This is a genomic window from Streptomyces sp. NPDC001513 (genome assembly GCF_042894695.1).
Taxonomy (GTDB): domain Bacteria; phylum Actinomycetota; class Actinomycetes; order Streptomycetales; family Streptomycetaceae; genus Streptomyces.
Window position 1 is genome coordinate 55609 of sequence record NZ_JBIAVU010000003.1, and the last position, 228327, is coordinate 283935.

Genomic DNA, 228327 nt, shown 5'->3' on the forward strand with positions numbered 1-228327 from the left:
CTGCTGGGCCTGCTGGGGCGCGTGCGGCGGGTGACCCTGCTGGGCCTGGTGAGGCCAGTGGGTCTGGTAGGAGTGCTGGGCCGGCTCCGCCTGGTGGGACGGGTGGGCCTGTGGGGCCTGTTGGGCCTGCTGAGGCCCGTAGGCCTCCCCGGCCTGGTGGGGCGGGTACGCGTGCTGCACCTCACCGGCCTGCTGCGGCGCGTAGGCCTCCCCGGGCCGGGGGGCATGGTGGGTCGGCTGGGCCCCGTACGTCGGCTGGGCCCCGTACGACGGTTGGGCCCCGTACGTCGGCTGGGCTCCGTACGTCGGCTGGGCCTGCTGGGTCTCGTGCGGCGCGTGGGTCCACTCGGCCTGCCGGCCCTGGTGCGGTGGGTGGGCCGCCCCCGCCTGCAGGTCCTCGTACGGGCCGTAGGACGCCCCGGCCTGCTGCGGCGGGTAGGGCTGTTGGTTTTGGTGAGATGGGTGAGACTGGTGAGTCGGGTGGGGCTGGAGGTGCTCGGCCTGGTAGGTCTGGTGCCCGGCCGCGTCGACCACAGCCGCGTCGTAACCGTCGAGGCCTTCGTACCCGTCGTAGCCGTCCAGACCGGTGGGCCCGTCGTGCGGCTGCCAGGCTGCCGACGGGTGGCCCCAGGCTCCGGCGTCGCCGGGGTGTCCGTCGGACATGGGGCGGGCTCCTCGTGGCCGGTCGGCGGGGAGCGGGCCCCATCACACCCTAAGTATTCGGATAATCCGATAATCCCCGTCATGGTACTGCCGGTGAGTCGAACGCCTGCTCCGGCTACGCTCACCACAGGCACGCCAGGGCAGTGGCAGCGACAACCGCAGGAGGCGGCGGGATGACAGTCCCGGGACGCAGGAGCAGCACCTTCATCCGGCTGCTCCGCAGCGGTTTCACCGACCCCTCCACCGCCGCCCGGCTGCTCGACGCCGACGCGCTGGCGGCCGTACGCGCCGATCCGGTGCTGCTCGACGCCCTCGGGGCGACCGCCGACCCCGACCTCGCCCTCCTCGGGCTCGTCCGCCTCGCCGAGGCGCAGCCGCCCGACGAGCTGCCCGGGCTCCTCGACACCCTCGTCAGCGCCAAACCGCTGCGCGACCGGCTGCTCGGCGTGCTCGGCGCCTCCGAGGCCCTCGGCGACCACCTCGCCCGCCACCCCCGCGACTGGCTCACCCTCGTCACCTACGAGGCCGCCGACCTGCACCCCGGACTCCCCGAGTTCGAGCGCGGGCTCGCGGAGGCGCACGATCCGGTCGCCCTGCGCGTCGCCTACCGCCGCTGCCTGCTCTCCATCGCCGCCCGTGACGTCTGCGGCACCATCGACGTCGCCGAGACCGCCGCCGAGCTCGCCGACCTCGCGACCGCCACCCTCCGCGCGGCCCTGCGGATCGCCTCCGCCGCCGCCCCCGAGGACGCGGCGCGGTGCCGCCTCGCGGTCATCGCGATGGGCAAGTGCGGCGGCAACGAGCTCAACTACGTCTCCGACGTCGACGTGATCTTCGTCGGGGAGGCGGCCAACGGCACGGACGAGGGCAAGGGCATCCAGGCCGCCACCCGGCTGGCCTCCCACCTCATGCGGATCTGCTCCGAGACCACCGTCGAGGGCACCATCTGGCCCGTCGACGCCAACCTCCGCCCCGAGGGCCGCAACGGCCCGCTGGTCCGCACCCTCGCCTCCCACCTCGCCTACTACCAGCGCTGGGCCAAGACCTGGGAGTTCCAGGCCCTCCTCAAGGCCCGCGCCGTGGCCGGCGACCCCGACCTCGGCCGGCAGTACGTCGACGCCATAACGCCCCTGGTCTGGCAGGCCGCCGAGCGCGAGAACTTCGTGCCCGACGTGCAGAAGATGCGCCGCCGCGTCGTCGACAACATCCCCGCCGCCCAGGTCGACCGCGAGCTCAAACTCGGCCCCGGCGGCCTGCGCGACGTCGAGTTCGCCGTCCAGCTGCTCCAGCTCGTGCACGGCCGCAGCGACGCCACCCTGCACTCCGGCACCACCCTCGACGCCCTCCACGCCCTCGCCGCCGGCGGCTACGTCGGCCGCGCCGACGCCGCCCAGCTGCACGACGCGTACCGCTTCCTGCGCGCCATGGAGCACCGCATCCAGCTCTACCGGCTGCGCCGCACCCACCTCGTCCCCGAAGACGAGAGCGACCTGCGGCGCCTGGGCCGCTCCATGGGCCTGCGCACCGAGCCCGTCGCCGAACTCAACAAGGCCTGGCGCCGGCACGCCTCCGTCGTCCGCCGCCTGCACGAGAAGCTCTTCTACCGGCCGCTGCTCGACGCCGTCGCGCAGCTCACCCCCGGCGAGACCCGGCTCTCCCCGCGCGCCGCCGGCCAGCGCCTGGAAGCCCTCGGGTACGCCGACCCGGCCGCCGCCCTGCGCCACCTCGAAGCGCTCGCCTCCGGCGTCACCCGCAAGGCCGCCATCCAGCGCACCCTGCTGCCGGTGCTGCTCGGCTGGTTCGCCGACTCCGCCGATCCGGACGCCGGCCTGCTGGGCTTCCGCAAGGTCTCCGACGCCCTCGGCAAGACCCCCTGGTACCTGCGGCTGCTCCGCGACGAGGGCGCCGCCGCCGAGAACCTCGCCCGCGTCCTGTCCGCCGGCCGCCTCGCGCCCGACCTGCTGATGCGCGCCCCCGAGGCCGTGGCCCTGCTCGGCGACCCCGAAGGCCTGCAGCCCCGTACCCACGAGGCCCTGGAACAGGAGGTCATGGCCGCCGTCGGCCGCGCCGACACCGCCGAGGCCGGCGTCGCCGCCGCCCGTGGCGTGCGCCGCCGCGAGCTCTTCCGTACGACCGCGGCCGACATCATCGGCTCCTACGGCACGGAGGACAATCCGGCCGAGGAGGACCACGGCGCCCTCGTCGACCGGGTCGGCGGCGCCGTCTCCGACCTCACCGCCGTCACCGTCGCCGGCGCCCTGCGCGCCGCCGTCCAGAACCAATACGGCGACACCCTGCCCACCCGGTTCGCCGTGATCGGCGTCGGCCGCTTCGGCGGGCACGAGCTCGGCTACGGCTCCGACGCCGACGTCCTCTTCGTCCACGAACCCCGCGAGGGCGTCGACGAACAGGAGGCCGCGAAGGCCGCCCAGACCGTCATCGCCGAGATGCGCCGGCTGCTCCAGCTGCCCACCGCCGACCCGCCGCTGCTCATCGACGCCGACCTGCGCCCCGAGGGCCGCTCCGGCCCGCTGGTGCGCACGCTCTCCTCCTACGCCGCCTACTACCGGCGCTGGTCCCTGACCTGGGAGAGCCAGGCCCTGCTGCGGGCCGAACCCGTCGCGGGCGACGCCGACCTGGGCAGCCGCTTCATCGAGCTCATCGACCCGCTGCGCTACCCGATGGAGGGGCTCGGCGAGGACGCCGTACGCGAGATCCGCCGGCTCAAGGCCCGCATGGAGTCGGAGCGGATGCCGCGCGGCGCCGACTCCACCCTGCACACCAAACTCGGCCGCGGTGGCCTCAGCGACGTCGAGTGGACCGTCCAGCTGATGCAGATGCGGCACGCCTGGGCCGAACCGGGCCTGCGGACCACCCGTACCCGCCAGGCCCTCGCCGCCGCCCACGCGGCCGGCCTGATCCCCACCGACGAGGCGCAGATCCTCGACGAGGCCTGGGTGCTGGCCACCCGGGTCCGCAACGCCGTGATGCTGGTCCGCGGCCGCGCCGGGGACACCTTCCCGTCGGAGGCCCGCGAACTCGCGGCGGTCGGCCGCTACCTCGGATACGCCGAAGGCACGGTCGGGGAGATGCTGGACGACTACCGTCGCATCACCCGCCGTGCCCGGGCGGTGGTCGAGGAACTGTTCTACGGGGGCTGAGCCTCGGGGGCCGAGCCTTCCGGGTCCCCGGCAGTGGCGTCAGCGCGCCGTGCCGAAGTCCTGGGTCCAGTAGTGGTTCGGCTGAGCCAGGCCGATGCCGATCTCCTTGAAGGAGCAGTTCAGGATGTTCGCCCGGTGGCCGGGGCTGTTCATCCAGCCCTCCATGACCTTCTCGGGCGTGCTGTAGCCGTAGGCGACGTTCTCGCCGTACGAACTCCACGCGTATCCGGCGCGGGTGATGCGGGCACCCGGGTCGGAGCCGTCGGAACCGGTGTGGGACATGTTGCCGTGGGCGGCCATGTCCGCGCTGTGGTCCTGCGCGGCCTTCGTGAGCTTCGCGTTGAGGGTGAGGTTCGGGCACCCGGCGGCGGCGCGCTCCTGGTTGACGAGGGCGAGGACCGCGGCGGCGGAGCCGGAGGCCGCAGGGGCGTCCGGGGCCGCCGGGGCCGAGGTCTTCGGGGGCTGGGGCGCCTGCGGCTTCTTGGTGGCGGCCGGCTTCGTCGGCTGCGGCTGGGGCTGCGCGGGCGGTGAGGTCTGTACGACCGGCTGCGCGGGCGCCTCGGGCGTGCTCGGCTCGGCGGCCGGGGGGCTGCTCGGCGCCGTCGGGACGTCCACGGGGGCCAGGGTGCTCGGGGCGGCCGAGGGGGTGTACTGCCAGGGGCGCTGCCCCTGGTGGCTCGCGGCACGGGTGTTCCCGCGGCCGCTGTCGTCGGTGTCGAAGCAGGCCATGGCGGCCGTGGGAACACCCACGATTCCCAGGGCTCCGACGGCGATGACTATCTTCCGGTACGGCGTCTTCTTCCGATGCTTCTGCATGCGTGACCTCATTCGGTGATCGCGAAGCTTCCGGCGCCGGAACTGCGGGACGCCGGAATGCCGCCATTCTTAGAAGCCCCCCAATGGCCTGGCAAGTTTCCGCTTCGCGTTCACCCGGGGCATTCGACACCCGGCTTGAAACGGGCCGATGATCGTGCATGGTCACGATCAGGTCACTTGCACAACCATGTGACGTGTTCTCAGGAATGCCCGTGAACAGGGAAGTCGACGAGGAGTCCGGCGGAAGCGTGCATTCCGTTCCTGCCGGAGAGGGGAATGTCGAATCCAAAACGGACAAATGTCGAAATGTCGAGGCCATGGCACGCCCGGGAGGGGGGCCGGCGTCGAAGTTCCCACCGTGACGCATGTCACGCAACCGCGCGCCGGATCGCGGCGTCAGGAGCCAGGGTGGAGAGCGCACCGGGAGCGTGCCCATTTCCCCCGGACCCATTCGGAAGAATTGAAAGGCGGCTCCCATGAGGGGAATCGATTCCGCAGCGGAGGCCGTGCTCCGGTACCGGCGGCCGGATCCGTCGTGCTGGGAGACCGTCGTCGAAGCGGTCTGCGAGGGATCGCCCAGCCGGGACGCGAGTGCGGCGCTCGTCCAGGCCGGCCGCGCCGTCGTCGGACAGGCCGACCGGATCGCCGGATCGCTCGCCGAACTGCTCCGGTTCTCCGTCCCCACCTCCGGCCACACCGTCCAGGTGCACGCCTTCGCCCTCGCGGGGCCGGGCGACGTCCGGGCACTGCCCGCCCTGCCGCACCCGCCGTGCCCGAGGTGGTCGGGATCCTGGAGACGCCCTACGCCTACGACGCCCTGCGCGTCCTCGGCCGGATCGGGCCCGCCGCGGCCGGCACGGCGGACCGGCTGGCCGCGTACGCGACCGGACGTGATCCCCGCACGGCCCGCAACCACCCCCGGCGCGCCGCCTGGGCGCACTGGAAGGTCACCGGGGACCCGGCTTTCGCCCTCGATGTGTGCGGCGCGGCCCCGTGCTCCGCCTCGGGGAGATCGGCGCCGCTGCTCCGCGGGATCCTGGCCGCCGAGAAACGCCTCGGCCAACCCTTGGCGGGCCGGCGGATCCTGGCCGACGGGCTCTATGTGCGCACCCTCGCCGAGGCCCTGGCCCGCATCGACCCGTAGATCCGCAGCCCCGTAGGACCAGGCGTCAGGCGCGGGTCCGGAAGCGGTTCAGCAGGTCCGCCGCGGGGTGCGGACCCGCGGGCTGCGGGTGGCGCGGGAGGCGGTGGGGCATCGAGCCGTACCAGGACCGCGAGACGGTGTAGCCGAAGGCGAGGCAGATCATGCCGCCCACGGCGTCGAGCCAGAAGTGGTTGGCGGTGGCCACGATGACGACGAGGGTCGCCGTCGGGTAGAGCAGGCCCAGGATGCGGGCCCAGGGAGCCGAGGCGACCGCGAAGATCGTCAGCCCGCACCAGAGCGACCACCCTATGTGCATGGACGGCATCGCGGCGTACTGGTTCGACATCTGCTTGAGGTTCCCGGAGGCCATGGAGCCCCAGGTGTGGTGGACCAGCACGGTGTCGACGAAGTTCTGTCCGTTCATCAGCCGGGGCGGCGCGAGCGGATAGAAGTAGTAGCCGACCAGGGCCACGCCGGTGGTGGCGAAGAGGACCAGGCGCGTGGCGGCGTACCGCCCCGGATGGAACCGGTAGATCCACACCAGCACGCCGATGGTCACGACGAAGTGGAGTGTGGCGTAGTAGTAGTTCATGCCCACGATCAGCCACGTCACGGAGTTGATGGCGTGGTTGACCGACTGCTCGACGGCGATGCCGAGGTTCCGCTCGACGCCCCAGATCCAGTCGGCGTTCGCGAGGGCGACCGTCTTCTGTTCGGGCACCGCGTTGCGGATCAGCGAGTACGTCCAGTAGCTGACCGCGATGAGCAGGACCTCGAACCAGATCCGAGGCCGGCGGGGGGCGCGCAGCCGGGAGAGCAGGGTGCGGTCGGAACCCCGGCGGGTCTCCGTCTCGACCACGGTGGGTGAGGAGACATCCGCCGGGGTTTCCAGTGTCTTCACGCTCGATTCACCCATGGGGAGAGAGTCTGCCAGATGCGTTCCCGCCTCCGATCATCCCTCGGGACGGTCTTCGGCGCAGCCGGTCCGTCTCAGGTACGAGACGCCGCGCGGCGTTGCCCCCGGCCGGAGGCCGTCGAGCCGCGCACCACCAGTTCGGGCAGGAACACGAACTCGCTGTGCGGGGCCGGCGTACCGCCGATCTCCTCCAGCAGGGTCCGCACCGCGGCCTGTCCCATCGCCTGCACGGGCTGGCGGATGGTGGTCAGCGGCGGGTCCGTGAACGCTATGAGGGGGGAGTCGTCGAAGCCGACCACCGACACGTCCTGCGGCACCCGCAGCCCCTGCTGGCGGGCGGCCCGGATCGCGCCGAGCGCCATCATGTCGCTCGCGCACACCACCGCGGTGCAGCCGCGCGAGATGAGTGCGGCCGCGGCGGCCTGGCCGCCCTCCAGGGTGTAGAGGGAGTGCTGGATCAGCTCCTCCACCTCGGCCTCGTCGAGTCCGAGCCGTTCCTTCATCCCGAGCCGGAAGCCCTCGATCTTGCGGAGGACGGGCACGAAGCGCTTCGGTCCGACCGCGAGGCCGATGCGGGTGTGGCCGAGCGCGGTGAGGTGGGTGACGGCGAGGACCATCGCGGCCCGGTCGTCGGGGGAGACGAAGGGGGCCTGCACCTTGTCGGAGAACCCGTTGATGAGGACGTACGGGACGCCCTGCCCGCGGAGTTGGTCATAGCGGCCCATGTCCGCGGTGGTGTCGGCGTGCAGACCGGAGACGAAGATGATCCCGGAGACCCCGCGGTCGACCAGCATCTCGGTCAGCTCGTCCTCGGTGGACCCGCCGGGCGTCTGCGTGGCCAGCACCGGCGTGTACCCCTGCCGGGTCAGGGCCTGGCCGATGACCTGGGCGAGCGCCGGGAAGATGGGGTTGTCCAGCTCGGGAGTTATCAGACCGACGAGTCCGGCGCTGCGCTGGCGCAGGCGTACGGGGCGTTCGTAGCCGAGTACGTCGAGGGCGGCCAGCACGGATTCACGGGTGCCGGCGGCCACACCGGGCTTGCCGTTGAGCACGCGGCTGACTGTGGCTTCGCTGACCCCCGCCTGGGCTGCGATGTCGGCTAGCCGTGCGGTCACGGGATTGGACTGTACCGGCCGCTGGCTCACATTGCCCACCACGTGCACGAATCCGGCGGAAGGCGGACGGTGCGGCCGTCCGTCTCCACGGGGGAGCTGGAGAGTACGGGGCGTCCGGGCGCGGGAAGCTCGACCGCGTCGGGGCGGCTGTTGAGGGTGCAGGCGAAACCGGGCCGGGTGAAGAGGAGCACTCCCTCGGGCGCGGGCAGCCAGCACATCCCGGAGCGGTACGGGGCCTCGGCGGCGGGACCGGTCCCCGCCTCCGGGGCGCCGAGGCCGGGCATCGCCCGGCGCAGCTCCAGCGCGGCGCGGTAGAGCTCCAGGGTGGAGTGCGGGTCGCCGGTCTGGGCGGCGACGGTCAGACCGTCCCAGCCGGCCGGCTGCGGGAGCCAGCTCCCGGTCGGCCCGAAGCCGTACGGCGGCTCCGCCCCGCACCACGGAATGGGCACCCGACACCCATCGCGCAACCCCTCCTGCCCGTCGGCCTCAGGCCCGGCCCCCGCTTCGGCCGGGGACTGCCGGAGGCGCCCGCGGCGGAAGGCGGGGTCGCGGCGGGAATCGTCCGGGAGGTCCAGGACCTCGGGGAGGCCCAGTTCCTCGCCCTGGTAGAGGTACGCCGAGCCGGGGAGGGCCAGCATCAGGAGGGCGGCGGCCCGGGCGCGGGCGAGGCCGCGGGCGCCGCCCCCGTACCGGGTCACATGGCGTACCACGTCGTGGTTGGACAGCACCCACGTGGTCGGGGCGCCGACCGAGGTGGTGGCTGCCAGGGACTCGTCGATGACGGTCCGCATCGCGACGGTGTCCCACGGGCAGTTGAGGAACCGGAAGTTGAAGGCCTGGTGCAGCTCGTCCGGCCGGACGTACAGCGCGAGGCGTTCGGAGGTGGGGGCCCACGCCTCGGCGACGCCGATGCGGTCGCCCTCGTAGGAGTCCAGGAGCCGGCGCCACCCGCGGTGGATCTCGTGGACCCCGTCCTGGTCGAAGAAGGGGAGCGGCTCGGTCCCGATCAGGGTGGCCTGCGCGCCGCGGCCGATGTCCGGCAGGCCCGGGGCCTTGACCATGCCGTGGGCCACGTCGACGCGGAAGCCGTCGACGCCCAGGTCGAGCCAGAACCGCAGGACGGACGCGAATTCGGCGGCGACCTCCGGGTGGTCCCAGTCCAGGTCCGGCTGCTCGGGGGCGAAGAGGTGCAGGTACCACTGGCCGTCCGCGACCCGCGTCCACGCCGGGCCGCCGAAGATCGACTCCCAGTCGTTCGGCGGCTCCGCGCCGTCGGCCCCCCGCCCCGGGCGGAAGAGGTAGCGCGCCCGGGCCTCCGGGTCCCCGGCGAGGGCGGCACGGAACCAGGGGTGCTGCGCGGAGGTGTGGTTCGGCACCACGTCCACGATGACCCGCAGCCCCAGCGCGTGCGCCGCGCGGACGAGCTCGTCGGCGTCGGAGAGGTCCCCGAAGAGGGGGTCGACGGCCCGGTAGTCGGCGACGTCGTAGCCGCCGTCCGCCTGCGGGGAGACGTAGAAGGGGGTGAGCCACACGGCGTCCACCCCGAGGCGGGCGAGGTGGGGGAGGCGCGAGCGGACCCCGCGCAGGTCGCCGACTCCGTCGCCGTCGCTGTCGGCGAAGGAGCGCACGTACACCTGATAGATGACTGCATCGCGCCACCAGCCACCGCTCGCGGTCGCGTTGCTGGAAGAGCTTGCAAGCTGGACGGCCGTCGACTCGTGGGTCATATCGGGGTCAACGCGGGTACACCTCCCGTGGTTGCGGGCCCGGGCAGTCGAAGGTGACTCGAACTAACAGCAAGCTGCGGCAACCGTACGGACACACGGATGTAACGATCCCCTCCGCTTGCAGAAAGTTTGCGCAAGGTCTTTCGGTCCTCTTTCAGTCTTGTTACGTTCCTGGCAACTCGGGACCGCGAGGGCGCGGTCGGGATCATTGAAGGAGTTCATATGCGGCGTGGCATAGCGGCCACCGCGCTGGTCGCGACCCTGGCGCTCGCGGCGACGGCTTGCGGTGGGGACACGAAGGACGACGGCGAGGTCAACGCCGGCGGCGAGCTTTCCGGCACGGTCACGTGGTGGGACACCTCGAACGACGCCGAGAAGGCCAGCTTCCAGAAGATCGCCGAGGCGTTCACCGCGAAGCACCCGAAGGTGACCGTCAAGTACGTCAACGTCCCGTACGGCGACGCGCAGAACAAGGTCAAGAACGCCTTCAGCAGCGGCTCCGACGCGCCTGACGTGATCCGCGCCGACGTCGGCTGGGTCGCCGACTTCGCCTCGCTCGGCTACCTCGACGAGGTCCCGGCCGAGACGGCGAAGAAGGTCGACGCCGAGTTCCTGCCGCAGGCCGCGGCCAGCGGCAAGTACGAGGGCAAGACCTACGCAGTGCCGCAGGTCATCGACACCCTCGGCCTCTTCTACAACAAGAAGATGCTCGCCGACGCCGGCGTCCAGCCCCCCAAGACGCTGGAGGAGCTGAAGACCACCGCCGCCGCCATCAAGGCGAAGTCCGGCAAGGCCGGCCTCTACCTGCGCGGCGACGACTCCTACTGGTTCCTCCCGCTGATCTACGGGGAGGGCGGCGACCTCGTCGACGCGAAGAACAAGGCGGTCACCGTCGACAACGCGGCGGGCGTCAAGGCCTTCAAGACCGCTCGTGACCTGGTCACCTCCGGCGCGGCGATCACCAACGCCACCGACGGCTACACCAACATGCAGACGGCCTTCAAGTCCGGCGAGGCCGCCATGATGATCAACGGTCCGTGGGCCGTCGCCGACACCTACGCCGGTGACCAGTTCAAGGACAAGGCCAACCTCGGCATCGCCGCCGTCCCGGCCGGCTCCGTCAAGGCCGGTGCCCCGCAGGGCGGCCACGACCTCGGCGTCTACGCCGGTTCCAAGAACCGCACCGCCGCGCACGCCTTCGTCGAGTACATGACCTCGCAGGAGGTCCAGGTGCAGTCCGCCAAGGACCTGAGCCTGCTGCCGACCCGTACCGCCGCCTACGAGCAGCCGGACGTCAAGGGCAGCGAGATGGTCCAGTTCTTCAAGCCGGCCGTGGACAAGGCCGTCGAGCGCGCCTGGATCCCGGAGAACGGCTCCCTCTTCGAGCCGCTGAAGGTCGAATACACCAAGGCGATCACCGGGGCGTCGAGCCCGGAGGACGCGGCCAAGTCGGCCGGCGTCGAGTTCCGCAAGATCCTCAAGGGCTGGAAGTAACGAAACCATGGCTGCTCACACCAGCCAGTCGGTGGCGAAGGCCGCGGGCGACGGAGTCGGAGACGACACCGCCGCCCGCGGCCGGAGCCGCTGGACTGACAGCAAGGCCCCCGGTGGGACCAAGGGCGGGCTGAGGCGCGCCCTCGCCACCCACTGGTACGCCTGGACGATGATCGCCCCGGTGGTGCTCGTCCTCGGCGTGATCATCGGCTGGCCGCTGGTCCGCGGCATCTACCTGTCGCTGACCGATGCCAATGAGCGCAACGTCTCGCGCACCATCGGCGCCCGCCACATCGAGGCCACGTACGAGTTCGTCGGACTCGACAACTACGCGGACGTGCTCAGCGACCCGGTGTTCCTGCAGCGGCTGGTGTGGACGGTGATGTGGACCGTCGCGTGCGTGTCGATCACCTTCACGCTCGGCCTGGTCCTGGCCAACATGCTCAACCGGGACTTCAAGGGCCGCGCCGCCTACCGGATGGCGCTGATCCTGCCCTGGGCCGTCCCCGGCTTCGTCTCGGTCTTCGCCTGGCGGTTCCTCTTCAACCGCGACAACGGCATCCTCAACAAGCTCCTCGACGGCGGCGGCATCGCCGCGGTCCCGTGGCTCGACGACCCGACCTGGGCCAAGTTCTCGGTCGTCGCCGTCAACGTCTGGCTCGGCGTCCCCTTCATGATGGTCGCCCTGCTCGGCGGACTGCAGTCCATCCCCGGTGAGCTCTACGAGGCCGCCGAGATGGACGGCGCGAGCGCCTGGCAGCGGTTCCGGCACATCACCCTGCCCGGCCTGCGCGCGGTGAGCATGACGGTGATCCTGCTCTCCACCATCTGGACCTTCAACATGTTCCCGGTGATCTTCCTGCTCACCCGCGGCGGACCGGGCGACTCCACCGAGATCCTGGTGACCCAGGCCTTCCGCGAGGCGTTCGTGTCGAGCCCGCGCGACTTCGCCGGCTCCGCCACGTGGGGCGTACTGATCCTCGCCTTGCTCATGATCTTCGCGCTGGTCTACCGGCGCTCGCTGCGCAAGCAGGGAGAGGTGTGGTGACCATGACCAACGCTCGTACCCGGGGCAGCCGCTCCCCGCTCGCCTCCGTGGGCCTGCACCTCACCCTGCTCGGCGCGTCCGTCATCGCCGTGTTCCCGGTGCTGTGGATCCTGCTGACCTCGCTCAAGCCCGCCGAGCACGCGGTCACCACGGACTTCATCAAGGAACCGTCCCTCGGCAACTACACGTACCTGCTGGAGTCGAGCCACTTCCTCAGCTGGTTCGGGAACTCCGTCCTGGTCGCCGGCGTCACCACCGTCCTCGGTGTGTTCATCGCCGCCACCACCGGATACGCGGTCAGCCGCTTCAAGTTCCCCGGCATGAAGCCGCTCATGTGGACCCTGCTCATCACGCAGATGTTCCCCATGGCCATCCTCATCGTGCCGCTCTACAACCTGATGGGCGACCTCGGCCTGCTCAACCAGCCGATCGGCCTGATCATCACGTACCTCACCATCGCCGTGCCGTTCTGCGCCTGGATGATGAAGGGCTTCTTCGACACCATCCCGGTGGAGATCGACGAATCCGGCCGGGTCGACGGGCTCAACCCCTTCGGCACCTTCTGGCGGCTGATCCTGCCGCTGGCCAAGCCCGGTCTCGCCGTCACCGGCTTCTACGCCTTCATCACCGCCTGGGGCGAAGTCGCGTACGCCTCCGCCTTCATGGTCGGCGAGGAGAACCTCACCCTGGCCGGCGGACTGCAGACCTTCGTCACCCAGTACACCTCCAACTGGGGTGCGATGAGCGCCGCCTCGGTCCTCATCGCCATCCCCGCGGCGATCTTCTTCGTTTTCGCCCAGCGTCACCTCGTCGCCGGGATGACCGCAGGCGCCACCAAGGGCTGACCACCCGCCTGCTCCCGCATCACCGGCCCGATCTCTCCAAGGACGACATGACCCAGCACCTCGCCGACGCACTTCCCACCTCCACCGGCACCCTGCCCGGCTGGTGGAGAGACGCGGTGATCTACCAGGTCTATCCGCGCAGCTTCGCCGACTCCAACGGGGACGGCATGGGGGACCTCGAAGGCATCCGCAGCCGTCTGCCCTACCTCAAGGAGCTGGGCGTCGACGCCGTCTGGCTCAGCCCCTTCTACGCCTCCCCGCAGGCCGACGCCGGCTACGACGTCGCCGACTACCGGGCCATCGACCCGATGTTCGGCACCCTGCACGACGCCGACGCCGTGATCCGCGAGGCCCACGGACTGGGTCTGCGCATCATCGTCGACCTCGTCCCGAACCACTGCTCCGACCAGCACGAATGGTTCAAGCAGGCGCTGCGCGAAGGTTCCGGGTCCCGGCTGCGGGAGCGCTTCCACTTCCGTCCCGGCAAGGGCGAGAACGGCGAACTGCCGCCCAACGACTGGGAGTCGATCTTCGGCGGGTCCGCCTGGACCCGGGTCGCGGACGGAGAGTGGTACCTGCACCTCTTCGCACCCGAGCAGCCCGACTTCAACTGGGAGCACCCGGCCGTCCAGGACGAGTTCCGCTCGATCCTGCGCTTCTGGCTCGACCTCGGCGCCGACGGCTTCCGCGTCGACGTGGCCCACGGCTTGGTCAAGGCGCCCGGCCTGCCCGACCTCGGTGCCAGGGACCAGCTCAAGCTGCTCGGCAACGACGTCATGCCCTTCTTCGACCAGGACGGCGTCCACGAGATATACCGCTCCTGGCGCCGGATCCTCGACGAGTACCAGGGCGACCGCGTCCTGGTCGCCGAGGCGTGGACCCCGACCGCCGAACGCACGGCCCGCTACGTCCGCCCCGACGAGATGCAGCAGGCGTTCAACTTCCAGTACCTGACCAGCGACTGGGAGGCGGGCGCGCTCCGCGAGGTCATCGACGGCTCGCTGGCCGCGATGCGCCCCGTCGGCGCCCCCACCACCTGGGTGCTGTCCAACCACGACGTCACCCGGCACGCCACCCGCTTCGCCAACCCCGCCGGCCTGGGTACCCAGCTGCGCGAGCCCGGCGACCGCGAGCTCGGTCTGCGGCGGGCCCGCGCGGCGAGCCTGCTGATGCTGGCGCTGCCCGGTTCGGCGTACGTCTACCAGGGCGAGGAGCTCGGCCTGCCCGACGTCACCGACCTGCCGGACGAGGTCCGCCAGGACCCGTCGTTCTTCCGCGCGGCGGGACAGGACGGCTTCCGCGACGGCTGCCGGGTCCCCATCCCGTGGTCGGGTACGCAGGCCCCGTACGGCTTCGGCACCGGCGGCAGCTGGCTCCCGCAGCCGGACTCCTGGGCGGAGCTGAGCGTGGAGGCGCAGACCGGCGACCCGTCCTCCACCCTGGAGCTGTACCGGACCGCCCTGCGGCTGCGCCGCGCGCGCCCGGACCTGGGCGCGGGCGAGTCGGTGGACTGGCAGGAGGCTCCCGCCGGCGTCCTGGCCTTCCGCCGCGGGGACTTCCTCTGCACCGCCAACACCACCGGCACGGCGGTACGGTTCCCCGTCGCCGGCGAGGCCCTGCTGTCCAGCGGCGAGGCGGTCGAGGACGGCGTGCTGCCGGCCGACACCACGGTGTGGTGGCAGGTGACGTCGGGGTGACCTCCCCCCTCCGGCTGACGGACATCGCCGCGCAGGCCCAGGTCAGCGAGGCGACCGTCAGCCGTGTGCTCAACGGCAAGGCGGGCGTCGCGGCCGGCACCCGGCACAAGGTGCTGGCCGCGCTCGACCTGCTCGGCTACGAGCGGCCCGTACGGCTCAAGCGGCGCAGCAACGGCCTGGTCGGGCTGCTGATCCCGGAGCTCACCAACCCGATCTTCCCGGCCTTCGCGCAGGTCATAGAGCAGGCGCTGGCCGGGCACGGGTACACGCCGGTGCTGTGCACGCAGACCCCGGGCGGGGCCACCGAGGACGAGCTGGTGGAACAGCTGGAGGAGCGCGGGGTCACGGGGATGGTCTTCCTGTCGGGCCTGCACGCGGACTCCCACGCGGACCCGTCCCGCTACCAGCGGCTCGCCGCGCGCGGAGTCCCCTTCGTACTGATCAACGGCTTCAACGAGCAGATCAGCGCGCCCTTCGTCTCCCCGGACGACCGGGCGGCGGCCGACATGGCCGTACGGCACCTGGAGGACCTGGGCCACCGGAGGATCGGCCTGGCGATCGGCCCGACGCGGTACGTGCCGTCGGCGCGCAAGGAGCAGGGGTTCCTCGCCGCCGTGCCGGACGCGGAGACGGAGGGCCTGATCCAGCGCACCCTGTTCACGGTGGAGGGCGGCCACGCGGCGGGCATGGCCCTGCTGGACCGCGGCTGTACGGGCATCGTGTGCGGCAGCGATCCGATGGCGCTGGGCGTCATCCGCGCGGTGCGCGAGCGCGGGCTGCGGGTGCCGCAGGACGTGTCGGTGGTCGGCTTCGACGACTCCCCGCTGATCGCGTTCACGGACCCGCCGCTGACGACGGTCCGCCAGCCGGTGCGCGCGATGGCGACGGCTGCGGTGGGGGCCCTCCTGGAGGCGGTCTCGGGCACCCCGGTCCAGCGCACGGAGTACGTCTTCCAGCCGGAACTGGTGGTCCGGGGCTCCACGGCGCAGGTGCCTTAGCCCTCCCGGGCGGGGCGGTGCGGGCCTGCTCCGCCCCGCCCGGGAGCCTGCCGGGCGATCCCGTCAGTGGCCGTGGCCGCGCCCCCGATGGCACCGGCCTTGAGGAAATTCCTTCGCTCGACCATCGTCTCCAGCCTTCCGCAGACGCCGTGTTGTCCTGAAGGCATATCGCGCCGGTTCCCGGGGCGCTGCCCCAGCGCGCCGGTCCGGTGGGAGAAGCCATCGATGGGCCCATATGGGCAGTGAATGGGCAGGAATTGGGATCGAGTGATGGTCACCGGGCCTCGCCGCTCCCGCCGCGCAGGGGTTCGCGCCCAGAGCCACCTGTCCGGCGGGACACGCCTCGGAAACAATTCTGCAATCTCTTGCGCAAACTCTTGCAGCGCTCCTACCTGGCCCCTACGGTCGCTCCAATCCCCACCTCTCCCGCCAGGAGGCCCCCCGCATGCCTGCCAGAGCCGTCAGAGCTGCAACTCTTTTCGCCACCACCGCACTTGCCGCCGCCACCCTCACGGCCATCGGACCGCAGGCCTCCGCCGCGGCGCCCGGGGACAAGGACGTCACCGCCGTCCTCTTCGAGTGGAAGTTCGCCTCCGTGGCTGCCGCCTGTACCAGCGCGCTCGGGCCCGCCGGGTACGGCTACGTGCAGGTCTCGCCCCCGCAGGAGCACATCCAGGGGCCCCAGTGGTGGACCTCGTACCAGCCCGTGAGCTACAGGATCGCCGGACGGCTCGGCGACCGCACCGCCTTCAAGGCCATGGTCGACAGCTGTCACGCCGCCGGTGTGAAGGTCGTCGCCGACTCCGTCATCAACCACATGGCCGCCGGCGACGGGACCGGGACCGGCGGGAGTTCGTACACGAAGTACAACTACCCGGGCCTGTACTCCGGTTCCGACATGGACGACTGCCGGGCCACCATCTCCAACTACCAGGACCGCGCCAACGTCCAGAACTGCGAGCTCGTGCAGCTCGCCGATCTGGACACCGGCGAGGACTACGTGCGGGGCCGGATCGCCGGGTACCTCAACGACCTGCTCTCCCTCGGCGTCGACGGCTTCCGGATCGACGCCGCCAAGCACATGCCCGCCGCCGACCTCGCCGACATCAAGTCCCGGCTGACGAACCCCGGCGTCTACTGGAAGCAGGAGGCGATACACGGCGCGGGCGAGGCCGTCTCGCCGAGCGAGTACCTCGGCAACGGGGACGTGCAGGAGTTCCGGTACGCCCGGGACCTCAAGCGCGTCTTCCGGAACGAGAACCTCGCCTACCTGAAGAACTTCGGCGAGGCCTGGGGACACATGCCCGGCGGCCAGGCCGGGGTCTTCGTCGACAACCACGACACCGAGCGCGTCGGCGACACCCTCAGCTACAAGGACGGCTCCGCCTACACCCTCGCCAACGTCTTCATGCTGGCCTGGCCCTACGGCTCCCCGGACGTGCACTCGGGCTACGAGTGGACCGACAAGGACGCCGGCCCGCCCAACGGCGGCGCGGTGAGCGCCTGTTACGCCGATGGCTGGAAGTGTCAGCACGCCTGGCGGGAGATCTCCTCGATGGTCGGCTTCCGCAACGCGGCCCGCGGCCAGTCCGTCACCAACTGGTGGGACAACGGCGGCGACCAGATCGCCTTCGGACGCGGCTCCAAGGCGTACGTCGCCCTCAACCACGAGGGCTCGGCCCTCACCCGCACCTTCCAGACCTCCCTTCCCGCCGGCGACTACTGCGACGTCCAGAGCGGGCGCACGGTCACCGTGGGTGCGGGCGGGCAGTTCACCGCCACCCTCGGCGCCGGTACCGCCCTCGCCCTGCACGTGAACGCCCGGACCTGCGCGGGTACCCCGGCCGGACCCGCCGGGGCCTCCTTCGCCGTCAACGCCACCACCGTCCCCGGCCAGAACGTCTACGTCACCGGGGACCGGGCCGAGCTCGGCGCCTGGAACACCGCCGCCGCCCTCAAGCTCGACCCGGCCGCCTACCCCGTCTGGAAGCTCGACGTCACCCTTCCGGCCGGCACGTCCTTCGCGTACAAGTACGTCCGCAAGGACGCCGCCGGCAACGTCACCTGGGAGAGCGGCGCGAACCGCACCGCCACCGTCCCCGCGAGCGGCAAGGTCATGCTGACCGACACCTGGCGCGCCTGAGCCGCCGCCCCACCGACCAGGGCCGCCCGGCACCTCTCTCTCCCCGCCACCGCCGGGCGGCCCTCATCCGTGCGACACGTACACAAGGAGACCCGCCTTGATACGCCCTGCCGCAGGAGTGCTCGCCGCCGCCCTGGCCGTGACGCTCCTGCCCGCCCTCCCCGCCGCGGCCGCTGCCGCCGCGAAGCCGCCCGCCCCGCCCTCGGACGCGAAACTGGCCGCCGAGCCGGCCCGGCACGACCTGACCCGGGAGCAGTTCTACTTCGTGCTCCCGGACCGGTTCGCGAACGGCGACCCGCGCAACGACCGGGGCGGCCTGACCGGCTCCCGCCTGGAGACCGGCCTGGACCCGACCGACAAGGGCTTCTACCAGGGCGGTGACCTCAAGGGGCTCACCGACCGGCTGGACTACATCAAGGGGCTCGGCACCACCGCCATCTGGATGGCGCCGATCTTCAAGAACCAGCCGGTGCAGGGCAAGGGCGACGACGTCTCGGCCGGCTACCACGGCTACTGGATCACCGACTTCACCCAGGTCGACCCGCACTTCGGCACCAACGCCGACCTGGAGCGGCTGATCGACACGGCCCACGGGAAGGGGATGAAGGTCTTCTTCGACGTCATCACCAACCACACCGCCGACGTCGTCGACTACCGCGAGGCCTCCTACTCCTACCTGTCGAAGGGGGCGTTCCCGTACCTGACGAAGGACGGCGTGCCCTTCGACGACGCCGACTACGCGGGTGGGAAGTCGAAGTTCCCCAAGGTGGACGGGGAGTCCTTCCCGAGGACCCCCTTCGTGCCGGACGCGAAGAAGAACCTCAAGGTCCCTGCCTGGCTCAACGACCCCACGATGTACCACAACCGGGGCGACTCCACCTTCGCCGGCGAATCCTCCGACCAGGGCGACTTCTTCGGCCTCGACGACCTGTGGACCGAGCGTCCCGAGGTCGTCGAGGGGATGGAGAAGATCTACGAGAAGTGGGTCAAGGACTTCGACATCGACGGCTTCCGGATCGACACGGTCAAGCACGTCAACACCGGGTTCTGGGCGCAGTGGGCGACCGCCCTCGACGCCTACGCGGCCAAGCGCGGCCGGGACGACTTCTTCATGTTCGGCGAGGTCTACTCCGCCGACACCGCCGTCACCTCCCCCTACGTGACCCGCGGGAAGCTCGACGCCACCCTTGACTTCCCGCTCCAGGACGCCATCCGCGCGTACGCCTCCCAGGGCGCGGGAGCCGGCCGGCTGGCCTCCGTCCTGGCCGACGACTACCGGTACACCAGCGACAAGGCCAACGCCTACGAGCAGGTGACCTTCCTCGGCAACCACGACATGGGCCGCTTCGGCACCTTCCTGAAGCAGGACCGGCCGGGCGCGGGGGAGCAGGAGCTGCTGGGCCGCTACCGGCTGGCCAACGAGCTGATGTTCCTCTCCCGGGGCAATCCGGTGATCTACTCCGGTGACGAGCAGGGCTTCACCGGCGCGGGCGGCGACAAGGACGCCCGCCAGCCGCTCTTCGCCTCGCAGGTCGCCGACTACCTGGACGACGACCAGCTCGGAACGGCGCGCACGCATGCGAGCGATGCCTACGATCCGGAGCACCCGCTCTACCAGCAGATCAGTGCTCTCGCGAAGCTGACCAAGGACCACCCCGCCCTGCGCGACGGCATCCAGAGCGAACGCCTCGCCGACGGCTCCGTCTACGCCTTCGCGCGCACCGACGCCCGCAGCCGCACCGAGTACCTGGTCGCCGCCAACAACGGAGCCGAGTCCCGCACCGTCGAGATCGACGCCCCGGCCGGCGCCCAGTACCGCACCCTCTACGGCGGCACCGCCCTGCTCCGCGCCTCCGCGGCGGGCAAACTCACCGTCCCCGTCCCGGCCCTCGGCTCCGTGGTCCTCCAGGCCCTCGCGCCCGCCGCCAAGCCCACCGTCAAGCCCGCCCTCACCCTCAAGGCCCCGGCCCCCGGCGCCACCGGCACCGTCGAGCTCTCCGCCGACGTCACCGGCGGCGGCCTGAACCGGGTCGTCTTCGCCGCGCAGAGCGGCAACGAGAAGTGGCAGGTGCTCGGTTCCGCCGACCACGCCCCCTACAAGGTCACCCAGCACGTCACCGCCCCCGCCGGCACCGCCCTGCGCTACAAGGCCGTCGTGGTCGACGCCGCCGGCCGCACCGCGAGCGCCCTCGCCGCGTCCGTCGCCGGCCAGGCCCCGCCCACCGAGGTCCCCACCGCCACCCAGCGCGACTACGCCGTCGTCCACTACAACCGGCCCGACGGCGACTACACGAACTGGCGGCTCTACGCCTGGGGCGACCTCGCCGACGGCGAGGCCGCTCCGTCAAAGGCACAGCCGGAGGGCCACGGTTTCACCGGCCGCGACGCCTACGGCGCCTTCGCCTACGTCAGGCTCAAGCCCGGCGCCTCCTCCGTCGGCTACCTCGTCATCGACAAGGACGGCAACAAGGACGTCGCCGCCGACCGCACCATCGACGTGACGAAGACCGGCGAGATCTGGCTGGAGCAGGGCAAGGAGCCCGCCCGCACCGACCGCCCGGCCTACCCGCCGCAGGACCAGACCAAGGCCGTTCTCCACTACCAGCGCCCCGACGGCGCCTACGACGGCTGGGGCCTGCACGTCTGGACCGGCGCCGCGGCCCCCACCGACTGGTCCAGGCCGCTGCTCCCCGTCCGCACCGACTCCTACGGCGCGGTCTACGAGGTCCCGCTCGCGGCCGGCGCCACCAGCCTGAGCTACATCCTCCACAAGGGCGACGAGAAGGACCTCCCCTCCGACCAGTCCCTGGACCTGAAGGCCACCGGCCACGAGGTGTGGATGCTCGGCGGAAAGGAGAAGTACCTCCTGCCGCAGCCCGCCGGCTCCTCCGCCGCCCTGGACCTCACCAAGTCCCAGGCCGTCTGGATCGACCGCGACACCCTCGCTTGGAACGCCCCCGCGGCCGCCGCCTCCGTACAGCTCCTCGCCTCCCGCGACGGCTCCCTCAAGGCGGAGAACGGCACCCTGACCGGCCGCGCCCAGTGGCTGCGCCTGGGCGCCCGGACCGAGCTGACCGCCGCCCAGAAGCAGAAGTTCCCGCACCTGACCGCCTACGGCGCGTACACCGTCGACCCGCGCGACCGCGACCGGGTCCGCGAGGCCCTGCGCGGCCAGCTCGTCGCGAGCGCCCGCGCCGCCAACGGGGCCGTCCTCGCCGCCACCGGCGTCCAGCTCGCCGGCGTCCTCGACGACCTGTACGCCACGACCGCGGCCCTCGGCCCGGCCTTCAAGGACGGCCGCCCCACCCTCTCCGTCTGGGCGCCGACCGCCCAGCAGGTCTCCCTCGAACTCGACGGCCGTGCGGTCGCCATGCACCGCGACGACGCCACCGGCGTCTGGTCGGTGCGCGGCGAGCGCTCCTGGACCGGCAAGCCGTACCGCTACGCCGTCACCGTCTGGGCCCCGACCACCGGGCAGCTCGTCCGGAACCTGGTCACCGACCCGTACTCCACCGCCCTGACCGCAGACTCCACCCACAGCCTGGCCGTGGACCTGGCCGACCCGAAGCTCGCCCCGCCCGGCTGGAAGACCCTGCGCAAGCCCGCCGCCGTCCCCTTCACCTCCGCGCAGATCCAGGAGCTCCACATCCGCGACTTCTCCGTCGCGGACCGCACCAGCACCCACCCCGGCCAGTACCTGGCCTTCACCGACACCTCCTCGGCGGGCATGCGGCACCTGCGCGACCTGGCCGCCGCCGGAACCTCGTACGTCCACCTCCTCCCGGCCTTCGACATCGGCACCATCCCGGAGAAGCCCGCCGACCGCACCGAGCCCGCCTGCGACCTCACGGTGTACGCGCCGGACTCGCAGGAGCAGCAGGCGTGCGTGGCCGCCGCGGCCGCGAAGGACGCGTACAACTGGGGCTACGACCCGCTGCACTACACCGTCCCCGAGGGCAGCTACGCGAGCGACCCGAACGGCACGGCCCGTACGGTCGAGTTCCGCAGGATGGTCCAGTCCCTCAACGGGTCCGGGCTGCGCACGGTGATGGACGTGGTCTACAACCACACCGTCGCCGCGGGCCAGTCGGACAAGTCGGTCCTCGACCGCATCGTCCCCGGCTACTACCAGCGGCTGCTGGCCGACGGCTCCGTCGCCACCTCCACCTGCTGCGCGAACACCGCCCCCGAGAACGCCATGATGGGCCGGCTCGTCGTCGACTCGATCGTCACCTGGGCGAAGGAGTACAAGGTCGACGGCTTCCGCTTCGACCTCATGGGACACCACCCGAAGGCCAACATCCTCGCGGTCCGCACGGCCCTCGACGGCCTGACCCTCGCCAAGGACGGGGTCGACGGCAAGAAGATCGTGCTCTACGGGGAGGGCTGGAACTTCGGCGAGATCGCCGACGACGCCCGCTTCGTGCAGGCCACGCAGAAGAACATGGCCGGAACCGGCATCGCCACCTTCTCCGACCGGGCGCGCGACGCGGTCCGCGGCGGCGGCCCCTTCGACGAGGACCCGCGCGTCCAGGGCTTCGCCTCGGGCCTGTTCACCAGCCCCAACTCCGCGCCCGCCAACGGCACCCCGGCCGAGCAGAAGGCACGCCTGCTGCACGCCCAGGACCTGATCAAGGTGGGCCTGTCGGGCAACCTCGCCTCGTACGCCTTCACCGACACCACCGGCCGCCGCACCAAGGGCTCCGAAGTGGACTACAACGGAGCCCCGGCCGGCTACGCGGCCGCCCCCGGCGACGCCCTCGCCTACGCCGACGCCCACGACAACGAGACCCTCGCCGACGCCCTGACCTACAAGCTCCCGCCGGCCACGAGCACCGCGGACAAGGCCCGCATGCAGGTCCTGGCCATGGCGACGGCCACCCTCTCGCAGGGCCCGTCCCTCTCCCAGGCGGGCACGGACCTGCTGCGCTCCAAGTCCCTGGACCGCAACTCCTACGACAGCGGCGACTGGTTCAACGCGATCCAGTGGGACTGCCGCGGCGGCAACGGCTTCGGCCGGGGCCTGCCCCCGGCCGCCGACAACGCCCCGAAGTGGCCCTACGCGCAGCCGCTCCTGACGGGACCGGCCCCCACCTGCACGGACATCACCGCCACCGCGGCGGCCCACCGCGACCTGCTGAAGATCCGCACCACCGCGCCGGAGTTCGCCCTCACCACGGTGGAGGCGGTCCAGTCACGGCTGGCCTTCCCCCTCTCCGGCAAGGACGAGACCCCGGGCGTGATCACCATGACCCTGGGCGACCTGGTCGTGGTCTTCAACGCGACGCCCACCGCCCAGCCCCAGCGCGTTCCCGCCCTCGCCGGCACCGCCTACCGGCTGCACCCGGTCCAGGCCGCCGGCTCCGACCCCACGGTCAAGCGGTCCGCGTACGACACCACGACCGGAGAGTTCACCGTCCCCGCCCGCACCGTCTCGGTCTTCACGCGAGGCTGAGTTCGTCCAGCCGCTTCTCCAGCAGGATCACCCCGTACGTCCTGCCGTCCTTCCCCGCCTTGTCGGGGAGCTCCCCGACCACCCGGTAGCCCGCACCCCGGTAGTACGCGAGCAGCCGGGGGTTGGTGGAGACGCAGTCCAGCCGGGCCCGCTCCCGTCCGGTCCTGGCGATCCGCCGCTCGGCATGTTCGAGCAGGCGGCGCCCGGCGCCGGCGGGGGCGGCCTCGCGTTCGACCATCAGCCGGTGGACGTAGCCGGCCACCGGGGGCTGGACGCCCCAGGCGTCCTCGTCGGACCACCACAGCTCGTAGGCGCCGACCACCCGTCCGTCGCAGTCGCCGCCGAGCCACACCTCGCCGTCGGCCATCCGCGCGCGGAAGTGGGCGGCGTCCTTGTCGCCGGGCTTCCACTGGTCGATCCCGTGCTTCTGCATCCAGCGGGCGGCCTGGTCGTGCAGCCGCACCAGCGTGCCGGCGTCCTTCTCCGCGGCCTGCCGGAACAAGATCCCGTCGTCAATGATCACGCGGGCATTATCGGTGATCGGGTGTCGCCGATGATCAAGGGCTCGGAACGAGCCCGCCGAGACGCCCCACCAGTTCTCCGAACGGCCCGTCGGCCGGCTCGTCGGCCAGGATCCGTACGAGGATCCCCGCCATCTCCGCGTCGTAGGCGGCGCTCACCGCGGCCAGCGCGGCGAAGTCGTGCACCAGCTGCAGCTCCAGCTCGGCCCGCGGGATCCGCCGGCCGTCCAGCCAGATCAGCGCGGTGGACTCGGCCAGCGACACCCAGGACCGCACCACGAGCTCCAGCCGGGCCGGCACTTCGGCGAGCCCGATGCCCAGGTGCGTGAGGATCTGCTCGTACGCAGCCTGCCGGACCTCGTCGATCATCGCGTTGGCCCGGCTGCTGCCGGCCGCCGGACCGCCCCGCATCAGCGCCGAGAAACCCGGCCCGTGGTCGTCGACGAAGGCGAAGAACCGCCCCATCACCCGCAGCAGCCGCGCTCCGAGCGGCCCCTCCCGGGGCTCGACGAAGCGCTGCGCCAGCTCGTCGGCCGCCCGGCGCAGCGCGGCCTCGTACAGGCTCAGCTTGCCGGGAAAGTAGTGGTAGACGAGCGGCCGGGATATACCGGCGGCCGCCGCGATCTCGTCGATCGACACATCGTCGGGCGACCGGTGGCTGAACAGCTCCAGGGCCACCCCGATCAGCTGTTGCCGCCGCTCCTCGACACCCATCCTGCGTCGCACCCCGGTTGTCATGCGGACACCCTACTGGGGAGCGTTCACAGGTCCAGGACGAGGCGGTCCCCCTTCGCGCGCGAGACGCACAACAGCATCGAGTCCGCCCGCTCCGTGTCCGTGAGGAGCTCGTCGCGGTGGTCCACCGCGCCCGCGAGCACGCGGTGTTGGCAGGTCCCGCAGAAGCCCTGCTCGCAGGAGTACGGGGTGGCGGGCAGTTCCCGGCGCACCGCGGCCAGGGTGGTCTCGTCCGCGGCGACCTCGACGACCCTCCCCGAGCGGCGCAGTTCGACCGTGAAGGGGTTCGCCGGGGCGGGCGCCGCCGCCGGGGCGAAGCGTTCCAGGTGGACCGCCGCCGGGTCCGGGGCCGCCGCCGTGACGGCCAGCATCAGGGGCTCGGGGCCGCAGCAGTAGACGAGCGTGCCGGGCCCCGACGTGGTCAGCGGGGTCAGGTCGGGCCGGCCCGCCTCGTCCTCCGGGACCACCGTGACCCGGTCCCCGTAGGCGGCGAGGTCGTCCAGGAAGGGCATCGAGTCGAGGGAGCGGCCCCCGTACAGGAGGGTCCAGTCGGCGCCCGCCGCCGTGGCGGCCCGGAGCATCGGCAGGATCGGGGTGATGCCGATGCCGCCCGCGACGAAGACGTACGAGGGCGCCGGGACCAGCTCGAAGCGGTTGCGCGGAGGGCGCAGTTCCAGTTCGGCGCCCTCGACCAGCTGGTCGTGCGCCTCGCGGGAGCCGCCGCGGCCGTCCTCGACCAGCCGGATCGCGATCGTGTAGCGGCCGGCGTCCGCCGGGTCGCCGCACAGGGAGTACTGGCGGACCAGGCCCGACGGCAGGGTCACGTCCACGTGCGCGCCCGGCGTCCACGCCGGGAGGTCCGGTGACTCCAGGCTCAGTTGCAGCACGCCCTCGGCCGGCTGCGCACGGGAGACGATCAGGGCGCGCAGCGCACGGCGCGGGGAGTGGCCCGAGACCGGTGTCTCCAGGGCCGGCAGGGGCCAGAGCGGGGACTTCCCGATGCGGCGGCTCAGGGCGCGCCGGGTCACCCAGGCGGCGCCCGCGACGGCGGTGACCGCGAGGGCGCGCCTCATGCCCGCACCCCGCCGTTCGCGCCGGGGGAGGCGGCCAGGTAGGCCACCGCCTGGGCCGTCGAGCCCTCCTGGGAGGGGTGGTACGTGCGGGAGAGGTACTTCGGTATGGACTTCAGCATGGCGCCGCTGGTCGGCAGGACGCCCTGCCGTCCCGCCCGGAAGAACTGTCCGAAGGAGGCCTTGGCGGCGGCGTCCAGGTGCGGGTCGTTCTCCATGAAGAAGCGGACCCCGCGCTGCCACAGGAAGACCAGCGCGGTGAAGGCGGTGGCCCAGGTCCGGGCCCGGCGGCGGTAGTTGCCGTCCACGTGCATGAAGAGGTCGAAGGCCACCGAGCGGTGCTCGACCTCCTCGGCCCCGTGCCAGCGCAGCAGGTCCAGCATGGTGGGGTCGGCGCCGCGCCGGTCCAGGGCCTCGGCGTTCAGCACCCAGTCGCCGAGGAACGCCGTGTAGTGCTCGATCGCCGCGATCATGGCGACCCGCTCCATCAGCCACCAGTGCCGGGCCCGGCCCGGCGGGAGGGTGCGGTCGCCGAGGAGCTTCTCGAACAGCCAGTCCACCTGCGCGGTGTACGGGGTGGGGTCCAGCCCGAGTCGCTTCAGGTGGGGGAGCACGTCGTCGTGCGCGGCGGCGTGCATGGCCTCCTGGCCGATGAAGCCGACCACGTCCGCCCGCAGCCGCTCGTCCTTGATGTGGGGGAGCACCTGCTTGTAGACGTGCACGAACCAGCGCTCGCCCGCGGGCAGCAGCAGGTGCAGCACATTGATCATGTGCCCGGCGAAGGGTTCGCCGGGCAGCCAGTGGAGCGGGGTGTCCTCCCAGCCGAAGGACACGTTCCGGGGCCTCAGGTCCACGTGTTCCGACGCCACGGGGGCGGGCGCGAGCGGCGTATTAGACATGGCGTCAATGTACTGATGGGTACAGGGGGTGAGAAGCCCCCTGCGCCGACTTCTCGCGCCCGCCCGGCCCGGCGGCGGGCTAGCGCCCGGTGTTTCCGCTCACGAGCGCCCACTCGCGGTTCAGGGTGCCCAGCGGGATCTTGCGCTCGAAGACGGGCGTGCCGAACAGGGACAGCTGGAGGTGGAGGTTGCCGCTCAGGTCGAATCCTCCGTACAGCGCCCAGGCGCCGCTGACGGAGGTCTTGCCGTCACTGGACGCGGTCGCCTTGGCGTCGGCCTCGCCGCGCAGGTACGGGGCGAAGTCGGCGGTGACGCCGACGGCGCCGTAGAGACCGACGGACGCCTCGGCGCCGAGCGCGCCCTTGACCTTGCCGGAGGCGGTGACGGTCGCCGTGACCGGCGTGCTCTTGACGTTGGACTGGCTGACCGGCGTCCAGCCCTTGCCGGTGGCGTAGCTGCCGCCGACCTTGAAGTCGCCCTTGACGTCCTGCTGGACGTCGAGGGTCACGCGGCCGTCGGCCTCCACCTGGATGTAGCAGGTCAGGTCGAGGTTGACGACGACCGGGACCGGCCCGACCTGGATGACCGGAGAGCTGTGCAGCTTGGCGAAGGGGATCCGCTTGGGGGCCCCGGTGCTCGCGGCGGCGCGGCCCTGGAGCTTCCACTGCGAGGACCAGTCGCCGCTCATCCCGAGGAAGGCGCCGCGCGGGCCGGCGCCGCCGCCCGGGGTGCCGTCGTACGAGAACTCGACCTGCGGGGCGAGCTGGACGAAGCCGGTCACCGAGGCGCCGGCCGAGGCGGGGGCGTCCGGGGCGGTGTCGACGGCGGCGTTCACGTCGAGCCGCAGGTTGCCGAGCGGCAGCTTCGCACCCTCGGGGCCGAACTTCACGCCCCCGGTCTTGGCCCAGGAGAAGGTGACGCCCTTCATCAGGGGCTCGACGACGACCGCTGACGGGTCGACGGGGACCTTGCCGTCGGCCTTGTCGTCGCCCAGGACGGAGTTCAGCGTGGTGGCCGCGGTCTTGACCTCGGTGCCGCCCTCGGTCTTGCCGACGACTTCGGTGACCTTGGCGAGCAGGCCGTTCGGGGCGCCCGGTGCCGGGGCGCTGGCGATGACGTCGCCCGCCGCGACGGGCTTGGCGGCCTCGGGGGACTTGCCCGGGGACGGCGTACGGGTGGGCCCCTCGGGGGCCGTGGATATGACGGCCCGTCCGCTCTCCTTGTCGTAGGAGGCGACCTTCAGCGAGGACTTCTCGGTCTTGCCCTTCCCGTCGCCGCGGGACACGGCCGCCGGTGTGGGCGATCCCTGTGGCGCCGCGGCCACGTCGAGCTGCTGCGACGTGCCGTCGCCCGACGGGGCGAGGGTGGCGGGAGCGGCCGGTTCGGAGGCGACGGTGTGGGGTGTGGAGGAGCAGCCGGTGGCGGCGAGCGCGAGGGCGGTCAGGCCGGGGAGGAGGAGGCGGCGGGCGAGCATGCGCACGTGGTTGACCTTCAGGCAGGTGAGGGGTGTGGGGGATTACCGATCGGTAACCGGAATCCGATCATGCCATGTGCGCGCTACGACCGTCATGTCCGGATCCCGCCAACTCCTCGACCAGGCTTGGTCGTTGAATCTTCACCCGCCTCCGCGTCCGCCTCCTCGCCCAGGCCCCGAGTCCCCGGCTACCGCAGCGTCCCCGCCTTCGTCCCGTCCGTGAGCTTGCCCGACAGGTCCACCTGCGCACCGGCCGACGCCTTGACCGCGAGCCGGTTGCCGTTCGCCGCCCCGCTCACCCCGCCGCCCGACACCGACAGCGAGGCGAACTGCGCACTGCCCGCCGCCAGTACGTACCACTGGCCCGCACGCGACTTCCACAGCACGCCCGCCAGCACCCGCGGCTCCCGGGACCCGCACGCGGCGGACCCCTCGGACTTCGCCGCCTGCGCCGCCGTCGCCGAGCCCGGGGCCAGGAACTGCGCCTGCACCCGGTCCGCCGCGCCCTGCCAGGTCTCGGCCCGCGTGCAGAGCCAGGTCGCCGTACCGTCGCCCTCCGGCAGCGGCTGCTTCGCGTACGTCCAGGCGTTGACCGTACGGACCCCGTGCGAGCGGACCGAGGGCAGCAGGCAGGCGATCTTCGACCAGTCGGCCAGTTCCGCCGCCTCCGTCACGTCGCGCTCGGCGCCCGGCGCGCCCGACGTCAGCCGGGCCGGGGTCAGTTCGCCGAGGTCGGTGATCAGCCGGGTGGTCCCGTCGCCGGTCAGGGCCAGGGCGTTCCAGCTCGTACAGCTGCCCGCCGGGGCCGGGCCCGCCACCGGCGGGGTCACCCCGTCCGGGGCCGGCTTCAGCACCGCCGCCGGGGTGCCGGGCTTGAGGAGGTCCCGCAGGGAGACGCCGGTGACCCAGGGCGCGGTGAGGTAGCGGACGTTGCCGTCGACCCGGCTGAGCACCAGCGCGGTCGCGGTGTCGGCCGACGCGCCGTCGGTCCGGGCGAAGTCGAGGGCGGCGCCGGCGGTCCCGGTGCGCGGTTCGGCGTAGCGGACCACCCGCAGCCCGTCGTGGAACAGGACCACGACGGCCTGGTCCACGGCGCCCGCGAACAGCAGCTGCGCCGGTCCCATCGGCGGCCCGGCCGGGGACCCCGGAGTGGCCGAGACGACCACGGAGGAGCCGGGCCGGGCCCAGACGGCCAGCGCCCGGCGCAGCAGGGCGGCGTCGTCGGCACGGTCCCCGCGGGCGGGCCAGGTGGAGAAGTCCGTACGGGAGGACGTGTGCCAGAGCGTGGGCGCGGCCCGGACCAGCTTCCCGGGATCCAGGGCCTGCTCGGCCGCGGCGTTGCGCGCGTAGAGCGGGGCGGCGGCCCCGTCCGAACCCCAGCCCCCGCCGGGCAGCGCGAGCAGCGCCCCGCACACGGCGAGCGCGGCCGCGGCGGCCAGCGCGGCCCGGCCGAGCCGGCGCCGCCGCAGCAGGTCGGTGGGCCGGGCCTGGAGCACGCACGGGTCGAACTCGGGGGAGGCGAACAGGGCGTCGTTCGCCGGATCCCCGGACTCTGCGACGGCGGCGGCCGGATCCGGGACCCCGGCCTCGTCGAGCACCCGGAGCACCTCCGGCTCGGGCAGCCGCTCCAGGGCCCGCAGCACGCAGGCGGCCCGGCCGGGCCCGTCGAGGGTGGCCAGCCACTGGTCGAGGGCGAGCTCCTCGGCCCCGCCCGAGCGGGGGAACAGCCGCAGCCCCCACACCTGGGGGAGCAGCGGCGGGAGCTGCGCCCGCCGGGGGAGCGCCCGGAAGGTCAGCGGGATCCCCGCCTCCAGGGCGGCGCGCAGCACGCGCAGCCGGACGTACGTGTAACCGGAGTCGTCCGCGCCGGCCCGCTGGCCCGGAACCCCTCCCTGCACGGCCGCCGCGGCCGCCGCCGCGTCCCGCCGCCCGCGCGGCAGCGCCCGCTGGACCAGCGAGTGCGCGGTGAGCACCCGCCGGTTGCGGCCGAGGGCGGGCGGCAGCACCAGATAGGCGAGCCGCACCAGCCGCGGGTAGTGCTCGACGATCGCGGCTTCGGCCTGCTCGACGTCCGGCGGCACGGGAGACACGGGAGGCAGGGGGCGGGTGGCGGTATCCGGCGCAGTCACGTTCAGCAGAACGAGCGAATCGTCGGATGGTCACCCGGCCGGACGGCCTCCTTCGGGTGCGACATTCAGGGGGGCGGGGTCAGGCCACCAGGCGGGCGCGCAGCGCATCGACCGTCTCGTCGGGGACGCCGAGCCCCTCGCGCACGTACTTCTCCATGGAGCCGTAGCGCGTCTCCACCTCGTCCAGCGCCGCCTCCAGGTACGAGGGGAAGACGCCGATCAGCGCGAGCGCGATGTCCGGGTCCCCGCCGGCGGCGGTGAAACCCTCGATCATCGGGGCGAAGGCCTGCTTCACCGCGGGGTTGACGGAGAGGTATTCGGCCATCAGGGTCTCGTCGTCCGCCCCGAGCAGCGCCAGGATCACCGTCGCGCCCCAGCCGGTCCGGTCCTTGCCGGCCGTGCAGTGGAAGAGCAGCGGGCCCGCCGTGGGGTCGGCGGCCTCGGTCAGCAGCATCCGGTACGCGGCCTGCGCGGAGCCGGAGTTCACGAAGGACCGGTAGGTGTCGGCGAACAACGCCTGGGCCTTGCCGCCGCCCAGGTGCTCCTCGGCCACCGCCGGGTCGGACAGCAGGTCCTTGAGCTGCGACGCGGCGGGCTTCTTGCCGGCCTCCCGCAGCTTGTCCGCGAGGACGTCGCCGACCAGCAGCCGGGCCCCGTCGGGTATCCGGTCGGGGTGGTCGGCGCGCTCGGCATCGGTGCGGAAGTCGATGACGGTCCGCACGCCCAGGGCGGCCACCACCGGATCGGCGTCGAGGTCGAGCCGGTCGAGCTGGCCGGAGCGCAGCACCAGGCCGGGGCGGACGGTGCGGCCGCCGGCGAGCGGGGTGCCACCGAGGTCGCGGAGGTTGGCGACGGTGGTGGAGGGGGTGGCGGTCATCGTGGCGGCTCCAGCGGTACGGTCATGCGGCGTTTCGGGCAATTTTCTGATGTTTCGCCCCGGAAAGACAATCGAGGGCCAGCGAGACCCCGATGCCGATCCCGAGCGCGGCCAGGTGGCCGGCGTCGGTGAAGGTGCGCCCGCGCTTCACCACGGGCGCCGCGGCGAGCACGAGCAGGCCGGCCCGGGCGGCCGTACGGACCCTCCCGCGCGGCAGGGCCGAGGTCAGCGCGCCGAGCACGGCGTTGAAGCCGTAGCTCGTCCCCACGTCCAGGGAGCTCCGGGTCTGCGGATCGGCGTTCCCGCGCAGGGCGCCGTACACGAGGAGGGTCGCCGTGGCGTGCCCGAACAGGAACACCGCGGCCGTCCACCAGGCGCCGTACGCGTACTCGGCGTACCCGAGGACGGCGACGAGCAGCAGGGCGTAGGGCAGGGGCATGGGCTCCTCGACGACGACGGCGCTGCTCAGCAGCGTCTCCCAGCGCCCGGCGGCGAGGTTGTCGACATTCGTCGAGCAGGTGCGGAGCAGTCGCTCCCGTTCCGCCGGCCCGATCCGCTCCAGGGCGTACGCCCCGAGCTGGACTCCGCCGGCGTACACCGCTCCCAGGGGAATCGCGTTCACGCACCCATGATCGGATACCGCCCTCTGGCGGACACCGGCGGCCCCCGTGCGAACATGTTTCGGCCATGTCCCGGAAATCTGCGCCCCTGCGCGCCACGCGGGCCGCGATATTCGCGGCGATGTGTGTCGCTTTGGGTGCGGCGGGGCATTCGTACATGTCCGGCATGGATGTTCCCCTGGCCGGCCTTCTGGGTGCTTTCGCCGTGACCGGCGGGCTCGCCTGGCTTGCCGCCGGACGGCGGCGCGGCCCCGTGGGCATCACCGTGGCCGTGCTCTCCGTCCAGGGCGTACTGCACCTCCTCTTCTCCGGGAGCCAGACCGCGGGGCACGGCGCGATGGAGGGGCACCACCACGTGCCCGCCGGCGAGGCGGGCGGCGCGATGGCTGCCGGCGGCCCCGGCGCAGCGCACATGGCGAGCACGGCGGACATGCCGGACGCGGCGGGGATGGCGGACGTCCACGGGATGGCCGGCATGGCCGACATGGCGGGCACCGCAGACATGGCCGGGATGGCCGACATGGCCGCCCACGGCGGCTTCGGGATGATCGCCGCGCACCTGCTCGCCGGACTGCTCTGCGCCGCCTGGCTGGCGCGCGGCGAGGCCGCCGTCTTCCGGCTGGCCCGGGCCCTGGGAGCCGCCGCACTGCACGCGGCCCGGCCGCTCGCCCGCGCACTCGCCCTGGTGCGGGCGCGGGCGGCCGCCGTACCGGCCCCGCCCGTCTTCCCCGCCCCCTACGAGCGGCCGCGCGCCCTGCGCGGGGCCGTGCACGCCCATGCCGTGGTGCGCCGCGGGCCGCCCGGACCGGGTCCGCTCCCCCGCTTCACGGCCCCCGGCCGTCCTGCTCGCGCCTGACCCGGCGCTCCCTCGGCGAGAGGGATGGCGAGACCTGGGGCCGATGTCCCCATGTCTTCGCCCACACCGAGGAACCACCATGTCTCTTGACGAGGTTCAGGACGTCCGCACCCCGGACGCCGACCCGGCCGACACACCCAAGAGCCGCGGCGGCGGCTGGTCCGCCCTGCGGCCGCTGCTCCTGCGCATGCACTTCTACGCGGGCCTGCTGATCGCCCCGCTGCTCTTCCTCGCCGCCGCCACCGGCCTGCTCTACGCGGCCTCCTGGCAGGCCGAGAAGATCGTCTACGCCGACGAGCTGACCGTCGCCCGCGTCGGCGAGAGCGCCCTGCCGCTCAGCGCCCAGGTCGCGGCCGCCCAGGGCGCCGCCCCCGAGGGATCGGTCGTGTCCGTGTGGCCGGCCCCCGACGCCGAGGCCACCACCCGGGTGATCATGGAGAGCGAGGGGCTCGCCGAGGGCCAGACCCTCACCGTGTTCGTCGACCCGTATACGGCCGAGGTGCGCGGGCAGCTCGAAACCGCCGGTGACGCGCTGCCCCTGCGGGCCTGGCTGAGCGAGTTCCACTCCAGCCTCCAGCTCGGGGAGTTCGGCCGGAACTACAGCGAACTCGCCGCGAGCTGGATGTGGGTGGTCGCGCTCGGCGGTCTCGCCCTGTGGATCGGCCGCCGCCGCAAGCGCAAGGCGCTGCTCGTCCTCCCGGACCGCAAGGCCACCGGCCGCCGCCGCACCCTGTCCTGGCACGGGGCCGTCGGCCTGTGGGCCGTCGCCGGACTCGTCGTCCTCTCCGCCACCGGCCTGACCTGGTCCAAGTACGCCGGCGAGAACATCGGGCAGCTCCAGGACAGCCTGGGCGGGGCCACGCCCGCCGTCTCCGCGAAGCTGACCGCCGGCGCGGACTCCGGCTCCGACGAGCACGCCGGGCACACCATGCCCGACGGCACGCCGATGGCCCCGCCGCCCGCGCCCACCGCCGACGTCGGCCTCGACCAGGCCGTCGCCGCCGCCCGGGAGGCCGGAGTCACCGAGGCCATCCGGGTGACCCTGCCCGCCAAGGGCAAGGGGTACGTGGTCAAGGAGCAGGACAAGCAGGTGCCGGTGCACTTCGACGCGGTCGCGGTCGACCCCGCCGACGGCCGGGTCATGGACGAACTGCGCTTCGCCGACTACCCCCTGCTCGCCAAGATGACCCGCTTCGGCATCGACCTGCACATGGGCCAGACCTTCGGTCTCGCCAACCAGATCGCGCTGGCCGCGCTCGCCGTCGCCGTGATGTTCCTCGTCTTCTGGGGCTACCGGATGTGGTGGCTGCGCCGGCCGACGAAGGACCGCAAGCTGTCCGTGGGCCGGGCGCAGCCGCGCGGTGCCTGGCGGAAGCTGCCGGTGACCACGCTCCTGCCGCTGGTCGCGGTGACGGCCGTGGTCGGCTGGTTCATTCCGCTGCTCGGGATCAGCCTGGTCGTCTTCCTCGTGGTCGACGTCCTGCTGGGCTTCGTCGCGGGCCGCCGCCGGGCCGCGACCGCGTAGCCGCGCAGCCGCCGACAGCGCGGTGGGCCCGTACTCCCCCCGGGGAGTACGGGCCCACCGTCGTTCCGGATCGACCGGCCGCTCAGGGCGCGTACTTGTAGCCCACCCGGCGCACCGTCTGGATCGTGCCGCGGTGGGACGCGCCCAGCTTGCGGCGCAGGCGGGCGATGTGGACGTCCACGGTCCGGCCGTCGCCGACGTGGCCGTAGCCCCAGACCGTGGTGACCAGCTGGTCCCGGCTGTGCACCCGGTGCGGGTGCTGCACGAGGTGGGCCAGCAGCTCGAACTCCAGGTACGTCAGGTCGAGCACCCGGCCGTCGACCTCGGCGGTGCGCTGCGCCGAGTCGATGCGGACCAGGGCGTCACCGGCCGGCGCGGCCGCGGCCGGGGCCGGCACCGGGACGGGCGCGGCCGGGGCCGCCACGGTGTGCGGGGCGAAGCCGATGGGCGGCTGCTGGTCGGCCGGTACGAGCACCAGGTAGCCGATCATCGGCGGCTGGCCGGGCAGCGCCGGGAGGGTGTGCTGGGGCGCGGGCAGCCAGGTGGCCCCCGGCGGGAGCAGGTCCACGACCCGGGCCACCTCGTCCCGGTCCACGGAACGCAGCCGGTGGCGCGGAGGGGGCGGATAGGGGAGGGAAGCGGTCGCAGCGGAGGTGATGAGGGTGCGGGTGTTCGCCATGAGTGGTCAGCTCTTTCACGCGGAAGGGTCGGCAGGGAGACGTACGTACGTCATCGATGTCGCACCGCGCAGACCGAAGGCCTGAGGGAAGGTCAGAGGGGAGTTCCCGGAGGCTTTAGAGGGCCGGCGCGTTCTTCGCGCGGCAACACTCCCGGTCGAAATCGTGATCCTGACGGGAGGGCCAGAACGGCTCGAGGTCGCTGCGACCTGACGAGGTGTGCGGGTGGCTGGCCATGGCCCCATTCAAGCAGATGTCATGTCCCGCGGGCAGGCCACGTCTCATATCATGGATCGGAATCTCATATTCCGTCGCAAACGCACGCCAAATCGGGACAATCTCATCAAGCCCCCAGCCGCTTGCGTCAGTCCACCTCCACCACCCGTATCGCATCGTGGGCACCCCCACCCCGCTCCGACGTGAGCCCTCACCCTCCGACGCGGGAATCGCGCGCCGGTTCCTCATCCGCCGGAAGGTCCAGGCGCCGCCAGGTGGGGCCGAGGTCCCAGGCCTTCTCCTGGCGGGCCCAGCGGGCCATGACCTCGACGACCTCGGCCGCCGTGGGCAGGTACGCCTGGAAGTGGCGGTCGGCGGAACCGTCCCGGTGCTCCAGCTGGTAGTCGTCCCCCGCGTCGTGCCACACCTGTATGTAGACGTCCGGGTCGGCGGCGAGGCGCTCGACGATGACGAAGTGGTCGCCGTCCGCGCCGATGCGCTCCACCAGTTCGGACAAGGTGCCGCGCGAGGGGCGTTCGTAGGACTCGTCGCGTTCCGTCTGGATCCTGATCGGCATCATGTGTTCACCGTGGCACGGGGGACTGACAACGCCCGCCGGGCCTGTGGGGGCGCGGCGGGCGTCGGGGTGGTTCGGGGGAGCGGGGGTCAGACCAGGCCGTCCTTCTCCAGGCCGGTGCAGCAGGTGTCCGTGATGAGGCGGGTCACCACGTACGGGTCCACGTTCGCGTTCGGGCGGCGGTCCTCGATGTAGCCCTTGCCGTCCTTCTCCACCTGCCACGGGATGCGGACCGACGCGCCGCGGTCCGAGACGCCGTAGCTGAACTCGTTCCAGGGGGCGGTCTCGTGCAGGCCGGTCAGGCGCTCGTCGATGCCGGCGCCGTAGTTCTTCACGTGGTCGAGCGGCTTGCTGCCCTCGCCCAGGGCCTCGCACGCGGAGATGATCGCGGGGTACTGCTCGCGCATCGCCTTCGTGGAGAAGTTGGTGTGCGCGCCCGCGCCGTTCCAGTCGCCCTTGACCGGCTTCGGGTTCAGCGTCGCGGAGACGTTGAAGTCCTCGGCGGTGCGGTAGAGCAGCCAGCGCGCGATCCACAGCTGGTCGGAGACCTCCAGCGGGCCGACGGGGCCGACCTGGAACTCCCACTGGCCGGGCATGACCTCGGCGTTGATGCCGGAGATGCTCAGGCCCGCCGCGAGGCAGTGGTCCAGGTGCTTCTCGACGATGTCGCGGCCGAAGATCTCGTCCGAGCCGACGCCGCAGTAGTAGCCGCCCTGTGCCGCCGGGAAGCCGTTGACCGGGAAGCCGAGCGGGCGGGCGCCGTCGAAGAAGGTGTACTCCTGCTCGATGCCGAAGATCGGCTCCTGCGCGGCGAACTTCTCGGCGACCGGACGCAGCAGCGCGCGGGTGTTCGACTCGTGCGGGGTCATGTCGATGTTCAGGACCTCGCACAGCACGAGGACGTTGTCCCCGCCGCGGATCGGGTCCGGGCAGGAGAAGACCGGGTTGAGCACACGGTCGGAGGCGTGGCCCTCGGCCTGGTTGGTGCTCGATCCGTCGAAGCCCCAGATCGGCAGCGCGTCGCCGTCCGAGAGGATCCTCGTCTTGGAGCGAAGCTTCGCCGTCGGCTCGGTGCCGTCGATCCAGATGTACTCAGCCTTGTAGCTCACGGGCCCCATCCTCAGACTCTGCGGGTGCTGCTGGTCGCTGCTTCCTCGCTGCGGTGATGACCGCAGCGTGCCCGCCCGCGATTTCCCTTCCGTTGCCCATGTGTGAACCCCGTGTTACCGAGGTTTACGCCGCAGGTCGGGTGGGTTGTGCGGGCTGCGAGCGGGTTGGGGGTGGAACGCCCGTCCGGGTGGGGCAGACTGAGCGGGTGAGCATTTCGTCTGATTTGAACCCCATCGGAGAGCCCCGACCGCGGGTCGGACTGCTCGGCACCGGTCCCTGGGCGCACCGCACCCACGCGCCCGCCCTCGCCGCGCACCCCGGCTCCGACTTCGCCGGCGTATGGGGCCGCCGGCCCGAGGCCGCGGCCGAACTGGCGCGCGCGCACGACGTGAAGGTGTACGAAGACCCCGACCAGCTGTTCGCCGAGTGTGACGCCGTGGCCTTCGCCCTGCCCCCCGACGTCCAGGCCCCGCTCGCCGTGCGCGCGGCCGCCGCCGGCTGCCACCTGCTGCTCGACAAACCCGTCGCGACGACGGTCGAGGAGGCCAGGGCCGTCGCCGACGCGGCCGCCCGCCACGGCGTCGCCTCCGTCGTCTTCCTCACCCTGCGCTTCGCCGAGCCCACCGCCGGCTGGGTCGAGGAACAGGCCGGACGCTCCGGCTGGTTCACCGCGGCCGCGCACTGGCTCGGCGCCGTCTTCCCGCCCGACGGCACGCCCAGCGCGTACGCCGACTCACCCTGGCGCAAGGCCAAGGGCGGGCTGTGGGACGTCGGCCCGCACGCGCTCTCCGTACTCATCCCCGTCCTCGGCGAGGTCACCCGGATCAGCGCCACCCGGGGCCCCTCCGACGTGGTCCAGCTGGCGCTGCGGCACACCTCCGGCGCGGCCAGCACCGCCGTCCTCAGCCTGGGCGCGCCGCGCGCGGCCGCCGGCGTGGGCCTGCAACTGCGCGGCGCCGAGGGCGTGTACGAGCTGCCCGGCTGGAGCGACGTACCGGGGGCCTACGGCCGCGCCCTGGACGCGCTCCTCACCGCCGCCCGCACGGGCGTGCCGGATCCGCGCGGCGCGGAGTTCGGGGCCCGGCTGACGGAGATCCTCGCGGAGGCGGAGGTGCAGCTCCGGGAGTGACGCGGGGGCCGCGTGACGGGATGCCCCGCCCTACTTGATGACCGCGTTCGCCACGATGATGGCCAGGCCGATGGTGGCGTCGGCCAGGCCGATCAGCAGGGCCGAGGTCATCCGGTAGCCCACGCGGAGCGCCACGACCGAACCCCACGCGAACAGCAGCGCGGTGTTCAGGCCGAGCCCGACGGCGGTCACCCCGTACGAGTCCCAGTCGACGAGCCCGGACACGACCAGCAGCAGCACGGTGGGGAGGGTGGCCGCGATCATCGGCCACTCGTGCCACAGCGCCAGGACCAGCAGCCGCCACCGGTGTGAGGCGGAGTCCTTCCGGTGGGAGGCCATGTGGTGGGCGTAGCCGTGCGCGAGCGCGGCCGTGGCCGCCGTGACGAGCACCCAGCTGGCGTCGTAGTACGGGGTGAAGTCCCCGCCCTTCTGGTCCAGCGCGGCCAGCAGTCCGCTGGCCAGGACCGTCCCGTACACCCCGCCGAACATCCAGTCGGCGCCCCGCCGCGCCGGCGGCACCGAACGCGCGCCGGGGCTGGTCTGGGGCTGCTGCTGCTCGTTCACGACGGGTCCTTTGGTGTGCTTCGTCCAGCTTTGGTACGTAAGCCACCCTACGAGGTGCGAGGTGGGGGCGAGATGAAGGCCGCCGCGCCCGCCGCCGTGCCCGCCGCCGCGAACACGGCGTGGGTGGCCGTCAGGAAGCGGCGTACGGTGTCCCGTTCGGCGGGGTCGAAGCCGTCGAGCACCTGGAGCACCCCGTCGATCAGGGGGCCGAAGAACTCCCGGCCCAGACGGATCGCCGCCGGCTCCACGCGCAGCAGGATCCGCCGCCGGTCGCGCTCGTCGCGGACCCGCGCCACGTGGCCGAGCCGCTCCAGCCGGTCGATCACGGCGGTGGTGCCGGCCGAGTTGAGGCCGAGCCGGGCGCCCAGCAGGCCGGCCGTGGCCGGTTCGTCCGCGCGGGCCGCGTCGAGCAGGCAGATCAGGGCCCGTACGTCGGTGGCGTGCATGCCGTTGCGGGCGGCGAACTCCGCCTGGCGCAGGCCGAACTCGACGGTCACCGCCCGCAGGAGGTGCACCAGCCGAAGGTTGTCGGGTTCCTGGTTGTCGGTCACATCGCCTCCGTCTAGGATCTCTCGCTGAGCGAGATTATCGCCCAGCGAGAGACTGGAGCGCGCCATGTCCTCCTTCCGCGCCGCCTACGACGAGGCGCTCGGCCAGTGGCCCGGGCCCGTCGAGGCCGTCGACCTGCCCACCCCGTACGGGACCACCCGCGTCAACAGCTGCGGCCCGGCCGGAGCCCCGCCGCTGGTGCTGCTGCCGGGCGGCGGGGCCACCTCCGCCGTGTGGGGCGCCGTCGCCGCCGCCGGGGTCGCCCGTACGTACCGGATGCACGCCGTGGACCTCGTGGGCGACCCCGGGCTCAGCGTCCCGGAGCCCGGGCGGGCGATCCGGTCCGTCCCGGACCTGGTCGGCTGGCTCGACGCGGTCCTCGACGGGCTCGGCGGGCTCGGCGCGCGCGGGCCGGTGACGCTCGGCGGCCACTCGTACGGGGCGTGGATCGCCGCCCACTACGCCGCCGGGCGCGCGGCGAGGCTCGGCCGCCTCGTGCTGATCGACCCCACCCAGGTCTTCGCCGGGCTCCGCCCCGGGTACGTGCTGCGCGCACTGCCCGTGCTGGTGCGGCCCACCCCGGAGCGGATGCGCGCCTTCCTCGGCTGGGAGACCCGCGGGGCCGCCCTCGCCCCGGCCTGGCTGCGGCTGCAGGACGCGAGCGCCCGCTTCCCCGCCGTCCGCCCGGTCACCGGGCCGCGCCCGGACCTGACCGCGCTCGCGGCGGCGCCGGGCATGCGGGTCGACGTCCTGATGGCGGAGCGCGCCCGCTGCCATGACGCTGGCCGCGTGGGCCGGGCCGCCGGTGCGGCGCTGCCGGGGGCGCGGGTCGAGGTCCTGCCCGGGGTCGCGCACCACGCCCTGCCCCTGACGGCGGCGGGACCGATCGCCCACCGGCTGTGACGGGTCTCCGCCCCACACGGCGAGGCTGAAACACCGGGGCTCCGCCCCGCACCCCGCTCCTCAAACGCCGGAGGGGCTGGATTGTGCGGGCGGGCTGGATGGTGAGCGGGTGGGAGTGGTGCGGCCGGGTTGAATAGCGCGGCGCAAAGCTCGGGGCTCCGCCCCGGACCCCGCGCCTCAAACGCCGGCGAGGCTGGATGGTGCGGCGAGGCTGGATGATGCGGCTCAAAGATCGGGGCTCCGCCCCGGACCCCGCGCCTCAAACGCCGGCGAGGCTGAATTGGGTGCGGCGCAGCCGAAGGGTTGCCGGGGTGGGGATCGAACCGGGCCGGTTGGGCCGGGGTCGGGTGTGTGTCGGGGTGATCCCCGCAGGGCGCCGAACGCCTCGGGGCCGATCTCTCCGACCCCTCGCCACGTTCGGCGTCCGAGGAGACACCCCGGCGCGCGCCCGGCCCCGGCACAACCGGCCCCCACCCCGACCCCGCCCAAGCGGCGCAGCCGACCGGCGGCGCAGCCGACCCGTGGTGCAGCCGAGCCTCCCGTGCCGAGCGACCCCGCAGGGGTTACGCCCCGCGGGAGAGGGCCTCGCGGACCGCCTCCTCGGAGCGGGCCACCACCGCCGAGCCGTCCTCCGCGGTGATGATCGGGCGCTGGATCAGCTTCGGGTGCGCGGCCAGGTGGGCGATCCACCGCCCGCGCGCCGCGTCGGTCGCCTCGCGCGGCAGGTCCCGTACGCCCGTCTCCTCGGCCAGCGGGTCCGAGGTGCGCGTGATGTCCCACGGCTCCAGCCCGAGCCGGCCGAGCACCTCGCGGATCTCGTCCTCGGAGGGCACGTCCTCCAGGTACCGCCGCACGGTGTACTCGGCGCCCTCGGCGTCCAGCAGGGTCAGTGCGCTGCGGCACTTGGAACACGCGGGATTGATCCAGATCTCCATGCCGCCAACCCTATCCAGGGCCGGTCTGGCCAGGGGCTTTTGTCAGTGGTCCCCGGTAAAATCGAGGGAGAACGACAGGAAGCCAACTACCGTTTGGGAGGCTGTAGATGGCCACTGCCACCACCGTCCAGCCCGTCAAGAAGAAGCCGCTGCCGGCGGGCCTGCCCCGCGAGTGGTACGAGAGCCACAACCGCCGCCTGAAGGCGATGCGGCTGGCGATATCCCTGCTCGACTCGGGGACGTACGACCCCCGGCGCGCCACCAACCGGAAGATCCGGACGATGGCCGTCCGGACGGGGATCCACCGGCCGTCGAACGTCACCTGCAAGATGGTGCGCGCGTTCATCAAGGAGTCGTAGAGGAACGGTGTCGCCCCGCCGGGTCATCCCGGTCCGTCCAGGGAGAGCAGCAGCAGGGCCACGTCGTCGCGCGGACCGCCGTCCGTGAAGGCCGCGAGGTCCCGCCACACCGCCCGGACCAGGCCCCCCGGGTCCCGTGCCAGCACGGGCACCCGGGCGGCCAGGGGGTAGAAGTGCCCCGCCGCGTCCCGGGCCTCGGTCACGCCGTCGGTGTGCAGCAGCAGCTGGTCCCCGGGCCGCAGCGACAGCTCCGCCACCACCGGCGGCGGCCCCGTGAACCCCAGGCCCAGCGGCGGCCCCGGCTCCACCACCAGTTCCTCCACCACCGCCCCGCGCAGCAGCAGGGCCGGCGGATGCCCGCACGACACGATCCGTACGAGGTCCAGCCCGGGCGGGAACTCCAGCAGCACCGCCGTCGCGAACAGCTCCGGGTGCTCGACGGAAGCCGCCTTCGCGTCCGCCACCAGCCGCCGGTCCAGCCGGACCGCCACCGCCGCCAGTCCGCCGTCGTCGATCACGCCCTCGCGGAAGGCCCCGAGCAGCGCCGCCACCGTGCCCACCGCCGCCAGGCCGTGCCCCTGCACGTCCCCGACCAGCGCCCGCACGCCGTGCGGGCCGGCCCGTACGTCGTACAGGTCGCCGCCGACCAGGGTGCCGCGCTGCGCCGCCCGGTAGAGCCCCGAGCAGCGCACCGCGCCCACCCGCTCCGGCACCGGCGGGAGCACCGCCAGCTGGGCCGCCTCGGCCACCGTCCGCACGCTGACCAGCTGGGCGTCCCGGCGCTGCCGGACCCAGGCGATCACCACGCTCAGCACCCCGACGGCGGCCACCGTGGCCAGGTCCGTGCCGCGGGCATGGCCGACGCCGAGGGCCGGCAGCCCCAGCAGCAGGAGGACGACGGCGGCGAAGACCGCGGTCCCGCCCGCCCCGTACGCGAAGGCCGCCACCGGAGGCAGGCCCGCCAGGAAGAAGCCCAGCTCCGCGCCCGGGGTGAGCGCCTGCGCGAGCACAAGCCCCACCAGGGCCGCCGCGGGCGCGATCCGGGCCCAGCGCGGCGGCGGCTCCCCGCGCAGCCTGCCAGGCTCCTCGCGTCCGCGTCTCACCCTTCCACCCTGGTACGCGGGCCCGGCCCGCGCACCCCGGACCGGCCCGCCGGGTGGCCTCGTACGGTCCGGGCCGGGAAAGTGGTGGCGTGACGGGAAACGAGGGCTCGGGGAAGGCACCCGGCCAGGCGCACATCGAGGCGCACGGAACGGGCGGCGGTGCGCAGAGCGCCGAGATCAGCACCCGGCTCAACTGGCTGCGCGCGGGGGTGCTCGGAGCCAACGACGGGATCATCTCCACCGCCGGCCTGGTGGTCGGCGTGGCCGGGGCCACCACCTCCCGCTCCGCGATCCTCGCGGCGGGGGTCGCCGGGCTGCTCGCGGGCTCCCTGTCGATGGCGGCGGGGGAGTACGTCTCCGTCAGCTCGCAGCGGGACTCCGAACGGGCCGCGCTGGACATGGAGCGGCGGGAGCTGGCCGAGGAGCCGGAGGCGGAGCTCGACGAACTCACCGACCTGCTCGCCGAGCGGGGGCTGAGCCGGGGGGTGGCCCGGGAGGCGGCCGAGCAGCTGACGCGGCGGGACGCGCTGCGGGCGCACGCCCGGGTGGAACTCGGGATCAACCCCGACGAACTGGCCAACCCGTGGCACGCGGCCTTCGCCAGTCTCATCGCCTTCACGGTGGGGGCGGTGCTGCCGCTGCTGGCGATCCTCCTGCCGGGGCCGTCCGCGCGGGTGCCGGTGACGGTGGTGGCCGTTCTCGCGGCGCTCACCCTGTGCGGGGTGCTCAGCGCACGGCTCGGCGGGGCGCCGACGCTCCGCGCGGTGGTGCGGAATGTGGGCGGGGGCGCGCTGGCCATGGCCGTGACCTACGCGGTCGGCACCTGGCTCGGCACGACCTGAGCGGGCGCGGAGCGCCGTGTGGTGACGGGCGCGAGAGAGAATGACCGCATGCGTATCGCAGTCACCGGGGCGACCGGGCTCATCGGAAGTGCACTCGTGCGGTCCCTCCGGGCAGACGGGCACGAGGTGGTGCGGTTCGTGCGGCGGGAGCCGGCGGCCGGGGACGAGGCGCGGTGGGACCCCGCGCGCGGGTACGTCGACCCCGCGGGGCTGGCCGGCTGCGGGGCCGTCGTGCACCTGGCCGGAGCCGGCGTCGGGGACCACCGGTGGACGGCCGCGTACAAGAAGGAGATCCGGGACAGCCGGGTGCTCGGAACCGCCGCGATCGCCCGGGCCGTGGCCGCGCTCGACGCGCCGCCGGCCGTGCTCGTCAGCGGTTCCGCCGTCGGCTACTACGGGGACACCGGCGACCGGGCCGTGGACGAGGACGCCCCCGCCGGGCAGGGCTTCCTGCCCTCGGTCTGTGTGGAGTGGGAGGCGGCCGCCGCTCCCGCCCGGGACGCCGGGATCCGGACCGCCTACGCCCGTACCGGACTGGTCGTGGCCCGCGAGGGCGGGGCCTGGGGCCGGATGTTCCCCCTCTTCCGTGCCGGTCTCGGCGGCCGGCTCGGCAACGGCCGCCAGTACTGGCCGTTCATCTCCCTACGGGACGAGGTCGCGGCCCTGCGCCACATCATCGACACCCCCGGCATCGAAGGCCCCGTCAACCTCACCGCCCCCGAGCCGCTGACCAACCGCCAGGTCACCGCGGCCATGGGCCGGGTGCTGCACCGGCCCGCGCTGCTGCCCGTACCGGCGCCGGCCCTGCGCATCGTGCTCGGCGAGTTCTCCGCGGACGTGCTGGGCAGTCAGCGCGCCCGCCCCGCCCGGCTGCTGGAGTCCGGCTTCGTCTTCCGCGACCCCGGCATCGAGCAGGCGATCCGCGCCGCCCTCTGAACGGCCGACGGCGTACCCGAGTGCCGCGAGTGCCACCCGGGGGAGCGGCCCCGGGAGAGCAGCCCCGGCAGAGCCGCGCCGCGTGCGACCGCCGTGCGACCGTTCGTGACCCTTATGCGACCGCCGTGCGACCGGAGTTGACCGTAATACCCAGCCGAACTCGGGTTCCCGTGGAGCCGGTTGGGGGAAGGAGGATCCCCACACAGCCGCGCCGACCTCGGGGAGGGGCACGTGCTCAGCAGCGCACACCATGCCGCGCACCATGCGGACGTCGTCATCGTAGGAGCCGGAGTCTCAGGACTCGCGGCCGCGCAGCACCTGATCGCAGCGGGGGTCACGGTCACCGTCCTGGAGGCCGCGGACGACCCCGGCGGCCGGATGGCCACGGAGTCGGCCGACGGGTTCCGGCTGGACCGGATCGGCCAGCTGCTCAACACCTCGTACACGGAGCTCGAACGCACCCCGGGCCTGCGGGCCCTGACCCTGCGCCCGTTCGTGCCCGGGGTCCTGGTCCACACCGACGGCAAACAGCTGCGGGCCGGGGCCCTCACCCCGGCCCGGGCCCTGGCCAGCGGCTCCCTCGACCAGGCCCGGCTCAGCGCCGCCCTCGGCCGGCTCGCCGCCCTGCCCGAGGACAAACTGCTCGCCCGTCCCGAACGCACCGCGCACGCCGCCCTGCGCTCCCGCGGGCTGCCGCCGCGCACCCTCAACGGGGTGCTCCGGCCCCTGCTCGCCGCCCTGCTCCGAGATCCGGAGCTCACCACCTCCAGCCGGGTCGCGGACCTCGCCCTGCGGACCTTCGCCCGCGGCCGGCTCGCCGTGCCCGAGGGCGGCGCGGCGGCCCTGCCCGACCTGCTCGCCGCCGCCCTGCCGCCCGGCACCGTCCGGACCGGCGTCCGGGTCCGCTCGGTGGCGACGAACCTGGTCACCACCGAGGAGCACGGCGACTTCAGCTGCCGCTCCGTCCTCCTCGCCACCGGCGCGCGCGCCGCCGCCGAGCTGCTGCCCGGCCTGCGCGTGCCCGCCTTCCACGAGGTCACAGTCCTGCACCACGCCACCGCCACGCCCCTGTCCCGGGACGGCTCGCTGCTCCTGGACGCGGACCCCAAGTGGCCCGTCTCGCACACCGCCGTGATGAGCGCGGTCGACCCGACGCGGGCTCCGGCCGGCCGGAGCCTGGTCACCACGACCGTGCTCGGACCGCCACCGCCCGTACGGACGGTCGCCTCGCGCCTCGCCCGGCTCTACGACACCGCCACCCGGGAGTGGGAGCTGCTGGCCGTCCACCACACGCCCGAGGCGGTCCCCGCCATGCCCCCGCCGTACGACCTGCGGCGCCCGGTACGGGTGCTGGCCGGGCTGTACGTGTGCGGCGACCACCGCGACACCAACACCGTCCAGGGCGCCCTGCGCTCGGCCCGCCGGGCCACCGGCGCCCTCCTTCGCGACTTCGGCATCCCTCTCCCGGCCACCCCGGAGCCCGCACTTCCGGTGGCGGCCTGAGAACCACTCGGCCCGGGCCCGGTCCCCCTCGGGGGCCGGGCCCGCACTGCGTCACGACAACGCCGCCACCCGGTCCCGGTAGGTCCGCACCGCCGACGCGTCCCGGTACGGCTCCAGCCGCCGCTCGAAGTCCCGTACGTACTCCACCGCCCGCACCGACCGCATCTCCGACGCCTGCTGCGCCGCCTCCGCGCCCAGCGCGCAGGCCTGGTCCAGCTCGCCCAGCCCCAGCCGGGCCGTGGCCAGCACCACCCGGCAGAACAGCCGGGACCGCGCGTACCCCGGCGCCCTCAGCTGAAGGGACCGCTCCGCGTGCTGGGCCGAGGCCCGGTACTGCTGGAGGTCCCGGTGGCAGTGCCCGAACTCGTCCGCGAGCTGCGCCTCGTCGTAGAACCGCGCCCAGTGCGGTACGTCGTCCCCCGGCCGGGCCGCGCCCAGCGCCCGCTCGGCCCGCACCAGTGAGGCCGTCGACGCCCGGACCTCGCCGAGCACCGCGTGCCCCCGCGCCTCCGCCGAGTGCAGCAGCGCCTGCACCACCGGCGGCGGGCCGGAGCCCACGCCCTGCTGGGCCACCCGGGCCAGCTGCACCGCCTCCCGGCCGTGGCCGAGGTAGACCGCCTGCCGGCTCATGGTGACCAGCACGTACGAGCCGTAGGGGCGGTCGGCGGCGGCCTGCGCGAGCCGCAGGGCCTGCACGAAGTACCGCTGGGCGAGCCCGTGCGCGGCGATGTCGTACGAGGTCCAGCCCGCGAGCCGGGTCAGATCGGCGGCGGCCGAGAACAGCCGGCGCCCGGTGGTCTCCCCGTAGGTGCCGCGGAGCATCGGCTCCGCCTCGTGTTCCAGGTACCGCACCAGGGCCTGCCGGGCGTGGCCGCCGCCGTAGGCGTGGTCGAGGGTGCGGAACAGCTCGCTCACCGATCTCAGCGCGGCGATGTCCCCGCCGGTCACCCGCTGCCCGGGCCCCCGGTCGATCTGCCGCTGCCGGGGCACCGTGGCCCGGCCCTGCAGCGGGACGCGGGCCGCCGCCGGATCCGCGCCCCGGCCCACCCGCTCGTCGGGCCGCCCGATCAGCCAGTCCCGGCTCGGCACGACCAGCCCGGCCGGGGTGAAGGCGATCTTCCGGAGCTCGGCGTGCGAGCCGGAGTCCTTGCGCCACAGCCCGCTCGCGATGTCCACGGCCTCCTCCGGCGTGGCCGCGAACTCCAGCCCCGCGTACACGGGTGCGCAGGCGTCCAGCCCCAGGTCCTGCGCGGAGAGCCGCCGCCCCAGGCGCCGGGTGAACACCTCGGCGATCAGCGCGGGGGTGGTCCCGCGCGGCTGCTGCCCGCGCAGCCAGCGGGTCACGGAGGTCTTGTCGTACCGCAGATCGAGACCGTGTTCCAGGCCGAGCTGATCGACGCGGCGGGCGAGCCCGGCGTTGGAGAACCCGGCTTCCGCGATCAGCGCCGCGAGCTGCCGGTTGGGGACGCGCTGGGCAGGTCGTTCCGTCATCGGCTCCACGGTCTCCTGACGTGACGGACCGGAGTCCCGGCCCTGTGAACGGCGTGAATGTAGCGGCGAACTTCCCTCATGCCGCCCTCTCTGCCCCACATTCATCCGATCGTGTGCAGAATGAGTAGGGCCCTTTACGGACCGACCCCCTCCGCCCGCATAGGCTGCGGACCATGACCCCTCGGCCCCACGGGGCGCACCTCCCCGAGGAGCGAACCGAATCCACCGCCCCGCTGCCCCCGCCCGAACTGACCGAGGCGGAGTGCCGGCGCTGCGGCACCTACATCGCGGGGCTCGACGGGCGGTACGCGTGCGGGGTGTGCGGCTGGGTCAACGACCACTCGGAGGGCCACCGGCGGCTGCCGCGCGCGGACGAGGACCCGGACCGGCCGACGAAGGGCCGGCGCCGTCCGAAGCAGCTGCCGTGGCCCCCGCCGCCGCCCGCCCAGGAGCTCGCGCCGGGGCCCGCCGCAGGACCCGCCGCGGAGCCCGACCCGGGGCCCTGAAGGGGCCCGAACGGGTCGCCGTACCCTTGCTCAGTGAAGTACGTGCACACAGCAGGTTCAATGAGGAGGCGCTGCGGTGGCTGAGCTTGGGTTTGTCCATCTGGGCTTCGGACCGGAATCCGTCGAGTACACCCGGGCCTGGGAAGAGCAGCGCAGGGTGCACGCGGCCCGCTTCGCGGACGAGGTCGAGGACACCTGCCTGCTGCTGGAGCACCTGCCGGTCTACACGGCGGGCCGGCGCACCGACCCCAGCGAGCGTCCGCTCGACGGCACGCCCGTGGTCGACGTGGACCGCGGCGGCAAGATCACCTGGCACGGCCCGGGCCAGCTGGTCGGCTACCCGATCATGAAGCTGCCCCGCCCGGTGGACGTGGTCGCGCACGTCCGCCGCCTGGAGGAGGCGCTGATCCGCACCGCTGCCGAGTTCGGCCTGGAGACCACCCGGGTCGAGGGCCGCAGCGGAGTCTGGGTGCTCGGCGACCCCGTCGAGGACCGCCCCATGATCGGCGGGCTCTCGCTGGACCTCGACCCGCGGCTGAACGACGAGGAGTTCGACGCCCGGCTCAACGGACCCGAGTACGCGCCGTCCAACGCCGGCCAGCGCCGCGAGGACCGCAAGCTCGCCGCCATCGGCATCCGGGTCGCCAAGGGCGTCACGATGCACGGCTTCGCGATCAACGTGAACCCGGACAACACCTGGTTCGACAGGATCGTGCCGTGTGGCATCCGGGACGCCGGTGTGACCTCGCTCTCCTACGAACTGGGCCGCGAGATCACCATCGCCGAGGTGCTGCCGGTCGTCGAACGGCACCTGAAGGACGTACTGGAGCACGCGGAGCTGCGGCCCCGTGACGTAGAGCCGGTGGCGGGCGCCTGACACCCCGGGAATGCGGCCGCCCCCTCGCAGGTTGGCCGACGTAAGAGCGTACGAAATTACGGGCGTACCCTGGTGGGCGCCCGAACAATCGAAGTCACAGGGAGCCGGTCGTGTCCGCAGTCGCACCCGACGGACGCAAGATGCTGCGCCTGGAGGTCCGTAACGCCCAGACGCCCATCGAGCGCAAGCCCGAGTGGATCAAGACCCGGGCGAAGATGGGTCCCGAGTACACCAAGATGCAGGCCCTGGTGAAGGGCGAAGGACTGCACACGGTGTGCCAGGAAGCCGGCTGTCCCAACATCTACGAATGCTGGGAGGACCGCGAGGCCACCTTCCTCATCGGTGGCGACCAGTGCACCCGGCGCTGTGACTTCTGCCAGATCGACACGGGCAAGCCCGAGGCCCTGGACCGGGACGAGCCGCGCCGTGTCGGCGAGTCCGTGGTCACCATGGACCTGAACTACGCCACCATCACCGGCGTCGCGCGCGACGACCTGGCCGACGGCGGTGCCTGGCTGTACGCGGAGACCGTGCGCCAGATCCACCAGCAGACGGCGGGCCGCGAGAGCGGGCACACCAAGGTCGAGCTGCTGGCCCCCGACTTCAACGCGGTCCCGGAGCTGCTGGAGGAGGTCTTCGCCTCCCGCCCCGAGGTCTTCGCGCACAACGTCGAGACCGTGCCCCGCATCTTCAAGCGGATCCGCCCCGGCTTCCGCTACGAGCGCTCGCTCGACGTGATCCGGCAGGCCCGCGCCTACGGCCTGATCACCAAGTCGAACCTGATCCTGGGCATGGGCGAGGAGCGCGAGGAGGTCTCGCAGGCCCTCAAGGAGCTGCACGAGGCCGGCTGCGAGCTCATCACCATCACCCAGTACCTGCGTCCCTCGCCGCGGCACCACCCCGTCGAGCGCTGGGTGAAGCCGGCCGAGTTCGTGGAGCTGGCGAAGGAGGCCGAGGAGATCGGCTTCTCCGGTGTGATGTCGGGCCCGCTGGTCCGCTCCTCGTACCGGGCGGGTCGTCTCTACAACCAGGCGATGGAGAAGCGCGCCGCGAGCGTGTGAACTCGCGCACAAAAGCTTACTAGTCGGTAACACCGCAGCGACGCGGCCCCTAGGCTCTTTCAAGGAAGAGCCCGGCGGGCCGCGTCAATGTTTCGTCACGTTTGACCGCCAGGTCATGCGCTGGTAACACCAATCAGTGACGCTTGGTCCACGCACCGCACACGCCGCGGTACGCACCCACCGCAGCGCCCACGCTCGCTACACGCACTGCCGACGTGAGTTCCGTGAAAGGGATCGACATCATGCAGGCCGCGCCCGTACGCGCCATCGCCATCCCGTCCCTCTCCGACGCCTTCCGGGGCATCGAGTCGCTGCTGATGAGCGGCGCCCGCCGGAACGCCTGGACGGCGGTGCTCGAAGACCGCCGCAGGGCCAAGGATCGGGTCGAAACCGAACACGTACTTGAGGCCGCGGCTACCCGAACCCCGCAGGCCACGTAAACTCGCTGTATGGCGAGGAAGTCAAACGCAGAGACTGCTGCGAACACTGGGCGACTGAAGCAGATCGCCCTCACGTACAAGATGACGCGCAAGGCCGACCCGAAGGTCGGTCTGATCGTCGCGGGCGTGGGAATTGTCACCTTCGGTGTCCTTCTTGCGATCGGCTTCCTGATCGGGCACGAGCTTTACCTGGGCATCCTGGGCTTCCTCGTGGCGTTCCTCGCGATGGCGATCGTCTTCGGACGACGTGCCGAGCGGGCTGCCTTCGGGCAGATGGAGGGACAGCCGGGCGCGGCCGCGGCCGTACTGGACAACGTGGGCCGGGGCTGGACGACCACTCCGGCCGTCGCGATGACCCGGCAGCAGGACATCGTCCACCGGGCCGTCGGCAAGGCCGGCGTCGTGCTGATCGCGGAGGGCAACCCCAACCGGGTGAAGCCGCTGCTCGCGAACGAGAAGAAGAAGCTGGCCCGGATCATGCCGGACGTGCCGGTGCACGACTTCATCGTGGGCACGGGCGAGGGCGAGGTGCCGCTCAAGAAGGTGCGCACCACGCTGCTCAAGCTGCCGCGCGTGCTGACCGGGCCGCAGATCACCGCGGTCAACGACAAGCTGCGTGCCATGGGTGACCTCATGAGCAACATGCCGCTGCCGAAGGGCCCCATGCCCAAGGGCATGAAGATGCCGCGCGGCGGGAAGATGCGCTGACCCGCTGACCTGATTTTCGTATACGACACAGGGGCGCCCCCCGGGCCGGCGGGGGGGGGGGGGGCCGGGGGGGGGGGGGGGGGGGGGCCCCCATTCGGCCGCGGCCCCCCGGCCGCCCCCCGCCCCCCCCCCCCCCCCCGGCGCTGTCTTTGGCCGCGGGGCTCCCCTTGCCCCCGCCCCGCGCGCTTTATAAGGGGGGCGCGCCGGGGGGCCCCCCCCCCCCCCCCGCCCGGGGGCCGCCCCTGTGTCGTCTTGTGCTCCGGGTCCTAGATGCGGACCTGGACGGCGCGCGCCAGCCGGTCGTGCAGGCCGCGGCCGTCCCGGTCCCAGATCAGCGCCGGGATGACCAGGGCCAGCAGCAGCGTGCGCAGGAGCACCCGGCCGACGCCGAGGCGGCCGCCGTTCTCCGAGACCACCCGGAGGCCGAGGAGCCGCTTGCCGGGGGTGAAGCCCACGGTGCCGATCGTCAGGACGCTCAGGGCCAGGAAGAGCCAGAGGGTCCAGTTGCCCGCCGCGGCCACGTTGCCGCCCGTGATCAGCCCGTACGCAATGAGCTGGCAGCCGATCCAGTCGATGGCGACGGCGCCGAGCCGGCGCCCGAAACGTGCCACCGAGCCGGGTCCCTGCTGCGGCAGGCCGAGCCGCTGACCCGGATAGCCGAAGTCGACGCCCATCTCCTCGGCGGCCGCGCGGGGGCCGGAGAGCCAGGATCCGATTGCCTGTCTGTTGTCCACCCGACCACGGTACCGGTGGCGCCTCACGGCACTCCGACGGGACCCTGGTTAACTTGTGCGAAACAAATGGGTCATGCTTGAGAAATCCCTTGTGCTTATGGTCGGGTCAGCGTGCGGCACCGCACTGACGCACCACGAGCTATAAAGCCCGCCCTGCCCCGGGGCCGGGAGTAGGAGGAGTTGGATGTTCCAGAACGCCGACGAAGTGAAGCAGTACATCGAGGAGAACGACGTCAAGTTCGTCGACGTCCGCTTCTGCGACCTGCCTGGTGTGATGCAGCACTTCACCATCCCGGCGCGGGCGTTCGACCCGGCCGAGGAGCTCGCCTTCGACGGCTCCTCGATCCGCGGCTTCCAGGCGATCCACGAGTCCGACATGGCGCTGCGCGCCGACATCACCACCGCGCGGCTGGACCCGTTCCGCAAGGACAAGACGCTCAACATCAACTTCTTCATCCACGACCCGATCACGGGTGAGGCCTACAGCCGCGACCCGCGCAACATCGCGAAGAAGGCCGAGGCGTACCTCGCCTCCACCGGCATCGCCGACACCGCGTTCTTCGGCCCCGAGGCCGAGTTCTACGTGTTCGACAGCGTGCGCTTCGCGACCTCCGCGAACGAGGGCTTCTACCACATCGACTCCGAGGCCGGCGCCTGGAACACGGGCTCCGAGGAGAACAACCGTGGTTACAAGGTCCGCTACAAGGGTGGTTACTTCCCCGTAGCCCCGGTCGACCACTTCGCCGACCTGCGCGCCGAGATCTCCCTCGAGCTGGACGCCCAGGGCCTCCAGGTCGAGCGTCAGCACCACGAGGTCGGCACCGGTGGCCAGGCCGAGATCAACTACAAGTTCAACACGCTGCTGGCCGCGGCCGACGACCTGATGCTCTTCAAGTACGTCGTGAAGAACGTCGCCTGGCGCAACGGCAAGACCGCGACCTTCATGCCGAAGCCGATCTTCGGTGACAACGGCTCGGGCATGCACGTGCACCAGTCGCTGTGGGCGAACGGCGACCCGCTGTTCTACGACGAGGCCGGCTACGCGGGCCTGTCGGACACCGCGCGCTACTACATCGGCGGCATCCTCAAGCACGCCCCGTCGCTGCTGGCGTTCACCAACCCGACGGTGAACTCCTACCACCGCCTGGTGCCGGGCTTCGAGGCGCCGGTCAACATGGTGTACTCGCAGCGCAACCGCTCCGCCGCCATGCGCATCCCGATCACGGGCTCGAACCCGAAGGCCAAGCGCGTCGAGTTCCGCGCGCCGGACCCGTCCTCGAACCCGTACCTCGCCTTCTCGGCGCTGCTCCTCGCGGGCCTCGACGGCATCAAGAACAAGATCGAGCCGATGGAGCCGATCGACAAGGACCTCTACGAGCTCTCGCCCGACGAGCACGCGAGCGTCCCGCAGGTCCCGACCAGCCTCGAGGACGTCCTCAAGGCCCTGGAGGCGGACCACGAGTACCTCCTGGCCGGCGGTGTCTTCACCCCCGACCTGATCGAGACCTGGATCGACTACAAGCGCACGCACGAGATCGCCCCGATCGCGCTGCGTCCGCACCCGCACGAGTTCGAGCTGTACTTCGACCTCTAGGTCGCGACCGCTCGCAAACGAGCGTCATGCCTGATGGGAGGCCCCCCGCCACTCTCCACGGAGAGCGGCGGGGGGCCTTTCGCTTTGACAGGGCAGCGGGGGAGGGCGAGGGTGGAATGACCTAAATGCCGTATAAGCGAGACACGTACGGAGGTGCATGAAGATGCGCCGAAGGATCGTTGCAGCATGCCTGGCGGGGGCGGCCGGACTCACGATCGGCCTGATGCCGGTCGCCAGTGCGTCGGCGAGCACCCCCACGGGGGGTGGCGGCTGGAGGTGCTCCGACAACAACTGGCGCGACGGGCGCTGGGACGAATGCTGCAACCGGGACTGGCGTGACCGTCCGAGCTGGTGCTGGGACGACGGCGGAGTCGGCGGTTACAGCGGACGTCACCACTGGAACAACTGGAACGACTCGAACTGGCGTGACTCGAACTGGAACGACTCCGGCCGCGGCGGCAACGGCGACTGGGGCAACTGGGGTGGCGGTCGCGGCGGTGACGGCGGCAACGGCGGCGACGGCGGGTGGGGCGGCGTCCGCGGTGGCGACGGCGGCAACGGCGGCGACGGTGGGGGCGGCGGCTGGAGCGGCGGTCGTGGTGGCGACGGTGGCAACGGCGGCGGCAGCGGCTGGGGCGGCGGCCACTGAGACGGACCGGGACGCCTACGACACGCACGACACGCACGACACGTACGAGGCACACGCCACGTACGACGCGCACGACACATTGGGCCGCGGGCCCGGGCCGGTGCCCCTGTCGCGCTGAACTCAGCGCAGCAGGGGCATCGCGCCTGTGAGGTCCCGCAGGCAGCGGACCGCGAGTTCGGCGGGGGAGCCGGCGCCCGAGACGGGTGCGTCCGTGGTCGACCACAGCTCCAGCGCGACGCGGATCGCGTCCGTGGCCGCCGCGGCGAGCAGCCGGACCTCCAGCGGATCGGCCTCCGGCCCGGCCAGCCGGGCGATCACCGGGACCAGGTGCTCCTCGGAGTCCTGGTTCACGCAGTACCAGACCGCCCGCAGGGCCTGGTCCCCCGCCGCCGCGCGCAGCAGGCCGCGGGTCACCTCCAGGCCCTCCTCGACCGCCTGCGGGCCGCTCAGCGACCGGGTCACGGCGCGTTCCAGTGCCTCGGTGAGGGGCGTACCCGGGTTCTCCTCGGCCAGCAGCGCGCGCCAGGCGTCACCGCCGCCCGCGAGCAGCGGCGCCACCGCCTCCTGCTTGTTGCGGAAGTAGCGGTAGAAGGTGCGCAGTGCCACCCCCGCCCGGTGGGCGATGTCCTCGGCGGTGGTGCCGTCGGGGCCGTGTTCGGCGAACAGTTCGCAGGCGGCGCGGGCGATGTCGAGCTGGGTGGCGGCCTTGCGGCGCTCGGTCAGCGACTGGGCTCCGGGGCCGGCCTGGGGAGAGTACGGACGAGGGGATCTCACGGGGTGAAGCGTAACCTCCCGCAGTACAAGGTAGTGACATTTACTGACAGCATGGCAAAACGTGCCATGTCTTCGGTACGCTCGCGCCATGAACCGTTACGAAGGACGTCGTGTCCTCATCACCGGCGGTGGCTCCGGCATCGGCCGCGCCACCGCCCACCGCATCCTCGCCGAGGGTGGCCTGGTCCACGCCGTGGACGTCAGCGAGGCCGGACTCAAGGTCACCGCCGACCACGCGGCCGCCGAGGGCCACCAGGACCGGCTCACCACCGCCGTCCTCGACATATCCGACGAGAACGCGGTCAAGGAGGGCGTGGCCGCCGCGGTCCACGCCCTCGGCGGGATCGACGTGCTCGTCAACGCCGCGGGCATCCTGCGCTCCGCGCACACCCACCAGACGACGCTCGACCTGTGGAACCAGGTCATCGGGGTCAACCTGACCGGCACCTTCCTGATGATCCGCGAGGCGCTCCCGGCCCTGCTGGCGGGCGACCGGCCGGCCGTCGTGAACTTCAGCTCCACCTCGGCGTCCTTCGCGCACCCCTACATGTCCGCCTACGCGGCCAGCAAGGGCGGCATCCAGTCCATGACCCACGCGCTGGCCGCCGAGTACAGCAAGCAGGGTCTGCGCTTCACCTGCGTCGCGCCCGGCTCCATCGAGTCCGGCATGACCACCGGCAACGGCCCCGGCCTGCCCGAGGACACCGACTGGAGCCTGTTCGCCAAGCTCGCCCCGGCCCTCGGCCAGGGCTTCGCCGGCCCCGAGACCGTGGCCGGCGTCGTCGCGATGCTGGGCTCCGAGGACGGCGCCTTCATCACCGGTACGGAGATCCGCATCGACGGCGGCACCCACTACTGATCAGGCGCGGAACCGGTCCCACAGCCGGGGGAAGCGCTCCGCGAGCACGGCTTCGTTCTCGAAGTCCAGCGGGGCGCCCTCCGGCTCCGCCGCCTGCAGCGGGACGCCCAGGTCCGGTGCCACCGCCCCGGTCAGCTGCTCGTACGCCTCGTCGGCCGCGTACCCCAGCTCCTCGCCGTCCCCGTCGATCTCCTCGTCGAACTCGCCGAGCAGTTCCGCGAGATGGTCCGGATCGTGCACCCCGCCCTCGAAGACCTCCCGCCCCTGCCCGATCAGCCAGCAGCGGAAGTAGTCGAAGGCGTCGTCGCTCGCCCCGTCGAGCAGCACCCAGGCCGCGCCCCACAGGTCCCACGTGTACGCCCGGTTGTAGCGCGACTCGAAGTGCCGCGCGAAGTCGAGGACGGAGTCCGGGTCGAGCTGGGCCAGCCGCTCCACGAGCAGCTCGGCGTGTTCCTCGGGGTCGCCGTCGGCGGCCTCGCGGGTACGGTCCACGATCTCCCAGAACTCCGTCTCGTCCATCACCGCTCCAGCATCACGGGTGCGCCCCCGCGCCGCCACCGCTCATACGGCGAAAGGCCGGTGTCCGACCCCCGCGGGGGTGGACACCGGCCTTCCGGCGGTGACTCGGAGCCTCAGAGGCCGTAGCGCTCCCGGGCCTCCTTGACGGCGGACGCCGGCACCTCGCCGCGGCGGGCGAGCTGGGCCAGCGCGGCCACCACGATCGACTGGGCATCGACACCGAAGTGGCGGCGGGCGCCCTCACGGGTGTCGGACAGACCGAAGCCGTCCGTGCCCAGCGAGGTGTAGTCCTGCTCCACCCACTGGCTGATCTGGTCCGGGACCTGACGCATCCAGTCGGAGACGGCGAGGACCGGGCCCTGGGCGCCTTCCAGCGCGCGGGTGACGTACGGGGTGCGCACCTCGCCGCGCAGCAGCGCCTCGTCGCACTCCAGCGCGTCGCGGCGCAGCTCGCCCCAGGAGGTGGCGGACCAGACGTCGGCCGACACGTTCCAGTCGGCGGCCAGCAGCCGCTGCGCCTCCAGGATCCAGTGGATCGCCGTACCGGAGGCCATCAGCTGGACCTTCGGTGCGTCGGCGGCCGGGGCCGCCTCCGCCAGGTCCGCCGCGGTGTTGAAGCGGTACAGGCCCTTGAGGATGCCTTCCTCGACGCCCTCGGGCATCGCGGGCTGCACCTTCGGCTCGTTGTAGACCGTCAGGTAGTAGAAGACGTCTTCCGGCGTCTCGCCGTACATCCGGCGCAGACCGTCCTTGACGATCACCGCGATCTCGTACGCGAAGGCCGGGTCGTAGTTGAGCGACGCCGGGTTCGTGGACGCGATCAGGTGCGAGTGGCCGTCCGCGTGCTGGAGGCCCTCGCCGGTCAGCGTGGTGCGGCCGGCGGTGGCGCCGACGATGAAGCCCTTGCCGAGCTGGTCGGCGAGCTGCCACATCTGGTCGGCGGTGCGCTGCCAGCCGAACATCGAGTAGAAGATGTAGAACGGGATCATCGGCTCGCCGTGCGTCGCGTACGACGTGCAGGCGGCGATGAAGTCGGCCATGGCGCCGGCCTCGGTGATCCCCTCGTTGAGGATCTGGCCGTCCTTGGCTTCCTTGTAGTACATGAGCTGGTCGCGGTCGACCGGCTCGTACGTCTGGCCGAGCGGCGAGTAGATGCCGGCCGACGGGAAGAGGGACTCCATGCCGAAGGTGCGGGCCTCGTCGGGGACGATCGGCACCCAGCGCTTGCCGGTCTCCTTGTCCCGCATCAGGTCCTTGACGAGGCGGACGAAGGCCATGGTGGTGGCCATCTCCTGCTTGCCGGAACCCTTGAGCAGCGGGGCGAAGGAGCGGTCGGCCGGAGCCGGCAGGGCGACCTGCTTGACCTTGCGGGCCGGGGCCGGGCCGCCGAGCGCCGCGCGGCGCTCGTTCAGGTACTGCACCTCGGGGCTGTTCGCACCGGGGTGGCCGTACGGGACCTGGCCGTCGGCGAAGGCGCTGTCCGGGATCGGGAGGCCAAGGAGGTCACGCATGTCCTTGAACTCGTCGATCGTCAGCTTCTTCATCTGGTGGTTCGCGTTCTTCGACTCGAACCCGGCGCCCAGCGTGTAGCCCTTGACGGTCTGCGCGAGGATGACCGTCGGCGCGCCCTTGTGCTCCAGGGCGGCCTTGTACGCGGCGTAGACCTTGCGGGGCTCGTGGCCGCCGCGGGAGCTGTGGAAGCACTCGGCGATCTTCGCGTCGGAGAGCACACCGGCCAGCTGCACGAGCTCGGCGTTGGCGCCGAAGAAGTGCTGGCGGATGTAGGCCACGTCGCGGGTCGCGTATGTCTGGAACTGCGCGTCCGGTACCTCGCGCAGGCGGCGTACCAGGGCGCCCGTGGTGTCGAGCTGGAACAGCTCGTCCCAGGCGGAGCCCCACAGCGACTTGATGACGTTCCAGCCGGCGCCGCGGAACTGGGCCTCCAGCTCCTGGACGACGCGGAAGTTGGCGCGAACCGGACCGTCGAGGCGCTGCAGGTTGCAGTTGATGACGAAGGTCAGGTTGTCGAGCTGCTCGCGGGAGGCGAGGGCCAGGGCGGCGGTCGACTCGGGCTCGTCCATCTCGCCGTCGCCCAGGAAGGCCCAGACGTGCGAGTTCGCGGTGTCCTTGATGCTGCGGTTCTGCAGGTAGCGGTTGAAGCGCGCCTGGTAGATCGCGGACAGCGGGCCGAGGCCCATGGACACCGTCGGGAACTCCCACAGCCACGGCAGGCGCCGCGGGTGCGGGTAGGACGGCAGGCCGTTGCCGCCAGACTCCTGGCGGAAGTTGTCGAGCTGCTGCTCGGAGATGCGTCCGTCGAGGAAGGCGCGGGCGTAGATGCCGGGGGAGGCGTGGCCCTGGATGTAGAGCTGGTCGCCCGATCCGTCGGCCTCCTTCCCGCGGAAGAAGTGCTGGAAGCCGGTCTCGTACAGCCACGCGGCGGAGGCGAAGGTGGCGATGTGGCCGCCGACGCCGTACTTGGAGCCGCGGGTCACCATGGCGGCCGCGTTCCAGCGGTTCCACGCGGTGATCCTGGCTTCCATCGCCTCGTCACCGGGGAACTCGGGCTCCGCGGCGGTGGGGATGGTGTTGACGTAGTCCGTCTCCAGCAGCTTGGGGAGCGCGAGGCCGGCGGCCTCGGCGTGCTGGAGGGTGCGACGCAGCAGGTATTCGGCCCGGCGTGTACCGGCGGCCTTGGCGACGGCGTCGAGGGAGGCCGCCCACTCGGCGGTCTCCTCGGTGTCGCGGTCCGGGAGCTGGTCGAGCTCGCTCGGAAGCTTTCCTACGGGGTCGGACATCGCTGTGCGCCGCCTTCCGGGTAATGGAGAGGTGGTGAAAAAATCCCTGACGGGCAGGACAGGGCCGGTGGACCTGGTTGAGGTCCGCGACGACTGTAAATCGCTGATCGATGATCGATCAAATAAAAGTGACAAAGAAACGTCCATCTGACGAAAGTCGGCACCGCGTGCCAGGAAGAAAGGCACGCGGTGCCGGTCAAATGGGGGCAAGACGGGCGGCTCACGCCCTCGGGGCGCACCCCAGGACGTGCCTTTTCACGAGCAGACCGATGTCCGGGTCCTGGCTGCGGAACGCCTCGACCAGGGCCTCGTGCTCCTCGGCGTAGGACTTCTGGACGGTTCCGAGCCAGCGGATCGACAGGGCCGTGAACACCTCGATGCCCAGGCTCTCCCAGGTGTGCAGCAGCACGCTGTTCCCGGCCGCCCGCACCATCTCCCGGTGGAAGCCCACCGTGTGCCGCACCTGCGCCGTGCCGTCCTCGATGCGGTCGGCCTCCCACAGGGCCGCCACGTGCGGCTCCAGGGCCGTGCAGTCGAGCGCCAGCCGCGGCGCCGCCAGCTCGGCCGCGATCTGCTCCAGGCCGGCCCGGACCGGGTAGATCTCCTCCAGGTCGGCCGCGGAGAGGTTCCGTACGCGCACGCCCTTGTTCGGCGCCGACTCGATCAGCCGCAGGGTCTCCAGCTCGCGCAGGGCCTCCCGTACGGGGGTCTGGCTGACCTCCAGCTCCACGGCGATCCGGCGCTCGACGATCCGCTCACCGGGCTTCCAGCGCCCGCTGACGATCCCCTCCACGATGTGCTCGCGGATCTGCTCGCGCAGCGAGTGCACGACGGGTGGGGTGATCATCCGGTCTTCATCTCCTGTGGGGGCGTGCAGAGCTCTGATGCGTAGACAATACGGCGGAGCAGGCCGACCTGTTGCGTTCCCCGTCAGGGACGCCGGGTGAGGCTGGTTACAGGAAACCCCCGAGGACACCGCTGATGAGGGCGCCCAGTTCGGCCGCGTGCCCCGCCCGCAGGGGGATCAGCCCGGCCAGCTCCGCGACGGCCGCCTCGCGCTCGGCCTGCGTGGGCGCGGGTGAGGGAATCGAGCCGTGCCGCCGCCCCGCCAGCACGTGCGCGGTCCTGAGATGGACACCGGCCGCGAACCCCTGCCCGTGCACGCACTCCTCCAGCGCGCACAGACCCGCCAGCACCTCGAAGTCCGGCTCCGCGACGGCCAGCTCGCGCCGCCACCGCTCCCGGAGCGCGTCCGGGTCCGCGACACAGGCGTAGGCGGCGGAGATCCCCGTCGCCGCCGCCAGGACGAGGAGGGCCTGGTGCACGCGCTCCGAGTCCGACGCGCCCGGGGCGCCGACGGAGCCGGGCGTCCGCGCCCGTGCGAGGTCCGCCGCGTGGGCCGTCAGGTACGCGCGGGACTCCTCCCACGTCGGCAGCGCCATCCAGTGCTCCAGCCGCTCGCGGACCAGGTACGGTCCGAACGCCGCCGCGGCGCCGGACCGCGCCGCCTCGCGGGCGACGGCCAGGTACAGCCCCGCCGTCCCGTCCGCCAGCGCCAGTTCCTCCAGGGCGAGCCCGGCGTGCGGCGTCGAGAGCAGCACGGCGTACTCCTCCCACACGGCGCGGGCCGTCGCCCAGTCGGCGCTCGCCACCCACCCCCCGGCGAGCTCGACCAGCTCCTGCCGCACCGGCAGCCACGGCGGGACCACACCTCCCAGAAGCCTGCTGACGAGCGGCCGGTACGCGCGCAGCCGCTGCCGCGCGTACAGCGTCGGGCGGTTATCCGGGTCGCCGGCCGGATGACGCGGCGAGGCGAGCGCCAGCAGCGTGCGCACCCCCGGCTCGGCATCGGGCAACGAGAGCTGGAACGACCCGCGCTGGCAGGTCAGCCACGCGGCGCCCGGCACCCCGGCGAGCGCCGCCTCGGCCCGCAGATGGGCGCCGAGCACCTCCTCCGGGGGCGCGAACACGCCGAGGAGTCCCAGCGCCTCGGCCAGCGGGCCCAGATGTGATGCCGGATCCTCCACGGCCGGGGCGAGTGCGAGTTCCGCCCCCTCCCGGACCGCGGCCAGTGCCCCCGCCGTGTCCGCGGCCGCCGCCCGGAACACGCCCAGCGCGCACAGCCGCGCGGGAAGTGCGGCCCGGTACGAGGCCGGGCCGGCCGCGGCGAGGGCGCGGGTGAGCTCCACGGCCTCCGCGGCGGCGTCCAGGGCGGCCCGCGTCGCTCCGGTCTCCGCCGACTGTTCGGCCAGCCGGGCCAGTGCCTCGGCGAGGAGCGGGCGTTGGGTGCCCGGATTCTCCCGGACCAGGCGGCGCAGCAACTCCACGGCCTCGGCGGTGGCCGCGAGCGCCTCCTCCCGTTCCCCACGCTGCCACAGCAGCGTGCCGAGGCCGGTCAGGGTCCGGGCCAGGCCTTCCGTATGGGCGCCGGGATGCCGCCCGACGAGGACCCGGTAGACCTCCAGCGCCTCCCTGGCCGCCGCCAGCGCCGCCTCCGGATCGGCGGCGGACAGTTCCACGCACTGGTTCATCACGGTCTCGGCGAACTGCGGGAGATGGGCGTCCGGGTCGTCCCGGGCCAGGGACCGGGCCAGTGCCACCGCTTCCGCCCCGGCGGCGAGCGCCCCGGCGGAGTCGCCGAGCCGCGACCGGATGATCGCGAGGTTGCTCAGCGCGAGGGTGAGGCCCGGAAGGTGCGTGACCGGGGAGCGCGCCGCGAGTTCCCGGCTGTCGCGTACGGCCTCCTCGGAGGTGGCCGCCGCCTCCCCGAGCCGTCCCGCCGCGCACAGGTGGGCCGCGAGGCTCACCGACAGCCGGGTGAGCATCTCACCGTGCTTGCGGGGGTCGTGCTCGGCCAAGTCCCGGCAGATCCCCACGGCCTCCGTGATGCTGGCCAGGGCCCCGTCCACGTCGTCGACCTTCTCCTGCTCCCGGGCCAGGTTGGCCAGCAACCTCATGAACAGGTCGGGTGCCGGGTGGCGGCCGCTGCCGCTGGTCCGGAGCAGTCCGACGGCCGTGGTGCAGGACGCCAGCGCCCCCCTCGAGTCCCCCGCGTGAGCCTGCTGGACGCCCAGGTTGCCCAGGGCGCTCGCCAGCCGGATCCGATGGGCGTCCGTGATGCCGCCGGTGACGTCCCGCAGTACGTCGACGGCCCGGCGGCCCTCCGCCACCGCCCCCTGGAGGTCCCCCGCCTCGCCCAGCAGCTGGGAGTGGGCGATGAGCGCGTCCGCCAGATCCTCCCGGTGCGCGGTGGGGGCGTCCCGGGCCAGTGCCTCGTACAGTTCCACGGCGCGCGCACACGTCCGGACCCCTTCCCGGGGGTCCGTCGGGCCCTGCCGGGCACCCAGCGTGATCAGGGCCCGGGCCAGGTGCTCCGTGTGGGACTCCGGGGTCTCCCCGGCGAGTACCTCATAGATCCGCACGGCCTCGGCGGCGCTCTCCAGCGCCGCCCCGGTGTCTCCGGTCGACCGGGTGTACAGGGCGAGGTTGTGCAGCGACATGGCCAGCTCCGCCCGGTGCGCGCCCGAGGCGCCGACCAACCGCCGGTGCAGGGCCACCGCCTCGGCGGTGGAGGCCACCGCGCCCGGGCCGTCCTGGCACATCGCCAGGTGGTTCAGGGCCGTCAGCAGCCGGCTGAGGTGAGCCTGCGGATCCTCCCGCACCAGAGCGCGCAGGATCTCCGCGGCCTCCCGGGCGGACGGCAGCGCGTCCGCCCCCTGCCCGAAGTGCTGGAGCACGGCGCACAGGCCCATGAGCACCTCGGCCAGCAGCGCGCGGAACACCCCGCCGCGGCTGTCGGCCAGCGCCCGCAGGGCGACGGGGCCCTGCTCCCCGGCCAGCATCGCGGACGCAGGGATCGAGCCCGGCAGATACGGATTGGGGGCCTCGGAACCCTCCGGCAGCAGCCCGATCAGCGTGTGCAGCACTCGCAAGGAGGTCTTCACCGTGGCGTCCGGGTCCTCGTCCGGTCCCATCAGCCAGGCCGCGAACTCCCGGTGGTACAGCCGGTACACGGCCTGCGTCCCGTCGCTGTCCTCCACCACGTACCGGCCGTGGGCGTTCAGGACCCAGTCGACGTCCTGCGGGCCGTACGAGGTCCCGGACGGGCTCAGCGCCGAGGCCACCGCCTCCCAGATCCCCCGGGCCGGGATGCCGTTCCCATGGCTCCACGCGAGCGCCGTCAGCAGGTCCCGCGCCCGCGCCGGGTCCGGCCCCTCGGCGAGGTCCGCCGTGAACCCCGCGGCGATCGACACCGGCAGGGCGTCCTGCCAGCCGTCCGCCCCGGAGGCGGCGAAGCGGCGGCTCAGCGCGCCCACCGCCAGCCCGGCGAACAGGAACCCGCCCGCGTCGCCCACCGCCCGCTCCGCGACGGCGTCCGCCGCGTCCGCGGCGTGCTCCCCGGGCACGCCCTCCGCCAGGAGCCGCAGCCGGGCGTACTCGCGGATGTCCTCGGCGGTGCCGGGCTCCTCGTCCAGATCGGCGGTCGTGGCCCGGGCGTCCAGCAGGCGGGTGACCGCCCGGCCGAGCGACTCGCCCGGCTCGGCCCCCGGCCGGAACGGCCGGTCCCGTGAGCCCAGCAGCACCAGTGCCATCCGGCTCAGCGGGGCCAGCAGCTCGTCGACGATCTGTGCCGCGTGCTCCGGCGCCGCCTCGTCCAGGCCGTCGACGACCAGCACCGGCCGGCGCCCCTCCCGCTCGATGTCGGCGATCAGCGCGGACGGCGCCGCCGGGGGATCCAGGTGCAGCTGCGCGGCGAGCGAGTCCGCGAGCCGGCGCACCGTGAGCCCCCGGACGTGGACCGAGGCCGCCACCCTGTGCACGCCCGGGTCGGGATCGCCCCGGCGCAGCGCACCGTGCGCGATGACATCGGCCCGGTAGCGCTCCGAGGACAGGGTCGAGATCCGGCCCAGCACGGCGGACTTGCCGCTGCCCGCGCTGCCCGTGACCAGGAACAGACCCGGCTCCCCGGCCTCCAGCCAGGCCACGATCGCGGCGAGCACCCGCCGTCGCCCGGTGAAGAACCAGCCCTCCTCGACCCGCTCCGCGCCGCGCGCGGCCCGCACCAGGTGCTCCACCAGCTCGGCCTCGGCCCCGGGCAGCACCCGGGGATTGGGGAACATGGGCCCGTCCCGGCCCAGCGTCACGGCGAGCGGCTGCTGCCCGGCATCCGCCGGCCACCCCTCCTGTACGGCGTCCAGCACGGCCGCCCCGGTGACCTCCCGGTTGCGGCGGCTCCACTCGTGCCGGTACCCGCCCGCGGCCGGCCCCTCGCGCAGCACCCGGGTCACCGCGTCCACGAGCAGGCCGGTGCCGTCGGCCGTCTCCTGCGGGCGGCAGCTCGCCACGACCCCGAACCAGGCCGACCGGCCCGGCGGCAGACTCCGTTGCGCGTGGACCAGGAACGCCTTGCGCAGCGACTCCAGCACCCCCGCCCCCGCGTGGCAGGTGTCGATCAGCACCAGCACCCGGTCCGCTCCGCATTCCAGTGCGGCGGAGGTCAGCCGCCGCGCCGAGTACGTCTCCTCCTCGTCGTGGGCCCGCCGGGTGTCACGGACGATCAGGTGCAGCTCCGCCGCGTGCGGCTCCTGCGCGACCAGCTTCCCGTGTCCTGACCACACCACCACGGCGGGGCCGTGCGTGCCGCCGTCCGCCCAGCCGTTCCGCCAGCGCGCCACGGAGGTGCCGAGTTCCGCCCGGCCGGGATCGGTCACCACGGTGGGGGTGAACCCGTACCCCGCCAGCAGGTCGCACAAGTCCTGCAGCTGCCGGGTCGCACCGGTCAAAGGCGGGAACTCCGGACTCTCGTACCGCTCGACGACCACGCCGAGGACGGTCCCCCCGCCGTCGCGCTCCCCGCCGTCGTGCACCCTGCCGTCGCGCTCGCCGCCGTCGTGTTCCTCGGTGCTCACTCCTCGCTCACCACCGTCAGCGCCGTCACGGCCGACCCCGGGTGCCCCACCGCGTGGACGATCAGCCGGTGGGCGCCCGGAGACGGGGTGGGGAACACCGTGCGGTACTGGCCGCCGCCGAGGTTGGCCAGCGAGCGGGAGCGCGACGGACCGCCGTCGGCGGGGCGCAGCTCGGCGGTCAGCAGCAGGTCCTCGTGCCCGTCGGCCCGGACCCGCACCTCGTACGGCTCGCCGGACTCGGCGAGCGGGGGCGCGCCGACCCCGAGCGCCGGTGCGGTCCGCTCGCCGTCCCGGCGGAACGGCGGCTCGCGGTCCAGCAGGCCGTACAGGGCGTCCCGTACGCCGCGGTTGTTGTGCAGCGAGCCGTGCTGCTCGCACGGGGTGTGGCCCTCCGCCACGGCGTACCCCGTACGGTCGGCGTCCGCCGGCCGGGCGGCCAGCCGCGGCACGGTCCCGTCGCCGCTCTCGGCCTCCGTCACCAGCAGGCCGCCGGTGAACTCGGCGACGGCCGCCGTCGGCTGGCGGATGCCGACCAGGCAGACCAGGCCCTCGGCCGGGGCGGCGGCCCGCAGGTCGGCGTGGAAGCGGGCGGCGTCCGCCAGCAGCTCGGGGTCGGGCCCGGGCAGGCCGGGGAGGTCGGCCGGGTGGACGAGGCCGCCGGGGGTGCGCACGCAGGCGTAGTCGGGCGTGAGCTGGTGCAGGGAGGGCAGACTGCGGGCCAGGGCCGTCAGGTCCGGCCGGAGCGGTCCCCAGCCTTTGCGCAGCCCGTTGACCAGGTTGGTCAGGGCGTCGACGGAACCGCGGTGCGGGGTGCCGAGGGTGATCACGCGGCGCGTGGTCTCACGCCCGCCGAGCCGTTCGACGTAGTGCCGGGCGATCAGACCGCCCATGGAGTGGCACAGGAGGATCACGCGGGCGTCGGCGTGCTCGGGGGACGCGGCGCGCAGCCGCTCCAGCCCCTCCTCGACGCGCCGCTTCAGCAGTGCGGCGTTGTAGCGGCACGACAGCCGCCAGTCGTACGGGAAGTCCAGCAGGGTCTCGCCCGGGGTGAGCCCGAAGGTCCCGGCCAACCAGGCCATCAGGTCGGTGTAGCCGTCGACGGGATGCCAGAAGCCGGGTATGACGTGCACGTCCGGCATGAGACCGGTGGGCCGGATCCCGTCGCCGGGATGGCCGTCGCCGAGGCCGCCCGGCAGCGCCAGGGCCTTGAGCGAGCCGCCCAGGGTGCTGATGGCCCGTGACAGCGCGCGGCCCTTCAGGTCCCAGACCGGCCTCCCGTCCGCGTCCGCCAGCCGGCTCCCCATGATGCCGGGCACCACCACGACCAGGTCCATGCTCACGCCCCCCTGCGTCCCGCCCCGCTCTGCCGGAACCACCACGGTAGGGGCGGGAAGACGACGGCGCCCCCGTCCCGGGAAAATTCCGGGCGGGGGCGCCGTGGCGCTACAGCTGCTGCTGTGCGGTGAGCCTTACAGGCCGAGCTCGACCTCGAACTCGCCGGCCTCGAGGATCGCCTTGACGGCCGAGAGGTACCGGGCCGCGTCCGCGCCGTCCACCAGGCGGTGGTCGTAGGACAGGGTCAGGTACGTCATGTCGCGGATGCCGATGTTGGTGCCCTCGGCGGTCTCGATGACCACCGGGCGCTTCACCGTGGCACCGATGCCCAGGATGGCGACCTGGTTCGGGGGCACGATGACCGTGTCGAACAGCGCACCGCGCGAGCCGGTGTTGCTGATGGTGAAGGTCGCGCCCGACAGCTCGTCCGGCGTGATCTTGTTGCCGCGGACCTTGCCGGCCAGCTCGGCCGTGGCCTTGGAGATGCCCGCCAGGTTGAGGTCACCGGCACCCTTGATGACCGGGGTCATCAGGCCCTTCTCGGAGTCCACGGCGATGCCGATGTTCTCCGAGTCGAAGTAGGTGATGGTGCCCTCGTCCTCGTTGATCCGGGCGTTGACGACCGCGTGGGCCTTCAGCGCCTGGGCAGCGGCCTTGACGAAGAACGGCATCGGCGAGAGCTTGACGCCCTCACGGGCCAGGAACGCGCCCTTGGCCTTCTCGCGCAGCTTCATGATCTTGGTGATGTCCACCTCGACCACGGAGCTGAGCTGAGCCTGCGAGTGCAGGGCCTTCATCATGTTGTCGCCGATGACCTTGCGCATGCGGGTCATCTTGACCGTCTGACCGCGCAGCTCGGACACCGCGGCGGCCGGGGCCTTCGCGGCGGGAGCGGCAGCCGGCGCCGGGGCGGCGGCAGCGGCCTTGGCGGCCTCGGCGGCGGCCAGGACGTCCTGCTTGCGGATGCGGCCACCGACACCGGTGCCCGAGACCGTGGACAGGTTGACGCCGGACTCCGAGGCGAGCTTGCGCACCAGCGGGGTCACGTACGCGCCCTCGTCACCGGCGGAGACCGCGGCGGCCGGAGCCGGAGCGGCGACCGGAGCCGGAGCGGCGACCGGGGCCGGAGCGGCCACGGGAGCCGGGGCGGCGACCGGAGCCGGCGCGGCCACGGGGGCCGGGGCGGCAACGGCGGGCGCGGCCACGGCCGGAGCCGGGGCGGCGACCGGAGCGGCAGCCTGGACCGGAGCCGGGGCGGCGGCGGCCGGGGCGGCCGCGGGGGCGGCACCGGCGGCGCCGATGACGGCCAGAACGGCGCCGACCTCGGCGGTCTCGTCCTCGCCGATCCGGATCTCCAGCAGCGTGCCGGAGACCGGGGCGGGGATCTCGGTGTCGACCTTGTCCGTGGAGACCTCGAGCAGCGGCTCGTCGGCCTCGACGGACTCGCCGACCTGCTTCAGCCAGCGGGTGACGGTGCCCTCGGTGACGGACTCGCCCAGGGCGGGGAGCACGACATCGGTGCCGGACGCGGCCGGGGCAGCGGCGGCGGGGGCCTCGGCGACCGGAGCCGGGGCCGCGGGGGCCTCGGCGACGGGGGCCGGAGCGGCGACCGGGGCGGGGGCGGCGGCCGGCTCGGCGGCCGGAGCCGCGGCCGGGGCAGCGGCGCCGGAGCCGTCGTCGATGACGGCCAGCTCGGCGCCGACCTCGACGGTCTCGTCCTCGGCGACCTTGATGGAGGCGAGGATGCCGGAGACGGGCGACGGGATCTCGGTGTCGACCTTGTCGGTCGATACCTCGAGCAGCGGCTCGTCGGCCTCGACGCGCTCGCCCTCGGCCTTCAGCCAGCGGGTGACAGTGCCCTCGGTGACGCTCTCACCGAGCGCCGGAAGGGTTACGGAAACCGACATGGTTTCAGTTGCTCCTAACGAAAGTGCGGAAGTGGTCGTCGCGCCCGTGACGATTAGTCGTGGGAGTGAAGCGGCTTGCCGGCGAGGGCCAGGTGGGCCTCGCCCATCGCTTCGTTCTGGGTCGGGTGCGCGTGGATGAGCTGCGCGACCTCGGCCGGCAGAGCCTCCCAGTTGTAGATCAGCTGGGCCTCGCCGACCTGCTCGCCCATCCGGTCACCGACCATGTGGACGCCGACCACGGCACCGTCCTTGACCTGGACGAGCTTGATCTCGCCCGCGGTCTTCAGGATCTTGCTCTTGCCGTTGCCCGCCAGGTTGTACTTCAGGGCCACGACCTTGTCCGCACCGTAGATCTCCTTGGCCTTGGCCTCGGTGATGCCGACGGAAGCGACCTCGGGGTGGCAGTAGGTGACGCGCGGGACACCGTCGTAGTCGATCGGGACGGTCTTCAGACCGGCCAGACGCTCCGCCACCAGGATGCCCTCGGCGAAGCCGACGTGCGCGAGCTGGAGGGTCGGGACGAGGTCACCGACGGCCGAGATGGTCGGCACGTTGGTCTGCATGTACTCGTCGACCAGGACGTAGCCGCGGTCCATCGCGACGCCCTGCTCCTCGTAGCCCAGGCCCTGGGAGACGGGGCCGCGGCCCACGGCGACCAGCAGCACCTCGGCCTCGAAGGTCTTGCCGTCGACCAGCGTCACGCGGACGCCGTTCTCGGTGTACTCGGCCTTGTCGAAGAAGGTGCCCAGGTTGAACTTGATGCCGCGCTTGCGGAACGCGCGCTCCAGCAGCTTCGAGCTGTTCTCGTCCTCGACCGGCACGAGGTGCTTGAGGCCCTCGATGACGGTGATGTCGGAGCCGAAGGACTTCCACGCCGAGGCGAACTCGACGCCGATGACGCCGCCGCCCAGGACGATCGCCGACTCGGGGACGCGGTCCAGGACCAGCGCGTGGTCCGAGGAGATGATGCGGTTGCCGTCGATGTTCAGGCCCGGCAGCGACTTCGGCACGGAGCCGGTCGCCAGCAGGATGTGGCGGCCCTGGATGCGCTGGCCGTTCACGTCGACGGAAGTCGGGGAGGAGAGGCGGCCCTCTCCCTCGATGTAGGTCACCTTGCGGGAGGCGACCAGGCCCTGCAGACCCTTGTACAGGCCCGAGATGACCTCGTCCTTGTACTTGTGGACACCCGCGATGTCGATCCCCTCGAAGGAGGTCTTGACACCGAACTGGGCGGCCTCACGCGCCTGGTCCGCGATCTCGCCCGCGTGCAGCAGAGCCTTCGTGGGGATGCAGCCGTTGTGCAGGCAGGTGCCGCCGAGCTTGTTCTTCTCGATCAGGGCAACGTCCAGACCCAGCTGGGATGCGCGCAGCGCCGCGGCGTAACCGCCACTGCCACCGCCGAGGATCACTAGGTCGAAAACGGTGCTGGCGTCGTTCGCCACGTCACGTCCTCCATGCATGTGCGCCGGGCACCGGTCCTCTGTGACCGGGCGGCGGCTGGTAATCGGCCGCTTGTTTCTTCGGCCCTGTGGTGGGGGCCCTGTCCTGCCGAGAACCCATCTTCGCATTTGTCGGGGGAACGCGGGACGCCGGGCCCGCACTGTGGACGGAGCTTCTGTCCGAGGTGAGGGTTACCGATGCGTAGAAACCTACGGTTCCTCGGTGTTTCGCCGTGAGCCGAACGCACCCCGGGCCCTGACCGGCGCCCGGGGTGCGTCACGTCTCACATCCGGGTCGTCAGCCCAGGTCGCCCGTGGCCGTGCGCTCGGCCAGCCGCACCAGGGTGCGCACGGCCGAGCCGGTGCCGCCCTTGGGGGTGTAGCCGTGCGGCGCGCCCTCGTGGAAGGCCGGGCCGGCGATGTCGAGGTGGGCCCAGGTGATGCCCTCGCCGACGAACTCCTGGAGGAAGAGGCCGGCCACCAGGCCGCCGCCCATCCGGACACCCATGTTCGCGATGTCGGCGGTGGGGGAGTCCATGGTCTTGCGCAGTTCCGCGGGGAGCGGCATCGGCCAGGAGGACTCGCCGACCTCCTCGGCGATCTCGTGGATCGACGTGCGGAAGGCGTCGTCGTTCGACATGATCCCGAAGGTGCGGTCGCCGAGGGCGAGCACCATGGCGCCCGTCAGGGTGGCGACGTCGACGATCGCGTCCGGGTTCTCCTCGGAGGCCCTGGTCAGCGCGTCACCGAGGACCAGACGGCCCTCGGCGTCCGTGTTGAGGACCTCGACGGTCTTGCCGCTGTACATGCGCAGCACGTCACCGGGCTTGGTAGCGGAGCCGGACGGCATGTTCTCGGCGAGCGCGAGCCAGCCGGTGACGTTGACCCGCAGGCCGAGCTTCGCGATCGCGACGACGGCGGCGAAGACGGCGGCGGCGCCGGCCATGTCGCACTTCATCGTCTCGTTGTGACCGGCCGGCTTCAGGGAGATGCCGCCCGAGTCGTAGGTGATGCCCTTGCCGACGAAGGCCAGGGTCTTCTCCGCCTTCGGGTGCGTGTAGCCGAGCTTCACCAGGCGCGGCAGGTTCTCGGAGCCCTTGCCGACGCCCATGATGCCGCCGAAGCCGCCCTTGACCAGGGCCTTCTCGTCCAGCACCTGGATCTTGACGCCGTTCTCCTTCGCGGCCGCGGAGGCGATCGCGGCGAAGGACTCGGGGGTCAGGTCGTTCGGCGGGGTGTTCACCAGGTCACGGGCGATGTTGACCTCGGCCGCGACGACCGCGGCGCGCTCGGCGGCGGCCTTGTGCTCCTTGTCGCGGGGCTTGGCGCCCAGCAGGGCCACCTCGGCGAGCGGGGCCTTCGGGCCCGAGCCCTTGGCCTCCTTGCGGACCTTGTTCTCGCCGCCCTGGTAGGTGGTGAAGGCGTACGCGCCCAGCAGCGCGCCCTCGGCGACGGCGGTGACGGCCGAGGCGTCCTCCAGCGGGAGGGCGAAGGCGGCCTTCTTGGTGCCGTGCAGCGCGCGGGCGGCGGCGCCGGCGGCGCGGCGCAGCACCTCCTCGTCGAACGACTCGTCCTTCTCCGGGACGGAGCCGAGCCCCACCGCCAGCACGACCGGGACCTTGAGGCCTGCCGGAGCCGGCAGCTTGGTGATCTCGCCTTCGGCGCCCGAGGCGCCCAGCGCGTCGAGGACGCCGGCGAGCTTACCGTCGTACGCCTTGTCCACGGCCTCGGCGCCCGCGGCGACCAACGGGCCCTTGGGGCCCTTCGCGACGCCGACGACGAGGGCGTCGGCGCGGAGCGTCGCCGCGCCGGCAGTGCTGAGAGTCAGAGCAGTCACGGTGGTGAAGTCTCGCTTCCGTTTGTGTGTGTGGGCCGAGTGGGTGGACGGCCATCCGTAGCGATCGTATTCGGGCCCGACGGCCGCCAGAAATGAGCCTACGCGCACGGGCTCGCCCGCACGTCACTCGAAGGTTTGGCAAGTTGTTCGATCAAGGCGCCGTCAGGTTCACCCATCCGTGGACTCTGCTCCAGGTTTGCCTCTTAGACCTGACGAGGTCCGAGAGACTCGGTCCACTCTCGCAAGGGGACGCGGGGTTCCTTTGCATGATTTCCACAGAGCCTCCCCGGCCCGGTCGTCCGCCATGGGCCGTGTCGAGGGATGCCTGCGGGGGGAAAGGCCGAAATGGTCAACAAGAATCGGATGAACAGGCTCGCCGCCGTCATGGCCGCAGCAGCCCTGGTGTCCGTGGCAGTACCCGCCTCGTCCGCCCAGGCGGCCGAGGCACCGCGGATCGACCTGAAGGTGCTCGTCGTCGACGACGGCGGCAGCTCGGTCCAGGCGGTCACCGCGGAGCTCCGGGACACCGGAGTCCCGTACACCCGCGTCGAGCTGGGCAGCGCGAGCCGCCCGGTCATCAACGCGGCGTTCCTCAGCGACACCCTCGACGGCCGGCCGCGCGCCAAGTACCAGGGCGTCGTCCTGCCGAACGAGAACCCCTTCGGCGAGGGCTCGGCCGAGATGGCCGCGCTCGCCGCGTACGAGACGACGTACGGGATCCGCCAGGTCGACGCCTACACCTGGGCGCACCCGGGCGTCGGCCTGGAGTACACCGACAACGGCGGCTACAGCGGCCAGCTCGACGGCACCCAGGCCGCGGTCACCCCGGCCGGCAAGGCGGGGCCCTTCGCCTACCTCGGCGGACAGGTCACCTTCGAGGACAACTCCGCCCTCGTCCCCGAGAGCTTCGGGTTCATGGGCAAGCCGCGCCCCGGCTACACGAGCTACCTCGACGCCCCCGTCGGCTCCGGACGGGCCTCGCTCGTCGGCGAGTACGCCCACGACGGACGCAACGAACTGGTCGTCACCTTCGGCTACAACCAGTACCAGCAGCAGTTCCGGCTGCTGGCCCGCGGCATCGTCGACTGGCTCACCCAGGGGGTCCACCTCGGCCAGAGCCGCAACTACTTCGCGGTCCACGTCGACGACGTCTTCGCCCCCGACGCCCGCTGGAACAAGGACCTGAACTGCACGCCGGGCGACTACGCCTGCGCGGGCGGCGAGGGCAAGGAGAGCACCATCCGGATGACCGCCGCCGACGCCGTGTACGCGGCGCAGTGGCAGACGTCCAAGAACTTCAAGCTCGACATGCTCTTCAACGGGGGCGCCGGCGAGGAGTGGAAGGCCGAGAACGGCGGGGTCGACGCCCTGACCGCCCAGCTCGTCGCCGACCGCGCCAAGTACCGCTGGATGAACCACACCTACACCCACCCGTTCCTCGGCTGCGTCCAGAACACCGCCGTCGTCCCCTGGACGTGCACGAAGAACGCCCAGGGCGCCGTCCAGTACATGAGCCGCGCCGACATCGCCGCCCAGATCCGCGACAACAACAACTGGGCCGCCTCCAAGGGCATCACCACCGACCGGACCGAGCTCGTCACCGGCGAGCACTCCGGCCTGAAGACCGCACCGCAGCAGCCCGTGGACAACCCCAACCTGTCCGGCGCCCTCGCCGACACCGGGGTCAAGTGGGCCGGCAGCGACAACTCCCGCGAGCCCGCCCAGCGGGCGGTCGGCGCGGCCCTCACCGTCCCCCGGCACCCGATGAACGTGTACTACAACACGGGCACCAACGCCGAGATGGCCGACGAGTACAACTGGATCTACACCAGCCGCGCCGCCGGCGGCAGCGGCGCCTGCGAGGACAACCCGGGCACCTCCACCTGCCTGCCGGCCGCGCTCGACGTCAACACCGGCTACCTCCAGTACGTCGTCCCGCAGGAGGCCCGGACCGCCCTGCGCCACGTCCTGGCCAACGACCCCCGCCCGCACTACGTCCACCAGTCCAACCTGGCCGAGGACCGGACCCTCTACCCCGTGCTCAACCAGGTCCTCGACACCTACCGCACCCTCTACGCGCCCAGCGCGCCGATCGTCAACCAGACCATGAAGGACACCGGCGTCGAGCTCCAGCGCCGCGCCGCCTGGGACAAGGCGCTCGCGGACGGCAAGGTCACCGCCTACCGCATCGGCACCACCGTCACCGTCAAGGCGCCCTCCGGAGTCGTCGCCCCGGTCACCGCCCCCACCGGGACGAAGAAGCAGATGCTGCTCGGCACCGCCGACTTCGGCACCGCGTACGCGGGCACCCGCTCCACCTGGACGGCTCCGGAACTGCTCCAGAGCGCCGTCACGCTCAAGCTGCCCAGCTGACCGTCCGTCACGCTCACGCCGGCCGGCTGACCGTCCGTCACGTTCAGTCCGCCCGGCCGACCGTCCGTCCCGCAAGCCGTCACGAGCAACACCCAGCGCCGGCGCTCCGCACACCCACGGGCGCCGGCCCCTTTTCCGTCCTGGGGGGACACACCGTATGAGTCATGGGCGTCACGTCACCATGCTCACCGAAGGCACCTACCCGCACGTCCACGGGGGCGTCAGCACCTGGTGCGACCAACTGGTACGCGGTATGCCGGAGGTCGACTTCAACGTCATAGCCCTGACCGGCTCCGGGCGCGAGCCGGTCACCTGGGAACTCCCGCGCAACGTCTACCGGCACACCGCCGTCCCGCTCTGGGGGCCTCCCCCCGGACGCGGCCGCCGTTCGGCCCTGCGCGGCAAGACCCACCGCCGCTTCACCGAGGTCTACGAGGCCTTCCTGCTCTCCCTGCTCGACCCCGCGGGCGACCCCGCCCGGCACGGGTTCTCCGCCGCACTGCGCGAACTGGCCGTCCTCGCCCGGGCCGGAAAACTCGCCCCGGCCCTGCGCTCCGAATCGGTTCTGCGGCTGCTGATGACCGTATGGACCCGCCCCGGCCTCACCACCGCCGCGGCCGCGCCCACCATCCACGACGCGCTCACCGCCACGGACCTGCTGGAACACGCCCTGCGCCCGCTCGGCGTACGCATCCCGCCCGACAGCGTCGCCCACGCCGTCAGCAGCGGCCTCGCCACCCTCCCGGCCCTCGCCGCCAAACACCTCGACGGCGTCCCCTTCCTGCTCACCGAGCACGGCATCTACCTGCGCGAGCGCTACCTCGGCTACCGCAGCGCCGGCCAGCGCTGGCCCGTCAAGGCCCTCATGCTCGGCTTCTACCGCGAGCTCAACAGCGAGGGCTACCGGCAGGCCGACCTGATCACCCCGTGCAACCAGTACAACCGCCGCTGGGAGGAGCGCGGAGGCGCCGACTCCGAGCGCATCCGCACCGTCTACAACGGCGTCGACCCGCACGCCTTCCCCGAGGCCGGCCCCGAACCGGACGTGCCCACCCTCAGCTGGTGCGGCCGCATCGACCCGATCAAGGACCTCGAAACCCTCATCCGGGCCTACGCCTTCATGCGCGAGGAGCTGCCCGCCCTGCGGCTGCGCCTCTTCGGACCGGTCCCGGCCGGCTGCGAGGAGTACCGGCTGCGCCTGGAGGAGCTCGCCGCCGAACTCGGGGTGAGCGAGGGGATCACGTACGAGGGCCGCATCGAGCAGGTCGCCCGGGCCTACGCGGCCGGCCACGTCGTGATGCTCTCCAGCATCAGCGAGGGCTTCCCCTTCAGCATCATCGAAGCCATGTCCTGCGGCCGCACCACCGTCTCCACCGACGTCGGCGGGGTCCGCGAGGCCGTCGGCGACACCGGCCTGGTCGTACCGCCGCGCGAGCCCGAGACCATGGCCCGCGCCACCCTCGCCCTGCTCCGCGACGACGAACGCCGCGCCGAGCTCGGCAGGATGGCCCGCAAGCGGGTGGTGGAGAAGTTCACCCTCCACCAGTCCGTGGACGGCTTCCGGCACATCTACCGGGAACTCGCCGGCCAGCCCGTGCTGCCCGTCCACGCCGGCGACAGCTGGACCCAGCGCCTCGCCGACCCCTGGTACCGCGAACTCGCCGCCCTGGGACGCCCCCGGACCGACTCCGCCGAAGGGGGCCTGTGGTGAGCGGATCCCTCTGGCTCAAGCCGCCCGGCGCGGGCAACGGCGCCGACACGCTCCCGGCCATCCCGCGGCCCCGCCGCGAGAGCCCCGGCCCGGCCGCCGACCCGATGGACGAACTCGCCGAACGCCTCGACGGGTTCATCTCCGCCGCCGTCCACCCCGACGAGATCGCCGCCATCCTCGAATCCGACGGCATGACGGACGAGTACATCCGGCTCACCTACGGCCGGCACGACTCCTTCGGCCTCGCCGAGGAGCTCTACGCCCGGGTCCCGCGCGCCTTCCCCGACCCGGGCGCCGCCCCCGACCCCTGGAAGGTCCCCCTCACCGCCTGCCTGCTGCGCGGGGTGATCTTCGCCCTGCCCGGCCTGGCCTACCTCCTCGGCGCACCCCTCCTCGAAGGCCCCCAGGACCGGCTCGGCCTGCCCGCAGGAACGCTCACCCTGCTCGCCGGGGCGCTCATCGGCTGGGTCTGGGACCAGACCCTGTCCCACCGGGCCTACTCCTGGCTCGGCATGGGCGACCGGGCCGCCGCCGGGCGGACCCTGCTCGTCGGCGCCCCCGCCGGATCCCTGCTGGGCACCGCCGCCGCGCTGGCCGTGCCCGGCGGGCCGCCGTTCTCCTACGCCTTCGCCGCCGGACAGGCCCTCTACGTGGGGGCCGCCACCGTCCTGCTGGTCCTCGGCCGGGAGCGGGTGCTGCTCGTCGCACTCGGCCCCATGGCGGTGGGGGCGCTGTTCGCGCTCTTCGTCGACCTGCCCGTGCCGGTACGCGTCACCCTGCTCGTGGTGTCCCTCGCGGCCGCCTGCACCCTGGCCGTACGGGAACTCCCGCTGGCCGACGGGACACGGGCCGCCGTGCACCGGATCCGCGGCTGGGCGGCGCGCCGGCCCGGCAAGGGCCCCGTGCGCTGGCGGATGCTGCGCGGCGCCGAGGAGGAGCTCGCGGCCCGCGGGCCCCGCCTCGGGGACTCCGTGCCGTACGGGGTCTTCGGCCTCGGCACCGGCCTGCTCGTGCTGTACGCCGCCCTCGGGGAGGTGCTCGCCGGCGGCCCCGCCGAAGCGGTCGCCGCGCCCTCGGCGGTGGCCCTCACCCTCAGCATGGGTCCCGCCGAATGGCTGCTCCACCGGTTCCGCAGCGGCAGCCTCTCCGGGCTCCAGGGAGCCCGCTCGCCCGGCGCCTTCCGGCAGCGGATGCTCGGCACACTGGCCCGGTGCCTCGCCGTCTACCTGGCCGTGCTGCTGCTCCTGGGCCTGACCGGAACCCTCCTGTGGCCCGGCGCCCCCGGCCTGACCGGAGTCCGGGTCGCCACGCTGCTGCTGCTCGGCGCGGTGATGTGGACCGGGCTGCTCCTGCAGTCCTTCGGAGCGGTCCGGCCCGCCGCCGCCGTCTGCGCCTCGGCCGCCGTCGCCCAGAGCCTGGCCCTGCTGACCGGGCTGGGCCAGCCCCGCGCGGTCCAGCTGGTGGTGGCGGGCACCGCCGCCGCCGTCCTGGCCGCCCTGGTCTGCCTGCTCCTCGGCCGCGCCACCGCCCACCGATGACGTACGAGACGTACGAGACGCCGGAGAAGAAGGACCCCATGCTGCTGGTGCCCCTCTACGAGCACCCCGCCGACCGGCCCGAGGCCTGGGAGCGGCTCATCCGCTCCGCCGGCCGGCTGCACTCGGTGGTGCTCAACCCCGACAACGGGCCGGGCGCCGCCCCCGACGAACGGTTCGCCGTCGTCGCCGAGCGGCTGCGCGAAGCCGGCGTACCCGTCCTCGGGTACGCCGACACCGACTACGGGCGGCGCCCGCACGCCGCGGTGGTGCAGGACCTCCTGCGCCACCGCGACTGGTACGCCACCGACGGGGCCTTCCTCGACCAGGCCTCCGCCGACCCGGAACTCCTCCCGCACTACGGACGGCTCGCGGTCGCGGCGCGCGCCGCGGGCGCCCGCACCCTCGTCCTCAACCACGGGGTCCACCCACACCCCGGCTACGCCGAACTCGCCGACCTGCTCGTCACCTTCGAGGGCCCGTGGGACGCCTACCGGGACGCGGCCGCCGTACCGCCCTGGACCGCGGACCATCCCGCCCAGCGGTTCTGCCACCTCGTGTACGCGGTCCCGCCGGGCGCGCCCGCCGCCGAACTCGCCGAGGAACGGCGGGCGGGCGTGCACTGCGCGGTCCCCGGGACCGGCGCACACCCGTGGGGGACCCTCCCGTACGCCCTGGAGGCGGCGGGATGAGACGGCTCGGACTCCTGCTGCTCCTGCCGTTGCTGCTGCTCGCCGCCTGTACGGCGGGGCCGCCGGACGACGGCGAGGACGAGGACGCGCCGTACCCGTGGCCCGAGCAGGCACCGGGGGAGATCTGGCGGCCCCCGCCGGGCGTCGGCTGGCAGTGGCAGCTCACGGGGAAGCTCGACACCTCGGTGAAGGCGCCCGTGTACGACGTCGACGGGTTCACCACCACCAAGGAACAGGTCGCCGAGCTGAAGAAGGCCGGGCGCAAGACCATCTGCTACCTCTCCACCGGAGCCTGGGAGGACTTCCGCCCCGACGCGGACGCCTTCCCGAAGGACCTGATCGGCAAGGGCAACGGCTGGGAGGGGGAACGCTGGCTGGACGTGCGGCGCGTGACCGAGCTGGAACCGCTGATGGCCAAACGGTTCGACATGTGCCGGGACAAGGGCTTCGACGCGGTCGAGCCGGACAACATGGACGCCTACCGCAACACGTCCGGCTTCCCGCTCACGGCCGACGACCAGCTGCGGTACAACCGGCTGATCGCGAAGCTGGCCCACGACCGGGGCCTGGCGGTCGGCCTGAAGAACGACCTGGACCAGATCCCGCAGCTCGTCGACGCGTTCGACTTCGCGGTGAACGAGCAGTGCGCGCAGTACGACGAGTGCGAGCTGCTGACGCCGTTCATCGAGGCGGGGAAGGCCGTGTTCCACGCGGAGTACGAAATCCCGCCCGGCCGCTTCTGCAACCGCTCGCGCGCCCTGAAACTGAGCTCCTTGCAGAAGCACTACGACCTGGACGCGTGGCGCCGCCCCTGCCCATAGCCTCCCCGGCACCTCCCCACCCCGGCCGCACCATCTCAGCCACGCGCCGCCCACCCCAGCTGACGCCGCCGACCCCGGCTGACGCCGCCGACCCCGGCTGACGCCGCCGACCCCGGCTGACGCCGCCCTCCCCGGGCTCGCGCCGCGCCTTCCCGGCTGGGGCCGCCCTCCCCGGGCTCGCGCCGCGCCTTCCCGGCTGGCGCCGCCCTCCCCGGGCTCGCGCCGCCCTCCCCGGGCTCGCGCCGCCCCCATCCTGCTCGGCGGGCCAAATCCGGTCTTGGCCGGGCAAATCCAGCCCCTCCGGCGTTTTAGGAGCGGGGTCTGGGGCGGAGCCCCAGGAACCCGGCTCCGCCGGGCACCAGGCTCCGCCCGGACCCTCCCCCAGACTTCGTCCGGGGGGACCCCCACTCAAACGCCGGCGAGGCTGAATTTGCCCGGCCAGGGCTGAAACGGCCCGGCCAGGGCTGAAACGGCCCGGCCAGGGCTGAAACGGCCCGGCCAGGGCTGAAACGGCCCGGCCAGGGCTGAAACGGCCCGGCCAAGAATGGATTTGGCCCGCCGAGCAGGAGAGTGCGGGCGCAGCCCGAGGAAGGTGTGGGCGAAGCCCAGAGAAAGCGCGGGCGAACCGGGAGGATGCGGGCGGAGTCCGGGGAGGGTGAGGGCCGAGCCCGAAGAGGATCCGGGTGGAGCCGGAGGAGGGTGCGGGCCGAGCCTGAAGAGGGTCCGGGCGCAGCCCGGGGAAGGTGCGGCGGGCAGGGAGGGGGCGGGCGGAGCCCGAGGAAGGTCTGGGCGAAGCCCGGGGAGGGTGCCGGCGGAGTCCGGGGAGGGTTCGGGCGGAGCCTGGGGAGGGGGAGGTTAGGTGGGGAGGATGGCGTGGACGCGGTAGCCGCCGCCGAAGCGGGGGCCCGCGGAGCAGGAGCCGCCCAGCGCGCCGGCCCGCTCCCGCATGCCCAGCAACCCGTGCCCACCCCCCGGCTCCGCGGCAGACGGCTCCGCGCCCCCGTCGTCCAGCACGGTCACCTCCACCGACGGCCCGACCCGCACCACGCTGACCTCGGCCCGGGCCCCGGGCCCCGCGTGCTTGCGCACGTTCGTCAGCGCCTCCTGGATCACCCGGTACGCCGCCAGGTCCACCGCCGCCGGCAGCGCCCCCGCCGCACGGTCCAGCTGGACGATCACCTTCACCGGCAGCCCGGCGTGCCGGAAGGTGTCCACCAGCTCCTCCAGGACGCCCAGCCCGGGCGCGGGCTCCGTCGGCGCCTCCGGGTCACCGGACTGCCGCAGCAGCCCCACCGTGGCCCGCAGCTCGTTGAGCGCCGACCGGCTGGCGTCCCGTACGTGGGCCAGCGCCTCCTTGGCCTGGTCCGGCCGCTTGTCCATGACGTGCGCGGCCACTCCCGCCTGCACGTTGACCAGCGCGATGTGGTGGGCGACCACGTCGTGGAGGTCCCGGGCGATCCGCAGCCGCTCCTCGGCGACCCGCCGCCGCGCCTCCTCGTCCCGGGTCCGCTCGGCGCGCTCGGCCCGCTCCCGGATGGCGTCGACGAAGGCCCGCCGGCTGCGCACGGCGTCGCCGGCGGCCGCGGCCATGCCCGTCCAGGCGAAGATCCCGATGTTCTCCTGCGCGTACCAGGGCAGCGGCCCGGCGAGCATCGCCACGCCCGTCAGCCCGGCCATGGTGAGCAGCCCGATCCGCCAGGTCGTGGGCCGGTCGGTGCGGGCGGCCACCGTGTACAGGGCGATCACCGTGCACATGGCGACGGGCGCCCGCGGCTCCCCGGTGGTCAGCTCCAGCAGCGAGAGCCCGCAGGTCACGGCCAGTACGGCGCGCGGCTGCCGGCGCCGGAACACCAGGGCGGCCGCGCCGAGCAGCATCAGCAACAGCGAGAACGGATCGGGGGTGCGCGTCCCGAAGGTGGGCCCGTGCGGCCCGTGCGGATCGGCGAAGGAGCCGACGACCATGGCCGTGAACGCCCCGAACGCCAGCACGGCGTCGGTCGCGAGCGGATGGGCCCGCATCCACTGCCGGGTGGGGGCGAACCGCCCGAGGTCTGTCGTCACCCCGATACGGTACGGCCTGCCCGGCACCGGCTAAGGCGGTGGCTGTCCGACGGCGGTGCGGGCGCGCACCGGGTGCCACTGCGCCCGCACCACGCACACCGCCATCACCGCCGCGATCGCCGCCAGGTGCTCCTTGCCCGCCAGGTTGTCCTTGACGAGCACCTCGCCGATCATCGCCAGGATCACGACGGTGCCGGTCAGGTACGCCCGGTAGCGCCAGCAGACGTAGATCGCGAGCCCCACCACCGCCGCCGAGGGCCCGGTGTCGTTGACGATGCGGTCGGACACGGGCAGGCCGAAGGGATGGTCGTGGCCCAGCGCGAGCCCGATCCGCGCGTACGTGGTCCCGGCGAGGGTGGCGACGTAGCCGATCAGCAGGGTGCGCCACCAGCCGATGCAGATCTCCGAGATCCCGAAGACGAGCAGGACCTGCGCGAGCGCCCCCCACACCGGCAGGTCCAGGGCCGGGACGAACAGCGACAGGGGGGTGCGCAGCAGGGCCAGCCAGAGCGGGTCGGCGGCCTTGACCGACCCGAGGTCCTGGACCGGCTGGAAGCCCCAGGAGGTGTTCTGCACGATCTGGAAGACGGAGGTCAGACAGACCGCGCCGATGGTCATCGGAATCGCCCGCCACTTGTCGCGGACGAGCGCGTTCCGGACGGTCCGGAACAGGGGCCCCCACTCACGGCGGGCGAACCGCCGGAGTGGGGAGGTGTTCCACGCTGTCAACGGCGGGTCTCCAGGTGTCTGCGGTGCAGCCACTTCGGAAGGCCGGGGGCCTCCAGGAAGCCTTCGGCCCGTCCGGCCGCGACACCGATCCGCAGCAGGTCCGAACTCTTCTCGAAGAGCATGAACCGCGGTTCCCAGATCGGCCGGTATTTGGCGTTGGCCCGGTAGAGGGACTCGATCTGCCACCAGCGGGAGAAGAAGCTCAGCAGTGAGCGCCACATCCGCAGCACCGGACCCGCGCCGAGCCTGGACCCGCGCTCGAAGACGGACCGGAACATCGCGAAGTTCAGCGAGACCTGGGTGACCCCGATCTCCTTGGAGCGTTCGAGGAGTTCGATGACCATGAACTCCATCAGGCCGTTCTCGGAGTCCCGGTCGCGGCGCATCAGGTCCAGCGACAGACCCTTGGGTCCCCACGGTACGAAGGACAGCACGGCCCGCAGGTCGCCGTTGCCGTCGGTGCACTCCAGCATCACGCACTGGCCGTCGGCGGGATCACCCAGCCGGCCCAGCGCCATGGAGAAGCCGCGCTCGGTCGCGCCGTCGCGCCAGTCGTCGGCGCGGCGCACCAGCTCGGCCATCTCCTCGGCCGGGATGTCGGCGTGGCGTCGGATGCGGACCGTGTACCCGGCCCGCTTGACGCGGTTGAACGCCTGCCGGACGGTCCGCATGGCGCGGCCCTCCAGGGTGAACTCGGCGGTCTCGACGATCGCCTCGTCACCCAGTTCCAGCGCGTCCAGGCCGTGCCGGGCATAGATCTGCCCGGCCTCCTCGCTCGCCCCCATGACGGCCGGCACCCAGCCGTGCTCGCGGGCCTCGGCCAGCCACGGATCGATGGCGCCGGGCCAGGCCTCGGGGTCGCCGATGGGGTCGCCGGAGGCCAGCGAGACCCCGCCGACGACGCGGTAGGTGACGGCGGCCTTGCCGGTGGGGGACCAGATGACGGACTTCTCCCGGCGCAGCGCGAAGTAGCCGAGCGAGTCGCGGTCGCCCTGGCGGGCCAGCAGCGCCCGCAGCCGCTCCTCGTCCTCCTCGCTGATCGGGTCGACGGCGCGGCGCGAGCGGAAGGCGGCGAAGAGCACGGCGAGCAGCAGCAGCATCGACATGACGTTGATGACGACGTCCACCCAGGCGGGCGTGGTGATCGCCTCGTAGGCCCGGTCGTCCGGGGCGAGCGTGATCAGCCGCATGACGCCGTACTTCCAGCGCGCGAGGAAGGTGGCCTCGGAGCTGTGCGGGGCGGTGTTGGCGGCTCCGACGAGCAGGGCCGCGACGAGCGAGGTGACCAGCAGGCCTACGGCGGCGACGGCGGTGGCCAGCGCCGGGTTGGAGCGGTCGCCCTTGGCGTAGAACTCGCGGCGGCCCAGCAGCAGGGCGCCGGTGAAGGCGGCCGTCAGGGCCAGGGAGACCCAGTTCTGCGGATGCTCGCGGATCTCCTCGTACGCGTAGAGCGCGTAGGCGAGGAGCAGCGCCAGGAGGCCGCTGAGGACGAGGTTGAGGATCCAGGAGGCGCGCTTGCGGCGGCCGAGGGTGACGGCGAGCAGCAGCGTGAAGAGCCCGGAGGCGAAGCCCGCCGTGAGCATGTACGGGGTGTAGAAGTCCTCGACGTTGTGGCGCCGCAGGTCCTGCCCGAGCGAAACCCACACCGCGCTGAGGAAGTTGACGAAGGTGACGGCGCGCAGGTACCAGACCGCGAACGCGGCGCCGCGCCGTGAGCGGGCGGACCCCCGGCCCGGTTCCCGTCCGGGCTCGCGGCCCTCGCGGCCCGGTTCCCGTCCGGCCTCCCGGCCGCCCGCCGCTGCCTTGCCGGCGGGGTTGCCGCCGGTCTCTTTCCTGCCGGATGACGGACCGGTCGCCGGTGAGGCGGTGCGGTCGGTCTCTGCGCTGGTCAAACGGACCTCTCCCATAAAAAGCGATCATATGGGGCGCCGCTGTCCGTGGTTGGGCGGTCGGGGACCACGGCCTGGTCAGGACCGCGGGCCCCGGTGGCTCATTCCGTCGGCTCGACCGCCGCCCGCTCAGGGAGTTCCGCCGCGAGTGCGGCGGCCGCCTGGACGAGGGGGAGAGCCAGCAATGCCCCGGTACCTTCGCCCACTGTGACGCCGTGGTCGAGCACAGGGTTGAGTGCCATCCGGTCCAAGGCCTTCGCCTGGCCGGGTTCGCCGCTGGCCTGACCGGCCAGCCACCAGTCCGGCGCCCGGAACGCGGCCCGCTGGGCCACCAGCCCGCAGGCCGCCGAGACCACGCCGTCGAGGATGACCGGCGTACGGCGCACCGCGCACTGGAGCAGGAAACCGGTGATGGCGGCCACGTCCGCGCCGCCCACCGCCGCCAGCAGCGCGACCTGGTCGCCGAGCACCGGGCGGGCCCGGCGCAATGCGTCGCGGATCGCCGCGCACTTGCGCATCCAGGCCAGGTCGTCGATGGGCAGTCCGCCGCGGCCGGTGACCACCGAGGCATCCGTTCCGCACAGGGCGGCGACGAGGGTCGCGGCGACGGTGGTCCCGCCGACGCTGAGGTCACCGAGGACGACCAGGTCCGTACCGGAGTCGGCCTCCTCGTCGGCGATGCGCATCCCGAGCCGGACCGCCGCCTCGGCCTCCTCGGCCGTCAGCGCGTCCTCCACGTCGATGCGGCCGCTGCCGCGCCGCACCCGGTGCCCGGTCACGTCCGCGGGGAGCAGCCCGGGATCGCAGTCCAGTCCGGCGTCGACGATCCGTATCGTGGCGCCGAGCCGGCCGGCGAGGATGGCGACGGGGCTGGCCCCGTCCAGGACGGCCCGCACCAGCTCGTGGCCGGTGGACGCGGCCCGCGCGGAGACGCCCGCGGAGGCGATCCCGTGGTCGGCGGCGAACAGCACCACGCGGGGACGCTCGATCGGCTTGACCGGCACCTGCCCCTGCGCCGCGGCGAGCCACTCGGCGAGCTCGTCCAGCCGGCCCAGCGCGCCGGGCGGCACGGCGAGGCGCTCACGGCGTTCCTCGGCATCACGCCGGACGCCCCCGTCGGGGCGCTCGATCAGATCGGAGAAGTCGTCGAGATTCAGCGTGCTCATCTGCCAGAGAGTACAGCCGGTGAGGCGCACCCTCAGGCCTTGGGCGAAGGCCCCGAGTTCAGGTTCCGGGCGGCCTCTCGCGGCCCGGCCGCCGGCCCGGTTCCGGGGCCCGGTTCACGGCCCGCTCCACGGGGTCACCCCGGCGGTTCCCTGAGTACGGCCACCTGCCCCGCGACGACCAGCAGCACGTGCTCGCACTCGCCCGCGACCCGCGCGTTCAGCCGGCCCAGCTCGTCACGGAAGCGGCGGCCCGAGGCGGTCGCGGGGACGACGCCCGAGCCGACCTCGTTGCTGACCAGCACCACGTGACGCCGCGTCGCGCGCACCGCGGCCACCAGCCCGGCGGTGCGCTCGCCGAGCCGCCGCTGCCCGCTCTCGGCCCAGACGGCGTCGTCCCAGGCTCCCGCCCGGTCCATCGCGTCCGTCAGCCACAGCGCCAGGCAGTCGATCAGCAGCGGCGGCCCCTCCTCGGCCAGCAGCGGGAGCAGTTCACACGTCTCCACCGTCCGCCAGCCGGCCGGCCGGCGCTCCCGGTGCAGGCCGACCCGCTGCGCCCATTCCGCGTCCCCGTTCCGGGTGCCGCCGGTGGCCACGTAGACCACCTCGGGGAAGGACTCCAGCCGGCGCTCCGCCTCCACGGACTTGCCCGAGCGGGCCCCGCCCAGCACCAGGGTCCGGCGCGGCGGGCCGGGCACCGGGCGGTACTCCCCGACGGTCACGGTGGTCCCGTCCGGCACGGCCCGGGCCCCGGCGGCCGCGCACCGGCGCTCCAGCTCCCGGCCCGGCGCCACGTCGTGGTCCAGGTGGACGGCGATCACGTCCGTGGCCGGGCCGACGGCGCCGCTCGCCCGCAGCCGGGCGAGGGCCTCGGGCCGCCCCAGCACATCGGCGAGCACCACGTCGTACGGGCGCTGCCCGGTCACGTCGTTCGTCCCGGCCGGGGCCCCGCCGGGCGGCAGGTACAGCAGCCGGCCGCCGTCCGGGCCCGTCACCTCGTACCCGGTGCCCGGCGCGTCCATCGGCACCGCCCGCACCCGATGTCCGGAGATCACCGCGAGCTCGCGCCCGTCCGGCACCCGCCCGGCGGCCGGCAGTCCGGGCGGCAGCTCCACGGCGGGTCCGTCGTGCGGGTGAGTCAGCAGGACCTGCCGTACGCCGGCCAGCGAGTGCCCGGCCCGGGCCCCGGCCAGCACCGCACCGGGGGTCAGGTCGAGGAGAAGCGCCCCGTCGACCAGTACGGCCGTGGCGGCGCGGGCCCGCCCGCCGACGGAGACCGCGCAGGCCGCGCAGGGGCAGCCGGGACGGGGCAGGCCCTCGGGTGTGCCGGTGCCGAGCAGAGTGAGTTCCACAGGATGATCCTCCCGCGTCCCCGAGACTGCTGCGCGCCCGGATACTCTGCGGGCAGACTCAGGGCAGGAAGCGTGCGAGACGCGTGCGAGCAACGGAGGCTGACATGGCGTGGACGTGGCGGTTCGAGACGGCCGACGGCACCGAGACGAGCCCGTCGGTGGTACCGGAGGAGTTCACCACGCAGGGGGACGCGGAGTCCTGGATCGGCGAGTACTGGAAGGACCTGCTGGAGGGCGGCGTCGAGCAGGTCAAACTGTCCGACGACGCGGGCACGGAGCTCTACACGATGAGCCTGCGCGCCGCCTTGGAGGCGTAGCGGTATCCAGCCTCGCCGGCGTTTGAGGCGCGGGGGTGCGGGGGCGGAGCCCCCGTGACCCCCGCGCAGCGGGGGTCAGCCCCGCACGCCGCAGAGGTGCAGCAGTGCGGCCACGCCGCGGTAGGGGTCGGTCCGCCCCGCGCGGTCCTCGGCGATCAGCAGCCGCTCCAGTTCCTCGTCCGGCGGCAGCACCTCGCCCGCCTCGGTGCCGTCGGTGAAGACGCGTACGCCGTACCAGGCACCCAGCGGAGCGCCGATCCCGGACAGGGTGGCCGTCAGTCCGGCCAGCCGGTCGGCGCGCACGTCCAGGCCCAGCCGGTTCGTGTAGTCCGTGCCGTCGAAGGCGTCCAGCGCGCCCTTCCAGTCGCCGTCCAGCCCGGGCCGCATGGCGAGCGCGTCGCCGTTGCGCACCAGCAGGGACAGCAGACCGCCGGGGGCCAGCATCCGGGCCAGCCCGGCGAGCATGGCGTCCGGCTCGGGCACGTACATCAGCACCCCGTGGCACAGCACCACGTCGAAGCTGCCCGGCAGGAAGTGGGCGCCGGTCTCGCGCCCGTCCCCCTCCATGAGCTGCACCCGGTCGCGGATCCCGGCGGGCTCCTCGGCCAGCGCCTCACGGGCGACGGCGAGCATGCCGGGGTCCTGTTCCAGACCCGTCACCTTGTGCCCGGCCCGGGCCAGCCGCAGTGCCTGCGTGCCCTGGCCCATGCCCACATCGAGGACGCGCAGCCGCTGCCCGACCGGGAAGCGCTGCGCGATCTGCTCGTCGACCTGCCGGCCCACCAGTTCCTGCCGGACGGCGTTACGCAGTCCGCCCAGGCCCTCGAGCCAGATCCGCGCGCCCTCGGAGAATCCGCTCAGGGCCGTTCCCCGCGCTTGACCTGCGGCTTCGGCAGGCGCAGCCGGCGCATCTGGAGGGTGCGCATCAGGCCGTACGCGATCGCGCCGCGGCGCGGCTCGTCCGGGAAGCGCGTGGTCAGCGCCTTGCGCAGGCGGAACACCAGGCCGATGGAGTCGAGGATGATCAGGGCGATCACGCCGAGCCACAGCAGCAGCGCGATGTTCTGGATCTGCGGCTGCCGGACCATGCTGAGCACCAGGATGATCACGGCCAGGGGCAGGAACATCTCGGCGACGGAGAAGCGGGAGTCCACGAAGTCGCGGACGTACCTGCGGACGGGACCCTTGTCCCGGGTGGGCAGGTAACGCTCGTCGCCGCTGGCCAGCGCCTCGCGCTGCTTGGCCATCTCGGCCCGGCGGCGCTCACGGGCTCGCTTGGCATCCTCCTTGCGGTTGCCGGTCGAGGCCACCACGGTCTTGCGCTGCGACTGGGCCACAGCACGCTTCGGCGTAGGGCGGCCCTTCGGGGCCTGCGGGTCACGGGGCTGCGAGAGGTCGGCGCCTACCTTGTCGGCGGCGGCGGCCTTCTCTTCCTTGGAGGAGCGGCTACCAAACACAAAACCCAAGCCTACGTGGTCGTGGGCACGGGCCCCACCCCGGTGGGGAACGATCCGGCAACGGCGGGCGTCTTCCCATTGCACGGTGTGTGCGGTGTCCGTCTCTCCTGGGATCACCTACTCCTTACGCCTGATACGGCGCGGCTGTAGTCGTCCTGGAGGAGGAGCGCATCCGTACTCGAACAGTGCGGTAATGGAGACAGGGCCCGTACTGTGGGTTCTGTCGGTGACCTGGAGCACAGTCCGTCTAGAAGGGGGCGCGCGAAGCCCATGAGCGGTGTCATGAAGCGTATGGGGATGATCTTCCGCGCGAAGGCGAACAAGGCCCTTGACCGGGCCGAGGACCCGCGCGAAACCCTCGACTACTCGTACCAGAAGCAGCTGGAACTGCTGCAGAAGGTGCGCCGCGGAGTCGCCGACGTGGCGACCTCCCGCAAGCGCCTGGAGCTGCAGCTGAACCAGCTCCAGGGGCAGTCCGCCAAGCTGGAGGACCAGGGGCGCAAGGCCCTCGCCCTCGGCCGCGAGGACCTGGCCCGCGAGGCCCTGTCCCGCCGCGCCTCGCTCCAGCAGCAGGTCAGCGACCTGGAGGTGCAGCACCAGACCCTGCAGGGCGAGGAGGAGAAGCTGACCCTCGCCGCCCAGCGGCTCCAGGCCAAGGTGGACGCCTTCCGGACGAAGAAGGAGACCATCAAGGCCACCTACACCGCGGCCCAGGCGCAGACCCGGATCGCGGAGTCCTTCTCCGGCATCTCCGAGGAGATGAGCGACGTCGGTCTGGCCATCCAGCGGGCCGAGGACAAGACCGCCCAGCTGCAGGCCCGCGCCGGCGCGATCGACGAGCTGCTGGCCTCCGGCGCGCTCGACGACCAGAGCGGGCTGGGCTCCAAGGACGACATCCAGGCCGAGCTGGACCGCCTGTCGGGCGGTACGGACGTGGAGCTGGAGCTGCAGCGGATGAAGGCCGAGCTGGCGGGCGGCCCGTCCGCGCAGCAGCAGGCCATCGAGGGCGGTGCCCCGGGCAGCGCCCAGCCGTCGCAGACCCAGCACCGGTTCGACAAGCAGTAGGACGGGGCCCGTCATGATTGTCCGCATCATGGGGGAAGGTCAGGTGGAGCTGGCCGACAGCCACTTCGCCGAGCTCAACAAGCTGGACGACGAACTGCTCGCGGAGATGGAGCGCGGGGACTCGGAGGGCTTCCGGCGCACGCTGGCAGCCCTGCTCGAAGCGGTGCGGCGGCTGGGCCGGCCGCTGCCGGACGACGCGCTGGAGCCGTCCGAGCTGATCCTGCCGGGGCCCGACGCGAGCCTTGACGAGGTCAGGGAGATGCTCAGCGACGACGGCCTGATCCCCGGCTGAGTCCGCACGGACCCGCCGACGCACCGACAGGCGGACGCACCGACACCGGACGTCATGACGACGGGCCCTTCCCCTTCCGGGGGAGGGCCCGCCGTCGCACGTCCGTCGTCACTGCGGCGGCTTCTCCAGGGGGACCGCGGTCCGCTCGGGGTCGGGGGTGCCGCCGATGAAGTTCTCGAACCTGCGGCGCGGCAGCGCCCAGCGCCGGTCGTGGTGGAAGGCGCGCAGCCCGGCCTTGGCGCGGGCCCGCGGGCGGTTCGCGTAGAACCTCTTCGCGTACGGGGACCCGGGCCGGGCCAGCCGGATCGCCCCGACCAGCGCCACGAAGGGCACGATCACGCCGAAGAGCGCGGTGCGCGCCTTGCCCTTCCACAGGGCGATCAGGGCCAGGAAGAAGTTGAAGGCCGCGTTCATGGCGACCAGCCCGCGGCTCTGGCGCTCCTCGGGGCTCAGGTCGTTGACCCCGAAGGGCACGAACCCGCCCAGGACGAGGGCCACCACCGCCGCCGTCACGACCACGATCTCCACGCTCTTGCGGCCCTGCTCGCTCCAGTAGACGTCGTCGAGGTGCAGGATCAGCGCGAACTCGTCCAGGACCAGGCCCGCACCCAGCCCGAAGATCACGGCCGAGAGCGCCCCGGCGAAGCCGTACCGGCCGGCGCCGACCGCGCCGAAGCCGCCGATGATCACGAGGATCACGCCGGGGACGACGTGGTGGATGTGCAGACCGCCCGGGGTGACGTTCTTGAAGGGGCCGCGGCCGGCCCGGATCATCCGGGTGATCACACGGGTGACCAGGAACGACATCACGAAGGAGACCAGGGCGAGCAGGAGGGGGAGCTTCCCCGGTTCGACGATGTTCCGATACAACCAGTGACCCATCCCACGGACTCCCTATTTGGCACGTAATGGGTAATTTACCGCGCACGCCGAACGGGTAGCGTTCCCGCCGATGACAGATTCGTTCGATGGTCCGCCCCTGACGCCGCCCCCGGAACGCGCCTCGTTCCCCGACGGCCTCCGCTTCGCCTTCGGCACGCTCACCGTGCTGCCCGCCCGCATCACCCGCTGGGACCGTCCCGCCGCCCGCACCGGGATGGCCTGCGCCCCGCTCGCCGGGCTGGTCGTGGGCGTGCTCGCGGCCGTCCCCGGAGTGCTCCTGCTGCTGCTCGGCGGGGGCCCGATGCTCGCCGCGGCCGTCACCGTCGCCGTACCGGCCGCGCTGACCCGGGGGCTGCACCTGGACGGGCTCGCCGACACCGCGGACGGCCTGGGCAGCGCCAAACCGGCCGGCGAGGCCCTGCGCATCATGAAGCAGTCCGACATCGGCCCCTTCGGCGTCGTGGCCCTGGTGATCGTGATGCTGGTGCAGGTGGCGGCCCTGTCCGACGTGTACGCCGACAGCTGGATCCGCGGCGCCTCCGCCGCCGTGGTCGCCGCCGTCACGGCCCGCGTCGCCATGACCCTGGCCTGCCGCGAAGGCGTCCCGGCCGCCCGCCCCGGCGGGCTCGGCGCCGCCGTCGCCGGGGTGGTCCCGCGTCCCGTCGCCGCCACGATCGCCGCGCTCACCGTCGCGGCGGCCGCGGCCGCCGCCCTCCCGCTGGGCCTGCCCGCCGCCGGCCGGTACGCGGCGGCGGTCCTGCTGGCCCTGCTCGCCGCGCAGCTCCTGCTCCGCCGCTGCGTACGCCGCTTCGACGGGGTCACCGGCGACGTCTTCGGCGCCCTGGCCGAGGTCGCGGCGAGCGCCGCCCTGATCGTCCTCGCCCTGGGCTGAGCCGGCGCGCAGGACCCGGAGCTGTCCGGTCCGACGGGACCCGTGCCGCCGGACCGACGGACCCCGGCGGCCGGCCCGACGGGACCCGTGCCGCCGGCCCGGGCGGGCCCGCGTACGCTCACCCCGTGGACGACACGCCGACGGACCTGCCCGCCGCCGCGCCCATCCGGGTGCTGCTCGCCGACGACCAGGCACTGCTGCGCAGCGCCTTCAAGGTGCTCGTCGACTCCGAACCCGACATGGAGGTCGTCGGAGAGGCCTCCGACGGGGCGCAGGCCTTCGAACTGGCCCGCCGCACCCGCGCCGACGTCGTGCTCATGGACATCCGGATGCCCGGCACCGACGGCCTCGCCGCCACCCGCATGATCAGCGCGGATCCGGAACTCGCCGCCGTGCGCGTGGTGATGCTGACGACCTTCGAGGTCGACGAGTACGTGGTCTCGGCCCTGCGGGCCGGTGCCTCCGGCTTCCTCGGCAAGGGCGCCGAGCCCGAGGAACTGCTCAACGCCATCCGCATCGCCGCCGCCGGTGAGGCGCTGCTCTCCCCGGCCGCCACGAAGGGGCTCATCGCCACCTTCCTCGCCCAGGGCGGCGGCGCCGACCCGGCCGCCGCCGGCGCCTCGGCCGGGATGCACGCGCAGCGGCTCGCCGCGCTGACCGTCCGGGAGCGCGAGGTCCTCGTACACGTCGCCGCCGGGCTGTCCAACGACGAGATCGCCGGCCGGCTGGAGGTCAGCCCGCTCACCGTCAAGACCCACGTGAACCGGGCCATGGCCAAGCTCGGGGCGCGCGACAGGGCGCAATTGGTGGTCATTGCCTACGAATCGGGACTGGTCCGGCCCCGCGCGGAGTAGTGCGGGAGTAGTCGGCGGCGGTGCGGCGTACTACGGACGCGGTATGCCGCACATAAGGACAGGACCTGCGAGCGACGAAACGCACCCGGGTGATGGGACAGGGTGGGAGGGCCCTCGCGTTCGTCACTGCAGAGAGATCCCATAACCATGTCGTGGCTGTCCCGCTTCAGCCTTGCCCAAAGGGCGTTGGTCGGCCTCGTGTCGATCGTCGCGCTCCTCTTCGGCGCCATAGCCATCCCGCAGCTCAAGCAGCAGCTGCTGCCGTCCATCGAACTGCCGATGGTGTCCGTGCTCGCGCCGTACCAGGGCGCCTCGCCCGACGTGGTGGAGAAGCAGGTCGTCGAACCGATCGAGGCCATGCTCAAGGGCGTCGACGGCATCACCGGCATCACCTCCACCGCCAGCGAGGGCAACGCCCTCATCATGGCCACCTTCGACTACGGCGACAGCGGCACCAAGCAGCTCGTCGCCGACGTCCAGCAGGCCGTCAACCGGGCCCGCGTCCGGCTGCCCGCCGAGGTGGACCCGCAGGTGGTGGCCGGTTCCACCGACGACATCCCGACCGTCATCCTCGCCGTCACCTCCGACAAGGACCAGCAGGCGCTCGCCGACCAGCTGGAACGCTCCGTCGTCCCCGTCCTGTCGGACATCGAGGGCGTCGGCCAGGTCACCGTCGACGGCGTCCAGGACCTCCAGGTCACCGTCACCCCCGACGAGGCCAGGCTCGCGGCCGCCGGCCTCGACGGCGCCGCGCTCGCGCAGGGCCTCCAGGCGGGCGGCGCGGCCGTACCTGCCGGCTCCTTCGACGAGGCGGGCAAGAACCGCACCGTCCGGGTCGGCGCCGGCTACACCTCCCTCGCCCAGGTGGAGGACCTGCGCCTGAGCCCCGGCCCCGGCAAGCCGGCCGTCCGCCTCGGCGACGTCGCCACCGTGAAGCAGGAGGCGGCCAAGGCCGACTCCATCACCCGGACCAACGGCAAGCCCAGCCTCGCCCTCGTCCTCACCATGGACAAGGACGGCAGCGCCGTCGCCATCTCCGACGCCGTCAAGGACAAGCTCCCCGAGCTGCGTTCCACCCTCGGCGCCGGCGCCGACCTGACCGTCGTCAGCGACCAGGGCCCGGCCGTCGCCAAGTCCATCTCCAGCCTCACCACCGAGGGCCTGCTCGGCCTGCTCTTCGCGGTGATCGTGATCCTGGTGTTCCTGGCCTCGCTGCGCTCGACGCTGGTCACCGCGGTCTCCATCCCGCTGTCGGTCGTCCTCGCGCTCATCGTGCTGTGGACCCGCGACCTGTCGCTCAACATGCTGACCCTGGGCGCCCTCACCATCGCCATCGGCCGCGTCGTCGACGACTCGATCGTGGTCCTGGAGAACATCAAGCGCCACCTCGGCTACGGCGAGGAGCGCGAGGCCGCCATCATCACCGCGGTCAAGGAGGTCGCCGGCGCGGTCACCTCCTCCACGCTCACCACCGTCGCCGTCTTCCTGCCGATCGGCCTCGTCGGCGGCATGATCGGCGAGCTCTTCGGCTCCTTCTCGCTCACCGTCACCGCGGCCCTGCTGGCCTCGCTGCTCGTCTCGCTGACGGTCGTGCCGGTGCTCTCGTACTGGTTCCTCAGCGCGCCCAAGGGCGTCACCGCCGGGGACGCCGAGAGCGCGGCCAAGGCCCGGCGCGAGGCCGAGGAGAAGGAGGCGCGCAGCCGCCTGCAGAAGTTCTACGTACGGGTCCTCGGCTTCGCCACCCGGCGCCGCCTGACCAGTGTGGCCATCGCCGTGGTCGTCCTCCTCGGCACCTTCGGGATGACCCCGATGCTGAAGACCAACTTCTTCGACCAGGGCGAGCAGGACGTCCTGACGGTCAAGCAGGAGCTCGCCCCCGGCACCTCGCTGGCCGCCTCCGACGAGGCGAGCCGCAAGATCGAGAAGGTGCTCGCCTCGGTCGAGGGCGTCAAGAGTTACCAGGTCACCATCGGCTCCTCCGGCTTCCTCGCGGCCTTCGGCGGCGGTACGGGCTCCAACCAGGCCTCGTACCAGGTCTCGCTGAAGGACGCGGGCGACGGGGAGGCCGTGAAGAAGCAGATCGAGGACAAGCTCGCCGCGCTCGACGGCGTCGGCGACACCCGCATCTCGGCGGGCGACGCCTTCGGCAGCCAGAACCTCAGCGTGGTCGTCAAGGCCGGTGACGGCGCGGTCCTCGCCAAGGCCGCCGAGCAGGTCCGCGCCGAGGTGGCGAAGCTGGACAACGTCACCGACGTGCAGAGCGACCTGTCCCAGTCCGTGCCCCGGATCTCGGTGACCGCCACCCCCAAGGCGGCGGAGGCGGGCCTGAACCAGGCCGCGCTCGGCGCCCTCGTCGGGCAGGCCGTACGGGGCAACCCGGCGGGCAAGGCCGTACTGGACGACACCGAGCGGGACATCGTCATCAAGTCCGCGCAGCCGGCCACCACCCTGGCCGAACTGCAGGCGCTCCCCGTCGGCCCGCTCAAGCTCGGTGACATCGCCGAGGTCAAGGAGGTCGCCGGCCCGGTCGCGATGACCCGGATCGACGGCGCCCGCGCCGCGACCATCACCGCGCGGCCGCAGGGCGACAACACCGGCGCGGTCAGCGCCGAGCTCCAGACGAAGCTCAAGGCCCTGGACCTCCCCGAGGGCGCCACCGCCTCCATCGGCGGCGTCTCCGAGGACCAGGACGAGGCCTTCGGCTCGCTCGCCCTGGCCATGCTCGCGGCCATCGCGATCGTGTTCATGCTGCTGGTCGCGACGTTCCGCTCGCTGGTCCAGCCGCTGATCCTGCTCGTCTCCATCCCGTTCGCGGCGACCGGCGCGCTCGGCCTGCTCCTCGTCACCGGCACCCCGATGGGCGTCCCGGCGATGATCGGCATGCTGATGCTCATCGGCATCGTGGTGACCAACGCGATCGTCCTGATCGACCTGGTCAACCAGTACCGCGCCCAGGGCCTGGGCGTCGTCGAAGCGGTCGTCGAGGGCGGCCGGCACCGGCTGCGCCCGATCCTGATGACGGCCCTGGCGACGATCTTCGCGCTGCTCCCGATGGCGCTGGGCGTCACCGGCGAGGGCGGCTTCATCTCGCAGCCGCTCGCGGTCGTGGTGATCGGCGGCCTGGTCAGCTCGACCCTGCTGACGCTGCTCCTGGTGCCGACCCTCTACACGATGGTGGAACTCCGCAAGGAGCGCCGCCGGGAGAAGAAGCGGGCCCGCCTGACGGTGGTCCCGGCCCCGCAGGAAGCCGCGGACGAGGCGGACGGCGAGCCCGCGAAGGTCTGACGGCGGGCGCGGGCCCTCCGGGGCCCGCGCCTGGTCGCGGGCCGGAACGCCGAAGGGGCGCCCCCAGCTGGGGGCGCCCCTTCGGCGTTCCGGCGCGACGGCTACGGGAGGGCCAGCATCCGCTCCAGCGCGAGCTTGGCGAAGCTCTCCGTCTCCTTGTCGACCTGGATGTGGTTGACGAGGGTGCCCTCGGCCAGGGACTCCAGGGTCCACACCAGGTGGGGGAGGTCGATGCGGTTCATCGTCGAGCAGAAGCAGACCGTCTTGTCGAGGAAGACGACCTCCTTGTCCTCCGCGGCGAATCGATTCGCCAGGCGGCGGACCAGGTTCAGCTCGGTGCCGATGGCCCACTTGGAGCCGGCCGGGGCCGCCTCCAGAGCCTTGATGATGTACTCCGTCGAGCCGACGTAGTCCGCGGCCGCCACGACCTCGTGCTTGCACTCGGGGTGGACCAGGACGTTCACGCCGGGGATCCGGGCACGGACGTCGTTCACCGAGTCGACCGAGAACCGGCCGTGGACCGAGCAGTGCCCGCGCCACAGGATCATCTTGGCGTTCCGCAGCTGCTCGGCGGTCAGGCCGCCGTTCGGCTTGTGCGGGTTGTAGAGCACGCAGTCGTCCAGGGACATGCCCATGTCGCGGACGGCGGTGTTGCGGCCCAGGTGCTGGTCCGGCAGGAAGAGGATCTTCTCGCCCTGCTCGAAGGCCCACTCCAGGGCCTTCTTCGCGTTGGACGAGGTACAGATCGTGCCGCCGTGCTTGCCGGTGAAGGCCTTGATGTCGGCGGAGGAGTTCATGTACGAGACGGGAACCGTCGTACCGGCTATGCCGGCCTCGGTCAGCACGTCCCAGCACTCCGCGACCTGCTCGGCGGTGGCCATGTCGGCCATCGAGCAGCCGGCGGCCAGGTCCGGCAGGACCACCTTCTGGTCGTCCGAGGTCAGGATGTCCGCGGACTCGGCCATGAAGTGCACGCCGCAGAAGACGATGTACTCGGCCTCCGGCTTGGCGGCCGCGTCCTTGGCCAGCTTGAACGAGTCGCCGGTGACGTCCGCGAACTCGATGACCTCGTCACGCTGGTAGTGGTGGCCGAGGATGAAGACCTTGTCCCCGAGCTTCTCCTTGGCCGCGCGGGCCCGCGCCACGAGGTTCGGGTCCGAGGGCGAGGGCAGGTCGCCGGGGCACTCCACCCCGCGCTCGCTCTTGGGGTCGGCCTCGCGGCCGAGCAGCAGCAGGGCAAGGGGCGTCGGCTGGACGTCCAACGGCTGGGCGGTGGTCACGACACGCACCCTTTCTGTTCTGCGAGACAAGGGACTTCTGGATCAGCGATTTCGACTTCTCGTCTACTTGACGTTATCTATCATAACCGCTTCACGTCAGTTTGACGATGCCGATAGTGTCAATGTGACGCATCAGCCCTCGATCAGTCGGGCCCGCCCCTGCGTGCGGTGTGCGAGCATGGAATATCTGAAACAAGCGTCGGGTCCCGGAATGAATCCGCGGTCCCGCTCGTTGCCACCGACGGCAAGAGTCCGACGTTTCCCCGTCTCCGGCGGGGAGCCGCCCACTTCGGGAGTGAATGCAGATGTCCGTACAGGACGACAAGACCACCGTGAGCGACGGCATCCTCCTGTCCGACGCCGCCGCCGAAAAGGTCAGGACCCTGCTGGAGCAGGAAGGCCGCGATGACCTGGCGCTCCGCGTCGCCGTCCAGCCCGGTGGCTGCTCCGGCCTGCGCTACCAGCTCTTCTTCGACGAGCGCTCCCTCGACGGCGACGTCGTGAAGGACTTCGACGGTGTGAAGGTCGTCACGGACCGGATGAGCTCCCCGTACCTCCACGGCGCGTCCATCGACTTCGTCGACACCATCGAGAAGCAGGGCTTCACGATCGACAACCCGAACGCCACGGGCTCCTGCGCCTGCGGCGACTCGTTCAGCTAAGCCTGGACCTCGGCACGTACGACGAGGGCCCGCCTCCGGTCACACCGACCGGAGGCGGGCCCTCGCCGCATGCCTGAGCCCTTCTGAGCTCTACTGCCGGGGGAGCGGCTTGCCCGTGGTCGCGTCGAGCACCTTCCGGTCACCCAGCGGCTGCTGCAGCGTCGTCGTCAGGGACATCTCCTGCGCGAGCATGATGCAGGCCTGACCCGGTTTGTTCGGGGTGTCCGTGATCTTCACCAGGACCGACTCGGCCGACTCCCGCGCCTCCAGGGCGTAGGTGCTGCACACGCTGCCCCAGAAGTTCACGGTCAGCTTCCGGTCGGCCTGCGCGTACGAGAACCCGGGCACGGTCCGGCCGTCCTTCGGGGCGGGGGTGCTCTGCTCGGCGCCGGCCGGCTGGGCCACCGTGTGGGCGGGTGCGCCGCCGCGGCCCGCCACCTCGAAGAGCCAGGCCGGGACCAGACCCCGCGCGCCGTTCACCGTGCCCGGGGCCAGCCCGAGCACCGCGCCCTGCACCGTCTCCGTCCGCGGCGGCTTCATCGGCCGCGGCTCCGGGTTGCACGGCACCGTGTCGGTGGCCGCCACCGGGGCGTCCTGCGCCAGCGGGACCGCGCTGGCGCAGCCGCTGGGATCGGGGGCGCCGCCCTCCCGGCCGCCCGACTTCGCGTTCAGCTGGGCCAGCGCCTCCACGGCCCCGACCACCGGCTGCTCGGCCGCCCGCACGGGCGCCTTCAGCTCGCCGCTGCCGCCCACGACCGTGCCGTCGCCGGCCACGCTCACCTTCGTGGACCAGCCCTGCGTGGGCAGCCCGCCGACCACCGGATCGGCGCTCACCACCCGCACCGAACCCTGGGTGAGCCGGGCGTCGAGCTTCGCCCCGTCCAGGCCCGCCGCGGCCAGTACGGGGGCCGCGGCGGCCTTGGCGGCCTCCTCGGACACCGGCTTGGCCGCCGCCTCGGGCTTGCCCGCCCCCGAGACCGCGCCGTCGCCGTCCCGCGGGACGGTCGCGGGCCCGCAGGTGTCCTTGCCGCGGGCGCAGTCGTCCCCGGTGCCGTTGGTCGGCGCCTGGAAGCGGGCGAAGTTCCAGGTCCCCGGGGCCGTACGGCTCACCGTGAGCCGGGGGCCGGAGCCGTCGGCGGCCTCCCCGGCCAGCCAGACGTCCCCGGCGAGCCGCGGCTCGCCCGGGATGCCGAGGGCCGCGGCGAGCCGGGCCACCTCCGCCGAGGTGACCTCGCCCGAGACGGCGAACGCCGGCGCGGAGGCCGGCCCCTCCGGGAGCCGCACATCGGCCCGGTAGACCACGCCCTCGCCGGACGGATCGGGCTCACCGGGCGCGATGCCCGGGCCCGAGGGGTCTCCCGCGTTGCGGGGCGCGGAGGCCGCGCTGTCACCCGTACGGTGGCCCGGCCCGCCGTCGCCGTGGGCGGTGGACGCCCAGTACGCGGTGCCGCCGCCCGCGAGCAGGACCGCGGCCGCGATCGAGCCGACGGCCCAGGCGGGCCGCCGTCGTGTGCCGCGTGATGTGTCGGGTTCTTCGCTGGTCACCGCAACGCTCCTTCTCCGGTCCCGCAGTGTCTGATGCGGGTGTGACGGAGCAGGGGCGAAACCGGTTCCCGCCCCCCTACTGGTCCCCGTACGCCGCGGTGGAGGCGATCAGCCGCGCCGAGGCCGGCGGCACGCTGATCCCGTGGATCTGCGAGGGCGCCACCCGGGCCGGCCGGGGGTCCGCCGGGACCGCCCAGTGCGGGGCCATCCGGGCGCAGTCGCCGAGCAGCCGGGTGAGGCCGGGCTGCCGGGGGGCTTCCGTGCCGCGCTTGTCCGCGGTGTACTCGCCGTAGCCGAAACCATCGGTATAGGTCATGAAGGCACCGTAGGCATCGGGGCTCTCGCGAAGAAAGAGCTACTAAGGGGTAGTTTCTGGGGTTCGGCCTGGGGTCGCTTACCGGGTAGTTTTGACTGTCCGTCCCTCGCCGTCCTCAGCAGGAGCGTCCACGCCGTGCGCATTGCAGTCACCGGCTCCATCGCCACCGACCACCTCATGACCTTCCCCGGCCGATTCGCCGACCAGCTGGTCGCCGATCAGCTGCACACGGTCTCCCTCTCCTTCCTCGTCGACAACCTCGACGTGCGACGGGGCGGGGTCGGCCCGAACATCTGCTTCGGCATGGGGCAGCTCGGCAGCCGCCCGATCCTGGTCGGAGCCGCCGGATCCGACTTCGACGAGTACCGCGCCTGGCTGGACCGGCACGGCGTCGACACCGAGTCCGTCCGCATCTCCGAGGTGCTGCACACCGCGCGCTTCGTGTGCACCACGGACTCCGACCACAACCAGATCGGCTCCTTCTACACGGGCGCGATGAGCGAGGCCCGCCTGATCGAGCTGAAGTCCGTGGCCGACCGGGTCGGCGGACTGGACCTGGTCCTCATCGGCGCGGACGACCCCGAGGCGATGCTGCGCCACACGGAGGAGTGCCGGACGCGGGGGATCCCCTTCGCCGCCGACTTCTCGCAGCAGATCGCCCGGATGGACGGCGACAACATCCGCACCCTGATGGAGGGCGCGACCTTCCTCTTCTCGAACGAGTACGAGAAGGGCCTCATCGAGTCGAAGTCGGGCTGGACGGACGCGGAGATCCTCGCGAAGGTCGGCACGCGCGTGACCACGCTCGGCTCCAACGGGGTCAAGATCGAGCGGGTCGGCGAGGCCCCGATCGTGGTCGGCTGCCCGGAGGAGACCGCGAAGGTCGACCCGACGGGTGTCGGCGACGCGTTCCGCGCCGGGTTCCTGACGGGGCTGGCGTGGGGTGTGGGCCTGGAGCGGGCGGCGCAGCTGGGCTGCATGCTCGCGACGCTGGTCATCGAGACCCTCGGCACCCAGGAGTACACCCTGGCCCGGGCCCACTTCATGGAGCGCTTCACGAAGGCCTACGGCGACGAAGCCGCCGCCGAAGTCCGCGCCCACCTGTCCTGACCGACCTTTCCTGCCCCGCCTGCCGGCGCCGCCTGGGACTCCGCCTCCGCATTTCAGCCCCTCCGGCGTTTGAGGAGCGGGGTCTGGGGCGGAGCCCCAGGAATCCCGGCTCCGCCGGGCACCGGGCTCCGCCCGGACCCGCGCCTCAAACGCCGGCGAGGCTGGATTTGCCCGGGTTCGGGCGGAGCCCGGGTCAGAGCAGGCGGCGGACCGTGTAGGCGGAGCCGGCCGGGCGGGGGGTTTCGCCCACGTACTCCTGCCCCCGCATCGCGCACCACGCAGGGATGTCCAGCCGGGCCACCTCGTCGTCGGAGACGACCGTGACCGTGCCGCCCACCGGCACCCGGAAAATGGCCCGGGCCAGCTCGATCACCGGCTGCGGGCACCGCAGGCCGAGCGCGTCGAGCTCCAGGGTGTCCGCCACCGGCTGCACCGCCGGGGGGTGCGAGACGCCGAGCCGCTCCCGTACGCCCGCCACCGCACCCGGCAGCACCTCCAGGAACGCGTTGACCTCCTCCGCCGTGGTCCCCGGCGGCAGGGACACCCGTACGTTCCCCTCCGACAGCACGCCCATCGCCCGCAGCACGTGACTGGGGGTCAGCGTGGAGCTCGTGCACGAGGAGCCCGAGGAGACCGAGAAGCCCGCCCGGTCCAGCTCGTGCAGCAGGGTCTCCCCGTCGACGTACAGGCAGGAGAAGGTGACCAGGTGCGGGAGCCTCCGCTCCGCGTCGCCGACCACCTCCACGTCCGGGACCAGCCGCACCACCCGCCGCCGGATCCGGTCCACCAGGACGCTCAGCCGGGCCGCCTCCGCGTCGGCCTCGGCCCGTACGGCCCGCAGCGACGCCGCCGCCGCCACGATCGCGGGGAGGTTCGCGAACCCGGGGGAGCGCCCCGACTCCCGCTCGTCGGAGGGGTGTTGGGGGGCGAACCGGACCCCCTTGCGGACCGCCAGCAGGCCGACCCCGGGCGGGCCGCCCCACTTGTGGGCGCTCGCCGTCAGGACCGACCAGGCGCCCTCCACCGGGCCCCAGCCCAGCGACTGAGCCGCGTCCACCAGCAGCGGCACCCCGGCCGCCGCGCAGACCTCGGCCACCTCCGCCACCGGCTGGACCGTGCCCACCTCGTGATTGGCCGACTGGAGGCAGGCGAGGGCGGTCTTCGGGAGGAGCGCGTCCGCCCAGGCGGCCGCGGTCACCGCGCCGTAGCGGTCCACCGGGACCTCGGTCACCGTCCCGCCGTGCGCCTCGTGCGTGGCCGCCGCGTGCAGTACAGAACTGTGTTCGACCGCCGACATGGCCAGATGGCCCCCGACGCGCCGGCGCCCCGCGAGGGCCCCCGCCACTCCCGTGTGAACCGCGTGCGTCCCCGAAGGAGTGAACACGAGCTCGTCGGCCCGGCATCCCACCGCCTCCGCCGCGGCCTCCCGCGCCGCGTCCAGCAACAGCCGGGCGCGCCTGCCCTCCCGGTACAGCCTGGCCGGATCGGCCCAGCCCTCGTCCAGGGAGGCTTGCAACGCCTGCCGGGCCACGGGGTGCAGGGGGGCGGCGGACGCGCTGTCGAAGTACGGCATCCGGCCACCGTAAGGCAAGGTGGTGGCTCCGGGAGCGTCCGAGGTCAGGGGGCGTCAGTTGTGCCCCGGAGTCCGCCATTCAGGGCCATTCGCGCCGTCCCCCGGACGGCGGATCCATCCCTTCGGGGGCTGTAGCGGCGCGTTGGGCACCCTCCCCGCGCGACCCCAAATAGCGTCCAGTAGGGTTTGGTCCGCATAAACATCCAAACCCCTGCCTGCGTCAGGGCCGGCGACCGACCCGAACACGGCCGCGGCCGGCCGCGCGGGCCGAGACTCTCGGGAAGGCGCTACGTGAGTCCCTACGGCTCCGACCGCTCGCCGCGGCGCCCGATGCGGCGGAAGCTGCTGCAGGCGCTGACTGCGGGCGTGGTCCTGGCGACCGCCACTGGTTGCTCGTATACATGGCAAAACTTTCCCCGCCTCGGAATGCCGACTCCGGTAACCGAGGAGGCGCCGCGCATTCTCTCCCTGTGGCAGGGATCCTGGGCGGCCGCGCTGGTCACGGGCATCCTGGTCTGGGGCCTGATCATCTGGAGCGTCATCTTCCACCGGCGCAGCCGGACGAAGGTGGAGGTCCCCCCGCAGACCCGGTACAACATGCCCATCGAGGCGCTGTACACCGTGGTCCCGCTCATCATCGTCTCGGTGCTCTTCTACTTCACCGCGCGTGACGAGTCGAAGCTGCTCGCCCTCTCCAAGCCGGCGCACACGATCAACGTGATCGGCTTCCAGTGGAGCTGGGGCTTCAACTACGTCGAGAACGTCGACGGCGACCCGGCGAGCCCGAAGGCGGGCGAGGTTCCCAAGGAACTCTCCTCGATCCCGGACCGCTTCACGAAGGACTTCCCGGCGGGCGCCGAGGGCGTCTACGAGAAGGGCGTTCCGAGCGACCGGAACCCGCAGACGGGCAACCCGGGCCCGACCCTCGTCCTGCCCAAGGGCGAGAAGGTCCGCTTCATCCTGTCGTCCAATGACGTCATCCACTCCTTCTGGGTGGTCCCCTTCCTGTTCAAGCAGGACGTCATCCCGGGCCACACCAACGTCTTCGAGGTGACCCCGAGCCAAGAGGGCACCTTCATGGGCAAGTGCGCCGAGCTCTGCGGAGTCGACCACTCCCGGATGCTCTTCAACGTCAAGGTGGTCTCCCCGGAGAAGTACCAGGCGTACCTGAAGGAGCTGGCCGAGAAGGGCCAGACCGGCTTCCTGCCCGCCGGCATTCAGCAGACCGACCCGGCCCGGAATGCGGAAGTGAACAAACTGTGAGCATCCTCAACGAATCCCAGGGTGCCGCCGCAGCTGACTCGTACGAGAACGAGCTGCCGGTACGGCGCAAGCAGCCGGGCAACGTGGTCGTGAAGTGGCTCACCACCACCGACCACAAGACCATCGGCACGATGTACCTGCTCACGTCGTTCGTGTTCTTCATCATCGGCGGTCTGCTGGCGCTCTTCATGCGCGCCGAGCTGGCCCGGCCGGGTACGCAGATCATGTCGAACGAGCAGTTCAACCAGGCGTTCACCATGCATGGCACGATCATGCTGCTGATGTTCGCCACCCCGCTGTTCGCGGGCTTCGCGAACTGGATCATGCCGCTGCAGATCGGCGCGCCCGACGTGGCGTTCCCGCGGCTGAACATGTTCGCGTACTGGCTGTACCTCTTCGGCTCGACCATCGCGGTGGCCGGCTTCGTGACGCCGAACGGCGCCGCCGACTTCGGCTGGTTCGCCTACTCCCCGCTGTCGGACGCGGTCCGCTCGCCGGGCATCGGCGCCGACATGTGGATCATGGGTCTGGCCTTCTCGGGCTTCGGCACGATCCTCGGCTCGGTCAACTTCATCACCACGATCATCTGCATGCGCGCACCCGGCATGACGATGTTCCGCATGCCGATCTTCACCTGGAACGTGCTGCTGACCGGTGTCCTGGTCCTGCTCGCCTTCCCGGTGCTGGCCGCCGCGCTCTTCGCGCTGGAGGCCGACCGCAAGTTCGGTTCGCATGTGTTCGATGCCGCGAACGGCGGCGCATTGCTATGGCAACACCTCTTCTGGTTCTTCGGACACCCAGAGGTGTACATCATCGCGCTGCCGTTCTTCGGAATCGTCTCCGAGATCATTCCGGTCTTCTCGCGCAAGCCGATGTTCGGTTACATCGGCCTGATCGCCGCGACGATCGCGATCGCCGGCCTCTCGGTGACCGTGTGGGCCCACCACATGTACGTCACCGGCGGTGTACTGCTGCCGTTCTTCTCCTTCATGACCTTCCTGATCGCGGTACCGACCGGTGTGAAGTTCTTCAACTGGATCGGCACCATGTGGAAGGGCTCGTTGTCCTTCGAGACCCCGATGCTCTGGACGATCGGCTTCCTGGTCACCTTCACCTTCGGTGGTCTGACCGGCGTCATCCTGGCCTCGCCCCCGATGGACTTCCACGTCTCCGACTCGTACTTCGTCGTCGCGCACTTCCACTACGTCGTCTTCGGCACCGTGGTCTTCGCGATGTTCGCCGGCTTCCACTTCTGGTGGCCGAAGTTCACGGGCAAGATGCTGGACGAGCGCCTCGGCAAGATCACCTTCTGGACGCTGTTCATCGGCTTCCACGGCACGTTCCTGGTGCAGCACTGGCTGGGCGCCGAGGGCATGCCGCGTCGTTACGCGGACTACCTCGCGGCCGACGGCTTCACCACGCTGAACACGATCTCGACGATCAGCTCCTTCCTGCTCGGCCTGTCGATGCTTCCGTTCATGTACAACGTCTGGAAGACGGCCAAGTACGGCAAGAAGGTCGAGGTCGACGACCCGTGGGGTTACGGCCGTTCGCTCGAGTGGGCGACCTCCTGCCCGCCGCCGCGGCACAACTTCCTCACCCTGCCGCGGATCCGCTCCGAGTCCCCGGCCTTCGACCTGCACCACCCGGAGATCGCGGCCCTCGACCACCTCGAGGACCACAGCGTCGCGGCCCAGGCCGTCACCGGTGGCAAGGAGGCCGGCAAGTGAAGATCCAGGGCAAGATGTTCCTCTGGCTCTCCTTCTTCATCCTGATCATGGCCGTCGTGTACGGCGTGTGGTCGAAGGAGCCCGTCGGCACCACCGCGCTCTTCCTGGCCTTCGGCCTGAGCGTCATGATCGGCTACTACCTGGCCTTCACGGCCAAGCGCGTCGACGAGATGGCCCAGGACAACCTGGAGGCCGACGTCGCCGACGAGGCCGGCGAGCTGGGGTTCTTCTCCCCGCACAGCTGGCAGCCGCTCTCGCTGGCCATCGGTGGCGCCTTCGCCTTCATGGGCGTCATCTTCGGCTGGTGGCTCATGTACTTCTCGGCCCCGATCATCCTGATCGGCCTGTGGGGCTGGGTGTACGAGTACTACCGCGGTGAGAACGCGAACCAGTAGAAGCACCCCGCGCGGCGGCGCCGCGCGAGCACACTTGGGGCCCGGACACCTCTTCGGAGGAGTCCGGGCCCCTCGTTTGCAGTCACACCGCGCGCCGTAATTGTCATATCTTCATAGCGTTGGCTCCATGAAGCACTCACCGCGTCTTTGGACGGTACTCAGCTGCTCCCTGCTGGTCGCGTCCCTCGGGGCCGGCGCCACCGCATGCGGGTCCGGCGACAAGAACCCGCTGTCAGCCCGCCCGTACGACGCGGGCGATCAGGTCGCCTTCAACCAGACCAAGGGCAGTCGCCCCGTGGACCCCGACAAGCCCCTCGAAATCACCGCCAAGGCCGGTGGCGGCCGGATCACCGACGTGCTGGCCGTGGACACCCACGGCCGTCGCCTGGCGGGCGAACTCAGCGCCAAGGGCGACCGCTGGCACAGCACCGTCCCGATGGCCTCAGGAGTCCGCTACACGGTCACCGTGAGCACCGAGGACCAGCGGGGCGCCCCGGGGCAGCGCACGCTGACGTTCGACACCACCCCGTCCAAGGGGGTCCTGAAGGTCGAATTCGGCCCGGAGGAGGGCAAATACGGCGTCGGACAGCCCCTCACGGCCGAGCTCAGCGAGCCGGTCAAGGACAAGGCCGCCCGCGCGATCGTGGAACGGGGCCTGATCGTCGACGCCCCGGCCGGCGTCGAGGGCGCCTGGCACTGGGTGGACGACAAGAACCTCCACTTCAGGCCCAAGGACTACTGGCCCGCGAACTCCACCGTCTCCGTACGGAGCAACCTGGAGGGCATCAGGGTCACCGACGAGCTCCACGGGGTCGCGGCCAAGCCCGTGAAGCTGGAGATCGGGGACCGGGTCGAGGTCACCACCGACGCCTCCTCGCACTACCTCACGTTCCGCCGCAACGGAGAAGTGATCAACACCATCCCGGTGACCACCGGAAAGCCCGGTTTCTCCACCCGCAACGGGGTCAAGGTGGTGCTGGGCAAGCAGTACTTCGTCCAGATGCGCGGCGACACCGTGGGCATCGGCGGCAGCGAGTACTACAACCTGCCCGTCTACTACGCCACCCGCGTCACCTGGAGTGGTGAATACGTGCACGCCGCGCCGTGGTCCGTCGGCTCCCAGGGCTACGAGAACGTCAGCCACGGATGCACCGGCATGAGCACGGGCAACGCCGCCTGGTTCTACGAGAACATCACCGAGGGCGACATCGTCAAGGTGATCAACAGCATCGGCGACGACATGGACATCTTCGGCAACGGCTTCGGCGACTGGAACATGGACTGGAAGGACTGGCGCCAGGGCAGCGCGCTCCTCAAGGGCACCGACGAAGGCCGCCACCCCATGGACCAGGCCCGCCTGCGGCCCACCGTCTGACGGGAAGCGCCTGTGCGGGCCCACGGATCACCCGTGGGCCCGCAGGCGCACCGTCAGGCGGCCGAGGAGGAGAGGCGGGAGCGCAGCACGCCCGCCAGGGCGTCCGCGAACTCCACCGGGTCCACCGGAAGGGTCACGGCGGCGTCCGCGCGGCTCCACGTGGCCAGCCAGGCGTCCTGGGGACGTCCCATCAGGAGCAGCACCGGCGGACACCGGAAGATCTCGTCCTTGATCTGCCGGCACACGCCCATGCCCCCGGCCGGAACCGCCTCGCCGTCGAGCACGCACGCGTCGATGCCGCCCGCGTCCAGCTGCGTCAGCACCGCCGGCAGCGTCGCGCACTCCACGAACTCCACCGGCGGCAGGTCCGCTGCGGGCCGGCGTCCGGCCGCCAGCCGCACCTGCTCCCGGGTGCCCGCGTCGTCGCTGTAGACCAGAACCCGCGCAGTCGCCCGCATTTCGTTCCTCCACATGTCACGTGAATCACGTTGATGTTGCGCGGGATGCTACTCCTCCCCATGCGCTGTCAACATCGCTTCGGACATGTGCACGGGACATCCCACCGGGGCGATCTGATGGGCCGTTCGGGCCTTGCACACGCCCCTGACACTCCGAACGGCACCCCCCGGGGTGAGGGCGGGATAAGCGACCGACATAATGTCGGTCGTGGCGACAGCAACGACAGTAGATACCGGGCACGCGCACCCGACGGTCAACCGGCCGAACCTCGTCAGCGTCGGAACCATCATCTGGTTGAGTTCCGAGCTGATGTTCTTCGCGGCCCTCTTCGCGATGTACTTCACCCTGCGATCCGTGACGGGTCCCGAGTACTGGACAGAGCAGGCTTCGGCCTTGAACCTGCCCTTCTCGGCGACGAACACGACGATCCTGGTGCTTTCCTCGCTCACCTGCCAGCTCGGCGTATTCGCTGCCGAGCGCGGTGACGTGAAGAAGCTCCGGACGTGGTTCATCATCACGTTCGTCATGGGTGCGATCTTCATTGGCGGCCAGGTGTTCGAGTACACCGAGCTGGTCAAGCACGAGGGCATGAGCCTCTCGTCCGGTCCGTACGGCTCGGTCTTCTACCTGACCACCGGCTTCCACGGTCTGCACGTGACGGGCGGCCTCATCGCCTTCCTGCTGGTCCTCGGCCGGACGTACGCGGCCAAGAGGTTCACCCACGAACAGGCCACGTCGGCCATCGTCGTGTCCTACTACTGGCACTTCGTCGATGTCGTCTGGATCGGCCTCTTCGCCACGATCTACCTGATCAAGTAGCGAACACGTCACCGGGCAAGACCCGGCACTCCATCCAGACACACCGACGCAGAAGATCCTGACACCGGGGTAATCCGTGAAAAAGCTCTCCGCACGACGACGCCATCCGCTGGCGGCGGTCGTCGTTCTACTCCTCGCGCTGGCGGCCACTGGGGGGCTGTACGCCGCCTTTGCTCCCGCGGGCAAGGCGCAGGCCGATGAAACCGCCCAGTCCCTCGCCATCGAGGAGGGCAAGAAGCTCTACGCCGTGGGTTGCGCAAGCTGCCACGGAACCGGCGGTCAGGGTTCCTCTGACGGCCCGAGCCTGGTCGGCGTCGGCTCCGCGGCCGTCGACTTCCAGGTGAGCACGGGCCGCATGCCCGCCCAGCAGCCCGGCGCCCAGGTGCCGAAGAAGCCCGTCATCTACACCCAGGCGCAGATCGACCAGCTGGCGGCGTACGTCGCGTCCCTCGGCGCCGGTCCGATCACGCCGACCGCAAAGCAGTACGACCCGGCAGGTGCCGACATCGCCAGGGGTGGTGAGCTGTTCCGCAACAACTGCGCGCAGTGCCACAACTTCACCGGTGAGGGCGGCGCGCTGACGAACGGGAAGTACGCCCCCAACCTTGAGGGCGTCGACCCGAAGCACGTCTACGAGGCCATGCTCACCGGCCCGCAGAACATGCCCTCCTTCCCGGACCAGACGATGCCGGAGCAGCAGAAGAAGGACATCATCGCGTACCTCCAGAACGTGAACGGTGAGAAGTCGACCAGCCCCGGTGGTCTCAAGCTCGGTGGCCTCGGCCCCGTCTCCGAGGGTCTGTTCGGCTGGATCTTCGCTCTGGGTGCGCTGATCGCTGTCGCCGTCTGGGTCGCGGCCCACACCGCTAAGGCCAAGAAGTCATGAGTAGCCAAGAGATTCCCGAAGAGAAGCACCTGCCGAGCGAGCAGGGCGACGCGCACCACGGTGCCGTAGCGGTCGCGGACGACCCGTTCGCCGACCCGGGCCTGCCGGTCCACAAGCCCCGCATCCAGGACATCGACGAGCGGGCGGCGAAGCGCTCCGAGCGCACCGTCGCGATGCTGTTCACGCTGTCCATGCTGGCCACGATCGGCTTCATCGCGTCCTACGTGATCTTCCCGGTCGAGAAGATCGTCTACATCTTCCCCATCGGGAAGGTCAGCGCGCTCAACTTCGCCCTGGGCATGACGCTGGGCACGGCCCTCTTCTGCATCGGCGCGGGCGCGGTCCACTGGGCCCGCACCCTGATGTCCGACGTGGAGGTCGCCGCCGATCGCCACGAGATCGCCGCTCCGCCGGAGGTCAAGGCGCAGGTCCTGCAGGACTTCCGCGACGGCGCGAACGAGTCCGGCATCGGCCGCCGGCCTCTGATCCGCAACACGATGCTCGGTGCGCTGGCGATGCTGCCGCTCTCCGCCGTCATGATCATGCGCGACCTGGGCCCGCTGCCCGAGGAGAAGCTGCGCAAGACCGTGTGGGCCAAGGGCAAGCTGCTCATCAACGACAACACCAACGAGCCGCTGCGTCCCGAGGACGTGCTCGTCGGGTCGCTGACCTTCGCCAGGCCGGAAGGCCTGGAGGAGGAGCAGCACGACTTCCAGGTCCAGATCGCCAAGGCCGCCCTGATGATCGTCCGTATCCAGCCGGATGACATCAAGGACAAGCAGGAGCTGGAGTGGTCCCACGACGGGATCGTCGCCTACTCCAAGATCTGCACCCACGTCGGTTGCCCGATCAGCCTGTACGAGCAGCAGACGCACCACGTGCTCTGCCCGTGCCACCAGTCCACTTTCGACCTCTCCGACGGCGCCCGTGTCATCTTCGGCCCGGCCGGTCACGCGCTTCCGCAGCTGCGGATCGGCGTGAATGACCAAGGCTTCCTCGAAGCGCTCGGCGACTTCGAAGAGCCCGTCGGTCCTGCATTCTGGGAGCGCGGATGAGCACCAGCGACAACAACGAGCGCAAAGCGCCGGCCGGCGAGCGCGTAGCCGACTGGGCGGACGGCCGCCTGGGCATCTACGGCCTGGCCAAGGCCAACATGCGCAAGATCTTCCCGGACCACTGGTCCTTCATGCTGGGTGAGATCTGCCTTTACAGCTTCATCATCATCATCCTCACGGGTGTGTACCTGACGCTGTTCTTCCACCCGAGCATGAACGAGGTCGTGTACCACGGCTCGTACGTGCCGATGCAGGGCGTCATGATGTCCGAGGCCTTCGCCTCGACGCTCGACATCAGCTTCGACGTCCGCGGTGGTCTGCTGATCCGTCAGATCCACCACTGGGCGGCGCTGATCTTCGTCGCGGCCATGGTCGTGCACATGATGCGCGTCTTCTTCACGGGCGCGTTCCGCAAGCCGCGTGAGGTCAACTGGATCTTCGGCTTCCTGCTGCTGGTCCTCGGCATGTTCACCGGCTTCACCGGTTACTCGCTGCCGGACGACCTGCTCTCGGGTACCGGTGTCCGCTTCATGCAGGGCGCCATCCTGTCCGTCCCGGTCGTCGGCACGTACCTGTCGATGTTCCTGTTCGGCGGGGAGTTCCCGGGCGGCGACTTCGTCGCGCGGTTCTACTCGGTGCACATCCTGCTGCTGCCCGGCATCATGATGGGCCTGCTCGTGGCCCACCTGATCCTGGTCTTCTACCACAAGCACACCCAGTTCGCGGGTCCCGGCAAGACGAACAACAACGTCGTCGGCATGCCGCTGCTGCCGGTCTACATGGCCAAGGCCGGAGGCTTCTTCTTCCTGGTCTTCGGTGTCATCGCGGCCGTCGCGGCCGTCGCCTCGATCAACCCGATCTGGGCGCTCGGCCCGTACCGCCCGGACCACGTGTCCACCGGTGCGCAGCCCGACTGGTACATGGGTATGCCGGAAGGCCTGATCCGTGCCATGCCCGGCTGGGAGATCAACCTGTGGGGCCACACGCTCGTCCTGGGCGTGTTCATCCCGCTGCTGCTCTTCCCGCTGGTGCTGGGTGCGATCGCCGTCTGGCCGTTCATCGAGTCCTGGGTCACCGGGGACAAGCGCGAGCACCACATCCTGGACCGCCCGCGCAACGTCCCGACCCGTACGGCCTTCGGTGTCGCCTGGATCGCGGAGTACATCGTGCTCCTCATCGGCGGTGGCAACGACATGTTCGCCCAGTACTTCCACCTGTCGATCAACTCGATCACCTGGTTCGTCCGGATCGGCTTCTTCGTCGTCCCGGTCGTCGCCTTCATCGTCACCAAGCGGATCTGCCTCGGCCTCCAGCGCCGGGACCACGACAAGGTGCTGCACGGTCGCGAGACCGGCATCATCAAGCGTCTGCCGCACGGTGAGTTCGTCGAGGTCCACGAGCCGCTCCCGGCGGGTCAGCTGCACAAGCTCACCGCGCACGAGCAGTACAAGCCGATCGAGATCGGCCCGACGGTCGACGAGAACGGTGTCGAGCGCAAGGTGAAGGCCACGGAGAAGCTCCGCGCGAAGCTCAGCAAGGGCTTCTACGCCGAGAACAACCAGATTCCGAAGCCCACGGTGGAGGAGTACAAGGAGATCCAGGCCGGCCACGGCCACCACTGATCCCCTGCACGACGTATGACCGTATGAGGGACTGATTTCGGTCAGTTCTGGTGTCGCCACGGCAAGAGCCCCGTCCAGTGTCCGGACGGGGCTCTTTGCCGTGTTCCGGGCTGGATAGGCTGGAGCCCTTCCCATTCGACGTGGAAACCTTGACAAGCAGCAGGAGCGGACCATGAACGTTGTGACCCCGGCAGGCGGCGACAGCGTGGCGGCCCGTGGCTGGCCGGGCGTCCTCGACGCTCTGCTGACCGGCCAGGACCTGTGTGCCGACGACACCGCCTGGGCCATGGACCGGATCATGCGCGGGGAGGCCACCGACGCCCAGATCGCCGGCTTCACCGTCGCGCTGCGGGCGAAGGGGGAGACGGTCGCGGAGATCAACGGCCTCGTACGGGCGATGTACGAGCACGCCAACCTGATCGAGGTGCCGGGCCGGACGGTGGACATCGTCGGCACGGGCGGCGACGGGGCCAAGACGGTGAACATCTCGACGATGTCGGCGGTCGTGGTGGCCGGAACGGGTGCCAAGGTCGTCAAGCACGGGAACCGGGCCGCCTCGTCCGCGAGCGGCTCCTCGGACGTCCTGGAGAAGCTCGGGGTGAACCTCAACCTGAGCCGGGAGCGGGTCGTGGAGGTCGCCGAGGAGGCCGGCATCACCTTCTGCTTCGCGGTCAAGTTCCACCCGGCCCTGCGGCACGTGGCGGCGGCCCGCAAGGAACTGGGCATCCGGACCTTCTTCAACGCGCTGGGCCCGCTGACCAACCCGGCCCGGGTACGCGCCCAGGCGACAGGCGTGGCGGACCCCCGGATGGCCCCGATCATCGCGGGCGTGCTCGCCGAGCGGGGCTCGTCCGCGCTGGTCTTCCGCGGCGACGACGGCCTGGACGAACTGACCACGACGGCCACCTCGCGCATCTGGTGGGTCCGCGACGGCAAGGTCTCCGAGCAGTCCTTCGACCCGCGCGACATCGGCATCGACCTGGTCGAGGTCTCGGCGCTGGCCGGCGGCGACCCCGCGTACAACGCGGACGTGGCCCGCCGCCTGCTGGCCGGCGAGACCGGCCCGGTCCGCGAGGCCGTCCTGCTGAACTCGGCGGCGGCCCTGGTCGCCCTGGACCCCGGCACGGGCACGCTGGAGGAGCAGCTCGCCGCCGGTCTCGTGCGCGCGGCGGAGTCCATCGACTCGGGCGCGGCCCGCGCGGCGCTGGAGCGCTGGGTGACGGCGAGCAACTCCTAGGCCCTGCCCAAAGGCCCGGCGTCGAGGAGACGGCCGAAACGAGCCAAGGCCCCGGTCCACCATGCGGACCGGGGTCTTGCGCGCGGGGGATCTTGTGGCAGGATGCTGAACAGGTCACGAGTGACAGCGTTTAGGCCCCGGCTTGCTGTCCGGCAACCCTCCTTCCGTGGCGGGGTGCCCCGGGTGATGACCAGGTCGTAGGCAGCAAGGCCTACGGCAAGCGCGGATCCCTCGACACCAGGGGTCCTGGTCTTCTCGAGGAGCGTTTTCCGTGAGCAAGCGAATGCGATAGGGCGACTCCGCCCCTACTTCACCCCTCGGATCAGGGTCACTTCCGTGTACCCCCGCCGACCGTTCGGTCCGGCCCGAGGGCTCTCCCGTACCCCGCACGGCCGCACGGTCGTATCCGCGTACGGGCACTCCGAAGCCATTCAGCCCTGCCTGCCGGGAGATACCGCCATGTCCGCATTCCTGAACGCCGCCGCCACCTCCGTCGCCACCGCCGACACCGCCGAGGGCCCCGCCTGTGCCGAGCCGCTGCCGGTGCTCGGCCGGGACGTCACCGTCCCGCTCGTCACCGGCGGCGAGGTCACCTACGCCGCCCTGGACTACGCCGCCAGCGCCCCGGCGCTCCAGCGGGTCTGGGACGACGTCGCCGCCTACGCCCCGTACTACGGCAGCGTGCACCGCGGCGCCGGGTACCTCTCACAGCTCTCCACGGACCTCTTCGAGCAGAGCCGGGTCACGGTCGCCGAGTTCCTCGACTGCCGCCCCTCCGACCAGGTGATCTTCACCCGGTCCACCACCGACTCGCTGAACCTGCTCGCCGCCGTGCTCCCCGCCGACTGCCAGGTCTTCGTCTTCGAGACCGAGCACCACGCCTCGCTGCTGCCCTGGACGAACGCGCAGGTCACCTACCTCAACGCGCCCCGCACCCCGGGCGAGGCCGTCGCCACCCTGGAGCGGGCCCTCGCCGACCGTGCCCCCTACGGTCCGGCCCTGGTGTGCGTGACCGGCGCGTCCAACGTCACCGGTGAACTGTGGCCGGTCAAGGAACTCGCCGCCGCCGCGCACGCCCACGGCGCGCGGATCGTCCTGGACGCCGCCCAGCTGGCCCCGCACCACCCCGTCTCGGTCCAGGATCTGGACGTGGACTGGGTCGCCTTCTCCGGGCACAAGCTCTACGCGCCCTTCGGCTCGGGCGTGCTCGCCGGCCGCGCGGACTGGCTCCAGCAGGCCGAGCCGTACCTCGCCGGCGGCGGCGCCTCCCGCAAGGTGGCCCGGCGCGAGGACGGCGGCGTGGACGTCGAGTGGCACACCACGGCCGCCCGCCACGAGGCCGGCTCTCCGAACGTCATCGGCGTCTACTCCATCGCCTCCGCCTGCAAGGCCCTGACCGAGGCCGGCTTCGACAGCCTCGTCGCCCGCGAACGCCACCTCATCGCGAAGGTCCGGGGCGGCCTGGCGGAGGTTCCGGCGGTCCGGATCCTCTCCCTCTTCGGCGACGACGCCCCGCGGGTCGGCGTCATCTCCTTCGTGGTGGACGGCTGGAACAGCTCCCACTTCGCCGCCGCGCTGTCCGCGGAGTACGGGATCGGCGTCCGCGACGGCCTGTTCTGCGCCCACCCGCTGGTGCGCACCCTGCTCGGCAGCGAGCCGCAGGCCCAGGGCGAATGCGGAGCCCCGGAGGCGGCCCCGGGGGAGCGCTCCCTGAACGCGATCCGCGTCAGCTTCGGCGCGGGCACCCCGGACGAGCACGTCGAGCGCTTCGTCCGCGCGGTGAAGGAGCTCGTCGCGGACGGCGCGAAGTGGCAGTACCGCACGGAGGAAGGCCGCTGCGTCCCGGCCGTGTGACCTGCGGTCGGCTCGGCGGTGTCCTTGCGGGGGCTCAGCGGCGTGCGGCGCGGCCGGACCCGTGCCCGGGGGTGTGGGGCGGTGCCCCATCGCTGCGACAGGGCGAGGGTGGTTGCGCGCTCCTCCCGCGGGGACACTCCACCGTGTCCCCACCCCACGGCCGGCGCGGGGGCGCGCAGGGGCGTCCCCGCAGGAGGAGCGCGCAAACGCGCTCACGGCCGTGACAGGCCCGCAGGCGCGACGACGAGGAGACGTCCCGGAGGGACCCCGCGGACGGCCCGGGCCTACACTTCCAGCGCCGCCGGCGTTTGAGGCGTTGCGAAGCCCGGGCCCGCCGCAGACCGCGCCGGAGGCGTTACGCGTCGAGGCCGATCGCGAACGCCGCCTCCAGGTCGTGCTGCGAGTACGTGCGGAACGCCACGTGCGTGTCCGTCGCCTCGACGCCCGGGATCTTGCTGATGCGGCCCGGGATGATGTCCGCCAGGTTCTCGTGGCGGGCCACGCGGACCAGCGCGATCAGGTCGTACGTCCCCGTGACGGAGTAGACCTCGCTGACGCTGTCCAGCGCGGCGATCGACTCGGCGATCTCGGGGATCCGGTCCACGCTGGTCTTGATGAGCACGATCGCGGTGATCACGGCTGGCTGTCTCCCTCGGTGGCCGTCGCTGGTCGCCTCACTCTAGTCGCACCCCGATACCGGACCCATGCGTAGAGGAAGCCGACCGAGAAGCCCACCAGGTGGGCCAGGTAGGCGACCCCGGGGCCGCTCTCCGCCCGCTGCGCCGCCACCCATTGGAGGGCGAACCAGAACAGCAGCACGATCCACGCAGGGAAGCGGAGCGGCAGGAAGAACAGGAAGGGGAACAGGCTCGTCACCCTCGCGCGCGGGAGCAGGTAGAGGAAGGCGCCCAGCACCGCCGAGATGGCTCCGGACGCTCCCACCAGGGTCTGCGCGGACCCCGTGTTGGCCGCCGCGTAGGCCGCCAGCGCCACGTACCCCGTACAGATGTAGAAGACGAGGAACGCCGGGCGGCCCATCCGCTCCTCCGCCATCGCCCCGAAGACGTAGAGGAAGAGCATGTTCCCGAGCAGGTGCAGCCAGCTGCCGTGGACGAACAGCGCCGTCAGCGGGGTGAGCCAGGCGCGCGGGGTGCCCGTGAAGAGCTCGTCCGGGACCACGCCCCAGCGCCGGAAGTACGCGGTCCCGGCGGCCAGCAGCTCGTCGCCCGTCCCGTAGACCGGGTTGAGCCCCGAGGCGGGGCCGAGTACGAACACCACACCGCAGCCCGCGATCAGCGCATGGGTGACCACCGGTCCCCGGGCTGCCTCGCGTACGGCCCGCCACCTTACGATCATGTGACAGAGCATGACGCAAGGGGACCCACCTGAGGCGGTGGCAGGCCGTAGGGTTACGAGCTGCGGTCCGCCGGCCGGTGAAGACACGCGCAGACGGCGGCGCGGACGGCTTTAATTGAATCAGTTACGAAGGAGAGAGCGGCCTGATGACGGTTCCCCTGCCGACCGACACCACCCGGTGGCGCTGCACCCTGTGCGGCAACCTCACGCGCTTCGACGTCACCCGTTCGTCGAAGGTCGTCGAGTACGTCCACCTGGACCTCGCCGGGGAGCCCAAGGTCGAGGAGCGCGAGGTGGTCAATGAGACCATCGAGTCGGTCCGCTGCCGCTGGTGCAACGCGGTGGACCAGATCGAGCTGGTGGACAGGCCGGGCGCGGACTCCTGACGGAGGCGTGCCCACAGGTAGATCACGGTAGGGGTGACGGATTGTGGAGCCAGCAAGCGGCGCTGAGCCGGCCGACGCGGCCGGCGACGCCGCCGAGGCACTCGACCGCCCGCTGCCGGAAGGCGTGCGGCGGCGGGTCGTCGCGCTCGTCTCGGACGCCTTCGGGGCGCTGACGGTCGCGGACCTGCCGGCGCAGCTGCGCCAGTACGCCCGTTTCACCCCGACCCGGCGCGCCAAGTTCGCGGGCAACGCCATGGCGACGGCCGTCGAGACCGACGCCGTGTTCCGCAGCCGGGTCGCCGAGAAGCTGCGCGAGGCGCAGGCGGAGCTGGCCGCGGCCCTGGAGTCGGGTGCGCCGCCCGCCGCCGCGGATCCGCTGGACGTGGCGGCCGCCGCGTTCGTCCTGCGGCCGGCCGGCTGGGTCAAGCTGGTGGCCGCCGCGGGCGAGGAGGCGCAGCGCGCCGACGCCGAGCGGGTCGGCGAGGAGACCCGGCGCGAGCTGGAGCGGCTGCGCGAGGAGCTGGCCCACGCCCGGGAGGCGCAGCGCACGGGCGGTGAGCACGTGCGCGTGGAGCTGGACGCGGCCCGCAAGGAAGCGGAATCGCTTCAGCGCAAGCTCCGCAGCGCCCTCAGCGACGTGAAGCGCGGTGAGGCGGCCCTGCGCAAGCTGACCGCCGAGGTCGACGGGATCCGCGGCGACGCGGCCACCCGGGTGGCCGCCGCCGAGAGCGAGAGCCGGCGGCTCAAGTCCCGCCTCGCGGAGGTGGAGGCGGCGCTGGAGACCTCGCGCCGGGCCACCCGCGAGGGGCGCAGCATCGAGGACATGCGGCTGCGGCTGCTGCTGGACACCGTGCTGGACGCGGCCCAGGGGCTGCGCCGCGAGCTGGCGCTGCCGCCCGTGAGCACCCGCCCGGCGGACACCGTGGACGCGGTGGAGCCGGGCCGGATGACGCCGAAGGACATCGCGGCGCGCGCTCTGTCGGAGACCGATCCGGCGTTGCTGGACCAGCTGTTGGCGCTGCCCCAGGCCCATCTGGTGGTCGACGGCTACAACGTGACCAAGACGGGCTATCCGACGATGCCGCTGGAGAAGCAGCGGCTGCGGCTGCTGGGCGGGCTGTCGATGCTGGCCGCGCAGACGGGCGCGGAGATGACCTGTGTCTTCGACGGCGCCGAACTGGCGGCCCCGGTGCTGCTCGCGCCGCCGCGCGGGGTGCGGGTGCTGTTCTCCAAGGCGGGTGTGACGGCGGACGAGCTGATCCGTCAGCTGGTGCGCGCCGAACCGCCCGGCCGGCCGGTGGTCGTGGTCTCCACCGACCGCGAGGTCGCCGACGGGGTGGCCAAGGCGGGTGCGCGGCCGGTGACGTCCGCTTTGCTCCTGAAGCGGCTTTCGCGCGTTTCGTAACTCCCCTCCTGAATGCCGGAATTGACCGGCGCCACAGTGAACGTACCGTCAAGTGCCCGGCACAGAGCGTGCGCTGTAGGTAAAGAACCTGGTCGGAGGGCGCATTTTTTGCCGACGGGATTTGAACTGATCACAGCAAGGTCACTAGTGTGCGTTCAAACCTTCGTGCGGTAGATCACTCATTCGGGGTGGCGGCGAAGGTGCTGCCGAGTTGCGTTCTTCGGCGGCTCTAGGAAGAAGGAGCTCGCCTCCGTGGCGTCCCACCGTCGACCCAAGCAGCCGAACCGCACTCGTGTGACCGTGCTCGGCGCCACCGCGGCCGCCGTGGTCGCCCTCACCTCCCAGAGCGCCTCCGCCGCTCCGGCGAAGCCGACCAAGGACGAGGTCAAGACCCAGGTCGACGCCCTCTACGAAGAGGCGGAGCAGGCCACCGAGAAGTTCAACGGGGCCAAGGAGCGTCAGGAGACGCTCGAGAAGGAGATAGCCCAGCTCCAGGACCAGGTCGCACGCGGCCAGGGCGACCTCAACGAGCTGCGCAGCACCCTCGGTTCGATGGCCAGCGCCCAGTACCGCAACGGCGGCATCGACCCCTCCCTCGCCCTCCTCCTCTCCGAGGACCCCGACAGCTACCTCGACAAGGCCTCCTCCCTCGAGCACCTGAGCGGCAAGCAGGTCGAGGCGGTCCAGAAGATCCAGGCCAAGCAGCGCAGCCTCGCGCAGCAGCGCCAGGAGGCCTCCGGCAAGCTCGCGGACCTCGACGCCACCCGCAAGGAGCTGGCCGAGAAGAAGAAGGTCTCCACCGACAAGCTCGCCGCGGCTCAGGCCCTGCTCAACACCCTGACCGCGCAGGAGCGTACGGCGCTCAAGGACGAGGAGTCGCGCGCCAGCCGCGCCGACGGCCAGCGCGTCGACCTCGGCAACGTGAAGGCCTCCGGCCGCGCCGGAGCCGCCCTCGAGGCCGCCAAGACGAAGCTGGGCTTCACCTACCAGTCCGGCGGCACCGGCCCCAACGTCTACGACTGCTCGGGCCTGACCCAGTGGGCGTACAAGCAGGCCGGCGTCAACATCAGCCGCGTCACCTACACCCAGGCCAACGACGGCACCCGCATCAGCCGCAGCCAGCTCCAGCCCGGTGACCTTGTCTTCTTCTACGGGGACCTGCACCACGTCGGCCTGTACGCCGGCAACAACATGACGCTGCACGCCTCGAACCCGCGCAGCGGCATCAAGTACGAGTCGATGGACAACATGCCGTTCCAGTTCGGCGTCCGCATCGGCTGACGCGCCGCACACCGCCCATCCGGGCGAATTCCGCGGCCCCTTTCTGACCACACGCCCCGCCGGTGACCTGCGTCTCCTGCGGGGCGTCACTGTGTGTGCCCTCCGACGGTCGTTGGTCGGCATGTGACCGTCCGGCTACTGTCTGCCAGCGCGGAACCCGGCACAAGGCCGTCCACGGGGGGCGGACCCGGGCCACACACAGCGGAAGGGAGCGGTTTCACGTGGCGTCCCATCGCCGGAGCGGGCTCGGCAGCCTCGACCGGAACACGAAGGTCACCGTCCTCACCGCCGCCGCGGCCACGGCCGCGGTCGCCCTGACGGGCGCACCCGCCGGCGCCGCCCCCGGCCTCCCGTACGAGCCCGGCGGCGCGGCGAGGACGGGAGTCAGCGCCCAGGTCGACCGGCTCTTCGAAGAGGCCGAGCAGGCCACCGAGCGGTTCAACGAGGCGGGCGAGAAGGCCGACAGGCTCCGCGTCGAGGTCAACCGGGCCCAGGACGCGGTGGCCCGCGGCCAGGAGCGCATCAACACCATGCGGGGCGTCCTCGGCACCTTCGCCGGGGCCCAGTACCGCAGCGGCGGTATCGACCCCGCCGTCGGCCTGATGCTGGCCGAGGACCCCGACGCCTACCTGGCGCAGGCCGCCGCCCTGGACCGGTTGACCAGCCGTCAGGCCCGGCAGCTCGACGAACTCCGCGAGGAGCAGCGCCGGCTCGGCCAGGAGCGCCGCGAGGCCTCCAACAAGCTCGCCGAACTCGACGCCCTGCGCTCGGACGTGGCCCGGCACAAGCGCTCGGTCACCGCGAAGCTCGCGGCCGCCCGGCGGCTGCTCAACGCGATGCCGTCCGAGGAGCGGGCCGACTTCGAGCGCTCCTCGCGCTCCGCCGGCCGCGCCGACGCCCTGCCCGACCTGCCCTCCTTCGGCCCGTCGTCGGGGCGCGCCGCGGCCGCCGTGATGGCGGCCCGGTCCGCGGTCGGCCGCCCCTACGTGTGGGGCTCCACCGGCCCCTCCGGCTTCGACTGCTCCGGACTGATGGTCTGGTCCTACCGGCAGGCGGGAGTCTCCCTGCCGCGCACCTCGCAGGCCCAGCGGCACGCCGGCCGACAGGTGCCCCTGTCGCAGGCCCGCCCGGGCGACCTGGTGACGTACCGCTCGGACGCCAGCCACGTCGGCATGTACGTCGGCAACGGCCAGGTGGTGCACGCCCCGTATCCGGGGGCCCGGGTGCGCTACGACCCCGTCGGGATGATGCCGGTGTCCTCGGTGACCCGCCCCTGACGGCGGCCCGCCGAGCCCCCGCCCCGGCTCCTGCCCCCGGCCCCGGCCGGGGGCCCGTCGCCCGGAGCGTGCGTACGATCGGCGAATGCTCCCGGTCCGCCGCCTCGTCCGTGTCCTGCCGCTGCTGCTGTGCGTGCTGCTCGCCGGCTGCGCCACGCGGCCGGCCGACACCACCGAGCGCGACGTCCGCGCGGCCGTGGCCGACTGGTCGCGGGTGCCGCCGGAGAAGCTCTCCGGGATCCCGCTCGACGGCTGGGCGTACGAGGTCGCCTCGGTCCGGCGGGACGGCGTACGGGCCCTCGTACGGGCCGAGCTGCGCTACCGGCTGACCGGCTACGACACGGCCCCGGGCGGCTCGGAACGCGAGCTGGAACTCGAACGCGCGGCGGGCGGCGGCCCCTGGCGGGTGCGCGCCGACAGGCCCGCGCCGGGCGCACTGCCGCAGCTGTGGGACCAGGGCCCGGTGTCGGTGGTCCGCGGTGCGCACTCCCTGGTCCTGGGCGGCGCCGGACAGTCCCCCGAGGCGCTGGCCGCGATCGCGGCCGAGGCCGACCGGGCGGTGCCCGCGGCGAGCGCCGCCTGGCCCCGGCCCTGGGCCGGACGGGTCGTGGTGCTGGTCCCCGGGTCCCTGGAGCGGATGGCGCAGCTGCTGGGCCGGCCCGCCGACGCGTACCGCGGCATGGGCGCCGTCACCACCGGCCGGGTGGGCGCCGGGCCGGCCCCCGCGGACCGGGTGGTGATCAACCCGGAGGGGTACGCGGAACTGGGCGAGGAGGGCCGGCGGGTCATCCTCACCCACGAGGTCACCCACGTGGCCACCCGGGCGGCGACCTCCGCCACGACCCCGCTGTGGCTCTCCGAGGGCTTCGCGGACTGGGCGGCGTACCGCGGCACCCCCACCACCCCGGAGCAGGGCGCACCGGCGCTGGCCCGGGCGGTGCGGCGCGGCGAGGTGCCGGCCGGGCTGCCCCGGGCGGAGGACTTCGCCTTCGGCGGCGACCCGGAGGCGCTGGCCCGGGCGTACGAGGGGGCGTGGCTGGCCTGCCGGCTGATCGCGGACCGGTGGGGCGAGGCGGCGCTCGTGGCCCTGTACGAGAAGGCGGGGCGCGGGCCGTGGCCGACGGCGCTGCGGGAGACGCTCGGGACGGATCCGGCGGGGCTGGCGAAGGAGTGGCAGGAGGCCCTGCGGAAGGAGTTCCGCTGAGGGCGTCCGGTACGTTGGCAGCGATGCACAAGACGCTGATCGTGACCAACGACTTCCCGCCGCGACCCGGCGGCATCCAGGCCTTCCTGCACAACATGGCACTGAGGCTGGATCCCGACCGCATCGTCGTCTACGCCTCCACGTGGAAGCACAGCGCGGAGGGCCGCGAGGCCACCGCCGCCTTCGACGCGGAGCAGCCGTTCCAGGTGGTCCGCGACCGGACGACGATGCTGCTGCCGACCCCGCGCGTGACGCGGCGGGCGGTGGGCCTGCTGCGCGAACACGGCTGCGAGTCCGTGTGGTTCGGGGCGGCGGCCCCGCTCGGTCTGATGGGTCCGGCGCTGCGGCGCGCGGGCGCCCGGCGGATCGTGGCGACCACGCACGGGCACGAGGCGGGCTGGGCCCAGCTGCCGGCGGCGCGGCAACTGCTGCGACGGATCGGCGAGGGCACGGACACGCTGACCTACCTGGGCGAGTACACGCGCTCGCGGATCGCCTCGGCGGTGACGGACCGGGCGGCGGCCCGGATGGTGCAACTCCCGCCGGGGGTCGACGAGAAGACCTTCCACCCGGAATCGGGCGGAGCGGAGGTCCGGGCGCGGCTCGGGCTGACCGACCGCCCGGTGGTCGTCTGCGTCTCGCGCCTCGTTCCCCGCAAGGGGCAGGACACGCTGATCGAGGCGATGCCGCGGATCCTGGCGGCGGTGCCGGACGCGGTGCTGCTGATCGTGGGCGGCGGGCCGTACGAGGCGGACCTGCGGGCACGCGCGGTCTCGACGGGCGTCGCGGACTCGGTGGTCTTCACGGGGGCGGTCCCGTGGTCCGAACTGCCCGCCCACTACGGCGCGGGCGACGTCTTCGCGATGCCGTGCCGGACCCGGCGGGGCGGGCTGGACGTGGAAGGGCTCGGCATCGTCTACCTGGAGGCCTCGGCCACGGGTCTGCCGGTGATCGCGGGCGACTCCGGCGGGGCGCCGGACGCGGTGCTGGACGGCGAGACGGGCTGGGTCGTCCGGGGCGACGCCCCCGAGGATGCGGCGGACCGCATCGTCACCCTGCTGCAGGACCCGGACCTGCGCGCCCGCATGGGCGAGCGCGGCCGCGCGTGGGTCGAGGAGAAATGGCGCTGGGACCTCCTGGCCGACCGCCTGCGCGAGCTGCTGTAGCCGTGCGGCTGCGGCGCCGCTGCCGGGGCTCCGCCCCAGACCCCGCGCCTCAAACGCCGGCGGGGCTGGATTTTTGCCGGCGCCGGCTGACAATTTCAGCCCCTCCGGCGTTTGAGGCGCGGGGGTCCGGGGGCCGGCCACCGGCAGCGGCGCCGCAGCCGACGGACTGCGCAGCCACGTCTGACTGTTCCTCAGATGTCTGTCAATACCGCGTCTGGGCGGACGGCCGGATTCCGCCCATGATGCGGCCATGACACCCCAACTGACGCGCCGTCACCTCCTGGGGCTCGGCGCCCTCTCGACCGCCTCCGCCCTCGGGTTCACCCGGATCGGCCTCGCCTCCGCCGCTGCCGCCGAGCCGGCCGCAGCCCAGTACGCCCCCGCCATCGTCGTCGGCTCCGGTTACGGCTCCGCCGTCGCCGCGCTGCGGCTCGGGCAGGCGGGCGTGCGGACCGTCGTCCTCGAAATGGGCCGGCTCTGGGACGGGCCCGGGCCCGACGGCAAGGTGTTCCCCTCCACCTCCGCGCCCGACCACCGCTCCATGTGGTTCCGCACCCGCACCGAGGCCCCGCTCGCCCAGTTCCTCTGGCTCGACGTGGTCAACCGCGACATCAGCCCCTACCCGGGCGTGCTGGACCGGGTGAACTACGGCGACATGTCCGTGTACGTGGGCCGCGGCGTCGGCGGAGGTTCCCTGGTCAACGGCGGTATGGCGCCCACCCCCCGCCGCTCGTACTTCTCCGAGGTGCTGCCCCAGGTCAACGCCGACGAGATGTACGGCACGTACTACCCCCGCGCCCGCGCCATGCTCGGCGTCAACGACATCGACCCGGCCTGGTTCGAGTCCACGGAGTGGTACCGCTTCGCCCGGATCTCCCGCAAGCACGCCCAGAACACCGGCCTGAAGACCGTCTTCGTGCCCAACGTCTACGACTTCGCGTACATGAAGCGCGAGGCGGCCGGCACCGTCCCCAGGTCGGCGCTGGCCGGCGAGGTCATCTACGGCAACAACCACGGGAAGAAGAGCGTCGACAAGACCTACCTCGCCGCCGCCCTCGGCACCGGCAACGTCACCATCGAGACCATGCAGCGCGTGGTCGGCGTACGGCAGGACCCCGCCGGGGGGTACGTGCTGACCGTGCAGACCAGCGATGTGACCGGACGGGTCACCCAGGTCCGCGAGCTCGGCTGCCGGCAGCTCTTCCTCGGGGCGGGCAGTCTCGGCACCACCGAGATCCTGCTGCGGGCCCGCGAGACCGGCGCCCTGCCCGCGCTGAACGAGAAGGTCGGGCGCGGCTGGGGCCCCAACGGCAACATCATGACCGCCCGCGCCAACCACCTCTGGGACACGGTCGGCGCCAACCAGGCCACCATGCCCGCCATGGGCATCGACGACTGGGACAACGCCGCCAACCCGGTCTTCGCCGAGATCGCCCCGCTCCCCATGGGACTGGAGCACTGGATCTCGATGTACCTGGCCATCACGAAGAACCCGGAGCGCGGGCACTTCACCTACGACGCCGCCACCGACTCGGCCCGCCTCAACTGGCGCAGGGACCAGAACACGCCCTCGGTCAACGCGGCGAAGAACCTCTTCGACCGCGTCAACTGGCGGAACTTCACGATGTACCGGTACGACCTCTTCGGCGGCAACAGGGCCTTCGCCGACAACTTCACCTACCACCCGCTCGGCGGCTGCGTGCTCGGCGACGCCACCGACGTGTACGGACGCGCGAAGGGCTATCAGGGGCTGTACGTCGTGGACGGCTCCCTGATCCCCGGGTCGCTCGGCGTGAACCCGTTCGTGACCATCACCGCCCTCGCGGAGCGGAACATGGCCCGAATCCTCGCCGAGGACCCGAGGTAACGACGACCAGGGCTAGCCCCGGTACAGCGCCTCGATCTCGTCCGCGAAGTCCTTCGCCACCACGTTGCGCTTCAGCTTCAGCGACGGCGTGATGTGGCCCGACTCTTCCGTGAACTGGGAGGGCAGAATGCGGAATTTCCGCACCGATTCCGCCTTGGATACCGCCGCGTTGCCGTCGTCCACGGCCTTCTGGACGGCGGCGATGAGGTCCGCGTCCTCGCGCAGCTCCGCCGCCGTGACCCCGGCCGGCTTGCCGTTCTCCGCGGCCCAGCGGCCGAGGAACTCCTCGTCGATGGTGACCAGCGCGGCCACGAACGGCCTCGCGTCGCCCACCACCATGCACTCCGCGACCAGCGCGTGCGCCCGGATCCGGTCCTCGATCACCGCGGGGGCCACGTTCTTGCCGCCCGCCGTGACGATGAGCTCCTTCTTGCGCCCGGTGATCGTGAGGTAGCCGTCCTCGTCGAGGGTGCCGACGTCGCCGGTGTGGAACCAGCCGTCGGCCAGCGCCTCCGCGGTCGCCGTCTCGTTCTTCCAGTACCCCGTGAAGATCTGCTCGCCGTGCAGCAGCACCTCGCCGTCGTCCGCGATGCGCACCACGGAGCCCGGCATGGGCTGGCCGACCGTACCGATCTTCTGCTTGTCCCACGGGTTGAAGGTGGTCGCGGCGCAGGACTCGGTCAGGCCGTAGCCCTCCAGCACCGTGAAGCCGATGCCGCGGAAGAAGTGCCCGAGCCGCTCGCCCAGCGGGGCGCCGCCGGAGATCGCGTACTCGCCGCGGCCGCCGAGGACGGCGTGCAGCTTGCTGTAGACCAGCTTCGTGAAGACCTTGTGCTTCAGCTTCAGGCCGAAGGACGGGCCGCGCGGGGTGTCCAGCGCGCGGCTGTACGCGATCGCCGTCTCGGCCGCCGCGTCGAAGATCCTGCCCTTGCCGTCGGCCTGCGCCTTGGCGCGTGCCGAGTTGTAGACCTTCTCGAAGACGCGCGGGACGCCGAGGATCAGCGTGGGCCGGAAGGACTGCAGCTCATCGGTGAGGTTCTTGATGTCCGGTACGCAGCCCAGCCGGATCGGCGCCAGCACGGCGGCCACCTCGACCAGGCGCCCGAAGACGTGCGCGGCCGGCAGGAACAGCAGCACCGAGCACTCGCCGGTCTTGAACAGCGGGCTCAGGCGCTCCACCGCGTTGCCGCACTCCGCGAAGAAGTTGCGGTGGGTCAGCACGCAGCCCTTGGGGCGGCCGGTGGTGCCCGAGGTGTAGACGATGGTGGCCGGGTCGTCGGCGTTGGCGAGGCTGCTGCGCTCCTCGACCTCTTCGTCGGTGATCCCCGCGCCGGCCGCCTTCAGCGTCTCCAGCGCACCCTGCTCGATCTCCCAGACCTCGCGCAGCTCCGGGAGGCGGTCGCGCAGCGAGGCCACGGACGCGCTGTGCGCCGGGCTCTCCACGATGACCGCCGCGGCGCCGGAGTCGCCGAGGATCCACTGGACCTGCTCGGGGGAGCTGGTCTCGTACACGGGGACGGTGACGCCGCCCGCGCTCCAGATCGCGAAGTCGAACAGCACCCACTCGTAGCGGGTGCGGGAGATGAGGGCGACCCGGTCGCCGGGCCGGATGCCGGCCGCGATGAGGCCCTTGGCCGCGGCGCGGACCTCGGCCAGGAACTCCGTCGCGGTCACGTCCTGCCACCGGCCGTCGGCGGCCTTGCGGCTCATGACGGCGGTGTCGGGATGCTGAGCGGCGTTGCGGCGGATGAGATCCGTCAGGTTCCCGTCCGACGGGACCTCGTACAGGGCCGGAAGGCTGAACTCGCGCAAGACTGCTGCTCCTCTGGGCGCCATCGCCACCATGTGGACCGAGCGGACGTTACCCACCGGTAGTGGGTTCCCGATAGAGGGAACCGGCCAGATGTTCCGTGCGTCACATTCTGTCCTTGCACTGCCTGGCCCTCACGTGCCGACACTAGTCGACCCCTTCGGCGACTCGGAAGTAACCGCAGGTCCGACCCCGTCTCCCACCCCCTCTACCAGGCGTTGCCGGGCGCCCCTAGGGTGGTCGGCATGGGTGGCAGCATGCGGAGCGGGCAGAGCGGCGCGAGCGGATCGAGCCGGACCGGCGGACCGGGCCGCACACGGGTCCACGTCGTGAGCGACGTGCACGGCAACACCGAGGCCCTCGCCCGTGCGGGAGAAGGGGCCGACGCCCTGATCTGCCTCGGCGACCTCGTCCTCTTCCTCGACTACGCCGACCACTCGCGCGGGATCTTCCCCGACCTGTTCGGCGTCGAGAGCGCCGACCGGATCGTCGAGCTGCGCACCGCGCGCCGGTTCGAGGAGGCCCACGCCTTCGGGCGGCGGCTGTGGGCCGGGCTGGACCGGGACCGGCTGATCGAGGGCGCGGTGCGCCGCCAGTACGCCGAGATGTTCGCCGCCTTCCCGAACCCGACGTACGCCACCTACGGCAATGTCGACATCCCGGGTCTGTGGCCGGAATACGCCGACCGCGACGGCCTGACCGTGCTCGACGGCCAGCGGGTGGAGATCGGCGGCCGCGTCTTCGGCTTCGTCGGCGGCGGACTGCCCTCGCCGATGCGGACCCCGTACGAGGTGGACGTCGAGGAGTACGCCGCCAAGGTGGAGGCGCTCGGCGAGGTGGACGTGCTGTGCTCCCACATCCCGCCGGAGGTGCCCGAGCTCTGCTACGACACGGTCGCGCGCCGGTTCGAACGCGGCAGCGAGGCCCTGCTGGCCGCCATCCGCCGCACCCGCCCCCGGTACGCCCTCTTCGGGCACGTGCACCAGCCGCTGGCGCGGCGGATGCGGATCGGGGCCACGGAGTGCGTGAACGTCGGCCACTTCGCCGCCACCGGCCGCCCGTGGGTGCTGGAATGGTGACCGGCGGCCGGTTCACGACGGTCCCCAGCGGGCCGGGGGAGGCCCTGGAGTGGCGGAGTCCGCACGCGCGGTAGCCTTCACGCGGCGGCCGGCGGCCGCACACATCCTCGAAACACTCCACGGAGGAGCCACCGCGATGGCGGAACACACCAGCTCAAGCATCACGATCGAGGCTGCGCCCAGCGACGTGATGGCCGTGATCGCCGACTTCGCCCGCTACCCCGAATGGACCGGCGAGGTGAAGGAGGCCGAGGTGCTGGCCACCGACGCCGAGGGGCGCGCCGAGAAGGTCCGCCTGCTGCTCGACGCCGGCGCGATCAAGGACGACCACACCCTCGCCTACACCTGGAAGGGCACGGACGAGGTCAGCTGGACCCTGGACAAGTCCCAGATGCTGCGCCAGCTGGACGGCTCGTACCGGCTGGCCCCGGTGGACGGCGGCAAGCGTACCGAGGTCACCTACCAGCTGACCGTGGACGTCAAGATCCCCATGCTCGGCATGATCAAGCGCAAGGCGGAGAAGGTCATCATCGACCGGGCGCTGGCGGGCCTGAAGAAGCGCGTCGAATCCGTCTGAGCACCCGTAGAAACCCGGCAGTAGGCACCCGCACATGCACACCTTGCTGATCACCGGCCCCGGTGGGGCCGGGCGGACCACCGTGGCCGCGGCCACCGCCCTCGCCGCGGCCCGCCACGGCCGGCGGGTGCTGCTGCTGTCCGGCGACGTCGGCGACCCGCTCGCCGCCCTGACCGGGGAGGAGCCCCTCCCCGGCCTGCGGGTGGCCCGGGTCGACTCCGGCGAGGAGTTCCGCGAGGAGCTCGTCGCCCTGCAGGAGCGCGGATCCGCGCTCCTCGCCATGGTCGGCGCCCGCCCGCTCGGGGCCGAGGAGCTCACCGAGCTGCCCGGCGCCGAGCAGTTCGCCCTGCTGCGCGCCCTGCGGCGGGCCGCCGCCGCACCCGGCACCGACCTCGTCGTCGTCGACATGCCCCCGCTCCACCAGACCCTCTCCACCCTGGCCCTGCCCGCCCAGCTGCGCCGCTACCTCACCCGGCTGCTCCCCGCCGAGAAGCAGGCAGCCCGCGCCCTGCGGCCCGTACTGGCCCAGCTCGCCGGTGTGCCCATGCCCGCGCAGTGGCTCTACGAGGCCGCCGCCCGCTGGGACGAGGAGCTCGCCGCCGTCCAGGCCGTCGTCGAGGCCGACACCACCGAACTGCGCCTGGTCGCCGAACCGGGACCGGCCGCCGCCGACGCGCTGCGGCTCGGACGGCTCGGGCTCGCCCTCCAGCAGCTCCCCGTCCGCGACCTCGTCGCCAACCGGACGGTGCCGCAGGGCTCCGCCGACCCCTGGCTCGCCGGGCTCGCCGCCCAGCAGGAGAAGTACGCCGCCGAGTGGGCCGGGGAGATCCCCGTCGTCACGCTCGCCCACCTCGGCCGGGACCCGCGCGGCCCGCAGGACCTGGACCGGCTCGCCGCCGCCGACGGGCTCCTCCCGGCAGCCCCCGCACCCCGCACGGCCTGGGCCGTCGAGGACCGGCTCGCCGCGGACGGGGTGCTCGTGTGGGTGGTACCCCTGCCCGGCGCGCACAAGCGCGACCTCGACCTCGTACGCCGCGGCGACGAGCTGCTGCTCACCGCCGGCCCGTACCGCAGGATCGTTCCGCTTCCCGCGGCGCTGCGCCGCTGCACCGTCTCCGGCGCCGCCCTGGCCGCGGGCGAGCTCCGCATCCGCTTCACCCCGGACCCGGGGCTGTGGCCCCGCGCGCAGTGAACCGCGTACCCCCGTTCGGGTACCGTCGAAGGTAGCCCGTACCGCACGTCAAGCAGCCGCCGCAGGAGAGTCCGCCATGAGCGAGGCCACCGACCGCCCCACCGACGACGACGCCTGGGCCAAGGCCTGCGCCGAGGACCTCGCCGCCGAGAAGGAGCGCATGCGAGGACAGGACCGGGCCGGCTCGGCCGGCACCGGAACCGCCGCCGAGGAGCTCTTCAAGCTCTTCGAAGCCGTCGCCGACAAGGTCTCCGGGCTGAACAACCCGCTGTTCGGCGTGGCCGCCCAGGGCGCGGTGCGCCAGATCGTCGACCAGGCCAAGACCGCCGCCAAGCCCGTCATCGAGCGCAACCCCGAGGTCTTCGACCACCTCGCGGCCGCCGGCTCCGAGCTCCTCGCCGCCTACCGCTCGGCCGTCGAGGGCCACGAGCGCCGCTGGACCCAGGACACCCCTCCCGCGCCGCGCCGCGAGCGCGACCCGCGCGACGACGGCCCCGACGCGGGCCCGGCCGAGCGGATCGATCTCGACTGAGGGCCCGCCGCCCTCGGGTACCGTTGGCCGTGGCGGGGTTTGACCGGAAACCGAGGGACTAATGGGACTCACCATCGGCGTCGACATCGGCGGCACGAAGATCGCGGCCGGCGTGGTCGACGAAGAGGGCACGATCCTTGAGACGTACAAGGTGCCCACCCCGCCGACCGCGGACGGAGTGACGGAGGCCATCTGCGCCGCCGTCTCCGAGGTCAGCAGCAACCACACCATCGACGCCGTCGGCATCGGCGCCGCCGGATACGTGGACGACAAGCGCGCGACCGTACTCTTCGCGCCGAACATCAACTGGCGCCACGAGCCGCTGAAGGACAAGGTCGAGCAGCGCATCGGCCTGCCCGTCGTCGTCGAGAACGACGCGAACTGCGCCGCCTGGGGCGAGTACCGCTTCGGCGCCGGCCAGGGCCACGACGACGTCATCTGCATCACGCTCGGCACCGGCCTGGGCGGCGGCATCATCATCGGCAACAAGCTGCGCCGCGGACGCTTCGGCGTCGCCGCCGAGTTCGGGCACATCCGGGTCGTCCCGGACGGTCTGCTGTGCGGCTGCGGAAGCCAGGGCTGCTGGGAGCAGTACGCCTCCGGGCGCGCCCTCGTCCGGTACGCGAAGCAGCGCGCCAACGCCACCCCCGAGAACGCGACGGTCCTCCTCGCGCTCGGCGACGGCACCCCCGAGGGCATCGAGGGCAAGCACATCAGCGAGGCCGCCCGGCAGGGCGACCTGGTCGCCATCGACGCCTTCCGCGAGCTGGCCCGCTGGGCCGGAGCCGGCCTCGCCGACCTGGCCTCGCTCTTCGACCCGTCGGCCTTCATCGTCGGCGGCGGGGTCTCCGACGAGGGCGACCTCGTCCTCGACCCGATCCGCAAGTCCTTCAAGCGCTGGCTGGTCGGCGGCGCCTGGCGACCGCACGCGCAGGTGCTCGCCGCACAGCTCGGCGGCAAGGCCGGCCTCGTCGGCGCCGCGGACCTGGCCCGCCAGGGCTGACGCGCCGGGGCCGACGCGCCTTCCACCCGTCCCGCCCGCCGCGCCCCTTGGGGGAGCGGCGGGCGGCTGCGTATCTTGCGGTACATGGACCAGTTGCTGCCCTCGCTGCCGAAGTCCCGTACGGAGCCCGACGGTTCTGCCGTGATCCGGGTACTCAGCTACAACATCCGCTCGCTGCGCGACGACGAGGAGGCGCTGGCCCGGGTCATCCGGGCGTGCGAGCCCGACCTCGTCTTCGTCCAGGAGGCGCCGCGGTTCTTCCGGTGGCGCAAACACGCGGCGCGACTCGCCGCGAAATGCGACCTGGTGGTGCTGAGCGGGGGCGGGACGGCGGCCGGGCCGCTGCTGCTGTGCTCGCTGCGGGTCTTCGTGGAGCGGACGGAGGACGTCCTGCTGCCGCGCACCCCCGGTCTGCATCGTCGGGGCTTCGCCACGGCGGTGGTCCGCATCGGCGCGGCCCGCGCGGGGCTGGTCAGCGCGCACCTTTCCCTGGACCGGGGGGAGCGGGTCGCCCAGGCGGCGATGCTGCTGGACCGGGCCGCGGCGATGGATGTTCCCCACGTGATCGCCGCGGGCGACGTGAACGAGACCCCGGACGGCCCGGCCTTCGCCCGTCTCGCGGGCACGCTGCAGGACTGCTGGTCAGCGGCCCCCTGGGGCGGGGAACAGACCTTCCCGGTGTCGGCGCCGGCCCGCCGGATCGACGCGGTGTTCGCGACGAAGGGGGTGGAGGTGCTGGGCTGTGGCGTACCGGTGGGACTGCCCGGAGTGACCCCCGGGGACCTGGCGGCGGCCACGGACCACCTCCCGGTCCTGGCAGCCCTCCACCTACCGGCTGCGCCGTAACTCCCGGAGGGGCTGGAAAATCCAGCCCCTCCGGCGTATGAGGAGCGGGGGTCCGGGGCGGAGCCCCAGGGGTCTGGGCGGAGCCCAGGGCGAACGGTCAGACCACGGCTCCGCGGCCGGGGTCGTCGTCCTCGTCGTCACCGTGCTGCATGCGTGCGACCAGCGTCGCGAACCCGCCCAGGAAGCCGCCGATGCCGAGCGTCGTCAGCCACCACGTCATGTCCCACTGCAACAGCACCGCGAGCAGCAGCAGCACCGGCCCGCCGACCACCGCGAGCCACGCGAACTTCGACGTCGTGTCCGCCGGCGGCAGCTCCGGCTCCGGCTGGACGAAGTGGCCCTCGTCCGCCGGAGTCAGGTCGTCCTCCTGCGGTTCCGCCAGCGAGTGGTCCCGGGGGCCCGCCATGCCCACGCCCGGGGCGAAGACCACCGAGCTGCCCAGCCCCGCGGCCGGCGGCTCGGGTTCGGCCTTCGGCTCCGGTCCCGCCTCAGGGGCGGCCGGCAGCGGCTTGACGTCCTCCTCCGGCAGGAGGAGGTTCTCGATCGGCTTGAACGGCCGGGCCCCCGGCGGGTCCGGCGGCTCCTGCCCGTACCCGGCGACGATCGCCGCCCACGCCGCTTCCTCGTCGAGCGGCGGGACTCCGCCCGACTGCTCCTCGTGCTCAGCCACCGGCCTCCGCCCCCTCCCTGCCCACGCTCTCCGCCAGTCGGCCGACGAACGCATAGCTGTCCGCGAAGATCCGCTCCGCGTCATGGTCCAACGTCGCGACGTGGTAGCTCTGTTCCAGGAGGGTCTCGGTGACGTCCGTCGAGGAGACCCGGGCCAGGATCCGCGCGGAGTCGACGGGCGGTACAACGTGGTCCTGCGGGCTGTGCAGCAGCAGCAGCGGCTGCGTGACCTGCGGCAGGTCGGCGTCCACGAGCTGCAGGAACTTCTTCAGCGAGTGCGCGGCCCGGGTCGGGACGCGGTCGTAGCCGACCTCCTCCGAGCCCGGCTTCGCGATGTCGCTGGCGATGCCCGGCGTCGACCGGATGAAGTGCTTGGCCACCGGAAGGGCCACGGCCAGCGGGTCGTGCACCTTGTTCGCCGGGTTGACGAGCACGATGCCGCTGATGGCGTCCCCGTGCTTGGCGGCCAGCCGCAGCGTCAGCGCGCCGCCCATCGACAGCCCGAAGACGAACACCTGCTCGCACCGGTCCAGCAGCTCCCGCAGGGCGCGGTCGACCTCCGCGTACCAGTCCTGCCAGCCCGTGAGCTGCATGTCCTGCCAGCGCGTCCCGTGTCCGGGGAGCAGCGGCAGCGACACCGTGAGTCCCTGCCCGGCGAGATGCTCGGCCCAGGGGCGCAGCGACTGCGGGGAACCGGTGAAGCCGTGGCAGAGGAGGACGCCGACCTCTCCGCCCTCGTGGCGGAACGGCTCGGCTCCAGGGAGGACGGGCACCAGGGTCTCCTTGATCATGACGTACGCCGGGTGGGTGCGTTGCTCTGTGTGACTTCACCGTACGCGACCGGGGTGGCACCGGCCAGGGTCGTCGGGCCGCTGCCGCGTGAGCCAGGGGTTATGGTCTGTTCGACAGACACAGGAAGGCTTTCGAGTTGATCTACGGCGCAATGAAGTTCTCCATCGGCGGTTCACTGAAGCTCGCTTTCAGGCCGTGGGTGGAGGGCCTCGAGAACATTCCCGCGGAGGGGCCGGCGATCCTCGCGAGCAACCACCTGTCCTTCTCCGACTCCTTCTTCCTTCCGGCCGTGCTGGACCGGAAGGTCACCTTCATCGCGAAGGCGGAGTACTTCACCTCCCCGGGTGTCAAGGGCAAGCTGACGGCCGCCTTCTTCAAGGGCGTCGGCCAGCTCCCGGTGGACCGCTCCGGTGCGCGCGGGGCCGGCGAGGCCGCGATCAAGAGCGGCATCGAGGTCATCGAGCGGGGGGAGCTGTTCGGTATTTACCCCGAGGGCACGCGTTCACCCGACGGACGCCTGTACCGAGGCAAGCCCGGCGGTCTGGCCCGCGTGGCCCTGGCCACCGGCGCCCCCGTGATCCCGGTGGCGATGATCGACACCGAGAAGATCCAGCCGCCCGGCAAGGTGGTGCCCAAGCTGATGCGCCCGGGCATCCGGATCGGCAAGCCGCTGGACTTCAGCCGCTACCACGGCATGGACGGCGACCGCTTCATCCTGCGTTCGGTGACCGACGAGGTCATGTACGAGATCATGAAGCTCTCCGGCCAGGAGTACGTCGACATCTACGCGACGGCGGCGAAGCGCCAGATGGCCGATGCGGAGAAGGCCGAGAAGGCCGAGAAGGCGGAGAAGACCGGCAAGGCCGAGAAGGCCGACGGCAAGCCGGAGTAGGTCGGGCGGTACCGCCCGCAGGGGGTGGGGGAGATGGCGAAACGCGAACGCGTCGTACGCATGTCGGTCGAGCAGCCGCTTTGGCGTGCCCTGACGGTGTACCGGCTGCTGACGATGGTCTACGCGGTGCTGCTGTTCGCCTCCGCCTACAAGCGGTACCCGCACCCCTGGATCGCGGCCGGCTACCTCGCCTGCCTCGCCGTCTGGACCCTGGCCACCACCTCGAAGGTGGCCAACGCCGCCAGCTGTACCAAGGGCTTCCTCGTCGCCGACCTCACCGTCGCCATCGTCGGGATCGGGCTGACCCCGCTCGCCGACACCCACGAGCGGATCACCGGGGGCGGTCCCACCCTCCCCACGATCTGGACCGGGGGCGCGGTCCTCGGGTTCGCCATCAAGGGCGGCTGGCGCTGGGCCTGCTTCGCCTCCACCTTCGTGGCCGCGGCCACCATCCTCATCCACGGCGGCCAGCCCACCCGGGACGCCCTGCACAACGTGCTGCTCGTCTGGGTCTCCTCCGTGGCCATCGGCTACGTCGTCGAGGTCGCCCGGGCCAGTGAGAACACCCTCGCCCGCGCCCTGGAGATCGAGGCCGCCACCCGCGAGCGCGAGCGCCTCGCCCGCGACATCCACGACGGGGTCCTCCAGGTCCTCGCCATGGTCCAGCGGCGCGGCGCCGAGGTGGGCGGGGAGGCCGCCGAGCTGGGACGGATGGCGGGGGAGCAGGAGGTGGCGCTGCGCACGCTGGTCACCACCGGCCTGGCGCGCCCCTCCCGGGTCTCCTCCGACGAGTCGCGCGGCGCGCTGGTGGACACGTACGAGGTGGACGATTCGGGCGCCGACGACGGTGAGCTGGACCTGCGCACGCTCCTCGCCCCGCACGCCGGGTCCCGGGTGAGCTTCGCCGAGCCGGGCACCCCGGTGCCGCTGCCGGTGCCCGCCGCGAAGGAGCTGGCCGCGGCGGTCGGCGCCGCCCTCGACAACGTGCGCAAGCACGCGGGCGAGGGGGCCAGGGCCTGGATCCTGGTCGAGGACTGGGGCGACGAGGTGATCGTGACCGTCCGCGACGACGGCCCGGGCATTCCGGCGGGCCGGCTCGACCAGGCGGAGGGCGAGGGCCGGATGGGAGTGGCCCTGTCGATCCGGGGCCGACTGCGCGACCTCGGCGGCAGCGCCGATCTGGTGTCCGTCCCCGGACAGGGCACCGAAGTGGAACTGAAGGTACCGAGGGGGAGGACCCAATGAGCACGAAGGAACCGCACGAGATCAGGGTGATGGTCGTCGACGACCACCCGATGTGGCGGGACGCGGTCGCCCGCGACCTGGCCGCCGCCGGCTTCGACGTCGTGGCGACCGCCGGTGACGGCCCCGAGGCGGTACGCCGGGCCCGCGCCGTCACCCCCGACGTCCTGGTCCTCGACCTCAACCTGCCCGGCATGCCCGGCGTGCAGGTCTGCAAGGAACTGGTCGGCGCCCACCCCGCGCTGCGCGTCCTGGTGCTGTCCGCCAGCGGTGAGCACGCGGACGTCCTGGAGGCGGTGAAGTCCGGCGCGACCGGCTACCTGCTGAAGTCCGCCGGCGCCCAGGAGCTCATCGACGCGGTCCGCCGCACCGCGGCCGGCGACCCGGTCTTCACCCCGGGCCTGGCCGGGCTGGTGCTCGGCGAGTACCGGCGCCTCGCCACCGACCCGGCGCCGACCGCCTCCGACGAGCCGAAGGCGCCGCAACTGACGGAGCGCGAGACCGAGGTGCTGCGCCTGGTGGCCAAGGGGCTCTCGTACAAGCAGATCGCGGAGCGGCTGGTCATCTCCCACCGCACCGTGCAGAACCACGTCCAGAACACCCTGGGCAAGCTGCAGTTGCACAACCGCGTGGAGCTGGTCCGGTACGCCATAGAGCGGGGCCTCGACGACGCGTAGGCACCCCCGTCACCGGGCGTCGATCACACTTTCGCCCTCGTACGAGTGAACGGGCGTACGCAACGCCCCGCGATTCCACCGGAATTGACCCCTTCAGGACCCTTGCTGTGACCTGCGTCACCACTAGCGTGACCGTCATGGCGAAGGGAGATGCAATGAAGGTCGGAGTGCTGACCGGTGGCGGAGACTGCCCCGGGCTCAACGCGGTGATCAGGGCCGTCGTCCGCAAGGGCACCCAGGAGTACGGCTGCGAGTTCGTCGGGTTCAAGGACGGCTGGCGGGGCGCGATCGAGGGGAGGACCATCCCGCTCGACATCCCCGCCGTCCGCGGCATCCTGCCCCGCGGCGGCACCATCCTCGGCTCCTCGCGCACCAACCCGTTCAAGACGGAGAACGGGGTGCGCGACATCAAGGACAACCTCGCGAAGTACGAGGTGGACGCGCTCGTCGCGATCGGCGGCGAGGACACCCTCGGCGTCGCCGCCAAGCTGTACGAGGAGTACGGCATCCCCTGCGTCGGCGTGCCCAAGACGATCGACAACGACCTGTCCGCCACGGACTACACCTTCGGCTTCGACACCGCCGTCGGCATCGCGACCGAGGCGATCGACCGGCTGCACACCACGGCCGAGTCGCACATGCGGGTGCTCGTCGTCGAGGTCATGGGCCGGCACGCCGGCTGGATCGCACTGCACTCGGGCCTCGCGGGCGGCGCCAACGTCATCCTCATCCCGGAGCAGCGCTTCGACATGGACGAGGTGTGCGCCTGGGTGACCTCCCGCTTCAAGGCGAGCTACGCCCCGATCGTCGTGGTCGCCGAGGGCGCGATGCCCAAGGACGGGGACCTGGTGCTGAAGGACGCCACCAAGGACTCCTTCGGGCACGTCCGGCTGTCGGGCGTGGGCGAGTGGCTGGCCAAGGAGATCGAGGCGCGGACCGGCAAGGAGGCCCGTACGACCGTCCTCGGGCACATCCAGCGCGGCGGCACGCCCAGCGCCTTCGACCGGTGGCTGGCGACCCGTTTCGGGCTGCACGCGATCGACGCGGTGCACGACGGGGACTTCGGCAAGATGGTCGCGCTCCAGGGAACGGACATCGTCCGGGTGCCGATCGCGGAGGCGACGGCGCGGCTGAAGACGGTGGACCCCGCGCTCTACAAGGAGGTGGGGGTCTTCTTCGGCTGAGCCGCCGGGTGTTCGCGCACCATGGGTCGTATCGTGACGAACGGCCCATGGTCCGGCGTACGGGAGTCAACGTGGAGATCCTCGCATTCGGCGTGCAGGCGGACGAAAAGCCGATGCTGGAGGCGGCGTTCGCGGGCCTGCACGAGGTGCGCTGCCTGGACGTCTTCCTCAACGAGGACACCGCGCCCATCGCGGCCGGGTACGAGGTGGTCTCGTCGAGCGTCAACGCCGACCTGAGCGGGCGCGTGCTGCGGATCCTGGCCGCCGGCGGGACCCGGATGATCGCCCAGCGCTCCACCGGCTTCAACAACATCGACCTGGACGTCGCGCGGCAGCTCGGGCTGACGGTGAGCCGGGTGTCGTACTACTCGCCGTACTCGGTGGCCGAGTTCGCCTGGACCCTGGCGATGGCGGTGAACCGGCGGATCGTCCGGGCCGCGACCCGGACCAGGGACTTCGACTTCCGCCTGGACGGGCTGATGGGCCGCGACATGCACGGCCGCACGGTGGGCGTGCTCGGCACCGGCAAGATCGGGGAGGCGTTCACCCGGATCGCGCACGGCTTCGGCATGAACCTGCTGGGCTGGGACGTGGCGCGGAACCCGGCGTGCGTGGAGCTCGGCATGAAGTACGTGGACAAGGAAGAGCTGTTCGCGTCCTCGGACCTGATCAGCCTGCACGTGCCGCTGCTGGACGCCACGCGCCGCATCGTCGACGCGGCGGCGCTGGAGCTGATGCGGGACGACGCGATCCTGATCAACTCCAGCCGCGGCGGGCTGATCGACACCGACGCGCTGGTCGCGCAGCTGCGGGCGGGCCGGTTCGCCGGCGTCGGCCTCGACGTCTACGAGGCCGAGGCCGGCGTCTTCTTCCTGGACAAGTCCCTGGAGGCCGTCGAGGACGACACCCTGGCGCGACTGGTCACCTTCCCGAACGTGGTGGTGACCTCGCACCAGGCGTACTACACGCGCGACGCGGTGGGCCAGATCATCGCCACCACCGTCGCCAACGTCACGGACTACCTGACGGGCCGCCGCTCCGAGAACACCCTCGTGCCGTCCTGATACCGCCGGCCCAGGGCCGGGGCCGCTGCGCAGATCCAGCCCCTCCGGCGTTTGAGGAGCGGGGTCTGGGGCGGAGCCCCAGGAGCCCCCGCGCAGCGGTGGCTCGGCAGTTACGCCGGGGCCGGGGCCATCACGCCGGTCAGGAGCTCGCGCAGCAGATCCGCGCCGCGGAGGGTGAGCACGGACTCCGGGTGGAACTGGACCCCCGCGAAGCCCGCCGCAGAGCGAAGTGCGTGGACCTCCCCGGTCGCCGGGTCGCGGGACACCTCGACGCCCGCATCCGCCAGCCGGCTCTCACCCGCTTCGTCGCAATGTGCCGTGTACGTGTTGTAGAACCCGACCACCTCCTCCGCCCCGAACAGGTCGATCCGGGTCTGCGCCCCCTGCGCCGGTTCCGCCTTGCGGATCAGCGGCAGCCCCAGCTCGGCCGCCAGCAGCTCGTGCCCCAGGCAGACCCCGACCAGCCCGTGCCGGTGCCCGGCCAGCAGTTCCGCCGCCAGCGCGCGCAGCATCCGCATCTTGGGGTCCGAGGCGTCCGCCGGGTTGCCCGGGCCGGGGCCCAGGACGATCGGGCCCGCCCAGGACAGGGCCGCCGCCCGCAGCCCCGGATCGTCGTAGCGGCGTACGGTCACCTCCAGCCCGGCCACCCGCAGGACGTGCGCCAGCATCGCCGTGAAGGTGTCCTCGCCGTCCACCACCAGCGCGTGGCCGGTCAGGGAGGACGGCCGCTCCTGCATGCGCAGCCAGAAGGGGGCCAGGTCCGACCGCCGGGCCGCCAGGGCCGCCCGCACCCGCGGGTCGTCCGCCAGCCGCGCGCCCTCGAAGGCCGGCCGGGGTGCGGCCGGCCGCACCCCGAGCGCCGCCAGCACCCCCGCCGCCTTCGCGTGCGTCTCCGCGACCTCGCCCGCCGGGTCGGAGTGCCGTACGAGCGTGGCGCCGACAGGCACCCGCAGCGTGCCGTCCGGGGCGATGTCGGCGGTGCGGATCAGGATGGGGGAGTCCAGCGTCTGCGCCCCGGCCGCGTCCTGCCCGAGCAGTGCCAGGGCCCCCGCGTAGTAGCCGCGGCCGCCGCTCTCGTACCGCTCGATCACGCGGCAGGCGTTCTGCACCGGCGAGCCGGTGACCGTCGCCGCGAACATCGTCTCGCGCAGCACCTCCCGCACGTCCAGCGAGGAGCGCCCGCGCAGCTCGTACTCGGTGTGCGCGAGGTGGGACATCTCCTTCAGCCGCGGTCCGACGACGACCCCGCCGCGATCGCCGACGGTGCACATCATCTTGAGTTCCTCGTCGACGACCATCGACAGTTCCTCGGTCTCCTTGCTGTCGCCGAGGAAGGCGAGGAGGGAGTCCACGGTGGGGCCCCCGGCCGGATACCGGTAGGTGCCGCTGATCGGGTTCATCACGACGGTGCCCCCGGACATCCGCACGTGCACCTCGGGGCTGGCCCCGACCAGGGTCCGCTCGCCGGTGTGGACGACGTACGTCCAGTACGCGCCGCGCTCGCCCAGCAGCAGCCGCCGGAACAGGGCGAGGGCGTCGGCCCGGCCGAAGCCGTCGATGCGGCCCTCGTAGGTGCGCCGGATGACGAAGTTCGCGCCCTCGCCGCGGCCGATCTCGTCCTCGATGACCCGCTCGACCGTGGCCGCGTACTGCGCGTCGGGGACGTCGAAGCCGCCGCCCTCGACCCGCACCTCGTGCGCCGGCAGCGCGGCCAGCGCCTCGGCGAGCGGGATCTCGTACGCCTCCTCGGCGGCCAGCACGCTCAGCGGCGTGCCGTCGTCGCGTACGTCGAACCCGCGCTCCCGGATCTGCCGGAAGGGGACGAGCGCGAGGGTGGGCAGCTCACGGACGGGCAGGTCGGCGAGGTGTTCGGCCTCGTGGACGGCGCCGATCAGCACCTCGACGGTGTCGTGGTCGCGGCCGGGGGTGCGCCGGCGCAGCAGGGCGAACGGCGGGCAGGAGTCGTCGAGCAGGCGGCTCAGCCGGTCCGACGGGTTCGGCTGGTCCGGCAGGTTCGGTCGGCTCGGTCGGTTCAGGGGCCTGGGGGCCATGGGCGGGGCGTCCTTCCGGTGGGAGGAACGGCGCGCCCGCGTCGGAAACACGGAAGGCCGCCCCTCGGGGCGGCCTTCGCGTCGTCGCGTGTCGTGTCGTCTCAGGTACGCGCGAGAAGTGGGCCGCCGGGAGCGGGCCACCACCAGTTCTGGTTCGAGTGCGCGTACATGGGAGGCACCTTAGCCCAGGGCGGCCCCGCGGCGCCGGATCCGTCTCACGGCGTGAGCTGAACCATGGATTCCGTTCCGCAGGGGTCCCCCTGCCTTCGAGCAGGACCGTCTCACGTTGTGGGCGGAGGGCGGGATGGGCCGTATGACGCCGTAATGTGTACGAGGTGACCGTGAACGCTGAAACCCAAGCCCCCGCCGCCAAGGCGACCTGGCGAGACCTTCCCGCGGCGCAGCAGCCTTCGTACCCCGATGCCGAGGCTCTGCGCGCTGTCGTCGCGGACCTCGAGTCGTATCCTCCGCTGGTTTTCGCGGGTGAATGCGACCAGCTGCGTGCCCGTTTGGGAGCCGTCGCCAAGGGCGAGGCGTTCCTCCTCCAGGGCGGCGACTGTGCCGAGGCCTTCGACGGCGTGTCCGCCGAACACATCCGCGCCAAGCTGAAGACGCTGCTCCAGATGAGTGCCGTACTGACGTACGCGGCCTCCGTGCCGGTCGTCAAGGTCGGCCGCATCGCGGGCCAGTACTCCAAGCCGCGCTCCAAGGACACCGAGACCCGCGACGGCGTCACCCTGCCGACCTACCGCGGCGACTCCGTCAACGGCTTCGCCTTCACCGAAGAGGCCCGGATCCCGGACCCCGAGCGGCTGAAGCGCATGTACAACGCCTCCGCCTCCACGCTCAACCTGGTGCGTGCCTTCACCACCGGTGGTTACGCCGACCTGCGCCAGGTGCACGCCTGGAACCAGGACTTCGTGAAGTCCTCCCCGTCCGGTCAGCGGTACGAGCAGCTGGCGCGGGAGATCGACAACGCGCTGAACTTCATGAAGGCGTGCGGCACCGACCCGGCCGAGTTCAAGGCCGTCGAGTTCTACGCCTCCCACGAGGCGCTGCTGCTCGACTACGAGGGCGCGCTGACCCGCACCGACTCGCGTACCGGCAAGCTGTACGACACCTCGGGCCACATGGTCTGGATCGGTGAGCGCACCCGCCAGCTGGACCACGCGCACATCGAGTTCTGCTCGCAGATCGCCAACCCGATCGGCATCAAGCTCGGCCCCACCACCACGGTGGACGAGGCGCTGACGTACATCGACCGCCTGGACCCCGAGCGCGAGCCGGGCCGGCTGACCTTCGTCGTCCGCATGGGCGCCGACAAGGTCCGCGACAAGCTCCCCGAGCTGGTCGAGAAGGTCACCGCCTCCGGTGCGGTCGTCGGCTGGGTCACCGACCCGATGCACGGCAACACCTTCGAGGCGGCCTCCGGCCACAAGACGCGCCGTTTCGACGACGTGCTCGACGAGGTCAAGGGCTTCTTCGAGGTCCACAAGGCGCTGGGCACCCACCCGGGCGGCATCCACGTCGAGCTCACCGGTGACGACGTCACCGAGTGCGTGGGCGGCGGCGACGAGATCTTCGTCGACGACCTGCACCAGCGCTACGAGACGGCCTGCGACCCGCGGCTCAACCGCAGCCAGTCCCTGGACCTGGCGTTCCTGGTCGCGGAGATGTACCGGGACCAGTAGGGATCAGTCAGTACCTTCGTACGACTGTGGGGCGCGGATCGATGTGATCCGCGCCCCACAGTCGTATCCAGGGCTTTTAGGTGACCCTAACTTTGGGTACGGTTAGGTAAGCCTCACCGAATAGGGGATGGCTCGTCGAACCATTCCGCCCAGGGAGGTGAACCGCGTGTACGTCTGCTCTTGCTTCGGGATCACCGACAAGCAGGTCAAGGACCACGCGGCCGCCGGGGCCTGCACCCCGCGGCAGATCGCCTCGGCCACCAAGGCCGGCACGGACTGCGGCTCCTGCGTGCGCACCATCCAGGGCATACTCGGCCGCGGCGCCTGCCCGCGCCGGGAGCTGCTGGAGAAGGGTGACGCGGCGGCCGTGCTCGCCGCCGAGACGGAGCGTTCGCCCGCACTGGCGGAAGCGGCCTGATCGGTCGATCCGGCCTCCGGACCGGCTGTCAGCTCGGCTGCTCGATCAGCTGCGCGATGTAGAGCGGCTCGCCCAGGGACTCGATGAGCTCCAGCTGGGTGTCGAGGTAGTCGATGTGGTGCTCCTCGTCCTCCAGGATCTCCTCGAAGAGGCGGGCCGACGTGATGTCGCCCTTGCCGCGCATGACCTCGATACCGCGCTTGAGCCGGTCGATGGCCTCGACCTCGACCTGGCGGTCCGCCTGGAACATCTCCGTGAGCGTCTGTCCGACGCGCACGTGGAAGAGCCGCTGGTAGTTCGGCAGGCCGTCGAGCATCAGGATGCGCTCGGTGATCTTGTCCGCGTGCTTCATCTCGTCGATGGATTCTTCACGCGTGTACTTGGCGAGCTTGGTCCAGCCCTTGTTGTCCTGGATGCGGTAGTGCAGCCAGTACTGATTGATGGCCGTCAGCTCGCCGGTCAGCTGCTCGTTCAGAAACTCAAGGACCTCGGGGTCGCCCTGCATCGCAGAGGCTCCTTCCAGGCAATGTCAGTTACATGACGGGGCTGGGGGTACCTCCCAGTGCTCACTGGGGGATCTGCGCGCATCCTTGCACTGCCGCCGGAGGCCGTCCAGTAAGTGCCTCCTTAGTGGGAGTTGCCGTGACTTGCCCGAATCGGTCCAGACCTGGTCATGACCACCCTGCCCAGTCTGTCACCATGGAGTCATGGGTCAGCCGGAAAGCCGGGAATCTCCGGGAGCAGAGCCGCTGGAGCTTCCACCGGGGCAGCGGCTGCAGCGGGGCTGGCCGGTCACCCATTACGGGCCCGTGCCCAAGTTCAAGCCGGACCGCTGGGAATTCCGGGTCTTCGGCGCGACGGCCGACGGGGACAAGCACTGCTGGAACCACGAGGAGTTCACGGCCCTGCCGTTCGAATCCGTCGTGGCGGACCTGCACTGCGTCACCAAGTTCAGCATGCAGGGCGCCGAATGGGGCGGTGTGCTCGCCCGCGAGATCCTGGCCCTGGCGCCGCCCGCGCCGCAGGTCACGCACGTGATGGTGTGGGCCGAGTACGGCTTCAGCTCCAACATGCGGCTGGCCGACTTCGCTTCTGAGCGGACCGTCTTCGCCACCCACCAGGGCGGTGAACTGCTCACCGCCGAGCACGGTTTCCCCGTACGGCTCGTGGTTCCGCACCTGTACGCCTGGAAGGGCCCCAAGTGGGTGCGCGGCGTCGAGTACATGACGGCCGACCGTCGCGGCTTCTGGGAGGAGCGCGGCTACCACAACATAGGCGACCCCTGGCGCGAGCAGCGCTACTCGTACCAGGAGGAGCCGGGGGACGGCCCCGAGCTGTAGGGCCCTCAGCGGTGGTACTGGTGCACGACCGCGTGGCCCTTGCCGCGGCCGATCATCCACTTGTTGACCGGGACCGTGACGACGAAGGCGACGGCGAGCGAGAGTGCGAGCACCGTCCAGAACAGCGGCTCCGAGAGGTGCGCGTCCATCGCGCCGGGCCACAGGGCGATCACTCCGTTGTCGATCAGCTCCATGACGGCGATCGAAAGGGTGTCGGCGGCCAGGGCCACCCGGATGGCCGTACGGAGGTCGACGCCGGCGGAGAGGATCCCGCGCAGGGTGAGGGCGTAGCCGAAGAAGAACGCCAGCACGATCGCCAGGATCATGGTGGACAGGTTCCCCCACCCGAGTGCCGTGCCGATGATCATGCCCAGCACCTCGCCGATGGCGCACCCGGTGAGGCAGTGGAGGGTGGCCCGGGCGGCCATGGCCCAGGTGGCCTGGCCCGCGTGATGCTCGTGACGTTCGTGGTGCTCGTGTTCCGCGTGTGCCGGCTCCATGACGACCCCCTGCTGGGAAATGCCGAGTAGCGGTGCTGTCGAAGTGACAGAACCGTATACCCCCAGGGGGTATTCCTCAAGGGATCACCGGACAGCCCGGATCACTGCGGGCCGCGCAGCTCCTTCAGCAGCGCCACGTCCGCCGCATGCCCTTCCTTGCCGCCCGGGGTCTCGGTGATCAGCGGTACGCCCTCCATCGCGGGGTGCGTGAACAGCTCGGCGAAGGCGTCCCGGCCGATGTGGCCCTGCCCGATGTTGGCGTGCCGGTCCTTGTGGGCGCCCACGCCCTCCTTGGAGTCGTTCGCGTGGACCAGCTTCAGCCGGCCCTCGCCCACGGTGTCCACCAGCAGGTCGAGCGTCACCTTGGTCCCGCCCGGCTCCGCCAGGTCGTGACCGGCCGCGAAGATGTGGCAGGTGTCCAGGCAGATCCCCAGTTTCGGGTGGTGGTCGAGCGCCTCGAAGTACGGGCCGAAGTCCCAGGTGCGCGAGCACAGCGAGGAACCCTGCCCCGCCGTGGACTCCAGCAGCAGGAAGGGGTCGTCCTCGTGCGTCAGCTCGTCCAGCAGCGGCAGCATGTGCTCCCTGACCTGCGCGTACGCCGCCTCGCGCGGCCGGCCCCCGGTGGCCGACCCGGTGTGCACGACCACGCCGAGCGCACCGATCTCCCGGCCGCGGCGCAGTGAGTGGCGCAGCGACTCCACCGACTTCTCCACGGTGGCCTCGGTGTGCGAGCCGAAGTTGATCAGGTACGGCGCGTGCACGTACGCCGGGATCGACTCGGCCGCGCACTGCGCCCGGAACAGCTCGTCCTGGGCCGGATTGCCGACCGGGGTGGCCCAGCCGCGCGGATTGGCGACGAAGACCTGGACGGCCTCGGCGCCCATCTCGCGGGCGTAGGCCAGCCCGACCTTGGCGAGGCCGCCCGCCACGGGGACGTGCCCGCCGACCGGATTGCGTATCACTGCGGCTACAGCCCCTTGGTCCGGATGGTGATCGTGCTGCCCTCGGGGGCGTTCAGCCCGCCCAGCACCGACTGGGCGTCCACCGTGTTGCTGAAGGAGAGGAAGGGACGCTCCACCTTCACCTTGAAGCCGGCGGCCTCCAGCGCCTTGCGGGCCGCGTCCACGTCCTGGCCGGTCACGTTCGGGACCGGAACCAGCCGCGGACCCTTGGACACGGTCAGCGTGACCGTGTCACCGGCCGCGGCCTGGGTGCCGGCGCCGACCGACTGGTTGGCGACCGTGCCGGCCGCCGCGGGGGAGTTGACCTGCTCGGGGGCGGTCGCCACCTTGAGCCCCAGCGCCTCCAGGCCGGCCGTCGCCTGGTCGACGGGGAGCCCGGTCACGGTCGGGACCTGCACCGGGCGGCCCTTGCTGACGACGAGCGAGACCGCCGTGTCCGGCGCCCGCTTGTCGCCGACCGCCGGATCGGAGCTGATCACCGAGCCCTGCGGGACGTCCTGGCTGAAGGCCTGCGTGACGATGCCGGGCGCCAGCCCGGACTTCGTCAGCTCGGCCTTGGCCTCCTCCAGCGGCCTGCCCTTCAGGTTGGGCACGGCCACGACCTCGGGGCCGCGGGAGATGGTGAGGGTCACCGCGCCGTTGCCGCGGATCCGCCGGCCGCCCGGGGGATCAGTGTTCATCACCGTCCCGCGGTCGAAGGCGTCGCTGAACTTCCGGTCGACCGCCTTCACGCCGAGCCCCGCCGCGGACAGCTGGGACCGGGCCTGCGCCTCGGTCTTGCCGAGCAGGTTCGGGACCTTCGTGAACTGGCCGGAGTTGATGTACCAGACGCCGGTGCCCACCCCGAGGGCGAGCAGCACCCCGGCGATGACCAGGAACACGCCACGGCGGGGCCGCCCGGCGGGCGCCTGCCGGTGCGCGGCGGGCGGCGGGGGCGGCGTCTCCAGCCGCGAGGTGAGGTTCACGGGCTGCGCGGCCACCGGGCGCGCGATCACACCTGTGCGGTCCTCGGCGGAGGACCGCGCCTCGGCGCGCGCCTGCGGCGGTACGGCGTCCAGCTCGGCGTCGCTGAGCCGGCCGCGGGCCTCGCGGGCGAGGCCGAGCAGCGCGGCGGCGTCGGAGGGGCGCAGCTCGGGATTGCGGGCGGTGGCGTCCGCGACGAGCTCGTCGAGCCGGACGGGGAGCCCGGGGACCGCGGCGGAGGGGGGCGGGACGTCCTCGTGGAGGTGCTGGTAGAGCACCTGTGCGGGGCTGTCGCCGAGGTGGGGCTTGGCGCCGGTGAGCATCTCGTAGAGCACGACACCGCAGGCGTAGACGTCCACGCGGGTGTCGGCGACGCCGCTCTCGATCTGTTCGGGGGCCAGGTAGGAGACGGTGCCGAGGACGGATCCGGTGGTGTTCGTGACCGAGTCCACGGACCGGACCAGCCCGAAGTCGGCGACCTTGACCCGGCCGTCATCGCCGATCAGGACGTTCTCGGGCTTCATGTCGCGGTGGACGAAGCCGGCCCGGTGGGCGGCGCCGAGGGCGGCGAGCACGGGTTCGAGGATGTCGAGCGCGGCCCGCGGCTGGAGCGCGCCGCGCTCGCGGAGCACGTCGCGCAGGGTGCAGCCGGAGACGTACTCCATGGCGAGGTAGACGTACGGCCCGTCCGTGCCCTGGTCGAAGACGGCGACCACGTTGGGGTGGGCGAGCCGGGCCACGGACTTCGCCTCACGGATGAAGCGGTCGACGAAGGCGGCGTCGGCGGCGAGGGCCGGATGCATCACCTTCAGGGCGAGCACGCGGTCGAGGCGGGTGTCGACGGCCCGGTAGACCGTGGCCATGCCGCCGGCCGCGATGCGGGCGTCGATGCGGTAGCGGCCGTCGAGCACGCGCCCGACGAGGGGGTCATCCAGGGTCGTATCCACGCCGCGAGTCTATTGGGGCGCCGCGACTCCCCCGCCTGGGTGGTCCGCCTTGCAGCGCAGCTGTGACGTCCGGACCGCCTGAGCCGCCTCGAACGCCGGCGGGGCTGAACACAGCCCCGCCGGCGTTTGAGGCGCGGGCGCGGAGCGCCGTAAGGGGTCCGGGGCGGAGCCCCGGGAGCGGACCTGCGGGTCAGAACGCCGGGCGTTCGGGGTCCAGGTCGGCGCGGCCCTCCGCAGGAGAGGAGGCTTCGGCGAAGCGGCGTTGCGGAATGCGCCCCGCGCGAAACGCGAGCCGCCCCGCCGAGACGGCGTCCCGCATGGCGGACGCCATCAGCACCGGCTCCTGCGCCCGCGTCACCGCGGAGGCCAGCATCACCGCCGCGCAGCCCAGTTCCATCGCGAGGGCGGCGTCCGACGCCGTGCCCGCGCCCGCGTCCAGGATGACCGGCACCGACGCCCGCTCCGCGATCAGCTCGAAGTTGTGCGGGTTGCGGATGCCCATTCCCGAGCCGATGGGGGACCCGAGCGGCATGATCGCCGCGCAGCCCACGTCCTCCAGCTTCCGCGCGAGCACCGGGTCGTCGTTCGTGTAGGGGAGGACCGTGAAGCCCTCGTCCACCAGGATCTCGGCGGCGTCCAGCAGCTCGACGCCGTCCGGCAGGAGGGTCCGCTCGTCCGCGACCACCTCCAGCTTGATCCAGTCCGTGCCCAGCGCCTCCCGGGCCAGCCGGGCCGTGAGCACGGCCTCGCCCGCCGTGAAGCAGCCCGCCGTGTTGGGCAGGACCGCGATGCCGAGCCGGGTCAGGACGGAGAGGACGGAGCCCTGGACCGTGGGGTCGAGGCGCCGCATCGCGACCGTGGTGAGTTCGGTGCCGGACGCGACCAGGGAGCGTTCCAGCACGTCCAGGCTCGGGGCCCCGCCCGTGCCCATGATCAGGCGGGAGGAGAAGGTCCGGCCGCCCAGGGTGAGGAGGTCGTCGGCCATGCCGCTCAGCCCCCCTGGACCGCGGTGAGGATTTCGACCCGGTCGCCGTCGCCCACCGGCGTGGCCGGCCACTGCCCGCGCGGGACCACGGTCTCGTTGAGGGCCGCGGCGACGCCGGAGGGGGCCGCGGTCAGGGTGGCGACCACCGTGTCGAGCGTGGTGCCGGCCGCGAGCTCGCGCGGCTCGCCGTTGACGGAGACGGATACGGGGAGGCTCATGCGTACGACTCCTGACGTGCGGCGGAGAACCGGCGGGGGCTGAAGGGGCGCGCGATCTCCGGAAGTTCGCCGGTGGCCAGCAGCTCGGCGAGCACCTCACCGGTGAGCGGGGTCAGCAGCACCCCGTTGCGGTAGTGCCCGGTGGCCAGGTGCAGGCCCGGCAGGTCGGTCGGGCCGAGCAGCGGGGCGTTGTCGGGCGAGCCGGGGCGCAGCCCCGCCCGGGTCTCGGTGAGGGGGAGTTCGGTGATGCCGGGAACCAGTTCGTGGGCGTCGCGCAGGAGTTCGTAGACCCCGCCCGCGGTGACCGTGGTGTCCCAGCCGAGTTCCTCGCTGGTGGCGCCGACGACGAGCTCGCCGTTCTCGCGCGGCACCAGGTAGACGTGGCTGCCGCGGACGACCGCCCGGACGGTCCGGGAGAGGAACGGCGCGTAGGCCGGGGGCACCGACAGCCGCAGGACCTGTCCCTTGACCGGCCGTACGGGAGGCACCACCTCCGCCGGTACGCCCGCCAGCCGGCCGCTGAGCGAGCCCGCCGCCAGCACCACCTGGCCGGCGCGCAGCTCCGTACCGTCGTCGAGCGCGGCACCGGCCGCCCGGTCGGCGGTGACCAGCAGCCGTTCCACCGCAGCCCGGTGGATGATCACGCCGGCCCGCTCGCAGGCGGCGAGCAGGGCGGCCGCGAGCCGGCGCGGGTCGACCTGGTGGTCGCCGTCCACGCGCAGGCCGCCGCGTACGCCCGGGGCGAGCATGGGCTCCAGGCGGCGGCACTCGCGGCCGGTGAGCCACTCGGACTCCAGGCCGCAGCGGCGCTGGAGCGCGTGCAGTTCCCGCAGGTGGAGGCGGTCGTCGGCGTCGAGGGCGACGGCGAGGGTGCCGCAGGTGCGGAAGCCGATGTCGATGCCGCCGCTCGCGTCGGCGAGCTCGGCGGCGAACTCGGGATAGCGGGCGGCGGAGGCGAGGCCGAGGCCCAGCAGAGCTTCCTCGCCGTAGTGCAGTTCGGTGACGGGGGCGAGCATGCCGGCCGCGACCTGGGCGGCGCCGCCGCCGGGCGCCGGGTCGGCGAGTACGGTGCGCAGTCCGCGCGCCGCGGCCCGCCAGGCGGTGACCAGGCCGATGATCCCGCCCCCGATGACGAGGACGTCGGATCCCTTCCGAGATGTTCGGGATGAGTGCATGGGCGTCCAGCCCCTCCCTTCGCCGGCATGACCCGGATCAGGTTCGTACGGTCGGAGGCCGGCCAGCCTCCCTCTCAGCCCGGTGCGCCGGACTCCCGCGATAGGTACGGTGGCCAGACTAACCCGGCCGTGGACGGCCGGTAAGGCGGCACCTATTCCTGACGGAGCGTCAGATGACTAGGGTGGCCGGGTGAGCGAGCAGACGGAACACAATCAGCGCGGCGTCGTGATCGTCGGCGCCGGAATGGCCGGGGTGCAGACCGCGGTCGCCCTGCGCGAGCAGGGCTTCGACGGCCCCCTGACCCTGCTGGGAGCCGAACCCCACCAGCCCTACGACCGCCCCCCGCTGTCCAAGGCGGTCCTGCTCGGCAAGGCCGAGGACTCCGCCTTCGACGTGGACTTCGAGGGGCTCGGCATCGAGCTGCGGCTCGGCACCGAGGTCACCGGACTGCGGGCCGCCGACCGCGAGCTGGACACCGAGGCCGGCCCGGTCCCGTACGGGGTCCTCGTGCTGGCGACCGGCGCCGAGCCGCTGACCCTGCCCGGCACCGAGGGCGTCCCCGGCGTCCACCTGCTGCGCACCCTGGACGACGCGGCACGGCTGCGCCCGGTCCTGGCGGCGGCGCCCTCGACGGTGGTCGTCGGGGCGGGCTGGATCGGCGCCGAGTTCGCCACCGCGGCCCGTGAGGCGGGCTGCGCGGTGACCGTGGTCGAGGCGGCGGACCGGGTGCTGGCGGGGGCGCTGCCCGCCGAGGTCGCCGAGCCGATGGCCCGCTGGTACGGGGAGGCCGGCGCCGAGCTGATCACCGGCGCGAAGGTGGCCGGGATCGAGGAGGGGCGGGTCCTGCTCGCGGACGGGCGGACCCTGCCGGCCGGCGCGGTCGTCGTGGGCATCGGCGCCCGGCCCGCCACCGGATGGCTGGCCGGGACCGGGGTGGAACGGGGCCCCGACGGCTCGGTCACCGCCGACGCCCACCTGCGTACCTCCCTGCCCGGGGTGTACGCCGTCGGCGACTGCGCCTCCTTCCCGTCCGGGCGGTACGGGAAGCGGCTGCTCGTCCACCACTGGGACAACGCGCTCCAGGGGCCGCGGACGGTCGCGGCGAACATCCTGGCCGGAGCCGGGGCGGCCGGGGCGGCGGGCGAGGTCTACGACCCGGTGCCGTACTTCTGGTCGGAGCAGTTCGGGCGCTTCGTGCAGTACGCCGGGCACCACGGCGGGGCCGACACCCTCCTCTGGCGCGGCGACCCGGCCGGAGCGGCCTGGTCGGTGTGCTGGCTGCGGGCCGGCGCCCTGGTCGCGGTCCTGGCGGTGGGCCGCCCCCGGGACGTGGCCCAGGGCCGGAAGCTCATCGAGGCGGCGGTGCCCCTGGACCCGTCCAAGGTCGCGGACCCCGCCACGCCCTTGAAGTCGGCCACCGCCTGACGGCTCCGGGGCTCCGCCCGCACCGGGGTCCGGGGCGGAGCCCCGGAGCGGGCGGCGACCCGTACGGGGCTGCCCAGGTACCGGCGGCGGAGCCGAGATGGCAGGCTTGTCTCCGTGACCCAGATTGACGCAAAGATCGATGCCCTTGTCCCCTCGTGGCTGCACCTCCCCGACATCGCGGAGATGCTGAACGTCGAGGTGACGCGGGTCCGCCAGATGGTGAAGGAAGGGCAGCTCATCGCCGTACGCCGGGGCGAGAACCGCGCCCTGCAGGTACCGGCTCCCTTCATCGACGGTGACAAGGTCGTCAAGGGCCTGGTCGGCTTGCTGACCGTGCTGCGCGACGACCGCTTCACCGACGAGGAGATCCTGGAGTGGCTCTTCACCGAGGATCCGACCCTGCCCGGCACGCCCGTGCAGGCGCTGAGCGAGAATCGCGGCACGGAGGTGAAGCGCCGCGCTCAGGCGCTCGCCCTCTGACCTGATCCGCAGCTCGCTCCACCGCGGTGTACGGGCGCCGCGCCCGTACACCGCCTCCACCACGGGGGGTTCACCCATGCAGCTGTCCGACGCCCGGCTCTACCTCTGCACGGACGCCCGCAAGCGGCAGGGTGACCTCCCCGAGTTCCTCGACGCCGTCCTGGCCGGAGGCGTGGACATCGTCCAGCTCCGGGACAAGGGCATGGAGGCGGGGGAGGAACTCGAACACCTCCGCGTGTTCGCCGAGGCCGCACGCCGCCACGGCAAGCTCCTCGCCGTGAACGACCGCGCCGACGTCGCCCACGCCATCGGCTCCGACGTCCTGCACCTCGGCCAGGGCGACATCCCCGTCCCCGCGGCCCGCGCCATCCTCGGCGAGGGGGTGCTGATCGGCCGTTCCTGCCATGCCGAGGACGAGGTCGACGCGGCCGTCGCCGAGCCCGGCGTGGACTACTTCTGCACCGGCCCCTGCTGGCCCACGCCCACCAAGCCCGGCCGCCACGCCCCCGGCCTGGGGCTGGTCCGGTACGCGGCCTCGCTGGAGCAGGACCGCCCCTGGTTCGCCATCGGCGGCATCGACAGCACGAACCTGGACGAGGTGCTGGACGCCGGCGCCACCCGCGTCGTGGTCGTCCGCGCCCTCACCGAGGCCACCGACCCCGGTGCGGCCGCCGCGGAGCTCGCCAAGCGCGTCCGGGCCCGGCTCGGCTGAGTCCTGTCCGCCCGGACACAGGGCGAGCGGAGGGTGCAGGACGAGGGCCTAGCGCCTCGTACCCCCGCTTGACCAGACCCCGCCCTCCAGGTGTCCAAAAACGTGTCCAAAAGGCGGACAGCGCTTCGGTGACCGGCCGGCCGCGTCTAACCTGCCCACATGGCCTCTGGTACCGCTTCCACCTGGTCGGATCGTGCACACACGGTCCGCGACCTCCTCGCGTCCGGGCGCTCGTACTCCTTCGAGTTCTGGGCCCCGAAGACGGAGAAGGGCGAACGCAACCTCTGGAACGCCCTGCGCCGGGTCGAGGCGGTATCCCCCAGCTTCGTCTCCGTGACCTACGGAGCCGGCGGCTCCACGCGCGGCGGCACGGTGAAGGCCACCCAGGAGATCGCCGCGGACACCACCCTGACGCCCGTCGCGCACCTCACCGCCGTGGACCACTCGGTCGCCGAGCTGCGCAACGTCATCGGGCAGTTCGCCGACGCCGGGATCCGGAACATGCTCGTCGTGCGCGGAGACCCGCCGGGCGACCCGATGGGCGAGTGGGTGGCACACCCCGAGGGCGTGCACTACGCCGCCGACCTGGTCCGCCTCGTCAAGGAGTCCGGCGACTTCTGCGTCGGCGTCGCGGCCTTCCCCGAGATGCACCCGCGTTCGACGGACTGGGACACGGACATCCGGCACTTCGTGGACAAGTGCCGCGCGGGCGCCGACTATGCGATCACCCAGATGTTCTTCGATCCGGAGAATTATCTGCGGCTGCGCGACAGCGCCGAGAAGGCGGGCTGCGAGACCCCGATCATCCCCGAGGTCATGCCTGTTGTGGCGATCAAGCAGCTCGACCGGCTGCCCCAACTCAGCAACGCGGTCTTCCCCGCGCATGTGAAAGAGCGCATGCTCGCCGTCAAGGACGATCCGGCCGCTGTACGCTCCATTGGCATCGAGTTCGCCACGGAGTTCTGCGCGCGGCTGCTGTCCGAGGGTGTCCCGGGACTGCACTTCATCACGCTGAACAATTCCACGGCGACTCTCGAAATCTACGAGAACCTGGGCCTGCACCAGCGGGCCTGAGCGGCCGCCCCCCGTTCCCGCGCCGGCGGCCGTACCGAGAGGGGCCATGCATGGGAATGACGGTCCTCTACATCGCGTTCGGTTTCGTCGCGCTGTGGCTGCTTGCCGAGGTCCTGATGCAGTACAAGGCCCGGCTCCGCTGGCGCCTGCTCGCCTTCGCGGGCTTCCTCGGCGTGGTCGCCGGAGTGGTGCTGCCGTCGGTGCCGGTCATCGGGGCCGGCGCGGCGGCGTTCGCCGTGGGCCAGACCCTGGTGACGCTCTCCTTCCGCAAGGGCTTCGTCGCCGGCTGGGCCCTGCGCCGTGGCGGGGAACCCGTACGGCAGTCCAGACGCCGCCGGTCCGGAAGCCCGGCGGCGAAGCAGGAGCCGGCGCTCCAGGTCACCGCGTTGCAGTACGAGGACGCCGACGGCGCCGGGGACGGGCCCGTCGAGGAGCGGTCGTTCCGGGACGCGCCGCCGGTGGTCTACAGCCCGGAGCCGGTGCCCGAGGACACCGGGTCCTACGGGATACAGAGTCTCGCGCCCGAGGCCGCCCAGACGGCGGCCTTCGCCTCGCCGTTCACCACGGCGGAGCAGGACGCCCACCAGTACGCGGCGTACTACGACCAACAGAACCAGGGCGGCTACGACTACTCGGGCGGCTACCCGACGGGCGACCAGCAGCAGGTCTACGCCGCCTACTCGGACCCGTACATCGGCACCGGCGGCGGCGTCGTCCCGCCCCAGCCGTACGACTACACCCCGTATGCCGACTACGGACAGCAGCAGTACTCCACGGACACCCCGCCCGGCGGGGTCTGGGTCCCCCAGCAGCGGTCCACCGACGGGGCCGGCCAGCCCTACCCGATGGAGGACCAGGGCGAGCCGCAACAGCAGCAGTACCCGTACCCCCAGCAGGGCGGGTACGAGCAGTACCGCTACTGACGGCTCACTGCGAGCCGCGGAACTCCGTGCCCTCCACGATCAGCCCGGCCACCAGCGCCCCGGTCATCCCGGCGTGCGGCAGCCCGCCGCCGGGATGCGCCCAGCCGCCCGCCAGGTAGAGCCCGGGCACGTCCGTGGTGTTGGCCGGGCGGAGCAGCCGGCCGCCGGCCCCCGCGAGGGCGGGCGGCGGCACCGCGCCGCCCGGCGCACCGGTCGCCGCCTCCCCATCGGCCGGGGTGCGCACCTCCTGCCACAACAGCCGCTCCCGCAGCCCCTGGACGGCCTTCTCCGCGAGGTCCAGCAGCTGCCCGGGATCCGCGGTCCCGGGCCCGTACACGGCGCTCACGGTGACCGCCTCGTGCTCCGCGTCGGGCCGGGTGGCGGGGTCGTCCGGGCGTGCCACGGTGACCTGCGCCCCCGGCGCGTGCACCAGGGTGCGGTGGACGGCCGTGGCGGGGCGGGCCCCGCGCAGCGCGAGCAGCAGCGTGATCCGGCCGGGCGGCTCCGCCCCGCGGGCCGGGACCGCGTGCGCCGCCCGCCGGGGCGGGCCGGCGGACAGCTGCCGGGGGTCGATCGCGCAGACCACGTGGTCGGCGGCGACCTCGCTGCCGTCGGCCAGCAGCAGCCCCGCCGCGCGCCCGTCGCGGACCAGGACCTCGCGCACCTCCGCCCCGAACGTGAAGGCGACCTTCCGCTCCAGGCAGCGCTCGTACACGGCGGTGGCCAGGGCGCGCATGCCGCCGCGCACGTACCAGCTGCCGAAGGTCTGCTCCATGTACGGGAGGACCGTGGCCGAACCGGGTGCGGTGGCGGGGTCGATCCCGTAGGTGCGCACGACGCCGGTCAGCAGTTCGCCGAGCGCGCCGCCCAGCTCCCGGTCGGCCACCTCGGCGAGGGTCGGCGGGCGGCGGCGCAGCAGCCCGCCGCGGCGCAGGGCCGGGTACGGGTCCTCGCACAGCGCCTGCCGGGTCCTGTCCCGCAGCGGTTCCTCCAGCAGCGGGCGGCGGGTGGCGTCCCAGGCGTCCCGGGCGCGGCCCAGCAGGGCGTTCCAGCGCTCGCCCGCGCCCTGGCCGAAGGCGGTGTCGAGGGCGGCGGCGACCCCGCCGTGCGAGGCGCCGGGCAGGGTGACGTCGATGCCGTGGTGGGGGAGGACGTGCCGGACGGCGGGGTCCACCTGGACCAGGTCGACGCAGTCCTCCAGAGCCCGCTTGCCGGTCTTCACGAACAGGTCGCGGTAGACGGCGGGCAGGTGCAGCAGGCCGGGCCCGGTGTCGAAGGCGAAGCCCTCGCGCTCGTAGCGGCCGACGGCGCCGCCGTAGGTCGCCCCGCGCTCGTACACCGCCACCTGATGCCCTGCCACGGCCAGCCGGGCCGCCGTCGCCATCGCGCCCATGCCGGCGCCGATCACCGCAATTCGTGCCATGCGGCCGAGCCTATCGACCCCCTCGGGCCGGCCGTGGTCAGAGGGGTGGGGCCCCGGTGACCTCGCGGGCCTCGGCGGCCAGCCGCTTCTCCTCGCGGCGCTGGGCACGGCGGCGCAGGAAGCGGCGGATCCGGCTCCAGAGGAAGAAGAGTATGGCCAGTCCGGCGGCCAGCAGCACGGCCGCGATGATCGCGGCGGCCTGCGGGTTGAACATCGCGAAGGTGACGAGGCCGGCCACACCGAGGTCCTCGGCGATGCTCATGCCCACGTTGGTGAACGGCTCGGGCGAGGTGTTGATCGCCATCCGGGTGCCGGCCTTGACGAAATGGCTGGCCAGCGCGGTGGAGCCGCCGATCGCGCCGGCGGCGATGTCCGACAGCGAGCCGCTCTGCCCGGCCAGCAGCGCACCGATCACGGCTCCGGCGAGCGGGCGGATCACGGTGTGGACGGTGTCCCATATCGAGTCGACGTACGGGATCTTGTCGGCGACCGCCTCGCAGAGGAACAGCACCGCGGCGACGATCAGCACGTCCGTGCGCTGCAAGGACGCCGGGACCTCGTCGGTCAGACCGGTCCGGCCGAAGACGCCGAGCAGGAGGACCACGGCATAGGCGTTGATCCCACTGGCCCAGCCGCTGGTGAAGACCAGGGGGAGCACACTCATTGGATCATCATGTCGTACGGGTACCGGTGCGGCGGGCAGAACGCGGGCACGGTGACAGAACGGGGACAGAACCGCGAGGGGACGGTCGCCTGGCGGCGGCCGTCCCCTCGCTCACGATGTTCGGGGGCTACTGCCCCTGCTCGTCACGGCGGCGCTGCCACCGTTCCTCGATGCGGGTCATCATCGACCGACGCTGCCGGTTCCGGCCATGGGCCGGACCGTCTGCACTTCCGGAGACGGGCTGCTCGCCAGGCTTGGGTGCCTTGCGCCAACCGGTGACCACCAGGACCGTACAGCCCAGCATGACGAGGAATCCCACCACGCTGATCCAGAGCACGTTCGGAATGATCACACCGGTCATGAGGAGCGCGATACCCACCACAATGCCTGCGACTGCCTGGTAGACCCGTCGCCGGGTGTACGTACGCAGTCCGCTACCCTCAAGCGCTGTCGCGAACTTGGGATCTTCGGCGTACAGCGCTCGCTCCATCTGCTCGAGCATTCGCTGCTCGTGCTCCGAGAGCGGCACGGGAGTCCTCCTCATCCGTCGGTCGCGGGGGTGGCGACCAGGGGTCCCCTTCAGGATAGGCGGGGAATCGCCCCCGTGACACCCGCCCTCTGCGCCACGTTCCAAAAGACACACGGCCCAGACAAAGACACAGCCTGCAAAACCACTGCTCGAAAACCGTACCGCCGCGGGAGCGGTCACTGAGGCCCTTATTCCCCAATGGTCCGTCCACCATGCCGGTCACTGCACTCGATCATACGGGGCCGACCGCCGGAACGTAGGGTCTGCGGCCGACTCCGTGCGCGGAAGATCGCAGTTCAGCCCTGCTTCTGGCCGAGTACGTGCAGCTGGGTGGCGACCGCGTGGAAGGCGGGCAGCTCCGCCGCGGCCTCCTCCAGACGCAGCAGCGCCTCCACCGCGCCCGGCTCGGTGTCCACCAGGACCCCCGGGACGAGGTCGGCGAAGATCCGCACGCCGTGGACGGCGCCGACGGCCAGACCGGAGCCGCCGACGAGCTCGGAGAGCTGTTCGGCGGTGAAGCGGCGCGGCACCGGGTCACCGGAGCCCCAGCGGCCGGCCGGGTCGGTCAGGGCGGTACGGGCCTCCGTGAAGTGCCCGGCCAGCGCGCGGGCGAGCACGGCTCCGCCGAGGCCGGCGGCGAGCAGGCTGAGCGTGCCGCCGGGCCGCAGGGCCGCGACGGCGTTGGCCACGCCCTCGGCCGGGTCGTCCACGTACTCCAGCACGCCGTGGCAGAGCACGATGTCGTACGCGTCCCGGTCGACCACGTCCAACAGGCCCTGGGCATCGCCCTGGACGCCGCGGACGAGGTCGGCGACGCCGGCCTCGGACACCCGGCGCTCCAGCCCGAACAGCGCGTTCGGGCTGGGGTCGACCACGGTGACCCGGTGGCCCAGACGGGCCACCGGCACGGCGAACTTGCCGGTGCCGCCACCGGTGTCGAGCACGTCCAGCACGTCCCGCCCGGTCGCCTTCACCCGGCGGTCGAGCGCCTCCTTGAGGACCTCCCACACCACGGCGGTGCGGAGAGAGGCACGGGGGCGGGAAGTGTCCGACACGGCTGATGGCTCCTCGGCGCGGTAGGGAAGGGGTGAGCGGTCCGTGCCCCACCCCCGTCTACCTTATGGCCTTCCGCAGCCGGGCAGCTCATCGCGCGTCCGGACGCTCCGGGCGCGGTTGCGGCAGGGCCTGCTGCAGGCTCGGGGCGGGTGCACGGACGGCGAGCATTCGCTCCACCAGGCGCAGGAACATCGAGGCGGCGCGCACCAGATCGTCCGCGTCCCGGCCGCTCGCCGCGTCCGCTATGCCCGCCTCGGCCCGGGCCCGGCGGGCCGCACCCGAGGCGAACAGCGCGCTCCACTCGGCGAGCTCCGGCGCCAACTCGGGCAGCAGCTCCCACGCGCTGCGGATCCGGGGCCGCCGCCGCGGGTTCACCGGCTCCGGCCGGCCGCGCGCGGCGAGCACGGCCGCGGCGGTGCGCAGGGCGGCCAGATGCGCGGTGGCGTACCGCTCGTTGGGCCGGGTCAGCAGGGCGGCCTCGGTCAGGCCGCTGCGGGCCTTGGCGAGCAGGTCGAGCGCCGCCGGATCGGCCGTCGACTTGCGCAGGACGGGGTGGACAGGGGACGGGGACGGTGTGGCCATGACGAACCTCCTGTCGATGCGTTGCCCCCATCGTGACCTGCCCCACTGACAATCGTCCTGACCTGCACTTTTACGGCCGTATCCCACGCAACTGCCCCCTCCTGCACACCTGGTGCGGAAGAGGATGCTAGTTTTTGAACTGACCGGTCAGTTCAAAAAGAAGGGGGACGGCGTGGACAGCCCGCACGGCGCGGCCGTCAAGGCCGAGGACTTCGGACTCAAGGGCCCGCGCGGCTGGGCGTTCCGGGGAATCGGCATCGACGCGGCGCCCGGCTCGCTCATCGCGGTCGAAGGTCCTTCCGGCAGCGGCCGGACCTGCCTGCTCCTGGCCCTCACCGGACGGATGAAGCCCACGCAGGGCCACGCCGAGATCGACCAGCACCGGCTGCCGAAGAAGATGGCCGCCGTCCGCCGGATCGCCGCCCTCGCGCACGTCCCCGGGGTCAACGACCTCGACCAGGCCCTCACCGTCGCGGAACAGCTGCGCGAGGGCGCCCTCCTCCAGCGCCGCTACGACGCCCCGGTGCGCGCCCTGCTGCGGCCCCGCGCCGAGCGCCGCGCCCGCGCCGCGGCCCGGATCGACGAGGCCCTGGCCGCCGCCGGACTCGACCTCGGCACGCTGCCCAAGGGCGAGCGCACCTCCGTACGGGACCTGGAACGCCTGGAGGCCGTACGGCTGTCCGTGGCCATTGCCCTGCTGGGCTCCCCGCGGCTGCTGGCCCTCGACGACCTCGACCTCAAGCTCTCGGACACCGAGCGCACCGAGGCCTGGGCCCTGCTCCGCTCGATCGCCGCCCGCGGGACCACGGTCCTCGCGGCGTGCAGCGAGGCGCCGGCCGACGCGGTGGTCCTGCGGACCGGCCCGCAGGAGCCGGACGCTTCGGAGGCACCGGACGCACCCGAGGCGCCGCAGGAGCCCGCCGACCGGAAGATCACCTGGGGAACTTCCGCCAAGAGCGCCCCCGAGGGCAAGGCCGAGGCCGAGGCCGATGCGGACGCCGGCCCGGACACCGGCGCGACCGCCGAGAACGACGGCGACGCCGACACCGACACCGACACCGACACCGAGAACGACGACACGAAGGGGGCGGACGATGAGGTCGCCGAAGCTGGCCGCGCTTGAGATGAAGCGGTTCGGGCGGGGGAAGCTGCCCGTGGCCGCCCTCATCGCGCTGCTCCTGCTCCCGCTGCTCTACGGAGCCCTTTACCTCTGGTCCTTCTGGGACCCGTACCACCGCCTCGACAAGGTGCCCGTCGCCCTCGTCAACTCCGACCGCGGCGCGACCGTCGACGGCAAGCCCCTGGACGCGGGCGGTGAGCTCACCAAGAAGCTCCGCGACAGCAAGACCTTCGACTGGCGCGAGGTCAGCCCCAAGGAGGCGGCCAACGGCCTGGAGGACGGGACGTACTACCTGACCCTCACCATGCCCGAGGACTTCAGCGCGAAGATCGCCTCCAGCGCGGGCGAGGACCCCGCCACCGGCGCCCTCCAGGTCCGCACCAACGACTCCAACAACTACGTCGTCGGCTCGATCTCGCGCTCCGTCTTCTCCGAGGTCCGCTCGGCGGCGTCCGCCAACGCCTCCCGCGGCTTCCTCGACAAGATCTTCGTCAACTTCTCCGACCTGCACGACAAGACCGCCGAGGCCGCCGACGGCGCCGACAAGCTCAAGGACGGGGCGGGCAAGGCCCAGGAGGGCGCGAAGGAGCTCGCCGAGGGCCTCGACACGGCCGGGGAGAAGAGCGGCGAGCTCAACAGCGGCCTGAAGAAGCTCAACACGGCCGCCGGGAAGCTGGAGACCGGGTCGAAGGACGTCGCCGACGGCACCCAGTCCCTCGCCGACAAGGTCAACGGAGCGGCCGACAAGGCCCGCCCCTTCGTCAAGGACCCCAAGAACCTGGCGGACACCGCCGAGCTGGTCGCCGACAGCGCGAAGGTGGTCAAGAACCACCTCGACACGTTCGCCGAGAAGGCTCCGGCCGCCGCGGCCGTCGCCAAGCGGGCCTCCACCGGCGCGGACGCGTACTACACCAAGCACTGCGTCACCCCCGGCGCCGAACCGCACCTCGCCTCCTGCCCCGAACTGAAGAGGGTCAGGGACGACGCGGCCGAGGCCGCCGAACTCAGCGGTGACGTCAGCACCCTGGCCAAGAACACGAACGGGGACGTCACCAAGCTCCGCACCCAGCTGACCGACCTCGAGAACAAGGCCCGGGAGCTCGTCGTCAAGGCCCCGCAGCTCGCGGGCGACCTCGACGCGGCCGTGGCCAAGGTCAACGCCCTCAACACCGGCGCCCACAAGGTCGCCACCGGCATGGCCCAGCTGCACACCGGCATCGGCTCCGCCACCACCGGCTCGGGCAAGCTCAGCGACGGCGTCGGCAAGCTCGGCGACGGTGCCCACCGCCTCGACGGCGGCATGTACAAGCTCGTCGACGGCACCGGCGAGCTCGCCGGCGGCCTGCACGAGGGCGCGGGCAAGATCCCCGACTACGACGAGCAGCAGCGCGACACCCGCACCGAGGTCATGGCCGACCCGATCAGGCTCGCCAACCAGTCCCTGCACAAGGCGCCCAACTACGGCACCGGCTTCGCGCCCTACTTCATCCCGCTCTCCCTCTGGGTCGGCGCGATGGTCGCCTACATGCTGATCGCCCCCATGAACCGGCGGGCCCTGTCGGCCGGCGCCTCGCCCTGGCGGATCGCCCTCGCCGGCTGGCTGCCCGTGGTCGGCATCGGCGCCGCCCAGGTCGGCCTGCTGATGTCCGTGCTCCACTGGGCCCCGGGTCTCGGCCTGAAGATGGCCCACCCGGCCCTCACCATCGCCTTCCTGCTGCTGGTCACCGCCTGCTTCGCGGCGATCATCCAGTGGCTCAACGCCAAGTTCGGCGCAGCCGGGCGGATCCTCGTCCTCGCCGTCCTGATGCTCCAGCTGACCTCCGCGGGCGGCACCTACCCCGTGCAGACCAGCCCGGACTTCTTCAACGACATCCACCCCTACCTGCCGATGTCGTACGTGGTCGAGAGCCTGCGCCGGCTCATCACCGGCGGCGACCTCGGCCCGGTGTGGCAGGGATTCGCGGTCCTCGCGGCCTTCACCGTCGGAGCGCTCGCCCTGACCTCGCTCGCCGCCCGCGGCAAGCAGGTGTGGACCATGGACCGACTGCACCCCGAACTGAGCCTGTAGGGACGTGTTGACCTGTGACAATCAGCGCCATGGACAGCAGCAGCACCGGTACGGGTACCGGCGGGGCCCGTCGCCAGGCCACCCGGCAGAAGCTCTACGAAGCGGCCGTCACCCTCATCGCGGAGCAGGGCTTCTCGGCGACCACGGTCGATGAGATCGCCGAGCGGGCGGGCGTCGCGAAGGGCACCGTCTACTACAACTTCGCGAGCAAGAACGACCTGTTCGAGGAGCTGCTGCGGCACGGGGTCGGGCTGCTGACGGCCTCGCTGCGGACGGCGGCGGAGGAGACGGAGGCGCGCGGCGGCAGCCGCGTCGAGGCGCTCGACGCGATGATCCGCGCCGGCCTCGTCTTCATCGACCGCTACCCGGCCTTCACCCAGCTGTACGTCGCCGAGCTGTGGCGGACCAACCGCACGTGGCAGTCCACGCTGATGGTGGTCCGGCAGGAAGCGGTGGCCGTCGTGGAGAAGGTGCTGCGGGAGGGCGTCGAACGTGGTGAACTGAGCGCCGAGATCGACGTGCCGCTCACCGCGGCCGCGATGGTCGGGATGGTGCTGGTGGCCGCGCTGGACTGGCAGTCCTTCCAGCGCGAGCGGTCCCTCGACGACGTCCACTCGGCGCTGTCGCTGCTGCTGCGGGGCCGGGTCAGCGGCAACCGCTGACCCGTACGTGGCGGCGAGTACCCCCAGTCGGCGGTGCCGCGGGGGCGCGGCAGCCCGTACAACTGGTGGGGCCTGCCGCGACGGCTGAGTATCCGTACCTAGGCACGGAAATGAGTAGGTGCGCGGATGGGCTCCCACCTGCGCAGATGCCAGACTGGGAGCAACGGACAGGAGACCCGGTCCGCACCGCCGACACGGGGCTGCGGAGCGGACCGGGTACCTCCTCCCGTGGCCGGACGGGGGACACGAAACCGGCGACGCAGTACGCGAACGCGGCGGGGCTCGGGGGGATCGAGCCTCGCCGCGTTCTCGCGTCCGCGGGTTCAGCAGCCGCCCCGCCGCCTCTTGGGGCTCCGCCCCAAACCCCGCTCCTCAAACGCCGGAGGGGCTGAAGTACAGCCTCGCCGGCGTTTGAGGAGCGGGTCTGGGCGGAGCCCAGGAAGACGGCCGCAGGGCCGGACCTCAGCCGCGGCCCCGGAGCGGGAGCCGGAGGCGTAGGGCCGTCAGGCGGGTCGAGACCGACGAGGTCAGCGCGGACCAGCGGGTTGATGCCGTCCAGGCGAGGCGGGTGGCCGAGCGGGGGAGGAGCAGGGCGCGCAGGCGCGCCGGGCGGCTCACCGCGGCCAGCAGGCCCGCGCGGGTCAGCAGGACGTCGTCCGCCAGCCCCGGGTACGAGACCTCCGCGCCCGGCGGCGCGTACAGGGCCCGTTCCACCGCGCCCGCGACCCGGTGGACCGCGGCCGCGGCCTCCGCGTCCAGGCGGCCCAGGTCCACGACCCGGCCCGCCGCCCGGCGCGGGGACAGCGCCTCGTCCGGGACCACGCCCACGTCCCAGGCGGCGTCGCCCAGCTCCCGCCACGCCGTCAGGACCTCCCCGGTCCCCAGGCGGCGGGCCCGCAGCCGGCTCCGCCACAGCAGCGGCAGCAGCGGAAGGGCCAGTACCGCCAGCACGACCGCCGTCCAGCCGAGGACCGTCGTCACCGACGGCCCGTCGCCGCGGGTGGGGCCCTGCGCGGCCGCAGGCGTCCCGCACTCGCCGAGCTTCTCCAGCGCGGGCGGGCACGCGGCGGAAGCCGAGGGCGCCGCCGACGGCTGCGCGGAGCTCTGCGAGGGCAGCGGCGCCGGCACGGACGGCTGCTGGGCCGCCGGGGTCTGCGGCCGGGAGTAGTCCGGCACGTTGATGCCGGACCGCGGCGTCGGCTCGAACCGCGTCCAGCCCACGCCCTCGAAGTACAGCTCCGGCCACGCGTGCGCGTCCCGCATCGACACGTTCACGCTGCCGTCCGGCTGCTTCTCACCGGGCGTGAAGCCCACCGACACCCGCGCCGGGATGCCCAGGCTGCGGGACATCGCCGCCATCGAGAAGGCGAAGTGGATGCAGAAGCCCTCCTTGTCGGCGAGGAACCGCGCGACCGCCCCCGGGCCCGTGCCCGAGGCCGTCCTCGTGTTGTAGCGGAAGCCTCCGTTCACGGCGAAGTAGTCCTGCAGCTTCACCGCGCGCGTGTAGTCGTCCTTCGACCCCTGCGTCACCTGGCGGGCCGTGTCGGCGACCACCGCGGGCAGGTTGTCCGGCACCTTCGTGTACTCGTCGCGGATGGCCCGGTCCGGCTCGGGGGCCTTCTGCAGCTGCTGCGCCGTCGGCTTCAGCAGCAGGCTCTGCACCGAGTAGCCCGCGCCCTGGACGGTCTGGAACTTGTCCCTGCCCAGCTGGTCGCCGACCAGGGTCCGGCCGGCGGGCTCGAACCGCCACTTCCCGTCGATCTTCACCGAGGTCGCCGGATACGGCATGGGGAGGTAGCGCTGGGTGTAGCTGTCCGCGGCCGAGACGGTGGTGGTCACCTCCGTCGAGGTCACCCGCACCTGGTCGCTGAGCCCCGTCGGCTTCGGCAGGACCTCGGGCACATCGGTCAGGGCCCGCCCGGAGGCCTCCCACTTGACGCCGTTGAACTCGTCCAGCGCGAGGATGCGCAGGTACTGCTCGCTCTGCTGCGGACTGTTCGTCCGGTACTTGAGGATGACCCGGTTGTCCTGCGTGTTCAGGTTGCTCTGCAGGGAGACCAGCGGGTTGACCGCCGAGATCGTCCCGCCCGCACCGCCGCCGTTCTCGCCGCCGTCCTGATCGCCGCCCAGCAGCCCGCCGCCGAGCGCGGGCAGCGCCGCCGGCACCGCCAGCGCCACGCCCAGGGCCACCGCGCCGATCCGCCGTCCGAACCGTGCCGGGGCCGTCGCCTGCCCGCCCGCGCCACTGCTCAGCCCGGAATCGGCGGCGCCGCGGCCGCGCGGGGCCGCGCCGAAGACCCGGCCCCACTGGGCGAGCCGGTCACGGCCCTCGGACAGCAGCAACAGCAGGTACCCGCAGCCCGCCAGCAGGAAGGAGAACCAGGAGGCCTCCCCGCCGCCCGACAGGCCCGCGGCCACCGAGTACAGGGCGAGCAGCGGCAGCCCGGCCGCGGCGGCCGTCCGCGCGCCCACCGCCAGCGCGTCCACCAGCAGCCCGATCAGCAGCATCCCGGACACCAGCAGCAGCCGGATGCCGTCCGTCAGCGGGGCCGGGATCGCGTACTCGCCGACGTCTCGCACGCCCTGCCCGAACAGCGAACCGAAGTCGTCCACCAGGTACGCCAGCGGACCGCTGCCCGTGGACTCGCCCTTGCCGGCGAAGAGGAACACGAGTAGCAGCAGGGACACCAGCAGCTGCGCGGCCACGGTCAACGACCGCGCCAGCGGCACCCGCCGGGCCCCGGCTCCCACCGCGCTCTGGACGCCCAGCAGCAGCGCCCCGTGCAGCAGCCAGGCCTGCGACTCGACCAGCGGGGCCAGCGACCACGAGGTGAGCAGCGTCGCCAGTGCCGCGAACAGCGTCAGTTTCGCCCGCCCGCTCATGCCCGACCTCCGGAAGTCCCCGTACCGACGCGCGCGGTGCCGGCCTGTCGCCACAGCTCGCCGAAGGCCACCCCGGGCGGGACGGCCAGTGCCGTCCAGCCCGCGTCGCGCAGCCTGTGCAGCCGCTCCTCCAGCGGGGGCACGGCGTGCCCGGGTGCGGGCTGCCCGCCCCAGGCCGCGGAGTCCAGGACGAAGGCCACCGCACCCGAGGTGCGCTGGCGCATCCTGGCCGCCAGTTCCGTCTGTACGTCGTCCAGGTCGCCGAGGAAGGCGATGAGGAGCCCGTCACCGCCGGCTCCGCCGAAGCCTCCCGCGCCGGCGCCGCGCACCGCGTCGTAGGCCCGCGAGAGCCCGGCGCCGTCGGAGTGCCCGATGACCGCGAGGGTGTCCATCATCAGTCCGGCGGCCTCCGCGGACTCCTGTCCGCCGGCGGTGAAGCCGCCCCCGCCGTCGCCGGGCACCGAGTCCCCGGTGTCCGTGAGCAGCCGTACGGAGAAGCCCTGTTCCAGTACGTGCACGAGGCTGGAGGCGGCCGCCGAGACGGCCCACTCGAAGGCGGAGTCGGGGCCGGCGCCGTCGAAGGCGAGGCGCCGGGTGTCCAGCAGGACCGTGGCCCGGCTGCGCTGCGGCTGTTCCTCGCGGCGGACCATCAGCTCGCCGTAGCGGGCGGTGGAGCGCCAGTGCACCCGGCGCAGGTCGTCGCCGCGCCGGTAGCCGCGCGGGATCACGTCGTCGTCACCGGCCAGGGCCAGCGAGCGGCGGCTGCCGTCGCCGTAGCCGTTGGACTCGCCGGTCAGCCGGACCGGCGGCAGGGGCTCGGTGCGCGGGATGACGGTGAGGGTGTCGTAGGTGCTGAAGGAGCGGGTCAGCTCGACCAGTCCGAAGGGGTCGGTCAGCCGCAGCTGGAGCGGGCCCAGCGGATAGCGGCCGCGCAGGTCGGAGCGGACCCGGTAGGACACCTCGCGGCGTCCGCCGGGCTCGACCCGGTCCAGGACGAAGCGCGGGCGCGGGCCGAGGACGTAGGGCACCCGGTCCTGGAGCATCAGCAGACCGGTGGGGAGCCGGGAGACGTTGTCCATGCGCAGCTGCACCCGGGCCTCGGCGCCCGCGGGCACCCGTCCCGGGCTGAGCCGGCGGCTGCCGGAGACCCGGTAGCGGGTGCGGTGCAGGGCGTAGACGCAGATCAGCGGCAGGAAGGCGAGCAGCAGGCCGACGCGGAGCAGTTCGCCCTGGCCCAGGACGTACGCGCAGGCGGCCGCGGCTATCCCGGCGGCCAGGAACGAGCGGCCGCGGGTCGTCAGCCCGGACAGCGATGCGCGCAGCCCGCCGCCGTCCCCCGGGCCGCCGGCGCCGCGCGGGGCACCGGCACTCATCAGAAGCCCCGGATGCCCGCGCCGGGCGGCATCTCGCCGCGGGCGTGCGCGGCCGGGACGGGGGTGCGCTGCAGGATGTCGTGGACGACCTGCTCGGCGGTGCGCCGGTTCAGCTGGGCCTGCGCGGTGGGCAGCAGCCGGTGCGCGAGGACCGGCGCGGCCAGGGCCTGGACGTCGTCGGGCAGGACGTAGTCGCGGCCGGCGAGCGCGGCGGAGGCCTTCACGGCGCGCAGCAGGTGCAGGGTGGCGCGGGGCGAGGCGCCGAGCCGCAGGTCGGGGTGGCTGCGGGTGGCGGAGACCAGGTCGACGACGTAGCGCCGGACGGGCTCGGCCACGTACACCTCGCGGACGGCCTCGATGAGCTTGATGATGTCGTGGGCGTGCGCGACGGCCGTCAGGTCGTCGAGCGGGGAGACCCCGCCGTGCACGTCGAGCATCTGGAGCTCGGCCTCGGGGCTGGGGTAGCCGACGGAGACGCGGGCCATGAAGCGGTCGCGCTGGGCCTCGGGCAGCGGGTACGTGCCCTCCATCTCCACCGGGTTCTGGGTGGCGACGACCATGAAGGGGGTGGGCAGCGTGTAGGTCGTGCCGTCGATGGTGACCTGGCGCTCCTCCATCGACTCCAGCAGCGCCGACTGGGTCTTCGGCGAGGCGCGGTTGATCTCGTCGCCGATGACGATCTGCGCGAAGATCGCGCCCGGCTTGAACTCGAACTCGCGGAGCTGCTGGTCGTAGATGCTGACACCGGTGATGTCGGAGGGCAGCAGGTCCGGAGTGAACTGGATGCGCTGCACCGAGCAGTCGATGGACTTGGCGAGCGTCTTGGCGAGCATCGTCTTGCCGACGCCGGGTACGTCCTCGATCAGCAGGTGCCCCTCGGCGAGCAGCACGGTGAGCGCGAGGCGTACGACCTCGGGCTTGCCCTCGATCACGCTCTCGACCGACTCGCGCACCCGCTCCGCCGTGCTGGTCAGATCTGCGAGGCTCGCTCGGTCGTCATACGTCGTCACCTTGGTTCTCCTCGGCCCATTTCCAGGGCCGACGCCGTTGGCGCATGAACCGGCCCACCCCGAAACACGGACACCGGTCCCGGGGGGATCCCGGGTGGTGTCACCCCGCATTCTTGACGGCGTTACGGCCTTGTGTCACTCAAGAGCTGGGATCGATCTCCCGCAGGAGCCCGGTGTGCACGTCGAAGACGAAGCCTCGCACATCGTCCTTGTGGGGCAGGAACGGGTTGGTGCGAACCCGCTGCATGGACTGGCGGACGTCCTGGTCCACGTCCCGGAAGGCCTCGACGGCCCAGGCGGGACGCTGGCCGACCTCGTCCTCCAGCTCGTGGCGGAAGTCCTCGGTCAGACGTTCGAGGCCACAGCCGGTGTGGTGGATGAGTATCACCGTGCGGGTGCCCAGCGCCCGCTGGCTGATGGTGAGCGAGCGGATGGTGTCGTCGGTGACCACGCCGCCCGCGTTGCGGATCGTGTGACAGTCGCCGAGCTCCAGGCCGAGCGCCTTGTGCAGGTCGAGACGGGCGTCCATGCAGGCCACGACGGCCACGTGGAGCACGGGGCGGGCGTCCATCCCGGGGTCGGTGAACTGTGCCGCGTAGTGCCGGTTCGCCTCGACCAGCCGGTCGGTGACGGATCCGCCGACGGGCGCCTCGGACGCGGACTCTGCAGGCAGGGATGCGGAAGTCGTCATGGGTACGACGTTAGTGGTCACGGCCGGTAAAGGCCTTGCGTGAGGTGGGACAAAGAACGTCAACGAGCCTTGTTGTGAGCTAACCCACAGGGGTGGGTCCGAGGTGGCCGTATGGGTGATTCGCGGCTTTTGCCGGTTCGGTCCGAGAGGCGTGGACGGCGCGCGGGGCGGTTCGTTGACCGCGGCGACCGTTGCACTAAAGTGACGCGAACCGGCCGGAGCCCGGCCCTGACCGGCCGCCCGGCCCCCTGGTAACACTCCGCGTGCGCGGCGCGGCGTATGCCTGCCGCGCCGTTATCTGAGAGGGCGCTTTGACTAGCGAGTCCCGACATGTCCCGGTGATGCTCCAGCGGTGCCTGGACCTGTTGGCCCCGGCGCTGGAGAGGCCCGGGGCCGTCGTCGTCGACTGCACCCTCGGCCTCGGCGGCCACAGCGAGGCCCTGCTGACCCGGTTCCCCGAGGCCCACCTGATCGGCCTCGACCGCGACAAGGAGGCCCTGCGGCTCTCCGGCGAACGCCTCGCGCCCTTCGGCGACCGGGCCACCCTCGTCCACGCGATCTACGCCGACCTCGCCGAGGTCCTCGACGGGCTCGGCATCCCGGCCGTCCAGGGCATCCTCTTCGACCTGGGCGTCTCCTCCATGCAGCTGGACGAGGCCGACCGCGGGTTCGCGTACGCGCAGGACGCGCCGCTGGACATGCGCATGGACCAGACGACGGGCATCAGCGCCGCCGAGGTCCTGAACACCTACGCGCCGGGCGAGCTCGTCCGGATCCTGCGCCAGTACGGCGAGGAGAAGCAGGCCAAGCGGATCGTGTCCGCGGTCGTCCGGGAACGGGCCAAGGAGCCCTTCACCAACAGCGCCCGGCTCGTGGAACTGATCCGCGACTCCCTGCCGCAGGCCGCCAAGCGCACCGGCGGCAACCCGGCGAAGCGGACCTTCCAGGCGCTGCGCATCGAGGTCAACGGCGAGCTCTCGGGCCTGGAGCAGGCGATCCCGGCGGCCGTGGACCGGATCGCGGTCGGCGGCCGGATCGCGGTGCTCTCGTACCACTCGCTGGAGGACCGCCTGGTCAAGCAGGTCTTCGCGGCAGGAGCCACCTCCACGGCCCCGCCCGGCCTGCCGGTGGTCCCCGAGAAGTACCAGCCGAAGCTGAAACTGCTCACGCGCGGAGCGGAACTGCCGACCGAGGAGGAGATCGCCGAGAACCGGCGGGCCGCCCCGGCGAGGTTCCGCGGGGTCGAACGCATCCGGGAGGCGCTGCTGTGACCAAGGCCGGGAAGGTCGCCACGCTGACCCGGGGGCAGGCGGCCCGGCTCGGCCGGGCGCTCGGCGGCCGCCCGGCCCGCCCCCGCCCCCGCCCCGGCGGGCAGGCCGCGCGGATGCCGTTCGTCCTGCTGGTCGTGGCGCTGCTCGGCGGCGGCCTGATCAGCCTGCTGCTGCTCAACTCGGCGCTGAACGAGGGCTCCTTCCAGCTGACCAGGCTGAAGAAGGAGACCACCGCCCTCACCGACGAGGAACAGGCGCTGCAGCGGGACGTGGACGCCTACTCGGCCCCCGACGCGCTGCAGCGGCGGGCGCAGGAGCTCGGCCTGGTCCCGGGCGGCAGCCCCGTCTTCATCGGCCCGGACGGCAAGGTCGCCGGCACCGCCACCCCGGCCGAGGCCTCCCCGACCCCCACCCCGCCGCCGGCCCCGCCGGCCTCCCCGGCCCCGGCGGCCCCGCCCGCGGCCCAGCCCTCGCAGCAGCCCAGCCAGACCCCCGGAAGGTGACGTCGTGAAGCGGACCCGTGCGGGAAACGCCGGACGGGCTGAAGGATTCAGCCTCGCCGGGCACATTCAGCCCCTCCGGCGTTTGAGGAGCGGGGTCCGGGGCGGAGCCCCGGATCTTTCAGCCCCGCCGGCGATTGAGGAGCGGGGTCCGGGGCGGAGCCCCAGGAACGGGGTGGCCTCGTGAGCCCGCAGGAGCCGCCGCGGCGGCGGGTGCCCGGGCCGGGCCGGCCGAGGCCCGGGGACCGGGCGCGGGCGACGGCCCGCCCGGCCTCGCGCCCCGCGACCCGGCGGCCCGCGGCAGCGAGACGGCCCCACACCATCCGGCTCGGCAGCCCGCGCCCCCGGCTGCGCCTCGTCGGCGTGGGCCTGACCCTCGTCATGCTCGCCTTCGTCGTCCGGCTGCTCCAGGTGCAGGCCGTCGACGCCTCGACCTTCTCCGCCGAGGCCTCCAAGAACCGCTACACCAGCGTCAAGCTGGCCGCCGAGCGCGGCGAGATCACCGACCGCCGCGGCGTGGCCCTCGCCACCAGCGTCGACGCGTACGACATCACCGCCGACCCGAAGATGTTCACGCCGCAGGAGAGCAAGGCCCCGGACGCCCCGGCGCAGGCCGCCGCCCTCCTCGCGCCCATCCTCGGCAAGGACGCCAAGGAGCTCGCCGCCAAGCTGAGCACCAGGAACACCCGGTACGTGATCCTCGCCCAGCGCCAGACCCCGCAGGTCTGGAACCAGATCAAGGACCTCCAGCGGGTCTTCCGGGACAAGGCGGCGGCCGACAAGAAGAACAACGGCCCCGGAGCCAACGTCCTCGCCGGCGTGTTCAAGGAGGACAGCAGCAAGCGCGTGTACCCGAACGGCGACCTCGCCGCCGGGATACTGGGTTACGTCAACGCCGACGGCAAGGGCGGCGGCGGTCTGGAGTCCTCCCTCGACAAGAAGCTGTCCGGGAAGGACGGCGAGATCACCTACGCCCAGTCCGGCGGCCGCAAGGTCCCCACGGCCGGCTCCAGCGAGAAGCCCGCCGTCCCCGGCGAGGACATCGTGCTGACCATCGACCGGGACATCCAGTGGGCGGCCCAGAGCGCCATCGCCGAGCAGGTCCAGAAGTCCGAGGCCGACCGCGGCTACGTCATCGTCCAGGACACCCGCACCGGCGAGGTACTGGCCATGGCCAACGCCCCCGGCTTCGACCCCAACGACCTGACCCGGGCCAGCTCCGCAGCCATGGGCAACGCCGCGCTCCAGGACGTGTACGAGCCCGGCTCCACCGCCAAGGTGATGTCGATGGCCGCCGTGCTGGAGGAGAAGAAGGCCACGCCCGAGACCCGCGTCGAGGTCCCCAACCGGCTGCACCGCGGCGACCGGCTGTTCAAGGACGACATCGACCACCCGACCTGGTACCTGACCCTCAACGGGGTCCTCGCCAAGTCCTCCAACATCGGCACCATCCTGGCCACCGGCCAGCTCGGGCCCACCCAGCCCGAGTCCAACAAGGTCCTGCACTCCTACCTGAGCAAGTTCGGCATCGGCCGGCCCACCGGGCTGGACTACCCCGGCGAGTCCCGCGGCATCCTCGCCAAGCCCGAGGACTGGTCCACGTCGCAGCAGTACACGATTCCTTTCGGCCAGGGCCTGTCCCTCAACGCCATGCAGGCGGCCTCCGTGTACTCGACCATCGCCAACGACGGGGTCCGCATCGAGCCGACCCTGGTGCGCGGCACCAAGGGACCCGACGGCCGCCTCACCCCGGCCCCGGCCCCCGAGCAGCACCGAGTGATCAGCCAGGAGACCGCCAAGACCCTCGCCGCGATGCTCGAATCCGTCGTCGACGACCAGGAGGGCACCGGCACCAAGGCGAAGATCCCCGGCTACCGGGTCGGCGGCAAGACCGGCACCTCCAACCGGGTGGATCCGGCCACCGGCCGGTACAAGGGCTACACCGCCTCCTTCGCCGGTTTCGCACCCGCGGACAACCCGCGGATCACCGTCTACTGCGCCATCCAGAACCCGACGAAGGGCAGCTACTTCGGCGGCCAGATCTGTGGCCCCATCTACAAGAAGGTCATGGAGTTCGCCCTCAAGACCCTTCAGGTCGCCCCCACCGGAACCGCCCCCGCCGGACTGCCGGTCACCTACGAACCCGGCCCGCAGCCCGCTCAGCAGCCCGCCCCGCAGCCCAGTCCGCAGCCCGGTCAGTGACCCACAGCCCGGTCGGCCCGCCAGAAAAGCGTGAGGCACCATCAGTGACAACGATCACCCCGAAACCCGGGAACCAGCCGGTTGCCGACGCCGAGGCCGGGCCCTCGCTTCGCGACCGGCCCGCCGCGCCCGGTACGCTCACCGCCGTGCCCCACGCTGATCAGCCCAGAACCACCCGGAAAGACGCCCCGGCAGCGCCGCCGGGAGCGCCCAGGCCCGCCTCCGCCCGCCCGACCCCGCTGGGCGAGCTGGCCACCCTGCTGGGCATCCCGGCGCCCGCCGCGACGCAGATCACCGGGATCACGCACGACTCGCGTGCGGTCCGCCCCGGAGACCTGTATGCGGCCCTGCCCGGAGCCAGGACGCACGGCGCCGACTTCGCGGCCCAGGCCGCCGGCCTCGGCGCCGCCGCCGTGCTGACCGACCCCGCGGGGGCCGAACGCGCCGCCGCGACCGGCCTGCCGGTCCTCACGGTCGCCGACCCGCGCGGCCGGATGGGAGAGCTCGCCGCCGCGATCTACGGACGCCCCGGCGAGGACCTGCTCCAGATCGGCATCACCGGCACCTCCGGCAAGACCACCACGGCGTACCTCGTCGAAGGCGGCCTGCGCGCGGCGGGCCGCAGCACCGGACTGGTCGGCACCGTCGAGATGCGCATCGGCGACGAGCGCATCAAGTCCGAGCGGACCACCCCCGAGGCCACCGACCTCCAGGCCCTCTTCGCGGTCATGCGCGAACGCGGCGTCGAGGCCGTGGCGATGGAGGTCTCCAGCCACGCCCTGGTGCTCGGCCGCGTCGACGGCTGCGTCTTCGACGTCGCCGTCTTCAACAACCTGAGCCCGGAACACATGGAGTTCCACTCCGACATGGAGGACTACTTCCAGGCGAAGGCCGGGCTCTTCACCGCCCGCCGGGCCCGCCTGGGCGTGGTCAACTTCGACGACGAGTACGGCCGCCGCCTGGCCAAGGAGGCGACGATCCCGGTCGTCTCCTTCTCCGCCGCCGGCGACCCGGCCGCCGACTGGCGCGCCGAGGACGTGGTGTTCGGGCCGGCGAGCTCCACCCTGACCCTGCTGGGCCCCGAAGGACAGCGCGTACGGGCGACCGCGCCGCTGCCCGGCCCGTTCAACGTGGCCAACACCGTCGCCGCGATCGTCACCCTCGCCGCCGCCGGCCTCGACCCGCAGACCGCCGCCGACGGCGTCGCCGCGGTCCCCGGGGTGCCCGGCCGGCTGGAGCGGGTGGACGCGGGACAGCCGTACCTCGCCGTCGTCGACTACGCGCACAAGACGGACGCCGTGGAATCGGTCCTGCGCGCCCTGCGCGAGGTCACCGAGGGCAAGCTGCACATCGTGCTCGGCTGCGGCGGCGACCGCGACACCACCAAGCGCTCCCCGATGGGCGCCGCCGCCGCGCGGTACGCCGACGTGGCCGTCCTGACCTCCGACAACCCGCGCTCCGAGGACCCGCTCGCGATCCTCGCCGCGATGTTCGAAGGCGCCGTGTCCGTACCGCCCGCCGAGCGGGGCACCGTCCTGGTCGACGCCGACAGGGCCGCGGCCATCGCCGCGGCCGTCGCGCGCGCCCGGCCCGGCGACACCGTGCTGGTGGCGGGCAAGGGCCACGAGCAGGGCCAGGACACCGCCGGTGTCGTACGGCCCTTCGACGACCGCACCGTGCTCCGCGCCGCGATCGAGCACCAGAGCGTGCTCGACCAGGCGGCCGTGCCCGATCAGACGACTACGGTCCGACAGGCCGAGGTGAACCAGTGATCGCCCTTTCCCTCGCCGAGATCGCCGACATCACCGGCGGGCGGCCCCACGACATACCGGATCCGTCCGTCCAGGTCACCGGTCCCGTCGTCTACGACTCCCGGGAGGTCCGGCCGGGCAGCCTGTTCGCCGCCTTCGTCGGCGAGCGGGTCGACGGCCACGACTACGCCGAGCGCGCGCTGGCCGCCGGCGCCGTGGGCGTCCTCGCGACCCGGCCCGTGGGCGTGCCGGCGATCGTCGTGCCCGACGTGGTGGCCGCCCTCGGGGCGCTCGCCCGGGCCGTCGTCGCCCGCCTGGGCACGGACGTCGTCGCCCTCACCGGATCCGCCGGCAAGACCTCCACCAAGGACCTGATCGCGCAGGTGCTCCAGCACCACGCGCCGACCGTGTGGACCCCCGGGAACCTGAACAACGAGATCGGCCTGCCGATCACGACGCTGCGCGTCACCGAGGAGACGCAGCACCTGGTCCTGGAGATGGGCGCCCGCGGCATCGGGCACATCCGCTACCTCACCGGTCTGACGCCCCCGCGGATCGGCCTGGTCCTCAACGTCGGCACCGCGCACATCGGCGAGTTCGGCGGCCGGGAGCAGATCGCCCAGGCCAAGGGGGAGCTGGTCGAGGCGCTGCCGGCCGAGGCGGAGGGCGGTGTCGCCGTCCTCAACGCGGACGACCTGCTGGTCCGTGCCATGGCCGGGCGCACGAAGGCCCGTACGGTGCTGTTCGGTGAGGCCGAGGACGCCGACATCCGGGCCACCGAAGTCCGCATGACGGACAGGGGACAGGCTTCCTTCACATTGCGAACACCGACCGGGTGCAGCGACGTGACCTTGCGGCTGTACGGTGAGCACCACGTGTCGAACGCGCTCGCCGCGGCCGCCGTTGCCCATGTACTGGGCATGTCCGTCGAGGAGATCGCCATCGCGCTCTCCGGGGCGGGCACGCTGTCCCGGTGGCGGATGGAGGTCACCGAGCGCGCGGACGGTGTGACGATCGTCAACGACGCCTACAACGCGAATCCCGAGTCCATGCGGGCCGCACTGCGCGCGCTCGCCGCGATGGGCGGTGCCGGCAGGGCGAACGGGGGACGCACGTGGGCGGTGCTCGGTCCGATGGCCGAGCTGGGGGACGACGCGCTCGCCGAGCACGACGCGGTCGGGCGACTTGTCGTCCGGCTCAACGTGAGCAAGCTCGTCGCAGTCGGGGGCAGGGAAGCCTCCTGGCTGCAACTGGGCGCATATAACGAGGGTTCGTGGGGTGAGGAGTCGGTGCTCGTGTCCGACGCGCAGGCGGCGGTCGACCTGTTGCGCAGTGAACTGCGCCCGGGTGACGTCGTGCTGGTGAAGGCTTCCAGGTCGGCCGGTCTGGAGCGGGTGGCCCAGGCCCTGCTCGAGGGCACTGTCGAGGGCGAGGTCCCCGGCCGATGAGGCAGATCCTGTTCGCCGGTGTCATCGGCATGTTCCTCACCGTTGTCGGGACCCCGCTGCTGATCAAGCTGCTGGCCCGGAAGGGCTACGGCCAGTTCATCCGCGACGACGGCCCGCGCGGCCACGCCGGGAAGAAGGGCACGCCCACCATGGGCGGCATCTCCTTCATCCTGGCCACGCTCGTCGCGTACGCCCTGACGAAGGTCATCACCGGTGAGGCGGTGAGCTTCTCGGGCCTGCTCGTGCTCTTCCTGATGGCGGGCATGGGCGTGGTCGGTTACCTCGACGACTACATCAAGATCGTCAAGCGCCGTTCGCTCGGTCTGCGGGCCAAGGCCAAGATGTCCGGCCAGCTGATCGTCGGCATCACCTTCGCGGTGCTCGCACTGCAGTTCAAGGACTCGCGCGGACTGACCCCGGCCTCCACCAAGCTGTCGTTCGTGACGGACTTCGGCTGGTCGATCGGCCCGGTGCTGTTCGTCGTCTGGGCGCTGTTCATGATCCTGGCCATGTCCAACGGCGTGAACCTGACCGACGGTCTGGACGGCCTCGCCACCGGCGCCGCCGTGATGGTCTTCGGCGCCTACACCTTCATCGGCGTCTGGCAGTTCCAGGAGTCCTGCGTCAACGCGCAGACCCTGCCGAGCCCGAACGCCTGCTTCGAGGTGCGCGACCCGCTGGACCTCGCCGTGGTCGCCTCCGCCCTGATGGGCGCCTGCTTCGGCTTCCTGTGGTGGAACACCTCGCCCGCCAAGATCTTCATGGGTGACACCGGCTCGCTGGCCCTCGGCGGCGCGCTCGCCGGTCTCGCGATCTGCTCCCGCACGGAGTTCCTGATCGCCCTGCTCGGCGGCCTCTTCGTCCTCATCACCATGTCGGTCGTCATCCAGGTCGGCTCGTTCAAGATGACCGGGAAGCGCGTCTTCCGGATGGCCCCGCTGCAGCACCACTTCGAACTCAAGGGGTGGTCCGAAGTCCTTGTGGTGGTCCGCTTCTGGATCATCCAGGGCATGTGCGTGATCGTGGGTCTCGGTCTCTTCTACGCGGGATGGGCAGCCGACAAGTGACGTCCTGGCAGGACAAGAACATCACCGTGGCCGGTCTCGGCGTGAGTGGCATCAGTGCCGCCCGCGCCCTGGCCGGCCTCGGCGCCGTCGTGACCGTCGTCGACGGCGGCGACGGCGAGGGCCACCGCGCCCGCGCCGCCGAACTGGGCGAGCTGGGGATCTCCGTACGCCTCGCGGACGCCGAGACCCTCCCCGACGGCACCGAACTGGTCGTCACCTCGCCCGGCTGGAAGCCCGACAGCCCGCTGTTCGCGGCCGCCGCCGCCGCGGGTGTGGACGTCGTCGGCGACGTCGAGATCGCCTGGCTGCTGCGCGGCGAGAACGCCGCCCCCTGGCTCGCCATCACCGGGACGAACGGCAAGACCACCACCACCCAGATGCTGGCGTCGATCCTGAAGGCCGCCGGGCTGCGCACCGCCGCCGTCGGCAACATCGGCACGCCCATCATCGACGTGGTGCTCGGCGAGCAGCAGTACGACGTGCTCGCCGTCGAACTCTCCAGCTACCAGCTGCACTGGGCGCCCTCGCTGCGCGTCCACTCGGGCGCCGTCCTCAACCTGGCCCCGGACCACCTCGACTGGCACGGCTCGATGCAGGCGTACGCCGCCGACAAGGGCCGGATCTACGAGGGCAACACGGTGGCCTGCGTCTACAACGTCGCCGACCCCGCCACCGAGGCCCTGGTCGTCGAGGCGGACGTCGAAGAGGGCTGCCGGGCGATCGGCTTCACCCTCGGCGCCCCCGGCCCCTCCATGCTCGGCGTCGTCGACGGCATCCTCGTCGACCGCGCGTTCGTCGAGAACCGGCAGAAGAACGCCCAGGAGCTCGCCGAGGTCAAGGACGTCAACCCGCCCGCCCCGCACAACATCGCCAACGCGCTCGCCGCGGCGGCCCTGGCCCGCGCCTTCGGCGTGGAGCCGCGCGCGGTTCGCGACGGGCTGCGCAACTTCCGTCCCGACGCCCACCGGGTCGCGCACGTGGACGAGGTCGGCGGGGTCGCGTACGTCGACGACTCCAAGGCCACCAACACGCACGCGGCCGAGGCCTCGCTGGCTGCCTTCGAGCCGGTCGTGTGGATCGCCGGCGGTCTCGCCAAGGGCGCGACCTTCGACGAGCTCGTGCAGAAGTCGGCGAAGCGGCTGCGCGGCGTGGTGCTGATCGGCGCCGACCGGGCGCTGATCGCCGAGGCGCTGGCGCGACACGCCCCCGAGGTCCCGGTCGTCGACCTCGACCGGACCGACACTGGGGCGATGCTCGCAGCGGTCCGGGAGGCGGCCGCGCTCGCCGAGCCCGGCGACACGGTCCTGCTGGCACCTGCCTGTGCCTCGATGGACATGTTCGCGAACTACAACAAGCGTGGGGACGCATTCGCCGACGCGGTGCGCGAACTGGCCACCGAGAGCGCCGCGGACACGGTCTAGGCCGGGGCTCCGGGGCAGGTTCCCTCCGGCCGGCCGGCTGCTCGCCTCGTACGAGTGGAGGGGAAGATCACAGATGCCGGCCAAGCAGATGCTGCCGGGGCGGCGGCCGTCCGCCGTGAAGGCGCAGGGCCGCAAACGGCCCTTGGTGCGTGTGAAGCGGCCCGCGGGGCGCGGGCCGCTGGCCGGGCTGCGGCGTACACAGCGGCAGTTGCGCAAGGCCTGGGACCGCCCGCTCACCGCCTATTACCTGATTTTCGGCAGTTCACTGCTCATCACCGTGCTCGGCCTGGTGATGGTGTACTCGGCCTCCATGATCAAGGCCCTCCAGCTCGGCCTCGGTGACGCGTACTTCTTCAAGAAGCAGTTCCTGGCGGCCCTCATCGGCACCGGACTGCTGCTGGTCGCCTCCCGGATGCCCGTCAAGCTGCACCGGGCGCTGTCCTATCCGGTGCTCGCCGGCACGCTCTTCCTGATGGTCCTGGTCCAGGTCCCCGGGATAGGGGTCTCGATCAACGGCAACCAGAATTGGATCTCCCTTGGCGGTCCGTTCATGTTGCAGCCCAGTGAGTTCGGCAAGCTGGCACTGATCCTGTGGGGCGCCGACCTGCTGGCGCGCAAGGGCGACAAGGGGCTGCTCAGCCAGTGGAAGCACCTGCTGGTGCCGCTGGTCCCGGTGGCCTTCCTGCTGCTCGGGCTGATCATGCTGGGCGGCGACATGGGCACCGCGATGATCCTCGGGGCCATCCTGTTCGGTCTGCTCTGGCTCGCGGGCGCCCCGACCCGGATGTTCGTCGGGGTGCTGGCCTTCGCGGGTGCGATCGTCGCCCTGCTCATCAAGACCAGTCCGCACCGGATGGACCGGCTGGAGTGCCTCGGTGCGACAGACCCGGGCAAGAACGACCTTTGCTGGCAGGCCGTGCACGGGATCTATGCCCTCGCCTCGGGCGGATGGTTCGGTTCAGGCCTGGGTGCAAGTGTGGAAAAATGGGGGCAACTACCCGAAGCCCACACTGACTTCATCTTCGCCATCACCGGGGAGGAACTGGGTCTCGCGGGGACGCTGTCGGTGCTCGCCCTGTTCGCGGCTCTAGGCTATGCGGGTATCCGCGTGGCCGGACGCACGGAGGATTCCTTCGTACGGTTTGCCGCGGGAGGCGTGACCACCTGGATCACGGCCCAGGCCGTGATCAACATCGGTGCGGTGCTCGGTCTGCTGCCGATCGCCGGAGTCCCGCTCCCGCTGTTCTCCTACGGAGGGTCAGCCCTGCTGCCGACCATGTTCGCGGTCGGACTGCTCATCGCCTTCGCGCGTGAGGAGCCGGCGGCGCGCGCGGCCCTCGCGATGCGACAGCCGAAGACCGGCTGGTGGCGGACCGGGGTGAGATGGAAGTCGATGAGACGGCGCGTCAAGAAGCGTCCGTCCGGAGAGCGGTGAATTTCGGTGCATGTCGTACTCGCCGGTGGGGGGACCGCCGGCCACATCGAGCCGGCGCTCGCCCTCGCGGACGCCCTGCGCAGGCAGGACCCTTCAGTGGGCATCACCGCCCTCGGCACCGAGCGCGGGCTGGAGACCCGCCTGGTGCCGGAGCGCGGCTACGAGCTCGGGCTGATCCCCGCCGTGCCGCTGCCCCGCAAGCCGACCCCGGAACTGATCACCGTCCCCGGACGGCTGCGCGGCACCATCAAGGCCGCGGAGGAGATCCTCATCCGCACCAAGGCCGACTGCGTCGTCGGCTTCGGCGGCTACGTGGCCCTGCCCGGCTACCTCGCGGCCAAGCGGCTCGGGGTGCCGATCATCGTCCACGAGGCCAACGCCCGGCCCGGACTGGCCAACAAGATCGGCTCCCGGTACGCGCACGCCGTCGCGGTCTCCACCCCCGACAGCAAGCTGCGCGGCGCCCGCTACGTGGGCATCCCGCTGCGCCGCACCATCTCCACCCTCGACCGGGCCGCGGTCCGCCCGGAGGCGCGCGCCGCCTTCGGCCTGGACCCCAACCTGCCGACGCTGCTGGTCTCCGGTGGCTCACAGGGCGCCCGCCGCCTCAACGAGACGATCCAGCAGGTCGCTCCGACCCTGCAGCGCTCCGGCGTCCAGATCCTGCACGCCGTCGGCCCGAAGAACGAACTGCCGCGTGTCGACAACATGCCCGGGATGCCGCCCTATGTGCCGGTACCGTACGTGGACCGGATGGATCTCGCGTACGCCGCCGCCGACATGATGCTGTGTCGCGCGGGTGCGATGACCGTCGCCGAACTCTCCGCCGTCGGGCTCCCCGCCGCCTACGTCCCGCTGCCGATCGGCAACGGCGAACAGCGGCTCAACGCCCAGCCGGTGGTCAAGGCCGGCGGCGGCCTCCTCGTGGACGACGCGGAACTGACGCCCGAGTGGGTGCTCGGCCAGATCCTCCCGGTGCTGTCCGACCCGCACCGCCTGTACGAGATGTCCCGCGCCGCCGGTGAGTTCGGCCGACGCGACGCCGACGAGCTGCTGGTCGGCATGGTGTACGAGGCGATCGCAGCCCACCGGAACCGCTGACGCGGAGCCCAGACGCAGGAGGCACAGGAGTGGCCGGAGCGACGACCGCACAGCGCGGGACCCCTGGTCCCGGCGGGTCCGGCCGGCCCGCCCGCAAGGGCGCCGGCTCTCCCACACCACCCAAGCCCCCCAAGTCCGGCAAGTCCGCGAAGGGATCCGGCCCGCAGGGCCCCGGCGCACGCCTGCGCCGGGGCCCCGTGCTGGCCTCCCTGGCCGCGGCGGTGCTCCTCGTCGCGGGCGGGACCTGGGTGCTCTACGGCTCCTCCTGGCTCCGCGTCGAGAAGGTCACCGCCACCGGCACGGAGGTGCTCACCCCCGAGCAGGTCCTCTCGGCCGCGGCCGTGCCCCTCGGCGCACCCCTGGTGAGCGTGGACACCGAGGAGATCGAGAGCCGCGTCCGCGGCCGGCTGCCCCGCATCGATTCGGTCGATGTGGTGCGGGCCTGGCCGCATGGAATCGGGCTGAAAGTGACGGAACGCAAACCTGTCCTGCTCATCAAAAAGGACGCCAACTTCGTCGAAGTGGACGCATCGGGTGTGCGATTCGACACGGTTCCGAAAGCACCCGCGGGCGTTCCGGTCCTCGAATTGAACGCCGCACGATCCCCGAGCGCCCGTCGCTTCGACGAGGAACGGCTGCTGCACGAGGCCGTCCTCGTCGCGGGCGCCCTCCCGGAACCGGTCGCCAAGGAAACCGTGCAGGTCAAGGTGGGTTCCTATGATTCCGTGGTCCTGGAGCTCACGAGGGGCCGCTCCGTGACGTGGGGGAGCGGTGAACAGAGCGAGGCGAAGGGGCGTGCGCTGACCGCTTTGCTGAAAGCCGCGCCGAAGGCCGGTCACTTCGACGTGAGCGTTCCCACCGCCCCTGCGGTGTCCGGGAGTTGACTCCCGGTCGAACAACGACGCACCCTGGTTGGCCAGCGATACGGGTGATCACATAGGGTGAAAAGAAAAACGGGAGGTTCGGCGTGTTCGTTGAACACGCGCTACTTGTCGACTTAGTGTCCTGTTCGGAAGAGTCCAAGGAACAGACACACCCCTAACCCTAAACTTCAGGGTGAGGGTTCGGGTCGGCGCGTTCGGACCGTCCCTATTTCGGCATCAGTCGTCGCAACGCAGGCCCGCGAGGCGGCGACACGTAACTCGAGGCGAGAGGCCTTCGACGTGGCAGCACCGCAGAACTACCTCGCAGTCATCAAGGTCATCGGTGTCGGCGGCGGTGGTGTCAATGCCATCAACCGAATGATCGAGGTCGGTCTCAAGGGCGTCGAGTTCATCGCCATCAACACGGACGCCCAGGCGCTGTTGATGAGCGACGCCGACGTCAAGCTCGACGTCGGCCGTGAACTCACCCGGGGCCTCGGCGCCGGCGCCAACCCGGCCGTCGGCCGCAAGGCGGCAGAGGACCACCGCGAGGAGATCGAGGAGGTCCTCAAGGGGGCCGACATGGTCTTCGTCACCGCGGGTGAAGGCGGCGGCACCGGCACCGGCGGCGCACCCGTCGTCGCCAACATCGCGCGCTCGCTGGGCGCCCTCACGATCGGTGTGGTCACCCGGCCGTTCACCTTCGAGGGCCGGCGCCGCGCGAACCAGGCGGAGGACGGCATCGCCGAGCTCCGCGAAGAGGTCGACACCCTCATCGTCATCCCCAACGACCGACTGCTGTCCATCTCGGACCGCCAGGTCAGCGTCCTCGACGCCTTCAAGTCGGCCGACCAGGTCCTGCTCTCCGGCGTCCAGGGCATCACCGATCTCATCACCACCCCGGGTCTGATCAACCTCGACTTCGCCGACGTCAAGTCCGTGATGTCCGAGGCCGGCTCGGCCCTGATGGGCATCGGCTCGGCCCGCGGCGACGACCGCGCGGTGGCCGCGGCCGAGATGGCGATCTCCTCGCCGCTGCTGGAGGCGTCCATCGACGGCGCCCGCGGCGTGCTGCTCTCCATCTCCGGTGGCTCGGACCTCGGTCTCTTCGAGATCAACGAGGCCGCGCAGCTGGTGAGCGAGGCCGCGCACCCCGAGGCGAACATCATCTTCGGCGCCGTCATCGACGACGCCCTCGGCGACGAGGTGCGTGTCACGGTGATCGCCGCGGGTTTTGACGGAGGGCAGCCGCCTGCCCGCAGGGACAACGTCATCGGGGCGGCGTCCACCAAGCGCGAGGAGCCGGCCCCGGCTCCGGTCCGCGCCGCCGAGCCGGCCCGCCCGGCCTTCGGCGGACTCGGCTCGGTCACCCCGCGCGAGGACCCCCCGGCTCCGGTCGAGCCGGCCCCGGTCGAGACCCAGGCCCCCGCGCCGCAGGTCCCCACGGCCCGCCCGTACCAGGACAGCCCGGCCGAGGAACTGGACGTCCCGGACTTCTTGAAGTGACACCGGAGCAGCATCACGTGGGCGGCGCCCACTTCGCCTTCACCGACAGGTGGGGCGGGGTGAGCGCCGTTCCGTACGAAGAGCTCAACCTCGGCGGCGCGGTCGGAGACGACCCGGCCGCCGTTCTCGCGAACCGGGCGCGGGCCGCGGGGTCCCTGGGGCTCGCTCCGGACCGGGTGGTCTGGATGAACCAGGTGCACGGCCGCGACGTCGCCGTGGTGGACGGGCCCTGGGGCCCGGACGAGCAGATCCCGGCGGTGGACGCGGTGGTGACCGCACGTCGGGGGCTCGCCCTCGCGGTGCTCACCGCCGACTGCACGCCCGTCCTGCTGGCGGACCCCGTCGCCGGGGTCGCCGGGGCCGCCCACGCCGGGCGGCCGGGACTGGTCGCCGGGGTGGTGCCCGCGGCCGTGGAGGCGATGGTCTCCCTCGGCGCCGAACCAGGGCGGATCATCGCCGTCACCGGACCCGCGGTCTGCGGGCACTGCTACGAGGTGCCCGCCGAGATGCGGGAGGCGGTGGCCGAAGTGGTGCCCGCCGCCCGGGCCGAGACCAGCTGGGGGACACCGGCCGTGGACGTGGTCGCCGGAGTGCACGCGCAGCTCGCGGAGGCGGGGGTGGTGAACAGCCGCCGCTCCCCGGTCTGCACACTGGAGTCGCGGGACCACTTCTCGTACCGCCGAGACCGGGTGACCGGGCGGCTCGCCGGATATGTCTGGTTGACGGAGTCTTCCGGGGGGAAAGCGGAATGACGGATCGTAAGTCGGAGCTCGCCGAGAACCTGGCGCGGGTGGAGGAACGCATCTCGTCCGCGTGCGCGGCGGCGGGCCGGGAGCGGGACGAGGTGACGCTCATCGTGGTCACCAAGACCTATCCCGCGAGCGACGTACGACTGCTGGCGGACCTGGGCGTCCGTCATGTTGCGGAGAATCGCGACCAGGACGCCGCCCCCAAGGCCGCGGCCTGCGCGGATCTGCCGCTCAGCTGGCACTTCGTCGGCCAGTTGCAGACGAACAAAGTCCGTTCCGTGGCGGAATACGCGCATGTGGTGCAGTCGGTCGACCGCCCCAGGCTCGTGACCGCCCTCTCGGCCGCCGCCTCGAACGCCGGCCGGGAGCTCGGCTGCCTCGTGCAGATCGCCCTCGACGCCGAGTCGGGGGAGCGCGGCGCCCGCGGCGGCGCGGCGCCGGAGCAGCTCGCGGAGTTGGCGGACCTCGTCGCCGCGGCACCGGGGCTGCGGATCGACGGACTGATGACCGTCGCTCCGCTGTCCGGCCCCTACGCGGGACGCGAACAGGCCGCCTTCGAGCGGTTGATGGAATTGTCATCCCGCATGCGCGCGGACCATCCTGCTGCCACGATGGTGTCGGCCGGGATGAGCGCAGACCTGGAACAGGCCGTTGCGGCCGGTGCGACACATGTACGCGTCGGCACTGCGGTACTCGGCGCGAGACCCCGGCTCGGGTAACGTCGCGAAGAAAGTCGGACCACAGCAGAAAATATGGTCATTCCCGCCGATGAGCGGGCAGACCACGTGGATCGCGGGCAGTTGGTGACATTCGTGACACGGCGGCACCTGCGACAGGGCGATCCACCACAGAGCGGAGGACTCGGAGAATGGCCGGCGCGATGCGCAAGATGGCGGTCTACCTCGGCCTCGTGGAGGACGACCGGTACGACAACCCGGGGTACGACCCCGACGACGAGTTCGAGCCCGAGCCGGAGATGGAACGGGCTCGGGAGCGGGATCGCCGACAGCAGCCCGTGCACCAATCGCCCATTTCGGACGAACCGGTACGAGCCGTACAGCCTCCGGCGCAGCGGGAGCCCATCCCAATTCCGGTGGAAAACGGACGTCCTGCGCGAATTGCCCCCGTGGCATCCATCACACCTGATCGCACGAACCTGGAGAAGAACGCCCCCGTGATCATGCCCAAGGTCGTCTCCGAGCGGGAGCCGTACCGCATCACGACGCTGCACCCCCGGACCTACAACGAGGCCCGTACCATCGGGGAACACTTCCGTGAGGGCACTCCGGTGATCATGAATCTCACGGAGATGGACGACACGGATGCGAAGCGTCTCGTGGACTTCGCCGCCGGTCTCGTCTTCGGTCTGCACGGCAGCATTGAACGCGTGACACAGAAGGTGTTCCTGCTGTCGCCTGCTAACGTCGATGTCACGGCGGAGGACAAGGCTCGCATCGCGGAGGGCGGGTTCTTCAACCAAAGCTAGACCGATCCGTCAGATACGGGGCCGGGAACAGAGCGGGAAACGGGGAGAGGGAAGCGCGGGATGGGCGTCGCACTACAGGTGGTCTACATCGCGCTGATGTGCTTCCTCATCGTGCTGATCTTCCGACTGGTCATGGACTATGTGTTCCAGTTCGCACGTTCATGGACACCCGGCAAGGCGATGGTGGTCGTTCTGGAGGCCACCTACACTGTCACCGACCCACCGCTCAAGCTTCTTCGGCGGATGATCCCGCCGTTGCGTCTCGGGGGCGTGGCACTCGACCTGTCCTTCTTCGTTCTGATGATCATCGTTTACATCCTCATCAGTCTCGTCAGCGGTGCTGCGAGAAGCGTATGAACGATGAACTTCTCCGCGCGCGCGGGGACGATCCCGATACGGTCTTGCCGACTGCCGACGACTACGTAGAGGTGAAGAAGACATGCCGCTGACTCCCGAGGACGTGCGGAACAAGCAGTTCACGACCGTCCGCCTCCGAGAAGGCTATGACGAGGACGAGGTCGATGCCTTCCTCGACGAGGTCGAGTCCGAACTGACGCGCCTGCTGCGCGAGAACGAGGACCTGCGCGCCAAGCTGGCAGCCGCCACGCGTGCCGCCGCGCAGAACCAGCAGCAGCAGGGCATGCGCAAGCCGGAACCCCAGGACCAGCGCGGCCCCGGCGCCCCCGTGCCCGCGGCCATATCCGGCCCGCCGCAGCAGCAGATGGGCCCGCCGCAGCTTCCGGGCGGCCAGCCGCAGCTCCCGCCGGGCCCCGGCGGCCAGGGCCAGCAGGGCCCCGGCCCGATGGGCGGCCCCATGGGCGGCCCCATGCAGCAGCACCCCATGGGCGGACCGCAGGGCATGGGTCAGCAGGGCATGGGTCAGCAGGGCATGGGCCAGCAGGGCATGGGCCAGCAGCAGTCCATGGGCGGCCAGAACCCGCTCGGCCAGCAGATGCAGCCCATGGGCCAGCAGATGCAGCAGATGGGGCAGCAGATGCAGCCCATGGGTCAGCCGATGCAGCAGATGCAGCAGCCGCAGCTCCCGCAGCAGGGCCCCGGTGGCGACAGCGCCGCCCGCGTCCTGTCGCTGGCGCAGCAGACCGCCGACCAGGCGATCGCGGAGGCCCGCTCCGAGGCCAACAAGATCGTCGGCGAGGCCCGGTCGCGCGCCGAGGGCCTGGAGCGGGACGCCCGCGCCAAGGCCGACGCGCTGGAGCGGGACGCGCAGGAGAAGCACCGCGTCGCGATGGGCTCCCTGGAGTCCGCCCGCGCCACGCTGGAGCGCAAGGTCGAGGACCTGCGGGGCTTCGAGCGTGAGTACCGTACGCGTCTGAAGTCCTACCTGGAGTCGCAGCTGCGCCAGCTGGAGACCCAGGCCGACGACTCGCTCGCCCCGCCGCGGAACCCGGCCGGTCCCGCGCTGCCGCCTGCGCCGTCGCCCTCGATGGCTCCGGCCGGCGCGATGGGACACTCCATGGGTGGCCCCTCGATGGGCGGCCCGTCGCCCATGGGCGGTCCCTCCCCGATGGGCGCGGGCCCGTCGTACGGCGGCCAGCAGCAGATGTCCCCGGCGATGACCCAGCCGATGGCTCCAGTGCGGCCGGCTGCGCCGCAGCCGATGCAGGCGCCGTCGCCGATGCGGGGCTTTCTGATCGACGAGGACGACAACTAGGCGCCGCCGCCGTTTGCGGTCGGCAGCCGCGCTTTCCGGGCCGGGCCCGAGGTTCCACGGAACCTCGGGCCCGGCCCGTTTGCGTACCCGTGTGCGGAGCCCCAGGAAGGGGCGGAGCCCCGGGAACGGGGAGCGGCCCGCACCCCCGGCTGTGGGGATGCGGGCCGCTCGGGCCGGGGGTTACGCCTTGCGGAGGCGGAACGTCAGGCCAAGGGGCTCGTCCGTGAACGGGTCACCGTAGGCGGCATCGGCTTCGCCGGACGCGAAGTCCGTGGCGAGGACCTCGTCCGCGATCAGGGCCGTGTGGTCCGTCAGGGCCTGAACCACCTCGGCCTCGTCGGAGACCCACCGCAGGGCGATGCGGTCCGCCACGTCCAGCCCCGAGTTCTTCCGGGCCTCCTGGATCAGCCGGATCGCGTCACGCGCCAGACCGGCCAGCCGCAGCTCCGGGGTGATCTCCAGGTCCAGGGCCACCGTCGCGCCCGAGTCGGACGCCACCGACCAGCCCTCGCGCGGGGTCTCCGTGATGATGACCTCCTCCGGGGAGAGGGAGACGGACTCCCCGTTCACCTCGACCTCGGCGGAGCCGGACCGCAGGGCCAGCGACAGCGTCGCCGCGTCGGCCGCGGCCACCGCCTTCGCGACGTCCTGCACGCCCTTGCCGAAGCGCTTGCCCAGCGCCCGGAAGTTCGCCTTCGCCGTCGTGTCGACCAGCGAGCCGCCGACCTCCGACAGGGAGGCCAGGGAGGAGACGTTCAGCTCCTCCGTGATCTGGGACTGGAGCTCCGGCGACAGCGCGTCGAAGCCCGCCGCGCCGACCAGCGCGCGCGACAGCGGCTGGCGGGTCTTCACGCCCGACTCGGCACGCGTCGCCCGGCCCAGCTCGACCAGGCGGCGCACCAGCTGCATCTGCTGCGACAGGGTCCGGTCCACCTGGGTGCCGTCCGCCACCGGCCACGTCGACAGGTGCACCGACTCCGGGGCGTCCGGGGCGACCGGAACGATCATGTCCTGCCAGACCCGCTCGGTGATGAAGGGGGTGAGCGGGGCCATCAGGCGCGTGACCGTCTCGACGACCTCGTGCAGGGTGCGCAGCGCGGCCTTGTCGCCCTGCCAGAAGCGGCGGCGCGAGCGGCGGACGTACCAGTTCGACAGGTCGTCCACGAAGGCGGACAGCAGCTTGCCGGCGCGCTGGGTGTCGTACGACTCCATCGCGTCCGTGACCTCGGCCACGAGGGTGTTCAGCTCGGACAGCAGCCAGCGGTCCAGGACCGTGCGGTCCGCCGGGGCCGGGTCGGCCGCGGAGGGCGCCCAGTTCGACGTACGGGCGTACAGGGCCTGGAAGGCGACCGTGTTCCAGTACGTGAGGAGGGTCTTGCGGACGACCTCCTGGATCGTGCCGTGGCCCACACGACGGGCCGCCCACGGGGAGCCGCCGGCCGCCATGAACCAGCGCACTGCGTCGGCGCCGTGCTGGTCCATGAGCGGGATCGGCTGGAGGATGTTCCCCAGGTGCTTGGACATCTTGCGGCCGTCCTCGGCGAGGATGTGGCCGAGGCAGACCACGTTCTCGTACGAGGACTTGTCGAAGACGAGGGTGCCGACCGCCATCAGCGTGTAGAACCAGCCGCGGGTCTGGTCGATGGCCTCCGAGATGAACTGCGCCGGGTAGCGCTTCTCGAAGATCTCCTTGTTCTTGTACGGGTAGCCCCACTGCGCGAACGGCATCGAGCCCGAGTCGTACCAGGCGTCGATGACCTCCGGCACACGGACCGCTTCGAGGGAGCAGCCCTCCGCCGTGCAGGGGAAGGTGACGTCGTCGATGTACGGGCGGTGCGGGTCCAGGGCCGACTGGTCCGTGCCCGACAGCTCGGTCAGCTCCGCGCGCGAGCCGACGCAGGTGAGGTGGTTCTCCTCACAGCGCCAGATCGGCAGCGGGGTGCCCCAGTAGCGGTTGCGGGACAGCGCCCAGTCGATGTTGTTGTTCAGCCAGTCGCCGAAGCGGCCCTGCTTGACCGAGTCCGGGAACCAGTTCGTCTTCTCGTTCTCCCGCAGCATCGCGTCCTTGACGGCGGTGGTGCGGATGTACCAGGACGGCTGCGCGTAGTAGAGCAGGGCCGTGTGGCAGCGCCAGCAGTGCGGGTAGCTGTGCTCGTAGGCGATGTGCTTGAAGAGCAGGCCGCGCGCGTCGAGGTCGGCGGTCAGCTTCTCGTCGGCCTTCTTGAAGAAGACGCCGCCGACGAGCGGGACCTCCTCCTCGAAGGTGCCGTCGGGGCGGACCGGGTTCACGACGGGCAGGCCGTACGCGCGGCAGACCGCGAGGTCGTCGGCGCCGAAGGCGGGGGACTGGTGGACCAGACCCGTGCCGTCCTCGGTCGTGACGTACTCGGCGTTCACGACGTAGTGGGCGGGCTCGGGGAACTCGACGAGCTCGAAGGGGCGCTGGTACGTCCAGCGCTCCATCTCCTTGCCCGTGAAGGTCTGGCCGGTGGCCTCCCAGCCCTCGCCCAGGGACTTCTCCAGCAGCGGCTGGGCGACGACCAGCTTCTCCTCGCCATTCGTGGCGACGACGTACGTGACCTCGGGGTGGGCGGCGACCGCCGTGTTGGACACCAGGGTCCAGGGGGTCGTCGTCCAGACCAGGAGCGCGGCCTCGCCCGCGAGGGGGCCGGAGGTCAGCGGGAAGCGGACGTAGACGGAGGGGTCGACGACCGTCTCGTAGCCCTGGGCCAGCTCGTGGTCCGAGAGGCCGGTGCCGCAGCGCGGGCACCAGGGGGCGACGCGGTGGTCCTGGGTGAGCAGGCCCTTGTTGAAGATCTCCTTCAGCGACCACCACACGGACTCGACGTACTCGGGGTCCATGGTCCGGTAGGCGTCGTCCAGGTCGACCCAGTAGCCCATCCGGGTCGTGAGCTCGGTGAACGCGTCGGTGTGGCGGGTCACGGACTCGCGGCACCTGGCGTTGAACTCGGCGATGCCGTACGCCTCGATGTCCTGCTTGCCGTTGAAGCCGAGCTCCTTCTCGACGGCGAGCTCGACGGGCAGGCCGTGGCAGTCCCAGCCGGCCTTGCGGGCCACGTGGTAGCCGCGCATGGTGCGGAAGCGGGGGAAGACGTCCTTGAAGACGCGGGCCTCGATGTGGTGCGCGCCGGGCATGCCGTTCGCGGTCGGCGGGCCCTCGTAGAAGACCCACTCGGGGCGTCCCTCGGACTGCTCCAGGGTCTTGGCGAAGGTCTTGCTCTCGCGCCAGAAGTCGAGGACCGCGTGCTCAAGGGCAGGCAGGTCGACCTGGGCGGGTACCGGGCGGTACTGCGGCGGTGTGGTCATGAGGCTGAACTCTTCCTCCGGCGGGATGTCACTTCCGTCCGGAGGGACGAGAGCCGTTCTGGAAATCCAGGACGCCTGCTCCCGCGGTACCACCCTCCTTGGCCGCCGGACGGATCCGGTGGCCCCCTCATTGGGGTGCGAAGCCGGTTCTACTCGCTCCACGGGGATCCGTGCGGGCTTTCTTCCGGCGGCTCAGGGGTGATCCTTCGCATCGCGCTCGCCCCCGGGCTCTCACCGTCCCCGGGTCGCTCCTGGCTGCGTACGGCGCTACTCGTCCCCGTCCATGCCTTTCGCTGGGCCCAGTGTACGGGCCGGGGGCGCGCACGGCCGACCGGTTTACGGGGGCCCGTGCGGGCGGCGGCGGCACGGCGTGGCGGGGGCGCGACACGAGCGCGACAGGAGCGCGATCGGAGCGCGGCCGGGGGCACGCGGCGGGCCGTGCGTGACCCGAATGGACCCGAGGCGCCGGTACGGACGCGGGTGGGGCGGGAGTGGCGGATTACCGGGGCTCCGGATGGGCACAACGGATGCAGGTTGACCTCGGTGGATGCGTGCCCCGTTGCCGCGGGGCTGGAGCCGATTTATCGTTCCGGCACGATTCGCGAGCAATGATCACAGTATGTGAAGGGGCCGCGGCCATGGTGGCGAAGAAGACCGCCGGGAGTACTGCCAAGAAGGCTGTCGGGAAGGCCGCGGGGAAGGCGGAGGCCTCCGAGGACACGGCCCCCGCCAAGAAGGCGACCGCTGCCGAGAAGGCGACCGCCGCCGGGAAGACCGCCGCCGCCCCGAAGGCTCCGGCGAAGAAGACCGCGGCGAAGAAGACCGCGGCGAAGAAGGCTCCGGCCGGGAAGGCGCCGGCCGACAAGGCGACCGCCGTCACGAAGACGACCGCCGTCGACAAGCGGACGGTCACGGCCAAGCAGGCCGGGACCGAGGGGGCGGCGCACGCCGCTGAGAAGACGGGAGTCCGGAAAGTGGTTGCCAAGAAGAGCACCGGCACGGCGAGGAAGGCGGCCACGGCCGCCACCAGCGGGCTGCCCAAGACGCGGGCCACAGCGGCCCTCACCCCCGGCGAGCTCGCCGTACGGCCCGGCGAGGACCCCTGGACCCAGGCGGAGGTCGACGAGGCCCGCAGCGAGCTGATGAGCGAGGTGCTGCGGCTGCGCGCCGAGCTCGACGCCTCCGAGGTGGCGATCAGCGGCCTGATGCGGGACTCGGGCGACGGCGCGGGCGACGACCAGGCCGACACCGGCACCAAGAACATCACCCGGGAGTCCGAGCTCGCCCTCGCGGCGAACGCCACCTCGATGCTGGAGCAGACCGAGCGGGCCCTGGAACGGCTGGAGGCGGGCACGTACGGGCTCTGCGAGAACTGCGGGCAGCCCATCGGCAAGGCCAGGATGCAGGCCTTCCCACGGGCCACCCTGTGCGTGGACTGCAAACAGAAGCAGGAGCGGCGGCACTAGGGCAGCGGCACCAGGGCAGGGCCTGGGCGGCGGCGGGCGCGGAATCAGGTGGAGGTGGGGCAGGCGGTGTGCGGGGGCCCTGACGTACCCTCGTGTCTCGTCAGGGTCCAGGAGGAACCTGGTTCGAGCTAGTTCGAGGGACTCTCACGTGGCAGAGGCGGAGCGCATCATCGGTATGCCGGAGGTCGGGGACGACGCCCAGCCGGAGTCCGCCGTGCCCAAGGGGCGCCGGCGGATCGCGGCGCTGCTCGTCGTGGCGGTGCTCGCCTACGTGCTCGACCTCGGCACCAAGATGCTGGTCGTGGCGAAGCTGGAGCACCAGCCGCCGATCGAGATCATCGGTGACCTGCTGAAGTTCGAGGCGGTCCGCAACCCGGGCGCCGCCTTCGGCTTCGGCGAGGCCTTCACCATCATCTTCACCTGCATCGCGGCCTCCGTGATCGTGGTGATCGTGCGGCTCGCGCGCAAGCTCTACAGCCTGCCGTGGGCGATCGCGCTGGGCCTGCTGCTGGGTGGTGCGCTGGGCAACCTGACCGACCGGATCTTCCGTTCGCCGGGCGTGTTCCGGGGCGCGGTCGTCGACTTCATCGCGCCGGCCCACTTCGCCGTCTTCAACCTCGCGGACTCGGCGATCGTGTGCGGAGGCATCCTGATCGTCCTGCTGTCCTTCAAGGGCCTGGACCCCGACGGGACCGTCCACAAGGACTGATCGCGGGACGGGCGCGCCGTCGAGTCCTGCATACTCGACAGGTGAGTACGATTCCCGAGATCCGCACCCTGCCCGTTCCCGAAGGCCTCGAAGGCGAGCGCGTCGACGCCGCCATCGCCCGTATGTTCGGTTTCTCCCGGACGAAGGCGGCCGATCTCGCGGCCGCGGGGAAGGTGTCGGTCGACGGCAGTGTCGTCGGGAAGTCCGAGCGTGTGCACGGTGGCGCCTGGCTCGAAGTCGAGATGCCCGAGCCGCCGCGGGCGGTCGAAGTCGTCGCCGAGCCGGTCCCCGGCATGGAGATCGTCCACGACGACGACGACATCGTGGTCATCATGAAGCCGGTGGGCGTCGCCGCCCACCCGAGCCCCGGCTGGACCGGCACCACCGTCATCGGTGGCCTCGCCGCGGCCGGCTACCGCATCTCCACCTCCGGCGCCTCCGAGCGCCAGGGCATCGTGCACCGCCTCGACGTCGGCACGTCCGGCCTGATGGCCGTCGCGAAGTCGGAGCGCGCGTACACCTCGCTGAAGAACCAGTTCCGCGAGCGGGTCGTGGACAAGCGCTACCACGCGCTGGTGCAGGGCCACCCGGACCCGATGAGCGGCACGATCGACGCGCCGGTCGGCCGCCACCCCAGCGCGGACTACAAGTGGGCCGTGACCCAGGAGGGCAAGCCCTCCGTCACCCACTACGACCTGATCGAGGCCTTCCGCGCCGCCTCGCTGCTCGACATCAAGCTGGAGACCGGCCGTACGCACCAGATCCGCGTGCACATGTCCGCGCACCGGCACCCGTGCGTCGGCGACCTGACCTACGGCGCGGACCCGACGGTCGCGAAGCGGCTGGGCCTGACCCGGCAGTGGCTGCACGCGGTGCGGCTCGGCTTCGAGCACCCGTCCGACGGCCGGTGGGTGGAGTTCGAGAGCGGCTACCCGGCCGACCTGCAGCACGCGCTGGACGTGATCCGGGCGGAGAGCGAGTGACCGCCGTCGGCTTCGAGGTGCGGGTCGCCGTCTCGGAGGAGGACCTGAAGTCCTGCTTCGCGGTGCGGTCCGAGGTCTTCGTGGTCGAGCAGTCGGTGCCGGAGTCGATCGAGTACGACGCGTACGACGCGGGCGCGGTGCACGTGCTGGCCGTGGGGCCGGACGGGGAGCCGCTGGGCACCGGCCGGCTGCTGCACGGCGCCGCCGCGCGGGCCAAGACGGACGACCCGGCGGTCGGCTCGCTCGGCCGGCTGGCCGTACGCAAGGTCGCGCGCGGGCTGGGCGTCGGTGTGGCCCTGGTCCGGGCGATCGAGGCCGAGGCGTCGCGGCGCGGGCTGACGGCCGTTGACCTGGGCGCGCAGACGCATGCGCTGGGCTTCTACGAACGCCTCGGGTACGCGGCCTACGGCCCGGAGTTCCAGGACGCGGCCATCCCCCACCGCGCAATGCGCCGCCCCTTGCCGTAGCCCTGGCTTTTCAGCCTCGCCGGCGTTTGAGGCGCGGGCGCGGAGCGCCGTGGGGGTACGGGGCGGAGCCTCGTGGTGGGGCGCGACACGCGGGGCGCTGTACTCACCGCCCGAGCCAAGCGCAGCGGACTGGCAGGGTGGGGGAGTGGATCAGCTTGCTCTGCTGTTCGTGCTGCTGCTCGGCGCCGTGGTCATGGTGCCGCTCGGGGACCGGCTGGGACTGCCCGCGCCCGTTCTCATGACCCTCGGCGGCGTGGTCCTCGCGCTGGTGCCGGCCGTGCCGGAGGTCGACGTCGCGCCCGAGTTCATCCTGCCGCTGGTGCTGCCGCCGCTGCTGTACGCCTCCGTGCAGCGGACCTCGTGGCGGCAGTTCGCCGCCAACGTGCGGCCCATCCTCCTGCTGGCCGTGGCCCTGGTGTTCGTCACGACCGCCGCCGTCGCCGCCGTCGCGTACACCGTGGTGCCCACGCTGCCGATCGCCGCCGCCGTCGCGCTCGGAGCGCTCGTGGCCCCGCCCGACCCGGTCGCCGCCACCGCCGTCGCCGGATCGCTCGGGCTGCCCCGCCGCATGGTGTCGATCCTGGAGGGCGAGGGGCTCTTCAACGACGTGACGGCGATCGTGCTCTACCACGTGGCGATCGCCGCGGCCGTCAGCGGCAGCTTCTCCTGGCCCGAAGCGCTGGGGGAGTTCGTGCTGTCCGCGGTCGTCGCCGTGGTCGTCGGCCTGGCCCTCGGCTGGACCACCCACCGGCTGATGGGCCGGCTCGACGACGCCACCCTCCAGATCGGGCTGACGCTGCTGGTGCCGTTCGTGTCGTACGTGGTCGCGGAGGAACTCCAGGGGTCGGGGGTGCTGGCCGTGCTGACGACGGCCCTGTTCCTCGCCGAATACGCCTCCGACGCCGACGACGTGCTGGGGCGCCTCGCCGGGCACACCTTCTGGGAGGTCGTGGACACGCTGGTCACCGGCGTGGCCTTCGGGCTGATCGGGCTGGAGCTCCACAGCGTCTTCGGGACGGCGCAGGACCGCGTGTGGGAGATGGCCGGATGGGCGGCGATCGTCGTCGCGGTGGTGGTCGGGGTGCGGCTGGCGTGGCTGCTCCCGGCCGGCTGGCTCGCGAAGAAGCTGCACCAGCTGCGCGACTACGACGAGGAGATCCCGCTGAGCTGGCGGGAGAGCGTGGTCATGTGGTGGGCCGGGATGCGCGGGGTGGCCTCGGTGGCCCTGGCCCTGGCCATCCCGCTGAAGACGGACTCCGGCGAGCCCTTCCCGGCGCGGGACGAGATCATCTTCATCGCGTTCGCGGTGATCATGGCGACCCTGGTGTGCCAGGGGCTGACCCTGCCGTGGCTGGTGCGGCGGCTGGGCGTGGAGGCCGACACGGACGTGCGGCGGGATGCCGAGCGGCAGCTGGCGATCCGCGCCGCGAAGGCGGCGAAGCGGCGGCTGAAGGAGATCGACGAGGCCGAGGAGCTGCCGGAGGACCTGATCGAGCAGCTGACCCGGCGCGCGTACGACGTGGGGGCGAGGATCAGCCCGGACATGGTGGACGAGGAGCGGCGCGAGGCGTACGCGAAGCGGGTGCAGCGGCTCCACGACATCCAGCGGATCCAGCGGGAGATGATGTCGGCCGCCCGCCACGAGGTGCTGGCCGCCCGCAGCGAACCCGGCTCCGACCCGGAGGTCGTCGACCGGGTGCTGCGGCACCTGGACGTACGCAGCCTGCGCGCTCCCTAGCTCGCGACCCGTTCCAGTCCGCGGAGGAGGCGGACGTACGGGGACCAGCGGGCCGGGCGGGCGACCGTGCCCGTGCAGGCCAGTTCGGCGCGGTCGAGGCTGTCCTCCAGGAAGGCGTCGTGCAGCGGCCGGACGGCGAGCGGCCAGGTGATGCGGGAGACGCCGCTGACGGACATCGCGATGGTGTGCCGCAGCACGGTCCGCTCGGCGTCGACGGCCAGCGCGGTGAACTCGTGGAAGCCGTGGAACCCGCGGGGCCCGGTGAAGGTGAAGCGGACCCAGGTCCCGGGTACGTACGCGGCCACCGTGTAGCGCACCGGTCCGTGCCCGCCCGCCGCCCCCACGCCCAGGGGGCGGTCGAGCTCCATGTCCTCCCACAGGCGGCCGGGCCACAGCCGGTCGCCCTCTCCGCTGGACAGTGTGTCGATGAGCGCGCCGACCTCGCTCTGCTTGGCCCCCAGCAGGCGTTCGTGCACGTTGTAGACGCCCATGCGTCCTCCCCTCAGATTATTAGAGAGGTGTCTCTAATAATCTGGAGGGTACTCTCTGATTCATGGCGAGACCACCCCGCTTCGACACCGACCAGATCCTCGACGCCGCCGTCCGGCTGGCGGCCTCCGCCGGACCGGGCGGCGTGACCATGTCCGCCGTCGCCCAGGCGGTCGGCGCGCCCAGCGGCTCCATGTACCACCGCTTCAGCGGGCGTCCGGCCCTGCTCGCCGAGGTGTGGCTGCGCAGCGTCGAGCGGTTCCAGGAGGGCTACTTCGCCACCCTCCACAGCGACCCCGACCCCCGCCGGGCCGCCCGCGCGGCCGCCCGGCACGTCGTGGCGTGGAGCCGCGCCCACCAGGAGGAGGCCGCCCTCCTGCTCTACGGACCCGCGGAGTTCGGCCGCGCCGACTGGTCCGAGGAGCACACCCGGCGGGCCGACTCCGGCAACCAGCGCGTGTACACCGCCGTCGCCGCTCTCGCCGCCGCCCTCGGCGCGACGGACCCGCAGGGCCGCGACCGCGTCACCCTCGCCCTGATCGACCTGCCGCTCTCGGTCGTCCGCCGGCACCTGCGCGCCGGCGGTCCGCTGCCGCCGCACGCCGAGGACCTCGCCGAGGAGTCCGCCGCCGCCCTCCTCTAAGGGGTGTCTAGACCTGGTAGCGGTCCGGGGCGAAGAGGTGAAGGTTCGCCGCGATCCAGTCCGAGGTGCGGCGCAGCCCCTCGGCCAGGGAGACCTCGGGCTTCCAGCCCGCCCAGTCGCGGGCGCGGGAGTTGTCCGAGAGGAGCCGGTGGACCTCGCTGCCGGAGGGGCGCAGCCGGGAGGGGTCCACCACCACCTCCGCGTCCCGGCCGGAGGCGCTGATCAGCGCCCGGGCCAGGTCGCCGACGGAGATCTCCTCGCCCGTACCGAGGTTGACCACCTCGCCCAGTGCCCGGTCGCACTCCGCCACCGCGAGGAAGCCCGCGGCCGTGTCCGTCACGTACGTGAAGTCGCGGGTGGGGGAGAGGGAGCCGAGCCGGATCTCCCGCGAGCCCGCGTGGAGCTGCGCCAGGATCGTCGGGATCACGGCGCGGGCCGACTGGCGCGGGCCGTACGTGTTGAAGGGGCGCACCACCGTCACCGGCAGCTCGAACGCGTGGTGGAAGGAGAGCGCCATCATGTCCGCGCCGATCTTCGACGCCGAGTACGGGGACTGCGGCTGGAGCGGGTGGCCCTCGGAGATCGGCGCGGTCAGCGCCGTGCCGTAGACCTCGCTCGTGGAGGTGTGGACCAGGCGGCGCACCCCGTGGCGGCGGCAGGCCTCCGCCATGTTCTCGGTGCCGGTCACGTTCGTCTGCACGTACGCGCCCGGCGAGGCGTAGCTGTACGGGATCCCGATCAGCGCCGCCAGGTGGAAGACGGTGTCGCAGCCGGCCACCGCGTCGCTGACCCGGCCCGCGTCCCGGACGTCGCCCGCCCACATCTCCACCGGGCCGCCGGGGTCCGCGAGGTAACGCGCCAGGTGGCCCTTCTCGGCGTACGGCTTGTAGTGCACGAAGGCGCGCACCCGGGCGCCGCGGGCCACGAGCAGGTCCACCAGCGTCGAGCCGATGAACCCCTCGGCGCCGGTGACGAGGACGGTGCGGTCGTTCCAGTCGAGGGTCATGCGTGCTCCAGGGTGGGAAGGCGGACGCCGGCGACGCGGAGGACCTCCGCGGCCAGCAGTTCGGCGGCCCGCGCGTGCGGGCCGGGGTCGGCGGCGCCGGCCATCGACGCCAGCCGGACCGGATCGGCCAGCAGCGGGCCGATGAGGTCGCCGAGCCGTTCGGCAGTGGTCTCCGCGTCGGACAGCAGCAGCCCGGCGCCCGCGTCGGACAGCACCCGGGCGTTGTGGGTCTGGTGGTCGCCCGGGGCGTGCGGGTACGGGACGAGCACCGCCGGGACGCCGGTCGCCGCCAGCTCCGCCACCGTCGCCGACCCGGCCCGGCACACCACCAGGTCCGCGGCCGCGTACACCAGGTCCATCCGGTCCAGGTACGGCACGGCCCGTGCGATCCGCCGCCCGCCGGAGGCCGCGAGGTCGGCGAGGGCGCCGTCCAGCGCCGCCGGACCGGTCTTGACCAGCAGCTGTACGTCGTCGCGCCCCTGCCAGAGCCGGGCCAGCGCGACCGCGGCCCCGGTCAGCCGGACGGCGCCCAGGCTGCCGCCGTTGAAGACCACCAGCCGCCGCCCCGGGGGGACCCGCAGCGCCCGCCGGGCCTCGACGCGCAGCGCGGCGCGCTCCGGCCCGGCCAGTTCCGCGAGCCCGGCCAGGGCAGCGGAGATCGGCATTCCGGTGGTCAGCGCCCGCTCGCCGCCCGCCAGGTGGGCGCGGCTGCGGTCGAAGGCCACCGCGACGTGCGGGGTGAGCCGGGCCGCGAACCGGTTGGCGCGCCCCGGCACCGCGTTCGACTCGTGGATCACGGCGGGCAGCCCCGCCAGCCGGGCGCCGAGCACGGCCGGCGCGCTCGGATAGCCGCCCATGCCGACGACGGCGTGCGCGCCCTGCGCCCGGATCACGGCACGGGCCTGGTGCGCCGAGCGCAGCAGGGCCGCGGGCAGCAGGAACCGCTGCGCGCCCAACGCCGGATCGAAGGGGATCATGTCGACGGTGTGCAGGCGGTAGCCGGCGCCCGGGATCAGCTCGGTCTCCAGGCCCCGCTCGGTCCCGATGAACGAGACCACGGCGCCCGGGACGGCCGCGCGCAGCGCCTCGGCGAGGGCGAGCCCCGGGTAGATGTGGCCGCCGGTGCCGCCCGCACCGATCACGACGGACAGGGCCGCGGGTGTGTCTGGTGTGTGTCGAGTGGTCATGGCCGCACCCTCCCGGTGCGCCCTAAGAAGGTTCTAAGAGGTTCGCGCCGAAGCCTTTGGCAGGCTTTGTTCCATGAGCTCCCTGAACAGTCATCGGATCCTGGTGGTCGACGACGAGCCCGAGGTGCGCGCCGCAGTGGAGGACGGCCTGGCCGTCGAGGGGTACGAGGTGCGCGGAGCGGCGGACGGACTGGCCGCGCTGTCCGAGGTGGCGGCCTGGGAGCCGGACGCCGTCGTGCTCGACGTGATGATGCCGGTGCTCGACGGGCTCGGCGTGTGCCGGCAACTGCGCGCGATGGGCGACCGCACGCCCGTCCTCGTCCTGACCGCGCTCGACTCCGTCAGCGAACGCGTCGACGGGCTGGAGGCCGGGGCCGACGACTACCTCGTCAAACCGTTCGCGCTGGACGAGCTGGTCGCCCGGGTACGGGCCCTGCTGCGGCGGGCCGCGCCCGACCCGGCCGGGTCGGGCCCGCTGGCCTTCGACGACCTCGTCCTGGACCCGGGGACGCGGACCGGCCGGCGGGGCGGGCGGCCGCTGGAGTTCAGCCGCACCGAGGCGGCGCTGCTGGAGCTGCTCCTGCGCCACCCCGGCCAGGTGCTCCCGCGCGAGGTGATCCTGGAGCTGGTGTGGGGGCGCGACTTCGGGCCCGACTCCAACTCCCTGGCCGTCTACGTCGGCTACCTGCGGCGGAAGCTGGAGGCCGGGGGCGAGCCCCGGCTGGTCCACACCGTGCACGGGGTCGGCTACCGGCTGGACGCGGCGTGAGCGGATCGGGGCGCCGGGGCCTCGGAGCCGCCTGGAGACGGCGCCGGCCGCTGCGGACCCGGCTGGCGCTGGCCGTCACCGCCGCCGTGGCCTTCGTGGCCGTGGTGGTGTGCGCGGCCGCCTTCCTCGTCGTACGGTCCGCGCTCTACGAGCAGCTCGACCTCAGCCTGACCCAGTCCGCCCGGCTCGCCGCACAGCGCAATCCGGGCGCGGGGCCGGGCACGCTCGCCGGGGAGTGCCGCTTCCTGGCCGCCCCCGCGTGCGCGGAGGTGGTGCCGGCCGACCCGGCCAAGGACCCCGCCACGCCGGGCCTGCTGCCCGTGGACCCGACCGCGCGGAAGGTCGCCGCCGGCGCGCGGGCCCCGTACTACACGAACATCACGCTGGCCGGACACCCCGCGCGGATGCTCACCACCGACTACGCCAAGGGGCGGGCCCTCCAGGTGGCCCTGCGTGCGGACACGGTGCGGTCCGGCATCGAGGAGGCCGCCGGGTGGCTCGTCCTCACGGCGGCGGCCGGGGTGCTGCTCGCCGCCGTACTGGGCTACTGGGTCTCCCGGACCGGTCTCGCCCCGGTGACCCGGCTCACGGCGACGGCCGAGCGGATCGCGGCGACCCGGGATCCGCGGCACCGGATCGAACTCCCCTCGCGGGGTCCGTCCGGGCGGGAGGACGAGATCACCAGGCTGGCGGGGAGCTTCAACACCATGCTCGGCGAGCTGGAGCAGTCCGTCACCGCCCAGCGGCGCCTGGTCGCGGACGCCTCGCACGAGCTGCGGACCCCGCTGACGGCGCTGCGGACCAACGCGGAGCTGCTGGCGAAGGGCGAGCGGCTGACCGCCGCCCAGCGCGAGCGGGCGTCGGCCGCACTGGGGCGGCAGCTGCGGGAAGTGACGGGACTGGTGAACGACCTGATCGAACTGGCGCGGGACGAGGAGCCGACACCGCTGGTGGAGCAGGTGCGGCTGGACGCGCTGGTGCGGCACGGGGTGGAGGCGGCGCGGGCGCACTGGCCGGTGGTGGAGTTCCGGGTGCGGGTGGCGGAGGGGGCGGTGGGGGTGGTCGTGCCGGGGGTGCCGGCGCGGCTCAGCCGGCTGCTGTCGAACCTGCTGGACAACGCGGCGAAGTTCAGCCCTGCCGGGCTGCCGGTGGAGGTGGAGCTGGCCGTGATCGGAGCGGGGCCGAAGCCCGGGCCGGAGCTGACCGTACGGGATCACGGGCCGGGGATCGCGGAGCAGGACCTGCCGTACGTCTTCGACCGGTTCTACCGGGCGGGGGCCGCGCGGGCCCTGCCGGGGTCGGGGCTGGGGCTGGCCATGGCTCGGCAGATCGCGCGGGCGCACGGGGCCGAGCTCTCGGCCGAGCGGGCGGTGGGTGGGGGTGCGTTGTTCCGGCTGACGTTTTGAGCCAGGGCCGAGCGCCGCTTCCCGGGGCTCCGCCCCGGACCCCGGTCCTCAAACGCCGGACGGGCTGGAATCGTCCGGCCGGGGGGTGGCTTTGGCTGTGGTGACTCGGGGGAGGGCGTAGGGGTGGTGGGTGACGAGCCAGTTGATCAGGCGTTCGCGGACCGCGCAGCGGAGGGTCCACAGGTCGTCCGAGTCCTTCGCCGTGACCACCGCGCGGACCTGGACGGTGTGCGGTGTGGTGTCCGTCACGGCCAGGCCGCCGCCGCGGCCGTCCCACTCCGGGAGGTCCTTCAGGATCTCCTGGAGCTGCTCCCGCATCAGGTCGAGCGGTGCGCGGTGGTCCAGGTGCCAGAAGACCGTGCCGGTCATCTGCGCGCCGCCGCGTGACCAGTTCTCGTAGGGCTTGCTCGTGAAGTACGAGACCGGCATCGTGATGCGGCGCTCGTCCCAGGTGCGGACCGTGAGGAAGGTCAGGGTGATCTCCTCGACGCGTCCCCATTCCTTGTCGACCACCACCGTGTCGCCGATGCGGACGGTGTCGCCGAAGGCGATCTGCAGGCCGGCGAAGAGGTTGCCGAGCGCGGCCTGCGCGGCGATGCCCGCCACGATGCCGAGGACGCCCGCGGAGGCCAGCATCGAGGCGCCGAACGTACGCATCGGCGGGAACGTCAGCAGCATCGCCGCCGCGGCGACCACGACCACCACCGCCGTCACCACCCGCTGGATCAGCGTGACCTGGGTGCGGACCCGGCGGACCCGCGCGTCGTCCTCGGTGACCGCGGCGTAGCGCGCGTACGTCGAGTCGACGGCCGCCGTCGCGATCCGCACCGCCAGCCAGGCCACGGAGGCGATCAGCACCAGCGTGAGGAAGCGGCCGACGCCGAAGGGGTGGTCGGGGAGGACTCCCGCCCAGCGGTAGGAGCCTCTGAGCAGCGAGGCGCAGAGCACCACCTGGAAGGGCAGCCGGCAACGGCGCAGCAGGCCCCACAGCGGGGTCTCGGTGTGCCGGGCGTCGGCCCGGCGCAGCAGCAGGTCCAGCAGCCAGCCCGCGATCAGGGTGGCGACCAGCGCGCCGCCGATGACGAGGGCGGGGCGAAGGAAGTTCTCCATCTCCATGGGAGGAACGTAGCGGGAAGCGGTCCGCGGGCACCTTCCGTTCGGGGGCTGGCACGATGGAGGCATGAACATCATGCTTTTCCACTCGACGTACGGGCTGCGGCCCGCGGTGCACGCGGCGGCCGACCGGCTGCGCGCGGCCGGGCACCAGGTCCAGGTGCCGGACCTCTTCGAGGGACGCACCTTCGAGACCGTCGAGGAGGGCATGGCCCACCGGGACGAGATCGGCCGTGACGAGCTGCTGAAGCGCGCGGTGCTGGCCGCCGCCCCCCACTCCGACCAGGGCCTGGTCTACGCGGGCTTCTCCTTCGGCGGCTCCGTCGCCCAGCACCTGGCGATGGCCGACGAGAAGGCGCGCGGGCTGCTGCTCCTGCACGGGACGGCGGACCTGGAGGAGGACGCCTCGGTGGACGAGCTGCCGGTGCAGCTGCACATCGCGGACCCGGACCCCTTCGAGCCGCACGACTGGCTGACCGCCTGGTACCTGCGGATGCAGCGGGCCGGGGCGGACGTGGAGGTCCACAGCTACCCGGGTGCCGGGCACCTGTTCACCGACCCGGAGCTGGACGACTACGACGCGCAGGCCGCGGAGCAGCTGTGGAAGGTCGCGATCGGCTTCCTCGACAGCCTGTAGGCGGGTATTCGGGCAGGCGGTACGACGAAGGGCACGGTCCGGCGGATGCCGGGCCGTGCCCTTCGTCGTGGCAGGGGGATCAGCCGGCGCGGTACGCGGTCCAGCTGCTGCTCATGCGGGCCACCTGGCCGGCGGTGAACTGGTACATGCAGGAGTCGTACGTGTAGTCCATGAAGTTGTGGATCGGGTCCACGCCGGACTTGGCGGTGCAGCTGTCGCGGCCGGTCGGGCACTCGAAGGCCGCGGTCTTCTCGGCCGGGGTGTCGGAGACGTAGTCTCCGTTGCCGTTACAGCCGCCCTGGAAGGTGTGGTAGAGCCCCATCCAGTGGCCGACCTCGTGGGTCGCGGTGTCGCCCTCGTTGTAGTTGGCGGCGGAACCGCCCGGCAGCGAGGAGTCGAGCACGACCACGCCGTCCATCTTGGGGCTGGAGGCGTAGGAGGTCGGGAAGGTCGCCCAGCCGAGCAGGCCGCCGGAGAGGTTGGCGGTGTAGAAGTTCAGCGCGCCGGGGCCGCCCTTGCGCAGGGTGTTCTTCATGTTCTTCTCGGCGGTGGAGCCGTCGGCCAGGTTGTACCAGGAGGCGTTGTCCGTGTAGTCGGTCCCGGCCAGGGTGAACTGGAAGTTCGTGTTGACGTTGCCGGTGCCCTGGCCGCCGTAGGCCGCGTTGAGGACCGCCAGCTGGTTGTTGATCTGGGTGGACGTCAGCTTTCCGGTGTTCCCGGAGTGGATCACGTGGAAGTACACCGGGATGGTCTTGGCGGCCTCGGCGGCGCGCAGGCTGCGCTGCGGCTGGTTCTTGAGGGCCTTGTCCAGCTTCGCCTTGAGGTCGGCGTCCATGACCTGCGCCTGCGCGTCGGTGACCGCGTTGGGCTCGTCCGCGTGCTCGTCGTGCGCGCGCGTCACGCGGGCGTTGGCGGCGCCGGCGGCGGGCTGCTCGGCGCACTGCTCGGCGGGGGTCTTGGCTGCCGCGAGCGTGGTGGGGGCCGCGAGCGGGGTGAAGGCCAAGGTTCCGGCCAGAACTGCCGTGCCCATCAGGCGGCGGCGAAGAAGGGGGGATATGCGGGCAATTGCGCGCACGTGTGCTCCTCGCGGGTGGGGGGTGGTGGGGGGTGATGGCCTGAAGGATCTTCTTCAGCTGGCGGGAAGTTTATGTGTCCATGACATATTCAGGTCAAGTGCCCTGCGTAAAAGATTTGTTGCCGGAAACGCACAGGGGGCACCTGGTAGGAACCAGGTGCCCCCTGTGGCGGGATGATTGACGGTCAATCAGATGAATCAGTGGACGGGCTGGTACGACCGCTCCACCTTCTGCGTCCCGTTCAGGGTCCGGTACGAACGGGCCCACGAGGTCGTGGCGTCCTGCCGCCGCTTGTCGGACACGACGTAGTAGTCCATCTGCGAGCGCTCCGCCGTCACGTCCAGCACGCCGTAGCCGTGCGCGTCCATGTCGAGCCACTTCACGTGCCAGTTCGCGGCCTTGATGGCCGTCTCGGCGACCAGTGAGGCGGTGTCCGCGGGCACGTGCAGGAGGTCGTCGATGTTGTCGGAGGTCACCGAGGTGACGACGAACTCGGTCGCGGCGGTCCCCGAGCCCGGGTACGTGGCCATGTTCATCGGGACCTCGTTCGCCCACGCCATGTGGATGTCACCGGTCAGGAACACGGTGTTCTTGACGTTCCGGTCCTTGAGGTGGCCCAGCAGCTCCTTGCGGTCGTCGGTGTACCCGTCCCACTGGTCCACGTTGATCGCTAGGCCGCCCTCGGGCAGGCCGAGCAGCTTCGCCAGCGGCTTCAGCAGGTGCGCGGGCAGCGAGCCGAAGGCCACCGGCGAGATCATCACCGAGGTGCCGACCAGCTTCCAGGTCGCGTTGGAGCCCGTCAGGCCCGACTTGAGCCAGTCCAGCTGGGCGCGCCCGGTGATGGTGCGCTCCGGGTCGTCCACCGTGCCGCTGCCCACCTTGGCCTGCTGCGAACGGAAGGACCGCAGGTCGAGCAGGTGCAGATCGGCGAGGGTGCCGAAGCGCAGCCGCCGGTAGACGGTGCCCGCGATGGAGGCGCGTACGGGCATCCACTCGAAGTACGCCTGCTTGGCGGCGGCCGCGCGGGCCGCCCACTCGCCCTCGGCGCCCGGGGTGTGGTTCTCGGCGCCGCCAGCCCAGGTGTCGTTGGCGAACTCGTGGTCGTCCCAGATGGCGATGACCGGGTGCGCGTGGTGCAGCGCCTGGAGGTCGGCGTCCGTCTTGTACTTGCCGTGCCGCGTGCGGTAATCGGCCAGCGAGACGATCTCGTGCTTCGGCTCGTGCTGGCGCACGACGTACTTCGCCTCCGGGTACCCCCCGGTCTGGTACTCGTAGATGTAGTCGCCCAGGTGCAGGATCGCGTGCAGATCGGTGCGGGCGGCCAGGTGGCGGTAGGCGGAGAAGTAGCCGGCCTCCCAGTTGGAGCAGGAGACCACGCCGAAGCGGACCCCGGAGGTCGTCACGTCGTGGCCCGGGGTGGACAGGGTGCGCCCGACGGGGGAGACCGTGGTGCCGGCGGTGAACCGGTACCAGTAAGGCGTCTGCGGCTGGAGCCCGCGCACGTCCACCTTGACGGTGTGGTCGCCGGCGGCGCTCGCCGTGACGGTGCCGGAGCCGACGATCCGGGAGAAGGCCTGGTCGGAGGCCACCTCCCAGCCGACCTGGGTGGCCGGGCCGAGGCCGGAGCCGGGCACCGCCTCCGGGGTCGGGGTGACGCGGGTCCACAGCAGGACCCCGTCGGGCAGCGGGTCGCCGGAGGCGACGCCGTGCAGGAAGGCGGGCGCGGCCTGCGTCGCCGCGTGGGCCGCCGAGGCGCCGAGCGAGGTCAGCGGGGCCAGCGCGGCCGTGGCCGCGGCGGCGAGAACGACCGTACGGCGGCGGGGAGTCGCCGCGGTCTGAGAAGGGGTGAGATGACTGGTCACGACCGGTCACATTACCGACGGGTACACCTGATGGAACAGACGTCGGAATGCAACGGGCGGGCGAACTCTGGGAGTTCGCCCGCCCGATGCGCGGCCCTGCCGGGAAGCCTGTCCCGGAATGTCCGGGGATCAGCCCTGCAGGGCCTTGTCGATCGCCGCCGTGAACAGCTCCGCCGTCTGCGGGGTGTCGATCTTCTTGCCGTCCATCTTCAGCGTCGGGGTCCCCGTCACGCCGGACTTGTTGAAGGCCTTCGACATGTCCATGGCCCACCGGTCATAGGTGCCGTCCTCGACGGCCTTCTTGAACTCGGCGTTGCCCTTGAGCGCCGGGACCGTGTCCGCGACCTTCAGCAGGTACTCGTCCTTGGCGAAGCTGTCGACGGTCTCCTCGGGGTGCTGCTCCTTGGAGTACAGCGCGGCCTTGTAGTCGAGGAAGGCCTGCGGGCTGACGTTCAGCGCCGCGCCCAGCGCGCTCAGCGCGTTCTTCGAGCCCTCGCCCTTGGCGGCGTTGTCGATGAAGGTGGCGCCGAAGTACTGGAGCTTGTACTTGCCCGCGTCCACGTCCTTCTTGATCTGCTCGCCGGCCGCCTGCTCGAAGCCGGCGCAGGCCGGGCAGCGCGAGTCCTCGTACAGCTCCAGCGTCTTCTTGGCCTCGGGCTTGCCGATGACGACGGTGGTGCCGTCCTCGCCCTCGGTGTTCTTCGGCTTGACCAGCTCGGCCTTGGCGGCCTTCTCCCAGTGGTCGGGCTGGTTGGCCTGCACGACCGCGTAGCTGATGGCGCCGATCAGGCCGAGGCCGGCGACGACGGCGCCCGCCACGATCACCTGGCGGCGCACCTTGTCCTTCTTGGCCTGCGCCTCGCGCTCGGCGCGCAGCCGCTCGCGGGCCGCTGCCTTGTTCGCCTGGCTGTTGCGTGAACTCATCGTGATCTCCGTGGGGTGTGACGTGTCAGGGGGACTGCTCGGGGGGCTGTCCGCCGCGGCTGCCGCCGGGACGTGCCCCCGTACGTGCGTCAGGCGCGTGCGAGCGCGCCGAGCACGGGAGGTCCCCGCCGACCCACGGAGTGTGCGGGGAACCGGGTACGGGCCCCGGTGCCCGCGCGGCCCGGCCGCGGCAGCCGCCGCGCCGGACCGGAGACGGCCGCCACCGAGGCCGCCGCCAGCAGCAGCGGCCGGAACGCGAAGGCGGCCACCGCGCGCAGCAGCTGCCCGAGCGCCCGCTCGCCGTGGCGCAGCCACGCGGCGGCGAGCAGCCCCACCGAGACGTGGGCGCCGAGGAGCAGCCAGGGCGTCCACGGCCCGGGCGCCGCCAGCAGCGCGGCCGGATCGGTGGCGGGCCCGGCCACCTCGGTCAGCGGCCCGCCCACGGGCGCGCCGCCGCACAGCTCGTCCAGGCCCATCGCGCGCAGCGGACCCGAGACGGGGCCGCCGGCCGGGCCGTAGCAGAGGTGCTGCCCGGCGGTGAAGACGGTGTCGGCGGCCAGTTCCAGCGGAACGAGCAGCCCGGCGATGGGGCCGAAGCCCCGTTCGCGGCCCGCGAGCGCGTAGGCGATCACGAACACGGCGGCGAAGGCCCCGACCACCAGCGCGGGCGGCAGCGGGACGCGGGACATGAGGACGTGCGAGCCGGCCGAGAGCAGCAGGACGAGCGCGCTGAACAGCGCGGCCCGCAGCCCTCGAAGTCCCACTCCTGAGATGTCCATCGTCGCGAGTCTGCCATGCGTACCTGTGAAAGCCGCGTCCCGGCCCCGGCCCCGGGCACGAACTACGAGGTCAGACGCCCATTGCGGAAGAGGTCGACGAAAATCTGGTGGTCGGCGCGGGCCCGGGCGCCGTACGCGTGGGCGAAGTCCACGAGGAGCTCCGCGAAGCCCTCCTCGTCGGCCGCGATGGCCGCGTCGATGGCCCGCTCGGTGGAGAACGGCACCAGGGAGTGCCCGCTCTCGGCCTCGTCGGCCGCCGCGTGCATGGTCGCCGTCGCCCGGCCCAGGTCCGCGACCACGGCCGCGATCTCCTCCGGGTCGTCCAGGTCCGACCAGTCCAGGTCCACCGCGTACGGGGAGACCTCGGCCACCAGCTGCCCGGCCCCGTCCAGCTCGGTCCAGCCCAGCCACGGGTCGGCGTGGGCCTGCAGGGCGCGCTGGGAGATCACCGTGCGGTGCCCCTCGTGCAGGAAGTACTCCCGCACCGCCCGGTCCGTGATGTGCCGGGACACCGCGGGCGTCTGCGCCTGCTTGAGGTAGATCACGACGTCGTTCTCCAGGGCGTCGCTGTGCCCCTCCAGCAGGATGTTGTAGGAGGGCAGGCCCGCCGAACCGATCCCGACGCCCCGGCGTCCCACCACGTCCTTGACCCGGTAGGAGTCGGGCCGCACGAGGGACTCGTCGGGGAGGGTCTCCAGGTACCCGTCGAAGGCGGCCAGCACCTTGTAGCGGGTGGCGGCGTCCAGCTCGATGGAGCCCCCGCCGGCGGTGAAGCGCCGCTCGTAGTCCCTTATCTCCGTCATGGAGTCCAGCAGGGAGAAACGGGTGCGGGAGCGCGCCGAGCGCAGCGCGTCCAGCAGCGGGCCCTCGGCGGTGTCCAGGGTGAAGGAGGGCACCTCCTCGTGCTTGGCCCCCGCCGCGAGCCGGTGGATCCGCTCCCGGTAGGCGCCGGCGTAGGTCCGCACCAGCCCGCTTATCTGGTCGTCGCTGAGCGCCTTGGTGTAGCCGATCAGGGCGACCGAGGCGGCGAAGCGCTTCAGGTCCCAGGTGAAGGGGCCGACGTAGGCCTCGTCGAAGTCGTTGACGTTGAAGATCAGCCGGCCGTTGGAGTCCATGTACGTGCCGAAGTTCTCGGCGTGCAGATCGCCGTGGATCCACACCCGGCCCGTCCGCTCGTCCAGGTACGGGCCGCCGTGCCGGTCCCGCTCCAGGTCGGAGTAGAAGAGGCAGGCCGTGCCCCGGTAGAAGGCGAACGCGGAGGCCGCCATCTTCCGGAATTTGACCTGGAAGGCAGCGGGGTCGGCGGCGAGGAGCTCACCGAAGGCGGTGTCGAACACGTCGAGGATCTGCTCGGCGCGCTGCTCGTCGGTCGTCTCGGGAACCGCCATGGCGGATGCCTCCTGGTGGTGCGGGGTGGATCGCTTACCGATCGCATTTCGGACAGGTGTCCTTGGTTCTGCAACGCACGACCGTACCCGTCGGTGCCCGTGGATTGTCACCCGGTCGACGTAGGATTCAGAGCTGCCGCCCCTCTCTCCCCTCGGAGGCCCCCACCGTGACCAAGACGCCGTTCACGCACCTGCACGTCCACACCCAGTACTCCCTGCTGGACGGTGCCGCGCGGCTGAAGGACATGTTCAACGCGTGCAACGAGATGGGCATGACGCACATCGCCATGTCCGACCACGGCAACCTGCACGGGGCCTATGACTTCTTCCACACCGCGAAGAAGGCCGGGGTCACGCCGATCATCGGCATCGAGGCATATGTCGCACCGGAGTCCCGGCGCAACAAGCGGCGCATCCAGTGGGGCCAGCCCCACCAGAAGCGCGACGACGTGTCCGGTTCGGGCGGTTACACCCACAAGACGATCTGGGCCGCGAACTCCACCGGCCTGCACAACCTCTTCCGGCTGTCCTCCGACGCGTACGCCGAGGGCTGGCTCACGAAGTGGCCGCGCATGGACAAGGAGACCATCTCGCAGTGGTCGGAGGGCCTGATCGCCTCCACCGGCTGCCCCTCCGGCGAGGTGCAGACCAGGCTGCGGCTCGGCCAGTTCGACGAGGCGGTGCAGGCCGCCTCCGACTACAAGGACATCTTCGGCGAGGGGCGCTACTTCCTGGAGCTGATGGACCACGGCATCGAGATCGAGCGCCGGGTCCGCGACGGGCTGCTGGAGATCGGCAAGAAGCTCGGCATCCCGCCGCTGGTCACCAACGACTCGCACTACACGTACGCGCACGAGTCGACCGCGCACGACGCCCTGCTGTGCATCCAGACCGGCAAGAACCTCTCCGACCCGGACCGCTTCCGCTTCGACGGCACCGGCTACTACCTCAAGTCCACGGACGAGATGTACGCCGTCGACTCCTCGGACGCCTGGCAGGAGGGCTGCCGCAACACCCTCCTGGTGGCCGAGCAGGTCGACACGACCGGCATGTTCGAGGCCCGGAACCTCATGCCGAAGTTCGACATCCCGGAAGAGGGCTACACCGACACCACCTGGTTCAAGGAGGAAGTGCGGCGCGGCATGATCCGCCGCTACCCGGGAGGCGTCCCCGAGGACCGGCAGAAGCAGGCCGAGTACGAGATCGACGTCATCATCGAGATGGGCTTCCCCGGCTACTTCCTCGTCGTCGCCGACTTCATCATGTGGGCCAAGAACCAGGGCATCGCGGTGGGCCCCGGCCGCGGCTCCGCGGCCGGCTCGATCGTCGCCTACGCCATGGGCATCACCGACCTCGACCCGATCACCCACGGCCTGATCTTCGAGCGGTTCCTCAACCCCGAGCGCGTCTCCATGCCCGACGTCGACATCGACTTCGACGAGCGCAGGCGCGTCGAAGTGATCCGGTACGTGACCGAGAAGTACGGCGACGACAAGGTCGCCATGATCGGCACGTACGGAAAGATCAAGGCGAAGAACGCCATCAAGGACTCCGCGCGCGTCCTCGGCTACCCGTACGCCATGGGCGACCGGCTCACCAAGGCGATGCCCGCCGACGTCCTCGGCAAGGGCATCGACCTCAACGGCATCACCGACCCCTCGCACCCGCGCTACGGCGAGGCCGGCGAGATCCGCGCGATGTACGAGAACGAGCCGGACGTCAAGAAGGTCATCGACACCGCCCGCGGCGTCGAGGGCCTGGTGCGCCAGATGGGCGTGCACGCCGCCGGCGTGATCATGTCCAGCGAGCCGATCGTCGACCACGCCCCGGTCTGGGTGCGGCACACGGACGGCGTGACCATCACGCAGTGGGACTACCCCCAGTGCGAGTCGCTCGGCCTGATCAAGATGGACTTCCTGGGCCTGCGCAACCTCACGATCATGGACGACGCCGTCAAGATGGTGAAGGCGAACAAGGGGATCGACCTCGATCTCCTCGGTCTGCCGCTCGACGACCCCAAGACGTACGAACTGCTCTGCCGCGGTGACACGCTCGGCGTCTTCCAGTTCGACGGCGGCCCCATGCGCTCCCTGCTGCGCCTGATGAAGCCCGACAACTTCGAGGACATCTCCGCCGTCTCGGCCCTGTACCGGCCGGGCCCGATGGGCATGAACTCGCACACGAACTACGCCCTGCGCAAGAACAAGCAGCAGGAGATCACCCCGATCCACCCGGAGCTGGAGGAGCCCCTCAAGGAGATCCTCGGCGTCACCTACGGCCTCATCGTGTACCAGGAGCAGGTGCAGAAGGCCGCCCAGATCATCGCCGGGTACTCGCTCGGCGAGGCCGACATCCTGCGCCGCGTGATGGGCAAGAAGAAGCCCGAGGAACTGGCGAAGAACTTCGTCATCTTCGAGGCGGGCGCCAAGGAGAAGGGCTTCAGCGACCAGGCGATCAAGGCCCTGTGGGACGTCCTGGTCCCCTTCGCCGGCTACGCCTTCAACAAGGCCCACTCGGCCGCGTACGGCCTGGTCTCCTACTGGACCGCCTACCTCAAGGCCAACTTCCCGGCCGAGTACATGGCGGGCCTGCTCACCTCGGTCAAGGACGACAAGGACAAGTCCGCGATCTACCTGAACGAGTGCCGCCGCATGGGCATCAAGGTGCTGCCCCCGAACGTCAACGAGTCGGAGTCGAACTTCGCCGCCCAGGGCGACGACGTGATCCTCTTCGGGCTCACCGCGGTGCGCAACGTCGGCCAGAACGTCGTCGAGTCGATCATCAAGAGCAGGAAGGCCAAGGGGAAGTTCTCCTCCTTCCCCGACTTCCTGGACAAGGTCGAGGCCGTCGTCTGCAACAAGCGGACCGTCGAGTCGCTGATCAAGGCCGGCGCCTTCGACGAGATGGGCCACACCCGCAAGGGCCTGGTCGCCCACCACGAACCGATGATCGACAACGTGGTCGCGGTGAAGCGCAAGGAGGCCGAGGGACAGTTCGACCTCTTCGGCGGAATGGGTGACGAGAGCGCGGGCGACGAGCCCGGCTTCGGCCTCGACGTGGAGTTCTCCGACGTCGAGTGGGAGAAGTCCTACCTGCTCGCGCAGGAGCGCGAGATGCTCGGCCTCTACGTCTCCGACCACCCGCTCTTCGGCCTGGAGCACGTGCTCTCCGACAAGACGGACGCCGGCATCTCCCAGCTGACCGGAGGCGAGCACTCCGACGGCGCGGTCGTCACCATCGGCGGCATCATCTCGGGCCTCCAGCGCAAGATGACCAAGCAGGGCAACGCCTGGGCCATCGCGACCGTCGAGGACCTGGCCGGCTCCATCGAATGCATGTTCTTCCCTGCGACCTACCAGCTCGTCTCCACCCAGCTGGTCGAGGACACCGTCGTCTTCGTCAAGGGCCGCCTCGACAAGCGCGAGGACATCCCCCGCCTGGTCGCCATGGAGATGATGGTCCCCGACCTCACCTCGGCCGGCACCAACGCCCCGGTGGTCCTCACCATCCCCACGGTCAAGGTCACCCCGCCGATGGTGACCCGTCTGGGGGAGATCCTGCGCCACCACAAGGGCAACACCGAGGTACGGATCAAGCTCCAGGGGCCGCGGACCACCACCGTGCTGCGCCTCGACAAGCACCGCGTACAGCCCGACCCGGCCCTCTTCGGCGACCTCAAGGTGCTGCTCGGGCCGTCCTGCCTGGCCGGATAGCACCCCTCGCCGACCGACGCCGTACGTACGGAAGGGCCCGCCCGGCATCGCCGGGCGGGCCCTTCCGTCACATCACGTCGCGCGGCGTCAGTTGTGGCCGAACTTCTTCTGCTTGCTCTTGTGCGCCAGATCCATCGGACTCGGCGACGGGTTCACCGATTCGCTCGGGCTGTCCATCGAGCCCTTCGACGGGTCCTGCGAAGAGCGGGCCTGCTGCTGCTTCGACGGCTGCTTCTGATTCTTGTTCTTGGCCATGGTGGAACCTCCGTGAGGGTCTAGGGGCCAGGACCGCCTTCACACTCACACAGCGCCCGAAACCGCGCATTTTGGATCATTACTGCGCGTAGCCGGGTGTGGTTCCCGGCCCCTCCGTGAGATCCGCCACGCCGATGATCGAGTTCCGGCCTTCAACACCCTTGAGGTCGGGCAGACTCGGGGCACCCGCCGAAACACAGAGGACCCCCAGGGAAGAGGGTGGAACGCGTGGACCGCTGCGTCGTCCTGGTGGACGCCGGCTACCTGTTGGGCGCCGCCGCCAGCCTTCTCGCCGGGGAGCCCTCCCGCTCCCGGATCACCGTGGACCATGCCGCCCTCATCCAGGGCCTGCGCGAGCGGGCCGAGGCCGACACCGAACAGCCCCTGCTGCGCATCTACTGGTTCGACGGCGCACCCGACCGGGTGCCCCAGCCCGAACACCGGCGGCTGCGCGTCATGCCCCGCGTCACCGTCCGCCTCGGCGCCTTGACCCGCAGCGACGGCCGCTGGGCCCAGAAGGGCGTCGACGCCGCCATGCACGCCGAGCTCACCGAGCTCGCCCGCAACCGCGCCTGCTCCGACGTGGTCCTGGTCACCGGCGACGGCGACCTGCTGCCCGGCCTGATGTCCGCCAAGGAACACGGGGTCGCCGTCCACCTGTGGGCCGTCCAGGCCGCCGACGGGGACTACAACCAGTCCGAGGACCTCGTCGCCGAAGCCGACGAACGCCGCGTCCTGGACCGGGCCTGGATCACCCGGGCCGTCCGCGCCAAGGACCTCACCGGCCTGTGCTCACCGCCGCCCGCGCCGCGCCCCGACATCGCCGCGATCCTCTCCGCCCCGCTGCCCGAGGCGGCGCTCGCCGAGGCCGCCCGCAACGGCGCCGCCGCCACCGGCGACGACGACCGCGAGGGGGCACCCGTACCGGCGCCGGCCGCCCCCGGGGGCAAGACCGTACCCACGCCCAAGGACCTCGCCGGAGCCCTGCGCGCCCCCGGCCCGCCGACAGGCCCGCAGACCGCGGCCGGCAGCGGACCGGCCCCCGCCAGCGCCCTGCGCTGGTCCTCCGACAAGGGCTGGATCGACCGCGCCGGACCCCTCGGCGAGCCCGCCGAGACCGCCTCGCTCCCCACCCTCGCCCAGCTCACCAGCGCCGAGCAGCGCTGGGCGGACCGCGAGGAGGACATCACCACCGTCGGCGGGGACCCGTTCGAGGTGGGACAGGTGTTCGCCCGGCGCTGGATGGAACGGCTCCCCGAGACCGTCCACCTGCAGAAGCTCGCCACCATGTACCCGCGCATCCCGCACCGGATCGACGGCGAGCTGCTGCGCTACGCCGCCCGGTTCGGGCTGCTCGCGCACAAGGACGACCAGATCGACGAGCACGACCGCTACGCCATCCGCGCCGGGTTCTGGCGCGAGATCGACGTCCGCGCCGCCGCGGAGCACGTGGCCGCCGTACCGGCCGCCGCCCCCGGATCCGGTACGGGCGAGCTCGGCGCCCCGCTGACCCCGGCGGCCGAGTAGGGGCGGGAACCCCGTAGGCTGCTCCCTCGTGAGTACGGGCACAGCACAAGCGGAAAACGGCACGGCGGCCGCGGGAGCGGCTTCGGACGTGATCTGCGCGGTGCGTGACCTGGTCAAGACGTATCCCGCCGTACGCGGCCGGCGCGGGGCTCCCGCACTCCCCGAGACCCGCGCCAACGACGGCGTCTCCCTGGACGTGCGGCGCGGCGAGATCTTCGGTCTGCTCGGCCCCAACGGCGCCGGCAAGTCCACCCTGGTCCGCCAGCTCACCGGCCTGATGCGGCCCGACGCGGGCACCGTCACCCTGCTCGGCCACGACCTCGTACGCCACCCCGAGCGGGCCTCGCGCCTGCTCGCCTACCTGGGGCAGGAGTCCACCGCCCTGGACGAGCTCACGGTGGCGCTGGCCGCCGAGACCACCGGGCGGCTGCGCGGGCTCGACGCACGGGCGGCGCGGGCCGCACGCGACGCCGTCTTGGAGGAGCTCGGGCTGACCGGGATCGCCGGACGGCCCCTGAAGAAACTTTCCGGCGGACAGCGGCGCCTCGCCTGCTTCGCCGCCGCACTGGTGGGGGAGCGGCCCGTACTGGTCCTCGACGAGCCCACCACCGGCATGGACCCGGTGGCCCGGCGGGCCGTCTGGTCGGCCGTGGACCGGCGGCGCGCCCGGCACGGCGCGACGGTCCTCCTCGTCACCCACAACGTCATCGAGGCCGAGACCGTCCTCGACCGGGTCGCCGTCATCGACCAGGGCCGGGTCATCGCCTGCGACACCCCGGCCGGGCTGAAGGCCGAGGTCTCGGGCGAGGTCCGGCTGGAGCTCGTGTGGCGGGAGACCGCTCCGCTGGACGTCCCCGAGGTCGCGGCGCTGCGCGAGCACGCCGTCGAATCCGGACGGCGCTGGGTCCTGCGGCTCGGGCCGGACGAGGCCCGGGCGGCCGTCGCCTCGGTGACCGGCGGCCCGGCCTTCGCCGCCCTCGACGACTTCACGCTGGCCACGCCGAGCCTCGAGGACGTGTACCTCGCACTCGGCGGAAAGACGAAGGGCCTGGTGAAGTCGTGAGCGACCGTCCGGCAAGCGCCGTCCTGCCGACTCCGACCCTGCCCCCGGTCGAGGAGCAGGCCCCCGCGCCGCTGGCCCCGCGTGCACGGTTCCTGCCCGCGCTGGCCGCCGTGTACCGGGCCCAGCTGTCCCGGGCCCGGGTGGCGCGGATCCCGCTGCTCTTCGTGGCCACCTTCCAGTCCGTGGGGATCATGATCCTGATGCGGGGCGTGGTCGACGGGGGCTCGGAGGCCCGGGCCGTCGTCGCGGGTTCCTCCGTGCTGGTCGTCGCCTTCGTCGCGCTCAACCTCCTCGCCCAGTACTTCGGGCAGCTGCGGGCGAGCGGCGGGCTCGACCACTACGCCACCCTGCCGGTGCCGCCCGCGTCGGTGGTGCTCGGCGCGGCCGCCGCGTACGCCTCCTTCACGCTGCCCGGAACGCTGGTCACCGCCGTCTTCGGGTGCGTGCTCTTCGGCCTGCCGATGAGCGGGCTGTGGATCCTGGCCGCCGTGGTGCCGCTGGCCGGCGCCGCGCTGGCCGGCCTCGGCGCGGCGCTGGGACTGCTGGCGCCGCGGCAGGAGCTGGCCACGCTCGCCGGGCAGCTCGGGATGTCGGCGGCGCTGCTGCTGGGGGTGCTGCCGCCCGAGCGGATGCCGGACGTCATCGTGTGGGCGAGGGACCTGCTGCCGTCGACGTACGGGGTGGAGGCGTTCGCGCGGACCTTCGCCCCCGAACCGGACTGGGCCGCCGTCGCCTTCGACCTCGGCGTGTGCGGGGCCGTCGGCGTCCTCTCGCTGGCCGTCGCCACCTGGGCGTACCGGCGGGCCGCGGTCCGCTGAAGCGGTCCGCCGACGCCGCCGCCGGGCACACCTGGCACGATGTGGGGGTGACCGAAGCCGTGACCCCGCCGTCTCCTTTCGACCCGCCCTCGCTCCCGCCCGAGAAGCCGGGCGGGACCGCCCGGGCCGTCACCCCGGAGGACATCCGGGATTCGGCCGTCGTCGCCCTCGCGATCGGCGTGGCCGGCCTGCTCCTCGGCGCGCTGTGGGTGTGGCTGGCGCCGCGCGTGCAGTACGTCGCCAACGGGGAGTCCGTGTTCCTGCGCAGCAGCGAGAGCGAGGCGCGGATCGCTTCCGACGGAACCTTCGTCCTGCTGTCGGTGGGGCTGGGCGTGCTGACCGCCGTCGGCGTGTTCCTGTGGCGCCGGGCCGGCGGCGTGGCGCTGGTGATCGGGCTCGCCGTCGGCTCCTGCTTCGCCGCGCTGGTGGGATGGCGGTTCGGGCTGTGGCTGGGGCCGACCTCGGACCTGGCGGCGGCCGCCGCCAAGGCGGGGCAGGGGGTGCCGTTCGACGCGCCGCTGCAGTTGCTGGCGCACGGGGCGCTGCTGGCGTGGCCGATGGCCGCGGTCCTCGTCCACCTGGGCCTCACGGCCCTGTGGGCCCCCCGCGAACCGGACCCCGTCCCGGTCTACGGCTGGTCCGGCTCCTACCAGTCCCCGCAGTCCGACCCGGAGCCCCCGCGCGGCTGAAAGACCGGGGCTCCGCCCCCGGCCCCGCGCCTCAAACGCCGGCGAGGCTGGATGGTGCGCGGCTGAAGGACTCGGGGTTCCGCCCCCGGCCCGCGCCTCGAACGACGGCGGGGCCGAAACGACTACGCTCGGGCCGTGGAACAGCCCGAGCAGCTCGCCGAAGGCGCAGGACCGTTCACCACCCGGCGCACCTGGTACCGGCCCGAAGGGGAAACGGTGGTGTGGGAGTCGCGGGTCGCGCGCAGGCGCGGGGTCCTCTCCGTCCGCGGCCCGGGGGAGACCGTCGACCGGACCACCACCGCCGATGCCGAGGCGCTCCGCCGCCTGCGCAGGCTCAACGCCCTCGCCTCGGGGGCGTTCGTCATCGGGGGAGCCCTCTTCGCCCTCGGCGCCGCGGTCTCCCAGTTCGGCTCGGGCGACGCGCTCGAAAGCGCCGCGATCTACTTCGCGGGGGGTCTCTTCTTCAACACCGGGGGCTACACCTCGCTCCTCCAGGTGCTGAACGCGCCCCGCCACTCCCCGGGCGGCGGCCGGCTGGTCACGGCCGACTGGAGGTGGTGGGGGTACGAGCCGACGCGCGTGGACTGGCTGAGCACGTTCGTGCTGTTCGTCGGGACGCTCGTGTTCGGCGTCAACCTGCTGGACTCGTTCCTGCAGGGGCTCAGCGTCCAGCAGGTCAACCGGCTGATCTGGACTCCCGACGTGATCGGCTGCCTGCTGTTCCTGGTCTCGGGGCACCTGGGGTTCGCCGAGATCTGCCACCGGCCCTGGCCCTGCTTCCGCTCGCGCAGCCTCGGCTGGTGGATCGTCGCGGTGAACCAGCTCGGGTCGGTGCTGTTCATGCTCTCGGCCCTGGCCGCCTTCACCCGGCCCGCCACCGGAGGCCTCGTCAACGCCGACATCGCCAACTGGGGGACGCTCACCGGCGCCCTCTGCTTCTCGTTCGGCGGGGTGCTCCAGGCCTTCGAACGCCCCTGAGCCGTCCTAGACGCGGCCGATCGGGGCCAGCACGGCCGACGTGAGGGTGGCCAGGTCCGACGGGGCGAGCTCGACCTCCAGGCCCCGGCGGCCGGCCGAGACGCAGATCGTGGCGTGCCCCGAAGCCGACGCGTCGAGGACCGTGCGCAGCCGCTTGCGCTGCCCCAGCGGCGAGATGCCGCCGCGCACGTAGCCCGTGGTGCGCTCCGCCAGCGCGGGATCGGCCATCGCCGCCCGCTTGCCGCCGACCGCCGTCGCCAGCGCCTTCAGGTCCAGGGACCCCGAGACCGGGACCACCGCCACCGTCAGGACCCCGTCCACATCGGCGACGAGGGTCTTGAACACCTGCGCCGGCGCGACGCCGAGCGCCTGCGCCGCCTCCTCGCCGTACGAGGGGTGCGCCGGGTCGTGCTCGTACGCGTGCGTGGTGAACGGGACGCCCGCCGCCGTGAGGGCGACGACCGCCGGGGTGCCGGCCGCCTGCTTCGTCTTCTTCGCCATCGATGATCCGTCAGTTCGGGCTGGTCGGGGCACGGGTCAGATCCACCGCCGGCAGGGACGGGAGGTGGCGGATCACCGCCGTCTCCGCACGCAGCAGTTTCAGTTCCTCGGCCAGCCGGGTCGCCGTGTCCGGGGCCTGCAGCAGCCGCTGCTTCGCGGGGATGTCCAGCACCGCCGCCGCTGCGACCAGGTAGGAGACCACGGACGGCTCGTCGGGGAGCTCCGCGCCCGTCAGGGACCGCTCGCGGGCCCCGGCCAGCCGCTTCTGGTAGTTGCGGAACGCCCGCAGCACGCCCTCGGCCAGGACCCCGGCGCCGTCGCCCGAGTCCTCCGGGAGCTCTTCCAGCTCGGCCGTCAGGAAGGGGCCGGACGCGTCGACCGAGAGCAGGCGGACCCGCGTCGTGCCGGTCGCCAGGACCTCGAAGCTGCCGTCCTCCCGCTCCCGGATCGTCGCCGCGTCCGCGATGCAGCCCACCCGGTGGAAGGCCTGGATCGGGTCGGAGCCGAAGCCCGCCGCGGGGCCCCGCTCGGGCAGGGCCGTCTGGTCCGGCAGGCCGGGCGCGGTCGGTGCGACCTCACGGCCGTCGCGGATCGCGACGACCGCGAACCGGCGCGGTTCCTCCTCGCCCGTCTTCAGCAGCTCGCGCATCATGGCGCGATAACGCTCCTCGAAGATGTTCAGCGGGAGGACGAGTCCCGGGAACAGCACCGAGTTCAGCGGGAAGAGGGGCAGGCGAACGGAGGTCACGAGGCACAGGGTAATCGCCCGGGCACAGACCCCGTCACCCCCGCCGCAGCAGCCGGGACGCTCCCGCGGCCACCGTCGTGGCCAGGATCCAGCCCATGATGACGAGGCCCGCCGCCCCCCACTGCCAGCCGCCCTCCAGCTTCCACTGGCCCTGCTGGCCGAGGTCGATCACCGGGAGCAGCAGGTCCAGCGCGTACAGGGCGGCGCTCCACTGCGGATGCTCGTCCTCCTTGATGGCCGGCGGATCGAGCTGGGAGAACAGCAGCGCGCCCGCCGCCCACAGCACCGCCATCCACAGCGCCGCCCGGCCCGGCCGGTACCCGTAGACCACCGTCCAGTCCTGGAGGTACCCCCACGCCTTCGGCCCCGGCGGCAGCGTGGTCCGGCGCCGCCGCTGCTTGGCCAGCAGCACCTCGCGGGCGTCCGCGTCCTCGCCGCTGGCGCGCAGGACCGCGGCCAGCCGCTCGTACGGCTCCGGCGAGTACTCGGGGGTGGCCGCCTCCACCCAGGCGAGGCGCCGGGCGAGCGGGAAGTGGCCGCGGGGCGCGAGGTTCTCGTAGACGAATCCCTCTATGGACACCCCGCCCGGGCCCGGCCAGCTCGTGGAGGTGTCGACGAGCTTCACCACTTTGGCCCCGGACACCACGACACGCCCGTGCTCCGGCCGCTCCCCGACGAAACGGAACTCGGGGGTCTGGATCCGGCGCAGGGATATCTCCTGCTCGTCCGTGAGCCCGAACCGCGCGCCGTAGAAGTCGATGGCGTCCCCGAAGCGGCCGTCGTCCAGCCGCAGCCCGCCCCGGCACTCGAAGCGCTGCGCCCGCTGCCCGCGCGTCGGGGTCGCCCCCAGCCCGTACGGGGGAGTGGAGGAGCCGTCCCCGCCCTGCATGTAGCCCAGCGCGATCGAGGTCAGGTACAGGGTGCGCTCGACGGTCAGCTGCGGGGCGTTCAGCGCGTACCGCCCGGACGGGTTGCGCAGGCGGGCCCCGCGCAGGTTCATCGACACGCCGACCTTGGCGCCGCGCAGGCTCACCTCCCCGTACGTCTCCAGCAGCTCGCCCTGGAAGTCCTGCGCGACGGACATCCCGTCGGCGGCGATCGCCCGGCCCTTGCTGTCCCGCTGCACCACGGCCTGGCTGACCAGCAGGTCGGTGCCGATCTGCGCGTCGGTCAGCCGGATCCCGCGCGCCACCCGGCAGCGCGGCAGGTGCAGGTCGCCCTCGGTGTGCAGGCGGGCCGCCTCCAGCCGCGGAATCGCGCAGTTGATCAGGCGCAGCGTGCCGAAGCGGGCCTCGGACAGCTGGATCTCGCTGTCGAAGCGGCAGGACTGGAGCTCCACGTACGGGGCCACCGTGCCACCGGACAGATCCAGCCGCCCGGCGATCCGCACCCCGCGCAGCTTGAGGGAGGCCACCCGGCCCGGCACCGGCGGCGGCCCGTGGAGCAGCAGCAGGGCCACCACCTGGGCGCGGACGGTGCGCCCGGAACCCCAGACGCGGTCGGCGTGCGGATCGTCCTGGTCGGCGGCACGGGCGCTGAGGTCGCAGACACTGCCGGTGCGGAACGCCTCCCACATGCGGTGCTCGGCAGCGGTGAGATCCGCCGGTTCCTCGCCCGCGCGCGCCTCGGTCACGGCGGCCCCCCTCCGCTGACATCCACGTGTAGATCAAAGTTATCGGGCGCCTGTGACATCCGGGGCGTGTATCAGCCAGTGATACAGGCGAACGGTGGCGCCAGGCGGTCTGAGAGAATTGGGAGGTGATCTCTCGTATCGACCTGCGCGGTGACGCCCTCCCCGAGGGTGGCGCCCTGCGCGATCTGCTGCCCCGTGCCGAGTTCGACGTAGAAGCTGCCCTGGAGAAGGTGCGGCCCATCTGCGAGGACGTCCATCATCGTGGCACGGCGGCGCTGATCGAGTACGCGCAGAAGTTCGACGGGGTCGAGCTCTCGCAGGTCCGGGTACCCGCGGAGGCCGTCAAGGCCGCCCTGGAAGAGCTGGACCCGGCCGTCCGCGCCGCCCTGGAGGAGTCGATCCGGCGCGCCCGGATCGTGCACCGCAACCAGCGCCGCACCGAGCACACCACCCAGGTGGTCCCCGGCGGAACGGTGACCGAGAAGTGGGTTCCGGTGGAGCGCGTGGGCCTGTACGCCCCGGGCGGCCGCTCCGTGTACCCCTCCTCCGTCGTCATGAACGTCGTACCGGCTCAGGAGGCGGGCGTCGAGTCGATCGCGCTCGCGTCCCCGCCGCAGAAGGAGTTCGGGGGCCTGCCGCACCCGACGATCCTCGCCGCGTGCGCGCTGCTCGGCGTCGACGAGGTGTACGCGGCCGGTGGGGCCCAGGCCGTCGCGATGTTCGCGTACGGGACCGAAGAGTGCCTGCCCTCCAACATGGTGACCGGCCCCGGCAACATCTGGGTCGCCGCCGCCAAGCGCTACTTCACCGGGAAGATCGGCATCGACACCGAGGCCGGCCCGACCGAGATCGCCGTCCTCGCGGACTCCACGGCCGACCCGGTGCACGTCGCCGCCGACCTGATCAGCCAGGCCGAGCACGACCCGCTGGCCGCCGCCGTCCTCGTCACCGACTCCGCCGAGCTCGCGGACGCGGTCGAGCGGGAGCTGGAGCCGCAGGTCGCCGCGACCAAGCACGTCGAGGACCGGATCAAGCCCGCGCTCGCCGGCAAGCAGTCCGCGATCGTGCTGGTCGACAGCCTGGAGGACGGCCTCAAGGTCGTCGACGCGTACGGCGCCGAGCACCTGGAGATCCAGACCGCCGACGCCGCCGCGTGGGCCGCCCGCGTCCGCAATGCCGGCGCGATCTTCGTCGGCCCGTGGGCCCCGGTCTCGCTCGGCGACTACTGCGCCGGGTCGAACCACGTGCTGCCCACCGGCGGCTGCGCCTGCCACTCCTCCGGCCTGTCCGTGCAGTCCTTCCTGCGCGGCATCCACATCGTCGACTACACGCGGGACGCCCTCGCCGAGGTCACCCACCACGTGGTGACCCTCGCGGAGGCCGAGGACCTGCCGGCGCACGGCGCCGCCCTCAAGGCCCGTTTCGGATGGAAGGTTCCCCAGGCGTGACCGGCATTGACGACCTCCCCATCCGGGACGAGCTGCGCGGCAAGACCCCGTACGGCGCCCCCCAGCTGGACGTGCCTGTCCAGCTGAACACCAACGAGAACCCGTACGAGCTCCCCGCCGAGCTCGTCGCGCGGATCGCCGAGCGGGTGGCCGAGGCCGCCCGCACCCTCAACCGCTACCCCGACCGGGACGCGGTCGAGCTGCGCACCGAGCTGGCCGCCTACCTCACCCGTACGGCCAAGCACCCGGTCGCGCGGGAGAACGTATGGGCCGCCAACGGCTCCAACGAGGTCATCCAGCAGCTGCTGCAGACCTTCGGCGGGCCCGGCCGCACCGCGCTCGGCTTCGAGCCCTCCTACTCGATGCACGCGCTGATCTCCCGCGGCACCGGCACCGGGTGGATCTCCGGACCGCGCCGCGAGGACTTCACGATCGACGTGGCGGCGGCGGAGCAGGCCATCGCCGAGCACGCCCCCGACGTCGTCTTCATCACCTCGCCCAACAACCCCACGGGTACCGCGGTCGAGGCGGAGACGGTCCTCGCCCTCTACGAGGCGGCCCAGGCGGCCAAGCCCTCGCTGGTCATCGTGGACGAGGCGTACGTCGAGTTCAGCCACCGCGACTCGCTGCTGCCGCTCATCGAGGGCCGCCCGAACATGGTGGTCTCCCGGACCATGTCCAAGGCCTTCGGCGCGGCCGGCCTGCGCCTGGGCTACCTGGCCGCGCACCCCGCCGTCGTCGACGCCGTCCAGCTGGTGCGCCTGCCGTACCACCTGTCGGCCGTCACCCAGGCCACCGCGCTGGCCGCCCTGGAGCACACCGACACCCTGCTGGGCTACGTCGAGCAGCTCAAGGCCGAACGGGACCGGCTGGTCGTCGAACTGCGGGCCATCGGCTACGAGGTCACCGACTCCGACGCCAACTTCGTCCAGTTCGGGAAGTTCGACGACTCCCACACCGCATGGCAGAAGATCCTCGACCAGGGTGTCCTGGTCCGTGACAACGGAGTACCGGGGTGGCTGCGCGTCACCGCCGGCACCCCGGCAGAGAACGACGCGTTCCTGGAAGCGGTTCGCGCACTGAAGAAGGAGCAGCACGCATGAGCCGCATCGGACGGGTCGAACGGACCACCAAGGAGACCTCGGTCCTCGTCGAGATAAACCTCGACGGCACCGGCAAGGTCGACGTCTCGACCGGCGTGGGCTTCTACGACCACATGCTCGACCAGCTCGGCCGCCACGGCCTCTTCGACCTCACGGTCAAGACGGACGGCGACCTGCACATCGACAGCCACCACACCATCGAGGACACCGCCCTCGCGCTCGGCGCCGCCTTCAAGCAGGCCCTCGGCGACAAGGTCGGCATCTACCGCTTCGGCAACTGCACCGTGCCGCTCGACGAGTCCCTCGCGCAGGTGACCGTCGACCTGTCCGGCCGCCCCTACCTCGTGCACACCGAGCCCGAGAACATGGCGCCGATGATCGGCGAGTACGACACCACGATGACCCGGCACATCTTCGAGTCCTTCGTCGCACAGGCCCAGATCGCCCTGCACATCCACGTCCCGTACGGGCGCAACGCCCACCACATCGTGGAGTGCCAGTTCAAGGCCCTCGCCCGTGCCCTGCGCTACGCCGCCGAGTTCGACCCGCGCGCGGCCGGCATCCTGCCCTCCACGAAGGGCGCCCTCTAGCCGTGAACGGCCTCAACACCATCCTGATCGTCCTCGGCCTGTTCCTGGCCGGCGGCGTCTACTCCTTCCAGAAGCAGAAGATGCCCAAGTCGGTCGTCATTCTGCTCGCTCTGGCCTCCGCGATGTGTCTGGCCGCCGGAGTCCTGCGAATCCAGGGAATTTGGGAATGAGCACAGCGCGCCCCACCAAGAAGGTCGTCGTCTTCGACTACGGCTTCGGCAACGTCCGCTCCGCCGAGCGCGCCCTCGCCCGCGTCGGCGCCGACGTCGAGATCACCCGCGACTACGACAAGGCCATGGACGCCGACGGACTCCTCGTCCCCGGCGTCGGCGCCTTCTCCGCCTGCATGCAGGGCCTGCGGTCCGCCCGCGGCGACTGGATCATCGGCCGCCGGCTGTCCGGCGGCCGCCCGGTCATGGGCATCTGCGTCGGCATGCAGATCCTCTTCGAGCGCGGCATCGAGCACGGCGTGGAGACCGAGGGCCTGGACGAGTGGCCCGGCACGGTCGGCCCGCTCAAGGCCCCGATCGTCCCCCACATGGGCTGGAACACCGTCGAGGCCCCGGCCGACACCCAGGCCTTCGCCGGCCTGGACGCCGACGCCCGCTTCTACTTCGTGCACTCCTACGCGGCGCGCGAGTGGAGCCTGGAGACGACCAACCCGCTCATCCGCGCCCCCAAGGTCACCTGGGCCACCCACGGCGAGCGCTTCGTCGCGGCGGTGGAGAACGGGGCCCTGTGGGCCACCCAGTTCCACCCCGAGAAGTCCGGCGACGCCGGCGCCCAGCTCCTCACCAACTGGATCGAGACCCTGTGATGACCGTGTCCTCAGCGAAGCTGGAACTCCTCCCCGCGGTCGACGTCCGCGACGGTCAGGCCGTCCGCCTCGTGCACGGCGTCTCCGGCAGCGAGACCTCCTACGGCTCCCCGCTGGAGGCGGCCCTCGCCTGGCAGCGCTCCGGCGCCGAATGGCTGCACCTGGTCGACCTCGACGCGGCCTTCGGCACCGGTGACAACCGCGCCCTGGTCGCCGAGATCACCGGCGCCATGGACATCAAGGTCGAGCTCTCCGGCGGCATCCGCGACGACGCCTCGCTCGCCGCGGCACTCGCCACCGGCTGCACCCGCGTCAACCTCGGCACCGCCGCCCTGGAGACCCCCGAGTGGGCCGCCAAGGCCATCGCCGAGCACGGCGACCGGATCGCGGTCGGTCTCGACGTGCGCGGCACCACCCTCAAGGGCCGCGGCTGGACCAGCGAGGGCGGCGACCTGTACGAGACCCTCGCGCGCCTGGACTCCGAGGGCTGCGCCCGGTACGTCGTCACCGACATCGGCAAGGACGGCACGCTCACCGGCCCCAACCTGGAGCTGCTGAAGAACGTCTGCGCCGCCACCGACCGGCCCGTCGTCGCCTCCGGCGGCATCTCCTCACTCGACGACCTGCGGGCCCTGGCCGAGCTGGTGCCGCTGGGCGTCGAAGGCGCGATCGTCGGCAAGGCCCTGTACGCCAAGGCCTTCACCCTGGAAGAAGCCCTGAAGGTGGTCTCCGCATGAGCGACGTACGTCGTATTTCCTCCGGCGGTCCGTACGAGGACGTCATCGGCTACTCCCGTGCCGTCCAGCTCCCGAACGGGCTCGTGCTCGTCTCCGGCTGCACCGCGGCCGACGGCGGCGGCCCGTACGACCAGGCGATCACCGCGTTCGGAGTGGCCTTCAAGGCCCTCGCCCAGGCCGGTCTCGGCCCCGAGCACGTGGTGCGCACCCGGATGTACCTCACCCACGCCCGCGACGTGGACGAGGTGGGCCGCGCCCACAAGGAACTGTTCGACGAGGTCCGCCCCGCCGCATCCATGATCATCGTCTCCGGTTTCGTCGACCCCAGCATGGTCGTCGAGGTGGAGGTCGAGGCGTACAAGGAGCCCGACGCTTCCGAAGGAGGCGTCGCATGACCCTCGCCGTACGGGTGATCCCCTGCCTGGACGTGGACAACGGCCGGGTCGTCAAGGGCGTCAACTTCCAGAACCTGCGCGACGCCGGCGACCCGGTGGAGATGGCCAAGCTGTACGACGCCGAAGGCGCCGACGAGCTGACCTTCCTCGACATCACCGCGTCCTCCGGCAACCGCGAGACCACGTACGACGTGGTGCGGCGGACCGCCGAGCAGGTCTTCATCCCGCTGACCGTGGGCGGCGGCGTCCGCACCGCGGACGACGTGGACAAGCTGCTGCGGGCCGGTGCGGACAAGGTCGGCGTCAACACCGCCGCCATCGCCCGCCCCGAACTGATCCAGGAGATCGCGGAGCGCTTCGGCCGTCAGGTCCTCGTGCTGTCCGTCGACGCCCGCCGCACCGAGACGGGCTCCTTCGAGGTCACCACGCACGGCGGCCGCCGGGGCACCGGCCTCGACGCCGTCGAGTGGGCCCACCGGGCGGCCGAGCTGGGCGCCGGGGAGATCCTGCTGAACTCCATGGACGCGGACGGGACGAAGGACGGCTACGACACGGAGATGATCGCGGCCGTACGCAAGCACGTGACGGTGCCGGTGATCGCGTCGGGCGGGGCGGGGGCGCTCGCGCACTTCGCGCCGGCGATCGAGGCGGGCGCGGATGCCGTGCTCGCGGCGTCGGTGTTCCACTTCGGCGACCTGCGGATCTCCGAGGTCAAGTCCGCACTCCGGGAAGCGGGCCACCCGGTCCGCTAGGCCGCTGCCAGGCGGGGCTGGATCTTCCAGCCCCGCCGGCGTTTGAGGCGATCTTTCAGCCGGGTCAGATGCCCAGCTTGGCCACCGTCAGCTTGGCGACCGCTTCCTTCTCCCCGTCCAGGGAGACATCCGCCGAGTCCTGACGGCCGAAGCAGAACAGGGTCAGTTCGCCCGGCTCGCCCGTCACCGTCACCACCGGCGCACCCTTGTGCGCCACCGCGGTCTGGCCGTTCGGGCGGCGCAGGACCAGGCCCACCGGGGAGCGGCGGCCCGTCAGGCGGGCCATCTTCTCCAGGCGGGACCACAGCGAGTCCGAGAACACCGGGTCCAGCTCCCGCGGGGACCAGTCCGGCTGGGCGCGGCGGACGTCCTCCGCGTGGACGAAGAACTCCACCGCGTTCGCCGCCTCGTCGATCTGCTTCAGCGCGTACACCGACATCCGCGGCGGACCGGTCCGGATCAGCTGGATCAGTTCCTCGTACGGCTTGGCGGCGTACTCCTCCATGGCCTTGTCCAGGCGGGCCTTCAGCACGTTCAGCAGGATCCCGCCCGCCGCGTCCGGCCGCCGCTCCCGGACGACGACGTGCGCGGCCAGTTCCCGGCAGGTCCAGCCGTCGCACAGCGTGGGGGCCTCCGGTCCGGCCGCCTCCAACAGGTCCGCCAGCAACAGGCGTTCACGCTTCGCATGGGTAGACATGCTGGCCAGCCTACGGCCGGAACCCGCCGTGTGCCCGCCCATCAGGCGGACGCGGATCATTACCCCCCGCACGGCCCGGCACAATGGCCGTATGAGTACGTCCCCCCGCCCCGGCTCCCTCGATCCCGCCATCGCCGCCCGGCTCAAGCGCTCCGCCGACGGACTGGTCCCGGCCATCGCCCAGCAGTACGACACCGGTGAGGTGCTCATGCTGGGCTGGATGGACGACGAGGCCCTGCACCGCACCCTGACCACCGGCCGCTGTACCTACTGGTCCCGCAGCCGCCAGGAGTACTGGGTGAAGGGGGACACCTCCGGCCACTTCCAGCACGTGAAGTCCGTCGCCCTCGACTGCGACGCCGACACCGTGCTCGTCAAGGTCGACCAGGTCGGGGCCGCCTGTCACACCGGTGCCCGCACCTGCTTCGACGACGATGTCCTCCTCCGCGCAGCCGACTAGGTAGGGTCCCCACGCAATGGATCTCGAGACGTTCCGCAAGCTCGCGGCCGACCGCCGCGTCATCCCCGTGAGCCGCAAGCTGCTGGCCGACGGAGACACCCCGGTGGGGCTCTACCGCAAGCTGGCCGCCGAACGCCCCGGCACCTTCCTGCTGGAGTCGGCCGAGAACGGCCGCTCCTGGTCCCGGTACTCCTTCATCGGCGTACGCAGCGACGCGACCCTGACCGCCCGCGACGGCCGCGCGCACTGGATCGGCACCCCGCCCGTCGGCGTACCCACCGACGGCGACCCCCTGGACGCCCTGCGCGCCACCGTCGAGGCCCTGCACACCCCCCGGGACCTCGCGGAGGGCATGCCGCCCTTCACCGGCGGCATGGTCGGCTACCTCGGCTACGACATCGTGCGCCGCCTGGAGCGGATCGGCGAGCACACGGCCGACGACCTCGAACTGCCCGAGCTGACCATGCTGCTCACCTCCGACCTGGCGGTCCTGGACCACTGGGACGGCACCGTCCAGCTCATCGCCAACGCGATCAACCACAACGACCTCGACACGGGCGTCGACGAGGCCCACGCCGACGCCGTGGCCCGGCTCGACGCCATGGAGGCCGACCTCGCCCGGCCCGCCCCGTACACCCCCGCCCCGCTGCCCGCCTCCGAGCTGCCGGAATTCTCGGCGCTCTGGGGCGGCGAGAAGTACCAGGCGGCCGTCGAGGACATCAAGGAGCGGATCCGGGCCGGCGAGGCCTTCCAGGTGGTGCCCTCGCAGCGGTTCGAGACCGCCTGCCGGGCCTCCGCGCTGGACGTCTACCGCGTGCTCCGGGCCACCAACCCGTCGCCGTACATGTACCTCTTCCGCTTCGAGAACGGCTTCGACGTCGTCGGCTCCAGCCCCGAGGCGCTCGTCAAGGTCGAGGACGGGCGGGCCATGGTCCACCCCATCGCCGGCACCCGCCACCGGGGCGCGACCCCGCAGGAGGACCACGAGCTCGCCGAGGAGCTGATGGCCGACCCCAAGGAGCGCGCCGAGCACCTGATGCTCGTCGACCTGGGCCGCAACGACCTCGGCCGGGTCTGCGAGCCCGGCTCCGTCGAGGTCGTCGACTTCATGAGCGTCGAGCGGTACTCGCACGTCATGCACATCGTCTCGACGGTGACGGGCCGTGTCGCCGAGGGCAAGACCGCCTTCGACGTGCTCACCGCCTGCTTCCCGGCCGGCACCCTCTCCGGCGCGCCCAAGCCCCGCGCCATGCAGATCATCGAGGAGCTGGAGCCCTCCCGCCGCGGTCTCTACGGCGGCTGCGTGGGCTACCTGGACTTCGCCGGGGACTCCGACACGGCCATCGCCATCCGCACCGCGCTGCTGCGCGACGGCACGGCGTACGTGCAGGCCGGGGCCGGTGTCGTCGCCGACTCGGTGCCCGAGCTGGAGGACCAGGAGTGCCGCAACAAGGCGGCCGCCGTGCTGCGCGCGGTGGCAGCGGCGAACCGCCTCCACGGCTCCTGAGGGCGTAGGGGATAGTGGGGTACGTGAGTGCCGTACCCCCGCCCCGAAACGATGCCGCGTCCGAGCCGTCCGAGCCCGAGGCTCCCGACGGCCGCAGCGCCCGCCGCAGCGTGGCCGCCGCGCTGCTGCTGGGCACCCTCGGCTCCACCGTCGTCCTGCTCGCCTCCGGCCGGACCTGGGCCCGGGGCACCACCGCCATCGGCGGTGACTCGCTCCAGCTGGCCGCCGACGGCAGGGCCGTCACCGGGCTCCCGGCCGCCCTGGCCATCGTGGGCCTGGCCGCGCTGGTCGCCGTCTTCGCCGTGCGCGGCAGGAGCCGCCTGCTGGTGTCGGGCCTGCTGGCCCTCAGCGGCCTGGGCGCGGTCCTGTCCGCCCTCCTCGGCTCGGACGGCCGTCGCGCCCTGGACGCGGAGGCCGCCCGTACGACCGCGGACAGCGCCGCGCACGCGGCCGCGCTGACCCAGACGACGTGGCCGTACGTCACGGCCGCCGGCGCGGTCCTGATCCTGGCCGCCGGACTGCTGGCGCTGCGCTTCGGCCGGGGCTGGCCCTCGATGGGGGGCCGCTACGAGCGTGACGGCAGCCCCCGTACGCGGACTGTCGCGGCGGTGGATCCGGACCGGCCGGAAGATCTGTGGAAGGCTCTGGACCGCGGCGAGGACCCGACCACCGACCCGGGCGCCGACCGGGCCCACTGACCCGACCCCCC

The 228327-nt window shown here is 72.2% G+C and carries 201 protein-coding genes and 2 riboswitches (1 of these 203 only partly in view); of the genes, 119 read left to right on the forward strand and 82 right to left on the reverse strand.

Annotated features, from left to right (window positions below; translation table 11 throughout):
• Positions 1 to 663, reverse strand: the 5' end (the start) of a protein-coding gene (locus ACFYZ4_RS06830; RefSeq protein WP_390783280.1) for a PIG-L family deacetylase. The gene continues 2643 nt to the left of window position 1, outside the view; only the first 663 of its 3306 coding nucleotides appear in the window; it begins with the start codon at positions 661 to 663; its stop codon lies beyond the left edge, outside the window.
• A 173-nt stretch (positions 664 to 836) separates the two neighbouring features.
• On the opposite strand from ACFYZ4_RS06830, the gene ACFYZ4_RS06835 reads away from it, so the two are divergent.
• A complete protein-coding gene (locus tag ACFYZ4_RS06835) occupies positions 837 to 3824 on the forward strand; it encodes a bifunctional [glutamine synthetase] adenylyltransferase/[glutamine synthetase]-adenylyl-L-tyrosine phosphorylase (protein ID WP_390783281.1) in 2988 nt (995 codons plus the stop codon).
• Between the two features lie 39 nt (positions 3825 to 3863).
• On the opposite strand, the gene ACFYZ4_RS06840 is transcribed toward ACFYZ4_RS06835, so the two are convergent.
• Positions 3864 to 4640 (reverse strand): CAP domain-containing protein, encoded by a 777-nt coding sequence (locus tag ACFYZ4_RS06840; protein WP_384347856.1) that lies wholly within the window; start codon positions 4638 to 4640, stop codon positions 3864 to 3866.
• Between the two features lie 769 nt (positions 4641 to 5409).
• Here ACFYZ4_RS06840 and ACFYZ4_RS06845 point away from each other — a divergent pair.
• Positions 5410 to 5784, forward strand: coding sequence for a hypothetical protein (locus tag ACFYZ4_RS06845; RefSeq protein WP_390783282.1), 375 nt, complete (start codon positions 5410 to 5412; stop codon positions 5782 to 5784).
• 25 nt (positions 5785 to 5809) lie between these two features.
• Here ACFYZ4_RS06845 and ACFYZ4_RS06850 read toward each other — a convergent pair whose 3' ends face one another.
• The 3 genes from ACFYZ4_RS06850 to ACFYZ4_RS06860 all read right to left on the reverse strand — a co-directional run bounded on the left by ACFYZ4_RS06850 (position 5810) and on the right by ACFYZ4_RS06860 (position 9542).
• The gene (locus ACFYZ4_RS06850) at positions 5810 to 6700 is read right to left on the reverse strand and encodes a phosphatase PAP2 family protein (RefSeq protein ID WP_351291533.1); all 891 of its coding nucleotides are present in this window, start codon (positions 6698 to 6700) and stop codon (positions 5810 to 5812) included.
• Positions 6701 to 6774: 74 nt separating this feature from the next.
• Positions 6775 to 7815 (reverse strand): LacI family DNA-binding transcriptional regulator, encoded by a 1041-nt coding sequence (locus ACFYZ4_RS06855; RefSeq protein WP_351291535.1) that lies wholly within the window; start codon positions 7813 to 7815, stop codon positions 6775 to 6777.
• Between the two features lie 26 nt (positions 7816 to 7841).
• Positions 7842 to 9542, reverse strand: coding sequence for a glycoside hydrolase family 13 protein (locus ACFYZ4_RS06860; RefSeq protein WP_351291537.1), 1701 nt, complete (start codon positions 9540 to 9542; stop codon positions 7842 to 7844).
• 222 nt (positions 9543 to 9764) lie between these two features.
• Between ACFYZ4_RS06860 and ACFYZ4_RS06865 the strand changes: the two genes are divergently transcribed.
• From ACFYZ4_RS06865 to ACFYZ4_RS06885, 5 genes are read left to right on the forward strand one after another with little or no spacing between them, the layout of a single operon-like run.
• Positions 9765 to 11036, forward strand: a complete 1272-nt coding sequence (locus ACFYZ4_RS06865) for an extracellular solute-binding protein (RefSeq protein WP_351588966.1) — start codon at positions 9765 to 9767, stop codon at positions 11034 to 11036.
• 7 nt (positions 11037 to 11043) lie between these two features.
• Positions 11044 to 12084, forward strand: a complete 1041-nt coding sequence (locus ACFYZ4_RS06870; protein ID WP_351291541.1) for a sugar ABC transporter permease — start codon at positions 11044 to 11046, stop codon at positions 12082 to 12084.
• Between the two features lie 2 nt (positions 12085 to 12086).
• Positions 12087 to 12929 carry a carbohydrate ABC transporter permease gene (locus ACFYZ4_RS06875; RefSeq protein ID WP_351291543.1) on the forward strand — a complete coding sequence of 281 codons (843 nt, stop codon included), beginning with the start codon at positions 12087 to 12089 and terminating at the stop codon, positions 12927 to 12929.
• A gap of 47 nt (positions 12930 to 12976) precedes the next feature.
• Positions 12977 to 14626: a glycoside hydrolase family 13 protein gene (locus tag ACFYZ4_RS06880; protein ID WP_390783283.1), complete on the forward strand. Its 1650-nt coding sequence runs from the start codon at positions 12977 to 12979 to the stop codon at positions 14624 to 14626.
• The gene (locus tag ACFYZ4_RS06885) at positions 14623 to 15624 is read left to right on the forward strand and encodes a LacI family DNA-binding transcriptional regulator (protein WP_351291547.1); all 1002 of its coding nucleotides are present in this window, start codon (positions 14623 to 14625) and stop codon (positions 15622 to 15624) included. The genes ACFYZ4_RS06880 and ACFYZ4_RS06885 overlap by 4 nt, the downstream gene beginning before the upstream one ends.
• On the opposite strand, the gene ACFYZ4_RS06890 is transcribed toward ACFYZ4_RS06885, so the two are convergent.
• Positions 15621 to 15791 (reverse strand): twin-arginine translocation signal domain-containing protein, encoded by a 171-nt coding sequence (locus ACFYZ4_RS06890; protein ID WP_351291549.1) that lies wholly within the window; start codon positions 15789 to 15791, stop codon positions 15621 to 15623. The genes ACFYZ4_RS06885 and ACFYZ4_RS06890 overlap by 4 nt on opposite strands.
• A 278-nt stretch (positions 15792 to 16069) precedes the next feature.
• On the opposite strand from ACFYZ4_RS06890, the gene ACFYZ4_RS06895 reads away from it, so the two are divergent.
• Both ACFYZ4_RS06895 and pulA read left to right on the forward strand, forming a co-directional pair.
• Positions 16070 to 17767, forward strand: a complete 1698-nt coding sequence (locus ACFYZ4_RS06895; protein ID WP_390783284.1) for a carbohydrate-binding module family 20 domain-containing protein — start codon at positions 16070 to 16072, stop codon at positions 17765 to 17767.
• Positions 17768 to 17864: 97 nt separating this feature from the next.
• Complete coding sequence (gene pulA / locus ACFYZ4_RS06900) at positions 17865 to 23222, forward strand: pullulanase-type alpha-1,6-glucosidase (protein WP_390783285.1); 5358 nt, start codon at positions 17865 to 17867, stop codon at positions 23220 to 23222.
• On the opposite strand, the gene ACFYZ4_RS06905 is transcribed toward pulA, so the two are convergent.
• From ACFYZ4_RS06905 to ACFYZ4_RS06940, 8 genes are all read right to left on the reverse strand, one after another.
• Positions 23209 to 23745 carry a GNAT family N-acetyltransferase gene (locus ACFYZ4_RS06905; protein ID WP_351291555.1) on the reverse strand — a complete coding sequence of 179 codons (537 nt, stop codon included), beginning with the start codon at positions 23743 to 23745 and terminating at the stop codon, positions 23209 to 23211. The two genes, pulA and ACFYZ4_RS06905, sit on opposite strands and share 14 nt — an antisense overlap.
• A 34-nt stretch (positions 23746 to 23779) precedes the next feature.
• Positions 23780 to 24481: a TetR/AcrR family transcriptional regulator gene (locus ACFYZ4_RS06910; RefSeq protein WP_351291557.1), complete on the reverse strand. Its 702-nt coding sequence runs from the start codon at positions 24479 to 24481 to the stop codon at positions 23780 to 23782.
• A 23-nt stretch (positions 24482 to 24504) separates the two neighbouring features.
• Complete coding sequence (locus ACFYZ4_RS06915; RefSeq protein WP_390783286.1) at positions 24505 to 25551, reverse strand: PDR/VanB family oxidoreductase; 1047 nt, start codon at positions 25549 to 25551, stop codon at positions 24505 to 24507.
• Positions 25548 to 26447 (reverse strand): metal-dependent hydrolase, encoded by a 900-nt coding sequence (locus ACFYZ4_RS06920; RefSeq protein WP_351291561.1) that lies wholly within the window; start codon positions 26445 to 26447, stop codon positions 25548 to 25550. The genes ACFYZ4_RS06915 and ACFYZ4_RS06920 overlap by 4 nt, the downstream gene beginning before the upstream one ends.
• A 79-nt stretch (positions 26448 to 26526) precedes the next feature.
• Entirely contained in the window at positions 26527 to 27927 is a 1401-nt protein-coding gene (locus tag ACFYZ4_RS06925; protein WP_384347822.1) for a hypothetical protein, read from the reverse strand.
• 182 nt (positions 27928 to 28109) lie between these two features.
• Entirely contained in the window at positions 28110 to 30050 is a 1941-nt protein-coding gene (locus tag ACFYZ4_RS06930; protein WP_390783287.1) for a hypothetical protein, read from the reverse strand.
• A gap of 79 nt (positions 30051 to 30129) precedes the next feature.
• On the reverse strand, positions 30130 to 30927 hold the full coding sequence (locus tag ACFYZ4_RS06935) for a tyrosine-protein phosphatase (RefSeq protein WP_390783288.1): 798 nt from the start codon (positions 30925 to 30927) through the stop codon (positions 30130 to 30132).
• 22 nt (positions 30928 to 30949) lie between these two features.
• Positions 30950 to 31549 carry a rhomboid-like protein gene (locus tag ACFYZ4_RS06940; RefSeq protein ID WP_351291569.1) on the reverse strand — a complete coding sequence of 200 codons (600 nt, stop codon included), beginning with the start codon at positions 31547 to 31549 and terminating at the stop codon, positions 30950 to 30952.
• A gap of 164 nt (positions 31550 to 31713) precedes the next feature.
• On the opposite strand from ACFYZ4_RS06940, the gene ACFYZ4_RS06945 reads away from it, so the two are divergent.
• Together ACFYZ4_RS06945 and ACFYZ4_RS06950 are read left to right on the forward strand one after the other, a co-directional pair.
• Entirely contained in the window at positions 31714 to 32403 is a 690-nt protein-coding gene (locus ACFYZ4_RS06945) for a hypothetical protein (RefSeq protein WP_390783289.1), read from the forward strand.
• 79 nt (positions 32404 to 32482) lie between these two features.
• Positions 32483 to 33928 carry a PepSY-associated TM helix domain-containing protein gene (locus tag ACFYZ4_RS06950; RefSeq protein WP_390783290.1) on the forward strand — a complete coding sequence of 482 codons (1446 nt, stop codon included), beginning with the start codon at positions 32483 to 32485 and terminating at the stop codon, positions 33926 to 33928.
• Positions 33929 to 34010: 82 nt separating this feature from the next.
• On the opposite strand, the gene ACFYZ4_RS06955 is transcribed toward ACFYZ4_RS06950, so the two are convergent.
• The 3 genes from ACFYZ4_RS06955 to glnII all read right to left on the reverse strand — a co-directional run bounded on the left by ACFYZ4_RS06955 (position 34011) and on the right by glnII (position 36507).
• Complete coding sequence (locus tag ACFYZ4_RS06955) at positions 34011 to 34607, reverse strand: winged helix-turn-helix domain-containing protein (protein ID WP_390783291.1); 597 nt, start codon at positions 34605 to 34607, stop codon at positions 34011 to 34013.
• A gap of 425 nt (positions 34608 to 35032) precedes the next feature.
• Positions 35033 to 35401 (reverse strand): hypothetical protein, encoded by a 369-nt coding sequence (locus ACFYZ4_RS06960; protein WP_390783292.1) that lies wholly within the window; start codon positions 35399 to 35401, stop codon positions 35033 to 35035.
• An 86-nt stretch (positions 35402 to 35487) separates the two neighbouring features.
• Entirely contained in the window at positions 35488 to 36507 is a 1020-nt protein-coding gene (gene glnII, locus ACFYZ4_RS06965) for a glutamine synthetase (protein WP_351291578.1), read from the reverse strand.
• 212 nt (positions 36508 to 36719) lie between these two features.
• Between glnII and ACFYZ4_RS06970 the strand changes: the two genes are divergently transcribed.
• Positions 36720 to 37637 (forward strand): Gfo/Idh/MocA family oxidoreductase, encoded by a 918-nt coding sequence (locus ACFYZ4_RS06970; protein ID WP_351291588.1) that lies wholly within the window; start codon positions 36720 to 36722, stop codon positions 37635 to 37637.
• Positions 37638 to 37667: 30 nt separating this feature from the next.
• On the opposite strand, the gene ACFYZ4_RS06975 is transcribed toward ACFYZ4_RS06970, so the two are convergent.
• Together ACFYZ4_RS06975 and ACFYZ4_RS06980 are read right to left on the reverse strand one after the other, a co-directional pair.
• Positions 37668 to 38201 (reverse strand): hypothetical protein, encoded by a 534-nt coding sequence (locus tag ACFYZ4_RS06975; RefSeq protein ID WP_390783293.1) that lies wholly within the window; start codon positions 38199 to 38201, stop codon positions 37668 to 37670.
• 47 nt (positions 38202 to 38248) lie between these two features.
• Complete coding sequence (locus ACFYZ4_RS06980) at positions 38249 to 38818, reverse strand: MarR family winged helix-turn-helix transcriptional regulator (RefSeq protein ID WP_390783294.1); 570 nt, start codon at positions 38816 to 38818, stop codon at positions 38249 to 38251.
• On the opposite strand from ACFYZ4_RS06980, the gene ACFYZ4_RS06985 reads away from it, so the two are divergent.
• A complete protein-coding gene (locus ACFYZ4_RS06985) occupies positions 38817 to 39653 on the forward strand; it encodes an alpha/beta fold hydrolase (RefSeq protein WP_390783295.1) in 837 nt (278 codons plus the stop codon). The genes ACFYZ4_RS06980 and ACFYZ4_RS06985 overlap by 2 nt on opposite strands.
• Before the next feature lie 563 nt (positions 39654 to 40216).
• Here the strand turns inward: ACFYZ4_RS06985 and ACFYZ4_RS06990 are convergent.
• A complete protein-coding gene (locus tag ACFYZ4_RS06990) occupies positions 40217 to 40588 on the reverse strand; it encodes an ArsC/Spx/MgsR family protein (RefSeq protein WP_351303358.1) in 372 nt (123 codons plus the stop codon).
• 107 nt (positions 40589 to 40695) lie between these two features.
• Between ACFYZ4_RS06990 and ACFYZ4_RS06995 the strand changes: the two genes are divergently transcribed.
• Positions 40696 to 40947, forward strand: coding sequence for a hypothetical protein (locus ACFYZ4_RS06995; protein WP_030707561.1), 252 nt, complete (start codon positions 40696 to 40698; stop codon positions 40945 to 40947).
• 23 nt (positions 40948 to 40970) lie between these two features.
• On the opposite strand, the gene ACFYZ4_RS07000 is transcribed toward ACFYZ4_RS06995, so the two are convergent.
• On the reverse strand, positions 40971 to 42050 hold the full coding sequence (locus ACFYZ4_RS07000; RefSeq protein ID WP_390783296.1) for a PP2C family protein-serine/threonine phosphatase: 1080 nt from the start codon (positions 42048 to 42050) through the stop codon (positions 40971 to 40973).
• Positions 42051 to 42139: 89 nt separating this feature from the next.
• Between ACFYZ4_RS07000 and ACFYZ4_RS07005 the strand changes: the two genes are divergently transcribed.
• The 3 genes from ACFYZ4_RS07005 to ACFYZ4_RS07015 all read left to right on the forward strand — a co-directional run bounded on the left by ACFYZ4_RS07005 (position 42140) and on the right by ACFYZ4_RS07015 (position 45331).
• Entirely contained in the window at positions 42140 to 42892 is a 753-nt protein-coding gene (locus ACFYZ4_RS07005) for a VIT family protein (RefSeq protein ID WP_390783297.1), read from the forward strand.
• 48 nt (positions 42893 to 42940) lie between these two features.
• On the forward strand, positions 42941 to 43828 hold the full coding sequence (locus tag ACFYZ4_RS07010) for a TIGR01777 family oxidoreductase (protein WP_351303351.1): 888 nt from the start codon (positions 42941 to 42943) through the stop codon (positions 43826 to 43828).
• 231 nt (positions 43829 to 44059) lie between these two features.
• Complete coding sequence (locus ACFYZ4_RS07015; RefSeq protein ID WP_390783298.1) at positions 44060 to 45331, forward strand: NAD(P)/FAD-dependent oxidoreductase; 1272 nt, start codon at positions 44060 to 44062, stop codon at positions 45329 to 45331.
• A gap of 51 nt (positions 45332 to 45382) precedes the next feature.
• Here the strand turns inward: ACFYZ4_RS07015 and ACFYZ4_RS07020 are convergent, their stop codons facing one another.
• Complete coding sequence (locus ACFYZ4_RS07020; protein WP_351303345.1) at positions 45383 to 46822, reverse strand: regulator; 1440 nt, start codon at positions 46820 to 46822, stop codon at positions 45383 to 45385.
• A gap of 173 nt (positions 46823 to 46995) precedes the next feature.
• Between ACFYZ4_RS07020 and ACFYZ4_RS07025 the strand changes: the two genes are divergently transcribed.
• The 5 genes from ACFYZ4_RS07025 (at position 46996) to ACFYZ4_RS07045 (ending at position 50414) form a co-directional block, all read left to right on the forward strand.
• Positions 46996 to 47328: a hypothetical protein gene (locus ACFYZ4_RS07025; RefSeq protein ID WP_351303342.1), complete on the forward strand. Its 333-nt coding sequence runs from the start codon at positions 46996 to 46998 to the stop codon at positions 47326 to 47328.
• Between the two features lie 76 nt (positions 47329 to 47404).
• Entirely contained in the window at positions 47405 to 48205 is an 801-nt protein-coding gene (lipB, locus tag ACFYZ4_RS07030) for a lipoyl(octanoyl) transferase LipB (protein ID WP_351303339.1), read from the forward strand.
• 110 nt (positions 48206 to 48315) lie between these two features.
• Entirely contained in the window at positions 48316 to 49266 is a 951-nt protein-coding gene (gene lipA / locus ACFYZ4_RS07035) for a lipoyl synthase (protein ID WP_351303336.1), read from the forward strand.
• Positions 49267 to 49508: 242 nt separating this feature from the next.
• Entirely contained in the window at positions 49509 to 49706 is a 198-nt protein-coding gene (locus ACFYZ4_RS07040; protein ID WP_215013833.1) for a hypothetical protein, read from the forward strand.
• A gap of 9 nt (positions 49707 to 49715) precedes the next feature.
• The gene (locus ACFYZ4_RS07045; RefSeq protein ID WP_351303333.1) at positions 49716 to 50414 is read left to right on the forward strand and encodes a DUF4191 domain-containing protein; all 699 of its coding nucleotides are present in this window, start codon (positions 49716 to 49718) and stop codon (positions 50412 to 50414) included.
• A gap of 266 nt (positions 50415 to 50680) precedes the next feature.
• On the opposite strand, the gene ACFYZ4_RS07050 is transcribed toward ACFYZ4_RS07045, so the two are convergent.
• Positions 50681 to 51148 (reverse strand): RDD family protein, encoded by a 468-nt coding sequence (locus ACFYZ4_RS07050; RefSeq protein ID WP_351295823.1) that lies wholly within the window; start codon positions 51146 to 51148, stop codon positions 50681 to 50683.
• Between the two features lie 184 nt (positions 51149 to 51332).
• Between ACFYZ4_RS07050 and glnA the strand changes: the two genes are divergently transcribed.
• Both glnA and ACFYZ4_RS07060 read left to right on the forward strand, forming a co-directional pair.
• Positions 51333 to 52742 carry a type I glutamate--ammonia ligase gene (glnA, locus tag ACFYZ4_RS07055; RefSeq protein WP_030707538.1) on the forward strand — a complete coding sequence of 470 codons (1410 nt, stop codon included), beginning with the start codon at positions 51333 to 51335 and terminating at the stop codon, positions 52740 to 52742.
• A 223-nt stretch (positions 52743 to 52965) separates the two neighbouring features.
• Positions 52966 to 53391: a hypothetical protein gene (locus ACFYZ4_RS07060; protein WP_351295820.1), complete on the forward strand. Its 426-nt coding sequence runs from the start codon at positions 52966 to 52968 to the stop codon at positions 53389 to 53391.
• A 120-nt stretch (positions 53392 to 53511) separates the two neighbouring features.
• Here ACFYZ4_RS07060 and ACFYZ4_RS07065 read toward each other — a convergent pair whose 3' ends face one another.
• Positions 53512 to 54165, reverse strand: coding sequence for a TetR family transcriptional regulator (locus tag ACFYZ4_RS07065; protein WP_351295817.1), 654 nt, complete (start codon positions 54163 to 54165; stop codon positions 53512 to 53514).
• A gap of 88 nt (positions 54166 to 54253) precedes the next feature.
• Between ACFYZ4_RS07065 and ACFYZ4_RS07070 the strand changes: the two genes are divergently transcribed.
• The gene (locus ACFYZ4_RS07070; protein ID WP_390783299.1) at positions 54254 to 55024 is read left to right on the forward strand and encodes an SDR family NAD(P)-dependent oxidoreductase; all 771 of its coding nucleotides are present in this window, start codon (positions 54254 to 54256) and stop codon (positions 55022 to 55024) included.
• Here the strand turns inward: ACFYZ4_RS07070 and ACFYZ4_RS07075 are convergent, their stop codons facing one another.
• The 8 genes from ACFYZ4_RS07075 to ACFYZ4_RS07110 all read right to left on the reverse strand — a co-directional run bounded on the left by ACFYZ4_RS07075 (position 55025) and on the right by ACFYZ4_RS07110 (position 70768).
• On the reverse strand, positions 55025 to 55543 hold the full coding sequence (locus ACFYZ4_RS07075) for a DUF4240 domain-containing protein (RefSeq protein WP_351295812.1): 519 nt from the start codon (positions 55541 to 55543) through the stop codon (positions 55025 to 55027).
• Between the two features lie 113 nt (positions 55544 to 55656).
• Positions 55657 to 58341, reverse strand: a complete 2685-nt coding sequence (gene aceE, locus ACFYZ4_RS07080) for a pyruvate dehydrogenase (acetyl-transferring), homodimeric type (RefSeq protein WP_351295809.1) — start codon at positions 58339 to 58341, stop codon at positions 55657 to 55659.
• A 220-nt stretch (positions 58342 to 58561) separates the two neighbouring features.
• A complete protein-coding gene (locus ACFYZ4_RS07085; RefSeq protein WP_351295831.1) occupies positions 58562 to 59185 on the reverse strand; it encodes a GntR family transcriptional regulator in 624 nt (207 codons plus the stop codon).
• Between the two features lie 109 nt (positions 59186 to 59294).
• Positions 59295 to 64250 (reverse strand): hypothetical protein, encoded by a 4956-nt coding sequence (locus ACFYZ4_RS07090; RefSeq protein ID WP_390783300.1) that lies wholly within the window; start codon positions 64248 to 64250, stop codon positions 59295 to 59297.
• Complete coding sequence (locus ACFYZ4_RS07095; protein ID WP_390783435.1) at positions 64247 to 65584, reverse strand: hypothetical protein; 1338 nt, start codon at positions 65582 to 65584, stop codon at positions 64247 to 64249. The genes ACFYZ4_RS07090 and ACFYZ4_RS07095 overlap by 4 nt, the downstream gene beginning before the upstream one ends.
• Before the next feature lie 135 nt (positions 65585 to 65719).
• Positions 65720 to 67492 (reverse strand): 2-oxoglutarate dehydrogenase, E2 component, dihydrolipoamide succinyltransferase, encoded by a 1773-nt coding sequence (gene sucB / locus ACFYZ4_RS07100; RefSeq protein WP_390783301.1) that lies wholly within the window; start codon positions 67490 to 67492, stop codon positions 65720 to 65722.
• Between the two features lie 53 nt (positions 67493 to 67545).
• A complete protein-coding gene (gene lpdA, locus ACFYZ4_RS07105) occupies positions 67546 to 68934 on the reverse strand; it encodes a dihydrolipoyl dehydrogenase (protein ID WP_351295800.1) in 1389 nt (462 codons plus the stop codon).
• A gap of 295 nt (positions 68935 to 69229) precedes the next feature.
• On the reverse strand, positions 69230 to 70768 hold the full coding sequence (locus ACFYZ4_RS07110; RefSeq protein WP_351295797.1) for a leucyl aminopeptidase: 1539 nt from the start codon (positions 70766 to 70768) through the stop codon (positions 69230 to 69232).
• 345 nt (positions 70769 to 71113) lie between these two features.
• Between ACFYZ4_RS07110 and ACFYZ4_RS07115 the strand changes: the two genes are divergently transcribed.
• The 5 genes from ACFYZ4_RS07115 (at position 71114) to ACFYZ4_RS07135 (ending at position 77900) form a co-directional block, all read left to right on the forward strand.
• Complete coding sequence (locus ACFYZ4_RS07115; protein ID WP_390783302.1) at positions 71114 to 73141, forward strand: hypothetical protein; 2028 nt, start codon at positions 71114 to 71116, stop codon at positions 73139 to 73141.
• A 157-nt stretch (positions 73142 to 73298) separates the two neighbouring features.
• Complete coding sequence (gene pelF, locus ACFYZ4_RS07120) at positions 73299 to 74852, forward strand: GT4 family glycosyltransferase PelF (RefSeq protein ID WP_384352593.1); 1554 nt, start codon at positions 73299 to 73301, stop codon at positions 74850 to 74852.
• Positions 74849 to 76390: a hypothetical protein gene (locus ACFYZ4_RS07125; RefSeq protein WP_390783303.1), complete on the forward strand. Its 1542-nt coding sequence runs from the start codon at positions 74849 to 74851 to the stop codon at positions 76388 to 76390. Before pelF ends, ACFYZ4_RS07125 begins: the two co-directional genes overlap by 4 nt.
• Complete coding sequence (locus tag ACFYZ4_RS07130; protein ID WP_351295785.1) at positions 76387 to 77079, forward strand: spherulation-specific family 4 protein; 693 nt, start codon at positions 76387 to 76389, stop codon at positions 77077 to 77079. Before ACFYZ4_RS07125 ends, ACFYZ4_RS07130 begins: the two co-directional genes overlap by 4 nt.
• Positions 77076 to 77900, forward strand: coding sequence for an endo alpha-1,4 polygalactosaminidase (locus ACFYZ4_RS07135; protein ID WP_351295782.1), 825 nt, complete (start codon positions 77076 to 77078; stop codon positions 77898 to 77900). Before ACFYZ4_RS07130 ends, ACFYZ4_RS07135 begins: the two co-directional genes overlap by 4 nt.
• An 855-nt stretch (positions 77901 to 78755) precedes the next feature.
• Here ACFYZ4_RS07135 and ACFYZ4_RS07140 read toward each other — a convergent pair.
• The 5 genes from ACFYZ4_RS07140 to ACFYZ4_RS07160 all read right to left on the reverse strand — a co-directional run bounded on the left by ACFYZ4_RS07140 (position 78756) and on the right by ACFYZ4_RS07160 (position 85094).
• Positions 78756 to 79961 (reverse strand): sensor histidine kinase, encoded by a 1206-nt coding sequence (locus tag ACFYZ4_RS07140; RefSeq protein WP_390783304.1) that lies wholly within the window; start codon positions 79959 to 79961, stop codon positions 78756 to 78758.
• Between the two features lie 30 nt (positions 79962 to 79991).
• Positions 79992 to 80579 carry a hypothetical protein gene (locus tag ACFYZ4_RS07145; protein ID WP_384351767.1) on the reverse strand — a complete coding sequence of 196 codons (588 nt, stop codon included), beginning with the start codon at positions 80577 to 80579 and terminating at the stop codon, positions 79992 to 79994.
• Positions 80580 to 80686: 107 nt separating this feature from the next.
• Positions 80687 to 82597, reverse strand: a complete 1911-nt coding sequence (locus tag ACFYZ4_RS07150) for a phosphatidylglycerol lysyltransferase domain-containing protein (RefSeq protein WP_351295776.1) — start codon at positions 82595 to 82597, stop codon at positions 80687 to 80689.
• Between the two features lie 83 nt (positions 82598 to 82680).
• The gene (gene cobT / locus ACFYZ4_RS07155; RefSeq protein WP_351295774.1) at positions 82681 to 83745 is read right to left on the reverse strand and encodes a nicotinate-nucleotide--dimethylbenzimidazole phosphoribosyltransferase; all 1065 of its coding nucleotides are present in this window, start codon (positions 83743 to 83745) and stop codon (positions 82681 to 82683) included.
• Positions 83746 to 83879: 134 nt separating this feature from the next.
• Positions 83880 to 85094, reverse strand: a complete 1215-nt coding sequence (locus ACFYZ4_RS07160; protein WP_351295771.1) for a bifunctional adenosylcobinamide kinase/adenosylcobinamide-phosphate guanylyltransferase — start codon at positions 85092 to 85094, stop codon at positions 83880 to 83882.
• Between the two features lie 104 nt (positions 85095 to 85198).
• Between ACFYZ4_RS07160 and ACFYZ4_RS07165 the strand changes: the two genes are divergently transcribed.
• Positions 85199 to 85411, forward strand: a complete 213-nt coding sequence (locus ACFYZ4_RS07165) for a hypothetical protein (protein WP_351295768.1) — start codon at positions 85199 to 85201, stop codon at positions 85409 to 85411.
• Positions 85412 to 85486: 75 nt separating this feature from the next.
• On the opposite strand, the gene ACFYZ4_RS07170 is transcribed toward ACFYZ4_RS07165, so the two are convergent.
• The gene (locus ACFYZ4_RS07170; RefSeq protein ID WP_351303705.1) at positions 85487 to 86194 is read right to left on the reverse strand and encodes a class I SAM-dependent methyltransferase; all 708 of its coding nucleotides are present in this window, start codon (positions 86192 to 86194) and stop codon (positions 85487 to 85489) included.
• Between the two features lie 74 nt (positions 86195 to 86268).
• Positions 86269 to 86877 carry a DUF3043 domain-containing protein gene (locus tag ACFYZ4_RS07175; protein WP_351303707.1) on the reverse strand — a complete coding sequence of 203 codons (609 nt, stop codon included), beginning with the start codon at positions 86875 to 86877 and terminating at the stop codon, positions 86269 to 86271.
• A gap of 261 nt (positions 86878 to 87138) precedes the next feature.
• Here ACFYZ4_RS07175 and ACFYZ4_RS07180 point away from each other — a divergent pair, with 261 nt between their 5' ends.
• Both ACFYZ4_RS07180 and ACFYZ4_RS07185 read left to right on the forward strand, forming a co-directional pair.
• Positions 87139 to 87933: a PspA/IM30 family protein gene (locus ACFYZ4_RS07180; RefSeq protein WP_082410863.1), complete on the forward strand. Its 795-nt coding sequence runs from the start codon at positions 87139 to 87141 to the stop codon at positions 87931 to 87933.
• 13 nt (positions 87934 to 87946) lie between these two features.
• Entirely contained in the window at positions 87947 to 88225 is a 279-nt protein-coding gene (locus ACFYZ4_RS07185; RefSeq protein ID WP_390783305.1) for a hypothetical protein, read from the forward strand.
• A gap of 108 nt (positions 88226 to 88333) precedes the next feature.
• Here the strand turns inward: ACFYZ4_RS07185 and ACFYZ4_RS07190 are convergent, their stop codons facing one another.
• Positions 88334 to 89107 (reverse strand): hypothetical protein, encoded by a 774-nt coding sequence (locus tag ACFYZ4_RS07190; protein ID WP_351303712.1) that lies wholly within the window; start codon positions 89105 to 89107, stop codon positions 88334 to 88336.
• 70 nt (positions 89108 to 89177) lie between these two features.
• On the opposite strand from ACFYZ4_RS07190, the gene ACFYZ4_RS07195 reads away from it, so the two are divergent.
• The 3 genes from ACFYZ4_RS07195 to ACFYZ4_RS07205 all read left to right on the forward strand — a co-directional run bounded on the left by ACFYZ4_RS07195 (position 89178) and on the right by ACFYZ4_RS07205 (position 94138).
• Positions 89178 to 89999, forward strand: coding sequence for an adenosylcobinamide-GDP ribazoletransferase (locus ACFYZ4_RS07195; protein WP_351597000.1), 822 nt, complete (start codon positions 89178 to 89180; stop codon positions 89997 to 89999).
• Positions 90000 to 90124: 125 nt separating this feature from the next.
• On the forward strand, positions 90125 to 90853 hold the full coding sequence (locus ACFYZ4_RS07200; RefSeq protein ID WP_351596997.1) for a response regulator transcription factor: 729 nt from the start codon (positions 90125 to 90127) through the stop codon (positions 90851 to 90853).
• A gap of 147 nt (positions 90854 to 91000) precedes the next feature.
• Positions 91001 to 94138 (forward strand): efflux RND transporter permease subunit, encoded by a 3138-nt coding sequence (locus ACFYZ4_RS07205; protein WP_351303720.1) that lies wholly within the window; start codon positions 91001 to 91003, stop codon positions 94136 to 94138.
• A gap of 101 nt (positions 94139 to 94239) precedes the next feature.
• Here ACFYZ4_RS07205 and nadA read toward each other — a convergent pair whose 3' ends face one another.
• Entirely contained in the window at positions 94240 to 95427 is a 1188-nt protein-coding gene (gene nadA, locus ACFYZ4_RS07210; RefSeq protein ID WP_351304576.1) for a quinolinate synthase NadA, read from the reverse strand.
• Positions 95428 to 95723: 296 nt separating this feature from the next.
• Here nadA and erpA point away from each other — a divergent pair, with 296 nt between their 5' ends.
• Positions 95724 to 96080, forward strand: a complete 357-nt coding sequence (erpA, locus tag ACFYZ4_RS07215; RefSeq protein ID WP_030010511.1) for an iron-sulfur cluster insertion protein ErpA — start codon at positions 95724 to 95726, stop codon at positions 96078 to 96080.
• A gap of 90 nt (positions 96081 to 96170) precedes the next feature.
• Here the strand turns inward: erpA and ACFYZ4_RS07220 are convergent, their stop codons facing one another.
• The gene (locus tag ACFYZ4_RS07220; RefSeq protein ID WP_390783306.1) at positions 96171 to 97625 is read right to left on the reverse strand and encodes a hypothetical protein; all 1455 of its coding nucleotides are present in this window, start codon (positions 97623 to 97625) and stop codon (positions 96171 to 96173) included.
• Between the two features lie 76 nt (positions 97626 to 97701).
• Positions 97702 to 97941, reverse strand: a complete 240-nt coding sequence (locus tag ACFYZ4_RS07225) for a hypothetical protein (protein ID WP_351304572.1) — start codon at positions 97939 to 97941, stop codon at positions 97702 to 97704.
• A gap of 135 nt (positions 97942 to 98076) precedes the next feature.
• On the opposite strand from ACFYZ4_RS07225, the gene ACFYZ4_RS07230 reads away from it, so the two are divergent.
• The gene (locus ACFYZ4_RS07230; protein ID WP_351304569.1) at positions 98077 to 99051 is read left to right on the forward strand and encodes a carbohydrate kinase family protein; all 975 of its coding nucleotides are present in this window, start codon (positions 98077 to 98079) and stop codon (positions 99049 to 99051) included.
• Positions 99052 to 99244: 193 nt separating this feature from the next.
• Here ACFYZ4_RS07230 and ACFYZ4_RS07235 read toward each other — a convergent pair whose 3' ends face one another.
• On the reverse strand, positions 99245 to 100624 hold the full coding sequence (locus tag ACFYZ4_RS07235; protein WP_390783307.1) for a cysteine desulfurase/sulfurtransferase TusA family protein: 1380 nt from the start codon (positions 100622 to 100624) through the stop codon (positions 99245 to 99247).
• 291 nt (positions 100625 to 100915) lie between these two features.
• On the opposite strand from ACFYZ4_RS07235, the gene coxB reads away from it, so the two are divergent.
• The 4 genes from coxB to ACFYZ4_RS07255 all read left to right on the forward strand — a co-directional run bounded on the left by coxB (position 100916) and on the right by ACFYZ4_RS07255 (position 105387).
• A complete protein-coding gene (coxB, locus tag ACFYZ4_RS07240) occupies positions 100916 to 101887 on the forward strand; it encodes a cytochrome c oxidase subunit II (RefSeq protein WP_351296678.1) in 972 nt (323 codons plus the stop codon).
• Positions 101884 to 103617, forward strand: coding sequence for a cytochrome c oxidase subunit I (gene ctaD, locus ACFYZ4_RS07245; protein ID WP_351296681.1), 1734 nt, complete (start codon positions 101884 to 101886; stop codon positions 103615 to 103617). Before coxB ends, ctaD begins: the two co-directional genes overlap by 4 nt.
• Positions 103614 to 104012 (forward strand): cytochrome c oxidase subunit 4, encoded by a 399-nt coding sequence (locus ACFYZ4_RS07250; RefSeq protein WP_351296684.1) that lies wholly within the window; start codon positions 103614 to 103616, stop codon positions 104010 to 104012. The genes ctaD and ACFYZ4_RS07250 overlap by 4 nt, the downstream gene beginning before the upstream one ends.
• Before the next feature lie 127 nt (positions 104013 to 104139).
• Positions 104140 to 105387 (forward strand): Ig-like domain-containing protein, encoded by a 1248-nt coding sequence (locus tag ACFYZ4_RS07255; protein ID WP_351296687.1) that lies wholly within the window; start codon positions 104140 to 104142, stop codon positions 105385 to 105387.
• 53 nt (positions 105388 to 105440) lie between these two features.
• On the opposite strand, the gene ACFYZ4_RS07260 is transcribed toward ACFYZ4_RS07255, so the two are convergent.
• Positions 105441 to 105845: a hypothetical protein gene (locus ACFYZ4_RS07260; RefSeq protein WP_030707464.1), complete on the reverse strand. Its 405-nt coding sequence runs from the start codon at positions 105843 to 105845 to the stop codon at positions 105441 to 105443.
• Positions 105846 to 106044: 199 nt separating this feature from the next.
• Here ACFYZ4_RS07260 and ACFYZ4_RS07265 point away from each other — a divergent pair, with 199 nt between their 5' ends.
• The 6 genes from ACFYZ4_RS07265 (at position 106045) to ACFYZ4_RS07290 (ending at position 113319) form a co-directional block, all read left to right on the forward strand.
• The gene (locus ACFYZ4_RS07265; protein WP_030036314.1) at positions 106045 to 106665 is read left to right on the forward strand and encodes a heme-copper oxidase subunit III; all 621 of its coding nucleotides are present in this window, start codon (positions 106045 to 106047) and stop codon (positions 106663 to 106665) included.
• Between the two features lie 76 nt (positions 106666 to 106741).
• Entirely contained in the window at positions 106742 to 107551 is an 810-nt protein-coding gene (locus ACFYZ4_RS07270) for a c-type cytochrome (RefSeq protein ID WP_351296691.1), read from the forward strand.
• Complete coding sequence (locus ACFYZ4_RS07275) at positions 107548 to 108606, forward strand: Rieske 2Fe-2S domain-containing protein (RefSeq protein WP_351296694.1); 1059 nt, start codon at positions 107548 to 107550, stop codon at positions 108604 to 108606. Before ACFYZ4_RS07270 ends, ACFYZ4_RS07275 begins: the two co-directional genes overlap by 4 nt.
• On the forward strand, positions 108603 to 110228 hold the full coding sequence (locus ACFYZ4_RS07280; RefSeq protein WP_351296697.1) for a ubiquinol-cytochrome c reductase cytochrome b subunit: 1626 nt from the start codon (positions 108603 to 108605) through the stop codon (positions 110226 to 110228). The genes ACFYZ4_RS07275 and ACFYZ4_RS07280 overlap by 4 nt, the downstream gene beginning before the upstream one ends.
• Positions 110229 to 110400: 172 nt before the next feature.
• The gene (gene trpD, locus ACFYZ4_RS07285) at positions 110401 to 111465 is read left to right on the forward strand and encodes an anthranilate phosphoribosyltransferase (RefSeq protein WP_351296700.1); all 1065 of its coding nucleotides are present in this window, start codon (positions 110401 to 110403) and stop codon (positions 111463 to 111465) included.
• A 112-nt stretch (positions 111466 to 111577) separates the two neighbouring features.
• Positions 111578 to 111694: riboswitch (SAM riboswitch) on the forward strand.
• 230 nt (positions 111695 to 111924) lie between these two features.
• Positions 111925 to 113319, forward strand: coding sequence for an aminotransferase class V-fold PLP-dependent enzyme (locus ACFYZ4_RS07290; protein WP_384348175.1), 1395 nt, complete (start codon positions 111925 to 111927; stop codon positions 113317 to 113319).
• Between the two features lie 355 nt (positions 113320 to 113674).
• Here ACFYZ4_RS07290 and ACFYZ4_RS07295 read toward each other — a convergent pair whose 3' ends face one another.
• Both ACFYZ4_RS07295 and ACFYZ4_RS07300 read right to left on the reverse strand, forming a co-directional pair.
• On the reverse strand, positions 113675 to 113956 hold the full coding sequence (locus ACFYZ4_RS07295; RefSeq protein WP_008738815.1) for an Lrp/AsnC family transcriptional regulator: 282 nt from the start codon (positions 113954 to 113956) through the stop codon (positions 113675 to 113677).
• Entirely contained in the window at positions 113953 to 114687 is a 735-nt protein-coding gene (locus ACFYZ4_RS07300; RefSeq protein WP_390783308.1) for a rhomboid family intramembrane serine protease, read from the reverse strand. The genes ACFYZ4_RS07295 and ACFYZ4_RS07300 overlap by 4 nt, the downstream gene beginning before the upstream one ends.
• 134 nt (positions 114688 to 114821) lie before the next feature.
• Here ACFYZ4_RS07300 and ACFYZ4_RS07305 point away from each other — a divergent pair, with 134 nt between their 5' ends.
• From ACFYZ4_RS07305 to ACFYZ4_RS07335, 7 genes are all read left to right on the forward strand, one after another.
• A complete protein-coding gene (locus tag ACFYZ4_RS07305) occupies positions 114822 to 115061 on the forward strand; it encodes a hypothetical protein (protein ID WP_008738811.1) in 240 nt (79 codons plus the stop codon).
• A 40-nt stretch (positions 115062 to 115101) separates the two neighbouring features.
• Positions 115102 to 116466, forward strand: coding sequence for an NYN domain-containing protein (locus tag ACFYZ4_RS07310; protein WP_351296729.1), 1365 nt, complete (start codon positions 115102 to 115104; stop codon positions 116464 to 116466).
• A 252-nt stretch (positions 116467 to 116718) separates the two neighbouring features.
• A complete protein-coding gene (locus tag ACFYZ4_RS07315; RefSeq protein WP_351296708.1) occupies positions 116719 to 117747 on the forward strand; it encodes an NlpC/P60 family protein in 1029 nt (342 codons plus the stop codon).
• A 221-nt stretch (positions 117748 to 117968) separates the two neighbouring features.
• Positions 117969 to 119024 carry an NlpC/P60 family protein gene (locus tag ACFYZ4_RS07320; RefSeq protein ID WP_351296711.1) on the forward strand — a complete coding sequence of 352 codons (1056 nt, stop codon included), beginning with the start codon at positions 117969 to 117971 and terminating at the stop codon, positions 119022 to 119024.
• 85 nt (positions 119025 to 119109) lie between these two features.
• Positions 119110 to 120228, forward strand: coding sequence for a hypothetical protein (locus ACFYZ4_RS07325; RefSeq protein WP_390783309.1), 1119 nt, complete (start codon positions 119110 to 119112; stop codon positions 120226 to 120228).
• Between the two features lie 23 nt (positions 120229 to 120251).
• Positions 120252 to 121394: a glycosyltransferase family 4 protein gene (locus ACFYZ4_RS07330; RefSeq protein WP_351296717.1), complete on the forward strand. Its 1143-nt coding sequence runs from the start codon at positions 120252 to 120254 to the stop codon at positions 121392 to 121394.
• 250 nt (positions 121395 to 121644) lie between these two features.
• Entirely contained in the window at positions 121645 to 123261 is a 1617-nt protein-coding gene (locus ACFYZ4_RS07335; RefSeq protein WP_390783310.1) for a GMC oxidoreductase, read from the forward strand.
• A 12-nt stretch (positions 123262 to 123273) separates the two neighbouring features.
• Here the strand turns inward: ACFYZ4_RS07335 and ACFYZ4_RS07340 are convergent, their stop codons facing one another.
• Positions 123274 to 125073, reverse strand: coding sequence for an AMP-dependent synthetase/ligase (locus tag ACFYZ4_RS07340; protein WP_390783311.1), 1800 nt, complete (start codon positions 125071 to 125073; stop codon positions 123274 to 123276).
• 255 nt (positions 125074 to 125328) lie between these two features.
• On the opposite strand from ACFYZ4_RS07340, the gene ACFYZ4_RS07345 reads away from it, so the two are divergent.
• From ACFYZ4_RS07345 to ACFYZ4_RS07370, 6 genes are all read left to right on the forward strand, one after another.
• Entirely contained in the window at positions 125329 to 126150 is an 822-nt protein-coding gene (locus ACFYZ4_RS07345) for a metallophosphoesterase (RefSeq protein WP_390783436.1), read from the forward strand.
• 136 nt (positions 126151 to 126286) lie between these two features.
• Positions 126287 to 126727 carry an SRPBCC family protein gene (locus ACFYZ4_RS07350; protein WP_030707427.1) on the forward strand — a complete coding sequence of 147 codons (441 nt, stop codon included), beginning with the start codon at positions 126287 to 126289 and terminating at the stop codon, positions 126725 to 126727.
• A 34-nt stretch (positions 126728 to 126761) separates the two neighbouring features.
• Positions 126762 to 127919, forward strand: coding sequence for an ArsA family ATPase (locus ACFYZ4_RS07355; RefSeq protein ID WP_384348194.1), 1158 nt, complete (start codon positions 126762 to 126764; stop codon positions 127917 to 127919).
• 76 nt (positions 127920 to 127995) lie between these two features.
• Positions 127996 to 128451, forward strand: a complete 456-nt coding sequence (locus tag ACFYZ4_RS07360) for a DUF5304 domain-containing protein (protein ID WP_351296725.1) — start codon at positions 127996 to 127998, stop codon at positions 128449 to 128451.
• 61 nt (positions 128452 to 128512) lie between these two features.
• The gene (locus tag ACFYZ4_RS07365) at positions 128513 to 129454 is read left to right on the forward strand and encodes an ROK family glucokinase (protein ID WP_030707421.1); all 942 of its coding nucleotides are present in this window, start codon (positions 128513 to 128515) and stop codon (positions 129452 to 129454) included.
• A gap of 84 nt (positions 129455 to 129538) precedes the next feature.
• Positions 129539 to 130300 (forward strand): endonuclease/exonuclease/phosphatase family protein, encoded by a 762-nt coding sequence (locus ACFYZ4_RS07370; RefSeq protein ID WP_390783312.1) that lies wholly within the window; start codon positions 129539 to 129541, stop codon positions 130298 to 130300.
• Between the two features lie 97 nt (positions 130301 to 130397).
• Here the strand turns inward: ACFYZ4_RS07370 and ACFYZ4_RS07375 are convergent, their stop codons facing one another.
• Together ACFYZ4_RS07375 and ACFYZ4_RS07380 are read right to left on the reverse strand one after the other, a co-directional pair.
• Positions 130398 to 130970: a hypothetical protein gene (locus tag ACFYZ4_RS07375; protein ID WP_390783313.1), complete on the reverse strand. Its 573-nt coding sequence runs from the start codon at positions 130968 to 130970 to the stop codon at positions 130398 to 130400.
• Positions 130963 to 131742, reverse strand: a complete 780-nt coding sequence (locus ACFYZ4_RS07380; protein WP_351304181.1) for an alpha/beta fold hydrolase — start codon at positions 131740 to 131742, stop codon at positions 130963 to 130965. Before ACFYZ4_RS07380 ends, ACFYZ4_RS07375 begins: the two co-directional genes overlap by 8 nt.
• 170 nt (positions 131743 to 131912) lie before the next feature.
• On the opposite strand from ACFYZ4_RS07380, the gene ACFYZ4_RS07385 reads away from it, so the two are divergent.
• The 5 genes from ACFYZ4_RS07385 (at position 131913) to ACFYZ4_RS07405 (ending at position 136820) form a co-directional block, all read left to right on the forward strand.
• Complete coding sequence (locus ACFYZ4_RS07385) at positions 131913 to 132653, forward strand: lysophospholipid acyltransferase family protein (protein ID WP_390783437.1); 741 nt, start codon at positions 131913 to 131915, stop codon at positions 132651 to 132653.
• Positions 132654 to 132686: 33 nt separating this feature from the next.
• On the forward strand, positions 132687 to 133898 hold the full coding sequence (gene macS, locus ACFYZ4_RS07390) for a MacS family sensor histidine kinase (RefSeq protein WP_351304178.1): 1212 nt from the start codon (positions 132687 to 132689) through the stop codon (positions 133896 to 133898).
• Positions 133895 to 134572: a response regulator gene (locus ACFYZ4_RS07395; protein ID WP_390783314.1), complete on the forward strand. Its 678-nt coding sequence runs from the start codon at positions 133895 to 133897 to the stop codon at positions 134570 to 134572. The genes macS and ACFYZ4_RS07395 overlap by 4 nt, the downstream gene beginning before the upstream one ends.
• Positions 134573 to 134727: 155 nt before the next feature.
• Complete coding sequence (locus tag ACFYZ4_RS07400; protein ID WP_351304172.1) at positions 134728 to 135756, forward strand: 6-phosphofructokinase; 1029 nt, start codon at positions 134728 to 134730, stop codon at positions 135754 to 135756.
• Between the two features lie 71 nt (positions 135757 to 135827).
• A complete protein-coding gene (locus ACFYZ4_RS07405) occupies positions 135828 to 136820 on the forward strand; it encodes a 2-hydroxyacid dehydrogenase (RefSeq protein ID WP_390783315.1) in 993 nt (330 codons plus the stop codon).
• Positions 136821 to 136930: 110 nt separating this feature from the next.
• Here ACFYZ4_RS07405 and ACFYZ4_RS07410 read toward each other — a convergent pair whose 3' ends face one another.
• Positions 136931 to 138871, reverse strand: a complete 1941-nt coding sequence (locus tag ACFYZ4_RS07410) for an anthranilate synthase family protein (RefSeq protein ID WP_390783316.1) — start codon at positions 138869 to 138871, stop codon at positions 136931 to 136933.
• A 335-nt stretch (positions 138872 to 139206) separates the two neighbouring features.
• Between ACFYZ4_RS07410 and ACFYZ4_RS07415 the strand changes: the two genes are divergently transcribed.
• Together ACFYZ4_RS07415 and ACFYZ4_RS07420 are read left to right on the forward strand one after the other, a co-directional pair.
• Positions 139207 to 140562 carry a class II 3-deoxy-7-phosphoheptulonate synthase gene (locus tag ACFYZ4_RS07415; protein ID WP_351303669.1) on the forward strand — a complete coding sequence of 452 codons (1356 nt, stop codon included), beginning with the start codon at positions 139207 to 139209 and terminating at the stop codon, positions 140560 to 140562.
• Positions 140563 to 140728: 166 nt separating this feature from the next.
• Positions 140729 to 140980 (forward strand): (2Fe-2S)-binding protein, encoded by a 252-nt coding sequence (locus tag ACFYZ4_RS07420; RefSeq protein WP_351303672.1) that lies wholly within the window; start codon positions 140729 to 140731, stop codon positions 140978 to 140980.
• 28 nt (positions 140981 to 141008) lie between these two features.
• Here the strand turns inward: ACFYZ4_RS07420 and bfr are convergent, their stop codons facing one another.
• The gene (gene bfr, locus ACFYZ4_RS07425; RefSeq protein WP_030010525.1) at positions 141009 to 141485 is read right to left on the reverse strand and encodes a bacterioferritin; all 477 of its coding nucleotides are present in this window, start codon (positions 141483 to 141485) and stop codon (positions 141009 to 141011) included.
• A 202-nt stretch (positions 141486 to 141687) separates the two neighbouring features.
• Here bfr and ACFYZ4_RS07430 point away from each other — a divergent pair, with 202 nt between their 5' ends.
• Positions 141688 to 142320 carry a sulfite oxidase-like oxidoreductase gene (locus ACFYZ4_RS07430; RefSeq protein WP_351303675.1) on the forward strand — a complete coding sequence of 211 codons (633 nt, stop codon included), beginning with the start codon at positions 141688 to 141690 and terminating at the stop codon, positions 142318 to 142320.
• A 5-nt stretch (positions 142321 to 142325) separates the two neighbouring features.
• Here the strand turns inward: ACFYZ4_RS07430 and ACFYZ4_RS07435 are convergent, their stop codons facing one another.
• From ACFYZ4_RS07435 to thiO, 6 genes are all read right to left on the reverse strand, one after another.
• Entirely contained in the window at positions 142326 to 142820 is a 495-nt protein-coding gene (locus ACFYZ4_RS07435; protein WP_390783317.1) for a DUF4396 domain-containing protein, read from the reverse strand.
• A gap of 101 nt (positions 142821 to 142921) precedes the next feature.
• Positions 142922 to 143779, reverse strand: a complete 858-nt coding sequence (locus tag ACFYZ4_RS07440; protein ID WP_351303683.1) for a deoxyribonuclease IV — start codon at positions 143777 to 143779, stop codon at positions 142922 to 142924.
• A gap of 8 nt (positions 143780 to 143787) precedes the next feature.
• Positions 143788 to 145692, reverse strand: coding sequence for a Stk1 family PASTA domain-containing Ser/Thr kinase (pknB, locus tag ACFYZ4_RS07445; RefSeq protein ID WP_390783318.1), 1905 nt, complete (start codon positions 145690 to 145692; stop codon positions 143788 to 143790).
• 190 nt (positions 145693 to 145882) lie between these two features.
• Positions 145883 to 146677: a thiazole synthase gene (locus ACFYZ4_RS07450; protein ID WP_390783319.1), complete on the reverse strand. Its 795-nt coding sequence runs from the start codon at positions 146675 to 146677 to the stop codon at positions 145883 to 145885.
• A gap of 5 nt (positions 146678 to 146682) precedes the next feature.
• A complete protein-coding gene (thiS, locus tag ACFYZ4_RS07455; protein WP_351303621.1) occupies positions 146683 to 146895 on the reverse strand; it encodes a sulfur carrier protein ThiS in 213 nt (70 codons plus the stop codon).
• Entirely contained in the window at positions 146892 to 148070 is a 1179-nt protein-coding gene (thiO, locus tag ACFYZ4_RS07460; RefSeq protein ID WP_351303624.1) for a glycine oxidase ThiO, read from the reverse strand. The genes thiS and thiO overlap by 4 nt, the downstream gene beginning before the upstream one ends.
• A riboswitch (TPP riboswitch) is annotated at positions 148068 to 148179 on the reverse strand. Its footprint overlaps the gene before it by 3 nt.
• Before the next feature lie 81 nt (positions 148180 to 148260).
• Between thiO and ACFYZ4_RS07465 the strand changes: the two genes are divergently transcribed.
• The 5 genes from ACFYZ4_RS07465 to ACFYZ4_RS07485 all read left to right on the forward strand — a co-directional run bounded on the left by ACFYZ4_RS07465 (position 148261) and on the right by ACFYZ4_RS07485 (position 152685).
• Positions 148261 to 149496 carry an FAD-dependent oxidoreductase gene (locus ACFYZ4_RS07465; RefSeq protein WP_351303627.1) on the forward strand — a complete coding sequence of 412 codons (1236 nt, stop codon included), beginning with the start codon at positions 148261 to 148263 and terminating at the stop codon, positions 149494 to 149496.
• Positions 149497 to 149610: 114 nt separating this feature from the next.
• The gene (locus ACFYZ4_RS07470; protein ID WP_351303630.1) at positions 149611 to 149976 is read left to right on the forward strand and encodes an Rv2175c family DNA-binding protein; all 366 of its coding nucleotides are present in this window, start codon (positions 149611 to 149613) and stop codon (positions 149974 to 149976) included.
• Between the two features lie 76 nt (positions 149977 to 150052).
• Positions 150053 to 150688 (forward strand): thiamine phosphate synthase, encoded by a 636-nt coding sequence (gene thiE / locus ACFYZ4_RS07475; RefSeq protein ID WP_030707381.1) that lies wholly within the window; start codon positions 150053 to 150055, stop codon positions 150686 to 150688.
• Between the two features lie 159 nt (positions 150689 to 150847).
• The gene (metF, locus tag ACFYZ4_RS07480; protein ID WP_351303634.1) at positions 150848 to 151762 is read left to right on the forward strand and encodes a methylenetetrahydrofolate reductase [NAD(P)H]; all 915 of its coding nucleotides are present in this window, start codon (positions 150848 to 150850) and stop codon (positions 151760 to 151762) included.
• 50 nt (positions 151763 to 151812) lie between these two features.
• Positions 151813 to 152685, forward strand: a complete 873-nt coding sequence (locus tag ACFYZ4_RS07485; protein ID WP_351303637.1) for a hypothetical protein — start codon at positions 151813 to 151815, stop codon at positions 152683 to 152685.
• A 4-nt stretch (positions 152686 to 152689) separates the two neighbouring features.
• Here the strand turns inward: ACFYZ4_RS07485 and ACFYZ4_RS07490 are convergent, their stop codons facing one another.
• The 5 genes from ACFYZ4_RS07490 to ACFYZ4_RS07510 form a co-directional block, all read right to left on the reverse strand.
• Positions 152690 to 154108 (reverse strand): phytoene desaturase family protein, encoded by a 1419-nt coding sequence (locus tag ACFYZ4_RS07490; protein ID WP_390783320.1) that lies wholly within the window; start codon positions 154106 to 154108, stop codon positions 152690 to 152692.
• Positions 154109 to 154145: 37 nt separating this feature from the next.
• Positions 154146 to 154772: a DUF4126 domain-containing protein gene (locus ACFYZ4_RS07495; RefSeq protein WP_351303643.1), complete on the reverse strand. Its 627-nt coding sequence runs from the start codon at positions 154770 to 154772 to the stop codon at positions 154146 to 154148.
• A 127-nt stretch (positions 154773 to 154899) separates the two neighbouring features.
• Positions 154900 to 155301, reverse strand: coding sequence for a DUF3040 domain-containing protein (locus ACFYZ4_RS07500; RefSeq protein ID WP_351304216.1), 402 nt, complete (start codon positions 155299 to 155301; stop codon positions 154900 to 154902).
• 296 nt (positions 155302 to 155597) lie between these two features.
• Positions 155598 to 156356, reverse strand: coding sequence for a methyltransferase domain-containing protein (locus ACFYZ4_RS07505; RefSeq protein ID WP_351304213.1), 759 nt, complete (start codon positions 156354 to 156356; stop codon positions 155598 to 155600).
• An 88-nt stretch (positions 156357 to 156444) separates the two neighbouring features.
• Positions 156445 to 156939, reverse strand: a complete 495-nt coding sequence (locus tag ACFYZ4_RS07510; RefSeq protein ID WP_351304211.1) for an SAV_6107 family HEPN domain-containing protein — start codon at positions 156937 to 156939, stop codon at positions 156445 to 156447.
• 172 nt (positions 156940 to 157111) lie between these two features.
• On the opposite strand from ACFYZ4_RS07510, the gene ACFYZ4_RS07515 reads away from it, so the two are divergent.
• The 3 genes from ACFYZ4_RS07515 to ACFYZ4_RS07525 are packed head-to-tail and all read left to right on the forward strand — an operon-like array spanning position 157112 to position 160789.
• Entirely contained in the window at positions 157112 to 158062 is a 951-nt protein-coding gene (locus tag ACFYZ4_RS07515; RefSeq protein WP_390783321.1) for an ATP-binding cassette domain-containing protein, read from the forward strand.
• On the forward strand, positions 158034 to 160127 hold the full coding sequence (locus tag ACFYZ4_RS07520; RefSeq protein WP_384350462.1) for a YhgE/Pip family protein: 2094 nt from the start codon (positions 158034 to 158036) through the stop codon (positions 160125 to 160127). The genes ACFYZ4_RS07515 and ACFYZ4_RS07520 overlap by 29 nt, the downstream gene beginning before the upstream one ends.
• A gap of 29 nt (positions 160128 to 160156) precedes the next feature.
• On the forward strand, positions 160157 to 160789 hold the full coding sequence (locus ACFYZ4_RS07525; RefSeq protein ID WP_351304202.1) for a TetR/AcrR family transcriptional regulator: 633 nt from the start codon (positions 160157 to 160159) through the stop codon (positions 160787 to 160789).
• A 462-nt stretch (positions 160790 to 161251) separates the two neighbouring features.
• On the opposite strand, the gene ACFYZ4_RS07530 is transcribed toward ACFYZ4_RS07525, so the two are convergent.
• The 4 genes from ACFYZ4_RS07530 to ACFYZ4_RS07545 all read right to left on the reverse strand — a co-directional run bounded on the left by ACFYZ4_RS07530 (position 161252) and on the right by ACFYZ4_RS07545 (position 166746).
• Entirely contained in the window at positions 161252 to 163672 is a 2421-nt protein-coding gene (locus ACFYZ4_RS07530; RefSeq protein ID WP_390783322.1) for a transglutaminaseTgpA domain-containing protein, read from the reverse strand.
• Entirely contained in the window at positions 163669 to 165045 is a 1377-nt protein-coding gene (locus tag ACFYZ4_RS07535) for a DUF58 domain-containing protein (protein ID WP_351304000.1), read from the reverse strand. Before ACFYZ4_RS07535 ends, ACFYZ4_RS07530 begins: the two co-directional genes overlap by 4 nt.
• Positions 165045 to 166055, reverse strand: coding sequence for a MoxR family ATPase (locus ACFYZ4_RS07540; protein WP_351303997.1), 1011 nt, complete (start codon positions 166053 to 166055; stop codon positions 165045 to 165047). The genes ACFYZ4_RS07535 and ACFYZ4_RS07540 overlap by 1 nt, the downstream gene beginning before the upstream one ends.
• A gap of 139 nt (positions 166056 to 166194) precedes the next feature.
• Complete coding sequence (locus ACFYZ4_RS07545; RefSeq protein WP_351303994.1) at positions 166195 to 166746, reverse strand: carbonic anhydrase; 552 nt, start codon at positions 166744 to 166746, stop codon at positions 166195 to 166197.
• Positions 166747 to 167087: 341 nt separating this feature from the next.
• Between ACFYZ4_RS07545 and rsmH the strand changes: the two genes are divergently transcribed.
• The 16 genes from rsmH (at position 167088) to ACFYZ4_RS07625 (ending at position 185218) form a co-directional block, all read left to right on the forward strand.
• A complete protein-coding gene (rsmH, locus tag ACFYZ4_RS07550) occupies positions 167088 to 168017 on the forward strand; it encodes a 16S rRNA (cytosine(1402)-N(4))-methyltransferase RsmH (RefSeq protein WP_390783323.1) in 930 nt (309 codons plus the stop codon).
• Entirely contained in the window at positions 168014 to 168520 is a 507-nt protein-coding gene (locus tag ACFYZ4_RS07555) for a hypothetical protein (RefSeq protein ID WP_351303988.1), read from the forward strand. Before rsmH ends, ACFYZ4_RS07555 begins: the two co-directional genes overlap by 4 nt.
• A gap of 180 nt (positions 168521 to 168700) precedes the next feature.
• Positions 168701 to 170719 carry a penicillin-binding protein 2 gene (locus ACFYZ4_RS07560; protein ID WP_351301686.1) on the forward strand — a complete coding sequence of 673 codons (2019 nt, stop codon included), beginning with the start codon at positions 168701 to 168703 and terminating at the stop codon, positions 170717 to 170719.
• A gap of 44 nt (positions 170720 to 170763) precedes the next feature.
• Positions 170764 to 172491 (forward strand): UDP-N-acetylmuramoyl-L-alanyl-D-glutamate--2,6-diaminopimelate ligase, encoded by a 1728-nt coding sequence (locus ACFYZ4_RS07565; RefSeq protein WP_351301683.1) that lies wholly within the window; start codon positions 170764 to 170766, stop codon positions 172489 to 172491.
• Positions 172488 to 173918 (forward strand): UDP-N-acetylmuramoyl-tripeptide--D-alanyl-D-alanine ligase, encoded by a 1431-nt coding sequence (gene murF, locus ACFYZ4_RS07570; RefSeq protein WP_351301680.1) that lies wholly within the window; start codon positions 172488 to 172490, stop codon positions 173916 to 173918. The genes ACFYZ4_RS07565 and murF overlap by 4 nt, the downstream gene beginning before the upstream one ends.
• Positions 173915 to 174985, forward strand: coding sequence for a phospho-N-acetylmuramoyl-pentapeptide-transferase (gene mraY, locus ACFYZ4_RS07575; protein WP_351301677.1), 1071 nt, complete (start codon positions 173915 to 173917; stop codon positions 174983 to 174985). Before murF ends, mraY begins: the two co-directional genes overlap by 4 nt.
• Positions 174967 to 176406, forward strand: coding sequence for a UDP-N-acetylmuramoyl-L-alanine--D-glutamate ligase (murD, locus tag ACFYZ4_RS07580; protein ID WP_351301674.1), 1440 nt, complete (start codon positions 174967 to 174969; stop codon positions 176404 to 176406). Before mraY ends, murD begins: the two co-directional genes overlap by 19 nt.
• 73 nt (positions 176407 to 176479) lie before the next feature.
• Complete coding sequence (gene ftsW / locus ACFYZ4_RS07585) at positions 176480 to 177841, forward strand: putative lipid II flippase FtsW (protein WP_351301672.1); 1362 nt, start codon at positions 176480 to 176482, stop codon at positions 177839 to 177841.
• Between the two features lie 6 nt (positions 177842 to 177847).
• Complete coding sequence (gene murG / locus ACFYZ4_RS07590; RefSeq protein ID WP_351301669.1) at positions 177848 to 178942, forward strand: undecaprenyldiphospho-muramoylpentapeptide beta-N-acetylglucosaminyltransferase; 1095 nt, start codon at positions 177848 to 177850, stop codon at positions 178940 to 178942.
• Between the two features lie 29 nt (positions 178943 to 178971).
• Positions 178972 to 179826, forward strand: a complete 855-nt coding sequence (locus ACFYZ4_RS07595; protein ID WP_390783324.1) for a cell division protein FtsQ/DivIB — start codon at positions 178972 to 178974, stop codon at positions 179824 to 179826.
• 279 nt (positions 179827 to 180105) lie between these two features.
• Positions 180106 to 181311 carry a cell division protein FtsZ gene (gene ftsZ, locus ACFYZ4_RS07600; RefSeq protein ID WP_351301667.1) on the forward strand — a complete coding sequence of 402 codons (1206 nt, stop codon included), beginning with the start codon at positions 180106 to 180108 and terminating at the stop codon, positions 181309 to 181311.
• A complete protein-coding gene (gene pgeF, locus ACFYZ4_RS07605) occupies positions 181308 to 182063 on the forward strand; it encodes a peptidoglycan editing factor PgeF (protein ID WP_390783325.1) in 756 nt (251 codons plus the stop codon). The genes ftsZ and pgeF overlap by 4 nt, the downstream gene beginning before the upstream one ends.
• A complete protein-coding gene (locus tag ACFYZ4_RS07610; RefSeq protein WP_351301661.1) occupies positions 182060 to 182779 on the forward strand; it encodes a YggS family pyridoxal phosphate-dependent enzyme in 720 nt (239 codons plus the stop codon). The genes pgeF and ACFYZ4_RS07610 overlap by 4 nt, the downstream gene beginning before the upstream one ends.
• A 149-nt stretch (positions 182780 to 182928) precedes the next feature.
• Positions 182929 to 183546, forward strand: a complete 618-nt coding sequence (locus ACFYZ4_RS07615) for a cell division protein SepF (RefSeq protein ID WP_030707332.1) — start codon at positions 182929 to 182931, stop codon at positions 183544 to 183546.
• A 60-nt stretch (positions 183547 to 183606) separates the two neighbouring features.
• Positions 183607 to 183903 (forward strand): YggT family protein, encoded by a 297-nt coding sequence (locus tag ACFYZ4_RS07620; protein WP_351597629.1) that lies wholly within the window; start codon positions 183607 to 183609, stop codon positions 183901 to 183903.
• Between the two features lie 82 nt (positions 183904 to 183985).
• Entirely contained in the window at positions 183986 to 185218 is a 1233-nt protein-coding gene (locus ACFYZ4_RS07625; RefSeq protein ID WP_351301655.1) for a DivIVA domain-containing protein, read from the forward strand.
• 180 nt (positions 185219 to 185398) lie between these two features.
• Here the strand turns inward: ACFYZ4_RS07625 and ileS are convergent, their stop codons facing one another.
• A complete protein-coding gene (gene ileS / locus ACFYZ4_RS07630) occupies positions 185399 to 188545 on the reverse strand; it encodes an isoleucine--tRNA ligase (protein ID WP_351298258.1) in 3147 nt (1048 codons plus the stop codon).
• 608 nt (positions 188546 to 189153) lie between these two features.
• Between ileS and ACFYZ4_RS07635 the strand changes: the two genes are divergently transcribed.
• The 5 genes from ACFYZ4_RS07635 (at position 189154) to ACFYZ4_RS07655 (ending at position 193908) form a co-directional block, all read left to right on the forward strand.
• Complete coding sequence (locus ACFYZ4_RS07635) at positions 189154 to 190011, forward strand: TraR/DksA C4-type zinc finger protein (RefSeq protein ID WP_351298255.1); 858 nt, start codon at positions 189154 to 189156, stop codon at positions 190009 to 190011.
• A 148-nt stretch (positions 190012 to 190159) separates the two neighbouring features.
• Positions 190160 to 190720 (forward strand): signal peptidase II, encoded by a 561-nt coding sequence (lspA, locus tag ACFYZ4_RS07640; protein ID WP_351298253.1) that lies wholly within the window; start codon positions 190160 to 190162, stop codon positions 190718 to 190720.
• 41 nt (positions 190721 to 190761) lie between these two features.
• Positions 190762 to 191703, forward strand: a complete 942-nt coding sequence (locus ACFYZ4_RS07645; RefSeq protein ID WP_351298250.1) for an RluA family pseudouridine synthase — start codon at positions 190762 to 190764, stop codon at positions 191701 to 191703.
• On the forward strand, positions 191700 to 192170 hold the full coding sequence (locus tag ACFYZ4_RS07650) for a GNAT family N-acetyltransferase (RefSeq protein WP_351298247.1): 471 nt from the start codon (positions 191700 to 191702) through the stop codon (positions 192168 to 192170). Before ACFYZ4_RS07645 ends, ACFYZ4_RS07650 begins: the two co-directional genes overlap by 4 nt.
• Positions 192171 to 192315: 145 nt before the next feature.
• A complete protein-coding gene (locus ACFYZ4_RS07655) occupies positions 192316 to 193908 on the forward strand; it encodes a Na+/H+ antiporter (protein WP_351298244.1) in 1593 nt (530 codons plus the stop codon).
• Here the strand turns inward: ACFYZ4_RS07655 and ACFYZ4_RS07660 are convergent.
• Complete coding sequence (locus ACFYZ4_RS07660) at positions 193905 to 194399, reverse strand: SRPBCC family protein (RefSeq protein WP_351298241.1); 495 nt, start codon at positions 194397 to 194399, stop codon at positions 193905 to 193907. The two genes, ACFYZ4_RS07655 and ACFYZ4_RS07660, sit on opposite strands and share 4 nt — an antisense overlap.
• Before the next feature lie 62 nt (positions 194400 to 194461).
• Here ACFYZ4_RS07660 and ACFYZ4_RS07665 point away from each other — a divergent pair, with 62 nt between their 5' ends.
• Positions 194462 to 195040 (forward strand): helix-turn-helix domain-containing protein, encoded by a 579-nt coding sequence (locus ACFYZ4_RS07665; protein WP_351298238.1) that lies wholly within the window; start codon positions 194462 to 194464, stop codon positions 195038 to 195040.
• A 7-nt stretch (positions 195041 to 195047) separates the two neighbouring features.
• On the opposite strand, the gene ACFYZ4_RS07670 is transcribed toward ACFYZ4_RS07665, so the two are convergent.
• Positions 195048 to 196046: an SDR family NAD(P)-dependent oxidoreductase gene (locus ACFYZ4_RS07670; protein ID WP_351298235.1), complete on the reverse strand. Its 999-nt coding sequence runs from the start codon at positions 196044 to 196046 to the stop codon at positions 195048 to 195050.
• Positions 196043 to 197233, reverse strand: a complete 1191-nt coding sequence (locus ACFYZ4_RS07675) for a UDP-N-acetylglucosamine--N-acetylmuramyl-(pentapeptide) pyrophosphoryl-undecaprenol N-acetylglucosamine transferase (protein WP_351298232.1) — start codon at positions 197231 to 197233, stop codon at positions 196043 to 196045. Before ACFYZ4_RS07675 ends, ACFYZ4_RS07670 begins: the two co-directional genes overlap by 4 nt.
• Before the next feature lie 73 nt (positions 197234 to 197306).
• On the opposite strand from ACFYZ4_RS07675, the gene ACFYZ4_RS07680 reads away from it, so the two are divergent.
• On the forward strand, positions 197307 to 198002 hold the full coding sequence (locus tag ACFYZ4_RS07680) for a response regulator transcription factor (protein ID WP_351298229.1): 696 nt from the start codon (positions 197307 to 197309) through the stop codon (positions 198000 to 198002).
• Complete coding sequence (locus ACFYZ4_RS07685; RefSeq protein ID WP_351298226.1) at positions 197999 to 199408, forward strand: HAMP domain-containing sensor histidine kinase; 1410 nt, start codon at positions 197999 to 198001, stop codon at positions 199406 to 199408. Before ACFYZ4_RS07680 ends, ACFYZ4_RS07685 begins: the two co-directional genes overlap by 4 nt.
• Before the next feature lie 48 nt (positions 199409 to 199456).
• On the opposite strand, the gene ACFYZ4_RS07690 is transcribed toward ACFYZ4_RS07685, so the two are convergent.
• Positions 199457 to 200518, reverse strand: a complete 1062-nt coding sequence (locus ACFYZ4_RS07690) for a mechanosensitive ion channel domain-containing protein (RefSeq protein WP_351298262.1) — start codon at positions 200516 to 200518, stop codon at positions 199457 to 199459.
• Between the two features lie 70 nt (positions 200519 to 200588).
• On the opposite strand from ACFYZ4_RS07690, the gene ACFYZ4_RS07695 reads away from it, so the two are divergent.
• Positions 200589 to 201158, forward strand: coding sequence for a dienelactone hydrolase family protein (locus ACFYZ4_RS07695; RefSeq protein ID WP_351298223.1), 570 nt, complete (start codon positions 200589 to 200591; stop codon positions 201156 to 201158).
• Between the two features lie 79 nt (positions 201159 to 201237).
• On the opposite strand, the gene ACFYZ4_RS07700 is transcribed toward ACFYZ4_RS07695, so the two are convergent.
• The 5 genes from ACFYZ4_RS07700 to ACFYZ4_RS07720 form a co-directional block, all read right to left on the reverse strand.
• Positions 201238 to 202188: a zinc metalloprotease gene (locus tag ACFYZ4_RS07700; RefSeq protein ID WP_351298260.1), complete on the reverse strand. Its 951-nt coding sequence runs from the start codon at positions 202186 to 202188 to the stop codon at positions 201238 to 201240.
• A gap of 243 nt (positions 202189 to 202431) precedes the next feature.
• Complete coding sequence (locus tag ACFYZ4_RS07705) at positions 202432 to 204096, reverse strand: alkaline phosphatase D family protein (RefSeq protein ID WP_351298220.1); 1665 nt, start codon at positions 204094 to 204096, stop codon at positions 202432 to 202434.
• A 129-nt stretch (positions 204097 to 204225) separates the two neighbouring features.
• Positions 204226 to 205020: a DsbA family protein gene (locus ACFYZ4_RS07710; protein WP_351298218.1), complete on the reverse strand. Its 795-nt coding sequence runs from the start codon at positions 205018 to 205020 to the stop codon at positions 204226 to 204228.
• Positions 205021 to 205109: 89 nt separating this feature from the next.
• On the reverse strand, positions 205110 to 205799 hold the full coding sequence (locus ACFYZ4_RS07715) for a hypothetical protein (RefSeq protein ID WP_351298215.1): 690 nt from the start codon (positions 205797 to 205799) through the stop codon (positions 205110 to 205112).
• Between the two features lie 62 nt (positions 205800 to 205861).
• Positions 205862 to 207187 (reverse strand): DUF2252 domain-containing protein, encoded by a 1326-nt coding sequence (locus ACFYZ4_RS07720; RefSeq protein WP_351298212.1) that lies wholly within the window; start codon positions 207185 to 207187, stop codon positions 205862 to 205864.
• A 167-nt stretch (positions 207188 to 207354) separates the two neighbouring features.
• Here ACFYZ4_RS07720 and dnaE point away from each other — a divergent pair, with 167 nt between their 5' ends.
• Positions 207355 to 210900, forward strand: coding sequence for a DNA polymerase III subunit alpha (gene dnaE / locus ACFYZ4_RS07725; protein ID WP_351298209.1), 3546 nt, complete (start codon positions 207355 to 207357; stop codon positions 210898 to 210900).
• An 87-nt stretch (positions 210901 to 210987) separates the two neighbouring features.
• Here the strand turns inward: dnaE and ACFYZ4_RS07730 are convergent, their stop codons facing one another.
• Entirely contained in the window at positions 210988 to 211155 is a 168-nt protein-coding gene (locus ACFYZ4_RS07730; protein WP_351292081.1) for a hypothetical protein, read from the reverse strand.
• 219 nt (positions 211156 to 211374) lie between these two features.
• Between ACFYZ4_RS07730 and ACFYZ4_RS07735 the strand changes: the two genes are divergently transcribed.
• The 5 genes from ACFYZ4_RS07735 to ACFYZ4_RS07755 all read left to right on the forward strand — a co-directional run bounded on the left by ACFYZ4_RS07735 (position 211375) and on the right by ACFYZ4_RS07755 (position 216230).
• Complete coding sequence (locus tag ACFYZ4_RS07735) at positions 211375 to 212682, forward strand: NYN domain-containing protein (protein WP_351292079.1); 1308 nt, start codon at positions 211375 to 211377, stop codon at positions 212680 to 212682.
• Positions 212683 to 212710: 28 nt separating this feature from the next.
• Positions 212711 to 213745 (forward strand): ABC transporter ATP-binding protein, encoded by a 1035-nt coding sequence (locus tag ACFYZ4_RS07740; protein WP_384342004.1) that lies wholly within the window; start codon positions 212711 to 212713, stop codon positions 213743 to 213745.
• Positions 213742 to 214563, forward strand: a complete 822-nt coding sequence (locus ACFYZ4_RS07745; protein ID WP_384342002.1) for an ABC transporter permease — start codon at positions 213742 to 213744, stop codon at positions 214561 to 214563. The genes ACFYZ4_RS07740 and ACFYZ4_RS07745 overlap by 4 nt, the downstream gene beginning before the upstream one ends.
• Before the next feature lie 47 nt (positions 214564 to 214610).
• Entirely contained in the window at positions 214611 to 215252 is a 642-nt protein-coding gene (locus ACFYZ4_RS07750) for a hypothetical protein (protein ID WP_384342000.1), read from the forward strand.
• Positions 215253 to 215387: 135 nt separating this feature from the next.
• Positions 215388 to 216230, forward strand: coding sequence for a hypothetical protein (locus ACFYZ4_RS07755; RefSeq protein WP_390783326.1), 843 nt, complete (start codon positions 215388 to 215390; stop codon positions 216228 to 216230).
• 6 nt (positions 216231 to 216236) lie between these two features.
• Here the strand turns inward: ACFYZ4_RS07755 and ybaK are convergent, their stop codons facing one another.
• The 3 genes from ybaK to ACFYZ4_RS07770 are packed head-to-tail and all read right to left on the reverse strand — an operon-like array spanning position 216237 to position 219112.
• Positions 216237 to 216731 (reverse strand): Cys-tRNA(Pro) deacylase, encoded by a 495-nt coding sequence (gene ybaK / locus ACFYZ4_RS07760; protein ID WP_390783327.1) that lies wholly within the window; start codon positions 216729 to 216731, stop codon positions 216237 to 216239.
• Between the two features lie 10 nt (positions 216732 to 216741).
• On the reverse strand, positions 216742 to 217479 hold the full coding sequence (locus ACFYZ4_RS07765; RefSeq protein WP_351292069.1) for an LON peptidase substrate-binding domain-containing protein: 738 nt from the start codon (positions 217477 to 217479) through the stop codon (positions 216742 to 216744).
• A gap of 34 nt (positions 217480 to 217513) precedes the next feature.
• The gene (locus ACFYZ4_RS07770) at positions 217514 to 219112 is read right to left on the reverse strand and encodes an oxidoreductase (RefSeq protein ID WP_390783328.1); all 1599 of its coding nucleotides are present in this window, start codon (positions 219110 to 219112) and stop codon (positions 217514 to 217516) included.
• A gap of 125 nt (positions 219113 to 219237) precedes the next feature.
• Between ACFYZ4_RS07770 and hisD the strand changes: the two genes are divergently transcribed.
• Genes hisD through hisF form a run of 8 tightly spaced genes read left to right on the forward strand, consistent with a single transcriptional unit; the run spans position 219238 to position 224954 of the window.
• Positions 219238 to 220560 (forward strand): histidinol dehydrogenase, encoded by a 1323-nt coding sequence (gene hisD / locus ACFYZ4_RS07775; RefSeq protein ID WP_351292065.1) that lies wholly within the window; start codon positions 219238 to 219240, stop codon positions 220558 to 220560.
• On the forward strand, positions 220557 to 221663 hold the full coding sequence (locus ACFYZ4_RS07780; protein WP_390783329.1) for a histidinol-phosphate transaminase: 1107 nt from the start codon (positions 220557 to 220559) through the stop codon (positions 221661 to 221663). The genes hisD and ACFYZ4_RS07780 overlap by 4 nt, the downstream gene beginning before the upstream one ends.
• Entirely contained in the window at positions 221660 to 222253 is a 594-nt protein-coding gene (hisB, locus tag ACFYZ4_RS07785; protein ID WP_030155936.1) for an imidazoleglycerol-phosphate dehydratase HisB, read from the forward strand. The genes ACFYZ4_RS07780 and hisB overlap by 4 nt, the downstream gene beginning before the upstream one ends.
• A gap of 2 nt (positions 222254 to 222255) precedes the next feature.
• A complete protein-coding gene (locus ACFYZ4_RS07790; RefSeq protein WP_030724515.1) occupies positions 222256 to 222423 on the forward strand; it encodes a hypothetical protein in 168 nt (55 codons plus the stop codon).
• On the forward strand, positions 222420 to 223070 hold the full coding sequence (gene hisH / locus ACFYZ4_RS07795; RefSeq protein ID WP_351292061.1) for an imidazole glycerol phosphate synthase subunit HisH: 651 nt from the start codon (positions 222420 to 222422) through the stop codon (positions 223068 to 223070). The genes ACFYZ4_RS07790 and hisH overlap by 4 nt, the downstream gene beginning before the upstream one ends.
• On the forward strand, positions 223070 to 223807 hold the full coding sequence (priA, locus tag ACFYZ4_RS07800; RefSeq protein ID WP_326591419.1) for a bifunctional 1-(5-phosphoribosyl)-5-((5-phosphoribosylamino)methylideneamino)imidazole-4-carboxamide isomerase/phosphoribosylanthranilate isomerase PriA: 738 nt from the start codon (positions 223070 to 223072) through the stop codon (positions 223805 to 223807). Before hisH ends, priA begins: the two co-directional genes overlap by 1 nt.
• Positions 223804 to 224202 carry a RidA family protein gene (locus ACFYZ4_RS07805; RefSeq protein WP_390783330.1) on the forward strand — a complete coding sequence of 133 codons (399 nt, stop codon included), beginning with the start codon at positions 223804 to 223806 and terminating at the stop codon, positions 224200 to 224202. Before priA ends, ACFYZ4_RS07805 begins: the two co-directional genes overlap by 4 nt.
• Positions 224199 to 224954 carry an imidazole glycerol phosphate synthase subunit HisF gene (gene hisF / locus ACFYZ4_RS07810; RefSeq protein WP_351292055.1) on the forward strand — a complete coding sequence of 252 codons (756 nt, stop codon included), beginning with the start codon at positions 224199 to 224201 and terminating at the stop codon, positions 224952 to 224954. The genes ACFYZ4_RS07805 and hisF overlap by 4 nt, the downstream gene beginning before the upstream one ends.
• A gap of 64 nt (positions 224955 to 225018) precedes the next feature.
• Here the strand turns inward: hisF and ACFYZ4_RS07815 are convergent, their stop codons facing one another.
• Positions 225019 to 225651 carry a TIGR03085 family metal-binding protein gene (locus ACFYZ4_RS07815; RefSeq protein WP_384341988.1) on the reverse strand — a complete coding sequence of 211 codons (633 nt, stop codon included), beginning with the start codon at positions 225649 to 225651 and terminating at the stop codon, positions 225019 to 225021.
• Positions 225652 to 225742: 91 nt separating this feature from the next.
• Between ACFYZ4_RS07815 and hisI the strand changes: the two genes are divergently transcribed.
• From hisI to ACFYZ4_RS07830, 3 genes are read left to right on the forward strand one after another with little or no spacing between them, the layout of a single operon-like run.
• Positions 225743 to 226111 (forward strand): phosphoribosyl-AMP cyclohydrolase, encoded by a 369-nt coding sequence (gene hisI, locus ACFYZ4_RS07820; RefSeq protein ID WP_319721786.1) that lies wholly within the window; start codon positions 225743 to 225745, stop codon positions 226109 to 226111.
• 16 nt (positions 226112 to 226127) lie between these two features.
• Positions 226128 to 227618: an anthranilate synthase component I gene (locus ACFYZ4_RS07825; protein ID WP_351292050.1), complete on the forward strand. Its 1491-nt coding sequence runs from the start codon at positions 226128 to 226130 to the stop codon at positions 227616 to 227618.
• A gap of 14 nt (positions 227619 to 227632) precedes the next feature.
• Positions 227633 to 228316, forward strand: a complete 684-nt coding sequence (locus ACFYZ4_RS07830; protein ID WP_351292048.1) for a TIGR02234 family membrane protein — start codon at positions 227633 to 227635, stop codon at positions 228314 to 228316.
• Positions 228317 to 228327 lie beyond the last annotated feature (11 nt).

Coding starts and splice junctions, on each gene's coding strand:
- ACFYZ4_RS07690 (WP_351298262.1), bottom strand. CDS start 200,518: ATGGAGAACTTCCTTCGCCCCGCCCTCGTCATCGGCGGCGCGCTGGTC.
- metF (WP_351303634.1), top strand. CDS start 150,848: ATGGCCTCTGGTACCGCTTCCACCTGGTCGGATCGTGCACACACGGTC.
- ACFYZ4_RS07825 (WP_351292050.1), top strand. CDS start 226,128: ATGGATCTCGAGACGTTCCGCAAGCTCGCGGCCGACCGCCGCGTCATC.
- ACFYZ4_RS06995 (WP_030707561.1), top strand. CDS start 40,696: ATGGCCACTGCCACCACCGTCCAGCCCGTCAAGAAGAAGCCGCTGCCG.
- ACFYZ4_RS06880 (WP_390783283.1), top strand. CDS start 12,977: ATGACCCAGCACCTCGCCGACGCACTTCCCACCTCCACCGGCACCCTG.
- ACFYZ4_RS06850 (WP_351291533.1), bottom strand. CDS start 6,700: ATGGGTGAATCGAGCGTGAAGACACTGGAAACCCCGGCGGATGTCTCC.
- hisH (WP_351292061.1), top strand. CDS start 222,420: ATGAGCACAGCGCGCCCCACCAAGAAGGTCGTCGTCTTCGACTACGGC.
- ACFYZ4_RS06985 (WP_390783295.1), top strand. CDS start 38,817: ATGTCCTCCTTCCGCGCCGCCTACGACGAGGCGCTCGGCCAGTGGCCC.
- ACFYZ4_RS07520 (WP_384350462.1), top strand. CDS start 158,034: ATGAGGTCGCCGAAGCTGGCCGCGCTTGAGATGAAGCGGTTCGGGCGG.
- bfr (WP_030010525.1), bottom strand. CDS start 141,485: ATGCAGGGCGACCCCGAGGTCCTTGAGTTTCTGAACGAGCAGCTGACC.
- sucB (WP_390783301.1), bottom strand. CDS start 67,492: ATGTCGGTTTCCGTAACCCTTCCGGCGCTCGGTGAGAGCGTCACCGAG.
- hisF (WP_351292055.1), top strand. CDS start 224,199: ATGACCCTCGCCGTACGGGTGATCCCCTGCCTGGACGTGGACAACGGC.
- ACFYZ4_RS07115 (WP_390783302.1), top strand. CDS start 71,114: ATGGTCAACAAGAATCGGATGAACAGGCTCGCCGCCGTCATGGCCGCA.
- ACFYZ4_RS07260 (WP_030707464.1), bottom strand. CDS start 105,845: ATGCGGGCGACTGCGCGGGTTCTGGTCTACAGCGACGACGCGGGCACC.
- ACFYZ4_RS07625 (WP_351301655.1), top strand. CDS start 183,986: ATGCCGCTGACTCCCGAGGACGTGCGGAACAAGCAGTTCACGACCGTC.
- ACFYZ4_RS07615 (WP_030707332.1), top strand. CDS start 182,929: ATGGCCGGCGCGATGCGCAAGATGGCGGTCTACCTCGGCCTCGTGGAG.
- ACFYZ4_RS07365 (WP_030707421.1), top strand. CDS start 128,513: ATGGGACTCACCATCGGCGTCGACATCGGCGGCACGAAGATCGCGGCC.
- ACFYZ4_RS06980 (WP_390783294.1), bottom strand. CDS start 38,818: ATGGCGCGCTCCAGTCTCTCGCTGGGCGATAATCTCGCTCAGCGAGAG.
- mraY (WP_351301677.1), top strand. CDS start 173,915: ATGAGGCAGATCCTGTTCGCCGGTGTCATCGGCATGTTCCTCACCGTT.
- ACFYZ4_RS06860 (WP_351291537.1), bottom strand. CDS start 9,542: ATGACCCACGAGTCGACGGCCGTCCAGCTTGCAAGCTCTTCCAGCAAC.
- ACFYZ4_RS06950 (WP_390783290.1), top strand. CDS start 32,483: ATGTCTCTTGACGAGGTTCAGGACGTCCGCACCCCGGACGCCGACCCG.
- ACFYZ4_RS07370 (WP_390783312.1), top strand. CDS start 129,539: ATGGACCAGTTGCTGCCCTCGCTGCCGAAGTCCCGTACGGAGCCCGAC.
- ACFYZ4_RS07165 (WP_351295768.1), top strand. CDS start 85,199: ATGGCGTGGACGTGGCGGTTCGAGACGGCCGACGGCACCGAGACGAGC.
- trpD (WP_351296700.1), top strand. CDS start 110,401: ATGAACGTTGTGACCCCGGCAGGCGGCGACAGCGTGGCGGCCCGTGGC.
- ACFYZ4_RS07670 (WP_351298235.1), bottom strand. CDS start 196,046: ATGACCCTCGACTGGAACGACCGCACCGTCCTCGTCACCGGCGCCGAG.
- ACFYZ4_RS07045 (WP_351303333.1), top strand. CDS start 49,716: ATGGCGAGGAAGTCAAACGCAGAGACTGCTGCGAACACTGGGCGACTG.
- ACFYZ4_RS07715 (WP_351298215.1), bottom strand. CDS start 205,799: ATGGACATCTCAGGAGTGGGACTTCGAGGGCTGCGGGCCGCGCTGTTC.
- ileS (WP_351298258.1), bottom strand. CDS start 188,545: ATGACCACACCGCCGCAGTACCGCCCGGTACCCGCCCAGGTCGACCTG.
- ACFYZ4_RS07730 (WP_351292081.1), bottom strand. CDS start 211,155: ATGGCCAAGAACAAGAATCAGAAGCAGCCGTCGAAGCAGCAGCAGGCC.
- ACFYZ4_RS06935 (WP_390783288.1), bottom strand. CDS start 30,927: ATGACCGCCACCCCCTCCACCACCGTCGCCAACCTCCGCGACCTCGGT.
- ACFYZ4_RS07680 (WP_351298229.1), top strand. CDS start 197,307: ATGAGCTCCCTGAACAGTCATCGGATCCTGGTGGTCGACGACGAGCCC.
- hisB (WP_030155936.1), top strand. CDS start 221,660: ATGAGCCGCATCGGACGGGTCGAACGGACCACCAAGGAGACCTCGGTC.
- ACFYZ4_RS07335 (WP_390783310.1), top strand. CDS start 121,645: ATGACACCCCAACTGACGCGCCGTCACCTCCTGGGGCTCGGCGCCCTC.
- ACFYZ4_RS07620 (WP_351597629.1), top strand. CDS start 183,607: ATGGGCGTCGCACTACAGGTGGTCTACATCGCGCTGATGTGCTTCCTC.
- ACFYZ4_RS06920 (WP_351291561.1), bottom strand. CDS start 26,447: ATGTCTAATACGCCGCTCGCGCCCGCCCCCGTGGCGTCGGAACACGTG.
- pelF (WP_384352593.1), top strand. CDS start 73,299: ATGAGTCATGGGCGTCACGTCACCATGCTCACCGAAGGCACCTACCCG.
- ftsW (WP_351301672.1), top strand. CDS start 176,480: ATGCCGGCCAAGCAGATGCTGCCGGGGCGGCGGCCGTCCGCCGTGAAG.
- cobT (WP_351295774.1), bottom strand. CDS start 83,745: ATGAGCACGCTGAATCTCGACGACTTCTCCGATCTGATCGAGCGCCCC.
- ACFYZ4_RS07330 (WP_351296717.1), top strand. CDS start 120,252: ATGCACAAGACGCTGATCGTGACCAACGACTTCCCGCCGCGACCCGGC.
- ACFYZ4_RS07695 (WP_351298223.1), top strand. CDS start 200,589: ATGAACATCATGCTTTTCCACTCGACGTACGGGCTGCGGCCCGCGGTG.
- ACFYZ4_RS07145 (WP_384351767.1), bottom strand. CDS start 80,579: ATGACCATCGGCGCGGTCTGTCTGACCTCCGTCTTCCAGATCGTGCAG.
- ACFYZ4_RS07265 (WP_030036314.1), top strand. CDS start 106,045: ATGTCGGTCGTGGCGACAGCAACGACAGTAGATACCGGGCACGCGCAC.
- ACFYZ4_RS07490 (WP_390783320.1), bottom strand. CDS start 154,108: ATGGCACGAATTGCGGTGATCGGCGCCGGCATGGGCGCGATGGCGACG.
- priA (WP_326591419.1), top strand. CDS start 223,070: ATGACCGTGTCCTCAGCGAAGCTGGAACTCCTCCCCGCGGTCGACGTC.
- ACFYZ4_RS07075 (WP_351295812.1), bottom strand. CDS start 55,543: ATGGACGAGACGGAGTTCTGGGAGATCGTGGACCGTACCCGCGAGGCC.
- ACFYZ4_RS07235 (WP_390783307.1), bottom strand. CDS start 100,624: ATGCCGTACTTCGACAGCGCGTCCGCCGCCCCCCTGCACCCCGTGGCC.
- ACFYZ4_RS07430 (WP_351303675.1), top strand. CDS start 141,688: ATGGGTCAGCCGGAAAGCCGGGAATCTCCGGGAGCAGAGCCGCTGGAG.
- ACFYZ4_RS07610 (WP_351301661.1), top strand. CDS start 182,060: ATGACGGATCGTAAGTCGGAGCTCGCCGAGAACCTGGCGCGGGTGGAG.
- ybaK (WP_390783327.1), bottom strand. CDS start 216,731: ATGGCGAAGAAGACGAAGCAGGCGGCCGGCACCCCGGCGGTCGTCGCC.
- thiO (WP_351303624.1), bottom strand. CDS start 148,070: ATGCACTCATCCCGAACATCTCGGAAGGGATCCGACGTCCTCGTCATC.
- ACFYZ4_RS06915 (WP_390783286.1), bottom strand. CDS start 25,551: ATGAGGCGCGCCCTCGCGGTCACCGCCGTCGCGGGCGCCGCCTGGGTG.
- ACFYZ4_RS07345 (WP_390783436.1), top strand. CDS start 125,329: ATGCGGAGCGGGCAGAGCGGCGCGAGCGGATCGAGCCGGACCGGCGGA.
- ACFYZ4_RS07280 (WP_351296697.1), top strand. CDS start 108,603: ATGAGCACCAGCGACAACAACGAGCGCAAAGCGCCGGCCGGCGAGCGC.
- ACFYZ4_RS07305 (WP_008738811.1), top strand. CDS start 114,822: ATGACGGTTCCCCTGCCGACCGACACCACCCGGTGGCGCTGCACCCTG.
- ACFYZ4_RS07525 (WP_351304202.1), top strand. CDS start 160,157: ATGGACAGCAGCAGCACCGGTACGGGTACCGGCGGGGCCCGTCGCCAG.
- ACFYZ4_RS07070 (WP_390783299.1), top strand. CDS start 54,254: ATGAACCGTTACGAAGGACGTCGTGTCCTCATCACCGGCGGTGGCTCC.
- ACFYZ4_RS07450 (WP_390783319.1), bottom strand. CDS start 146,677: ATGGCCGACGACCTCCTCACCCTGGGCGGCCGGACCTTCTCCTCCCGC.
- ACFYZ4_RS07195 (WP_351597000.1), top strand. CDS start 89,178: ATGACAGATTCGTTCGATGGTCCGCCCCTGACGCCGCCCCCGGAACGC.
- ACFYZ4_RS07275 (WP_351296694.1), top strand. CDS start 107,548: ATGAGTAGCCAAGAGATTCCCGAAGAGAAGCACCTGCCGAGCGAGCAG.
- ACFYZ4_RS07225 (WP_351304572.1), bottom strand. CDS start 97,941: ATGACCTATACCGATGGTTTCGGCTACGGCGAGTACACCGCGGACAAG.
- ACFYZ4_RS07700 (WP_351298260.1), bottom strand. CDS start 202,188: ATGGGCACGGCAGTTCTGGCCGGAACCTTGGCCTTCACCCCGCTCGCG.
- murD (WP_351301674.1), top strand. CDS start 174,967: ATGGGCAGCCGACAAGTGACGTCCTGGCAGGACAAGAACATCACCGTG.
- ACFYZ4_RS07010 (WP_351303351.1), top strand. CDS start 42,941: ATGCGTATCGCAGTCACCGGGGCGACCGGGCTCATCGGAAGTGCACTC.
- ACFYZ4_RS06960 (WP_390783292.1), bottom strand. CDS start 35,401: ATGATGCCGATCAGGATCCAGACGGAACGCGACGAGTCCTACGAACGC.
- ACFYZ4_RS06945 (WP_390783289.1), top strand. CDS start 31,714: ATGGATGTTCCCCTGGCCGGCCTTCTGGGTGCTTTCGCCGTGACCGGC.
- ACFYZ4_RS07720 (WP_351298212.1), bottom strand. CDS start 207,187: ATGGCGGTTCCCGAGACGACCGACGAGCAGCGCGCCGAGCAGATCCTC.
- hisI (WP_319721786.1), top strand. CDS start 225,743: ATGAGTACGTCCCCCCGCCCCGGCTCCCTCGATCCCGCCATCGCCGCC.
- ACFYZ4_RS07185 (WP_390783305.1), top strand. CDS start 87,947: ATGATTGTCCGCATCATGGGGGAAGGTCAGGTGGAGCTGGCCGACAGC.
- ACFYZ4_RS07205 (WP_351303720.1), top strand. CDS start 91,001: ATGTCGTGGCTGTCCCGCTTCAGCCTTGCCCAAAGGGCGTTGGTCGGC.
- ACFYZ4_RS07040 (WP_215013833.1), top strand. CDS start 49,509: ATGCAGGCCGCGCCCGTACGCGCCATCGCCATCCCGTCCCTCTCCGAC.
- ACFYZ4_RS07325 (WP_390783309.1), top strand. CDS start 119,110: ATGCTCCCGGTCCGCCGCCTCGTCCGTGTCCTGCCGCTGCTGCTGTGC.
- ACFYZ4_RS07360 (WP_351296725.1), top strand. CDS start 127,996: ATGAGCGAGGCCACCGACCGCCCCACCGACGACGACGCCTGGGCCAAG.
- ACFYZ4_RS07255 (WP_351296687.1), top strand. CDS start 104,140: ATGAAGCACTCACCGCGTCTTTGGACGGTACTCAGCTGCTCCCTGCTG.
- ACFYZ4_RS07710 (WP_351298218.1), bottom strand. CDS start 205,020: ATGAGTTCACGCAACAGCCAGGCGAACAAGGCAGCGGCCCGCGAGCGG.
- ACFYZ4_RS06835 (WP_390783281.1), top strand. CDS start 837: ATGACAGTCCCGGGACGCAGGAGCAGCACCTTCATCCGGCTGCTCCGC.
- ACFYZ4_RS07660 (WP_351298241.1), bottom strand. CDS start 194,399: ATGGGCGTCTACAACGTGCACGAACGCCTGCTGGGGGCCAAGCAGAGC.
- ACFYZ4_RS07190 (WP_351303712.1), bottom strand. CDS start 89,107: ATGGGTCACTGGTTGTATCGGAACATCGTCGAACCGGGGAAGCTCCCC.
- ACFYZ4_RS07395 (WP_390783314.1), top strand. CDS start 133,895: ATGAGCACGAAGGAACCGCACGAGATCAGGGTGATGGTCGTCGACGAC.
- ACFYZ4_RS07150 (WP_351295776.1), bottom strand. CDS start 82,597: ATGGGAGAGGTCCGTTTGACCAGCGCAGAGACCGACCGCACCGCCTCA.
- macS (WP_351304178.1), top strand. CDS start 132,687: ATGGCGAAACGCGAACGCGTCGTACGCATGTCGGTCGAGCAGCCGCTT.
- thiS (WP_351303621.1), bottom strand. CDS start 146,895: ATGAGCCTCCCCGTATCCGTCTCCGTCAACGGCGAGCCGCGCGAGCTC.
- ACFYZ4_RS07635 (WP_351298255.1), top strand. CDS start 189,154: ATGATCACAGTATGTGAAGGGGCCGCGGCCATGGTGGCGAAGAAGACC.
- ACFYZ4_RS07355 (WP_384348194.1), top strand. CDS start 126,762: ATGCACACCTTGCTGATCACCGGCCCCGGTGGGGCCGGGCGGACCACC.
- ACFYZ4_RS07510 (WP_351304211.1), bottom strand. CDS start 156,939: ATGGCCACACCGTCCCCGTCCCCTGTCCACCCCGTCCTGCGCAAGTCG.
- ACFYZ4_RS07805 (WP_390783330.1), top strand. CDS start 223,804: ATGAGCGACGTACGTCGTATTTCCTCCGGCGGTCCGTACGAGGACGTC.
- erpA (WP_030010511.1), top strand. CDS start 95,724: ATGTCCGTACAGGACGACAAGACCACCGTGAGCGACGGCATCCTCCTG.
- ACFYZ4_RS07410 (WP_390783316.1), bottom strand. CDS start 138,871: ATGGCCCCCAGGCCCCTGAACCGACCGAGCCGACCGAACCTGCCGGAC.
- ACFYZ4_RS06955 (WP_390783291.1), bottom strand. CDS start 34,607: ATGGCGAACACCCGCACCCTCATCACCTCCGCTGCGACCGCTTCCCTC.
- ACFYZ4_RS07350 (WP_030707427.1), top strand. CDS start 126,287: ATGGCGGAACACACCAGCTCAAGCATCACGATCGAGGCTGCGCCCAGC.
- ACFYZ4_RS07095 (WP_390783435.1), bottom strand. CDS start 65,584: ATGGACCTGGTCGTGGTGGTGCCCGGCATCATGGGGAGCCGGCTGGCG.
- thiE (WP_030707381.1), top strand. CDS start 150,053: ATGCAGCTGTCCGACGCCCGGCTCTACCTCTGCACGGACGCCCGCAAG.
- ACFYZ4_RS06890 (WP_351291549.1), bottom strand. CDS start 15,791: ATGCCTTCAGGACAACACGGCGTCTGCGGAAGGCTGGAGACGATGGTC.
- ACFYZ4_RS06865 (WP_351588966.1), top strand. CDS start 9,765: ATGCGGCGTGGCATAGCGGCCACCGCGCTGGTCGCGACCCTGGCGCTC.
- ACFYZ4_RS06910 (WP_351291557.1), bottom strand. CDS start 24,481: ATGACAACCGGGGTGCGACGCAGGATGGGTGTCGAGGAGCGGCGGCAA.
- ACFYZ4_RS07485 (WP_351303637.1), top strand. CDS start 151,813: ATGGGAATGACGGTCCTCTACATCGCGTTCGGTTTCGTCGCGCTGTGG.
- glnA (WP_030707538.1), top strand. CDS start 51,333: ATGTTCCAGAACGCCGACGAAGTGAAGCAGTACATCGAGGAGAACGAC.
- ACFYZ4_RS07545 (WP_351303994.1), bottom strand. CDS start 166,746: ATGACGACTTCCGCATCCCTGCCTGCAGAGTCCGCGTCCGAGGCGCCC.
- ACFYZ4_RS07675 (WP_351298232.1), bottom strand. CDS start 197,233: ATGACCACTCGACACACACCAGACACACCCGCGGCCCTGTCCGTCGTG.
- ACFYZ4_RS07290 (WP_384348175.1), top strand. CDS start 111,925: ATGTCCGCATTCCTGAACGCCGCCGCCACCTCCGTCGCCACCGCCGAC.
- ACFYZ4_RS07180 (WP_082410863.1), top strand. CDS start 87,139: ATGAGCGGTGTCATGAAGCGTATGGGGATGATCTTCCGCGCGAAGGCG.
- ACFYZ4_RS07025 (WP_351303342.1), top strand. CDS start 46,996: ATGACCCCTCGGCCCCACGGGGCGCACCTCCCCGAGGAGCGAACCGAA.
- ACFYZ4_RS07060 (WP_351295820.1), top strand. CDS start 52,966: ATGCCGGTCGCCAGTGCGTCGGCGAGCACCCCCACGGGGGGTGGCGGC.
- ACFYZ4_RS06895 (WP_390783284.1), top strand. CDS start 16,070: ATGCCTGCCAGAGCCGTCAGAGCTGCAACTCTTTTCGCCACCACCGCA.
- ACFYZ4_RS07535 (WP_351304000.1), bottom strand. CDS start 165,045: ATGAGTGCCGGTGCCCCGCGCGGCGCCGGCGGCCCGGGGGACGGCGGC.
- ACFYZ4_RS06875 (WP_351291543.1), top strand. CDS start 12,087: ATGACCAACGCTCGTACCCGGGGCAGCCGCTCCCCGCTCGCCTCCGTG.
- ACFYZ4_RS07530 (WP_390783322.1), bottom strand. CDS start 163,672: ATGAGCGGGCGGGCGAAACTGACGCTGTTCGCGGCACTGGCGACGCTG.
- ACFYZ4_RS07130 (WP_351295785.1), top strand. CDS start 76,387: ATGACGTACGAGACGTACGAGACGCCGGAGAAGAAGGACCCCATGCTG.
- ACFYZ4_RS07495 (WP_351303643.1), bottom strand. CDS start 154,772: ATGAGTGTGCTCCCCCTGGTCTTCACCAGCGGCTGGGCCAGTGGGATC.
- ACFYZ4_RS07815 (WP_384341988.1), bottom strand. CDS start 225,651: ATGTCTACCCATGCGAAGCGTGAACGCCTGTTGCTGGCGGACCTGTTG.
- aceE (WP_351295809.1), bottom strand. CDS start 58,341: ATGTCCGACCCCGTAGGAAAGCTTCCGAGCGAGCTCGACCAGCTCCCG.
- ACFYZ4_RS07020 (WP_351303345.1), bottom strand. CDS start 46,822: ATGACGGAACGACCTGCCCAGCGCGTCCCCAACCGGCAGCTCGCGGCG.
- ACFYZ4_RS06990 (WP_351303358.1), bottom strand. CDS start 40,588: ATGGAGATCTGGATCAATCCCGCGTGTTCCAAGTGCCGCAGCGCACTG.
- ACFYZ4_RS07385 (WP_390783437.1), top strand. CDS start 131,913: ATGAAGTTCTCCATCGGCGGTTCACTGAAGCTCGCTTTCAGGCCGTGG.
- ACFYZ4_RS07435 (WP_390783317.1), bottom strand. CDS start 142,820: ATGGAGCCGGCACACGCGGAACACGAGCACCACGAACGTCACGAGCAT.
- ACFYZ4_RS07135 (WP_351295782.1), top strand. CDS start 77,076: ATGAGACGGCTCGGACTCCTGCTGCTCCTGCCGTTGCTGCTGCTCGCC.
- ACFYZ4_RS07665 (WP_351298238.1), top strand. CDS start 194,462: ATGGCGAGACCACCCCGCTTCGACACCGACCAGATCCTCGACGCCGCC.
- rsmH (WP_390783323.1), top strand. CDS start 167,088: ATGCTCCAGCGGTGCCTGGACCTGTTGGCCCCGGCGCTGGAGAGGCCC.
- ACFYZ4_RS06840 (WP_384347856.1), bottom strand. CDS start 4,640: ATGCAGAAGCATCGGAAGAAGACGCCGTACCGGAAGATAGTCATCGCC.
- ACFYZ4_RS07400 (WP_351304172.1), top strand. CDS start 134,728: ATGAAGGTCGGAGTGCTGACCGGTGGCGGAGACTGCCCCGGGCTCAAC.
- ACFYZ4_RS07300 (WP_390783308.1), bottom strand. CDS start 114,687: ATGCTCTGTCACATGATCGTAAGGTGGCGGGCCGTACGCGAGGCAGCC.
- ACFYZ4_RS06870 (WP_351291541.1), top strand. CDS start 11,044: ATGGCTGCTCACACCAGCCAGTCGGTGGCGAAGGCCGCGGGCGACGGA.